The 225,545-nt window shown below is 72.7% G+C and carries 211 protein-coding genes, 3 tRNA genes, 1 other RNA gene, 2 pseudogenes and 1 riboswitch (2 of these 218 cut by a window edge); of the genes and pseudogenes, 127 read left to right on the top strand and 90 right to left on the bottom strand.

The window, feature by feature from the left end; translation table 11 throughout:
* On the top strand, positions 1 to 591 hold the 3' portion of the coding sequence (dusB, locus tag J3R08_RS24240) for a tRNA dihydrouridine synthase DusB (RefSeq protein WP_043329047.1). The gene continues 573 nt to the left of window position 1, outside the view; only the last 591 of its 1,164 coding nucleotides appear in the window; the start codon falls outside the window, past its left edge; the stop codon is at positions 589 to 591.
* Between the two features lie 59 nt (positions 592 to 650).
* Here dusB and J3R08_RS24235 read toward each other — a convergent pair whose 3' ends face one another.
* Positions 651 to 1,307 (bottom strand): C39 family peptidase, encoded by a 657-nt coding sequence (locus J3R08_RS24235; protein WP_113972673.1) that lies wholly within the window; start codon positions 1,305 to 1,307, stop codon positions 651 to 653.
* Between the two features lie 720 nt (positions 1,308 to 2,027).
* A complete protein-coding gene (locus tag J3R08_RS24230; RefSeq protein WP_209962894.1) occupies positions 2,028 to 3,788 on the bottom strand; it encodes a beta-N-acetylhexosaminidase in 1,761 nt (586 codons plus the stop codon).
* A 310-nt stretch (positions 3,789 to 4,098) separates the two neighbouring features.
* Between J3R08_RS24230 and ppdK the strand changes: the two genes are divergently transcribed.
* From ppdK to J3R08_RS24180, 10 genes are all read left to right on the top strand, one after another.
* Positions 4,099 to 6,807 (top strand): pyruvate, phosphate dikinase, encoded by a 2,709-nt coding sequence (ppdK, locus tag J3R08_RS24225; RefSeq protein ID WP_209962892.1) that lies wholly within the window; start codon positions 4,099 to 4,101, stop codon positions 6,805 to 6,807.
* A 117-nt stretch (positions 6,808 to 6,924) separates the two neighbouring features.
* The gene (locus J3R08_RS24220) at positions 6,925 to 7,290 is read left to right on the top strand and encodes a VOC family protein (protein WP_043329055.1); all 366 of its coding nucleotides are present in this window, start codon (positions 6,925 to 6,927) and stop codon (positions 7,288 to 7,290) included.
* Positions 7,277 to 8,512 carry a deoxyguanosinetriphosphate triphosphohydrolase gene (locus J3R08_RS24215; protein ID WP_209962890.1) on the top strand — a complete coding sequence of 412 codons (1,236 nt, stop codon included), beginning with the start codon at positions 7,277 to 7,279 and terminating at the stop codon, positions 8,510 to 8,512. Before J3R08_RS24220 ends, J3R08_RS24215 begins: the two co-directional genes overlap by 14 nt.
* 38 nt (positions 8,513 to 8,550) lie before the next feature.
* Entirely contained in the window at positions 8,551 to 9,387 is an 837-nt protein-coding gene (locus tag J3R08_RS24210; RefSeq protein WP_209962888.1) for a siderophore-interacting protein, read from the top strand.
* 186 nt (positions 9,388 to 9,573) lie between these two features.
* The gene (locus J3R08_RS24205; protein WP_209962887.1) at positions 9,574 to 11,208 is read left to right on the top strand and encodes a BCCT family transporter; all 1,635 of its coding nucleotides are present in this window, start codon (positions 9,574 to 9,576) and stop codon (positions 11,206 to 11,208) included.
* Between the two features lie 44 nt (positions 11,209 to 11,252).
* A complete protein-coding gene (locus J3R08_RS24200; protein ID WP_064448153.1) occupies positions 11,253 to 12,227 on the top strand; it encodes an ABC transporter ATP-binding protein in 975 nt (324 codons plus the stop codon).
* Positions 12,224 to 13,075, top strand: a complete 852-nt coding sequence (locus J3R08_RS24195; protein WP_043329061.1) for an ABC transporter permease — start codon at positions 12,224 to 12,226, stop codon at positions 13,073 to 13,075. The genes J3R08_RS24200 and J3R08_RS24195 overlap by 4 nt, the downstream gene beginning before the upstream one ends.
* A 10-nt stretch (positions 13,076 to 13,085) precedes the next feature.
* On the top strand, positions 13,086 to 13,331 hold the full coding sequence (locus J3R08_RS24190) for a helix-turn-helix transcriptional regulator (protein ID WP_013287928.1): 246 nt from the start codon (positions 13,086 to 13,088) through the stop codon (positions 13,329 to 13,331).
* A gap of 73 nt (positions 13,332 to 13,404) precedes the next feature.
* Complete coding sequence (gene dnaG, locus J3R08_RS24185) at positions 13,405 to 15,303, top strand: DNA primase (RefSeq protein ID WP_043329063.1); 1,899 nt, start codon at positions 13,405 to 13,407, stop codon at positions 15,301 to 15,303.
* Positions 15,303 to 15,845 carry a hypothetical protein gene (locus tag J3R08_RS24180; RefSeq protein WP_209962886.1) on the top strand — a complete coding sequence of 181 codons (543 nt, stop codon included), beginning with the start codon at positions 15,303 to 15,305 and terminating at the stop codon, positions 15,843 to 15,845. The genes dnaG and J3R08_RS24180 overlap by 1 nt, the downstream gene beginning before the upstream one ends.
* Positions 15,846 to 15,937: 92 nt before the next feature.
* Here J3R08_RS24180 and J3R08_RS24175 read toward each other — a convergent pair whose 3' ends face one another.
* Genes J3R08_RS24175 through J3R08_RS24160 form a run of 4 tightly spaced genes read right to left on the bottom strand, consistent with a single transcriptional unit; the run spans position 15,938 to position 18,525 of the window.
* A complete protein-coding gene (locus J3R08_RS24175) occupies positions 15,938 to 16,192 on the bottom strand; it encodes a type II toxin-antitoxin system Phd/YefM family antitoxin (RefSeq protein WP_043329066.1) in 255 nt (84 codons plus the stop codon).
* A gap of 33 nt (positions 16,193 to 16,225) precedes the next feature.
* Positions 16,226 to 16,777, bottom strand: a complete 552-nt coding sequence (locus tag J3R08_RS24170; RefSeq protein ID WP_113972666.1) for a TetR/AcrR family transcriptional regulator — start codon at positions 16,775 to 16,777, stop codon at positions 16,226 to 16,228.
* Positions 16,774 to 17,565: an ABC transporter permease gene (locus J3R08_RS24165; protein ID WP_069088862.1), complete on the bottom strand. Its 792-nt coding sequence runs from the start codon at positions 17,563 to 17,565 to the stop codon at positions 16,774 to 16,776. Before J3R08_RS24165 ends, J3R08_RS24170 begins: the two co-directional genes overlap by 4 nt.
* Before the next feature lie 36 nt (positions 17,566 to 17,601).
* Positions 17,602 to 18,525, bottom strand: coding sequence for an ABC transporter ATP-binding protein (locus J3R08_RS24160; protein ID WP_043329071.1), 924 nt, complete (start codon positions 18,523 to 18,525; stop codon positions 17,602 to 17,604).
* Between the two features lie 77 nt (positions 18,526 to 18,602).
* Between J3R08_RS24160 and J3R08_RS24155 the strand changes: the two genes are divergently transcribed.
* Positions 18,603 to 19,142 carry a GNAT family N-acetyltransferase gene (locus tag J3R08_RS24155; RefSeq protein ID WP_043329074.1) on the top strand — a complete coding sequence of 180 codons (540 nt, stop codon included), beginning with the start codon at positions 18,603 to 18,605 and terminating at the stop codon, positions 19,140 to 19,142.
* A gap of 16 nt (positions 19,143 to 19,158) precedes the next feature.
* Here the strand turns inward: J3R08_RS24155 and J3R08_RS24150 are convergent, their stop codons facing one another.
* From J3R08_RS24150 to J3R08_RS24130, 5 genes are all read right to left on the bottom strand, one after another.
* Positions 19,159 to 20,130: a TAXI family TRAP transporter solute-binding subunit gene (locus tag J3R08_RS24150; protein WP_064448158.1), complete on the bottom strand. Its 972-nt coding sequence runs from the start codon at positions 20,128 to 20,130 to the stop codon at positions 19,159 to 19,161.
* Positions 20,127 to 20,519 carry a roadblock/LC7 domain-containing protein gene (locus J3R08_RS24145; RefSeq protein ID WP_030503989.1) on the bottom strand — a complete coding sequence of 131 codons (393 nt, stop codon included), beginning with the start codon at positions 20,517 to 20,519 and terminating at the stop codon, positions 20,127 to 20,129. Before J3R08_RS24145 ends, J3R08_RS24150 begins: the two co-directional genes overlap by 4 nt.
* The gene (locus J3R08_RS24140; protein ID WP_209962885.1) at positions 20,516 to 22,879 is read right to left on the bottom strand and encodes a nitrate- and nitrite sensing domain-containing protein; all 2,364 of its coding nucleotides are present in this window, start codon (positions 22,877 to 22,879) and stop codon (positions 20,516 to 20,518) included. The genes J3R08_RS24145 and J3R08_RS24140 overlap by 4 nt, the downstream gene beginning before the upstream one ends.
* A gap of 64 nt (positions 22,880 to 22,943) precedes the next feature.
* Positions 22,944 to 23,963: a TAXI family TRAP transporter solute-binding subunit gene (locus J3R08_RS24135; protein WP_104115035.1), complete on the bottom strand. Its 1,020-nt coding sequence runs from the start codon at positions 23,961 to 23,963 to the stop codon at positions 22,944 to 22,946.
* Entirely contained in the window at positions 23,939 to 26,179 is a 2,241-nt protein-coding gene (locus J3R08_RS24130) for a TRAP transporter fused permease subunit (RefSeq protein ID WP_209962884.1), read from the bottom strand. Before J3R08_RS24130 ends, J3R08_RS24135 begins: the two co-directional genes overlap by 25 nt.
* Positions 26,180 to 27,077: 898 nt before the next feature.
* Here J3R08_RS24130 and J3R08_RS24125 point away from each other — a divergent pair.
* The 17 genes from J3R08_RS24125 to J3R08_RS24045 all read left to right on the top strand — a co-directional run bounded on the left by J3R08_RS24125 (position 27,078) and on the right by J3R08_RS24045 (position 49,195).
* The gene (locus tag J3R08_RS24125) at positions 27,078 to 28,094 is read left to right on the top strand and encodes a YihY/virulence factor BrkB family protein (RefSeq protein WP_043329080.1); all 1,017 of its coding nucleotides are present in this window, start codon (positions 27,078 to 27,080) and stop codon (positions 28,092 to 28,094) included.
* Between the two features lie 211 nt (positions 28,095 to 28,305).
* Entirely contained in the window at positions 28,306 to 29,484 is a 1,179-nt protein-coding gene (locus J3R08_RS24120) for an ROK family protein (RefSeq protein ID WP_043329082.1), read from the top strand.
* Positions 29,481 to 31,049 carry a sugar ABC transporter ATP-binding protein gene (locus J3R08_RS24115; protein WP_069088866.1) on the top strand — a complete coding sequence of 523 codons (1,569 nt, stop codon included), beginning with the start codon at positions 29,481 to 29,483 and terminating at the stop codon, positions 31,047 to 31,049. Before J3R08_RS24120 ends, J3R08_RS24115 begins: the two co-directional genes overlap by 4 nt.
* Positions 31,046 to 32,134 carry an ABC transporter permease gene (locus tag J3R08_RS24110; protein WP_069088867.1) on the top strand — a complete coding sequence of 363 codons (1,089 nt, stop codon included), beginning with the start codon at positions 31,046 to 31,048 and terminating at the stop codon, positions 32,132 to 32,134. The genes J3R08_RS24115 and J3R08_RS24110 overlap by 4 nt, the downstream gene beginning before the upstream one ends.
* A 93-nt stretch (positions 32,135 to 32,227) precedes the next feature.
* A complete protein-coding gene (locus tag J3R08_RS24105) occupies positions 32,228 to 33,280 on the top strand; it encodes a substrate-binding domain-containing protein (protein ID WP_043329088.1) in 1,053 nt (350 codons plus the stop codon).
* A 53-nt stretch (positions 33,281 to 33,333) separates the two neighbouring features.
* Positions 33,334 to 34,506 carry a Gfo/Idh/MocA family protein gene (locus J3R08_RS24100; protein WP_369830119.1) on the top strand — a complete coding sequence of 391 codons (1,173 nt, stop codon included), beginning with the start codon at positions 33,334 to 33,336 and terminating at the stop codon, positions 34,504 to 34,506.
* Positions 34,507 to 34,712: 206 nt separating this feature from the next.
* Positions 34,713 to 35,861 (top strand): inositol-3-phosphate synthase, encoded by a 1,149-nt coding sequence (locus tag J3R08_RS24095; RefSeq protein WP_209962883.1) that lies wholly within the window; start codon positions 34,713 to 34,715, stop codon positions 35,859 to 35,861.
* On the top strand, positions 35,858 to 36,766 hold the full coding sequence (locus tag J3R08_RS24090; protein ID WP_209962882.1) for an SCO3242 family prenyltransferase: 909 nt from the start codon (positions 35,858 to 35,860) through the stop codon (positions 36,764 to 36,766). Before J3R08_RS24095 ends, J3R08_RS24090 begins: the two co-directional genes overlap by 4 nt.
* Positions 36,763 to 37,641: a sugar phosphate isomerase/epimerase gene (locus tag J3R08_RS24085; RefSeq protein WP_209962881.1), complete on the top strand. Its 879-nt coding sequence runs from the start codon at positions 36,763 to 36,765 to the stop codon at positions 37,639 to 37,641. The genes J3R08_RS24090 and J3R08_RS24085 overlap by 4 nt, the downstream gene beginning before the upstream one ends.
* 34 nt (positions 37,642 to 37,675) lie before the next feature.
* Positions 37,676 to 38,281 carry an EboA domain-containing protein gene (locus J3R08_RS24080; protein WP_209962880.1) on the top strand — a complete coding sequence of 202 codons (606 nt, stop codon included), beginning with the start codon at positions 37,676 to 37,678 and terminating at the stop codon, positions 38,279 to 38,281.
* Position 38,282: 1 nt separating this feature from the next.
* Entirely contained in the window at positions 38,283 to 39,134 is an 852-nt protein-coding gene (locus J3R08_RS24075; RefSeq protein ID WP_104115026.1) for a TatD family hydrolase, read from the top strand.
* Positions 39,134 to 40,321, top strand: a complete 1,188-nt coding sequence (eboE, locus tag J3R08_RS24070) for a metabolite traffic protein EboE (protein WP_209962878.1) — start codon at positions 39,134 to 39,136, stop codon at positions 40,319 to 40,321. Before J3R08_RS24075 ends, eboE begins: the two co-directional genes overlap by 1 nt.
* A 58-nt stretch (positions 40,322 to 40,379) precedes the next feature.
* Complete coding sequence (locus tag J3R08_RS24065; RefSeq protein ID WP_209962876.1) at positions 40,380 to 41,774, top strand: alkaline phosphatase family protein; 1,395 nt, start codon at positions 40,380 to 40,382, stop codon at positions 41,772 to 41,774.
* The gene (locus J3R08_RS24060; protein ID WP_043329105.1) at positions 41,771 to 42,838 is read left to right on the top strand and encodes a polyprenyl synthetase family protein; all 1,068 of its coding nucleotides are present in this window, start codon (positions 41,771 to 41,773) and stop codon (positions 42,836 to 42,838) included. The genes J3R08_RS24065 and J3R08_RS24060 overlap by 4 nt, the downstream gene beginning before the upstream one ends.
* Before the next feature lie 223 nt (positions 42,839 to 43,061).
* Positions 43,062 to 45,896: an RICIN domain-containing protein gene (locus J3R08_RS24055; protein WP_209962874.1), complete on the top strand. Its 2,835-nt coding sequence runs from the start codon at positions 43,062 to 43,064 to the stop codon at positions 45,894 to 45,896.
* A gap of 20 nt (positions 45,897 to 45,916) precedes the next feature.
* Positions 45,917 to 48,013, top strand: coding sequence for a ThuA domain-containing protein (locus tag J3R08_RS24050; protein WP_209962872.1), 2,097 nt, complete (start codon positions 45,917 to 45,919; stop codon positions 48,011 to 48,013).
* A gap of 174 nt (positions 48,014 to 48,187) precedes the next feature.
* On the top strand, positions 48,188 to 49,195 hold the full coding sequence (locus tag J3R08_RS24045) for a sugar phosphate isomerase/epimerase (RefSeq protein ID WP_209962871.1): 1,008 nt from the start codon (positions 48,188 to 48,190) through the stop codon (positions 49,193 to 49,195).
* 115 nt (positions 49,196 to 49,310) lie between these two features.
* Here J3R08_RS24045 and J3R08_RS24040 read toward each other — a convergent pair whose 3' ends face one another.
* The gene (locus J3R08_RS24040) at positions 49,311 to 50,495 is read right to left on the bottom strand and encodes an ROK family transcriptional regulator (RefSeq protein ID WP_166456707.1); all 1,185 of its coding nucleotides are present in this window, start codon (positions 50,493 to 50,495) and stop codon (positions 49,311 to 49,313) included.
* A gap of 96 nt (positions 50,496 to 50,591) precedes the next feature.
* A complete protein-coding gene (locus tag J3R08_RS24035; RefSeq protein ID WP_030503967.1) occupies positions 50,592 to 50,987 on the bottom strand; it encodes a hypothetical protein in 396 nt (131 codons plus the stop codon).
* 268 nt (positions 50,988 to 51,255) lie between these two features.
* Between J3R08_RS24035 and J3R08_RS24030 the strand changes: the two genes are divergently transcribed.
* The 4 genes from J3R08_RS24030 to J3R08_RS24015 all read left to right on the top strand — a co-directional run bounded on the left by J3R08_RS24030 (position 51,256) and on the right by J3R08_RS24015 (position 55,068).
* Positions 51,256 to 51,328: transfer RNA gene (locus J3R08_RS24030), tRNA-Asn, on the top strand.
* Between the two features lie 174 nt (positions 51,329 to 51,502).
* The gene (locus tag J3R08_RS24025) at positions 51,503 to 53,638 is read left to right on the top strand and encodes an MMPL family transporter (RefSeq protein WP_064448175.1); all 2,136 of its coding nucleotides are present in this window, start codon (positions 51,503 to 51,505) and stop codon (positions 53,636 to 53,638) included.
* Positions 53,631 to 54,866, top strand: coding sequence for an FAD-dependent oxidoreductase (locus tag J3R08_RS24020; RefSeq protein ID WP_209962869.1), 1,236 nt, complete (start codon positions 53,631 to 53,633; stop codon positions 54,864 to 54,866). Before J3R08_RS24025 ends, J3R08_RS24020 begins: the two co-directional genes overlap by 8 nt.
* Before the next feature lie 125 nt (positions 54,867 to 54,991).
* Positions 54,992 to 55,068 (top strand) — tRNA-Ile (locus J3R08_RS24015).
* Positions 55,069 to 55,082: 14 nt separating this feature from the next.
* Here the strand turns inward: J3R08_RS24015 and J3R08_RS24010 are convergent.
* From J3R08_RS24010 to J3R08_RS24000, 3 genes are all read right to left on the bottom strand, one after another.
* Entirely contained in the window at positions 55,083 to 56,069 is a 987-nt protein-coding gene (locus J3R08_RS24010; RefSeq protein WP_209962867.1) for a site-specific integrase, read from the bottom strand.
* A 369-nt stretch (positions 56,070 to 56,438) separates the two neighbouring features.
* Positions 56,439 to 56,654, bottom strand: coding sequence for a hypothetical protein (locus J3R08_RS24005; protein WP_064448186.1), 216 nt, complete (start codon positions 56,652 to 56,654; stop codon positions 56,439 to 56,441).
* Positions 56,655 to 57,326: 672 nt separating this feature from the next.
* Positions 57,327 to 57,866, bottom strand: coding sequence for an ATP-binding protein (locus J3R08_RS24000; RefSeq protein ID WP_069088881.1), 540 nt, complete (start codon positions 57,864 to 57,866; stop codon positions 57,327 to 57,329).
* Between the two features lie 593 nt (positions 57,867 to 58,459).
* On the opposite strand from J3R08_RS24000, the gene J3R08_RS23995 reads away from it, so the two are divergent.
* Positions 58,460 to 58,801 (top strand): hypothetical protein, encoded by a 342-nt coding sequence (locus J3R08_RS23995; RefSeq protein ID WP_244206252.1) that lies wholly within the window; start codon positions 58,460 to 58,462, stop codon positions 58,799 to 58,801.
* 226 nt (positions 58,802 to 59,027) lie between these two features.
* Here J3R08_RS23995 and J3R08_RS23990 read toward each other — a convergent pair whose 3' ends face one another.
* Complete coding sequence (locus J3R08_RS23990) at positions 59,028 to 59,735, bottom strand: DUF899 family protein (protein ID WP_209962865.1); 708 nt, start codon at positions 59,733 to 59,735, stop codon at positions 59,028 to 59,030.
* 137 nt (positions 59,736 to 59,872) lie between these two features.
* Here J3R08_RS23990 and J3R08_RS23985 point away from each other — a divergent pair, with 137 nt between their 5' ends.
* The 5 genes from J3R08_RS23985 to J3R08_RS23965 all read left to right on the top strand — a co-directional run bounded on the left by J3R08_RS23985 (position 59,873) and on the right by J3R08_RS23965 (position 64,823).
* The gene (locus J3R08_RS23985; RefSeq protein WP_209962861.1) at positions 59,873 to 60,793 is read left to right on the top strand and encodes an RNA polymerase subunit sigma-70; all 921 of its coding nucleotides are present in this window, start codon (positions 59,873 to 59,875) and stop codon (positions 60,791 to 60,793) included.
* A 907-nt stretch (positions 60,794 to 61,700) separates the two neighbouring features.
* Positions 61,701 to 62,096: a hypothetical protein gene (locus J3R08_RS23980; protein ID WP_209962859.1), complete on the top strand. Its 396-nt coding sequence runs from the start codon at positions 61,701 to 61,703 to the stop codon at positions 62,094 to 62,096.
* Between the two features lie 290 nt (positions 62,097 to 62,386).
* Positions 62,387 to 62,728 carry a CU044_2847 family protein gene (locus tag J3R08_RS23975; protein ID WP_209962857.1) on the top strand — a complete coding sequence of 114 codons (342 nt, stop codon included), beginning with the start codon at positions 62,387 to 62,389 and terminating at the stop codon, positions 62,726 to 62,728.
* Entirely contained in the window at positions 62,725 to 63,789 is a 1,065-nt protein-coding gene (locus tag J3R08_RS23970; RefSeq protein ID WP_209962855.1) for a serine protease, read from the top strand. Before J3R08_RS23975 ends, J3R08_RS23970 begins: the two co-directional genes overlap by 4 nt.
* Positions 63,789 to 64,823 carry a hypothetical protein gene (locus tag J3R08_RS23965; protein ID WP_124778941.1) on the top strand — a complete coding sequence of 345 codons (1,035 nt, stop codon included), beginning with the start codon at positions 63,789 to 63,791 and terminating at the stop codon, positions 64,821 to 64,823. The genes J3R08_RS23970 and J3R08_RS23965 overlap by 1 nt, the downstream gene beginning before the upstream one ends.
* Before the next feature lie 51 nt (positions 64,824 to 64,874).
* On the opposite strand, the gene J3R08_RS23960 is transcribed toward J3R08_RS23965, so the two are convergent.
* Both J3R08_RS23960 and J3R08_RS23950 read right to left on the bottom strand, forming a co-directional pair.
* Complete coding sequence (locus J3R08_RS23960) at positions 64,875 to 65,195, bottom strand: AAC(3) family N-acetyltransferase (protein WP_280841832.1); 321 nt, start codon at positions 65,193 to 65,195, stop codon at positions 64,875 to 64,877.
* A gap of 178 nt (positions 65,196 to 65,373) precedes the next feature.
* The gene (locus J3R08_RS23950) at positions 65,374 to 65,811 is read right to left on the bottom strand and encodes a hypothetical protein (protein WP_113972643.1); all 438 of its coding nucleotides are present in this window, start codon (positions 65,809 to 65,811) and stop codon (positions 65,374 to 65,376) included.
* A gap of 100 nt (positions 65,812 to 65,911) precedes the next feature.
* On the opposite strand from J3R08_RS23950, the gene J3R08_RS23945 reads away from it, so the two are divergent.
* Positions 65,912 to 66,496, top strand: coding sequence for a GNAT family N-acetyltransferase (locus J3R08_RS23945; protein WP_069088886.1), 585 nt, complete (start codon positions 65,912 to 65,914; stop codon positions 66,494 to 66,496).
* 5 nt (positions 66,497 to 66,501) lie between these two features.
* Here the strand turns inward: J3R08_RS23945 and J3R08_RS23940 are convergent, their stop codons facing one another.
* Positions 66,502 to 67,689 (bottom strand): aromatic acid exporter family protein, encoded by a 1,188-nt coding sequence (locus J3R08_RS23940; protein WP_209962853.1) that lies wholly within the window; start codon positions 67,687 to 67,689, stop codon positions 66,502 to 66,504.
* Positions 67,690 to 67,739: 50 nt separating this feature from the next.
* Positions 67,740 to 68,207 (bottom strand): SRPBCC family protein, encoded by a 468-nt coding sequence (locus tag J3R08_RS23935; protein ID WP_187693407.1) that lies wholly within the window; start codon positions 68,205 to 68,207, stop codon positions 67,740 to 67,742.
* Positions 68,208 to 68,367: 160 nt separating this feature from the next.
* On the opposite strand from J3R08_RS23935, the gene J3R08_RS23930 reads away from it, so the two are divergent.
* On the top strand, positions 68,368 to 69,138 hold the full coding sequence (locus J3R08_RS23930) for a GNAT family N-acetyltransferase (RefSeq protein ID WP_209962851.1): 771 nt from the start codon (positions 68,368 to 68,370) through the stop codon (positions 69,136 to 69,138).
* Positions 69,139 to 69,153: 15 nt separating this feature from the next.
* Here the strand turns inward: J3R08_RS23930 and J3R08_RS23925 are convergent, their stop codons facing one another.
* On the bottom strand, positions 69,154 to 69,846 hold the full coding sequence (locus J3R08_RS23925; protein WP_374102387.1) for a hypothetical protein: 693 nt from the start codon (positions 69,844 to 69,846) through the stop codon (positions 69,154 to 69,156).
* Between the two features lie 47 nt (positions 69,847 to 69,893).
* On the opposite strand from J3R08_RS23925, the gene J3R08_RS23920 reads away from it, so the two are divergent.
* Positions 69,894 to 73,034 carry a BTAD domain-containing putative transcriptional regulator gene (locus tag J3R08_RS23920; protein WP_209962849.1) on the top strand — a complete coding sequence of 1,047 codons (3,141 nt, stop codon included), beginning with the start codon at positions 69,894 to 69,896 and terminating at the stop codon, positions 73,032 to 73,034.
* Positions 73,035 to 73,041: 7 nt separating this feature from the next.
* Here J3R08_RS23920 and J3R08_RS23915 read toward each other — a convergent pair whose 3' ends face one another.
* Both J3R08_RS23915 and J3R08_RS23910 read right to left on the bottom strand, forming a co-directional pair.
* Positions 73,042 to 73,866, bottom strand: coding sequence for an ABC transporter permease (locus J3R08_RS23915; protein WP_064448199.1), 825 nt, complete (start codon positions 73,864 to 73,866; stop codon positions 73,042 to 73,044).
* On the bottom strand, positions 73,863 to 74,819 hold the full coding sequence (locus tag J3R08_RS23910) for an ATP-binding cassette domain-containing protein (RefSeq protein ID WP_113972741.1): 957 nt from the start codon (positions 74,817 to 74,819) through the stop codon (positions 73,863 to 73,865). The genes J3R08_RS23915 and J3R08_RS23910 overlap by 4 nt, the downstream gene beginning before the upstream one ends.
* A gap of 126 nt (positions 74,820 to 74,945) precedes the next feature.
* Between J3R08_RS23910 and J3R08_RS23905 the strand changes: the two genes are divergently transcribed.
* Complete coding sequence (locus J3R08_RS23905) at positions 74,946 to 75,329, top strand: hypothetical protein (protein WP_043329122.1); 384 nt, start codon at positions 74,946 to 74,948, stop codon at positions 75,327 to 75,329.
* 9 nt (positions 75,330 to 75,338) lie between these two features.
* On the opposite strand, the gene J3R08_RS23900 is transcribed toward J3R08_RS23905, so the two are convergent.
* A complete protein-coding gene (locus tag J3R08_RS23900) occupies positions 75,339 to 75,860 on the bottom strand; it encodes an SRPBCC family protein (RefSeq protein ID WP_187693411.1) in 522 nt (173 codons plus the stop codon).
* Positions 75,861 to 75,863: 3 nt separating this feature from the next.
* The gene (locus J3R08_RS23895; protein WP_280841830.1) at positions 75,864 to 76,172 is read right to left on the bottom strand and encodes a helix-turn-helix transcriptional regulator; all 309 of its coding nucleotides are present in this window, start codon (positions 76,170 to 76,172) and stop codon (positions 75,864 to 75,866) included.
* A gap of 87 nt (positions 76,173 to 76,259) precedes the next feature.
* Between J3R08_RS23895 and J3R08_RS23890 the strand changes: the two genes are divergently transcribed.
* Positions 76,260 to 77,189: an LLM class F420-dependent oxidoreductase gene (locus tag J3R08_RS23890; RefSeq protein ID WP_209962845.1), complete on the top strand. Its 930-nt coding sequence runs from the start codon at positions 76,260 to 76,262 to the stop codon at positions 77,187 to 77,189.
* A 309-nt stretch (positions 77,190 to 77,498) separates the two neighbouring features.
* Here J3R08_RS23890 and J3R08_RS23885 read toward each other — a convergent pair whose 3' ends face one another.
* Positions 77,499 to 77,906 (bottom strand): hypothetical protein, encoded by a 408-nt coding sequence (locus tag J3R08_RS23885; RefSeq protein ID WP_113972636.1) that lies wholly within the window; start codon positions 77,904 to 77,906, stop codon positions 77,499 to 77,501.
* A 67-nt stretch (positions 77,907 to 77,973) separates the two neighbouring features.
* On the opposite strand from J3R08_RS23885, the gene J3R08_RS23880 reads away from it, so the two are divergent.
* A complete protein-coding gene (locus tag J3R08_RS23880) occupies positions 77,974 to 79,200 on the top strand; it encodes an FAD-binding protein (protein ID WP_043331036.1) in 1,227 nt (408 codons plus the stop codon).
* Between the two features lie 2 nt (positions 79,201 to 79,202).
* Here the strand turns inward: J3R08_RS23880 and J3R08_RS23875 are convergent, their stop codons facing one another.
* Complete coding sequence (locus J3R08_RS23875) at positions 79,203 to 80,342, bottom strand: site-2 protease family protein (protein WP_043329128.1); 1,140 nt, start codon at positions 80,340 to 80,342, stop codon at positions 79,203 to 79,205.
* 151 nt (positions 80,343 to 80,493) lie between these two features.
* Between J3R08_RS23875 and J3R08_RS23870 the strand changes: the two genes are divergently transcribed.
* On the top strand, positions 80,494 to 81,108 hold the full coding sequence (locus J3R08_RS23870) for a DUF6082 family protein (RefSeq protein ID WP_043329129.1): 615 nt from the start codon (positions 80,494 to 80,496) through the stop codon (positions 81,106 to 81,108).
* 31 nt (positions 81,109 to 81,139) lie between these two features.
* Here the strand turns inward: J3R08_RS23870 and J3R08_RS23865 are convergent, their stop codons facing one another.
* Both J3R08_RS23865 and J3R08_RS23860 read right to left on the bottom strand, forming a co-directional pair.
* Positions 81,140 to 81,322: a DUF397 domain-containing protein gene (locus tag J3R08_RS23865; protein ID WP_104113057.1), complete on the bottom strand. Its 183-nt coding sequence runs from the start codon at positions 81,320 to 81,322 to the stop codon at positions 81,140 to 81,142.
* Between the two features lie 37 nt (positions 81,323 to 81,359).
* A complete protein-coding gene (locus tag J3R08_RS23860; RefSeq protein WP_043329133.1) occupies positions 81,360 to 82,196 on the bottom strand; it encodes a helix-turn-helix transcriptional regulator in 837 nt (278 codons plus the stop codon).
* A gap of 270 nt (positions 82,197 to 82,466) precedes the next feature.
* On the opposite strand from J3R08_RS23860, the gene J3R08_RS23855 reads away from it, so the two are divergent.
* The 4 genes from J3R08_RS23855 (at position 82,467) to J3R08_RS23840 (ending at position 83,789) form a co-directional block, all read left to right on the top strand.
* Positions 82,467 to 82,781, top strand: coding sequence for a DivIVA domain-containing protein (locus tag J3R08_RS23855; RefSeq protein ID WP_043329134.1), 315 nt, complete (start codon positions 82,467 to 82,469; stop codon positions 82,779 to 82,781).
* Complete coding sequence (locus J3R08_RS23850; RefSeq protein ID WP_043329135.1) at positions 82,778 to 83,032, top strand: hypothetical protein; 255 nt, start codon at positions 82,778 to 82,780, stop codon at positions 83,030 to 83,032. The genes J3R08_RS23855 and J3R08_RS23850 overlap by 4 nt, the downstream gene beginning before the upstream one ends.
* 65 nt (positions 83,033 to 83,097) lie before the next feature.
* A complete protein-coding gene (locus J3R08_RS23845; protein WP_121685563.1) occupies positions 83,098 to 83,382 on the top strand; it encodes a hypothetical protein in 285 nt (94 codons plus the stop codon).
* The gene (locus tag J3R08_RS23840) at positions 83,379 to 83,789 is read left to right on the top strand and encodes a type II toxin-antitoxin system VapC family toxin (RefSeq protein ID WP_043329139.1); all 411 of its coding nucleotides are present in this window, start codon (positions 83,379 to 83,381) and stop codon (positions 83,787 to 83,789) included. Before J3R08_RS23845 ends, J3R08_RS23840 begins: the two co-directional genes overlap by 4 nt.
* A 13-nt stretch (positions 83,790 to 83,802) precedes the next feature.
* On the opposite strand, the gene J3R08_RS23835 is transcribed toward J3R08_RS23840, so the two are convergent.
* The 3 genes from J3R08_RS23835 to J3R08_RS23825 all read right to left on the bottom strand — a co-directional run bounded on the left by J3R08_RS23835 (position 83,803) and on the right by J3R08_RS23825 (position 85,353).
* The gene (locus J3R08_RS23835; protein WP_064448209.1) at positions 83,803 to 84,222 is read right to left on the bottom strand and encodes a PIN domain nuclease; all 420 of its coding nucleotides are present in this window, start codon (positions 84,220 to 84,222) and stop codon (positions 83,803 to 83,805) included.
* Positions 84,219 to 84,428 (bottom strand): type II toxin-antitoxin system VapB family antitoxin, encoded by a 210-nt coding sequence (locus J3R08_RS23830; protein WP_043329142.1) that lies wholly within the window; start codon positions 84,426 to 84,428, stop codon positions 84,219 to 84,221. The genes J3R08_RS23835 and J3R08_RS23830 overlap by 4 nt, the downstream gene beginning before the upstream one ends.
* Positions 84,429 to 84,501: 73 nt before the next feature.
* On the bottom strand, positions 84,502 to 85,353 hold the full coding sequence (locus J3R08_RS23825) for an alpha/beta hydrolase (RefSeq protein WP_209962840.1): 852 nt from the start codon (positions 85,351 to 85,353) through the stop codon (positions 84,502 to 84,504).
* A 137-nt stretch (positions 85,354 to 85,490) separates the two neighbouring features.
* On the opposite strand from J3R08_RS23825, the gene J3R08_RS23820 reads away from it, so the two are divergent.
* The 5 genes from J3R08_RS23820 (at position 85,491) to J3R08_RS23800 (ending at position 89,838) form a co-directional block, all read left to right on the top strand.
* A complete protein-coding gene (locus J3R08_RS23820; protein WP_166456689.1) occupies positions 85,491 to 86,234 on the top strand; it encodes an SDR family NAD(P)-dependent oxidoreductase in 744 nt (247 codons plus the stop codon).
* A 109-nt stretch (positions 86,235 to 86,343) separates the two neighbouring features.
* Positions 86,344 to 87,228, top strand: a complete 885-nt coding sequence (locus J3R08_RS23815) for an ABC transporter ATP-binding protein (protein ID WP_069088901.1) — start codon at positions 86,344 to 86,346, stop codon at positions 87,226 to 87,228.
* A 16-nt stretch (positions 87,229 to 87,244) separates the two neighbouring features.
* Positions 87,245 to 88,042, top strand: coding sequence for an ABC transporter permease (locus J3R08_RS23810; protein ID WP_209962838.1), 798 nt, complete (start codon positions 87,245 to 87,247; stop codon positions 88,040 to 88,042).
* A 21-nt stretch (positions 88,043 to 88,063) separates the two neighbouring features.
* Positions 88,064 to 89,221, top strand: a complete 1,158-nt coding sequence (locus J3R08_RS32755) for a sensor histidine kinase (protein ID WP_209962836.1) — start codon at positions 88,064 to 88,066, stop codon at positions 89,219 to 89,221.
* Positions 89,218 to 89,838 (top strand): response regulator, encoded by a 621-nt coding sequence (locus J3R08_RS23800; RefSeq protein ID WP_064448212.1) that lies wholly within the window; start codon positions 89,218 to 89,220, stop codon positions 89,836 to 89,838. The genes J3R08_RS32755 and J3R08_RS23800 overlap by 4 nt, the downstream gene beginning before the upstream one ends.
* 6 nt (positions 89,839 to 89,844) lie before the next feature.
* Here J3R08_RS23800 and J3R08_RS23795 read toward each other — a convergent pair whose 3' ends face one another.
* Both J3R08_RS23795 and J3R08_RS23790 read right to left on the bottom strand, forming a co-directional pair.
* Positions 89,845 to 90,735, bottom strand: coding sequence for a L,D-transpeptidase family protein (locus tag J3R08_RS23795; RefSeq protein WP_043329151.1), 891 nt, complete (start codon positions 90,733 to 90,735; stop codon positions 89,845 to 89,847).
* A 74-nt stretch (positions 90,736 to 90,809) separates the two neighbouring features.
* On the bottom strand, positions 90,810 to 92,255 hold the full coding sequence (locus J3R08_RS23790; protein WP_209962834.1) for an alpha-amylase family protein: 1,446 nt from the start codon (positions 92,253 to 92,255) through the stop codon (positions 90,810 to 90,812).
* Between the two features lie 239 nt (positions 92,256 to 92,494).
* Between J3R08_RS23790 and J3R08_RS23785 the strand changes: the two genes are divergently transcribed.
* The 4 genes from J3R08_RS23785 to J3R08_RS23770 are packed head-to-tail and all read left to right on the top strand — an operon-like array spanning position 92,495 to position 97,257.
* On the top strand, positions 92,495 to 94,249 hold the full coding sequence (locus J3R08_RS23785) for a hypothetical protein (protein WP_280841829.1): 1,755 nt from the start codon (positions 92,495 to 92,497) through the stop codon (positions 94,247 to 94,249).
* Positions 94,246 to 95,715: an NADH-quinone oxidoreductase subunit NuoF family protein gene (locus J3R08_RS23780; protein ID WP_064448215.1), complete on the top strand. Its 1,470-nt coding sequence runs from the start codon at positions 94,246 to 94,248 to the stop codon at positions 95,713 to 95,715. Before J3R08_RS23785 ends, J3R08_RS23780 begins: the two co-directional genes overlap by 4 nt.
* 16 nt (positions 95,716 to 95,731) lie before the next feature.
* Entirely contained in the window at positions 95,732 to 96,316 is a 585-nt protein-coding gene (locus J3R08_RS23775; protein ID WP_064448216.1) for a redoxin family protein, read from the top strand.
* Positions 96,313 to 97,257, top strand: a complete 945-nt coding sequence (locus J3R08_RS23770; RefSeq protein WP_209962832.1) for a cytochrome c biogenesis CcdA family protein — start codon at positions 96,313 to 96,315, stop codon at positions 97,255 to 97,257. The genes J3R08_RS23775 and J3R08_RS23770 overlap by 4 nt, the downstream gene beginning before the upstream one ends.
* Here the strand turns inward: J3R08_RS23770 and serS are convergent.
* From serS to J3R08_RS23745, 5 genes are all read right to left on the bottom strand, one after another.
* Positions 97,244 to 98,527, bottom strand: a complete 1,284-nt coding sequence (serS, locus tag J3R08_RS23765; RefSeq protein WP_209962830.1) for a serine--tRNA ligase — start codon at positions 98,525 to 98,527, stop codon at positions 97,244 to 97,246. The two genes, J3R08_RS23770 and serS, sit on opposite strands and share 14 nt — an antisense overlap.
* Positions 98,528 to 98,983: 456 nt before the next feature.
* On the bottom strand, positions 98,984 to 100,096 hold the full coding sequence (locus tag J3R08_RS23760) for a MerR family transcriptional regulator (RefSeq protein ID WP_209962828.1): 1,113 nt from the start codon (positions 100,094 to 100,096) through the stop codon (positions 98,984 to 98,986).
* A gap of 31 nt (positions 100,097 to 100,127) precedes the next feature.
* Positions 100,128 to 101,303, bottom strand: coding sequence for a trans-acting enoyl reductase family protein (locus tag J3R08_RS23755; RefSeq protein ID WP_209962826.1), 1,176 nt, complete (start codon positions 101,301 to 101,303; stop codon positions 100,128 to 100,130).
* Positions 101,304 to 101,334: 31 nt separating this feature from the next.
* On the bottom strand, positions 101,335 to 102,471 hold the full coding sequence (locus J3R08_RS23750) for an alcohol dehydrogenase catalytic domain-containing protein (RefSeq protein ID WP_069088910.1): 1,137 nt from the start codon (positions 102,469 to 102,471) through the stop codon (positions 101,335 to 101,337).
* Positions 102,468 to 102,893, bottom strand: coding sequence for a hypothetical protein (locus J3R08_RS23745; RefSeq protein WP_064448221.1), 426 nt, complete (start codon positions 102,891 to 102,893; stop codon positions 102,468 to 102,470). Before J3R08_RS23745 ends, J3R08_RS23750 begins: the two co-directional genes overlap by 4 nt.
* Positions 102,894 to 103,053: 160 nt before the next feature.
* Here J3R08_RS23745 and J3R08_RS23740 point away from each other — a divergent pair, with 160 nt between their 5' ends.
* Positions 103,054 to 105,825, top strand: coding sequence for a LuxR C-terminal-related transcriptional regulator (locus J3R08_RS23740; RefSeq protein ID WP_209962824.1), 2,772 nt, complete (start codon positions 103,054 to 103,056; stop codon positions 105,823 to 105,825).
* Between the two features lies 1 nt (position 105,826).
* Here J3R08_RS23740 and J3R08_RS23735 read toward each other — a convergent pair whose 3' ends face one another.
* The 4 genes from J3R08_RS23735 to J3R08_RS23720 all read right to left on the bottom strand — a co-directional run bounded on the left by J3R08_RS23735 (position 105,827) and on the right by J3R08_RS23720 (position 108,181).
* Positions 105,827 to 106,378, bottom strand: coding sequence for a DsbA family protein (locus J3R08_RS23735; RefSeq protein ID WP_064448223.1), 552 nt, complete (start codon positions 106,376 to 106,378; stop codon positions 105,827 to 105,829).
* Positions 106,375 to 106,872, bottom strand: coding sequence for a redoxin domain-containing protein (locus tag J3R08_RS23730; protein ID WP_209962822.1), 498 nt, complete (start codon positions 106,870 to 106,872; stop codon positions 106,375 to 106,377). The genes J3R08_RS23735 and J3R08_RS23730 overlap by 4 nt, the downstream gene beginning before the upstream one ends.
* A 59-nt stretch (positions 106,873 to 106,931) precedes the next feature.
* Entirely contained in the window at positions 106,932 to 107,606 is a 675-nt protein-coding gene (locus tag J3R08_RS23725) for a BON domain-containing protein (RefSeq protein WP_064448224.1), read from the bottom strand.
* A 170-nt stretch (positions 107,607 to 107,776) separates the two neighbouring features.
* Positions 107,777 to 108,181 (bottom strand): hypothetical protein, encoded by a 405-nt coding sequence (locus J3R08_RS23720; protein WP_064448225.1) that lies wholly within the window; start codon positions 108,179 to 108,181, stop codon positions 107,777 to 107,779.
* A 421-nt stretch (positions 108,182 to 108,602) separates the two neighbouring features.
* Between J3R08_RS23720 and J3R08_RS23715 the strand changes: the two genes are divergently transcribed.
* Both J3R08_RS23715 and J3R08_RS23710 read left to right on the top strand, forming a co-directional pair.
* Entirely contained in the window at positions 108,603 to 108,962 is a 360-nt protein-coding gene (locus tag J3R08_RS23715) for an STAS domain-containing protein (protein ID WP_013287849.1), read from the top strand.
* Positions 108,963 to 109,003: 41 nt separating this feature from the next.
* On the top strand, positions 109,004 to 109,540 hold the full coding sequence (locus tag J3R08_RS23710) for an SRPBCC family protein (RefSeq protein WP_231915621.1): 537 nt from the start codon (positions 109,004 to 109,006) through the stop codon (positions 109,538 to 109,540).
* Here J3R08_RS23710 and J3R08_RS23705 read toward each other — a convergent pair.
* The 5 genes from J3R08_RS23705 to J3R08_RS23685 all read right to left on the bottom strand — a co-directional run bounded on the left by J3R08_RS23705 (position 109,537) and on the right by J3R08_RS23685 (position 115,629).
* Positions 109,537 to 110,616 (bottom strand): hypothetical protein, encoded by a 1,080-nt coding sequence (locus tag J3R08_RS23705; RefSeq protein ID WP_209962820.1) that lies wholly within the window; start codon positions 110,614 to 110,616, stop codon positions 109,537 to 109,539. The two genes, J3R08_RS23710 and J3R08_RS23705, sit on opposite strands and share 4 nt — an antisense overlap.
* A gap of 4 nt (positions 110,617 to 110,620) precedes the next feature.
* A riboswitch (cyclic di-AMP (ydaO/yuaA leader) is annotated at positions 110,621 to 110,752 on the bottom strand.
* A 143-nt stretch (positions 110,753 to 110,895) separates the two neighbouring features.
* A complete protein-coding gene (locus tag J3R08_RS23700; RefSeq protein WP_043329179.1) occupies positions 110,896 to 111,810 on the bottom strand; it encodes a cation diffusion facilitator family transporter in 915 nt (304 codons plus the stop codon).
* A gap of 94 nt (positions 111,811 to 111,904) precedes the next feature.
* Positions 111,905 to 114,022 carry an AAA family ATPase gene (locus J3R08_RS23695; RefSeq protein ID WP_209962817.1) on the bottom strand — a complete coding sequence of 706 codons (2,118 nt, stop codon included), beginning with the start codon at positions 114,020 to 114,022 and terminating at the stop codon, positions 111,905 to 111,907.
* 124 nt (positions 114,023 to 114,146) lie between these two features.
* Complete coding sequence (locus tag J3R08_RS23690; RefSeq protein WP_064448227.1) at positions 114,147 to 115,052, bottom strand: alpha/beta fold hydrolase; 906 nt, start codon at positions 115,050 to 115,052, stop codon at positions 114,147 to 114,149.
* A 247-nt stretch (positions 115,053 to 115,299) separates the two neighbouring features.
* The gene (locus tag J3R08_RS23685) at positions 115,300 to 115,629 is read right to left on the bottom strand and encodes a hypothetical protein (protein WP_043329183.1); all 330 of its coding nucleotides are present in this window, start codon (positions 115,627 to 115,629) and stop codon (positions 115,300 to 115,302) included.
* A 331-nt stretch (positions 115,630 to 115,960) separates the two neighbouring features.
* On the opposite strand from J3R08_RS23685, the gene J3R08_RS23680 reads away from it, so the two are divergent.
* From J3R08_RS23680 to J3R08_RS23670, 3 genes are read left to right on the top strand one after another with little or no spacing between them, the layout of a single operon-like run.
* Positions 115,961 to 116,452 carry a DUF3145 domain-containing protein gene (locus tag J3R08_RS23680; RefSeq protein ID WP_013287841.1) on the top strand — a complete coding sequence of 164 codons (492 nt, stop codon included), beginning with the start codon at positions 115,961 to 115,963 and terminating at the stop codon, positions 116,450 to 116,452.
* 33 nt (positions 116,453 to 116,485) lie between these two features.
* On the top strand, positions 116,486 to 118,210 hold the full coding sequence (locus tag J3R08_RS23675) for a glycoside hydrolase family 3 protein (protein ID WP_209962815.1): 1,725 nt from the start codon (positions 116,486 to 116,488) through the stop codon (positions 118,208 to 118,210).
* A gap of 58 nt (positions 118,211 to 118,268) precedes the next feature.
* Positions 118,269 to 118,487 (top strand): hypothetical protein, encoded by a 219-nt coding sequence (locus tag J3R08_RS23670; RefSeq protein ID WP_069088914.1) that lies wholly within the window; start codon positions 118,269 to 118,271, stop codon positions 118,485 to 118,487.
* Between the two features lie 88 nt (positions 118,488 to 118,575).
* Here J3R08_RS23670 and fabF read toward each other — a convergent pair whose 3' ends face one another.
* The 5 genes from fabF to J3R08_RS23645 form a co-directional block, all read right to left on the bottom strand.
* Entirely contained in the window at positions 118,576 to 119,802 is a 1,227-nt protein-coding gene (gene fabF, locus J3R08_RS23665; protein ID WP_030503633.1) for a beta-ketoacyl-ACP synthase II, read from the bottom strand.
* A 2-nt stretch (positions 119,803 to 119,804) separates the two neighbouring features.
* Positions 119,805 to 120,044, bottom strand: a complete 240-nt coding sequence (locus tag J3R08_RS23660; RefSeq protein WP_007072348.1) for an acyl carrier protein — start codon at positions 120,042 to 120,044, stop codon at positions 119,805 to 119,807.
* 83 nt (positions 120,045 to 120,127) lie between these two features.
* Positions 120,128 to 121,072 carry a beta-ketoacyl-ACP synthase III gene (locus J3R08_RS23655; RefSeq protein WP_043329189.1) on the bottom strand — a complete coding sequence of 315 codons (945 nt, stop codon included), beginning with the start codon at positions 121,070 to 121,072 and terminating at the stop codon, positions 120,128 to 120,130.
* Positions 121,073 to 122,239 carry an acyltransferase domain-containing protein gene (locus tag J3R08_RS23650; protein ID WP_113972617.1) on the bottom strand — a complete coding sequence of 389 codons (1,167 nt, stop codon included), beginning with the start codon at positions 122,237 to 122,239 and terminating at the stop codon, positions 121,073 to 121,075.
* A 98-nt stretch (positions 122,240 to 122,337) separates the two neighbouring features.
* A complete protein-coding gene (locus tag J3R08_RS23645; RefSeq protein ID WP_274479170.1) occupies positions 122,338 to 123,612 on the bottom strand; it encodes a CdaR family transcriptional regulator in 1,275 nt (424 codons plus the stop codon).
* A gap of 100 nt (positions 123,613 to 123,712) precedes the next feature.
* Here J3R08_RS23645 and J3R08_RS23640 point away from each other — a divergent pair, with 100 nt between their 5' ends.
* Positions 123,713 to 124,042, top strand: a complete 330-nt coding sequence (locus tag J3R08_RS23640; RefSeq protein ID WP_043329196.1) for a hypothetical protein — start codon at positions 123,713 to 123,715, stop codon at positions 124,040 to 124,042.
* A gap of 44 nt (positions 124,043 to 124,086) precedes the next feature.
* Here J3R08_RS23640 and J3R08_RS23635 read toward each other — a convergent pair whose 3' ends face one another.
* Positions 124,087 to 124,755, bottom strand: a complete 669-nt coding sequence (locus tag J3R08_RS23635) for a hypothetical protein (protein ID WP_069088916.1) — start codon at positions 124,753 to 124,755, stop codon at positions 124,087 to 124,089.
* 191 nt (positions 124,756 to 124,946) lie between these two features.
* On the opposite strand from J3R08_RS23635, the gene J3R08_RS23630 reads away from it, so the two are divergent.
* Positions 124,947 to 125,537, top strand: coding sequence for a copper resistance CopC family protein (locus tag J3R08_RS23630; protein WP_187693107.1), 591 nt, complete (start codon positions 124,947 to 124,949; stop codon positions 125,535 to 125,537).
* 176 nt (positions 125,538 to 125,713) lie between these two features.
* Here J3R08_RS23630 and gltX read toward each other — a convergent pair whose 3' ends face one another.
* The 3 genes from gltX to J3R08_RS23615 form a co-directional block, all read right to left on the bottom strand.
* On the bottom strand, positions 125,714 to 127,123 hold the full coding sequence (gltX, locus tag J3R08_RS23625; protein WP_209962813.1) for a glutamate--tRNA ligase: 1,410 nt from the start codon (positions 127,121 to 127,123) through the stop codon (positions 125,714 to 125,716).
* Positions 127,124 to 127,228: 105 nt separating this feature from the next.
* Complete coding sequence (locus J3R08_RS23620) at positions 127,229 to 128,506, bottom strand: MFS transporter (RefSeq protein ID WP_043329208.1); 1,278 nt, start codon at positions 128,504 to 128,506, stop codon at positions 127,229 to 127,231.
* Positions 128,503 to 129,816, bottom strand: a complete 1,314-nt coding sequence (locus tag J3R08_RS23615; RefSeq protein ID WP_043329210.1) for a GH1 family beta-glucosidase — start codon at positions 129,814 to 129,816, stop codon at positions 128,503 to 128,505. The genes J3R08_RS23620 and J3R08_RS23615 overlap by 4 nt, the downstream gene beginning before the upstream one ends.
* Before the next feature lie 201 nt (positions 129,817 to 130,017).
* Between J3R08_RS23615 and J3R08_RS23610 the strand changes: the two genes are divergently transcribed.
* On the top strand, positions 130,018 to 130,464 hold the full coding sequence (locus tag J3R08_RS23610; RefSeq protein WP_030503643.1) for an SRPBCC domain-containing protein: 447 nt from the start codon (positions 130,018 to 130,020) through the stop codon (positions 130,462 to 130,464).
* 136 nt (positions 130,465 to 130,600) lie between these two features.
* Here J3R08_RS23610 and aceE read toward each other — a convergent pair whose 3' ends face one another.
* On the bottom strand, positions 130,601 to 133,345 hold the full coding sequence (gene aceE / locus J3R08_RS23605) for a pyruvate dehydrogenase (acetyl-transferring), homodimeric type (protein ID WP_043329212.1): 2,745 nt from the start codon (positions 133,343 to 133,345) through the stop codon (positions 130,601 to 130,603).
* A gap of 189 nt (positions 133,346 to 133,534) precedes the next feature.
* Here aceE and J3R08_RS23600 point away from each other — a divergent pair, with 189 nt between their 5' ends.
* From J3R08_RS23600 to J3R08_RS23565, 8 genes are all read left to right on the top strand, one after another.
* Positions 133,535 to 133,939, top strand: coding sequence for a secondary thiamine-phosphate synthase enzyme YjbQ (locus J3R08_RS23600; RefSeq protein ID WP_197494962.1), 405 nt, complete (start codon positions 133,535 to 133,537; stop codon positions 133,937 to 133,939).
* Positions 133,940 to 133,996: 57 nt separating this feature from the next.
* Positions 133,997 to 134,479, top strand: a complete 483-nt coding sequence (locus J3R08_RS23595; protein WP_209962811.1) for a MarR family winged helix-turn-helix transcriptional regulator — start codon at positions 133,997 to 133,999, stop codon at positions 134,477 to 134,479.
* Between the two features lie 63 nt (positions 134,480 to 134,542).
* Positions 134,543 to 137,491 (top strand): transketolase C-terminal domain-containing protein, encoded by a 2,949-nt coding sequence (locus J3R08_RS32215; protein WP_348531770.1) that lies wholly within the window; start codon positions 134,543 to 134,545, stop codon positions 137,489 to 137,491.
* A 110-nt stretch (positions 137,492 to 137,601) separates the two neighbouring features.
* A complete protein-coding gene (locus J3R08_RS23585; RefSeq protein WP_013287823.1) occupies positions 137,602 to 138,036 on the top strand; it encodes a DUF3052 domain-containing protein in 435 nt (144 codons plus the stop codon).
* A gap of 8 nt (positions 138,037 to 138,044) precedes the next feature.
* Complete coding sequence (locus J3R08_RS23580; protein WP_091421344.1) at positions 138,045 to 138,512, top strand: peroxiredoxin; 468 nt, start codon at positions 138,045 to 138,047, stop codon at positions 138,510 to 138,512.
* Positions 138,513 to 138,594: 82 nt separating this feature from the next.
* Positions 138,595 to 138,666: transfer RNA gene (locus J3R08_RS23575), tRNA-Val, on the top strand.
* 286 nt (positions 138,667 to 138,952) lie between these two features.
* A complete protein-coding gene (locus J3R08_RS23570) occupies positions 138,953 to 140,068 on the top strand; it encodes an aromatic acid exporter family protein (protein ID WP_223201351.1) in 1,116 nt (371 codons plus the stop codon).
* 168 nt (positions 140,069 to 140,236) lie between these two features.
* The gene (locus tag J3R08_RS23565; RefSeq protein WP_209962809.1) at positions 140,237 to 141,130 is read left to right on the top strand and encodes an IS5 family transposase; all 894 of its coding nucleotides are present in this window, start codon (positions 140,237 to 140,239) and stop codon (positions 141,128 to 141,130) included.
* Between the two features lie 32 nt (positions 141,131 to 141,162).
* On the opposite strand, the gene J3R08_RS23560 is transcribed toward J3R08_RS23565, so the two are convergent.
* Positions 141,163 to 142,626, bottom strand: a complete 1,464-nt coding sequence (locus tag J3R08_RS23560) for an NF041680 family putative transposase (RefSeq protein ID WP_209959880.1) — start codon at positions 142,624 to 142,626, stop codon at positions 141,163 to 141,165.
* A gap of 242 nt (positions 142,627 to 142,868) precedes the next feature.
* Positions 142,869 to 143,075 (bottom strand): hypothetical protein, encoded by a 207-nt coding sequence (locus J3R08_RS23555; protein WP_113972611.1) that lies wholly within the window; start codon positions 143,073 to 143,075, stop codon positions 142,869 to 142,871.
* 123 nt (positions 143,076 to 143,198) lie between these two features.
* Here J3R08_RS23555 and J3R08_RS32535 point away from each other — a divergent pair, with 123 nt between their 5' ends.
* The gene (locus tag J3R08_RS32535) at positions 143,199 to 143,330 is read left to right on the top strand and encodes a hypothetical protein (protein WP_255423671.1); all 132 of its coding nucleotides are present in this window, start codon (positions 143,199 to 143,201) and stop codon (positions 143,328 to 143,330) included.
* 461 nt (positions 143,331 to 143,791) lie between these two features.
* Here J3R08_RS32535 and J3R08_RS23550 read toward each other — a convergent pair whose 3' ends face one another.
* The 4 genes from J3R08_RS23550 to J3R08_RS23535 all read right to left on the bottom strand — a co-directional run bounded on the left by J3R08_RS23550 (position 143,792) and on the right by J3R08_RS23535 (position 146,325).
* Positions 143,792 to 144,340, bottom strand: a complete 549-nt coding sequence (locus J3R08_RS23550; RefSeq protein WP_147265135.1) for a hypothetical protein — start codon at positions 144,338 to 144,340, stop codon at positions 143,792 to 143,794.
* Positions 144,341 to 144,513: 173 nt separating this feature from the next.
* Complete coding sequence (locus tag J3R08_RS23545; RefSeq protein ID WP_113972610.1) at positions 144,514 to 144,999, bottom strand: hypothetical protein; 486 nt, start codon at positions 144,997 to 144,999, stop codon at positions 144,514 to 144,516.
* A 63-nt stretch (positions 145,000 to 145,062) separates the two neighbouring features.
* Entirely contained in the window at positions 145,063 to 145,620 is a 558-nt protein-coding gene (locus J3R08_RS23540) for a hypothetical protein (RefSeq protein ID WP_233514643.1), read from the bottom strand.
* Positions 145,621 to 145,728: 108 nt separating this feature from the next.
* Positions 145,729 to 146,325 (bottom strand): XRE family transcriptional regulator, encoded by a 597-nt coding sequence (locus tag J3R08_RS23535; protein WP_113972609.1) that lies wholly within the window; start codon positions 146,323 to 146,325, stop codon positions 145,729 to 145,731.
* 183 nt (positions 146,326 to 146,508) lie between these two features.
* Between J3R08_RS23535 and J3R08_RS23530 the strand changes: the two genes are divergently transcribed.
* The 3 genes and pseudogenes from J3R08_RS23530 to J3R08_RS23525 all read left to right on the top strand — a co-directional run bounded on the left by J3R08_RS23530 (position 146,509) and on the right by J3R08_RS23525 (position 148,518).
* Positions 146,509 to 147,705, top strand: a complete 1,197-nt coding sequence (locus tag J3R08_RS23530) for a helix-turn-helix domain-containing protein (protein WP_113972608.1) — start codon at positions 146,509 to 146,511, stop codon at positions 147,703 to 147,705.
* 267 nt (positions 147,706 to 147,972) lie between these two features.
* Positions 147,973 to 148,350 (top strand): annotated as a pseudogene (locus tag J3R08_RS32750) (hypothetical protein); the annotation flags it as partial.
* The gene (locus J3R08_RS23525) at positions 148,336 to 148,518 is read left to right on the top strand and encodes a hypothetical protein (protein WP_245255597.1); all 183 of its coding nucleotides are present in this window, start codon (positions 148,336 to 148,338) and stop codon (positions 148,516 to 148,518) included. The pseudogene J3R08_RS32750 and the gene J3R08_RS23525, both read left to right, overlap by 15 nt.
* Before the next feature lie 7 nt (positions 148,519 to 148,525).
* Here J3R08_RS23525 and J3R08_RS23520 read toward each other — a convergent pair whose 3' ends face one another.
* From J3R08_RS23520 to J3R08_RS23505, 4 genes are all read right to left on the bottom strand, one after another.
* The gene (locus J3R08_RS23520) at positions 148,526 to 148,942 is read right to left on the bottom strand and encodes a hypothetical protein (RefSeq protein ID WP_209962807.1); all 417 of its coding nucleotides are present in this window, start codon (positions 148,940 to 148,942) and stop codon (positions 148,526 to 148,528) included.
* A 133-nt stretch (positions 148,943 to 149,075) separates the two neighbouring features.
* Positions 149,076 to 150,791 (bottom strand): ABC-F family ATP-binding cassette domain-containing protein, encoded by a 1,716-nt coding sequence (locus tag J3R08_RS23515; RefSeq protein WP_280841885.1) that lies wholly within the window; start codon positions 150,789 to 150,791, stop codon positions 149,076 to 149,078.
* A 201-nt stretch (positions 150,792 to 150,992) separates the two neighbouring features.
* Positions 150,993 to 152,840 (bottom strand): glycoside hydrolase family 15 protein, encoded by a 1,848-nt coding sequence (locus J3R08_RS23510; protein WP_209962804.1) that lies wholly within the window; start codon positions 152,838 to 152,840, stop codon positions 150,993 to 150,995.
* Positions 152,841 to 152,898: 58 nt separating this feature from the next.
* Entirely contained in the window at positions 152,899 to 153,879 is a 981-nt protein-coding gene (locus tag J3R08_RS23505) for an NAD(P)/FAD-dependent oxidoreductase (RefSeq protein ID WP_209962802.1), read from the bottom strand.
* A 79-nt stretch (positions 153,880 to 153,958) separates the two neighbouring features.
* On the opposite strand from J3R08_RS23505, the gene J3R08_RS23500 reads away from it, so the two are divergent.
* Positions 153,959 to 154,543: a helix-turn-helix domain-containing protein gene (locus tag J3R08_RS23500; RefSeq protein WP_209962800.1), complete on the top strand. Its 585-nt coding sequence runs from the start codon at positions 153,959 to 153,961 to the stop codon at positions 154,541 to 154,543.
* A 52-nt stretch (positions 154,544 to 154,595) separates the two neighbouring features.
* The gene (locus tag J3R08_RS23495; protein ID WP_209962799.1) at positions 154,596 to 155,390 is read left to right on the top strand and encodes an alpha/beta fold hydrolase; all 795 of its coding nucleotides are present in this window, start codon (positions 154,596 to 154,598) and stop codon (positions 155,388 to 155,390) included.
* Position 155,391: 1 nt separating this feature from the next.
* Here J3R08_RS23495 and J3R08_RS23490 read toward each other — a convergent pair whose 3' ends face one another.
* Both J3R08_RS23490 and J3R08_RS23485 read right to left on the bottom strand, forming a co-directional pair.
* Entirely contained in the window at positions 155,392 to 156,819 is a 1,428-nt protein-coding gene (locus tag J3R08_RS23490; protein ID WP_209962797.1) for an MFS transporter, read from the bottom strand.
* Between the two features lie 74 nt (positions 156,820 to 156,893).
* Positions 156,894 to 157,352, bottom strand: a complete 459-nt coding sequence (locus J3R08_RS23485; RefSeq protein ID WP_209962796.1) for a MarR family winged helix-turn-helix transcriptional regulator — start codon at positions 157,350 to 157,352, stop codon at positions 156,894 to 156,896.
* Positions 157,353 to 157,483: 131 nt separating this feature from the next.
* On the opposite strand from J3R08_RS23485, the gene J3R08_RS23480 reads away from it, so the two are divergent.
* Positions 157,484 to 158,335, top strand: coding sequence for a universal stress protein (locus tag J3R08_RS23480; protein ID WP_245255593.1), 852 nt, complete (start codon positions 157,484 to 157,486; stop codon positions 158,333 to 158,335).
* A 183-nt stretch (positions 158,336 to 158,518) separates the two neighbouring features.
* Positions 158,519 to 159,745 carry an ROK family transcriptional regulator gene (locus tag J3R08_RS23475; protein WP_209962794.1) on the top strand — a complete coding sequence of 409 codons (1,227 nt, stop codon included), beginning with the start codon at positions 158,519 to 158,521 and terminating at the stop codon, positions 159,743 to 159,745.
* A 92-nt stretch (positions 159,746 to 159,837) separates the two neighbouring features.
* Here the strand turns inward: J3R08_RS23475 and J3R08_RS23470 are convergent, their stop codons facing one another.
* Entirely contained in the window at positions 159,838 to 160,770 is a 933-nt protein-coding gene (locus J3R08_RS23470; RefSeq protein WP_209962791.1) for a phosphotransferase, read from the bottom strand.
* A gap of 41 nt (positions 160,771 to 160,811) precedes the next feature.
* Positions 160,812 to 161,387 carry a dihydrofolate reductase family protein gene (locus J3R08_RS23465; RefSeq protein ID WP_113972599.1) on the bottom strand — a complete coding sequence of 192 codons (576 nt, stop codon included), beginning with the start codon at positions 161,385 to 161,387 and terminating at the stop codon, positions 160,812 to 160,814.
* A gap of 92 nt (positions 161,388 to 161,479) precedes the next feature.
* Here J3R08_RS23465 and J3R08_RS23460 point away from each other — a divergent pair, with 92 nt between their 5' ends.
* Together J3R08_RS23460 and J3R08_RS23455 are read left to right on the top strand one after the other, a co-directional pair.
* Entirely contained in the window at positions 161,480 to 162,058 is a 579-nt protein-coding gene (locus tag J3R08_RS23460) for a TetR/AcrR family transcriptional regulator (protein ID WP_209962790.1), read from the top strand.
* Positions 162,059 to 162,132: 74 nt separating this feature from the next.
* Positions 162,133 to 163,278 carry a polysaccharide pyruvyl transferase family protein gene (locus J3R08_RS23455; protein WP_064448255.1) on the top strand — a complete coding sequence of 382 codons (1,146 nt, stop codon included), beginning with the start codon at positions 162,133 to 162,135 and terminating at the stop codon, positions 163,276 to 163,278.
* Between the two features lie 9 nt (positions 163,279 to 163,287).
* Here J3R08_RS23455 and J3R08_RS23450 read toward each other — a convergent pair whose 3' ends face one another.
* The gene (locus J3R08_RS23450; RefSeq protein ID WP_064448256.1) at positions 163,288 to 163,494 is read right to left on the bottom strand and encodes a hypothetical protein; all 207 of its coding nucleotides are present in this window, start codon (positions 163,492 to 163,494) and stop codon (positions 163,288 to 163,290) included.
* Between the two features lie 85 nt (positions 163,495 to 163,579).
* Between J3R08_RS23450 and J3R08_RS23445 the strand changes: the two genes are divergently transcribed.
* Positions 163,580 to 164,101 (top strand): DinB family protein, encoded by a 522-nt coding sequence (locus J3R08_RS23445; RefSeq protein ID WP_104113050.1) that lies wholly within the window; start codon positions 163,580 to 163,582, stop codon positions 164,099 to 164,101.
* Between the two features lie 4 nt (positions 164,102 to 164,105).
* Here J3R08_RS23445 and J3R08_RS23440 read toward each other — a convergent pair whose 3' ends face one another.
* Positions 164,106 to 164,966, bottom strand: a complete 861-nt coding sequence (locus tag J3R08_RS23440; protein ID WP_113972596.1) for a carbohydrate kinase family protein — start codon at positions 164,964 to 164,966, stop codon at positions 164,106 to 164,108.
* Positions 164,967 to 165,049: 83 nt separating this feature from the next.
* On the opposite strand from J3R08_RS23440, the gene J3R08_RS23435 reads away from it, so the two are divergent.
* Positions 165,050 to 168,391: a DEAD/DEAH box helicase gene (locus J3R08_RS23435; RefSeq protein ID WP_209962787.1), complete on the top strand. Its 3,342-nt coding sequence runs from the start codon at positions 165,050 to 165,052 to the stop codon at positions 168,389 to 168,391.
* Complete coding sequence (locus J3R08_RS23430) at positions 168,388 to 169,332, top strand: SWIM zinc finger family protein (RefSeq protein ID WP_043329244.1); 945 nt, start codon at positions 168,388 to 168,390, stop codon at positions 169,330 to 169,332. The genes J3R08_RS23435 and J3R08_RS23430 overlap by 4 nt, the downstream gene beginning before the upstream one ends.
* Positions 169,333 to 169,383: 51 nt before the next feature.
* Here the strand turns inward: J3R08_RS23430 and J3R08_RS23425 are convergent, their stop codons facing one another.
* Complete coding sequence (locus J3R08_RS23425; protein ID WP_043329246.1) at positions 169,384 to 169,641, bottom strand: DUF3040 domain-containing protein; 258 nt, start codon at positions 169,639 to 169,641, stop codon at positions 169,384 to 169,386.
* A gap of 446 nt (positions 169,642 to 170,087) precedes the next feature.
* Between J3R08_RS23425 and J3R08_RS23420 the strand changes: the two genes are divergently transcribed.
* The 5 genes from J3R08_RS23420 to J3R08_RS23400 are packed head-to-tail and all read left to right on the top strand — an operon-like array spanning position 170,088 to position 176,337.
* Complete coding sequence (locus J3R08_RS23420) at positions 170,088 to 172,154, top strand: DUF1800 domain-containing protein (protein ID WP_166456650.1); 2,067 nt, start codon at positions 170,088 to 170,090, stop codon at positions 172,152 to 172,154.
* Between the two features lie 14 nt (positions 172,155 to 172,168).
* Positions 172,169 to 173,542, top strand: a complete 1,374-nt coding sequence (locus J3R08_RS23415; protein ID WP_223201459.1) for a DUF1501 domain-containing protein — start codon at positions 172,169 to 172,171, stop codon at positions 173,540 to 173,542.
* Positions 173,539 to 174,954, top strand: a complete 1,416-nt coding sequence (locus tag J3R08_RS23410; RefSeq protein WP_064448261.1) for a ferric reductase-like transmembrane domain-containing protein — start codon at positions 173,539 to 173,541, stop codon at positions 174,952 to 174,954. Before J3R08_RS23415 ends, J3R08_RS23410 begins: the two co-directional genes overlap by 4 nt.
* A 13-nt stretch (positions 174,955 to 174,967) precedes the next feature.
* Positions 174,968 to 175,564, top strand: a complete 597-nt coding sequence (locus J3R08_RS23405) for an FMN-binding protein (RefSeq protein WP_209962785.1) — start codon at positions 174,968 to 174,970, stop codon at positions 175,562 to 175,564.
* Between the two features lie 35 nt (positions 175,565 to 175,599).
* Positions 175,600 to 176,337: an FAD:protein FMN transferase gene (locus J3R08_RS23400; protein ID WP_209964387.1), complete on the top strand. Its 738-nt coding sequence runs from the start codon at positions 175,600 to 175,602 to the stop codon at positions 176,335 to 176,337.
* Between the two features lie 356 nt (positions 176,338 to 176,693).
* On the opposite strand, the gene J3R08_RS23395 is transcribed toward J3R08_RS23400, so the two are convergent.
* A complete protein-coding gene (locus J3R08_RS23395) occupies positions 176,694 to 177,365 on the bottom strand; it encodes a bifunctional DNA primase/polymerase (protein ID WP_036344045.1) in 672 nt (223 codons plus the stop codon).
* A 217-nt stretch (positions 177,366 to 177,582) separates the two neighbouring features.
* Here J3R08_RS23395 and J3R08_RS23390 point away from each other — a divergent pair, with 217 nt between their 5' ends.
* From J3R08_RS23390 to mctP, 7 genes are all read left to right on the top strand, one after another.
* Positions 177,583 to 178,812: a helix-turn-helix domain-containing protein gene (locus J3R08_RS23390; protein WP_064448264.1), complete on the top strand. Its 1,230-nt coding sequence runs from the start codon at positions 177,583 to 177,585 to the stop codon at positions 178,810 to 178,812.
* Positions 178,809 to 179,390, top strand: a complete 582-nt coding sequence (locus J3R08_RS23385) for a flavoprotein (RefSeq protein WP_209962783.1) — start codon at positions 178,809 to 178,811, stop codon at positions 179,388 to 179,390. Before J3R08_RS23390 ends, J3R08_RS23385 begins: the two co-directional genes overlap by 4 nt.
* A 110-nt stretch (positions 179,391 to 179,500) precedes the next feature.
* Positions 179,501 to 180,337, top strand: coding sequence for a Nif3-like dinuclear metal center hexameric protein (locus J3R08_RS23380; protein WP_187694104.1), 837 nt, complete (start codon positions 179,501 to 179,503; stop codon positions 180,335 to 180,337).
* Positions 180,327 to 181,064, top strand: coding sequence for a zinc ribbon domain-containing protein (locus J3R08_RS23375; protein WP_064448265.1), 738 nt, complete (start codon positions 180,327 to 180,329; stop codon positions 181,062 to 181,064). The genes J3R08_RS23380 and J3R08_RS23375 overlap by 11 nt, the downstream gene beginning before the upstream one ends.
* Before the next feature lie 5 nt (positions 181,065 to 181,069).
* The gene (locus J3R08_RS23370) at positions 181,070 to 182,215 is read left to right on the top strand and encodes a bifunctional RNase H/acid phosphatase (RefSeq protein WP_209962781.1); all 1,146 of its coding nucleotides are present in this window, start codon (positions 181,070 to 181,072) and stop codon (positions 182,213 to 182,215) included.
* A gap of 126 nt (positions 182,216 to 182,341) precedes the next feature.
* Positions 182,342 to 182,584, top strand: a complete 243-nt coding sequence (locus tag J3R08_RS23365) for a DUF3311 domain-containing protein (protein ID WP_030504212.1) — start codon at positions 182,342 to 182,344, stop codon at positions 182,582 to 182,584.
* A complete protein-coding gene (gene mctP / locus J3R08_RS23360) occupies positions 182,584 to 184,227 on the top strand; it encodes a monocarboxylate uptake permease MctP (protein ID WP_209962780.1) in 1,644 nt (547 codons plus the stop codon). The genes J3R08_RS23365 and mctP overlap by 1 nt, the downstream gene beginning before the upstream one ends.
* Positions 184,228 to 184,283: 56 nt before the next feature.
* Here mctP and J3R08_RS23355 read toward each other — a convergent pair whose 3' ends face one another.
* Positions 184,284 to 184,751 carry a MarR family winged helix-turn-helix transcriptional regulator gene (locus J3R08_RS23355; RefSeq protein WP_064448268.1) on the bottom strand — a complete coding sequence of 156 codons (468 nt, stop codon included), beginning with the start codon at positions 184,749 to 184,751 and terminating at the stop codon, positions 184,284 to 184,286.
* A gap of 56 nt (positions 184,752 to 184,807) precedes the next feature.
* Between J3R08_RS23355 and J3R08_RS23350 the strand changes: the two genes are divergently transcribed.
* A complete protein-coding gene (locus J3R08_RS23350) occupies positions 184,808 to 186,031 on the top strand; it encodes an MFS transporter (protein ID WP_209962778.1) in 1,224 nt (407 codons plus the stop codon).
* 25 nt (positions 186,032 to 186,056) lie between these two features.
* On the opposite strand, the gene J3R08_RS23345 is transcribed toward J3R08_RS23350, so the two are convergent.
* Complete coding sequence (locus J3R08_RS23345) at positions 186,057 to 186,818, bottom strand: sulfite exporter TauE/SafE family protein (protein ID WP_209962777.1); 762 nt, start codon at positions 186,816 to 186,818, stop codon at positions 186,057 to 186,059.
* Positions 186,819 to 186,973: 155 nt separating this feature from the next.
* Here J3R08_RS23345 and rnpB point away from each other — a divergent pair.
* The 4 genes from rnpB (at position 186,974) to J3R08_RS23325 (ending at position 193,432) form a co-directional block, all read left to right on the top strand.
* An RNA gene (gene rnpB / locus J3R08_RS23340) (RNase P RNA component class A) lies at positions 186,974 to 187,382 on the top strand.
* Between the two features lie 998 nt (positions 187,383 to 188,380).
* Positions 188,381 to 190,429, top strand: coding sequence for a hypothetical protein (locus tag J3R08_RS23335; RefSeq protein WP_209962776.1), 2,049 nt, complete (start codon positions 188,381 to 188,383; stop codon positions 190,427 to 190,429).
* Positions 190,430 to 192,305: 1,876 nt separating this feature from the next.
* Positions 192,306 to 192,878, top strand: a complete 573-nt coding sequence (locus J3R08_RS23330; protein ID WP_209962775.1) for a hypothetical protein — start codon at positions 192,306 to 192,308, stop codon at positions 192,876 to 192,878.
* Positions 192,879 to 192,997: 119 nt separating this feature from the next.
* Positions 192,998 to 193,432 (top strand): hypothetical protein, encoded by a 435-nt coding sequence (locus J3R08_RS23325; RefSeq protein ID WP_124779027.1) that lies wholly within the window; start codon positions 192,998 to 193,000, stop codon positions 193,430 to 193,432.
* Between the two features lie 64 nt (positions 193,433 to 193,496).
* Here the strand turns inward: J3R08_RS23325 and J3R08_RS23320 are convergent, their stop codons facing one another.
* Positions 193,497 to 193,964, bottom strand: coding sequence for a DUF3592 domain-containing protein (locus tag J3R08_RS23320; protein WP_209962774.1), 468 nt, complete (start codon positions 193,962 to 193,964; stop codon positions 193,497 to 193,499).
* A 111-nt stretch (positions 193,965 to 194,075) separates the two neighbouring features.
* On the opposite strand from J3R08_RS23320, the gene J3R08_RS23315 reads away from it, so the two are divergent.
* Both J3R08_RS23315 and J3R08_RS23310 read left to right on the top strand, forming a co-directional pair.
* Positions 194,076 to 194,471, top strand: coding sequence for a VOC family protein (locus J3R08_RS23315; protein WP_069088963.1), 396 nt, complete (start codon positions 194,076 to 194,078; stop codon positions 194,469 to 194,471).
* Between the two features lie 204 nt (positions 194,472 to 194,675).
* Positions 194,676 to 195,632, top strand: a complete 957-nt coding sequence (locus J3R08_RS23310) for a threonine/serine dehydratase (protein ID WP_209962772.1) — start codon at positions 194,676 to 194,678, stop codon at positions 195,630 to 195,632.
* Between the two features lie 131 nt (positions 195,633 to 195,763).
* On the opposite strand, the gene J3R08_RS23305 is transcribed toward J3R08_RS23310, so the two are convergent.
* Together J3R08_RS23305 and J3R08_RS23300 are read right to left on the bottom strand one after the other, a co-directional pair.
* Positions 195,764 to 196,249 carry a roadblock/LC7 domain-containing protein gene (locus J3R08_RS23305; RefSeq protein WP_209962770.1) on the bottom strand — a complete coding sequence of 162 codons (486 nt, stop codon included), beginning with the start codon at positions 196,247 to 196,249 and terminating at the stop codon, positions 195,764 to 195,766.
* Positions 196,246 to 196,617 carry a hypothetical protein gene (locus J3R08_RS23300; protein ID WP_013287772.1) on the bottom strand — a complete coding sequence of 124 codons (372 nt, stop codon included), beginning with the start codon at positions 196,615 to 196,617 and terminating at the stop codon, positions 196,246 to 196,248. Before J3R08_RS23300 ends, J3R08_RS23305 begins: the two co-directional genes overlap by 4 nt.
* 234 nt (positions 196,618 to 196,851) lie before the next feature.
* Here J3R08_RS23300 and J3R08_RS23295 point away from each other — a divergent pair, with 234 nt between their 5' ends.
* Complete coding sequence (locus J3R08_RS23295; protein ID WP_043329277.1) at positions 196,852 to 197,163, top strand: PadR family transcriptional regulator; 312 nt, start codon at positions 196,852 to 196,854, stop codon at positions 197,161 to 197,163.
* On the top strand, positions 197,157 to 197,903 hold the full coding sequence (locus J3R08_RS23290) for a hypothetical protein (protein ID WP_280841883.1): 747 nt from the start codon (positions 197,157 to 197,159) through the stop codon (positions 197,901 to 197,903). Before J3R08_RS23295 ends, J3R08_RS23290 begins: the two co-directional genes overlap by 7 nt.
* Positions 197,904 to 197,907: 4 nt before the next feature.
* Here the strand turns inward: J3R08_RS23290 and J3R08_RS23285 are convergent, their stop codons facing one another.
* Complete coding sequence (locus J3R08_RS23285) at positions 197,908 to 199,173, bottom strand: M48 family metallopeptidase (RefSeq protein ID WP_209962768.1); 1,266 nt, start codon at positions 199,171 to 199,173, stop codon at positions 197,908 to 197,910.
* Between the two features lie 178 nt (positions 199,174 to 199,351).
* On the opposite strand from J3R08_RS23285, the gene J3R08_RS23280 reads away from it, so the two are divergent.
* The 4 genes from J3R08_RS23280 to npdG all read left to right on the top strand — a co-directional run bounded on the left by J3R08_RS23280 (position 199,352) and on the right by npdG (position 202,685).
* On the top strand, positions 199,352 to 199,555 hold the full coding sequence (locus tag J3R08_RS23280) for a hypothetical protein (RefSeq protein ID WP_018787041.1): 204 nt from the start codon (positions 199,352 to 199,354) through the stop codon (positions 199,553 to 199,555).
* Positions 199,556 to 199,633: 78 nt separating this feature from the next.
* The gene (locus J3R08_RS23275) at positions 199,634 to 200,401 is read left to right on the top strand and encodes a histone (RefSeq protein ID WP_209962766.1); all 768 of its coding nucleotides are present in this window, start codon (positions 199,634 to 199,636) and stop codon (positions 200,399 to 200,401) included.
* Between the two features lie 84 nt (positions 200,402 to 200,485).
* Positions 200,486 to 201,922, top strand: a complete 1,437-nt coding sequence (locus J3R08_RS23270; protein WP_209962764.1) for an RNB domain-containing ribonuclease — start codon at positions 200,486 to 200,488, stop codon at positions 201,920 to 201,922.
* A gap of 64 nt (positions 201,923 to 201,986) precedes the next feature.
* Positions 201,987 to 202,685, top strand: coding sequence for an NADPH-dependent F420 reductase (gene npdG / locus J3R08_RS23265; protein ID WP_209962763.1), 699 nt, complete (start codon positions 201,987 to 201,989; stop codon positions 202,683 to 202,685).
* Between the two features lie 89 nt (positions 202,686 to 202,774).
* Here the strand turns inward: npdG and panB are convergent, their stop codons facing one another.
* On the bottom strand, positions 202,775 to 203,620 hold the full coding sequence (panB, locus tag J3R08_RS23260; protein ID WP_043329285.1) for a 3-methyl-2-oxobutanoate hydroxymethyltransferase: 846 nt from the start codon (positions 203,618 to 203,620) through the stop codon (positions 202,775 to 202,777).
* Between the two features lie 118 nt (positions 203,621 to 203,738).
* On the bottom strand, positions 203,739 to 205,499 hold the full coding sequence (locus tag J3R08_RS23255; protein WP_043329288.1) for an NAD+ synthase: 1,761 nt from the start codon (positions 205,497 to 205,499) through the stop codon (positions 203,739 to 203,741).
* A 206-nt stretch (positions 205,500 to 205,705) separates the two neighbouring features.
* Here J3R08_RS23255 and glnA (J3R08_RS23250) point away from each other — a divergent pair, with 206 nt between their 5' ends.
* The 5 genes from glnA (J3R08_RS23250) to J3R08_RS23230 all read left to right on the top strand — a co-directional run bounded on the left by glnA (J3R08_RS23250) (position 205,706) and on the right by J3R08_RS23230 (position 210,359).
* On the top strand, positions 205,706 to 207,055 hold the full coding sequence (gene glnA, locus J3R08_RS23250) for a type I glutamate--ammonia ligase (RefSeq protein ID WP_036344036.1): 1,350 nt from the start codon (positions 205,706 to 205,708) through the stop codon (positions 207,053 to 207,055).
* A gap of 80 nt (positions 207,056 to 207,135) precedes the next feature.
* Complete coding sequence (locus J3R08_RS23245; RefSeq protein ID WP_043329290.1) at positions 207,136 to 207,561, top strand: DUF350 domain-containing protein; 426 nt, start codon at positions 207,136 to 207,138, stop codon at positions 207,559 to 207,561.
* 32 nt (positions 207,562 to 207,593) lie between these two features.
* Complete coding sequence (locus J3R08_RS23240; RefSeq protein WP_209962761.1) at positions 207,594 to 208,286, top strand: YafY family protein; 693 nt, start codon at positions 207,594 to 207,596, stop codon at positions 208,284 to 208,286.
* 97 nt (positions 208,287 to 208,383) lie between these two features.
* Positions 208,384 to 208,749, top strand: coding sequence for a VOC family protein (locus J3R08_RS23235; RefSeq protein ID WP_064448280.1), 366 nt, complete (start codon positions 208,384 to 208,386; stop codon positions 208,747 to 208,749).
* Positions 208,750 to 209,000: 251 nt separating this feature from the next.
* On the top strand, positions 209,001 to 210,359 hold the full coding sequence (locus J3R08_RS23230) for a M28 family peptidase (RefSeq protein WP_245254797.1): 1,359 nt from the start codon (positions 209,001 to 209,003) through the stop codon (positions 210,357 to 210,359).
* Positions 210,360 to 210,530: 171 nt separating this feature from the next.
* Here the strand turns inward: J3R08_RS23230 and J3R08_RS23225 are convergent, their stop codons facing one another.
* A complete protein-coding gene (locus tag J3R08_RS23225; protein ID WP_043329298.1) occupies positions 210,531 to 211,022 on the bottom strand; it encodes a hypothetical protein in 492 nt (163 codons plus the stop codon).
* A gap of 181 nt (positions 211,023 to 211,203) precedes the next feature.
* Between J3R08_RS23225 and J3R08_RS23220 the strand changes: the two genes are divergently transcribed.
* On the top strand, positions 211,204 to 212,109 hold the full coding sequence (locus J3R08_RS23220; protein WP_209962758.1) for a virginiamycin B lyase: 906 nt from the start codon (positions 211,204 to 211,206) through the stop codon (positions 212,107 to 212,109).
* 96 nt (positions 212,110 to 212,205) lie between these two features.
* Here the strand turns inward: J3R08_RS23220 and J3R08_RS23215 are convergent, their stop codons facing one another.
* Positions 212,206 to 213,081 (bottom strand): LD-carboxypeptidase, encoded by an 876-nt coding sequence (locus J3R08_RS23215; protein ID WP_245255584.1) that lies wholly within the window; start codon positions 213,079 to 213,081, stop codon positions 212,206 to 212,208.
* A gap of 113 nt (positions 213,082 to 213,194) precedes the next feature.
* Here J3R08_RS23215 and J3R08_RS23210 point away from each other — a divergent pair, with 113 nt between their 5' ends.
* Complete coding sequence (locus J3R08_RS23210; RefSeq protein ID WP_030504183.1) at positions 213,195 to 213,962, top strand: type 1 glutamine amidotransferase; 768 nt, start codon at positions 213,195 to 213,197, stop codon at positions 213,960 to 213,962.
* A gap of 2 nt (positions 213,963 to 213,964) precedes the next feature.
* Positions 213,965 to 216,988: a bifunctional [glutamine synthetase] adenylyltransferase/[glutamine synthetase]-adenylyl-L-tyrosine phosphorylase gene (locus J3R08_RS23205; protein WP_209962756.1), complete on the top strand. Its 3,024-nt coding sequence runs from the start codon at positions 213,965 to 213,967 to the stop codon at positions 216,986 to 216,988.
* Positions 216,989 to 218,086: 1,098 nt separating this feature from the next.
* Here the strand turns inward: J3R08_RS23205 and J3R08_RS32885 are convergent.
* Positions 218,087 to 219,025: pseudogene (locus J3R08_RS32885) on the bottom strand (hypothetical protein); the annotation flags it as partial.
* Positions 219,026 to 219,061: 36 nt separating this feature from the next.
* On the opposite strand from J3R08_RS32885, the gene mptB (J3R08_RS23195) reads away from it, so the two are divergent.
* Entirely contained in the window at positions 219,062 to 220,474 is a 1,413-nt protein-coding gene (gene mptB, locus J3R08_RS23195) for a polyprenol phosphomannose-dependent alpha 1,6 mannosyltransferase MptB (RefSeq protein WP_245254796.1), read from the top strand.
* 11 nt (positions 220,475 to 220,485) lie between these two features.
* Positions 220,486 to 221,973, top strand: a complete 1,488-nt coding sequence (gene mptB, locus J3R08_RS23190) for a polyprenol phosphomannose-dependent alpha 1,6 mannosyltransferase MptB (RefSeq protein WP_209962749.1) — start codon at positions 220,486 to 220,488, stop codon at positions 221,971 to 221,973.
* 58 nt (positions 221,974 to 222,031) lie between these two features.
* On the opposite strand, the gene glnA (J3R08_RS23185) is transcribed toward mptB (J3R08_RS23190), so the two are convergent.
* Entirely contained in the window at positions 222,032 to 223,456 is a 1,425-nt protein-coding gene (gene glnA / locus J3R08_RS23185) for a type I glutamate--ammonia ligase (protein WP_043329312.1), read from the bottom strand.
* Positions 223,457 to 223,639: 183 nt separating this feature from the next.
* Between glnA (J3R08_RS23185) and J3R08_RS23180 the strand changes: the two genes are divergently transcribed.
* On the top strand, positions 223,640 to 224,041 hold the full coding sequence (locus tag J3R08_RS23180; protein ID WP_043329315.1) for an RDD family protein: 402 nt from the start codon (positions 223,640 to 223,642) through the stop codon (positions 224,039 to 224,041).
* Positions 224,042 to 224,101: 60 nt separating this feature from the next.
* On the opposite strand, the gene J3R08_RS23175 is transcribed toward J3R08_RS23180, so the two are convergent.
* Complete coding sequence (locus J3R08_RS23175) at positions 224,102 to 224,791, bottom strand: DUF4191 domain-containing protein (RefSeq protein WP_043329318.1); 690 nt, start codon at positions 224,789 to 224,791, stop codon at positions 224,102 to 224,104.
* A 215-nt stretch (positions 224,792 to 225,006) separates the two neighbouring features.
* Between J3R08_RS23175 and J3R08_RS23170 the strand changes: the two genes are divergently transcribed.
* A complete protein-coding gene (locus J3R08_RS23170) occupies positions 225,007 to 225,177 on the top strand; it encodes a hypothetical protein (RefSeq protein ID WP_166456627.1) in 171 nt (56 codons plus the stop codon).
* A 71-nt stretch (positions 225,178 to 225,248) separates the two neighbouring features.
* Positions 225,249 to 225,545, top strand: the start of a protein-coding gene (locus J3R08_RS23165) for an AAA family ATPase (RefSeq protein ID WP_280841882.1). It continues 2,625 nt past the right edge of the window; 297 of the gene's 2,922 nt are visible here — the first part of the coding sequence; it begins with the start codon at positions 225,249 to 225,251; its stop codon lies beyond the right edge, outside the window.

The following is a 225,545-nucleotide window of genomic DNA, read 5'->3' as shown; positions in this document are numbered from 1 at the left end:
ACCGCCGACTGGGACGCGATCGCCACGCTCAAGTCGGCGCTCGACGTGCCGGTGCTCGGCAACGGTGACATCTGGGAGGCCGACGACGCGCTGCGGATGGTCGCGCACACCGGCGTGGACGGCGTGGTGATCGGGCGCGGCTGCCTGGGCCGGCCGTGGCTGTTCGCCGACCTGGAGGCCGCGTTCAACGGCAGCCCCGAGCGGCGGCTGCCCTCGCTCGGCGAGGTGGCGGTGACCATGCGCCGGCACGCCGAGCTGCTGGTGGAGCAGTTCGTGGCCGGTGCCCGCAACCCGGCCCGGGGCGAGCGGGACGGCTGCACCGACTTCCGCAAGCACGTCGCCTGGTACCTGAAGGGCTTCCCGATCGGCAGCGAGCTGCGCCGCTCGCTCGCCATGATCGAGAGCTTGGCGCAGCTCGACGACCTGCTCGGCAAGCTCGACCCGGCCGTACCGTTCCCGGTGGAGAACCTCGGCCAGCCGCGCGGCCGCACCAACTCCCCGGGCAAGGTCTTCCTGCCCGACGGGTGGCTGGCCAGCCGCGACGACGACACCCCGCCGGACGGCGCCGAGCTGGACGACTCCGGCGGCTGACAACCCGGGTACGCCGAAGGGCCCGACCCCGTGGTGGGGGTCGGGCCCTTCGTGTTCGGTCAGGAGCTGTAGCCGCGGCTGGCGATCCAGCGGGCGAGCTCGTCCACGTCCATCCGGTAGGAGGCCTGGTTGGGGTTGGCCGAGTCGGCGATCGTCACGACCTTCCCGCCGTCGCGGTAGCCCACCACGCTGATGTAGTGGCCACCCTCGAAGGAGTGGGCGTTGCCGTCGGTGTCGGTTGCGGTGCCGGCGATGTTGGCCACCACGGCACGGCCGTCGTCGACGGTCTTGACCACGTCGGCGCGCAGCTTGTCGACCTTGTCGCGGTCGCGGGCCTTGTCCACGGGGATCTCGGTGGACTTGTAGACGTCCTTACCGGTCTCCTTGTTCAGTACCGGGGTGATGTCGTTGATGGAGTTGGTGCCGGCTTCGGTGGTGCCCATCTCGCGGGCCATGGCGTGTACGTCGATGTTCTTGCCCTGCACGCTCAGCGCGTTGCGGGCGGCGGCGGGGCCGCAGAAGTAGAAGTTGGGCTGGGCTTCGTAGCGGACGTCGAGTTCCCGCTCGCCGTGGCCCTTGCGGTCGGTGGTGACCTGCGCGGCGGCGCGCTCGGCCGGGGTGGCCTGGGCGGCGACGGCGGGGCCGGCGATGCCACCGGCGGTGGCGACGACACCGGCAGCGGTCAGAACGGTCTTGCGCAGCAGAGTGGTAGCCATGATCAGTTGCCTCTCTGTCGGGGGTACGCGGCGATGGGGGATGCCGCGAAGAAAGATCAGGTGGCCCGGTATGTGCGTCGGGCCGGTGGCTCGCTCGGGCGGCCAGGGGGACGGCCTGCTCCGGCGGCTCGGGGATGTAACGACCCGCGCCCCGGCCTCATTCCCAGCCCGCCCGGGGGTAGGGCGGGGTGGTCGGCGGGTGCGGCGCGGTCTGCCATGTACAACGCCCCGCACCCCGCCCCGATTCCAGCCCAGCCGTGGCGCCCACCACCCCGAACCCGGACAATCCACCCAGCGCCCGCCCGGCGTTGATCAAGGAGTTCGTGTCCGACAGACCACCCAGAACAGACACAAACCCCTTGATCACACCCGAGCGCCCAACCCTCGATCGCGATCTTGCACTTGCGGCCCTTGAGGTGCCCGATTCGCACCTTTTTCCGGGGCGGCAACTGCAAGATCCCGCAAACTCCTTGGTCGACAACGCGCTTGGTGAGGGGTGTTCGCGGCTCCGGCGGGCGTGAGCTGTCCGTTTTCCGGCGCGCTGCCCTGGCCCTGGGTGTGATCAACTCCAGCTCGCCGACGTGGTGGTGTCGCGGAGCCTCTGATGCCACCACCTCGCCGAGCTGGAGTCGATCAAGCCGCGGTGCCCCAAGACCTCCCGCCAGCAGCGGGCGATCATGAGGTGGACGGCGGTTTGTGTCCGGTTTGTCGCCGCCACCTTCATGATCGACGAGGGCTGTCCTCCGGGCGGCGGCGCGGGGTGGGGACGGGTGTGGGGGTGGGGGGCCAGGGGATCTCGGGGGATGGGTGGAAGGTGATGCCGGCGGTGGCCCAGCGCGGGCCGTGGCCGGCGAGGCGGCTACGGAACCGCTGCCAGTCGTGCGTGGCACGCGGTGACCAGCCCAGCTCCGCGACGGCGGGCAGGCGGGGGAAGAGCATGTACTCGACCTCGGCCGGCGTACTCACCGACTCGGTCCACAGCGGCGCCTCCACGCCCAGCACGGCCTCGGCCGGTACGCCCCGCACGTGGGTGCCCGGATCCCACTCGTACGCCCGGCGCACGTCGATGAGACCCGCCCAGTCGTGCCCGATCGGGGTGTCCGGCGCGTACTTCATGTCCAGGTACGCGTGGTTGGCGGGGGAGAGGATCACCCGGGCGCCCCGGCGTACCGCGTCGGCGGTCTCCGGGTCGTCGCCGTTCGTGCCCCACCACTGCAGGACGCGCCCGTCGACGTGCCCGGCCGGGGCGAGCTGGTGCCAGCCGACCACCGTCTTGCCGGTGGCCTGCACCAGCCGCTGCGCCCGTTCCGCGAAGGCGCGGTAGCTCTCGGCCGGCACCTTGAACGCCTCGTCGCCGCCGAGGTGCAGCCACGGCCCCGGCGTGAGCGCGGCCACCTCGCCGACCACGTCCGCGACGAAGGCGTACGTCCGCTCGTCGGCGGGGTCGACGTAGCTGAACCCGACCTCGGTGCCGGTGTAGGGCGGTGGCGCGACCTTGCCGGGCGCCAGTTCGGGGTACGCGAGAAGCGCCGCGTTGGTGTGGCCGGGCAGGTCGATCTCGGGCACCACAGTGACGTGCCGGCGGGCCGCGTACGCGACGATGCGCCGGTAGTCGTCCCGGGAGTACCAGCCGCCGGGGCCGCCGCCGACAGCTGTCGCGCCGCCCACCTCGGCGAGCCGGGGCCAGGAGTCGACGGCGATCCGCCAGCCCTGGTCGTCGGTGAGGTGCAGGTGCAGGTGGTTGAGCTTGTACCGGGCCAGGTGGTCGACCACCCGCAGCACGTCCTCGACGGGGAAGAAGTGCCGGGCCACGTCGAGCATGGCGCCCCGATAGGGGAAACGCGGACGGTCGACGATGGTGCCACCGGGCACTGCCCAGCGGGTGGCGACCGGCGTGGGGCTCTCGATCGCCGCCGGCAGGAGCTGCCGTAGCGTCTGCGCGCCGTGGAACAGGCCGGCCGGGGTGGCGGCGGTGATCCGGACGCCGGTGGCGGTCACGTCGAGGTGGTAGCCCTCGCCCTCGAGCCCGTCGACGGCCGGCCCGCCGGAGCCGTCGTCCGTCGCCCGGGTCCCGGGAGCAGCGGCGGCATCCGGGGCGGACGGGGACAGCGTGAGCGTCAGCGGGCCGTCCCCCCGGGCGGGGACGTCGGTGACCGGCAGCGGGAAGCCGGTGGCCGGGCGCAGCCAGGCGGCGAGCTGCTCGGCCACGTCCCGCCCGGCGGGGCTGACCCGCAGCGCCGCGTCCGCGCCCAGCGTGAAGTCGCCCGCGGGGTCCGGGAACACCTGCTCGGGCGCGGGCACCACGTCGTCGAGCCGGACCGGCGCCGGTCCGGCGAGAACCTCGGTGGCACGGCCCGCGGCGACACGCGCCAGCTCGGCGGCAGGCGTCGCCACGCCGGGCAGCACTTCACCCGGCGTGCTGGTGGGACGGGTTTCGGTCGGCTCCGGCCCGGTCTCCGGGGCGGTGGGTGTGGTCGGCACGGCGACGGCTCCGAGGGGTGTATTCGCGCGGGATATGGCAAAGGTGAGGATCCGCGGGACGCAGTCAGTCAAGAGTACGAGGGGAAGCGGAATTGCGTGATCGTGCTCGTGGAAGCGTTCCCAACAACCCGTACGAACGCGCATAGTGGCGACCGTTGTGCCGAAAGTCACCGAACGCTCCCAGGTTTCACGAAACTCGCCTAGCCTTCGGCCCACCGACGCTGACGAGCCGGGATTACCGGTGGTCACTCCCGGGGTATGTCCGAACTAAACCTTCGTTAAGTGTCAATGGCGCGCGTTGGAGGCTCTGGTGGAAGCGCAGGAATCGGGCGAGCACAAGTACGTGTACGACTTCGCCGAGGGCAACAAGGATTTGAAGGATCTGCTCGGCGGCAAGGGGGCCAACCTGGCCGAGATGACCAACCTCGGCCTGCCGGTTCCGCCCGGCTTCACGATCACCACCGAGGCCTGCAAGGCGTACCTGACGACCGGGCGTGAGCCCGACGGCCTGGCCGCGCAGATCGAGGCGCACCTGGAGTCCCTGGAGCGCGAGATGGGCCGCCGCCTCGGCGACCCGGACGACCCGCTGCTGGTCTCGGTACGCTCCGGCGCCAAGTTCTCCATGCCCGGCATGATGGAGACCGTCCTCAACGTGGGTCTCAACGACCGCAGCGTGGTCGGCCTCAGCAACCAGGCGGGTGGGAACGACAGGTTCGCCTGGGACTCGTACCGCCGGCTGATCCAGATGTTCGGCAAGACCGTCTGCGAGGTGCCGGGCGAGGAGTTCGAGCACGCGCTGGACGAGATCAAGAGCGCCAAGGGCACCCACAACGACCTCGACCTGGACGCCGACGACCTGCGGGGGCTGGTCGACGCGTACAAGAAGATCTTCGCCAAGCACACCGGCCGCGAGTTCCCGCAGGAGCCGCGCGAGCAGCTCGACCTCGCCATCCGCGCGGTCTTCGACTCGTGGAACGCGGAGCGGGCGATCCTCTACCGCCGCCAGGAGCGCATCCCGGCCGACCTGGGCACCGCCGTCAACGTGGTGGCGATGGTCTTCGGCAACCTCGGCCCAGACTCGGGTACCGGCGTCGCGTTCACCCGCGACCCGGGCAGCGGCGCGCAGGGCATCTACGGCGACTACCTGGCCAACGCCCAGGGCGAGGACGTGGTCGCAGGCATCCGCAACACCGTGCCGTTGCAGGAGCTGGAGCAGCTCGACAAGACCTCCTACGACCAGCTGCTCGGCATCATGGCCCGGCTGGAGGAGCACTACAAGGACCTCTGCGACATCGAGTTCACCATCGAGCGCGGCAAGCTCTGGATGCTGCAGACCCGGGTCGGCAAGCGCACCGCCGCCGCCGCGTTCGTCATCGCCGGGCAGCTCGTCGACGAGGGCCTGATCGACCTGGACGAGGCGCTGCACCGGGTCAACGGCGCGCAGCTCGCCCAGCTGATGTTCCCGCGCTTCCAGCTCGACCACGAGTTCGAGGCGGTCGCCAAGGGCATCGGCGCCTCCCCGGGCGCCGCGTCCGGCAAGGTCGTCTTCACCTCGGCCCGGGCGGTCGAGCTGGCCGCCGAGGGCGAGGCGGTCATCCTGGTCCGCCGGGAGACCAACCCGGACGACCTCAACGGCATGATCGCCGCCAAGGGCATCCTGACCTCCCGGGGCGGCAAGACCAGCCACGCCGCGGTGGTGGCCCGCGGCATGGGCAAGACCTGCGTCTCCGGCGCCGACGAGCTGGACGTGAACGTGCCGGCGAAGAGGTTCACCGTGGGCGACCACGTGGTGAACGAGGGCGACGTGGTCTCGATCGACGGCACCACCGGCAAGGTGTACCTCGGCGAGGTGCCGGTCATGCCGTCCGAGGTGGTGCAGTACTTCGAGGGCGAACTCGACCCGGAGCACACCGACGACGCGCTGGTCCGCTCCGTACACCGGATCATGACGCACGCCGACGCGGCGCGGCGGCTGCGCGTGCGCACGAACGCCGACACCGGCGCGGACGCGGCCCGGGCCCGGCGCTTCGGCGCCGAGGGCATCGGCCTGTGCCGCACCGAGCACATGTTCCTCGGCGACCGGCGCGAGCTGGTCGAGCGGCTCATCCTGGCCTCCGGCGCGCGGGAGCGGGAGGACGCGCTCGCGGCGCTGCTGCCGCTGCAGCGGGCCGACTTCATCGAGATCTTCCGGGAGATGGACGGCCTGCCGGTCACCGTGCGGCTGATCGACCCGCCGCTGCACGAGTTCCTGCCCCCGCTGGAGCAGCTCGCGGTGAACGTCGCGGTCGCGCAGGAGCGCGGTGAGGACGTCGCGAAGGAGGAGGCGCTGCTCGCCGCCGTCCGGCGGATGCACGAGGAGAACCCGATGCTGGGCCTGCGCGGCGTCCGGCTCGGCCTGGTCATCCCGGGCCTGTTCGCCATGCAGGTCCGCGCGATCGCCGAGGCCGCCGTGGCGGTCGTCCGCGACGGCGGCAGGGCCTGCCCGGAGATCATGGTGCCGCTCGTCGGGGCCGTGCAGGAGCTGGAGACGGTACGCGCCGAGGCCGAGCGGATCATCGCCGAGGTGGTCGGGGACAGCGGCGTCGAGGTGCTGATCGGCACGATGATCGAGGTGCCCCGGGCGGCGCTGACCGCCGGGCAGATCGCCGAGGCGGCCGAGTTCTTCTCCTTCGGCACCAACGACCTGACCCAGATGGGCTGGGGCTTCTCCCGCGACGACGTGGAGGGCGCGTTCTTCTGGCGCTACCTGGAGCTGGGCATCTTCGGCATCTCGCCGTTCGAGTCGATCGACACCGACGGCGTCGGCCGGCTGGTCCGCATCGCCGCCGAGGAGGGCCGGGCGGCCCGCCCGGGCCTGAAGCTGGGTGTCTGCGGCGAGCACGGCGGTGACCCGGACTCGGTGCACTTCTTCCACGAGGTCGGCCTGGACTACGTCTCCTGCTCGCCGTTCCGGGTGCCGGTGGCGCGCCTGGAGGCCGGCCGGGCGGCCATCACCACCACCGGCTCCGACTCCCGCTGACGCCGACGCGGGGCCGCCGGTGTTCATCGACGGCCCCGCGTACCGCCTGGCGCGCCTTTCCGGCCTCCTCGGCGTAACCTGAGCTTCCGCCACGTGTCGATCAGGAGGGGTGGGCGCATGACCGCCGTCTGGGAGAACCTGACCATCGACGCCCGGGACCCGTCCCGGCTCGCCAGTTGGTGGGCGGAGGCGCTCGGTTATCAGGTGGTCACCGACAAGCCGGACGAGGTGGAGATCCGCCGCACCCCCGACACGCTGCCCGGTCTCGTCTTCGTCCCGGTCGCCGGGCCGAAGGAGGGGAAGAACCGGCTGCACATCGACCTGCGCCCGGCCGACCTGGAAGCCGAGGTCGAGCGCCTGGTCGACATGGGCGCGCGGCACGTCGACATCGGCCAGGGAGACGTGGAGTGGACGGTGCTCGCCGACCCGGAGGGCAACGAGTTCTGCGTGTTGCGCCAACGCGGCAACGGTGACCGGGGCTGACGACGCGGCGCGGCTGGTCGACGAGGCGCCGAAGGACACCGGGTACGGCCGGTCGCCGTTCGAGCGGGACCGCGCCCGGGTGCTGCACTCGGCGGCGTTCCGGCGGCTCGCCGCGAAGACGCAGGTGCACACCGCCGGCACCGACGACTTCCTGCGTACCCGCCTGACCCACTCGCTGGAGGTCGCGCAGATCGCCCGCGAGATGGGCGCCCGCCTCGGCTGCGACCCCGACGTGGTGGACACCGCCGGGCTGGCCCACGACCTGGGTCACCCGCCGTTCGGGCACAACGGCGAGTACGCGCTGGACGAGCTGGCCGCCGCCTGCGGCGGGTTCGAGGGCAACGCGCAGACGCTGCGGGTGCTCACCCGGCTGGAGGCCAAGGTGCTCACCCCGGACGGGCGTTCGGCCGGGCTGAACCTGACCCGGGCCGCGCTGGACGCGGTGAGCAAGTACCCGTGGCCGCGCCGGCCCGGTGAGCGCAAGTTCGGCGTGTACGCCGACGACCGCCCGGTCTTCGACTGGCTGCGCGAGGGCGCGCCGCCCGGCACCCGGCGCTGCCTGGAGGCCCAGGTGATGGACTGGGCCGACGACGTGGCGTACTCGGTGCACGACGTCGAGGACGGCATCCACGGCGGATACGTCGACCTGCGCCCGCTGCTGGCCGACCCGGACGAACGGCGGGCGCTCTGCGCCGACGTGTCCGCCACGTACTCGGGTGAGGCGCCGGAGGATCTGGGCGAGGTGCTCGCCGACCTGCTCGCCGACCCGGTGCTCGCCCCGCTGGCCGCGTACGACGGCAGCCACCGTGCGCTCGCCGCGCTGAAGGCCACCACGAGCGTGCTCACCGGCCGGTTCGTCTCCCGCGTGGTGGCCGCCACGCAGCAGCGCCACGGTCCCGGCCCGCACCGCCGCTACGCCGCCGACCTGGAGGTGCCGCGCCGGACCCGGGCGCAGTGCGCGCTGCTCAAGGGCATCGCGCTGCGGTACGTGATGCGCCGCCCCGGTGCCGAGGGCCGGTACGCGCGGCAGCGCGACGTCCTGGCCGGGCTGGTGACGGCGCTGCTGGACCGGGCGCCGGACGCGCTCGACCCGGTGTTCGCGCCGTTGTGGCGGGACGCGGCGGACGACGCCACGCGGCTGCGCGTGGTGATCGACCAGGTCGCCTCGCTCACCGATCCGGCCGCGCTGGCCTGGCACGCCCGCCTGGTGTCGCCGAGCTGACCGGATCACCCCGGCGAGCTTAGGTTAGCCTAAGTGGCATGACGGACCGCCCGAAGAAGCTCACCGCCGCCACGGTCGTCCGGACCACGCGGCCCACCCCGCACCTGATCCGCCTGGTCCTGGGCGGTCCCGAGCTGGCCGGGCTGCCGGTGGGCGCGTACACCGACCACTACGTGAAGTTCGTCTTCCCGCCGGCCGAGGTGACCTACCCGTACCCGGTCGACCTGGCGACGATCAAGCGGGAGTTCCCGGCGGAGCAGTGGCCGCGCCTGCGCGCGTACACGGTGCGGGCCTGGGACGCCGCGGCGGGTGAGATGACGGTGGACGTGGTGCACCACGGCGACGAGGGGCTGGCCGGGCCGTGGGCGGCGGCGCTGCGTCCCGGCGACCGGGTGTTGTTCACCGGGCCGGGCGGCGCGTACGCGCCGGACCCGGCCGCCGACTGGCACCTGCTGGCGGGCGACGACAGCGCGCTGCCGGCCATCGCCGCCGCCCTGGAGCGGCTGCCGGCGGGCGCGCCCGCGAAGGTGTACGTCGAGGTCGGCGGCCCGGCCGACGAGCTGCCCCTGACCAGTGCGGGCGCTGTCGAGGTGTGCTGGCTGCACCGCGACGGCCGCCCGTACGGCGAGCCGCTGGTCGAGGCGGTACGGGCGCTGGAGTTCCCGCCCGGCCGGGTGCACGCGTTCGTGCACGGCGAGGCCGGCGCGGTGAAGGAGCTGCGGCGGCTGCTGCGGGTCGAGCGCGGCGTGCCCCGGGGTGACCTGTCCATCTCCGGCTACTGGCGGCAGGGCCTTGACGACGAGGGCTGGCGATCCACCAAGCCGGCCTGGAACGCCGCCGTGGAGGCCGAGGAGGCCGCCACCGTCCCCTCCTGACCGCCCTCGCCGCTCGCCGCTCGCCGCCCGCCGCCCGCCGCCCCCGCTCCCGACGCCGATCTTGGAGTTGTGGTGCCTCTGATACCGGTGTGAAGCGGGCATCCTGGGCGCCACAACTCCAAGATCGACGGAGGCGGAGTGGGCGTTTCGTCCTACCCGGGCGGCTGCGCTGCCCAGGATGGGGTCATGGGGGAAGACGTGGGGGAGCGGGCCGGGACGCAGCCGGCCGACCGGGTGGTGCTCGGGGTCGGCGTGGCCGGGGTGCTGGCCGTGGTGGCCTGGGGCGTGTTCGCGCGTGGTTCCCTGGCGTCGTTCGGCGCGGCCGGGCTGAGTTGGACCGTGAGCACGTTCGGCTGGTTCTTCGTGCTCGCGGCGGACGCCTTCCTGGTGCTGGCGGTCGTCGTGGCCGCCTCCCGGTTCGGCCGGATCCGGCTGGGCGCCGACGACGACGAGCCGGAGTTCGACACGCTGGCCTGGGTCGCCATGATGTTCAGCGCCGGCATGGGAATCGGCCTGGTGTTCTTCGCCGTGGCCGAACCGATCCAGCACTACGCGACGTCGCCTCCCGCCTCCGGCGTCGCGCCGCAGACCGGGGCCGCCGCCGCGACCGCCATGCAGTACACGCTCTTCCACTGGACGCTGCATCCGTGGGGCATCTACGCGATCGCGGCGCTGGCCCTGGCGTACTCGACGTTCCGCAAGGGGCGGGGCAACCGCATCTCGTCCGCGTTCACGACGCTGCTCGGCGACCGGACCGACGGCCCGCTCGGCCGCGCGATCGACCTGCTCGCCGTCTTCGCCACCGTGTTCGGCTCCGCGACCAGTCTCGGGCTGGGCGCGCTCCAGGTGGCGGCCGGCCTCGACCTGGTGGCCGGTGTGCCGGACGGCCGGGCCGTCGAGCTGACGATCATCGGCGCGCTCACGCTCGCGTTCGTCGTCTCCGCCTTCTCCGGACTGCACCGGGGCGTCAAGTGGCTGTCCACCACGAACGTGCTGATCGCCGTCGTACTGATGCTGTTCGTGTTCGTGGTCGGTCCGACCGTCTACACGCTGGAGGTGTTGCCGGCCTCGGTCGGTGACTACCTGAGCGGCCTGGTGCGCATGTCGACGCGTACCGGGGCGTTCTCCGATCCGGCCTGGCTGGGCTCGTGGACCATCTTCTACTGGGCGTGGTGGATCTCCTGGGCGCCGTTCGTGGGCACGTTCATCGCCCGCATCTCACGCGGCCGTACGGTCCGCCAGTTCCTGATCGGGGTGCTGCTGATACCCAGCGGCGCGAGCACCGTCTGGTTCGCGGTGATGGGCGGGACCGCCCTGCGTACGCAGACCACCGGCACCCGGGACCTGGTGGCCGACGTGGAAGCCGGGTCCGAGCAGGCGCTGTTCGGCCTGCTCGACGCGCTGCCGCTGGCCACGCTGACGAGCGTGCTCGCCATGGTGCTGATCGCGCTCTACTTCGTCACCAGCGCGGACTCGGCGTCGCTGGTGCTCGGCTCGCTCAGCTCGCGTGGCGCGCTGCGGCCGCACCGCGGGGTGGTGGTGCTCTGGGGTGTGCTGATCGGCGCTGTCGCGGCGGCGTTGCTGCTGGCCGGCGGGCTGGCCGCGCTGCAGCAGGCGACCATCCTGGTCGCGCTGCCGTTCGTCGTGGTGATGCTGGGCCTGGCCGTCGCGGTGCTCCGAGAGATGGCAGCCGATCCGGTGCTGCGCGCCGGGCCCCGGCCCCGCCGCTCCGGCCTGGCCGCCGCGGTGAACGCGGCCCGGTCGTACGAGGAGGAGGAACCGGCCCCCGTCACCCGCTGGTTCCACAGTCGTCGCCGCTGAGTGGGGGTACCTCGCCTTGTAGCATAGGTGCTACATTTCGAGGCATGACTGCGGTCGAACTTCCTGGGGCCGTCGCGTCCCCCCGACCGCCCGACGAGGATCTCGTCCTCGACGTGCGGGATCTGCGTATGCGCTACGGCGCCGTCGACGTGCTGCACGGCGTCGACCTGACCGCCCGGCGGGGCGAGGTGGTGGCGCTGCTCGGGCCCAACGGCGCCGGCAAGACCACCACCATCGAGATCCTCGAAGGCTTCCGGCTGCCCTCGGCCGGCACGGTGCGCGTGCTCGGCAGCGACCCGGCCCGCGGCGACGAGCGGTGGCGCGCGCGGCTGGGCGTGGTGCTCCAGTCCTGGCGCGACCACGGCAAGTGGCGGGTACGGGAGCTGCTCGCCCACCTCGGCGACTTCTACGCGCCGTACGGCACCGACCGGATCCCGCGCCCGTGGCCGGTCGACGAGCTGCTGGAGACGGTGGGCCTGACCGCGCACGCCGGCAGCCGGGTGTCGCGGCTCTCCGGCGGTCAGCGCCGCCGGCTGGACGTGGCGGTGGGCATCGTCGGCCGCCCGGAGCTGCTGTTCCTGGACGAGCCCACTGTCGGCTTCGACCCGGCCGCCCGGCGCGAGTTCCACGAACTGGTGCACCGCCTGGCCGACCTGGACGAGACCACGATCGTGCTGACCACGCACGACCTGGCCGAGGCGGAGAAGCTGGCCGACCGCATCCTCATCCTGGCCGGCGGCCGGATCATCGCCGAGGGGTCGCCCGACCAGCTCGCCCGGCGCGTGGCGGGGGACGCCGAGGTGCGCTGGACCCGTGACGGCGAGCGGTACGTGCACGCCACCGCCGACGCCACCGCGTTCCTGCGCGACCTGCTCCGCGAGCACGGCGACCGGATAGGCGAGCTGGAGGTGCGCCGGGCCAGCCTGGAGGACGCGTACCTGGCGCTGGTGCACGAGGAGGAGACCGGCATCCGGACCGGCCGGGCCGAGCGGGTGTGGCAGCAGGAGGCGGACCGATGAACCCGACCACGAACGCGCTACGGGCCGGGCTGCGGCGCGGCGTGATCGAGCTGCGCGCGACGTTCACAAACGGCCAGGATCTCTGGACCTACTTCTTCCCCACCGTGGTGCTGCTGATCGCCGTGTTCTGGATGCGCGGCTCGACGGTGCCCGGCACAGACTTCTCGCTCGGCGCCCGTACGCTGCCCAGCGCGCTCGGCATGGGCCTGCTCTTCGGCGGCCTGCTCGGGCTGGCCAACCAGCTCGTCATCGACCGGGAGGACGGCACGCTGCTGCGCGCCAAGGCCATCCCGGACGGCATGCTCGGCTACCTGGTCGGCAAGATCGTGCTGGTCTCGGCGGTCGCGCTGATCGGCGTGGTCATCCAGCTCACGCCCGGGCTGTTCTTCCTGGACGGGCTGCGGCTCGGCGACCCGGGCGCCTGGCTCACGCTGGCCTGGGTGGTGCCGCTCGGGCTGGTGGCGACGCTGCCGCTGGGCGCGGTGATCGGCTCGCTGATCGAGAACCCGCGCAACATGGGCCTGGTGGTGATGCCGATCTTCGGCCTGATCGCGCTGTCCGGCATCTTCTATCCGATCAACGGCCTGCCCGGCTGGCTGCAGGGCGTCGCCCAGGTGTTCCCGCTCTACTGGCTAGGCTTGGGCATGCGCTCGGCGCTGCTCCCCGGCGACCTGGCAGCAGTCGAACTCGGCGGCTCCTGGCGGCACCTGGAGACGGTCGGCGTGCTCGGCGCCTGGGCGGTGCTCGGGCTCGTGCTGGCCCCGGTGGTGCTGCGCCGGATGGCCCGCCGGGAGTCCGGCTCGCGGGTCGCGGCCCGGCGGGAGCGGGCCATGCAGCGGGTCGGATGAGAGGGCGTCGATGAGCGAGACCGTGCACAACCGGATCGCGGTGCTGCGCGCCGAACGGGGCATCTCCCGGCGGCAGCTCGCCGACGCGCTCGGTGTGCACTACCAGACCGTCGGTTACCTGGAGCGCGGCGAGTTCCGGCCCAGCCTGCACCTGGCGCTGCGCATCGCCGCGTACTTCGAGGTGCCGGTCGAGGTGGTCTTCTCCATCGAGCCGTTCCCGCGTATCGGCGACCCCGCGGCGGCCCGCTCGGCCTGAGCCGGCGGGGACGGGCGTGGTCGGCCACACGCCCGTCCCCCCGGCCGCCGGATCGTCGGTCCGGCAGGGCAGGATGTACGCCGAGGGGGTGGCGGTCATGGCGGGGCGGATCCGGGACGAGGACATCGCGCTGGTCCGCGAGCGCACCGCCATCGCGGACGTCATCTCCGAGGTGGTGACGCTCAAGTCGGCCGGTGGCGGCAACCTCAAGGGGCTCTGCCCGTTCCACGACGAGAAGAGCCCGTCGTTCAACGTCTCGCCCGCCCGCAACGTGTTCTACTGCTTCGGCTGCGGGGTCGGCGGCGACGCGATCAAGTTCCTGATGGACGCCGAGCACCTCAGCTTCGTCGAGTCCGTCGAGCGGCTGGCCGCCCGCGCCGGCATCCAGTTGCGCTACGTCGAGGACGACAGGTCCGCGCCGCGTCCCCGCCCGCAGCAGGGGCAGCGGCAGCGCCTGGTGGCCGCGCACGCCGCCGCCGTCGACTTCTACCGGTCCCAGCTCACCACCGCCGGCGCGCGCCCGGCCCGCGAGTTCCTCGCCGGGCGCGGCTTCGACCGGTCCGCCGCCGAGCGGTACGGCTGCGGCTTCGCCCCCGACGGGTGGGACCTGCTCACCAAGCACCTGCGCCAGCAGGGCTTCACCCACGACGAGCTGGTCACCGCCGGGCTGTCCCGCCCGGCCCGCTCCGGTTCGCTGATCGACAGGTTCCGCCGCCGCCTGATGTGGCCGATCCGGGACATCACCGGTGACGTGATCGGCTTCGGCGCCCGCAAGCTGTTCGACGACGACGACGGCCCGAAATACCTGAACACCCCCGAGACGCCGATCTACAAGAAGTCGCACGTGCTCTACGGCATCGACCAGGCCAAGCGGGAGATCGCCAAGCAGGGCAAGGTGGTGGTGGTCGAGGGCTACACCGACGTGATGGCCTGCCACCTCGCCGACGTGCCGACGGCGGTGGCGACCTGCGGCACGGCGTTCGGCGGCGACCACATCTCGGTGCTGCGCCGGGTGCTGTTCGACAGCGACGAACGGGCCGGCGAGATCATCTTCACCTTCGACGGCGACGCCGCCGGGCAGAAGGCCGCGTTGCGCGCGTTCGAGGACGACCAGCGCTTCGTCGGGCGTACCTTCATCGCGGTCAGCCCCGACAACATGGACCCGTGCGAGCTGCGCCTGGCAAAGGGCGACCTGGCCGTGCGTGACCTGGTGGCCCGCCGCGAGCCGCTGGTCGACTTCGCGCTCCGGCACGTGATCAGCCGGTTCGACCTGGACACCGTCGACGGCCGGGTCGAGGCCATGCGTCGCGCCGCGCCGCTCGTGGCGAAGATCAAGGACCGGGAGAAGCGCCCGGAGTACGTGCGCAAGCTCGCCGGCGACCTCGGCATGGAGATCGAGCCGGTGCAGCGCGCGGTGCTCAACGCGGCACACGGGCCGCAGGCCGGCGGCGCCGCGCCCGCCGCCCCGGCCCGCCCCGGCCGGGCCACGCCCGCTGTGGACAGTCCGCGTTCCATGGTGGAGCGGGAGGCGCTCAAGCTGGCGTTGCAGGAGCCGGTGCTGGCCGGTCCGATGTTCGACGCGGTCGAGGTGACCGACTACCAGCACCCGGTGCACGTCGCGGTACGCGCCGCCGTGGCGGCGGCCGGCGGAGCGTCCACTGCCACCGGCGGCGCGGTCTGGATCGAACGGGTCCGCGACGCCTGCGACGACCTGGCCGGGCAGGCGCTCATCGGCGAGCTGGCGGTGGAGCCGCTGCGCATCGACGGCGAGCCGGACCCGAGGTACGTCTCGATCACCATGGCCCGGCTCCAGTGGAGTTCGGTCACCGGCCGCATCCGTGACCTCAAGTCGAAGATCCAGCGGGTCAACCCGGTGAGCAACAAGGACGAGTACTTCGCCCTGTTCGGGGAACTGCTGTCGCTGGAACAGCACGCACGGGCACTGCGCGAGCAGGCCGCCGGAGGATTGTGATGGGACTGTTCAACCGCCGGCCGAAACTGCCGTCCGCCGACCGGCCGCCGCTGGCCGCCGACGAGCGGGTGCTCGCCTGGGCCGCCGCCGGCACCGGCGAGGGCGGCAACGACGGCGTGCTGGTCGCCAGCAACCGTGGCCTCTGGCTGCCCGGCCGGGTGGAGCGCCTCGGCTGGCACGACATCCTCAAGGCGGTCTGGTCCGGCCGCGAGCTGACTGTCACCCCGGCCGAGCCGGTCGCCGAGCGCGACGGCTACCTGGTGGTGGCGGACGGCCTCCCCGAGACGTACCTGCTCGTCGACCCGGGTGACCTGCCGCACCAGGTCCGGGACCGGGTCACCGGCTCGGTGGCGTACACCTCGCACCACGAGATGCCCGGCGGCTCCGGGCGGATCGCGGCCCGGCGGGTGCCCGGCGTCGACGGGCTGACCTGGACGGTCCGCTACGACCCGGGGACGCCCCCCGACGACGAGGACGTGGCCGCCGAGACCGCCCGGCTGGTCGCAGCGGCGCGGGCCGCCACCACCCCCGCCGACGTCTGAGGTCTACACCTTGAGGACGTCGACCTCGTAGAGCGGGATGGAGGCGTCGCGGGTGATGGCCCAGAGCGCGACGTGGGTGTCCAGCAGCAGGGTCATGCGCCGATCCCGAAGTCGGCGGCGATCTCGGCGTTGGTCTGTGGCGAATCCCAGTCACCCGAGAGGTCCACCTGCCCCGCGAGGGAGCCGATCGCCGTGCGGTCGGTCCGGCGCACCAGCGGTACGACCTTCGCCACGGGGGTGCCCGCCCGGTCGATGATGATCTCTTCGCCGCGTTCCACCCGCTCGATGATGCGCGACAGGTGGGTCTTGGCATCATGCATGTTGTAGTGCACAGCCTCAGCCGACATGGCGCGCCCTCCTCGGTTAGCTAAGCTCTTAGTTTAGGCACGTGGGCGGGCGCCGTTGAGGAAGAGCGCGACGACCCGTGCGGGGCCGGTCTCGTCGGTGAGGTCGGCCGCACGGGCCAGGTGCAGGAACGCGTTCATCAGGAACTCCGGTTCGCCGGTGACCGCGCCCTCGGCGCGGGCGTCGGCGAAGAACCGGGTCACCGGGGCCAGCATCAGGTCGACGTAGAGGCCCGAGACGTGCTCGCTGGTCTCGGCGGAGACGAGCGGCAGCGTGTCGTAGATGCGCTGCTCGAACGTGATCGCGTCGCCGTGCTGCCCGGCGGCGACGGTGGCGAGCGCGTGCAGCCGGTGCGGCACGTCGCCGGGGCCGGCCAGCGCCGCCGAGATCCTGCCGCCGACGTCCCGGATGTACCGCTCCGCCACCGCGATGTAGAGGTCCTCCTTGCCGCCCGGGAAGTGGTGGTAGATGGACGGCTTCTGGATGCCGACGCTGCGGCCGACGCCGACCAGGGAGATGCCCTGGTAGCCGGTCGCGGCGAGCTGTTCGGCGAAGGCGTCCATGATCTGGGTGCGGGTGTCGCTCATCGGTTCTTCCTGGCGTGGTGGAGGGCGAGGGCGCAGGCGGCGGTTCCGGCGACGGTGAGGGCGGCGAGCGCCGCGACGCCGATCGGGGCCGCGGCGAGCGGCGTGCCGCCGCCGAGCTGCCGGGCGGTGTCGACGATATAGGTGAGCGGGTTGACCGTGGCGATCACCCGCATCCAGCCGGCGAGTTCGTCGACCGGCGCGAACACGCCGGTGAAGAACGACAGGCCGAACACGACGAGCGTGACCAGGTTGGTGGTGGACGCCGAGTCCGACCGGATGGCGAGCGCCGTGCTCAGCAGCGCGACGCCGAGTCCGAGCGCGAGCATCAGCAGGAGCATTCCGGCGACGCCGGACCAGCTCGCCGGCCGGTAGCCGATCGCGACGGCCCCGGCGACGGTCACCACCATCTGGAGTACGACAGCGAGCAGCGCGGCGACGACCGGGCCGACGAGGAACGGCGTCGTGGTCCCGTGGGCGAGCCGGAGGCGGTCCAGGTATCCGCTGGTGATGTCGCCCAGCACGAGCGTGCCGGCCGCGCCCGCGCCGGTGGCGACGCCGGTGAGCAGGATCAGCGGCAGCAGGAACGCGATGAAGCTCGTCCCGCCCAGATAGGTGCTGCCCACGGCGTCGAGCTGCCCGGCGTAGACGAGCAGGAAGAACAGGGACTGGGCGACCGGGGCCACGAGCAGCGCCGGGGTACGGAGCACGGCCCGGGTCGAGCGTCTGATCGCCGCGAGGACGACCGGGGCCGAAGAGCGGCGGGGCGGGGTGAGCGCGAGCGGGAGCACGGTGTCGGGCCTTTCGGGGTGCGGTGGGGGCGCGCCTCAGCGGGCGGCGAGGGCGACGAAGACGTCGTCGAGGGAGGGCTCGGCGAGATGGAGCCGGGTGATGTCGGCGGCGATCGCGCCGGCTTCGTGCAGGGCAGCGGTCAGCGCGCGGGGGTCGTCGGGGACGCTGAGGCGTACCCGGTCCGGGTGGTCGGGGTCGGCGCGGAACCCGGCTTCGGACGCGGCGACGAGCGCGGTCGCGGCGGCGGCGTCGGACAGGTCGAGCGTGAGCGTCCGGGCGCCGACGCGCCCCTTGAGCGACGCCGGTGGGCCCTGGGCGACCACCCGGCCGTCCCGTAGCACGGCGATCTCCGTGGCCAGCACGTCGGCCTCGTGCAGGTCCTGGGTCGAGATGAGCAGCGAGGTGCCGCTGTGGTTGAGGCGGGTCAGCTCGGTCCAGAAGTCGATGCGTGCGAGCGGGTCCAGGCCGGTGGTCGGCTCGTCCAGGATCACCACCGCCGGCTCGGCGACGAGCGCCACCGCCAGGTCCAGCTTGCGGCGGGTGCCGCCGGAGAGCTTGGCCACCCGGGACGAGCGGTGCTCGCCCAGCCCGAACAGGTCGACGAGTTCCCGCGTGCGGCGGGCCCGCTGCCGGCGGCCGAGCCCGAGCGCCACGCCGTGGAAGTCGAGCACCTCCGCCGGGGTGGCGAGGGGGTCCAGCGCGTTCGACTGCGGCGCCAGGCCGATCAGCCGCCGTGCGTCCCGCGCCTGGGTCACGGTGTCGAAGCCGCCGACGCGCACCGAGCCCGAGGTCGGGGTGCGCAGGGTGGCGATGATCTCCAGCAGCGTGGACTTGCCGGCGCCGTTGTGGCCGAGCACGACGAACCGGCTGCCCGGCGCGACGGCGAGGTCGAGCGCGCGCAGGGCGTCGCGTGTCCCGTAGGTCTTGGTCAGGGCGGAGGCGAGGACGAGCGGGGTCATGCCGCCACCCTACCGACCGGTCGGTAGGGTGGCCAAATCCGGTTGTCGACCTGCCCTGCCGCCGCTAGCGTCGCGGCATGTTCGCCACCGAGCGCGTACGGCTGCGCCCGCCCACCCCCGACGACGCGCCGGACCTGTTCCGTCTGCACAGCGACCCGGAGCTGCGCCTGATCACCGACGGCGGGCCGTTCCTGCCGTACCACGTCGGCCAGGTCCGGGCCCGGCTGGAGAAGCGCGCCGCCGAGCAGCCGGAAGCCGGCGATCCGGTGACACTGCTGGCCGAGACCGTCGCCGACGGCACGTTCCTCGGCACCGGCGTGCTGTGGGGGATCAACACCTTCAACGGGTACGCCCACCTCGGCATCACGCTGCTGCCCGAGGCGCGCGGCCAGGGCTACGGCACCGAGGTGATCCGGCTGCTCTGCCGGTACGGCTTCCGCAACCGCAACCTGCGGCGCCTGGAGATCGAGACGCTGGCCGGCAACACGGCCATGCGGCGTACCGCCGAGCGGTGCGGCTTCGTCCACGAGGGCACCCAGCGCGACCGCGAGTACGACGGCGACGGCTTCGCCGACATGGCGCTCTACGGTCTGCTGCGGAGCGACTGGACGCCGTAGCGGGGCCGCGCCGCGCTCAGCCGCCGTCGCGGTAGAACCGGGCCGCGCCCGGGTGCAGCGGGATCGGGCCGGTCGCGGCCGCGCTGGCCCGGTTGAAGTTCGCCGCCTCCGGGTGCACCTGGATCAGATCGCCCTGCCAGGTGAAGAGCACCCGGGTCAGGTCGTACGCGAGTTGCTCCGGCATGTCCGCCGCCACCAGGATCACGTTCGCCACCGTGATGGTGGGCGTCGGCTCGGCCGTGCCGTAGACCTCCTTCGGCAGCGTGGCGGTGGTGTAGACGCCGCCGAACCGGGCGCTCAGCGGCTCGATCAGGTCGTTCAGCGGCAGCAGCCGGAACTTCCCGGGCGCGGAGGAGAGCAGGTCCTTCACGCCGGGCGTGGGCAGGCCGCCGGAGAAGAACATGGCGTCCAGCGTGTTCGCCCGCATCCGCTTGACCGTCTCCGGCAACGACAGGTTGAGCCGCTGGATGCCGGCGTTCGGGTCGATGCCGCCGGCGGTGAGCAGACGCCCGGCGATGATGTCGGTCCCGGACTTCGGCGAACCGGTCGAGACGCGCTTGCCGCGCAGATCGGCGAAGCTGTTGATCTTGCCGTCGCTGCGGACGATCACGTGCGTGTAGTTGCTGTAGACGCGGGCCAGCGCACGTACCGGCTGCGGTTGCTTGTCGAACGCCCCGCGGCCGTCGACCGCGTCCGCCGCCGTGTCGGCCAGGCTGAACGCGATCTCCATGTCGCCGCCGGCCACCCGGGTGATGTTCTCCACCGACGCGCCGGTCGGCTCCGCGCGCGCCTCGTACCCGGGCACGTGCCGGGTGATCAGATCGGCGTACCCGCCGCCGAGCTGGTAGTAGACGCCTGTGGTGTTGCCGGTGGCCAGGAAGATCCGCCCGCCGTGCCACGCCTGCCCAGTGGTGTCCTCGGCGCCGCAACCGGCCACCAGCACCGTCGCCAGCAGCGCCGCCACCAGCCGCGCCGGGCGGCCGCTCACCGGCGGACCGCCGGTTCCAGCGCCTCCGCCACCCGCTGCACCAGCGTCGCCGTCTCGTAACCGATCTGGCCCAGGTCGCAGCCGGGCGCGGCCAGCACGCCGAGCAGCGCCCGTTCCCCGACCGCCATCACCAGCATCACACCGCCGTCCATGTCGACGATCTGCTGGCGTACCCGGCCGGCGGACATCAGCCGGGCCGCGCCCACGGTAAGGCTCGCCAAGCCGCTGATCACCGCTGAGAGCTGGTCGACCTGGTCCGGGGAGAGATCCGGCGAGGACGCCAGCCGCAGTCCGTCCTCGGAGACCGCGAGCGCGTGCGAGACGTCCGGCACCTGCTCGGCGAAGTTCGCCAGCAGCCAGTCGAGCCCGGTGGAAGCGGGTGGATTCATGGTCTTCTCCCGTTGGGTGGTGTGGTGTTCGGGGCACGGCGCGTCGCGCTGGCCACCCCCTCGGCGAGGGCGGACAGCCGGGCGCGTACCACTTCGGGGTCGAGCAGGTCGGTCGCGGGCGGCGGCGCGGTGACGGCGGGCATCGGTCCCGGCAGATGCCCGCCCACCGGCCGCCGGGGCAGCCCGGCGGCGGTGGTCGACACCGGCGCCGGTGGCACGCTCACCGGCCGGATCCGCGCCGCGCTCGGCGCCAGCAGCGCGCCACCCGGCGCCCGGACCGTGGCCACGCCGCGCGCCGGCCCGCCGGCCGTCGGGGCGCTGGTGACCAGGTCGCGGGAACCGCCCTGCGGCCGCAGGACGGGCGCGTTCTTGAACCACGGCGCGCCGCGCCCGTGCGGGCGCCGCTCGGCCGGCGGCCGGGACGCCACCGACTCGACCCGGGTCAGCACCGACTCCGGTACGTCCACCTGCGCCACCGTGCCGGTGCCGGGGTTGTGCAACTGCACCCGGATCCCGTGCCGGGCGGCCAGGTGGGCCACCACGTGCAGGCCCATGCTGCCGGCGGCGGCGCTGGACAGGGTGGCCGGCGCGGCGAGCCGTTCGTTGATCTCGGCCAGCCGGCTCTCGCTGATGCCGATGCCCTGGTCGTGCACGCGCAGCACCAGCCCGTCGACGGTGCGCCGGCCGTCCACCAGCACCCGGGCCTCCGGCGGCGAGTAGACGGTGGCGTTCTCCAGCAACTCGGCCAGCAGATGCACCAGGTTGCCGGCCGCAGCGCCGTGCACCGCCGCGGTCGGCACGTCGATCTCCACCCGCGGATAGTCCTCGATCTCGGAGGCCGCCGCCCGTGCCACGTCGTCCAGCAGCAACGCGCCCTCGTGCCCCCGGCCCGGCTCGCCACCGGCGAGGACCAGCAGGTTCTCCCCGTTGCGCCGCAGCCGGGCGGCCAGGTGGTCCAGCGCGAAGAGCCGGGCCAGCGCGTCCGGATCGGTCTCCTCGCGTTCGAAGTCGTCGAGCAGCCGCAACTGCCGGGTGATCAGCGTCCGGATGCGCCGGGCCAGCGCCTCCGCCATCCGGGTCACGTCCAGCCGCAACTCCGCCTGCTGCCCGGCGAGCCGCAGCGCGGCCCGGTTCACCGTGTCGAACGCCTCGGCGACCTGCGCCACCTCGTCCCGACCGCGCCGGATCCCGTCCGTCATCCGGGTCGCCGGACCCTCCGCGGGCGCCCGTTCGCCCGCCGCGATCGCGGTGATCCGCTCCGGCAGCTCCCGGTTCGCCATGGTCAGCGCGGCGACCCGCAGCCGGCGCAACCGGCGGCTGGTCCGTACCGCCAGCAGCACGGCGGTGACGAGCGAGCCGAGCGCGACGGTGCTCGTCGCCCCGGCGGTCAGCACCGCGCGCAGCCGGGCCGCGGCGGCCAGGTCGGCCGCGTCCCGGTCCAGCCCGTCGGACAGGTCCCGGCCGAGCAGGTTGTACCGGCGGATCGCGCCGCTCTGCGCCACGTACCAGGCGTCGCCGTCGGTCTTCAGCGCGTCCGGCGCGCCGTCGGTGTCGAGCATCGCGTCGCGCATCCGCCGGGCCGTGGTCACGTCGGCGCCGTCGACCAGCCGGTACCAGGCAGCGTTCGCCGGGGCGGAGGCGATCCGCAGGAACTCGGCCTGCCGCTGCTCCCGGGCGCCCCGCAGCCGGCCCAGCCGGGCCAGCTCGCCGCGTTCCAGTCCGCCTCTGACGAACACCGCCCGCAGCAGGTCGCGCTCCAGCGCGGACAGGTGCTCCTGGGCGGCCACCGAGGCCACCTCACGGGCCTGGTTGGCCAGGTCGGCGTCCCGGAGTTGACTGGGCAGCGCGTCCGCGACCGCGAGCAGCGACTCCACGAGCGACACGTACGCCGGGTCGCCGCGCTCACCGGCCAGCGCCAGGTCCCGGGTCGGCGCGAGTTGCTCCAAGCGCCCGCGCGCGTCGTCCAGCACCCCCGCCAGGTCCGGGGCGGCCCGGCGCGCGTCACCCTGCGCCGAGCGGTAGCGCTCCACGGCCGTGTCGACCCGGCGGCGCTGCGCGTCCACGAGCGGGCGGCCGGACGTACCGCCGCGCTGGCGCAACGCGGCCGTCTCGCCCAGTTCGCGTTCCAGCTCGTGCACCAGACGTACGGTCGCGGTGGCGGTGCCGGCCAGCACGCGCGCCCGGTCGGCGTCGGCGGACGCGTCCAGCGCGGCGTCGGTCTGCGCCGCCCCCAGCACGACCAGCCCGGCCGTGGCGACCAGGATCGGGGCCAGCAGTTGGACGCGGACCGAGCGCAGGCGTCCGGTGCGGTCCGCGGAGCGGTGGTGCCGGCGTACGCGAGCCGGGTGGGGCAGCGGCACGGTGGTCTCCGGTCGGGTCGGGCGGGCCGGGCCCGGACGCGCGTCCGGACCCGGCCCGTTCAGGTCAGCTCGCGCCGAGGTCGCTCAGTGCCCGCTCCGCGCCGCGGTGCAGCGGCACCGGGTCGGTCTTGCGGGCGTTGCCCAGCTCGATGCCCTTCGCCGCCGGGTTCGCCTGGGCCAGGGCGTCCTTGGACTCGAACACCGTCCGGGTGATCGCGCAGGCCACGTCGGCGTCGAGGTTGTCCCGCACCAGCAGCACGTTCGGCACCACGATGGTGGGCACGTCGGCCGGGGTCCGGTAGATGTCCTTGCCGATGGTGCCCGCCTGGTACGCCGGGTTCAGCTCGGCCATCTTCGGCAGCAGCGGAGTGATGTCGACGAACTTCACCTTGTCGCCGGACGTGGTGAACAGGTCGGTGACGCCGCCGGTCGGCACGCCGCCGGACCAGAAGAAGCCGTCGATGCTGCCGTCCTTCATGCCGTCGACGGTCTTGGTGAGGTCCAGCCGCTGCGCCTGGACGTCCTTCGCCGGGTCCAGCCCGGCGGCGGTGAGCAGCCGGTTGGCGATGACCTCGGTGCCGGACTTCGGTGAGCCGGTGGAGATCTTCTTGCCCTTCATGTCGGCCACCGACGTGATGCCCGCGTCGGCCCGTACGACCACCTGGGTGTAGTTGTCGTAGATCCGGGCCAGCGCCTTGACCGGCTGCGGCGCGGTGAAGCTCCCCTTGCCCTGCACCGCGTTGACAGCGGTGTCGAACAGGGAGAACGCCACGTCGTACTGGCCGGCGACGAGCTGTTCGACGTTCTGCACCGAGGCGCCGGTCTCGGCGGCCGTCCCGGTGAGCTTGCCGTCGGTGGTCTTGCTCAGCTCGCCGGCGAGCGCGTTGCCGACCACGTAGTAGACGCCGGTGGCGTTGCCGGTGGCGATACCGACCCGGGTGTCCTTGGTGACCTTGCAGCTGACCTCGCGGGCGGCGTCGTCCTTCGCCGCGCCGTCCTGACGGCCCCCGCAGCCGGCGGCACCGGCGGCGACCAGGACAAACGCCCCGACACCCGCCACTATCCTCGCGTCGATCCGTCCCACTCTCTCTCCTCCCCAAGATCCACGGATTCTTCGACCGCCGGGCGGCCGGGGTGCCCGGCGGCGCCACGTCGGACGTACACGCCCGCGACCGTGAGCGCGGCGAGCGCCGCGCCGATCGCCATGGGCAGCGGTTCCAGCCAGAGCAGGACCAGCCCGGCGATCGCGCCGAGGATCCGCTCCGGCGCGCCGGCCGGGCCCACGCCCGGCAGCCAGCCGCCGGCCGCGACCGCCAGCACCGCCACGCCGAGCGCGGAGACCAGGCCGGCCGTCACGATCCGCCCGGGCCCGCCGATGCCGAGCAGTCCGAGGCCGGTCGGCGTGATCACGAAGGCCAGCGGGATCAGGTACGCCGGCAGCGCGTACCGCAGGGTCTGCCACATGGTCGGCACCAGGCGGCCGCCGGTGACCGCGGCGGCGGCGACCGCGGCGAGCGCGGTCGGCGGCGAGACCTCGGACAGCACCGCGAAGTAGAAGACGAACATGGCCGCGGCGGGCGCCTCGACACCCAGGTTCAGCAGTGCCGGGCCGATGATCACCCAGCCGATGACGAAGGACGCGGTGACCGGCACGGCGAGGCCCAGCAGGCTGAGCGCGACGGCGGCGAGCACCGCGGTCAGCGCCAGCACCACGGCGGGCTCCGAGCTGACCGTCTGCGCGCCGCTGATCAGCAGCGAGGCGGCCTGCGGCCCGAGCCCGGTCTTCGTGGTGGTGGCGGTGATGATGCCGGCCGCGGCGCACACGGCGCTCACCGCGAGCACCCCGCGTACGCCGTCGCGCAGCGCCGCCACGAGCCGGGCCGGCGTGAGGCGGTGCCGCCGGTCCAGGAAGGACAGCGCCGCCGCGATCACGGTGGCGACGACCACCGCCCGCATCGCCGACGCGCCGAGCGCCAGGACCACGATGATCACGAGGAGCGAGAGGAAGTGGTAGCCGAAACGGGCCAGCAGCCGCCAGGCCGAGCCGCTGTCGATGACCACCGGACGGACCCCGGAACGTCGCGCGTCGATCTCGACCGAGAACAGGATGCCCAGGTAGTAGAGGATCGTGGGCACCGTGGCCCAGCCGAGCACCTGCAGGTAGGACACGCCCAGGTACTCGGCGATGATGAACGCCGCCGCGCCGAGCGTGGGCGGGGACAGGATCGCCCCGACACCGGCGGCGGCCAGCATGCCGCCCGCGCGCTCGGCCGGGTAGCCGGCGCGGCGCAGGATCGGCCAGGTCACCGCGCCGATGCTGACGGTGGTGGCGGCGCCGGAGCCGGAGACCGTGCCGAGCAGGAAACCCGAGGCGACGGCGGTGCGCCCGGCGGCGGTACGGGAGCGGCGGAACGCGGCGGCGGACAGCTCCACGAAGAACCGGCCCGCGCCGGACAGGTCGAGCACCGCGCCGTAGATGGTGAACAGCACGATGTAGGAGGCGGCGACGTCCAGCGGCGTGCCGTAGAAGCCGCTGTCGGAGTTGTAGAACGCGTCGACCAGCTGCGCGAAGTCGAGCCCCGCGTGCGCCACCGGCCAGGACTGCGGCAGCAGCCCGCCGTAGTAGCCGTACCCGAGGAACAGCACGCAGACCGCCGGCAGGATCCACCCGGTGGTACGCCGGCACGCCTCCAGCAGCAGGAGCAGCAGCCCGGTGCCGAACGCCACGTCCAGCGGATCCAGCAGGCCCTGCCGGTCCAGGAAGGCGTCGTACCCGCCGCCGCCCGCGCCGACGGCGACCGGCAGCACCGGGTAGAGGCAGACCACGAGCGCCGCGAGCGCCAGCAGCCAGTCCACGGGCGTGGGTCCGCGCCGGTCGTCCACGTCGACCGCGTCGGCCTCGGTGCGTCGCAGCCGCACCCCCGAGGGGTACGCGAGGAACACCATCGGCAGGACGCCGGCGAGGAAGAAGATGAGGTAGTACTTGCTGCCCTGGGCCAGCGGGAAGAACACCTGCCAGAGCGTCAGCAGCCCGACCGCGACGGTGACGCCGGTGAACAGGAAGCCGACTCCGCCGGCGAGGACCCGTCCCGGCTTCTCCTCCTCGAACCGGGCGGCCAGTTCCCGGGCGTCCTGCTGGGCCTGATCCGGGGCGTCGTGCGTCTCGGCCGGAGTGTGGTCCTCGGCGTGGTGCGGCACGGCCCGGCTGTGGTGGTGTGTCTCGCCCGGCCCGTCGTCGGACCACTCCGGACCGGCGACGACGCCCTCGTCCGGCGGGAGCGGCACCACCTCGGCGTCCACATCGGACCCCGGTCGTCCGCCGGACGGCGGCCGGGGTTTCGGGGGAGTCGCGTCGGAGGGGCGAACGGGCGGCACGAGGGGGCACGATACGCGAATTGCGCGCGCGTTGGGAACATTGCTTAACGTGATTGCAATGAGTGACGGTAATTGGGGCGACGCGCTCCGGCGGACGCTTCTTGAATCTCTTTCGTAATTGCGCGATCAAGGACTTCGGCAATGCCTTCCGGTGGTCGACCGGGCGCCTTTCCAACGATGAATGGCGAGTCACGGGAGCCGGTGGCGGTTACGGATAGTGCAGCGCGACCGACTGCTGTCGCAGGCCCTGTCGGCCCTCGGCGGTGCCGGCGCCGACCGGCGTCGGCAGTACGTGCTCCGGTGCCCGGAAGGCCCATGATCGAATTCATTCCGCCGAGGTCGCGGGCTCCTTCGTCATGCCGACGCCGCCACTGCGGCACAGTGGCTGTGCCGGGTGCCGCCGCCGATTCCACCGCGCACGCGCCGCCGGCGGATCGGACGGGTGGAGCGCCGTGGGTGTCTCCGCCCCCGTTTGGCACCCATGACGTTCCACTCGTCGTGACGGTTGTCGAGATCTTGGGCGAGTTGTTGTCCGCTCCGGGCGGCGGGCGCCGAGATCTCCGGTCGAGTGCGTCGCGCTGTCGTGACGGGATGCGGCGCCGGCGGGCTTTGCTCTGCAGCCACCCGCGCGGCAGCCACGCTGCGTAACCGTGTGCGCCGATGGATGCAGAGCGAGGCGGCGGGAAACGCGGACGGCCGCGATGGGCGTGAGTGGCCGCCTCGGGGGCAGGGGCGTCGGGCGGGTCTGCCGTTTTCGCGGGTGGTGGTTATGGCCGCCGTCGTCAGGGCATGTCGTCTGACGACGCGACGACGAGGAGGTGCCATGGCCGCCGACGAGGCTCCCGCCCGTGACGGGCGCGACCGCACGGAGCCGGTGGGCCCGGACGACGGTCCGGACAGCCCGACCGACCTGACTGCGACGGGCTGGATGGCGACGCTCAAGCGGACCGTCCGGGAGTTCCAGGACGACAGCCTGACCGACTGGGCCGCCGCGCTCACCTACTACGGCGTGCTCTCCATCTTCCCCGGCGTGCTGGTGCTGATCTCGCTGCTCGGCCTGCTCGGTGACCGGGCCACGGAGGGGGTCCGGGACACTGTCGGCCAGGCGGTGCCGGAGGAGAACATCCGCAAGATCATCGAGAGCGCGATCGACCAGGCCGGCCAGTCCGGCGGGCTGGCCAGCATCGCGGCCGTCATCGGTCTGGTCGCGGCCTTCTGGTCCGCCTCCGGCTACATCGCCGCGTTCATGCGCGCCTCGAACAGCATCTACGACGTGCCGGAGGGGCGGCCGATCTGGAAGACGCTGCCGGTACGCCTCGGCGTGACCGCGGTGATCGGCGTGATGCTGCTGATCAGCGCCGTGATCGTGGTGTTCACCGGCGGCCTGGCCGAGCAGGCCGGAAACGCGATCGGGCTCGGCTCGACCGCCGTCACGGTGTGGAACATCGCCAAGTGGCCGGTGTTGCTGGTGCTGGTGAGCCTGATGTTCGCGATCCTCTACTGGGCTTCGCCGAACGCCCGGCACGGCGGCTTCCGCTGGGTCAGCCCCGGCGGCGTGCTCGCGGTGGTGCTCTGGCTCGTGGTGTCCGGCCTCTTCGCGCTCTACGTCAGCAACTTCGGTTCGTACAACAAGACGTACGGCGCGGTGGCCGGCGTGATCATCTTCCTGGTCTGGCTCTGGCTGAGCAACGTGGCCATCCTGCTCGGCGCGGAGTTCGACGCCGAGCTGGAGCGCAGCCGGGCCATCGCGGCCGGCCACCCGGCCGACGAGGAGCCCTACGTGGAGCTGCGCGACGACCGCAAGCTGCGCAAGAAGGGCAATGCCTCCTCCCACCACTGACCGCTGACCGCACCTCGCCGCCCCGCCCGGATGCGCCCGGGCGGGGCTGCGCGTTTTTCTGGCCCGGCAACTCTTTTGTTCGTATGGACAAAAGTTTGCATCAGGCGTGCCGAAGCTATGGACATGCGACCCGGAAGGCTCCTACTGTGTCGGACACAACACACATCGCCATGGTCGATGTGACGGACTTCCGATGCGGAGGTGACTGCCGGTGCGGACGGTCGACCCCCTGCACGTACGGCTCCTGCGGCTGCTCCGGGACGAGGGCGCGGTGTCCCGCGCCGAACTCGGCGACCGCCTCCAGATGCCCCGCCCGCGCCTGCTCGCCGAGCTGGAACGGCTCGTCTCCCTCGGGTACGTGGCCGAGGCCGGGCTGGCCGCCTCCCGGGGCGGGCGGCGCTCCACCCTGGTCGAGCTGAGCCCGCACCTGCGGTTCGCCGCCGTCGACCTGGGCGCCAGCTCGATCGACGTGGAGGTGGTCAACGGCCGGCTGGAGCCGGTGGCCGCCTACACCGAGACCGCCGACATCCGCTCCGGCCCGAAGGTGACGCTCCAGCGCGTCAACGAGCTGCTGCACAAGGCCAAGGTGGACGGCGCGTACGAGCGGCTCGACGCGGTCGGCATCGGCGTACCGGGGCCGGTGAGCTTCCGCGACGGCGTGCCGGTCTCCCCGCCGATCATGCCGGGGTGGGACCGGTTCCCGGTCCGCGAGCTGCTGACCCGGGAGCACGGCTGCCCGGCGGTGGTGGACAACGACGTCAACATCATGGCGATCGGGGAGCGGCACGGCGGCGTGGCCCACTCGGTCGACGACTTCCTGTTCATCAAGATCGGCACCGGCATCGGCTGTGGCATCTACCTGCACGGCGAGGTCTACCGGGGCACCGACGGCTGCGCCGGGGACATCGGCCACATCCAGGTCGACCCGAACGGCCCGATGTGTTCCTGCGGCAACGTCGGCTGTCTGGAGGCGGTGTTCAGCGGCGCCGCGCTGGCCCGCGAGGCGACTGTCGCGGCCCGCACCGAGGTCTCCCCGGCGCTGGCCGAGCGGTTCGCCGCCCGGGGTGTGGTGACCGCGCTGGACGTGGCGCAGGGGGCGATCGAGGGGGACGTCTCCTGCATCCAGCTCATCCGGGACGGCGGCCGGCGGGTCGGCAGCGTGCTGGCCGGGCTGGTCAGCTTCACCAACCCGTCGATGATCGTGATCGGCGGCGGACTGGCCCAGCTCGGCCACATCCTGCTCGCCGAGATCCGCAGCGTGGTCTACCGCCGTTCGCTGCCGCTGGCCACCGGCAACCTGCCGGTCGTCCTGTCCGAACTGGGCCCGCGCGCCGGCGTCGCCGGCGCCGCCGTGCTCGCCAGCGACCTCGCGTTCGGAGAAGCAGCATGAGCGACACCGGGAAACCACTGGTCGAGGCGCCCGCGGACGCCGTCGCGGGCGAGGTGGTCCTGCGCCTCACCGACGTCGTCAAGACGTTCCCGGGGGTACGCGCGCTCGACGGCGTGCAACTGGAGGTACGCGCCGGCGAGGTGCACTGCCTGCTGGGGCAGAACGGCGCCGGCAAGTCCACGCTGATCAAGGTGCTGGCCGGGGTGCATCGGCCGGACTCCGGCGAGGTCGTGTGGCGGGGCGAGCCGGCGTCGTTCGCCAACCCGCAGGCCGCCATGCGCGCCGGCATCGCCACGATCTACCAGGAACTCGACCTGGTCGACGACCTGTCGGTGGCGGAGAACGCGTTCCTCGGCCACGAGCCGCGCCGGTTCGGCTTCGTCCGGCGGGGGCACATGGCCCGGCGTACCCGGCAGATCCTGGCCCGGCTCGGCCACCCGGAGATCCCTCCGGGGCGGCTGGTGCGGCACCTGCCCGCCGCCGGCAAGCAGATCGTCAGCATGGCGCGGGCGCTCTCCCACGAGGCCCGGCTGATCATCATGGACGAGCCGAGCGCGGTGCTGGCCCACGACGAGGTGGCGAACCTGTTCCGGATCATCCGGGAACTCACCGCGCAGGGCATCGCTGTCATCTACATCTCGCACCGGCTGGAGGAGATCCGCGAGATCGGCGACCGGGTCACCGTACTCAAGGACGGCCGGACCACGGCGGCGAGCCTGCCGGCCCGCGAGACGCCGACCCGCGACCTGGTCGCCCGGATGACCGGGCGGACCATCGAGTACGTCTTCCCGCAGCGCCCGGCCGACCACGGGGGTGGCGCGGAGCTGCTGCGGGTGGACGGGCTGACCCGGCCCGGCGAGTTCGCCGACGTCTCGCTCCGGGTCCGGGCGGGAGAGATCGTCGGCATCGCCGGGCTGGTCGGCTCGGGCCGGTCGGAGCTGCTGGAGACCATCTTCGGCGCGCGCCGGGCGCACGCCGGGACGGTCCGGGTGAACGGCCGGACGCTGCGTCCCGGCAGTGTGGGCGCGGCGGTACGGGCCGGGATGGGCATGGCGCCGGAGGAGCGCAAGAGCCAGGCGCTGCTGCTGGGTGAACCGATCTACCGCAACGTCACGCTCGCCACGTTCGGCAGGTACGCCCGCCTCGGGTTCACCGACGCCGGGCGGGAACGCGCCGAGGCGGACCGGATCGCCGAGTCGCTGGAGCTGCGGCCCCGCGACGTACGGCGGCCGGTGCGCACGCTGTCCGGCGGCAACCAGCAGAAGGTGGTGGTCGGCCGGTGGCTGCTCGGTGACACCCGGCTGCTGCTGCTCGACGAGCCGACCCGGGGCGTGGACGTGGGCGCCCGCGCCGAGCTGTACCAGGTGATCCGCGATCTGGCCGCCCGGGGCGTCGGGGTGCTGCTGGTCTCCAGCGAGGTGCCCGAGGTGCTGGGCCTGGCCGACCGGGTGCTGGTGATGCGGGAGGGCCGAGTGGTCCGCGAGGCGCCGGCCGGCGAACTGGACGAGAACACCGTGCTCGACCTCGTCATGGCGGGGTCCCTCATGGAAGGCGCACCGGCATGAGCGATGTCAGAGAATCCGCCCTGCCCGCGCAGTCGCCGCCGGTGGAGCGGACGGAGACCGCCAAGGTCGACGCGCCGGCGAAGCTCTCCTGGTGGCGCGGCGACGGCGGGGAGGGCGTCAAGCGCAACCTCGGCCTGCTCGCCACGCTCGTCGTGCTGGTGGTCATCGGCATCCTGACCCGCCCCGACCTCTACGGCGACCCGAACTGGGTGTGGGGCAACACGCTCACCATTCTCAAGCTCGCCTCGGTGGTCGGCGTGGTCACCGTCGGCATGACCTTCGTGATCATCGGCGGCGGCATCGACCTGTCGGTCGGCGCGATCGTCGCGCTGGCCGGGGTCTGGTGCACCACTGTCGCCACGCAGAGCTACGGCGCGGGCGGCATGATCTTCACCGCGCTGACCGTCGGGCTCGCCGTCGGCGTGGTGAACGGGCTGCTCGTGTCGTACGGGCGGCTGGTGCCGTTCATCGCCACGCTGGCGATGCTCGTCGCCGCCCGGGGGCTGGCGGCGGAGATCTCCGACAAGCAGACCCAGGTGTCGGGCAACACGTTCATCAACGGCATCGCCAGCACGAACGTGCTCGGCATCCCGCTGCTGGTCTACATCCTGGTGGCGGTGGTGGCGGCCGGCTGGGTGCTGTTGAACCGGACCACGTTCGGCCGCCGTACGGTGGCGGTCGGCGGCAACCCGGAGGCGGCCCGGCTCGCCGGCATCAACGTGCGCCGGCACACCGTGCTCCTCTACGCGCTGTCCGGCCTGTGCTGCGGCATCGCCGCGGTCATGCTGACCGCGCAGGCCACCTCCGCGCAGGCGGCGATGGCCAACCTCTACGAGCTGGACGCGATCGCCGCCGCGATCATCGGCGGCACGCTGCTCAGCGGCGGGCGGGGCACGATCATCGGCTCCCTGCTCGGGGTGATCATCTTCTCCACGATCACCAACCTGTTCGCCATCAACAACCTCTCCGCCGAGGCCCAGAACATGGTCAAGGGCGGCATCATCGTCGCCGCCGTCCTGGTCCAGCAGGTGCAGTTCGGCAGCCTCACCCAGTTCCTCGCCCGCAACCGGGCCACCACCACCTGACCCCACCCGCGCACACCCCGGCTGCCGTCGTACCGACTGTGGTCCGGCCCGCCACACCCGAAACCACCCCACCACCTCATCCCAGGAGGCGTCATGAGAACACCGCGCCATGACCTGTCCCGCCGCCGGCTGCTCTTCGGCGGGGCCGCGGTCTCCGCCGGGGTGCTGCTCGCCGGCTGCACCAGCAACGAGCAGAGCCCGACCGAGGCACAGACCAAGGCGGCCGGTTCCGGCGCCAACACCGAGCCGGGCAAGAAGGTGACCATCGGCTTCTCCGCCCCGGCCGCCGACCACGGCTGGATCGCCGCCATCACGAACAACGCCAAGGCGCAGGCCGGGGCGTACCAGGACGTGGAGCTGAAGTCGGTCGAGGCCGGCGCGGACGCGGCGGCCCAGCGGGCGGCGCTGTCCACGCTGATCTCGCAGAAGCCCGACGTGATCGTGCTGCTGCCGCACGACGGCAAGGAACTCAACGCGTTCGGCCTGGAGGCGATGAAGGCCGGCATCCCGGTGGTGAACCTGGACCGGGCCTTCCCGGACGCGCGCGCCTACCGGTGCCAGATCAAGGGCGACAACTACGGCATGGGGGTGGCCGCCGCCACGTACATCGCCGAGCAGCTCAAGACCAAGGGCGTGAGCAACCCGGTGATCGGCGAGATCCCCGGCATCGAGTCGCTGGAGCTGACCCAGGAACGGTCCAAGGGGTTCGCCGACACGCTCGCCTCGTACGGGTTCAAGGTCGCCAACCGGCGCCCCGCCGAGTTCACAGTCGACTCCGGCCAGCAGGCCGCCACCGGCCTGTTCCAGGCGCTGCCGAAGATCGACGCGGTCTGGAACCACGACGACGACCAGGGCATCGGCGTGCTCGCGGCCGTCAACCAGGCCAACCGCAAGGAATTCATCATGGTCGGCGGCGCCGGCTCCAAGAAGGCCATGGAGGACATCGCCGCCGACAACACGGTCCTCAAGGCCACAGTCACCTACAGCCCGTCGATGGCCTCCTCGGCCATCTCCCTGGCCCGCCTGATCGGCCAGGGCAAGGGCATGTCCGACCTGGTCGAACTCCAGGTACCGAAGGAGATCGTGCTCGCCTCCGAGACGATCACCAAGGAGAACGCGAGCGACTACCTGAAGCTCGGGTTCTGACACACGGGGGGAGACCCACCTTGTCCAGTCACGACAGCATCCTGCGGGTCGGCATGGTCGGCTACGCGTTCATGGGCGCCGCGCACTCCCAGGCGTGGCGCACCGTGAACCGGGTGTTCGATCTGCCGTCCCGGGTACGGATGGCGCTCGTCTGCGGCCGGGACGAGCCGAAGGTGGCCGAGGCCGCCGACCGGCTCGGCTGGGACGGCTACACCACCGACTGGCGGCGGCTCGTCGAGTCCGACGAGATCGACGTGGTCGACATCTGCACGCCGGGGGACAGCCACCGCGAGATCGCGCTCGCCGCGCTCGCCGCGGGCAAGCACGTGCTGTGCGAGAAGCCGCTGGCGAACAGCGTCGCCGAGGCCCGCGAGATGACCGGGGCCGCGGCCCGGGCCCGCGAGTCCGGGGTACGCGCGATGTGCGGCTTCAACTACCGGCGGGTGCCGGCTGTCGCCCTGATGCGGCAGCTGGTGGCCGACGGGCGGATCGGCGAGATCCGGCACGTCCGGGCGGTCTACCTCCAGGACTGGATCGTCGACCCGCAGTTCCCGCTGGTGTGGCGGTTGCAGAAGGACAGGGCGGGCTCCGGCGCGCTCGGTGACATCGGCGCGCACATCATCGACCTGACCCAGTACGTCACCGGTCAGCTCGTCAGCGGCGTCAGCGCGCTGACCGAGACGTTCGTCCGCCAGCGGCCACTCGTCGCCGGGTCGAGCGGCCTGGCCGCGCAGGCCGACGGCAACGGCAGCGCCATGGGCCAGGTGACAGTGGACGACGCGGCGGTGTTCGTGGCCCGGCTCGACGGGGGAGCGCTCGCCACGTACGAGGCGACCCGGTTCGCCACCGGCCGCAAGAACGCCCTGCGCGTCGAGATCAACGGCTCGCGCGGCAGCGTCGTGTTCGACCTGGAACGCCTCAACGAACTGGAGTTCCTGGACGCCACCCGGCCCGCCGCCGAGCAGGGCTTCAGCCGGATCCTGGTGACCGAGCCGGACCACCCGTACCTGGGCGCGTGGTGGCCGCCCGGCCACATCATCGGCTACGAGCACTCCTTCACCCACCAGGCGCGCGACTTCGTCGAGGCGGTCGCCACCGGCGCCGACCCGGCCCCGTCGTTCGCCGACGCGCTGCAGGTCCAGCTCGTGCTCGACGCGGTGACCCGCTCGGCCGAGCGGGCCGCCTGGACGGAGGTGGAACCCGCCCTGGCCGAAGCTTCCGCCTGATCCGAGGCGGGCCAGGCCCGCCCGACACTCACCGGCGCCGGCCGGCGAGGGCCCGCCGCGGTTGCGCCCCGCGGCGGGGACGAGGCCGGCTCCGGGGAGCGTGCCGCCGGTGTCCGCCGGCACGACCAGCACGGCCCTCCGGTGCGGCCGGACCGGGATTCCCCGGCCGCACCGGCGGACCGGCCTTACCTGGGGAGGTAGCGCGAATGCGTACGGGTGTCTGGCTGGTGGGCGCGCGCGGCTCGGTCGCCACCACAGCCGTGGTCGGCGGGCTGGCCCTGCGGGCCGGGCTCACCGCGCCGACCGGATGCGTGACCGAGCTGCCCGACCTGCGCGGGCCCGCCCTGCCGGGCTTCGCCGATCTCGTCTTCGGCGGCCACGACGTGGTCGCCACCCCGCTGACCAAACGCGCCGAGGCGCTCGCCGCCGCAGGCGTGCTGCCCGCCCGGCTGGCCGACGCCGTCGCGCCGGACCTGGCCACCGTCGAGGCGGCGCTGCGGCCCGCTCCGGCCGACGGAGACCAGGGCGAACGGATCGCCGCCGTGGTGCGCGACCTGACCGGGTTCCGGTCCCGGCACGGACTGGACCGGGTGGCCGTGGTGAACGTCGCCGCCACCGAACCGGCGCCCGCACCGCACCCGGCCCACAGCGACCTGGCCACGCTGCGCGACGCGCTGACCGGCCCGGCCGACGTGCTGCCGCCCAGCTCCGCCTACGCGTACGCGGCGTTCACCGCCGGCTGCCCGTACGTGGACTTCACCCCGTCGACCGGCGCCCGCCTGCCGGCCCTGGCCGCGCTCGCCGCCGAACGCGGGCTGCCGTACGCCGGGCACGACGGCAAGACCGGCGAGACGCTGCTCAAGTCGGTGCTCGCGCCGATGTTCGCGATGCGGCACCTGGCCGTGCGCTCCTGGTCCGGCACGAACCTGCTCGGCGGCGGCGACGGCGCCACGCTCGCCGACCCGGCCGCCAACGCCGCCAAGGTCGGCAGCAAGCAGCGGGTGCTCGCCGAGACGCTGGGCTACCTGCCCCAGGGTGGCACCCGGATCGAGTACGTCGAGGAACTGGGCGACTTCAAGACCGCCTGGGACCTGATCACGTTCGCCGGTTTCCTCGGCACCGGCATGCGGATGGAGTTCACCTGGCACGGCTGCGACTCGGCGCTCGCCGCGCCGCTCGTGCTGGACCTGGCCCGGCTCACCGCCGCCGCGCACGCCGCCGGCCGCCACGGCCCGCTGACCGAACTGGCGTTCTTCTTCAAGGACCCGCTCGGCGCGACCGGCCACGCGCTCGGCGAGCAGTGGACGGTGCTGCGGGACTTCGCCGCCGACCTGCACGCCCGGGCGACGTCGTGACCCGCCTGGCCGACCTGGCCGAACTGGTCCGGGCGCCGGCCGCGCTCTCCGTACCCGGGGACGTGCTGTCCGGCGCCGCCGCGGCCGGGGCGCTGGACCGCCGGACGCCCGCCCTGGCCGGCGCGTCGGTGCTGCTCTACTGGGCCGGGATGGCCGCCAACGACTGGGCGGACCGGCGGCTGGACGCGGTCGAACGGCCGGAGCGGCCGATCCCGTCCGGGCGGGTGCGCCCGTCCGTGGCGCTCGGCGTCGCGTCCGGCCTCACCGCCGCCGGGCTCGCGGTCGCCACCGCCGCCGGGGGCCGCCGGGCGGCGGCGGTCGCGCTCCCACTCGCGGCCACCATCTGGGGGTACGACCTGCGCGCGAAGAACACCGCCGCCGGCCCGGCGGTGATGGCCGCGTGCCGTGGGCTGGACGTGCTGCTCGGCGCGTCCGGCGGCCGGGTGGTCCGGGCGCTGCCCGCAGCGCTCACCATCGCCGCGCACACCTGGACCGTGACCGCCCTGTCCCGCCGCGAGGTGACCGGCGCGGACCGGCGTCTGCCGGGTCTCACGCTGGCCGGTACCGCGCTGATCGCGTTCACCACCCCGGCCCGGCCCACCGTGTTAAGCGGGGCCCCCTCCTCTACCGGATGCGTTAAGAGGGGGCCCTTCCTTCGGCTCGGGGAGCTGGTGCCGGCGGTGCTCGCGGCCGGGTACGCCGTCCGGTACGGCCGGGCGCAGGCCCGGGTACTCGCCGATCCGTCACCGGCCCGGGTGCGCGCCGCCGTCGGGGCCGGGATCACCGGGCTGCCCGCCTTGCAGGGTTCGCTCACCGCCCGCGCCGGGGCGCGGCTGCTCGGCCTCGCCGTGGCCGGCGCCGCCCCGCTCGGCCGCCGCCTGGCCCGACTGATCTCCCCGACATGACAGCTGTCGCCGAACCGCTCTCCGGCCCGGCCACGCTGCGTTTCGGGTACGGCACCAACGGCTTCGCCAACCACCGCCTCGGCGACGCGCTGGCGGTCCTCGCCGACCTCGGCTACCAGGGTGTCGCGCTCACCCTGGACCACGACCACCTGGACCCGTTCGCCCCCGGGCTGATGCGCCGGGTGACCGCCGTGCGCCGCCGGCTGGACGCGCTCGGGCTGGCGGTGGTGGTCGAGACCGGCGCCCGCTACCTGCTCGACCCCTGGCACAAGCACGCGCCGACGCTGCTGCACGACGACCCGTCCCGGCGGGTGGAGTTCCTGCGCCGGGCCGTGCGGATCGGCGCCGACCTGGGCGCGGAGGCGGTCTCCTTCTGGGCCGGCGTACGCCCGCCCGGCGTACCGCCCGGCGTCGCCGCCGACCGCCTCGTAGCGGGCTGCGCGACGGTGTGCGCCGAGGCGGCGGAGGCGGGCGTGCCGCTGGGCTTCGAACCGGAGCCGGGCATGTTCGTCGAGGACATCGCCGGGTGGCGGCGGCTGCGCGAGGCGCTCGGCGCGCCGCCCGGCTTCGGCATCACGCTCGACATCGGGCACTGCCGGTGCCTGGAGCCGCTGCCGGTGCCGCGGTGCGTGTCCGAGGTCGCCGCGCACCTGGTCAACGTGCAGATCGACGACATGCGCCGAGGCGTGCACGAACACCTGGAGCTCGGTGCCGGCGAGATCGACTTCCCGCCGGTGCTGCGTGCCCTGGCCGACGCCGGCTACCGCGGGCTGGTGGCGGTGGAGCTGCCCCGGCACTCGCACGCGGCACCGGCCGTCGCCGCCCGCTCACTGGACTTCCTGCGCGCCGCCGCCTCGCGCGGCGAGGGGCGGTGACCCACCACCTTCCACCCGGCAGAGGGGAGACGGCATGACACCCGACCGACTGCGCGCCGCGCTTCGGGGCGTACCCGATCCGCAGTGGCTGGACGCGGCGCTGCGCCGCGTCGCGACCGAACCCACGGCGATCGAACGGTTCTTCGCCACCGCCGCCCGGCGGTGCGGTCGCGGGCCGCTGCCCGACCCGCCCGGCTGGACGGCCGACGAGGCGGCCCGCGCGCTGCTGCTGACCACGCTGCCGAACGGCCACGCCGCCGCGGCCGAGACGCTCTACCGGCAGGGCGACGCCGCCGAGAAACGCGCCGTGCTGCGCGCGCTGCCGCTGCTGCCCATCGGCGCGGAGTGCGTGCCGCTGCTGCACGACGCGATCCGCACAAACGACACCCGGCTGGCCGCCGCCGCGCTCGGCCCGTACGCCCGGCACCTGGAGCAGCCGGCCTGGCGGCAGGCGGTGCTCAAGTGCGTGTTCACCGGCGTGCCCCTGGCGGTGGTCGACGACCTGCCGGAGCGGGCCGACGGCGAGCTGGCCCGGATGCTCGCCGCGTACGCCGCCGAGCGGCACGCCGCCGGCCGGACCATGCCCGACGACGCGGCCGACCTGCTGCGCCGGCTGACCATCCCCACCCCGGAGGCGTGACATGCGCATCTTCGACCCGCACATCCACATGACGTCCCGCACCACCGACGACTACGAGCGGATGGCCGCCGCCGGGGTCCGCGCGCTGGTCGAACCGGCGTTCTGGCTGGGCCAGCCGCGCACCAGCGTGGACAGCTTCGTGGACTACTTCGACTCGCTGATCGGCTGGGAGCCGTTCCGGGCCGGGCAGTTCGGCATCCGGCACCACGCCACAGTGGCGCTCAACCCGAAGGAGGCGAACGACCCGCGCTGCCGCCCGGTGCTCGACCTGCTGCCCCGCTACCTGGACAAGGACGGCGTGGTGGCCGTCGGTGAGATCGGCTACGACGCGATGACGCCGGCCGAGGACGCCGCGCTGGCCGGGCAGCTCGCCCTGGCCGTCGCGTACGACCTGCCCGCGCTGGTGCACACGCCGCACCGGGACAAGGCACGCGGCGTACGGCGCACGCTCGACGTGGTCGCCGAGTCGGACATCGCGCCGGAACGGGTGCTCGTCGACCACCTCAACGAGGTGACTGTGGGGCTGGTCCGGGACACCGGCTGCTGGCTGGGCTTCTCCATCTACCCGGAGACGAAGATGTCGCCGCCGCGCATGGTCGAGCTGCTGAAGCGGTACGGGACCGAGCGGATGCTGGTCAACTCGGCCGCCGACTGGGGGCGGTCGGACCCGCTGCTGACCCGGGCCACCGGGGAGGCGATGCAGCTGGCCGGGTTCAGCGCCGACGACGTGGACCGGGTGCTGTGGCGCAACCCGGTCGAGTTCTACGGCCAGTCCGGCCGGCTCGACCTGACCGCCCTGGAGGCGAGCGACCCCACCTTCGCCGGCAACTCGATCCTGCGCGGAGGCGAATGATGCGGCTGCGCCACGCCGACGGCACGACCGTCCATCTCGGCTACTGCACGAACGTCCACCCGGCCGAGGACCTGCCCGGCATCGTCGTCCAGCTCGACACGTACGCGGTAGCGGTGCGCCGGGCGCTCGGCGCCGACCTGCTCGGGCTCGGGCTCTGGCTGGCCGCGCCGGTGGCCGCCGCGCTCGCCGCCGACCCGGCGGCCCGCCGCCGGCTGCGTCACGAGCTGACCGTACGGGGCCTGGAGGTGGTCACGCTCAACGGCTTCCCGTACGCCGCGTTCCAGGCCCCGGTGGTCAAGGGCGCGGTGTACCACCCGGACTGGACCACGCCGCAGCGCTCGGCGTACACGCTGGACCTGGCCCGGGTGCTGGCCGACCTGCTGCCCGACGACGCGGTCCACGGGTCGGTCTCGACGCTGCCGCTGGCCTGGCGTACACCGTGGGACACCGCGCGCGCCGCGACCGCCCGGCGGCGGCTCGACGCGCTGGCCGACGGGCTGGCCGCGGTGCAGCGGGAGACCGGCCGGGTGATCCGGGTCGGCTTCGAGCCGGAACCCGGCTGCCTGGTGGAGTCGACGGGACAAGCACGCGAGGTATTCTCAGCCATGGATACCGACCGGCTCGGGATCTGCCTGGACCTCGCACACCTGGCGTGCGCCTGGGAGCAGCCGGCGGATGCCCTGGCCGGGCTGCGTGCCGCCGGTCTCCCCGTGGTGAAGGTCCAGGTGTCCGCCGCCGTCGAGGCGCCCGATCCGGCCGGGGCGGGCGCGGCGTTGCGCCGCTTCGTCGAGCCGAGGTTCCTGCACCAGACCCGCGCGGCCGGTTGCGCCGGCGCCGCCGATCCGGCCGATCCGGCGTACGCGGCCGACGACCTCGACGCCGCGCTCGACGCGGGGCTGCCCGGTGCCTGGCGGGTGCACTACCACGTGCCGCTGCACGCCCCGCCCGAACCGCCGCTGCGCTCCACGGTGCCGGTGCTGCGGGAGGCGCTCGCCGCGCTGTTCGCCGGTCCGGCCGCCGGCTGCGACCACCTCGACGTCGAGACGTACACCTGGGGGGTGCTGCCGGAGGCGCGGCGCCCGCGCGGCGACGCGGAGCTGGCCGCCGGCATCGCCGCCGAGCTGGCCTTCGCCCGCGACGAGCTGACCGCGCTCGGGCTGGCGCCGACGGCGGTGATGTCCTCGTGAGCGCGAGGAGTGAGCCGGTCCTGCGAGCCCCGCAGTCGCGAACGAAGGCCGGCACCGCATGAGCCGGCGGCTGGTGGTGCTCGACGTGGTCGGGCTGACCCCGCGGCTGCTGGCGCACATGCCCCGGCTGCGCGCGGTGGCCGACGCCGGGTTCGCCGCCGAGCTGGGCACCGTGCTGCCGGCGGTGACCTGCTCGGCGCAGTCCACGTTCCTCACCGGCGAGCTGCCCGCCGGGCACGGCGTGGTGGGCAACGGCTGGTACTTCCGCGACCTGGGCGAGGTGCTGCTCTGGCGGCAGCACAACGCGCTGGTCGGCGGCGAGAAGGTGTGGCAGGCGGCCCGCCGCGTCGAGCCGGGCTACCGGGTCGCGAACGTCTGCTGGTGGTACGCGATGGGCGCGGACGTGGACTGGACGGTCACGCCGCGCCCGGTCTACCACGCCGACGGGCGCAAGGAGCCGGACTGCTGGACCGACCCGCCGCGGCTGCGGGACATGCTCACCGACGCGCTCGGCACGTTCCCGCTGTTCAGCTACTGGGGGCCGGGCGCGGGGCTGCCGTCGTCGGCGTGGATCAGCCGGGCCGCGCAGCGGATCCTGGCCGACCACGCCCCCGACCTGACCCTTGTCTACCTGCCGCATCTGGACTACGACCTGCAACGCTTCGGTCCGTCCGGGCCGGAGGCCGCCGCCGCGGCGGCGGAGCTGGACACCGTGCTCGGCCCGCTGCTGGACGCGGCCCGTGATCGGGACGCTACTGTGGTGGCGTTGTCCGAGTACGGCATCACCGACGTGTCCCGCCCGGTGGACGTGAACCGGCTGCTGCGCGCCGAAGGATTGCTGCGGGTCTACACCCAGGCCGGGATGGAATACCTCGACCCGTGGACGTCACGCGCGTTCGCGGTGGCCGACCACCAGGTGGCGCACGTCTACGTCCGGGATCCGGCGGACGTGCCGACGGTGGCGAAGCTCTGCGCGGCGCTGCCCGGCGTGGCCGAGGTGCTGGACGCCGCCGGGCAGGCCGGGTACGGCCTGGACCATCCCCGCTCGGGCGAGTTGGTGCTGGTGGCCGAGCCGGACTCCTGGTTCACCTACTACTACTGGCTGGACGACGCGCGGGCACCCGACTTCGCGCGGCTGGTGGAGATCCACCGTAAGCCGGGCTACGACCCGGCCGAGCTGTTCTTCGATCCGGCCGCTCCGGGCGCGGCGAAACGTCGTGCGGCGGTGGCGCTGGCACGCAAGAAGCTCGGCCTGCGCTATCTGATGAACGTGGTCGGGCTGGACGCCGGGGCGCGGGCGGTGCGTGGTTCGCACGGGCGCCTGCCGGCCGATCCGGCGGACGGCCCGGTGCTGCTCTGCTCCGACCCGGCCGCGATCCGGCCCCGGGTGGAGGCGACCGATGTGAAGGCGTTGTTGCTGGAACTCGCCGGATTGGCCTGGGAGGCACCATGACCGTGACCGTCGCACCGACCGACCCGGCCCTGCTTCGGGGCCGTTTCGACGCCGAGCTCGCCGCGTTCCTGGACGCGAGAGGGCCGGGTCGGCCGGACGACGGTACGGGGACTGTTCACTCCGCTTTGCGCCGGTTCGTGCTGGCCGGTGGGAAGCGGCTGCGACCGCTGTTCTGCTACTGGGGCTGGCGGGGCTTCGGCGGCCCGGACGAGCGGCCGATCGTGGTGGCCGCGGCGTCGCTGGAGCTGTTCCACGCGTTCGCGCTGATCCACGACGACATCGTGGACCGCAGTGACCGCCGCCGGGGAGCGCCCACGCTGCACCGCTTCTTCGCCGACCTGCACGAGCGGTCCGGCTGGCGCGGCGACCCGGCGGCGTACGGCCGGCAGGCGGCGGTGCTCTGCGGGGACCTCTGCGCCACCTGGTCGGCGCAGATGTTCCACGGCTGCGGGTTGCCGCCCGAGCGGCTGCGCGGCGGGCAGGTCCTGCTGGCCCGGATGCGCTCGGAGGTGATCGCGGGGGAGTACCTGGACGTGGTCGCGGCGGCCGGGGACGGTTCGGTGGCGAGCGCGCTCGCCGTGGTGCGGCTGAAGACGGCCCGTTACACGGTGACCCGTCCGGTGCAGATCGGGGCCGCGCTGGCCGGCGCGACGCCGGCGGAGGTGGCGGCGCTGGCCGGGTTCGGCGATCCGCTCGGGGACGCGTTCCAGCTCCGCGACGATGTGCTCGGCGTCTTCGGCGATCCGGCGGTGACCGGCAAGTCCAATCTGGACGACCTGCGCGAGGGCAAGCCGACGGTGCTGCTGGCGCTGGCCCGGGCGTCCGCCTCCCCGGCCGGGGTGGCCCGGCTGCGCGAGCTGGTCGGCGATCCGGCGCTGGATCAGGCGGGCGCCGCCGAGGTGCGGGGCATCGTCGAGGAGTCCGGCGCCCGGGAGGCGGTGGAGCGGATGATCCGTACCCGGGCCGACGCGGCAGTGGTCGCGCTGGACGCGGCGGGGCTCGCGGAGCCGGCCCGGCGGGTGCTCGCCGCGCTCGTGGAGCGGGCTGTCGACCGCCGCGAGTGACACCTACTTTTGTCGCGTGGCGGCGAAAGTGTAAGCCGATCGATCAGAAGCTATGGACAGGCTGATCGAAAGGTTTTAATGTCGTGCACAGTACCTAGCTGACCCGACGAGGCGATCCGCCCCCCGTACCGCCCGCCTCGCCGAGGCGCAGCATCCCCCGCTCGGCATCCGGCGCGACGCGCGCCCGGTCCTGGCTGCGCGCGTCAGGAAGGGACAGCACAGCATGTCCAGCCACCACCACCCCCGTGCCCGACGACCGTTCGCCGCTGCCGCAGCGCTGCTGCTCGCGGCCACCGCCGGCACCGTCACAGCGGCCGCGGCGCCCGTCCCGGCGTCCGCCCACCCGATCACGGCGAGCGACTTCCAGCAGGTCGAACTCGCCCGCGGCGTCGCCGAGACCGGCGAACCGATGTCCCTGGCGGTGCTGCCCGACCGGTCGGTCCTGCACACCGCCCGCAACGGCACGCTGCGCCGCACCGACGCGGCCGGCGCCACCACAGTCATCGGCACGCTGCCGGTCTACACCCACGACGAGGAGGGGCTGCAGGGCGTCGGCGTCGACCCCGGCTTCGCCTCCAACCGGCACATCTACCTCTACTACGCGCCGCCGCTGTCCACCCCCGCCGGCGACGCGCCCGCCACCGGCACCGACTTCTCCGCCTGGCAGGGCGTCAACCGGCTGTCCCGGTTCACGCTCAACGCCGACTTCACGCTCAACCAGGCCAGCAAGGTCGACGTGCTCGACGTACCGGCCGACCGGGGGCTGTGCTGCCACGTCGGCGGTGACATCGACTTCGACGCCGCCGGCAACCTCTACCTGTCCACCGGCGACGACACCAACCCGTTCGACTCGGCCGGATACGCGCCGATCGACGAGCGCACCAACCGCAACCCCGGGTACGACGCGCAGCGCAGCGCCGGCAACACCAACGACCTGCGGGGCAAGATCCTGCGGATCAAGGTGAACGCCAACGGCACGTACTCGATCCCGGCCGGCAACCTCTTCGCGCCCGGCACCGCGCGGACCCGCCCGGAGATCTACGCGATGGGCTTCCGCAACCCGTTCCGGATCAGCGTCGACAAGGCCACCGGCATCGTCTACGTGGGCGACTACGGGCCGGACGCCGGCACCACCACCGCCCGCGGCCCGTCCGGGCAGGTCGAGTTCAACCGGGTCACCGGGCCCGGCAACTACGGCTGGCCGTACTGCACCGGCACCAACACGGCCGCCGAGACGTACGCCGAATGGGACTTCGCCACCGGCACCGCCGGACCGAAGTACGACTGCACGGGCGGGCCGACGAACAACTCGTTCCGCAACACCGGCCTGACCACGCTGCCGGCGGCGAAGCCGTCCTGGATCCGCTACGCCGGTGACGCGGGCAGCCCGCCCGAGTTCGGCGGCGGCTCCGAGTCGCCGATGGGCGGCCCGGTCTACCGGTACGACGCGGCGAACCCGTCCACCACCAAGTTCCCGCAGTCGTTCGACGGGCAGTTCTTCGCCACCGAGTTCGGCCGGGGCTGGATCAAGCCGATCCACGTCAACGCGGACGGCTCACCCGGCACCATCGACAGCTTCCCGTGGACCGGCAAGCAGGTGATGGACTCCGCGTTCGGCCCGGACGGGGCGTACTACGTGCTCGACTACGGCACCGGCTACTTCAACGGCGACGCCAACTCGGCGCTGTACCGCTTCGACTACCTGGGCGGCGCCAACCGCGCCCCGGTGGCCCGCGCCGCCGCCGACCGGACCTCCGGCGCCGCGCCGCTCGCGGTGGCCTTCTCCTCGGCCGGCTCGTCCGACCCGGAGGGCGGCGCGCTCACGTACGCCTGGACGTTCGGCGACGGCGGCACCTCCACCGCGGCGAACCCCTCGCACACCTACACCGCCAACGGCAGGTACACCGCCACGCTCACCGTGCGCGACCCGCAGGGCGCCACCGGCACCGCCAGCGTGACGATCACCGTCGGCAACACCGCGCCGACAGTGGTCATCGAGACACCCGGCAACGGCAAGCTGTTCTCCTTCGGCGACACCGTGCCGTTCCGGATCACCGTCACCGACCCGGAGGACGCCACCATCGACTGCACGAAGGTCAAGATGACCTACGTGCTCGGCCACGACCAGCACGGCCACCAGATCACCTCGGCGACCGGCTGCACCGGCTCGATCGCCGTACCCGTCGACGGTGAGCACGACGACGCGGCGAACATCTTCGCGGTCTTCGACGCCGAGTACACCGACTCCGGCGGCCTCACCACGCACACCCAGCACACGCTCCAGCCCCGGCACCGGCAGGCCGAGCACTTCAAGACCTCGTCCGGGATCAACACGTTCGACAAGGCCACCGCCGAGGGCGGCAAGACCGTCGGCGACATCCACAACGGAGACTGGATCGCGTTCCAGCCGTACCTGCTCGCCGACGCCACCGGGTTCACCGCCCGGGTGTCGTCCGCCGGGGCCGGCGGCACGCTCCAGGTACGGGCCGGCTCGGCCACCGGCGCCGTGCTCGGCTCGGCCACCGTCCCGGTCACCGGCGCCTGGGACACGTTCACCACAGTCACCGGCACGATCGCCAATCCGCCGGCCGGCACCACCACGCTCTATCTGACGTTCGCCGGTGGCACCGGGGCGCTCTACGACCTGGACGCGTTCACGCTCACCACGTCGGCTGTGCGCACCGGCCCGGTGAAGGGCCTGGCCGGCAAGTGCCTGGACGTGCGGAACGCCTCGTCGGCCGACGGCACCCAGATCCAGCTCTACACCTGCAACGGCACGACGGCGCAGTCGTGGACCGTGACGCCGAACGCCACGGTGAAGGCGCTCGGCAAGTGCCTCGACGTGTCCGGTGGCGCCAGCGCGGACGGCACCAAGATCCAGCTCTACACGTGCAACGGCACCGGCGCGCAGAACTGGTCGGCGCAGGCCGACGGGACGCTGCGCAACCCGCAGTCGGGCAAGTGCCTGGACGTGTCCGGCAACAACTCGGCCGACGGCACGGCGGTGCACCTGTGGACCTGCACGGGTGCGGCCAACCAGAAGTGGACGCTGCCGTGAGGTGGGAAGGAAGAACGCCGATGAGACTCCTCCGTATCGCGCTGGTCGCGGTGACCGCCGTGGCCGCCACCAGCGCCGGCACCCCGGCGAGCGCCGCCGACGCCCCCTACGACGTGCTCGTCTTCTCCAAGACCGCCGGCTTCCGCCACGACTCCATCGCGGTCGGCACGCAGGCCGTACGGGAGCTTGGCGCGGCGAACAACTTCACCGTCACCGCGACCGAGGACGCCGCCCAGTTCACCACCGCCAACCTGGCCCGTTTCGAGGCGGTGATCTTCCTCAACACCACCGGGGACGTCCTGAACGCCACCCAGCAGTCGGCGTTCGAGGCGTACATCGGCGCCGGGGGCGGGTACGTCGGCGTGCACTCAGCCGCCGACACCGAGTACGACTGGCCGTTCTACGGCAACCTCGTCGGCGCGTGGTTCGCGTCCCACCCGGCCATCCAGCCGGCCACCGTCAAGGTGGAGGACCGGGCGCACGCGGCCACCGCGCACCTGCCGCAGCAGTGGAACCGCACCGACGAGTGGTACGACTACCGCTCCAACGCCCGCTCCACCGCGCACGTGCTGGCCAGCCTCGACGAGTCCTCGTACTCGGGAGGCTCGATGGGCGGCGACCACCCGCACGCCTGGTGCAAGACGTACAGCGGTGGCCGGTCCTTCTACACCGGCGGCGGCCACACCCAGGCCTCCTACGCCGACGCGGCGTTCCGCAACCACCTGCTCGGCGGCATCCGCTACGCGGCCGGGCGCACGAAGGCCGACTGCCGGCCGGAAACCGGCTACACCGCGCTCTACAACGGCGGCACCACCGGCTGGTCGCAGGCCGGGCCGGGCAGCTTCACCAACACCGACGCCACGCTCACCTCGGTCGGCGGCATGGGCCTGTACTGGTACAGCGCGAAGCAGTTCACCAACTACTCGCTGAAGCTGGACTGGCGGCTGGCCGGTGACGACAACTCGGGCGTGTTCGTCGGCTTCCCGCCGTCGAGCGACCCGAACTCGGCGGTGGACAACGGCTACGAGGTCCAGATCGACCCCACCGACGCCGCCGACCGGACCACCGGCGCGATCTACGGCTTCAAGTCCGCCGACCTGGCGGCCCGGGACGCGGCGCTGAACCCGGCGGGGGAGTGGAACACCTACGAGATCCTGGTCGAAGGGGAACGGCTGCAGGTGTTCCTCAACGGCGTACGCATCAACGACTTCACAAACACCGATCCGGTGCGGTCGCTCGCCGGGCACGTCGGCATCCAGAACCACGGCACCGGCGACGACGTGTCGTTCCGCAACATCCGGATCAAGGAACTGGGCGGGACGCCGCCGCCGACCGGCAACACCACGGTCCAGGCCGAGGCGTTCGGTTCGGCCAGCGGCGTCAGCGCGTACCCCAAGGCCGGTGCCAACGGCGGCCAGACCCTGGGGTACGTGGATCCGGGCGACTGGGCCGCGTACCCGGGGCTGGACCTGACCGGTGTGACGTCGCTGCGCGCCCGGGTGGTCTCCGGCGGCCCCGGCGGCACGATCCAGGTGCGGACCGGTTCGCCGACCGGACCGCTGCTCGGCCAGGTGGCGGTGCCGAACACCGGCAGCTGGACCACGTTCGCCGACGTGTCCACCGCGCTCACCGGCGTGCCCTCCGGTACGCAGACCGTGCACCTGACGTTCGCCGGCAGCGGCACCGGCCTGTTCGACGTGGACGACTTCACGCTGGTCCGCGGCACCGCAAGCGGCGGCGCCGGCCCGATCAAGGGGCTGGCCGGCAAGTGCCTGGACGTGCGGAACGCCTCGTCGGCGGACGGCACCCAGATCCAGCTCTACACCTGCAACGGCTCGACGGCGCAGACGTGGACCGTGACGCCGAACGGGCCGGTGAAGGCGCTGGGCAAGTGCCTGGACGTCTCCGGCGGCGGCAACGCGAACGGCACGAAGATCCAGTTGTGGTCGTGCAACGGCACCGGCGCGCAGACCTGGTCGGCGCAGGCGGACGGGACGCTGCGCAACCCGTCGTCGGGCAAGTGCCTGGACGTGTCCGGCAACAACTCGGCCGACGGCACGGCGGTGCACCTGTGGACGTGCACGGGCGCGGCGAACCAGCGCTGGACCCTGCCCTGAGGTAGGCCATAGAGTGGAGGCGGCGACCGCGAGGTGGCCGGTGACCCGGCGGGAGGCGCAACCCGCCCGGGAGGCAGACGCTCCGGCGTCCACCGGTGCCCTCAGGCCGCCGCCTCCGGTCGTCCTCGCCCCGGTCCGCGACGGAATCCCCCATCATCACAGGGGAGAAGGACAATGGCGCGACCCATCACGCTCTTCACCGGCCAGTGGGCCGACCTTCCGTTCGACGAGGTCTGCCGGCTCGCCGCCGAGTGGGGCTACGACGGGCTGGAGATCGCCTGCTGGGGCGACCACTTCGAGGTGGACAAGGCGCTCGCCGACGCCTCGTACGTCGAGCGCAAGCGGGCCACCCTGGCCAAGCACAACCTTCAGGTGTTCGCCATCTCCAACCACCTGGTCGGGCAGGCCGTCTGCGACCACCCGATCGACGAGCGGCACCAGGACATCCTGCCGGCCCGGATCTGGGGCGACGGCGAGCCGGAAGGGGTGCGGCAGCGGGCCGCCGAGGAGATCAAGGACACCGCGCGGGCGGCGGCGAAACTCGGCGTACGCACCGTCGTCGGCTTCACCGGCTCGTCCATCTGGCACACGGTGGCCATGTTCCCGCCGGTGCCACCGGCCATGATCGAGCGCGGCTACCAGGACTTCGCCGACAGGTGGAACCCGATCCTGGACGTGTTCGACGAGGTGGGCGTGCGGTTCGCGCACGAGGTGCACCCCAGCGAGATCGCGTACGACTACTGGACCACCAAGCGGACGCTGGAGGCGATCGGGCACCGGGAGGCGTTCGGGCTCAACTGGGACCCGTCGCATTTCGTCTGGCAGGAGCTGGACCCGGTGAACTTCATCTTCGACTTCGCCGAACGGATCTACCACGTCGACTGCAAGGACGCGAAGGTCCGTACCGGGGACGGGCGGCGCGGCCGGCTCTCCTCCCACCTGCCCTGGGCCGACCTGCGGCGCGGCTGGGACTTCGTCTCCACCGGCCACGGTGACGTGCCGTGGGAGGACTGCTTCCGGGCGCTGAACGCGATCGGCTACGACGGCCCGATCTCGGTCGAGTGGGAGGACGCCGGCATGGACCGCCTGGTCGGCGCGCCGGAGGCGCTCCAGTTCGTCCGCCGCCTGGCCTTCGACGCCCCGAGCGCCGCCTTCGACGCCGCCTTCAGCAGCCGCGACTGACCCTCCTTTTGCGCTCGCGATCTTGCACTTGCGGCCCACGTGATGCCGCTTATGCCCGCTTCGGGAGGGCCGCAAGTGCAAGATTGACGGGGTGAGGTGAGGGCGGGGGCGGGGGTCAGCGGGCGGCGTAGGTCTGGGTGCTGACCAGGTGGGCCGCGCCGATCAGGGCGGCGGTGTCGCCGAGGTCGGACAGGACGATCGGCAGGCTGCCGGTGGCCAGCGGCGTGGAGCGCCGGTAGACCACGCCCCGGATCTCGGCGAGCAGGACCGGCCCGATCCCGGCCGGCGCGCCCCCGATGATGACGATGGCCGGGTTGACGAAGCTGACCAGCCCGACCAGCACCTGCCCGAGCCGGCGGGCGGCGTCGCGGACGATGGTCTGCGCCGCCGGGTCGCCCTCGGTGGCCGCCGCCGCCACGTCGGCCACCGCCAGCGTCCCGGCCGCGGCCAGCCGGTCCGCGAGCACCGTCGAGCGCCCGGCCCGCGCGGCCGTCACCGCCTCCCGCACCAGCGCGGCATCCCCGCAGTACGCCTCGACGCACCCGTTGTTGCCGCAGCCGCAGAGCGGTCCGTCCTCGCTGAGCTGGAGGTGGCCGATGTCGCCGGCCCCGCTGGCCGCGCCCCGGTAGAGCGAACCGGCGAGCACCAGCCCGCAGCCGACCGCGTCGCCCAGCTTGACGGCGAGGAAGTCGTCGAACGGGCGGCCGGTGCCGGCGTGCCGTTCACCGAGGGCCATCGCGTTGGCGTCGTTGTCGACCTGCACCGGGCAGCCCAGCTCGGCGGCGAGCGTGTCGCGTACCGGGAAGCGGTGCCAGCCGGGCAGGGCCGGCGGGGAGACCGGCGTGCCGTCGCGGACCTCGACCGGCGCGGGCAGCGCGACACCGACGCCGGTCAGCGACGTCAGCCCCGCCTCGACGCGCAGCTTGCCGAGCAGCTCGACCATGCGTCCGACCACCACGTCCGGGCCGAGCCGGACGTCCACCGGCTCGTCGTGCCGGGCCAGCGGGTTCAGCTCGCCGTCGGTGAGCGCGACCCGCAGCGTGCCGCCGCCGACGAGCACTGCGCCGAACCGGACCTGCGCGCCGATGCGCAGCAGCGACGACCGTCGCCCGCCCCGCGAGGCAGCCGGGCCGGCGCTCTCCACCAGGCCCAGCGCGGTCAACCGGTCCACCTCGGCGGCGAACCGGGCCCGCGGCAGGCCGAGGAGGTCGGTCAGCTCGACCCGGGACCGCGGGCCGTCGTCGCGCAGCAGGCGCAGCAGCCGCGCCTGATCCGCCGTTTCCGGTCCGACCATCGGCATGTGGTCACCTCCCCACGGAGAATGTGCCACATCGGCGCCCGAGCACACGGGAGCGGGCCGGTCACCCGGAGGTGACCGGCCCGCTGTCCGCTTGCGTCAGAGCGTGTTGCCGGTGGACGGCTTGGTGCTCGTGCCGGTCGTGGTCGAGCCGGACGCGCTGGTCGAACTGGTCGAGCCCGTGCCGTTGGCGCTGCGGCTGCCGACCGCGGCCGGCGTGCCCGCGAACGGCTTGTCGGCCTCGGTCATGCCCGGCTTGCCACCGTTGCCGGTGGCGAGCTTCTCACCCAGCTTGGTCTGCCCCAGCTTGTCCTTGCCCTCGGAGTAGAGCCGGGTCGCCTGGGCCTGCGCGACCCCGGCCGCCTCCTGGACGGTCGGGTGGTCGAGCACCTTGCGCCCCCGGACCACCAGCTCCTCGTACTTCTCCCGGCCGGCACGGGCGCCCAGGACGAATCCCGCAGCCAGCCCGCCAAGAAACATGATCTTTCCGCGCATGGCGGCTCCTTCCGTACCTGACGCTCTTGCCGATTTCCGCCGGCTCGGCGGAACGACCATCTTGCGCCTGCGTTCTCTGTCGACGGCTAACTACCCATCCTGCTCTCCGCTCATGCCTCCCTGTGCCGAGATGACGATTTGTCCGTAATCCTGGCGCGTCCGCCGGTCCGGTCCTCCTCCGGTAACCCCCTGGCGCACAACCCCCCGATGTCCTGTACTCTTGTCCCCGTCGCACGGAGCGGAGAGATCCGATCCGAGCGGTGCACGGTCCCCTGTAGCTCAATTGGCAGAGCAGCCGGCTGTTAACCGGCAGGTTATTGGTTCGAGTCCAATCGGGGGAGCTTCGCTCCACGTCACGCCCGTCGGCCCTGCCGGCGGGCGTTTCCCGTTCCGGCCTCTCGCGTGTCCCGGCTGCCCGGTTTCCGCCCGCGAGTCGTCAGTCGCCCGGCAGGATGGTCGGCGTCGACCTAGACTCCCGCTGCGTCGATTGTTGCGTCGATTCGAGGACGGTGGAGATGGCCGCAGGACGCAGCCGCTGGACCGCGACGCTGATCGCGGTAGCCGTGGTGCTCGGCTGGCTGATCATCGGCGGCGTCGCCGGGCCGTACTCGGGCAAGCTCGGCGAGGTCTCCACCAACGACAACGCCTCCTTCCTGCCGGCCGACGCCGAGGCCACCCGCGCGCAGGATCTGGCCGCCGGATTCGTCGACCGGGAGACCACGCCGGCGCTCGTGGTCTACGAACGCGCCGGCGGCCTCACCCCGGCCGACCAGCAACGGATCCAGGCCGACGCGGCCCGCTTCGCCGACGTACCGGGCGTGGTCGGCCCGCTGCCGCCACCGGTCGTCAGCCAGGACCGGCAGGCCGCCCAGGTGATCGTGCCGATCGACAGCGGCGAGGGCGAACAGATCCGCGCGGTGGTGGAACGCCTGCGCGACATCGCCGGCCCGGACCGCGACGGGCTCACCGTCGACGTCGCCGGACCCGCCGGGCTGCTCGGCGACCTGATCGAGGTGTTCGGCGCGATCGACGGCCCGCTGCTGCTCGTCACCCTCACCGTGGTCCTGGTCATCCTCCTCGTCGTCTACCGCAGCCCGGTGCTGTGGATCTTCCCGCTGCTGGCCGCCGGGATGTCGTACTCGCTGGCGGCCGTCTTCGTCTACCTGCTCGCCGACCACGACATCGTCAAGCTCAACGGGCAGGCGCAGGGCATCCTCACCGTGCTCGTGTTCGGCGCCGGCACCGACTACGCGCTGCTGCTCATCGCCCGCTACCGGGAGGAACTGCACCGGCACGAGCGGCCCTGGGACGCGATGAAGACCGCCTGGAAGGGCGCCGCGCCGGCCATCGTCGCCTCCGGCGCCACAGTCATCGTCAGCCTGCTCTGCCTGCTGCTGTCCAGTCTCAACTCCAACCGGGCGCTCGGCCCGGTCAGCGCCGTCGGCATCGCCGCCACGCTGCTGGTGATGCTCACGTTCCTGCCCGCGCTGCTGGTCCTCGGCGGCAGGTGGGCGTTCTGGCCCCGGCGGCCCCGGCACGACGAGGCCGACCCGCGCGCCGAGCACGGCATCTGGGCGCGGATCGCCGGCTTCGTGGCGCGCCGCTCCCGTACGGTCTGGGTCGTCACCGCAGTGGCGCTCGCCGTGCTCGCGATCGGGGTGACCCAGCTCGGCGCCACCACGCTCGGCCAGTCCCAGCTGTTCACCCAGCGCACCGACTCGGTGGCCGGGCAGGAGGTCATCGACAGGCACTTCCCGGCCGGCACCGGCAGCCCCGCCACCATCTTCACCACCCAGGACACCGCGCGGCAGGTCGCCCAGGTGGCGCAGGGCGTACCGGGAGTGGCCTCGGTGCTGCCGCTCGGCCAGCGCGGCGAGAACGCGCCGCCCGACCCGAACGCGCCCCCCAAGGTGGTCGACGGGCGGGTGCAGCTCAACGTCACGCTCGCCGACGCGCCGGACAGCAACGGCGCCGAGCGGACCATCCGCGACCTGCGCGAGGCGGTGCACCGGGTGCCCGGCGCGGACGCCGTGGTCGGCGGCTTCACCGCGATCAACGTGGACACCGCCGACGCCTCCGTCCGCGACCGCAACGTGATCATCCCGGTGGTGCTGCTGGTCATCGCGGTCATCCTGGCCGTGCTGCTGCGCGCCCTGGTCGCCCCGGTGCTGCTGATCGCCACGGTGGTGCTGTCGTTCCTGGCCACGCTCGGCCTCTGCGCGCTGCTGTTCAAGTACGTGTTCGACTTCCCCGGCGTCGACCAGTCGTTCCCGCTGTTCGCGTTCGTCTTCCTGGTCGCGCTCGGCATCGACTACAACATCTTCCTGATGAGCCGGGTCCGGGAGGAATCGGTACGCCGCGGCACCCGCGCCGGTGTGCTCGTCGGCCTGGCCGTCACCGGCGGCGTGATCACCTCCGCCGGTATCGTGCTCGCCGCCACGTTCTCCGCGCTCGCCGTACTGCCGCTCGTCGTGCTCGTCGAGCTGGGCGTGGCCGTCGCCGTCGGCGTCCTGCTCGACACCATAGTGGTCCGCTCGCTGCTGGTGCCCGCGCTCGCGTACGACATCGGGCCGAAGGTCTGGTGGCCGGGCCGGTTGTCGCGGTCGCACCGCGAGGGCGACCGGGCCGGCGCGGGGGTGGACCGTGCCTGACACCGACGTGGTGGTCGTCGGCGGCGGCCTGGCCGGTCTCGCCGCCGCCCGGCGGCTGCACCGGGCCGGCGTGCCCTGGCGGCTGCTGGAGGCGAGCGACCGGCTCGGCGGGCGGGTCGCCACCGACCGCGTCGACGGGTTCCTGCTGGACCGCGGCTTCCAGGTGCTGAACACCGCGTACCCACGGCTGGCCGGCCTGGTCGACGTCGGCGCCCTCGAGATGGGCTGGTTCACGCCCGGCGTGCTGGTGCGCCGCAGCGACCGGCTGGAACGACTCGTCAACCCGCTGCGCGAGCCCGCCGGCGCGCCCGCCACGCTCACCGCCGGCATCGGGACACTGACCGACCGGCTGCGCTTCGGCGCGCTCGCCGCCGGCTACGCGACGCTGCCGGTCGGGCGGCTGCTCAACACACCCGAGACCAGCGCCGAGAAGGCGCTGCGCCGGGCCGGGCTCTCCGACACGATCATCGAGGAACTGCTCCGGCCGTTCCTGTCCGGCGTGCTGCTCGACCGCGAGCTGGCCACCTCCAGCCACGTCCTCGCGGTCATCATGCGCTCCTTCGCCCGGGGCCGCATCGGCCTGCCCGCGGACGGCATGGCGGCGCTGCCCCGGGCGCTCGCCGCGCCGCTGCCCGCCGAGCTGATCGACCTGAACACCCCGGTCACCGAGGTCGCGCCCGGCCGCGTCCGCACCCCGTCCGGCGAGATCACCTGCCGCGCCGTCGTGGTCGCGGCCGACCCGCCGGCGGCGGCCACGCTGCTGCCCGGGCTGCCGAGGGTACGCATGCACGCCTACACCACCTACTACCACCGCACCGAGACGGCGCCACTGGACGAGCCGATCCTGCTGCTCGACGGCGACCGGCGGGAAACGATCGCCAACACGGTGGTGGTGAGCCGGGCCGCGCCCACGTACGCCCCCGACGGTCAGCACCTGGTCGCCACCTCGGTGGTCGGCCCGCAGACCCCACCCGAACCGGTGATCCGCCGCGAACTGGACCGCCTCTACGGCCGCTCCACCGCCGACTGGACCCACCTCACCACCGTCACCGTGCCGGACGCGCTGCCCGCCGCCCCGCCGCCGCAGGGCCGCCTGCGCAAGCCGGTCGCGCTCGGCGACGGCCTGTACGTGGCCGGGGACCACCGGGACAGCCCGTCCATCCAGGGCGCGCTCGCCAGCGGCTGGCGCACGGTCGGTGCCGTCATCGCCGATCTCCGGCGCGCGTAGAGCCGTTGGCCGGTGGGTTGCGCGTTGTTATCCTCGCGTAGCCCATCGTGCTGTCGCGGTAGTCTTTCCGCCCGGCCGGTGGTGGTCCGCGAAACGATCGGCGGGTTACGATCCGGCGCGGTGACGGGGCGGTAGCTCAGCCGGTTAGAGCAGGGGACTCATAATCCCTCGGTCGCGGGTTCGAACCCCGCCCGCCCCACCAGCCGTTTTCCCAGCTCAGCCATGCTGGGGACGACCCAGGCGAACCGCGTCCAGGTCCGGACCCAGGCTCACAGTCCGCACTGAGTCCGCAGCGGCACGACCCGCCGCCCGGTCGAGGCGATCCGCCACCTGGTCCAGGTCGTCCTCGAACAGGTCCGCGTACACGTCCAGCGTCATGGCCGCCGAGGCGTGCCCGAGCATCCGCTGCACCGCCTTGACGTTGGCGCCCTCAGCCACCGCGAGACTGGCCGCCGTATGCCGCAGCTCGTGCGGAGTCAGGCCCGCGAGCCCGACCGACACCGCAGCCCGATCGAAGACGCGGCGACGGAAGTTGTTGTTACGCAACACCTCGCCGGTCGGGGAGGTGAACACCAGCTCGTCACCGGAACGACCGGCGATCTGCGCGGCGATCGGCTCGACCAGGAACCGGGGGAGCGGCACCGACCGCCGCTGATGAGTCTTGGGCGTACCGAACACCGCCCGACCGTTGACCTCGGTCACCGACTCCGCCACCAGCAGCCGGCGCTTCACCAGGTCCACCCGCCGCACGCGCAGCGCGGCCAGCTCGCCCCACCGCAACCCGGTGTAGGCCAGCACCCGGATGATCAGCCCGTGAGACTCTGCCGCTGCCGCCAGCTCGCCCACCTGGCCGTGCGACAGGAACACCTTCTCAGCCCTGCCGATCCGTGGCAGCCGCACACCTGACGCGACGTTGCGAGTCAGCCGACCATCCCGAACGGCGAGGGCCAGCAGCAGCGAGAACACCCGGTGCGCTTGCCGAACGGTGGACGGCGCAAGACCGGCCTGCGTCATCCGGCGCACCCACTCACCAACGTCGGCGTGCGTGACTGCCGAAAGCGCGACGCGTTCCCACACCGGAAGCACCTGCCGGCGCAGAAGACTGCCGTACCGCTGGCGAGTCGACGGCTTGAGCTGCACCTGATTGGCGAACCACCGGGCAGCCCAGTCACCAACCGTGACCCGCGACAGAGCCGGATCCACCCACTCACCGCGGGCAAGTGCCGTCTTCATCAAGGCGGCCCGCAAGCGGGCCGCGCCGGCCGCGCTCGGCCTGCTGGCGGCGCAAGCGCCGGCATCGGCCGGCGCGCCGGCCGTTAAGAGCCTTTGCCTCCGGCGGGGGCCAGACGACTCCGAGATGGAGTTGCCGAACGGTTCAGGTTCGTGGGTGGTGGGATGCCATCCCGCCAGCCACCGACCCAGGCAGAGCCGAGCAGACCAGGGCCAGGGTGACAAGGTCGTTCGTCCGATAGGGCGCTCCACCTTGTCACCCTGGCCCTGGCCCGCTCCACGGTGTGTGGGTCGGCGGCAGACGGGATGGCAGATATGAGGTTGTCGGAGCGTGAGGTGCGCCTACAGGCCGGTGCCGCCGTCGGGCATCTTGTTCCTCTCCGACATGCCGGAGGCGAAGCGCTCTGCGTCGCGCCGATGCTGTTCGCTGGCGGCTCGGCGGGAAGCAGTCGAATCCACATCCGAAGAGAGCTGATTGCGCTGCCGCCGACTTAAGAGAGCGACGATTCCGCCAGCCAGCACCAAAAGCACCACGAGAGAAACCACCACCGTCGTCATACCATCGACGCTACGTCACGCGCGCCACTTTTTGCCATCACCGATGGCCGTACAGCCATCCGTACAGCCAAGCCGGCCGACCTGCCCGGTCGGAGGCCGACCAAAGGCGACATGACGAGCAGGTCAATGGCGGTCACCGATACTGGCCGACAGCGGGCTTGATCTTTGCAATGCAGGTCTGGCGAGCGCCGTTCTCGTGGCGGGGAGCAGTCCGCATCCAGTCCGCAAGAGGTCGACGGACGGTGGGGGAGTGGTGAGAGACGTCGAGAGGTGTTTCCGCTGGTAGGAGCCCACTCGGGCAGGTCACCGGGTCGCCCATCTTGATCTCATAATCCCTCGGTCGCGGGTTCGAACCCCGCCCGCCCCACCAAGCCGTTTCTCCAGCTCAGCCATGGTGCCGACGGCTCGGGTGCACTGCGTCGAGGTCATGGCCGCCTTCACATTGGCCCCTCCGCCACCGCGACACTGGCCGCCGTTGTGCCGCAGCTCGTGCGGCGTCCGGTTCGCAAGCTCGATCGACGCCGAAGCCCGGTCGAAGACCCGGCGACGGAAGTTGTTGTTACGCAACACCTCGCCCGTTGGGGATGTGAACACCAGCTCGTCACCGGGGCACATCAGTGGGCGTCGGGACGTGCGGTCTGCCGATGGGTGGTTGGTTCGGAATCCTTGGTGTCAGGGGACCGACGGAGGCCAGCGATGCCTGCGCCAGTCCTCCCACGTCGCGAATTCTGCCGGCGGGCAGTCGACGGGTTCACTGCCGTCGAGTTCCCCTTCGGTCGGGATGCTGATGAGGGCAGCCCACCTGTCGAGTTCCTCGTCGGACATGTGCCACGTCGTGTGCGGCTCTTCGGCTTGGCGTTGGTCGAGTCGTCTCCGTTGCTCGGCCGGTGGGAGTTCGAAGTAGCGCATCTCCACCGCCGCGCCGAGGTCGGCAGCTGCCTGCCGTAGCGCGGAGCGCTCATCTCGACCCCAGAGGCCGAAGTCGATGACGACGTTGATGCCGAGATTGAGGGCGCGCAGCCCAATCTCGATGAGCCGTCCTTCGATCACGTCCGAGGCCGACGGCGGGTTCGCGAGGCCGTACAGGGCCTTTACCCACTCGTCCTTCGTGAGGCGAAGAGCCTGCTCCTCGACTTCTATGCGCCGCGCTTCTGTGGTCTTCCCGGTGCCTGGCAGTCCTACCGTCAGGAACAGAGTCGGTCGTGTCGTCATCGTTTCCCCATCTGAACGGTCGCGCCATCATCGCTGACGCTCGCTCATGCCGCGACCAGCGCGTAGGTGTCGCCGATCAGTTGGCGGACGGGTGTCGCGCATCAGCCGACGGAAGACAAGAGTTCTACACCGCGAACTGCCGAATTGGCCTCTTTAGGATCAAGGCGGCCTGCTGGCGGCGCAAGCGCCGGCATCGGCCGGGCCGGCCGGCCACGCTGACGGGGCCTACCAAGGGCTTGAAGGGCTGTGAGGCGGGACGATCGGCGTAGGCGTCGCTCCCAGTTGAGGTTGGGGCGATCGGCTGCCGCGCAGCGGAACTGCTTGCCCCCGGCCTCTCGTAGGTCGCCGAATGCGGTTTGACGACGATGAGGGCCAGGGCGTGAACCGTCCCCGGGTGCCCGATCCTCTACGCCACCCGCCCGGCGTCAAGGGCGCTGCGCGTCGGTATGCCGATGGCCTACAGCCATCCTTGACCCCCACCGGGCACCGCAGTTCTTGGCACCTATCCGGGGGACGGGGGCAGACTGGCGGCTATCCGTCGAGGATCTGGACGGTCTGCGACGGCATCTTGATCCAGAGGGGCAGCCTTGGATGTGAACCGCGACGAATCAACGGTGACCGTCCCACTTGACCGGGCGATCGAGGTAGCTCGCTTCCTTGAGTGCCTCACCCGCTCGATTGACCGGATCGGTTCAAGGATGGCAGGCGGCCATGCAGACGCCGGGACCGTCGACCGCTTCATCGACGAGTGGCTGATCGGCCCTCAAGCGTCTCGGGCGCGAAGGGTCCTATGGGATGCCATCAGTCAGGTGATCGGTGAGGAGGCGGTGGAGGGAATCGCTGAAGCAGTGCCCAGATTCCCGGACGCCTCACCTGATGAGGTGGGACGGCTTCGACAGGAGCTGTCGGCGTGGCAGAAGGCGCTCGATGGGTAGCCGCCTCTTGCGGGACGAGAGGCTTGCGGGCAGTTCGCACCCAGTCCGCAAGAGGCCGACCGCCGCTGGGGGAGTGGTGAGAGATATCGAGAGGTGTTTCCGCTGGTGAGAGCCCATTCAGGCAGGTCGCTGGGTCGCCCATCTTGATCTCATGATTCCCTCGGTGGCGGGGTCGAACCCCGCCCGCCCCACCAGCCGTTTTCCCAGCTCAACTACGATCAGGACGTCATCGCGGTGCAACGCCGGGGCGCGACCATTGCGCGGTGGGGCGGCCGTCGAGACGCCACGGGTGCCCGGTGACCCGCGGCCAGCCTTCAGGCGAGTTCTCCCAGTTCTCCTGCCGGCCGTACACCGTGAGATCCAGAGCGTGGTAGGTGGTCATCAACGCCTCCACGCCCCGCCCGGTGGTCCAGTAGGTCTCGTAGACCTTGTCGCCGTCGCGCAGGTAGCACGCGATGAACCCGAAGTGACGACCGTCGGCCAGAGCCGGGTCGGAGTCCTTCGCCGAATACCAGGGGAACCGGTAGCCCATGAACTCCGCGAACGGGGCGCTTTCGTCGTAGGGACCCTCGCAGAAGACGGCGTAGGTGACGTCCCGAGCATGCAGGTAGTCCAGCGTCTGCATGTGACAGGTCGAGAAGGTGCACCCCTCACACTGATCCTCGTACGGATTGCCGTCGTGCCACATATGGAAGTAGGCGATGAGCATCCGGCGGCCCTCGAACACCTCCACCAGTGGGGTGTCCCCGCCCGGGCCCCGCACCGTCACCGTCGGCATCAAGGTCATCGGTAGCTGACGACGAGCGGCTGCGATCGCGTCTCCTTCGCGGGTGTGGGCCTTCTCCCGTACCAGCAGTTCGTCGCGCTTGCGCAGCCAGGTCTCCCGGTCGACGACCGGGGGCGCGGCGGCGCTGGACGCGGGGGTTGCCGTCATGACTGTCTCCTTTGTGGAGTGGGGATCGGTCACAGGTACAGACGACCGGGCCGGCGATTGTCATCGGTGACCGATGACGGATGGGGTCCACGGTCGTCAGTACGGTTGTGAGCACCACTCAGCCCCGGGGAAATCACATGTCCGACTCGCCTGACGAGCAGGCGGTCTGGCTGCAGCGCGCCTTCGACGAGCACCAGCGTGAGCTGCACGTCCACTGCTACCGCCTCGCCGGGAACGTCACCGACGCGGACGACCTGGTGCAGGAGACCTTCCTGCGTGCCTGGCGGGCTCGCGACCGCTTCGAGGGTCGGGCGTCGGCGCGGACCTGGTTGTACCGGATCGCCACGAACGTCTTCCTCGACAGCCGCAAGGCGGCCGGTCACCGGACGGTGCCGTACGGTGATCCGCTGGAGTGGTCCACCGAGCTCGGTCCCTATCCCGACGCCCTGCTTGCCGACGATGCGCAGGCCGGTCTCGCCGCTCGGGAGACCGTCGAGCTGGCCGTGATCGCAGCGCTCATGTACCTGCCGCCGCGGCAGCGGGCGGCCTTCGTGCTGCGCGACGTCCACGGCTGGACGCCGCAGGAGATCGCCGTCGCGCTCGACACCGCCGTAGCGGCCGTCAACAGCCTCCTCCAGCGGGCCCGCCACACCCTTCGGGGACGCGCTCCGTCGGACCCGAAGGACTGGCGCCGCCCGCAGCTCACCAGTGAGGACGAAGAGATCCTGCGCCGCTACGCCGACGCGAAGGACCCGGAGACGATACGGGAACTGCTCGCCGAGGACGTACGGATCACGATGCCGCCCGAGCCGCCGGTCGTCGGGATCGATGCGGCCGCGGAGTTCCTCGGCCGACCGCTCGACTGGCGTACGTTCCCCACCTCGGCCAACGGGCGCCCGGCACTGATCAACTATCTCCGCCGGCCCGGCAGCCGGCACTACGAGGCGTTGGTCGTCGACGTACTCCGGATCGAGAACGGGAAGATCGTAGAAAGCAACGCCTTCATCGGTGCCCGTCACGTCGCCGCCTTCGGCATGCCCACCACGCTCGAGGCCTAGACACGTAAGCCTCAAGCTCAGGATTCCTACGAACTCGGCGGCGTGGTTCCGTCGCAGGGGACACCGACACCTAGTTGTACGTGCGCCGTCTGCCCCCGCGACGTGATGGTGAGCGGTAGGCAGGCCGGCCGCGCAACCCAGGTGCCGCCGACGAAGGCCAGCCACTGAGGTCGGTCATCGACAGGTGCGCAGGCGCGCACGTGGGCGCTCACGGCCGGCACCACTGACGAGCCCCATCCGAGACGCGCCTTGTCCTCCCAGCCGGATGCCACCCGAAGATCGACCACTGCGCCGCCGCGTACGACCAGGCCCCATTTGGCGAACAGCCGGGCTGCCGGGTCCGGTTGCCCCGATTCCGCTACTTGAAGCACCGGCCGGGCAGGTACCGCGACGTCCTCTCCCACGAGCCGATAACCCGCCGGCGGTTCCGTGATCGTATCGACCGATTTGGTGCACGACTCCTGCCCGGCGCCCACGTCAGCTGACGGGGTCGCGCTGGGGTCGGTGCCCAGAGACGCAGTTGGCGTGGGTGGTCTGGCCCCACCCTGGCCGGTACCGCTTGAGGACGTACAGGCTGCCGGCGCCGCCATCAGGAAGATGCTGAGCGGCCACCACACCATGCGGCTGGTCCTTCTCACGCGCGTCACCTCCTGAACGGCGAGGCCATCACCGGTAAGGGCGCGACTCGTGAAGCGTCACCGTACCCGAGGGCGGGCGCGTTCGATGCCGCCCATCTGAGCCTGCGGCAGCCCGACCAGCTAGACGCGGGCCAGTTCCGCGATGTGCGGACCCACCGCGGAGATGAGCTGAGGCGAGGAATGGTTGGCGGCATCACCGCCTACGCTGCCGGGATGAAGGCGGAAGCGGCACCGGCCATGCCGACGGCGGACATCGACAGGAGACGGGCGTGAGCAGGCGAAAGGTCTTGCTTGTGGCCGTCGGCCTACTGATCGCGCTGCTGCCGTGTGCCCTGGCCTGGAGGTCACTGTGGCCGGTCCGCATCGACGCTCTGTGCGGCGTTTTCCAGTCCCGGCAGGGTGGGGTCGTCAAGATCGAGCCAGACCGTTCCTTCACGGTCTCTGCGGCCGTGTTCGGTCCGAACGACACGGTTTCCGGGAGCGGCCAGCTGCGCCCGGGTGACCTGGCAGCGGACGGCCATCTAGTCCTGACGTTGAAGGATGCCAAGGTAAGCCTTGAGCTGGATACGCGGCGCAGTTGGCGAGGGAATGTGAGCCTGTGGCACTGGGCCGACGACCCGGACGCCGGGGAACGCGAGACCTTCGTCCAGAAGTCTGCCTGCTAGTCCGCGTCCAGTCCGCAGGGGTCCACCAGGAGTAGTGATCGATGCGAGATGCCGTAAGGCATCGGCCCAGTCCTCAGTAGGGCGCGATATTCGACCAGAAGTCGTGTTGCTGACAATCGAACCGGCCGAATGCCTGATCCTGGCATCAGTGCGCGAACGCCAGGATCGATTTCAAGCCGGTTGAACGATCCTCGCAAGTTGCGGGTGTGCTGCCGGTCGATCCTCGACGCATTGTCGCGTCGTCTGCATTGTCCCGCTGACCTCTTTTTCCTTCCGTCCGAAGGAGTGCTGTGCCAGTTACCAGGCAATTCGCGGTGCATGGAGCGGATCCGGTTCTCATCGAGGTCGATGGTCAGGACCTTGATATTCGTGGCGAGAGCGTCGGCATCGGGCCGGTGGGCCGCAGCGGTCGTGCCGAACCGAGATCCTTCGAGGAGTCCCTTCGGAGCGTACGCGTGGCGGCTCTGGAGGCCATGCGTGTGTTCCGCGAGGACCTGGGGCCGAGCGAGGTCAAGCTCACCTTCGCGGTGAAGATGACGGCTGAGATGAACGCCGTCATCGCGAAGACCGCGTACGAAGGAAACCTCGGTGTCGAACTGGTCTGGCGACGGGAAGACTCCGCACCGAAATGATCACCTCCTCTGAACCCTGGCGGCTGCGGATCCGAGCCACGACGAATGATGGTGCTCCGTCGGAGGTGCTGGGAACCGCATTCGTCGTGGCGCCGGGCGTGGCCCTCACGTGCGCTCACGTGGTCGAGGGCCGGGGCCGGTGCTGGGCGGAGGCGCCGGGGGGCTGGGGCTCGGGCCAGGTCTGTTCCACCCGCTACGCGGTGCCGGGCTGGAGTCCGGGCCGGTACGACGGGACCGACGTGGCAGTCGTCGACGTGCCGGAGAGCTGGCCTGCGGCGCCGCTCGGGCCCAGTGCGCCGCCGCGGCCGGAGACGCCGCTCGACGCGCTCGGCTTTCCGGAACAGTATTCGGCGGCGGACGACCGCGGTCAGCGGACCCGGGTCCAGGTCATCGGGCCTGATGAGACCGGGAAGCTCATCCAGGTGAACGGTCTGCCCGGATTCGACGGCCAGATCCAGCGCGGATACAGCGGCGGCCCCGTTGTCGACGTCACGTCGGGCCGCGTCGTCGGCATGGTTTCGACCGCCGACATGGACAAGAGGCTGCGGATCTCGTGGATCATCCCGCTCGCCACGCTGGCTGAGGCCTGGCCGCCGTTGGCGGACCTGCTCCCGGAGCAGATCCGCGTCGACCCGGAATTCGTCGAGGCGGTCGCTGCTCTCAACAATGGGGCGTACGCGCGGGCCCTGGAGCGCTTCAACACGCTCGTGAACATGTATCCACGCGAAGTCGATGTCTACTACTACCGGGTGCTGGCCGCTCTCGGCGGCCGACGCCCCGGCGGGTACCGGTACGAGGTGATCCGGGCGATGGAGAATCTGCTGCAGATCGGCATTCAGATCGAGCCCGGCCGTACGAGCAACCATTTGCGAGCCCTCTGGGCGCTGATCATCGAGGACTACTACGAAATCCGTGGCATTCCGACCGACCGCTCCAGGCTGCGCGGCCTTCAGGCGGCGCTGTCGGGCGTCGGCAGTGATCGCGCCCGCGAGATCATCAACCACGTTCCTGCTGTCGAGTGCCCGACCTGGCAGGGGCTCAGCCGAAACCAGGGGATCTGATGCATCCTGAACAACGCGCAGAGCGAGCCGGCAAGTATTTCGCGCCCGAACCGTCCACGCCGGTAGCCCAGTACGTCAAGCTGGCATTCGGTGGCGGACTCCTGCTGATGGCCCTGGTGATGTTCGCCGTCGGTGACGCGGCGATCTGTCTCGGATTCCTCTGTGGGGTCGGCGGCGCGGTGCTCGTCGTCCTGGGGCTCATCGGGCTCTTGAACTATGCGGAGGCGCGCCGGCGCGCCTATCCCCGGGCGACCGATCAGGAGATGGACGCCTGGCTGTACGGGGCCGAGGAAGCCATCGCGCAGATGGGCTACCGGCGGCTGAACATCCACCCCACCGAGCTTTCCCAGGGCAGGCAGCCCTATCTCGTCTTCTACGGAATCCCCGAGCTGTTCTCGGTTCTCCCGTTCCACTGGAACAGGGGACGGGACGGCAAACTCCGCTACTCCGCGTACAAGATCATGATCGTCTACATGTCGAACTGGCGCCTGCCGGTGTACGAGTGCGTGCTCGACATCGCCACCGGGTTCACGATCCGCGACTCCACGAAGGAGTACGCGCTCGGCAACGTGGACGGGATGGAGACGTCCGCGGACCGGGTGAGCGTCTTCAACGAGCAGTGGAAACCCGGCTCCGACGGCAACAGCGGCGGGGTCTTCTCGGGAGCCATCGGCAACGGGCCGAACATGGGTGCACAGTTCGGGCACTACACGCAGCGCCAGATCATCAAACTGCTTGTCTCCGGCCGGGTGGCTGTCGACCTCTGGCTGGGGATCGCGCCCAACGAGGCGATGGGTATCCAGGGTGTCACGGAGCCGTCCTCCGTGGACAGGATGATCTCCCAACTCCGCGAGCACTTGCGGGAGCACAGCGGCGCCGCGTATCCCGACGCGCCCGCGGCGTTGAGTGGACCCGCTGTACCGTCGGGTGCGGACCCGACCGCTCTGTTGATGCCGCCGCCGTCCGAAGGCCACACGACCGAGCCGCTCCGCCAGCGTCCTCCTGGCGAGGAGAACGAACAACGCCCCGCGTGAGTCGAGCGCCTCGTCCGTCGTGCGAGTCCGGGCGGCGGACGGGGACGGCGATCAGCCCGTGCGGTTGGTAGCCATCCACCCGGTCGCGAAGTCGACCAGCGCGCGTTGGCGCATCAGCCTGGCCGTCGCGCTGCCGACCCGGCCGGTCGTCGCGCCGCCGGTGGCCTCGAAGTCGGCGCCCAGCCGGTCGAAGTCGTCCTCGTCGGTGACGACGTCGGTCCACGTGGTCCACCGGCTCGTTCCGTCCGGCAGCCGTACCGCCGAACCCGTCACCGCCCGCGGCGGCGACGCCTGCCGCCATTCCGCCAGGTGCAGCGAGGTGTTGGAGCTGTGTTCGCAGCCGAGCAGCAGCACCGGTGCGGCCTGGTCCACGCGGCGCAGTGTAGGCGGGGCCCTGAGCAGGATTCTCGCCGATTCCGGGATAGCGGCGGCGTCCCCGCGCGTCTGTCACTGGTGAACGAGGAGACGAGGGTGGTGCGGTGGACGAGGACGACCGGGCGGTGCTGGCCGAGTTCGTGGCGAGCCGTGCGCCGGCGCTGATTCGGGTCGCCTACCTGCTCACCGGCGGGGGATGCCGGTTCACGTAGTCGCGGGCGCGGGGGAGCGGGTCACCGAAGTACTGGTGCGGCATGCGGTGATGCTGGGCCCGGCAGAACGTGGCGAGGTCGCCCGTGATCCCGATCCGGTCCAGTGGACGCCGTTCGAACTCCCGGTTGGCGGCGAGCAGGTCCGCCTCCCGGTTCCATCCGGCGTGGTCGAACGCCCAGTCCGCCCAGGTCGCGTACACGTGGAAGACCTGGCGCTCGCCCGCGAACCGCAACCCCGCGAGACCGATCGGCCGGTCCGGGTAGGTGTCCCGGCACACCCAGGCCAGGATGTGGCAGGCCCCGGCCGCGAAGAACGCCTGGTCGGCGCGCTCCCAGGCGAGTCGTTGGTCGGCCCGTTCCCGCGGCGTGCGCCGGAAGACGCCCGCTGCCGTCACTGCCACCAGCGCACCCTAGCCGAGCGGCCACGTGACGCGTGGACCCTCGCACGTGCCGATCTGAACCCGATTGACATGTGGGGTGGTCGGCGGGGGAGAGTCGGGCATGCGCTTTCAGGTGTCCACACCGCCCGCCGTTCCCGCCGGTACGTTGGCCGCCGGCCCGCAACCGACGTTGCCCGCCGAGGGCGGCCTGGTCCTGCGCCCCTGGGCGGACGGGGACGCGCCGACCGTCCTGGCCGCGTACCAGGATCCGGAGATCCGCCGCTGGCACACCCGCCGGCCCGCGTCGCCGGAGCAGGTCCTCCAGTGGTTCGCCCACTCCCGTCGTGCCTGGCAGGAGGAGACGGGCGCGAGCTGGGCGGTGACCCGGGGCGACGAGGTGGTGGGCCGCATGACGTTGGGCGGCGTCAACCTCGACGACGGCGAGGCCGCGTGCGCGTACTGGGTGGTTCCGGCCGCCCGCGGCACCGGCGTGGCCTCCGGCGCGCTGCGGGCGCTGAGCGCGTGGGCGCTCGCGGACGGCCGGCTGCACCGGCTCTGGCTGGACCACTCCACCGGCAACGTCGCGTCGTGCCGGGTGGCGGTCAAGGCCGGGTTCCGGCTGGAGGGCACCAAGCGCAGCGCGGCCGTGCACGACGACGGACGGCACGACATGCACCTGCACGCCCGCGTCCGCGGGGACGACTGACCGGGTCACGACTGCGCGGCGGCCACCTCCCGGATGCGCCGCAGCGCCTCCGCCCGGTCCATCCCGGTCGCCTGGAGGATGTCGCTCGCGGCGGTCCGGACCTGCCCCACGATCACCGTGCCGGACAGCCCGGTCCCGGCCAGCTCCGCGCGCGTCGCCGCCGCCACCGCGCTCAGCGCGTGCCGGCGGGCGTCCTCCGGACCCTGGTCCGCGAGAACCTCCTCCTGTACGGCGTGCACCGCCGCGCCGAGCGCCTCCACGGCGTCCGGCAGGCTCTCCGGGATCGGCTCCCCGTCCTCGATCAGCACCACGGCCCGCCGCGCCAGCACCCGGGTGTTCCAGACCGCCTGGTCCACGTCCGGCGCGCCGAGCTGGTAATGCTGAACGGATTGCCGCCTCGGCCACCGGGCCGGGGCGAGGTCGACGGTTTCCTTCGCGCCGCCGAAGACGTCCCAGAACCGGCCCAGGTCCGTGCCGATCGCCTGCGACCGGCTCAGCGCCCGGTCGGCCAGTTCGTGGTCGCGTCGCCGCAGCGCGGTGGCGGTCGCCGCGAGCTGGTCGGCGAGCTGCCGCAACGTCGGCGCGGCCACCCGCCGCATGACCCGCAGCGGGTTGATCGGCACCAGCAGCAGCGTCACCACCAGGCCCACGCCGCCGCCGATCAGCGCGTCCACGAAGCGGGGGAACTCCAGCGTGTGCCGGGAGGAGGAGAGCGCGCCGAGCAGCACCGCCGTACCGCTGGCGTTGCCCACGATCCCGCCCCGCGTACTCAATGCCAGCGCGACCAGGACGGACGCCGCGACGATCACGCCGGTCTGCCACACCCCGGCGCCGACGGCACCGATCAGCAGGTCCGACACGATGATGCCGAGCGTCACCCCGGCGAGCAGCTCGACGGTGTTGGAGAGGCGGCGTCCGAACGACGAGGTGATCACCGCGACCGCGGCCGCCGGGGCGAAGATCGGGCTCGGCATGCCGGTGACCCAGCGCGCGACGGCCCAGGCCAGCGCCGCCGCCAGACCGGCCTGCACGGCGAGTACGGACTTGACCCGCAGCTGCTGCATCCGGTCCCGCCCGGCGGCCCGGCCGCGCTCGTTCACGCGCTCCCACGCCTCGTCGAACCGTTCCGCGTCCAGGCCGGCGCGCCGCGACGACCCCCGCCGGCCGTCGCGCCCCTCCCGCTGCCCGGTCACCGCGGGCGGCTACCCGCAAAAACCGCCGCCAATCCCGGCGTCCGCCGAGGTCAGCCGCCCGATTCGAGGTACGCGGCCAGGTGCGCCAGCGACGACGCGATGCCCTCCTGGTGCGCCGCCTGGTCGATGCCCGGCGGTACGCCGGTGGCCGTGACCGTCACCTCGGTGCCGTCGCCGGCCGCTGCGAGGTGCCAGGTCATGGTCATGGTGCCCGCGTACGCGGGGTCGTCGGCCTGGAACACGGCGGTCTGCACGACCCGGCGCGCTGGTACGAGTTCGGCGAACCCGACGTCGACCACGTCGGTGGCGTCCGACGTCTTGCCCGGGCTGCCCGCCGGATCGAGATAGGTGAGCACCATCCGGAACCCGCCACCGGGCCGAGGATCCCACCGCTCGATCCGCCCGCGCATCCCGTCCGGCGGCAACCAAGCCTCCAGGGCCGCCCGGTCCACGAGCGCCCCGTACACCGCTGCCGGCGCGGCCCCGATCGTCCTGCTACCCCGATCGACCCTGCTCACCCCCCAACCCTAGGCGCCTCCCACCGCTCGCCGGTCCCGCCCGACGCCGATCTTGGAGTTGTGGCGGTTGACAAATGTCACCGAGTAGGGCGATTCAGGCACCACAACTCCAAGATCGGCGGGGAAGCGGGGGCGGGGCGCGCCGGGTACGCTGCCGCGAATGCCGGTACTACCGCACCCCGACGCCCCTGACGACTCGCTGCTGTTCGATGCCGACGACGTGCCGCTGGCCCGGATGCGGCTGCGGGACGACGACGGCACGCGGGTCGCGGCCGACGTCCGGGCGCTACCCGGGGCGCCGTTCACCCGGCTCGTCGCGCAGGTGCGGCGTGACCTCGCCGGGCATCGGCTGGAGACGCCGGACGAGGCGCTGGCGGCGGCGCTGGTGGCCGACGGGCTGAAGCTGAGCCGGGCCGCCACTGACATGCGGCACGACCTGACCGACGTGCCCGAGCCGGTGGCGCTGCCGGACGGCTGGTCGCTCGGCGCCCCCGGCTGGGACGACGACCTCGCCGCAGGGCTGGACGCGGCGTACGGCCCGGACCACCCGGACGGCCGCTGGCAGCCCAGCGACACCGAACAGGTGCGGGCGATGTTCGACACCGGTGAGCCGGTGCCGCCCCTGGTGCCCGCCTCGGCCCGGCTGATCGACCCGGACGGCCGCAGCGCCGGGCACGTGCTGTGCGCCGGGCCGGTGCCGTGGACCGACGACGACTGCGTCTGGATCCTCAACCTCGGTGTCGCGCCCCGGGCACAGCGGCGCGGGTTTGGGCGGGCGCTGCTCGTCCACGCGCTGCGCGGCGCGCGGGAGGCAGGACTGCCGTCCGTCGGCCTGTCGGTGGTCGACGGCAACCCGGCCCGCAGGATGTACGACGCGGCCGGCTTCCGCATCCTCACCCGGGTGCTCACCGTCCGGATCCCCGACGCGTAGCCCGCCGGGGAACCTTCAGGCGCCGGTGAGCAGGGGACGGTGCGCGGACCAGAGCCAGCGCAGGTAGTCGCGTAGCCGTTCCGGGGCGGCGATCCACCCCTGGCCGGGATAGCGGAGCAGCCGGCTGACCTCGCCGGCCACCAGGTCGTACCCGGCCGCGCCGGTCTCCGGCACCGGGGCGTCCGGTGCGACAGCCACTGGTAGCGGCACCATCGGGATCCGCAGGCCGGCGTCGTCGCAGGCCCGCAGCACTGTGAGATAGACCCGGACCAGGTGGTACGGCGAGACGACGAGCGCGACGCTGCCGATGCCCAGCGCCCGTACCTGCTCCACGACCCAGGTGGCCTGCCGGCCGGTGCCGGTGACCGGCTCGGCCTGGAGCACGACCCCGTCGACCCGGCGCAGACCGAGTCCGCGCAGCCGGTCCAGTGTGAGCGGGCGGTACGTCCGCTCGGCCGAGTCGGTGTTCGCCACCAGCAGGTGCCGCAGCGCCGGGCCGGTCTCCCAGGCGCGGATCGCGTCGGTGAGACGCCAGTCCTCGCCCTGGCCGGTGGCCACCACCAGCGCGTCCACCCGCTCGGCGGCGCGGTGGGGGAGCGTGAGGACCATCGTGACCGCCTCCAGCACCGCCAGGAGCCGGTCGGCGGGGACGTCCGCGAACGCCTCCGGCCCCACGAGCCGTGGCAGCGGGCGGGACACACTCGTCACGCCCGCGATCTTGCCACCATCGGTTCGCCGGCGGGTGAGAGAGTGGCATGGTGCGGGTGGGGATCCTCGGGCCGCTTGAGGTCCGCGACGGCGACCGGCCGCTCGACGTCGCCGGGGCGCGGCTGCGGGCGCTGCTGATCCGCCTCGCGCTGGACCCGGGCCGGCCGGTGAGCGTACCGGCGCTGGCCGAGGCGCTCTGGGGCGACGAGCCGCCGACCGACACCGCCAACGCGGTGCAGACGCTCGTGTCGCGGCTGCGCCGGGCGGTGCCCGGGCTCGGGGTACGCAGCAGCCCGGCGGGCTACCGGCTCGACCTGGACCCGGACGACGTGGACGCCGGGCGGTTCGAGCGGCTGACCCGGCAGGGGCGGGCGGCGCTTCGCGACGGGGACCCGGCGACGGCGCGGACGATGTTGCGCGACGCGCTCGCGCTGTGGCGGGGGCCGGCGCTGGCCGAGGTCACCGACGCGCCGTACGCGGCGGCAGCGGTGGCGCGGCTGGCGGAACTGCGGCTCACCGCGCAGGAGGACCGGATCGAGGCGGAGCTGCGCGCCGGGCGGCCGGAACTGCTGGTCGCCGAGCTGGAGGAGCTGACCGCCGCGCATCCGCTGCGGGAGCGGCTGGCCGAGCTGCACCTGCGTACGCTCGCCGCCGCCGGGCGGCCCGCCGAGGCGCTCGCCGCGTACGAGCGGATCCGGCAGCGGCTCGCCGACGAGCTGGGCGTCGACCCGTCGCCGCAGTTGCGGGCCGCGCACCTGGAGCTGCTGCGCGGCGAGGCGGCCCCGCGGCAGCCGACGGCCGTGACGCGGGGCAACCTGCGGGCCGCGCTCACCACCTTCGTCGGGCGCGACGAGGACCTGCGCCGGCTCACCGGGCTGCTCGCCGGCAACCGGCTGGTCACCCTGCTCGGGCCGGGCGGAGCCGGCAAGACGCGGCTGGCGAGCGTGGCGGCGGGCCGGCTCGCCGACGGCGTACCCGGCGGGGCGTGGCTGGTCGAGCTGGCGCCGATCACGGACCCGGCGGACGTGCCACGGGCCGTGCTCGACACGCTCGGGCGGCGGGACCGGAAGCTGGAACCGGTACGCCAGCCGGCCCGCGACACGCTCGGCCGCCTGGTGGACACGATCGCCACCGACGAGACGCTGATCGTGCTGGACAACTGCGAACACGTCGTCGAGGCCGCCGCCCGGCTCGCCGAGGACCTGCTCGGCCACTGTCCGGGGCTGCGCGTGCTGGCCACGTCCCGGGAGCCGCTCGGCATCGTCGGCGAGGTGCTGGAACCCGTACCCCCGTTGCGGCTGCCACCGGCGGACGCCACGCCGGGCGACGCGCTTGCGTACCCGTCGGTGCAGTTGCTGCGCGACCGGGCCGCCGCCGTGCGGCCCGGGTTCGCGGTGACCGGCGAGAACATGGCGGCAGTGGTGGAGATCTGCCGGCGGCTCGACGGCCTGCCGCTGGCCATCGAACTCGCGGCGGCGCGCCTGCGGACGCTGTCGCCGCGGCAGGTCGCGGCCGGTCTGGACGACCGGTTCCGGCTGCTGACCGGCGGCAGCCGCACCGCGCTGCCCCGGCACCGCACGCTGCGGGCGGTGGTGGACTGGAGCTGGGGGCTGCTCACCGACGACGAGCGGCAGCTCGCCGAACGGCTCGCGGTCTTCCCGGCGTCGGTCACCGCCGACTCGGCGGCCGGCGTCGCCGGCCCGGCCGCCGCCGCGCTGCTCGACGCGCTCGTGGACAAGTCGCTGCTCCAGGTGGTCGGCGACGGGCGGTTCCGGATGCTGGAGACCATCCGGGAGTACGGGCTGGAACGGCTCGCCGCCGCCGGGGCGTCGGCCGGGGCGCGCGCCGCGCACGCGGCGTACTTCCGGGAGCTGGTCCGGACCGCGGAGCCGCACCTGCGCACGGCCGGTCAACTGCCGTGGCTGCGGCTGCTGGAGGCGGAACGGGAGAACATCGTCGGCGCGCTGCACTACGCCTGCGACGCCGGTGACGCCGACACCGCGCTGCGCATCGGCGCGGGGCTGGCGTTGCCGCTGGTGATCTGGGGCGACGGCGGCATCGGCGGTGACGTGCTGGCCCGCGCGCTGGCGCTGCCCGGCCCGGCCCCGGCGGAGGAGCGGGCGGTGGTGCTCGCCATCCGCATCGGTTCGGAGCTGGCAGGCGGCGAGCGGGGGCCGACGCCGGAGCAGATCGCCGAGCTGACCACGACCCTGCGGGCGGTGGAGGGGACCAAGCATCCGATCGTGGGGCTGCTCGCGCCGATGCTGTCGATCTTCGACGACGACACGGCGGCCGGGATCGCGGCGATCGACCGTGCGCGCGGGCATCCCGACCCGTGGACCGACGGCACGCTGCTGGGGGTACGCGGCAAGTTCAAGGAGAACGACGGCGACGCCGAGGGCATGCTGCGTGACCTGACCGACGCCGCCGCGGAGCTGCGCGCGGTCGGCGAGCGGATGAGCCTGTCGCACGTGCTCAGCGAGTACGCCGACGCGCTCACCAAACGCGGCGACTTCGAGGCGGCGACCGCGGCGCTGGAGGAGTCGGTGCGGCTGGCCCGGGAACTCAACCCGGCCTCCGAGCCCGGCTTCCAGCTGATCTGGCTCGCCGCCATCCGCGCCCGCTCCGGCGACGTGGCCGGCGCCAAGGCCGAACTGCGCCGGTTCGTGACCGACCGGGACGGCCGGGACGCGGCGTTCGGGCTGATGATGCTCGGCAGCATCGCCCGCTCCGAGGGGTCGCTGGACGAGGCGCAGGAGTGCCTCGCCGAGGCGACGCGCCGCCAGGACGAGACGCCGTTGGCCGCCCCGCAGTTCCGTGCCCTGCTGCTGACCGAGACGGGCCATCTGGCGCTGGCCCGCGGTGACCTGCCGGGTGCGCGTCGCTGTCTCGACGATGCGACCACGCGCAGCCTCACCGCCCGGGACATGCCGGTGGTCGCGATCGTCGCTGTCGGCTGGGTGGCGTTGGCGGTGGCCGAGGGCCGGTACGAGCGCGCCGCCGAACTGCTCGGCGTCTCCGACTCGCTGCGCGGGCGGCCGGACCGCTCCAATCCCGACGCGCAGCGGCTCGCCGAGCGGCTGCGCGCCGAGCTGGGCGAGGACGGATACGCCGCCGCGTACGCCCGGGGTCACGGCCGCAGCCGGGCCGACGCCCTCGCGTTCGTGGGCGGCGACCCGGCTGGATGAGGCGCCCTCAGGCGCGGCGGCGGTAGGCGCGGACGGCGAGCGGCGCGAACACCGCGATGATCGCCACGGTCCAGAGCAGCGACCGGGTCACCGGCCCGGCCACCGGGCCGCCGATCATCAGACCCCGGGCCGCCTCCATCACGTCGGCCACCGGGTTGACCCCGACCCACCACTGCAACCAGCCGGGCAGCGTGTCCGTCGGCACCATCATGTTGGTGCCGAAGGTCAGCGGGAACAGCAGCAGGAACGCCGTGCCCTGCACCGCGCCCGGGCTGCGCATCAGCACCCCGAGCAGCACGCCGATCCAGCTGACCGCGAACGCGAACGCGATGGTCAGCAGGCAGGCGGCGAGCGCGGACAGCGGATCGGTGCCGATCCGGAAGCCGAGCGCGTAGCCGAACCCCAGCAGCACCGCGATGGAGACCACGAACCGGACCAGGTCGCCGACCACCGAGCCGACGAGCGGCGCGGACCGGGCGATCGGCAGGCTGCGGAACCTGTCGAAGACGCCCTTCTCGACGTCGGTGTTGAGGCTGACGCCGGTGGCGATGGACGCGAACAGCACGGTCTGCACCATGATCGCGGGCAGCAGGAACTGCAGGTACTCGTGCTGCGAGCCGGCGACCGCGCCGCCGAGCAGGTAGACGAAGATCAGCACGAAGACGACCGGCTGGAGCGTGACGTCGAGCAGTTGTTCCGGGGTCCGGATCGTCTTGACCAGGCTGCGGCCGGCCAGCGCGAGACTGTGCCGGACCAGCCCGAACGGACGGGCGGAGGCGCGGGGCGTGCCGGTCCGGGGCGGCGGCGTCGCCGTACGGGTCGTCGTGGTCATGCCGCCACCTCCGCCTGCTCCTCGGCGCCGTGGCCGGTCAACGTGAAGAACACCTCGTCGAGGCTGGGCAGCCGCAACGCCAGCTCGACCACTCCGATGCCGGCGTCGTCGAGCCGGCGGACCACAGCGGTGAACGGGGCGTCGTCGTCCACCGGCACGGTCAGCACGCCCGGCCGGGGCAGCTCGGGATCGGCCCCGGTGGCGGCGCGCAGGATCTCGGCGACCGCGCCGATCCGGCCCGGATCGGTCGGCCGGACCACGATCGTCTGACTGCCGGCGATCCGCTTCAGCTCGCCCGGCGTACCGTGCGCGATCACGCGCCCGTGGTCGATCACCGAGATCTCGTCGGCGAGCGCGTCGGCCTCGTCCAGGTACTGCGTGGTCAGCAGCACCGTCGACCCGTCGTCGACGAGCGAGCGGACCACACCCCACATCTCCTCCCGCTTCGCCGGGTCCAGCCCGGTCGTCGGCTCGTCCAGGTAGATCACCTCCGGCCGGCCGACCAGGCTCGCGGCCAGGTCCAGGCGGCGGCGCATGCCACCGGAGTACGTCTTGGCCGGGCGTCCGGCCGCGTCGGTCAGGCCGAACCAGGCGAGCAGCTCCGCCGCCCGCGCCCGCGCCTCGTGGCGGCTCAGGTCGAGCAGCCGGCCGATCAGCACCAGGTTCTGGGTGCCGGTCAGGTCCTCGTCCACCGAGGCGTACTGGCCGGTCAGCCCGATCAGCCGCCGTACCCGGGCGGCGTCGGTGACCACGTCGTAGCCGCCGACAGTCGCGCGTCCCCCGTCCGGGCGCAACAGCGTGGCGAGGATCCGTACCGCAGTGGTCTTGCCGGCGCCGTTGGGTCCCAGCACCCCCAGCACGGTCCCCCGGCGTGCGGCGAGGTCGATCCCGGCCAGCGCGGTGGTCGTACCGAACCGCTTGACCAGGCCCTCCGCTTCGAATGCGTAACTCATGACGCCGACGATGGCCGGGGCCGCTGGCACCGGGCGCACACGCCGCGCACACCGTCGTGTGCGCGGCGGCGAAATCGAGTACGCGTGCTCATTCGCCCGCCCCGCCGGCCGGGCAGGATCGAAGGCGTGACAACGAGACGTACGCTGCTCGGCGGTCTGTTCCTGGCGCTGGCCACGGCCGGCGCGTGGGTGGCCTGGCTGAGCTGGGAGTCCGGCTGGACCGTGGACCCGCAGACCGGCGACATGAGCGGGCCGTACGCGGTCTGGCAGGTCGCCGCCGCGGTGCTGACCCTGGGCGCGCTGGCCGCCGTCGCCGGCTGGTGGCTGAACATCTGGCTGGTGGCGACCGTGATGACAGTGGCGTTCACCGTTCCGTGGGCGGTGCACGCCGCCTCGACCGACGACACCGGCCTGTGGGCGGTCGGGGCGGCGCTCGTGGCGATCGGCACCACCATCGGAACGACGCTTGTCGGCGGCGCCGCCGGGTGGCTGCGCCGCCGGACCGGGTGACCGCAGTCGTCAGTCGCGGTTCAGGCGTTCGGCGTACGCGTCGCGCAGGTCCGCCCAGCCGAAGTCCTTCGCCTCCGCGCCCCGGATCGGGCCGACCGGGTCGCCGTCGAGCAGATGCGCGGCGACGTCGAGGCAGATGTGCCAGCCGGCGGCAGTCATCGCGGCGAGGTCGGGACCGCCGACCCGGTGCCGCAGCGTCAGCGTGGTGCCGTCGCCGTTGGCGGTCAACTCCCAGCGCAGCAGGTCGTCGCCCCAGGTGTACTCCAGCAGGTGCGGCCGGTCGGCGCGCAGCACCCGGGCCGGCGCCGGGTAGCTCTGGTCGCCGTCGACGGCGCTGAGTACGGCGTCGCCGGGGCGGCCCAGGTCACGGTCAGCCAGGAACGGCGCCCACTCGGCGAGCCGATCCGGGTCGGTGAGCGCGGCCCACACGGTTTCCGGCGGGTGCCGCAGGTCGCGGACGAAGACCAGTTCGTTTTCGGGTGTCAGCCTCACCCGGGCGAGTGGGCCGGGGCGGAACGTGGCGCGGTCCATCTGTCACTCCTGACTGTCGAGATGGCGTTCCAGGACGTCGAGATGCGTGGTCCACATCGACCGGTAGGGCTCGAGCCAGTCGTCGACGGCCCGAAGCGGCGCGGTGTCGACCCGGTAGATCCGCCGCTGCGCGGCAGTACGGCAGGTGACCAGGCCGGCGTCGCGGAGCACGCGCAGGTGCTTGGAGACGGCCGGCTGGCTCATGCCCAGCGCGTCCACCAGCTCGCCGACGCTGCTCTCGGTCCGGCGCAGCCGGTCCAGGATGCGGCGCCGGGAGGGCTCGGCCAGCACGGCGAAGGCGTCGACTGTCACGCCTTCAATATGCCTCATCGGTTATATGCCTGGCAAGGAATGACAGGTCGCGCTGCCCCGCGCCGGCCGGCTCCATATGCTCGGGGCATGGAACTGCGGATCTTCACCGAACCCCAGCAGGGCGCCACGTACGACCAGCTCCTCGCCGTGGCCCGGCGTGCAGAGGAGACCGGCTTCGCCGCGTTCTTCCGCTCCGACCACTACCTGAAGATGGGCTCGGTGAGCGGTGACCCCGGCCCGACCGACGCCTGGACCACGCTCGCCGGGCTGGCCCGCGACACCACCCGGATCCGGCTCGGCACGCTGATGACCGCCGCCACGTTCCGGCTCCCCGGCCCGCTGGCGATCACGGTGGCGCAGGTCGACCAGATGAGCGGCGGCCGGGTCGAGCTGGGCATCGGCACCGGCTGGTACGCCGAGGAACACACCGCGTACGGCATCCCGTTCCCGCCGCTGGGGGAGCGGTTCGACCGGCTGGAGGAGCAGCTCGCGGTGATCACCGGGCTCTGGTCCACCCCGGCGGGCTCCACGTTCGACTTCCCCGGCACGTACTACCCGGTCAGCGACTCGCCCGCGCTGCCCAAGCCGGTGCAGCGCCCCCGCCCGCCGATCCTGCTCGGCGGCATGGGCCCGAAGCGCACGCCCCGCCTGGCCGCCCGGTACGCCGACGAGTTCAACCTGCCGTTCGTCTCGGTCGAGGACACCGTCACGCAGTTCCAGCGGGTACGCGACGCCTGCGCCGAGATCGACCGCGACCCGTCCACGATGGCCTGGTCCAACGCGCTCGTGCTGTGCTGCGGTCGCAACGAGGCCGAGGTGAAGCGGCGCGCCGAGGCGATCGGCCGTGACCCGGACGAGTTGCGTGCCAACGGCGCCGCCGGCACGCCCGCCGAGGTGGTCGAGACGCTCGGCCGGTACGCCGAGGCGGGCAGTTCCCGGGCCTACCTCCAGGTGCTCGACCTGACCGACCTGGACCACCTGGAGCTGGTAGCCGCCGAGGTCATGCCCCACGTCTGACCCGGCCCTGTCCGCCGCCCGTCCCGCCTCCCGCCTCCCGCCTCCCGCCTCCCGTCGAGATCTTGGTACGAAAGGGCCCCTATAGGGGCCCTTTCGTACCAAGATCTCCAGCGGTCCCACCTTGCGGAACAACAATCTCGCGTTACGGGAGGCACTCCCGCGCCGCCCCCACCAACCCCGCGATCTTGCGGTTGCGGCCCTTCCGGTGCCGGATTTACGGCTCTTGTCGGGGCAGCAACTGCATGATCAACGGCGGTGTGGACGCCAGAACTCCAAGATCGTCGCCGAGTCGCGTGGGCGGCGGGCGGGTCAGCTTGTTGTGGCGCGGCGGACCGTGTCGAGGCGGCCGTCGCGGTCGCTGTCCAGGTACGTCACGTCGGGTACGCCGTCGCCGTCCAGGTCGATCTGCACCACGTCGGCCACACCGTCGCCGTCCAGATCCGTGACCACCTCGACGGAACCGTCCAGGTGCCGGGTCACGATCGACCGGCCCGCCCCCTGGCGCGGCGGCGGCCCCGGGTGGGGCACCGGGTCCGGCTCGGGCTCCGGCGCGGGCCCCGGAACCGGGGCGGTCGCGGCGGGCGTCACCCCCACACCGGCGGGTCCCACACCGGCGGGCGGCATCTCCGCAGCGTCGGGGTCCACGCCGGTCGGGTCGATCTCCTCCTCCGACGGGTACACGTCGCCGCGGAGGCTCGGGTCGCGGTAGCTGCTCATCCCGCCAGGATTCCCGCCGAGTGGCCGGGGCAACCCTGCCGGCGCATGATGGCGGATGATGGCGCGCATGACGGACACGAACTGGGCCGGAAACGTCAGCTGGTCGGCGCGTACCCGATCGCGGCCGACCTCGACCGACGAACTGCGGCGGCTGGTCGCGGAGGCCGACCTGGTCCGGGCCGTCGGCACCGGCCACTCGTTCAACCGGCTCGGCGACACCACCGGCACCCAGATCGCGCTGGACGGCCTGCCACCCGCCGTCGCGCTCGACCCCGACCGCGGCGCCGTCACCGTCGCGGCCGGCGTCCGCTACGGCGACCTGGCCACCGCGATCCAGGCTCAGGGGTACGCGCTGGCGAACCTCGCGTCGCTGCCGCACATCTCGGTGGCCGGCTCGGTCGCCACCGCCACCCACGGCTCCGGCGCGCGGAACCGCAACCTCGCTGCCGCCGTCGCCGCGCTGGAACTCGTCACCGCCGACGGCGACCTGATCACCGTCGACCGGACCGATCCGCGCTTCGCCGGGCTGGTGGTGAACCTGGGCGCGCTGGGCGTGGTCACCCGGCTCACGCTCGACGTGGTGCCCACGTACGAGATCCGGCAGCACGTCCGTCTGGGCCTGCCCCGCGCCGCGCTGGACGAGGCGCTCGACGCCGCGTACAGCGTCAGCGTCTTCACCTCGTGGCGCTCGGAGCGCTTCGACCAGGTGTGGGTGAAGCAGTACGCCGACGAGGCCCCGCCGCCCGCCGACTGGCTGGACACGGTGGCCGCCGACTCGCCCCGGCACCCGGTGCCCGGCATGTCGCCGGAGCACTGCACCGCTCAGCTCGGCGAGCCGGGGCCGTGGCACGAGCGGCTGCCGCACTTCCGGCTCGGCTTCACCCCCAGTAGCGGCGACGAGCTGCAGTCGGAGTGGCACGTGGCCCGGGCCGACGCGTCGGCGGCGCTCGCCGCGCTCGACCCGGTCGCCGACCGCATCGCCGCCGTGCTCCAGATCTGCGAGCTGCGTACGGTCGCCGCCGACGAGCTGTGGCTGAGCCCGAACTTCCGGCGCGACTCGCTGGCGCTGCACTTCACCTGGATCGGCGATCCGGTCGCTGTCGCGCCGGTGCTGGCCGAGGTGGAGGAACGGCTCGCCCCGTTCGCGCCGCGCCCGCACTGGGGCAAGCTGTTCGAGCGCGACCCCGCCGCCGCGTACCCCCGGCACGCCGACTTCGCCGCGCTGCTGCGCGAGTTCGACCCGAAGGGGAAGTTCCGCACCGCCGAGATGGACCGTTACTTCCCTAGGGACTGATTTCAGCGTCCGGCCGGCATCTGCTGGCGCAGGCTGCCGCGCTGCACCGCGCGGCTGATGTCGCTGGGCGAGACGATGCCGACAAGCTGGTTGTCGACCACCACGAGAGCGCGGCCGTCGGTGCACTCGTTGAGCCGGGGCAGCAGGTCGGTGAGCTGCTCGTCCGGGCGGGCGAGCACCAGCTCGTCGGCCCGGCAGGACACCTCGGCCAGGGTGGTCGACGCACGGCGGTCGGCCGCGATGCCGCGTACCCGATCGAGCGTGACCAGACCGACCGGCCTGCCGTCGACGGTCAGTGGGAGCGCGGAGTGCCGGTACGCGAAAAGGTAGTGGTCGACGAAGTCGGCCACTGTGAGGTCGCCGGACGCGGTCTGCGGCTGCGGCGTCATCACGTCGCCGACCCGGATGCCGCGCAGCGCGTCGCCCATCCGGGCGGCGCGTTCCTCCTGGCCGGCGGCGCCGAGCAGGAACCAGCCGATCAGCGCCAGCCACAACCCGCCGAACCCCGCGCCGGTGAAGAACCGCCACAGCCCCAGCCCGATCAGCACGACGCCGAGCACCCAGCCCGCGCGGGCCGCCACCACCGACGCCTTGGTTCGGTCGCCGGTGAACTTCCACACCGCCGCGCGCAGCAGCCGCCCGCCGTCCAGCGGGGCGGCCGGCAGCACGTTGAAGATCGCCAGCAGTACGTTGATGCCCGCCAGCCAGGCCAGCGCGCCGAGCAGCAGCCCGTGCCCGCCCGCGGCGGCCACAGCCACCGCGATCGCCGCGAAGAACACGCCGATGATCAGGCTGACCAGCGGCCCGACCCCAGCGATCCGCAGCTCGGCGCCCGGGTCCTTCGCCTCGCCCTTCAGCTCGGCGACACCGCCGAACAGCCAGAGCGTGATGCCCTCGACCTCGATGCCGTTGCGCTTGGCGACCACCGCGTGCGCCACCTCGTGGGCGAGTAGACCGACGAAGAAGACCACGGCGGCGGCCAGGCCGGCCGCGAAGTAGGCGACGGGGGAGTGACCGGGGTACGAGGCCGGGAACAGGCTCGCCGACAGCGCCCACGCGATCAGCACGAAGATGACCAGGACACTCCAGTTGACGCCGACCGGTACGCCGGCGATCCGACCCAGACGGAAACTCGCCCTCATGTTTCCGTCATACCCGGCGCACCCACCCGCACACCAGAACCTGCCGCACGGCGTGCCGGTTCTGCGGTGGGTGCAGAGCCAGGAGGATCGGGGTGCCAGGTGGCGGCGCGTTCGATTGATCAACTTTGATGGGAGAACTAGCCTTGCGTAGATGAGGAGTGTTCGCGGCGTAGCCGTCTGGGCGTTGTTGGTCTTCTTGGGAGGGCTTGCGCTGCTGCTCTCCCCGCCCCTGATCGACTACGCCTTCGATCCGAGTACCGACTGGGAGCGCTTGGCGAATATCGGCCAAGCCTACGGCTCGGTCTCCATGCTTCTGTCCGCGCTGGCTCTCGTGGGTGTGGTCGCCACCACCATCAGTCAAAACAGGCAGGCCCGCATCGCATTGGAATACGCGCAACGTGACCAGCACGCCTTGTTGCTCAAGATGGCCATAGATGATGCCGTGCTGATGGAGTGCTGGGGGTCGCTGACCCAGGACCCTGCGCCTGAACGGCGGAGGCAGCGGGCCTACATCAATCTGATCCTCAACTTCTGGGCCACGACCTGGCAACTGGGCGGGATGCCTGAGAGCCAGTTGCGAGGACTGCTGGCGGCTGACATCTTCGCCACCGAGATCGGCTTGAGGTTCTGGGAGCAGGCGCGGCTTACGCGGAAGGTCGTGCACGCGGGGGCGCAGCCAGCAGCGTTCGACCGGATTGTAGAGGACGAGTACCTGCGCGCCCTGGCGAAGCTACGAAGCACGGAGGCTTCGGGCATTGGATCGTAGGGTCAGGGTGCGCAGGCGATGCCTGCCGCGTTCAGTTCCGGAACGTCTCGTGCTTGACGCCCGCGACGAAGGTCGACCAGGCTGCCGGGTCGAAGGCGAGGATAGGACCTCGCGGGTCCTTGCTGTCGCGTAGCCCGACCACGCCGGGCAGGTTGTCGGCGACCTCGACGCAGTCGCCGGAACCGTTGCTACGGGTGCTCTTGCGCCAGGTCATCGTCGCCTGGTTGGCCTCTTCCACCCGCGCCGTCCTCTCATAGCTCGTCGATCGCCCCCAGGATGAGGTCGCGCGACTCCCGGGCGCCGGCCGCCGTGGCGACCAGGTGCTCGAAGACGCGGCTGTACTCCCTCACCTGTTGGCCTTCGAGATAGAGGCTACCCGCGCGGGTCTCGACGTAGACGATCCCCGGATCGGCCGGCTCGGGGAAGGTCAGCACGCTGAAGGCGCTGCCCATCGACCCGTACTCGCCCGCGCCGAAGGTCAGGATCTGGATGGTGCGGCCGGGCCGGTCCGCCTCCTCGGCCAGTCGCCGCAACTGCGCCGCGAACAGCTCCGCGCCGCCGACCGGCCGCCGTAGTGCGGCTTCGTCCAGCACCACCCAGAGCTTCGGCGGAGTTTCGGTGTCCTGACGGCGCATGCGCAACTCGACCCGCCGGTCCACCTCGTCGGTCGGGGCGTCCGGGTGCTCGGCGCGGATGACCGCGCGGGCGTAGTCGGCGGTCTGGAGTAGACCCGGAATCAGTTGCGGCTGGAAGGTGCGGATCTCGGCCGCCTCGGCCTCCAGCCCGACGTAGACCTCGAACCAGTCCGGCAGCACGTCGTCGTACGCCTGCCACCAGCCGCGCTTGCGGGCATCGCGGGCGACCTGGACGAGTGCGTCCACCTCGTCGCCTTCCACCCCGTACAGCTCAAGAAGTCCACGGGCGACCGGCGGCATGACGGACACCTGGGCGTTCTCGATGCGGCTGATCGCCGACTTCGAGATCCCCACCTCCTTGGCGGCCTGGTCGGCGGTCATGCCGGTCTGCTCACGGAGGCGACGGAGGGCAGCGGCCAGGCGTCGACGTCGGACGGTCGGGCTTCCAGTCATGCCGGTCAGTGTGGCGGAAGCGGACGAGCTTCGCAATGACATCATCCCGAATCGGGAGTTGCGCAAAGGGTGCGGTCCACTGCACGATGAGTGAGTGGCCGGATCGGCTGGGTCATCGGGTGTCGACCTGGGCCACGCGTTGTGCCCTGCTGACGTACTGCTGGTCGAAGGCTGCGGTGGCAGGTGCCGGGGTGGGTCCGCCGGTGCGCGGCGGGCCGGTGGGCCCGCCCTTCCACGGTTCGATCTCGACGGTGAGAGGCAGGTCCTGTCATGCGCGTCTTCCTCCGGCGTGTCCGGCGTCGTCGGCGGTCGGTCCTCGGATCGACCTGCTACCGCTCGTCCACCTACCAGCCCCTGCGTCCGTGGCAGGTCCGTGAGCGGAGCTTCCGGACGACCCAGTTGGGCCGGCGTGGGCTCGATCCGCAGGAGGTGCGGGAGTTCCTCGACCGCGTCGCCGGTGACCTGGCCGTCGTCTACGACGCGCTGGCGCAGAGCCGCCGGGAGACAGACCGGATCAAGAACGCGCTGCGTCGCTGGCAGTCGGAGCAGGCCCGGGCCCGCAACGAACGGGGGTACGACAGGTGACCGAGCGCTGGGTGATCCACCTGCCGGTCGTCGTCAACGACCTGCTCTCCGCTCAGCGGCTGGCCCGGGTGGTGGCGCACTGGTCGCACGTCCTGCCGCAGACCGAGCCCGGCGGCACCACGGTCTCGGCGGAGGACGACCAGAACGTCCGCCACTGGGTGTTCTGCGACCTGTTGCTATCCGGCGGGCAGCGGTGTCTGCTCCGGCCCGGACACGACGGTGAGTGCTCCCGGCGGTTCCGGCCGCGATGAGCACCCGCTCGACCGGCACCGCGTGCCGCACCGAAAGCGGAGTATGCATGAGCTATGGTGAGAGTATGACGCGGCGCATCACGATCAGCCTGCCCGACGACGTGGCCGAGTACGTCGAGCGGTCGCAGGGCACGACGTCCGGCTTCATCGCCGACGTGCTCCGGCGGAAGATGCGAGCGGACGGTCTGCGTGCCCGATGGGCTGAGCACGGCTATGTGGTGACCGACGAGGACGTCGAGCGGGCTCGCCGGAGGCTGGCACAACAGCCGCCGATCACCGACGAGCAACACGATCGGAACATGGAGTGGCTACGCCAGTTCGGGGACGGTGACGGGGCGGCTGCCGCGTGAACGGGCTCGTCCTGGACACGTCCGCACTGCTCGCGTACGCCGCTGGGGACAGCGTCGAGCCGGGTGCGCTGCTGACCCTCGCGCAGGAGGATCCCGAGCAGGAGGTGTGGATCCCGGCGCTCTGCCTGGGGCAGGCGCAGCTTCAGGTAGCGGGTACTCCGGCCGCCGATCTGCTCGACCTGCTCCTCGACACGGACCGGGACATCCGGATCGCGGTATACGACGGTCCGACCAGCCGGCGGGTGGCCCGGATCGCGGCGAGCCGCAAGGTGCCGCTCGACGTGGCCCACGCGATCGCCACCGCCGTGCTCTACCGGTGCTACCTGGTCACACGGGACGTCGGGACGGTAGCGGCGGCGGCCCCGCCCGACCTCGAGGTCCTCGACATCTCCGACTCCTGGGAATGAGGACCGTAGTCGGTCAGTCGGCCTTTCCGGCCGGGACGACCCACGTCGTCGGCTGGCCGGTGATCGCGGTGATCAGGTCGAAGTCACCGTCGTAGTGCAGAACGGTCACGCCATGCCGTTCGGCGGTGGCGGCGATCAGCAGATCGGCCATCGAAAGCGCGCGGTGGTTGCCCTTGTGCAGCGCCTGCACCTGGACGTCGATCGCACGATCCCAGATGTCGTCCGGCATGGCGAGCCAGTCGAAGCCGCGAAGCAGCCATCGAGCGCGCTGCGCGTCCTTGGCCGAGCGGGCGCTGTGCACCACCTCGATCTCGACCGCCCCGCAGACCGCCAGCAGACCGCGCTCGGACAACTCGTCCAGGACGGGTGCCACGGCGGGCTTCGGCCACCTGGCGAGCGCCGACTTGTCGAGAAGGTAGCGCTCCCGCGTCATGCCGCTTCGGGCTTCGACGCCTGCTGCGGGTCGGTGAGGTCCGGCAGGCCGCCGCTCTTGAGCCAGTCGGCGAACTCCCGGCGCTTCTCCCGGTTGACCACTTCCTGCAGCGCGGCGTTGACGGTGGCCTTCTTGGTGCCGGTACCGAGGATCTCGGCGGCCTCGGCCAGGAGGTCGTCGTCGACGTCAAGGATGGTCCGGGACACGTGCGCCTCCTCGTCCGAGCACTCGAAACGAGGTGATGATATCAATTTTTGCTGATCTTGATATCTCCGTGGGTCAACGCCGTCGCGGGGCCTCGGCGACCACTGTCGGGGAATACTCGTTCGCCGCCTCGACCGCCCACTCCAGCGCGTAGTCCGCCTCCCCCTCCCAGCCCGGTTCGCCGCCGACGAAGTGCGACCGGCCGGGGAACTCCCGGTAGCCGGTGAGCGCCGTCGAACTCCGGTAGAGGTTGGCGATCGAGCTGGCCAAGGTCGCGGGCACCACGTGGTCCTCGCCGCCCGCGGTGATCAGCAGCGGGGCGCGGTCGCTGCGCTTCTTGTCGATCTCGGTGGCGGAGTTCGGGTCCAGGTTGGCGAACGCGGCCTCGAACAGCACGTGCCCGGCGCCCGGTACGGCGTACCGCTCCCAGGCGGCGTCGGACTCCTGCTGGCTGATGGTGTTGCCGAAGGCGTACCGGAAGTCCTCCGGGGTGAACGGCACGGCGCGGTGCCGGTTGGCCGGGTTGTGCAGGATCGAATACCCGGAGCGAAGCGTGCTGGGCGGCAGCTTGAGCACACCCCGTACCGGCGCGGGGTGCACGGCGACCACCGCGGCGCCGAGGCGGCGGTCCGCCAGCAACTGGGCGATCAGGCCGCCGAACGAGTGGCCCATGATGATCGGCGGGCGCGGCAGGCCCTTGACGATCGCCGCGTAGTGGTCGGTGATGTCGGCGATGCGCTGCGCGGCGATCGGGGCCGGGTCGGCCCGCAGCTCCTCCACCTCGCGGTCCATCCCGGGCCAGGCGGGCGTGAGCACCTGGAAGCCGCGCGCTGAGTACCGCTGCGCCCAGTGCTCCCAGCTCCGCGAGGTCATCCAGAGCCCGTGGATGAGCACGATCGTGTCGACCCGTCCCGTCGGTGCGCTCATGTCCGCCTCCCCGTTTCGCCGCTGGACGGCCCGCGCGTACCCGGACTGGGCGCCGGCAATCCTGCCTGACCGGCCGGACAGGAATTGACGGCTGACCCGGATGATCAGCGTCCTGAGTCGACTGTCAGGATGACGACATGACGGTCAGACTTGCCGACAGGGTTGCCCTGGTGACGGGCGGGAGCCGGGGTATCGGCGCCGCCGTCGTGCGCCGGCTGGCCGAGGACGGCATCCACGTCGCGTTCACCTACCGCACCGCGCAGGACAGCGCGAAGTCCGTGGTGGCCGAGATCGAGGCGTACGGGCGGACCGGCCTGGCGATCAACGCGGACAGCGCCGACGCGACGGCCGTGATCGGCGCAGTGGACCGGACCGTCGCCGAGTTGGGGCGGCTGGACATCCTGGTCAACAACGCCGGCGTGTTCGCGGGTGGGCCGATCGAGTCGGTCAGCCTCGACGCCCTGGACCGGGCGATCGCGGTGAACGTGCGCGGGGTCTACCTCGCCACCCAGGCGGCGGTACGCCACATGGGCGCGGGCGGGCGGATCGTCAACATCGGCAGCAGCTTCGCCAGCCGCGTCCCGGCACCGGGGGTGAGCGCGTACGCGATGACCAAGAGCGCCGTGAACGGGCTGACCCGGGCGCTCGCCCGCGAACTCGGTCCGCGTGGGATCACCGTCAACCTGATCCTGCCCGGCTCGACCGACACCGACATGAACCCGGCGGACAGCGCGGGCGCGGACGGGCAGCGGTCGCACATCGCCCTCGGCCGGTACGCGACCCCGGACGACGTGGCGGCGACTGTCAGTCACCTGGTGGGCCCCGGCGGACGGCACGTCACCGGCGCGTCGATCGCGATCGACGGCGGCGCGACGGCCTGATCGGCCCCAGAGCGTCCGGCGTCGGCGGCGTGACCGCCTGACAAATGTCACGGCCGGAAGGTGACTGCCGCTCCGGGGAACCGGACACCGCACGCCGGAGCATCGGGACATGACCGATTCCGCACCGGCCGTGGACCTGGCCGGACTCACCAAGACCTTCGGCCCGGTGACCGCCGTCGACGGGCTCGACCTGCGGATCGCCCCCGGTGAGGTGGTGGCGTTCCTCGGCCCCAACGGCGCCGGCAAGACCACCACAGTCGACATGCTGCTCGGGCTGGCCCGCCCGGACGCCGGCACGGTCCGCCTCTTCGGCGGCGAGCCGGCCGACGCCGTCCGGCACGGCCGGGTCGCCGCCGTGATGCAGACCGGTGGCCTGCTCAAGGACCTCACCGTCGCCGAGACGGTACGGATGACCGCGCACTTCTACGGCCACACCCGGCCGGTGGCGGAGGTGCTGGAGCGCGCCGGCATCGCCGGGATCGCCGACCGGGCGGTGGGCAAGTGCTCGGGCGGTCAGCAGCAGCGCCTGCGGTTCGCGCTCGCGCTGCTGCCCGACCCGGACCTGATGGTGCTGGACGAGCCGACCACCGGCATGGACGTCGAGGGCCGGCGCGACTTCTGGCAGGCGATCCGGGCCGACGCCCGCTCCGGCCGGACCGTCCTGTTCGCCACCCACTACCTGGACGAGGCCGACGCGTACGCGGACCGGATCGTGCTGATCCGCCAGGGCCGCGTGGTCGCCGACGGCACCACCGCCGAGATCAAGAACCTTGCCGCCGGGCGGGTGGTGCGGGCGACGCTGCCCGGCGCCGACCAGGCCGCGCTCGCCGCGCTGCCGGGCGTCCGCTCGGTCGAGGTACGCGGCGACGCGGTCCTCGTGCACACCGGGGACTCCGATGTGGTCGCCCGGCACCTGCTGACCCGCACGGACGCCCGGGACCTGGAGATCACCTCACGCAACCTCGAGGACGCCTTCCTCACCCTGACCGCCTGAACCGGGGAGCCTCGCCATGACCGCCACGACCTCGTCCACCACCGCCCGCGCCGTCGACCGCCGGCCGCCCATGCTCGGCGGGTTCTGCGCGCCGGTGCTCGCCATCGAGATCCGCCGGGTGCTGCGCAACCGCCGTACGCTGCTGTTCATCCTGGTCATGCCGGCCGTGTTCTTCCTGCTGTTCGGGCTGCCCACGCGCGGGGAGAAGCTGGACAACGGGCTGCCGGTCACCGGCTGGATCATGATCAGCCTGGCCGTGTACGCGGCCATGGTCGCCACCACCAGCGCCGGCGCGGCCGTCGCCACCGAACGCGCGCTGGGCTGGAGCCGGCAACTGCGGCTCACTCCGCTGCGCCCCGCCGCGTACGTGGCGACCAAGGTCGCCACCGCGATGGTGCTCGGCCTGCTCGGCGTACTCGTGGAGTTCGCCGTCGGCGCGGCCTCCGGAGTCCGGCTGCCGGCCCACGTCTGGGTCGAGTCCGGCCTGATCGCCTGGGTTGGCGCGCTCGTGTTCGCCGCGTTCGGGCTGTTCGTCGGCTACCTCGCCCCGGCCGAGAACGTCATGCAGTTCATGGGTCCGGCGCTGGCCATCCTGGCCATGCTGGGCGGCCTGTTCGTCCCGCTGGAGCTGCTGCCCGACGTGATGCGGCAGATCGCCAAGTTCACCCCGGTGTACGGGGTCGGTCAGCTCGCCCGCGCGCCGCTGACCGGCACCGGGGTGGACTGGGCGGCGGTGGCGAACGTGACCGCCTGGACCGTGTTCTTCGGCCTCGGCGCGGCCCGGCTGTTCCGCCGGGACACCACCCGTGTCTGAGCGGGGTCTAGCGTGGTCGGCGTGACGTCGCCGCCCGGTCCGGCCCGGCCGGTGAACCGCCACTGGCGGTTCACCGGCTGGCTGCTGGCGGCGGTCTGGCTGTTCTTCCTCAACATCCCGTTCACCACCGCCCTGCACCAGCCGCAGATGTGGCGGCGGCTGACCGGGATCGGCGCGCTCGTCGCGTTCGCCGTGGCGTACGTGTTGATCTTCGAATGGGCCCGGGGCCGACGGCAGCGCCATCGGCCGGTGCCGCCCGGCCGGGCCCGGCTGCTGATCGCCGTGCTGCTCGCGCTCGGGCTGGCCGGGATCCCCGGCACCGGCGGCGACTGGCTGACCACACTGGTCTTCGTCGGGGCAGCCGCGGTGTTCCTGCTGCCGTCGGCAGAGGCGCTGGTGGTGGTGGTGCTGGCCGCGGCGGCGCCGCCGGTGACCGCGCGTCTGGTGCCCGGCTGGGAGCACGAGAGCACGCTCGTCTTCGCGGTGCTGCTCGCCTCGTTCGCGATGTTCGGGGTGAGCCGGCTGGCCCAGCGCAACGGCGAACTCCAGGCCGCGCAGCAGGAGATCCGCCGACTGGCGGTGGCGGAGGAACGCGCCCGCGCCGCCCGGGACCTGCACGACATCCTCGGGCACTCGCTCACCGTGGTGGCGGTCAAGGCCGAACTGGCCGGCCGGCTGCTGGAGCTGGACCCGGCCCGCGCCGCCACCGAGGTCGCCGACATCGAGCGGCTGGCCCGGGAGGCGCTGGCGGACGTGCGGAGCACCGTCGGGGCGTACCGCGGGGTGGATCTGGCCTCCGAACTGGCCGGCGCGCGGTCGGCGCTGACCGCCGCGGGCGTCGTCGCGGAGCTGCCGGAGTCGGTGCCGCCGCTGCCGGCGGACCGCGACGAGCTGTTCGGCTGGGCGGTCCGCGAGGGGGTGACGAACGTGGTGCGGCACAGCGGCGCCCGCCACTGCCTCATCCGGGTGGAACCGTCGGCGGTGGAGGTACGCGACGACGGCCGGGGCCCGGCGGACCAGCATGGCCCGGCCGGGCACGGGCTGGCCGGGCTGCGGGAGCGGGCCCGGCGGCTGGACGCGACGGTGACGGTGACGGTGGCGCGGCCGGACGACGGGCGTGGCTTCCTGCTCCGGGTGACGGTGCCCGCAGCGGATCCGGACGGAGGGACGCGCCCGTGACCGAGCCGATCAGGCTGCTGCTCGCCGACGACCAGGCGCTGGTCCGGGGCGCGCTCGCAGCGCTGCTGTCGCTGGAGCCGGACCTGACTGTGGTGGCCGAGGTGAGCCGCGGCGACGAGGTGGTGCCGGAGGCGCTGCGCGCCGGCCCGGACGTGGCGCTGCTCGACGTGGAGATGCCGGGCCTGGACGGGGTGGCCGCGACCGCCGCGCTGCGGGCCGCGCTGCCGTCCTGCCGGGTGCTCGTGGTGACCACGTTCGGGCGGCCCGGCTACCTGCGCCGGGCGATGGAGGCGGGCGCGAACGGCTTCGTGGTCAAGGACACCCCGGCCCGGCAGCTCGCCGACGCGGTCCGCCGGGTGCACGCCGGGCTGCGGGTGGTCGACCCGGCGCTCGCCGCCGAGACGCTCGCCACCGGGCCGAGCCCGCTCACCGAGCGGGAGACCGAGGTGCTGCGTACGGCGCGCGGCGGCGGCACGGTGGCGGAGCTGGCGGCGACGTTGCACCTGTCCGAGGGGACCGTACGCAATCATCTTTCCGCAGCCATCGGCAAGACCGGCGCCCGCAACCGGGCCGACGCGGTGCGGGTGGCCGAGGCCAACGGCTGGCTGCTGGGCTGAGCCCGGTCAGGGCAGGCGGTCCACCACGACGAAGGCGGTGCCCGGCTCGACCTCGGTCAGCAGCAGGCGCTGGGCGCTGCGGGTCAGCCGGATGCAGCCGTTCGTGACGTTCTTGCCGAGCGTGTCGTCGTTGTACCAGCTGTGCAGTCCGATGTGGGCGCCGCGCAGCCCGGTCGGCACCGCACCCGGGTCGTCCGGGATCGCGCCGAGGGCGAATATGTCGACGCCGCCGTAGACGGCCTCCGGAGGCGGGGTGCGGCCCAGCACGAACGTGCGGCCCAGTGGCGTGAGCTGCCCGGACATGCCGAGGCTGACCGGCCAGGTGCGCATCGCGCGCCCGTCCCGGCTCCAGGTGAGGCGGTGGGTGCGCCGTTCCACCACGATCTGGTCGCGCAGCGCCACCGTGGTCCAGCCGCCCGAGGGCAGCCAGGCGATGGTGCGGTTGGCCGACGGGAGCAGCACGGCGGTCCAGCCGGAGCGGCGTTCGACGATCGGCACGGTGAGCCGTACGCCGTTGATGGTCGGCGCGAGGAAGGCCAGCGGACGGCCGCCCGGCGCGTCGTACGCGGCCACGTTGCGGTTCGGGCGCAGCCCTTCGCCGAGCTGGCGGGTGTCGGCCGGGTCCGGGTCGGGCGGGAAGCCGCGCGGCGCCGGGTCGTAGGTGATCACCGGCAGGTCGTCCGGCGGGCGCGCGGCGGGCGGCACCGACTCGTACGGCGACGGGCTCGGCGCGGCGGTCGTGCTCGTGGGCGCGGCGACGACCGGCGTTGACGGCCGTGCGGGCGTGACGGTGAGCGCGCGGCCGACCAGCAGCGCGGTGACGAGCAGCAGCGGTACGGCGAGCGCGGCGATCAGCCAACCGGGAGGTCGGCGCGCGGCAAACCGGTCGAACAGCACGAAACTGACTGTAACCGACCGGAAGCCCCCGTACCCGGTACTACGGGTACGGGGGCTTCGCGGCCCGGGGTGGCTCAGCTGAGCTTCGCGCCGATGTGGATGGCGATCGCGTCGTGCGCGGGGACGTTCGCGGCGAACCAGCCGGACGAGTCCACCGTGATCACCGGACCGCTGCACGAGCCGTTGCTGAACGTGCCGTGGACGACGTCGCAGTAGCGGCCGGCCGGCAACCCGGTGTAGTACGAGCGGCCGTTCACCGCGCTGCCCTCGTCGTTGATCGTCAGGTAGCCCTTGCCGGTACGGCTGAACGCGATGTGCTGGTAGCCGTTGTCGTACCAGTTGGAGACCCCGGCGCCCTCGGTGGCGTTGCGGAAGCCGACCATGTTGGCGATGACCGGCCAGCGGTGCTCGCACTCCCAGCCCGAGTAGCAGGTGACGTTGGTGATCCGGTTGCTGCCGTCGGCGGGCGGGCCCTGGTCCCGGCCGCTGTAGGTGAAGCTCGACATCACCGCCGGGGTGCCGTACGGCCAGGCCAGCATGAACGCGTTGGCCAGCGCGTACGTGCCGCGGTCGCGGTAGGTGAGCACGCCGCCCTCGCGCTGGGTGTCGTGGTTGTCGGTGAAGACCACCGCCTTCGCGCTCGACAGGTAGCCCCAGGACTCACCGAAGTTCTTCAGGTACGCCAGCCGCTCGTTGTTGAACATCCGGGCCAGGTCCTTGCCGTACCGGAACTCGTGCACGTCACCGTTGCCGGTGTACTCGGTCGGCTGGATCGGCTCGCCCGCGCCGTAGATGACCTCCTGCACCAGGTACGCGCTGCGGTTCAGCTTGGCCTTGATCGCGGCGATGTCGGCGGCCGGCATGTGCTTGCTGCCGTCCAGGCGGAACCCGTCGACGCCGAGGGAGAGCAGGTCGTTGAGGTACGCGGCGAGCCGGCCGCGCACGTACTCCGACTCGGTCTTGAGGTCGGCGAGGTTGACCAGCTCGCAGTTCTGCACCTCGTACCGGTCGTTGTAGTTGGCGATGTCGTTGTTGCCGTTGCGCCCGCAGTAGTGGAAGTCCTGCGCCGAGTAGATGCCGGGATAGTTGTAGTGGCCGTACGACGAGCCGGCCCAGCCGGTGCCGCCGTTCTCCTGCCCGGACATGTGGTTGACCACGGCGTCGACGATCACCTTCACGCCCGCCGCGTGGCACGTGTTCACCATGGACTGGAACTGCGCGCGGGTGCCCTTGCGGGACTCGATCTGGTAGCTGACCGGCTGGTACGACACCCACCACGGGCTGCTGTTGACGTGCTCCTGGGGCGGGGACACCTGCACGTAGCCGTAGCCCTTCGGGCCCAGCGTGCTGGTGCACTCGGCGGCCACCGACGTCCAGTTCCACTCGAAGAGCTGGACGATGACCTTCTTGGCGCCCGGGGTGGCGGCGGTGGCCGGGGGAGCCGCCGCCGTGATCGGGACGAGCAGGCTGGCGGCCAGGCCCAGGGCGAGCGCCGCGGCGCGGAATCGGCGTCGATGCATCAGGACTCCTGCGGGGGTGCGGGGGATGCGGGGGAGTGGAGCCTGTCTCAGTGCTGGCTTCTTGCAGCCCGCGCTGAAATTTTGCGGCAAGGTTACGAGAATGTTGCAAGGACTGTCAACGTATGGGCATTCGTCGTTGCGTCAGGCGCTACACGCGCGTCCGGACCGGACGGTTCGAAAAACCGGCCGAGAAATTCGCCACCGGAGGTGATCCGTCCGCGCCGTCGCTCCGTACCTGAGTGGGGAGCAGGGTCGGCCGGTGGGGGCGCCGCCGCGAGACGATCGAGGAGCAGATGGCCCGGGCACAGCAGAACGAGAAGACGACGACCGTCCGGACCACCACCAGCAGCCGTGGTGCCCGGACCATGTCGAAGTCCGCGATCGCGGCGCTGACCGCTTCCGCACTCGGCCTCGCGTGGGCCGGAGTGGAGCTGGCCGGCGCCGGCGGGCTCATGTACTCGTACGGATTCTTCTTCACCGAGTTCTTCGCCGGGGTGGTCGCCCTGGTCGCGCTCAGCATCACCGTCATGCTGGGCCTGCTCGCCACCGACCGCCTCGTGCTGCTCATCCGGCACCGCGTGCTGCTCCAGTCCGCGCACCGCGCCACCGGCGTGCTCGGCGTGGCCGGACTGGTCTTCCACGTCATCACCAAGGTGGCCATCGGCCGGGCCGGCCCCACCGACGCGGTGGTGCCGTTCATCGGCGGCGCCGGCCTCTACGTCGGACTGGGCACCGTCGCCGCGCTGCTGATGGTGGGCGTGCTCTGGACCGGAATCGTCCGGGTCCGGTTCGCCGGCGTCGGTCCCAAGTGGTTCTGGCGGGCGCTGCACTCGATGGCCTACGTGTCCTGGCCGTTCGCGCTGGTGCACGGCCTCAACGCCGGCCGGCCCGCGGCGACCTGGGTGCTGCTCAGCTACCTCGCCTGCGTGCTGGCCGTGGTGCTGGCGCTGATGGTGCGGCTCTCCGTCCACCTGGGCAAGCGCAGCCGGGAACAGCACCAGGCCGCCGCGCTCAACAAGGCCATGGCCGGCAAGGCCGAGGAGCGGACCGGCGTGTTCGCCGTGCTCACCCGCAAGAAGGACAGCGCCAAGGAGGACAGCGGCACCGGCCGGGGGCGCTGGGCCGAGGCCACCGCCACCTGGACCGCGCCGGCCGGCACCGCCCGGCGGCGCGACCCCGAGCGGTTCGCCGTACCCGTGGTGCCGGAACCCGGCTCGCTGCGCGAACCGGTCCGTGCGGCCGCCCGCCGCCGCGACGAGGAGCGGGTCGCCACCCGGGTACGCGAGGAGGAGCGCGAGCCGGTCCTCTTCGACCGGGACGAGGAACTGGTGCCGGCACGCCGGTCCGACAGTGAACGCTCCCGCCGTCGTCGCCGGTCCGAGGAGGAGCCGGCGGGCCGCCGGTCCCGCACCGACGAGGAGCGGGTGAGCCGCCGGTCCCGGACCGACGAGGAACGGGTCGGTCGCCGCTCCCGGGCCGACGAGGACGTCGCCGCCCGCTACTCGGCCCCGCCGGAGAGCGGTGGCCGCCACTCCGCGCCCCCGGACACCGGTGGCCGCCACTCCGCCCCGCCGGACAGCAGCCGGTACGCCACCCCGGCCGAGGTGGCCCGCTACTCCGCGCCGCCGCGTGCCGGCAGCGAGCCGGAGGAGCCGTGGGACAGCCCGCGCCGCTGGGAGACCCGCCCGGTCTCCGGTGAGCCGATCTCGGCCGGGCCGATCTCCGGCAGCCCGATGTCGGCGCAGCCGCTCAGCGGATCCGGCCGGCGCTACCGGGACGAGGAGGACGTGCCGGAGGAGCCGGACTACTGGCGCCCGCCGGCCCGCTACGACGCCGACGAGGCGTTCGTGGACGACACCCCGACGCTCGTCGACCTCGCCTCCCGTCGCGCCATGCGGGCCGGCAAGGACAGCCGGTCCGGCCGGCGCAAGCGGGCCGACGCGGACGCGGTCGACGGGGCGTACTGGGCCGGGCTGCGGGGTGAGGCCCGGTGACGCGGCAGACCACGGTCCCACCGGTCGCCTGCGTCGGCGAGCCCCGCCTGACCGCCGGGTTCGCCGAGTTCGGCCGGCTCGACCTGCTCGCCCACGAGGAGGTGCACGGCCCGATCGGCCCGATGGAACCGGCGGCGCTGCTGCGGCTCGCCGAAGCCATCGACCTCAAGGGCAAGGGCGGCGCGGGCTTCCCGTTCGCCCGCAAGCTGCGCGCGGTGCTGGAGTCCTGCGAGCGGCAGGACCTCTCCGCCGTGGTCGTCGTCAACGCCACCGAGGGGGAACCGGCGAGCTGGAAGGACAAGGTGCTGCTCACCCGCGCCCCGCACCTGATCCTGGACGGCGCCGCGCTGGCCGCGTTCGCGCTGGACGCGGAGGAGATCGTCATCGGCGTCGCCGACGACGACGTGGGCCGGCCCTCGCTGGCCGAGGCGCTGAAGGAACGCCGGATGCCGGTGCCCACCACGATCGTCACGGTGCCGCACCGGTTCATCTCCGGCGAGGGCGGCGCGCTCGTCAACGGCATCAACGGCCTGCCGCACATCCCGCCCGGCACCAAGAAGCGCTCCAGCGACTCCGGCGTCGGCGGGCTGCCCACCCTGCTGTCGAACGCCGAGACGTACTCCCAGCTCGCCGTCGCCGCCCGGATCGGCCCGTACGAGTACGCCGCGCTCGGCACCGACGACGAGCCCGGCACCGTGCTGCTCACCGTCACCGGGTCGGCGAAGCGGCCCGCCGTGGTGGAGTGCGCCGCGGGCACCCCGCTGCGCGAGATCCTCGACCTGTGCGAGGTGCCGCCCGGCCCCGGCATCCTGATGGGCGGCTACCACGGCAAGTGGATCACCGCGGCGGCGGCGGACCGGGCCGAGGTGTCCCGCAAGGGGCTCACCGCCGTCGGCGGCACGCTCGGCGCCGGCATCATCGTGCCGCTCGGCGCCGACACCTGCCCGCTCGGCGAGGCCGCCCAGGTCGTGCGGTACCTGGCCGGTGAGTCCGCCGGGCAGTGCGGCCCGTGCAAGATGGGCCTGCCCGACCTGGCCCGCTCGGTCGACCTCGCGGTCTCCGGCAGCGCCCCGGTCGAGCTGGTCCGCGCCGCGGCCGGGGACGTCAAGGGACGCGGCGCGTGCAGCCACCCGGACGGCACCGCCCGGTTCGCGCTGTCCGCCATGGAGGTGTTCGCCGACGACCTGCGGCTGCACGCCACCGGCGAGGGCTGCGGCAAGCGGGTCAAGGGCATGATGGGCCTGCCCGGCGCGCCCGACGCCAACCCGCAGAAGCTCACGCTCGACTGGTCCCGCTGCGACGGCCACGGGCTCTGCGCGCACGTGGTGCCGGACTTCATCCGGCTCGACGGCAACGGCTACCCGGCGTTCCCGCCCACCCCGGTGCCGACGTGGCTGCGCGAAGGCGCGCTCAAGGCGGTAAAGGTCTGTCCCGAACTCGCGCTTCGCCTGGTCCGGGCCGAGTAGAACCCAGGAGCCGCCGATGCGTACCGCCGTTCGTGTGACCGCCGCCGTCGTACTCGCAGCCACGCTCGCCACCGGCTGCGCGGCCGGACCCGAGGCCGGGGCGGTGCCACCCGCGGCCCCCGCCGCCGCGCCCCCGGACGTCGCGTCCCCCGCCGCGACGCCGGGCGGGCCGACGTCCGCGCCACCGGCCGCGGTGCCGGCCACGCTGACGTTCACCGGCAAGACCCTCGACGGTACGGCGTTCTCCGCCGCCGACCTGGCCGGGCGGCCGGTGCTGCTCTGGTTCTGGGCGCCCTGGTGCGCCACCTGCGCCAGCCAGGCGTGGACGGTCGCCGAGATCGCCCCCGCCTACCGGGACACGGTCCCGATCGTCGGCGTCGCCGGGCTCGGCGAGCAGAAGGCGATGAAGGACTTCGTCACCGAGTTCGACCTGGGCGGCACGACCCAGATCGACGACCGCAACGGCGCGCTGTGGCGCCGTTTCAAGGTGACCGAGCAGAGCACGTTCGTCGTCCTGGACCGGACCGGCCGGGTCGTCCACCAGGGATTCCTGGACGGTGAGGCGCTCACCCGGCAGGTCGAGACGCTGGCCCGGGGATGACCGGCGCGCTGCTGCTCGCCCTGACCGCCGGCATGCTCGGCGCGGTCAACCCGTGCGGCTTCGCGATGCTGCCCGCGTACCTGTCACTGCTCGTCGCCGGGCCCGACGGCGGGCGCGGCGCGGTCGGCCGCGCGCTCACCGCGACGGCCGCGCTCACCCTCGGGTACGTGCTGGTGTTCGGCGCGTTCGGGCTGGCCGTGGCACCGGCCGCCGACTGGTTGCGCCCTCGGCTGCCGTGGCTGACGGTGACGCTCGGCGTGCTGCTGGCGCTGGCCGGGTGCTGGCTGCTCGCCGGCAAGCGGCTGCCCGCCCCGGGCCCGCTGCGCGTCGCGCCCCGGCTCACCCGCACCTGGCCGTCCATGGTGCTGTTCGGCGCGGCGTACGCGCTCACGTCGCTGAGCTGCGCGATAGCGCCGTTCCTGGCGATCGTGGTGACCAGCATGCGGGCCGGGTCGCCGCTGCGCGGGCTGGCGCTGTTCGGCGCGTACGCGGTGGGCATGGCGCTCGTGGTCGGGGTGGCCGCGCTCGCCGTGGCGCTGCTGCGCGGCCGGGTCGTGGCGCGACTACGCGGCGCGGGCGCCTGGGCGCCGCGTCTGAGCGGCCTGGTGCTCGTGGTCGCGGGCGGCTACGTCGGCTGGTACGGCTGGTACGAGGTGCGCCTCGCCCAGGGCCGGTACGACGCCTTCACCGACCCGGTGATCCGCGCCGCCGCCCAGCTCCAGCAGACCCTGGTGAAGGCCGTCGACACTCTGGGCCCCGCCGTCCTCGCGGCCCTGCTCCTGGCCGCCGTGCTCCTCACCCGCCGCCGCCCCCTTTCCCGCGATCTTGCGGTTGGGGCCCGGGCGGAAGGGGTGAAGCGGACTTCTCGCGGGCCGGAAGTGCAAGATCGCGGGGAAGGGGCGGGGACGGCGGCGGCGGGGGAGCGGGTCAGCGCGGGCTGAGGCGGTCGGTGCCGAGCTTGTCGCGCAGGACCTCCGGGACCACCACCGAGCCGTCGGGCTGCTGGTGCTGCTCCAGGATGGCCGGGAACAGGCGGCTGGTGGCCAGCGCCGAGCCGTTGAGCGTGTGCACGAAACGGGTCTGCTTCGCGCCCGGCTCGCGGTAGCGGATCGCCGCCCGGCGCGCCTGGTAGTCACCGGCCCAGGAGACCGACGACACCTCCTTGTACTTGCCGGTGCTCGGCATCCACACCTCGACGTCGAGCGTCTTCTTCATCGAGGCGCTGGCGTCACCGGCGGCCAGCAGGCTGGTCTGGAAGTGCAGACCCAGCTTGCCGACCAGGCCCTCGACGTGCCCGACCATCGCCTCCAGCGCCGCGCCCGCCTGCTCCGGCAGCGTGAACTGGAAGATCTCCACCTTGTTGAACTGGTGGCCGCGCACCGTGCCGCGCTCGTCGGAGTGCGAACCGGCCGCCTCGCGCCGGTAGCAGGGCGTGTACGCGAACGCCTTCAGCGGCAGCTTCGGCGTCTCCAGGATCTCGTCCTGGTACGCGCCGAGGATCGCCGTCTCCGCCGTGGGCAGCAGGAACTGGCCGCGCGAGGACGACTGCTTGTCGATGTGGTAGACGTCGTCGTGGAACTTGGGGAACTGCCCGGCCGCGTAGCCGGCGCTGTCCAGCAGCAGGTGCGGCGGGAGCAGGAACTCGTAGCCGGCCTGGATGTTCTGCTCGATCAGCCAGTTCACCAGCGCCCACTCCAGCCGGGCGCCCAGACCGGTGTACATCCAGAAGCCCGAGCCGCCGAGCTTCACGCCCCGCTCGTGGTCGACCAGGCCGAGCGCGCGGCTCAGCTCCACGTGGTCGCGTACCTTCTCGATGGCCGGCGCCTCGCCGAACGTCCGCACCACCCGGTTGGCCTCCTTGCCCCCGGCGACCACGTCGTCGGCGGGCAGGTTCGGCAGCTCGCTCATCACCGCGCGGAGCCGGGACTGCACCTCGTCGAGCTGGGACTCCAGCTCCGCGAGCTGCTTGCGCTCGGCCTCCGGGGCGACCGGCTGCGGCGTGCCGCCGGACCGTTTCGCCTCCGCGTACGCCCGCGCCTCGGCCTTGCGGCGCTGCCGCTCGGCGTCGATCTCCGTGATCAGGGCGCGTCGTTCCTGGTCGAGCCGCTGGATGTCGTCCAGCGTCCGGGTGACCTCGGCAGGATCCAGACGCTTCGCCAGCGCGGTCGCCACCGCCTCGCGATCCTTCCGGATCAACTCCATGTCGAGCATGCTGCTCGTACGCCTCCGTCCAGGCAGTCAGGTGGGACCTCCAGATGCTACCGTCGCGCCCCCGTCGCCCCGGCCCGGCCCGCACAGCCCGCCGCCGCAGGGCCCGTTTCGGTGACGGCGCGTGACGGTGGTGCTGTCGGAGGGGTGTACTCACAGTCCGTGACGGTGCGCTGGTGCCCGCTCCGACCCGCGTCCGCTGGCCGGCGTGCTGACCTGGTCAATCTGACGGATCCGCCTTCGGGCGGGCTTGCCCCTTCGGCGACTTTGCTCTGCAGCCACCGACGCGGCGTTCGACGCAGCGTCAGCGTCGCGCGGATGGTTGCAGAGCAAAGTCCGCGAGGGGCAAACATCCCGGGGGAGCGTTCGCATCACGCACAGTCACTGACGTCTTCCGCCGGGGCCTGGCGGAGCCCGGGTGGCGGAGGCCGGGTGGCGGAGGCCGGGGAGCGCTGAGCGTCAGAGGCGTACCGGCATCAGGACCGAGAAGGCGTGCGCGTCGTCGGCCCGCCGCACGGCGAGTGGAGCGATCGGGCCGTCCAGCTCCAGCACGAGCTGGCCGTCGCCGGACCCCAGCGCGTCCAGCAGGTACTCCCGGTTGAGCCCAACCCGAAGCGCGTCAGCGCCGGCCGCGCCGGCCGGGTCGACAAGGCGCAGCTCGCCGCGGCCGTCCAGGCCGAGCGCCACCACCTCGTGCTCGACGCCCTCGTGCGCGCGGTGGCAGACCGGGACGCCGTCGGCGGTGAGCGCCGCGCGCAGCGCCGCGCCGTCGACCGGGATCCGGTACGCGGGTACGTCACCGAGCTGCGCGCGCAGCAGCCGGCGGTAGTCCGGGAAGTCGTACGGCAGCGGTACGGCGGTCAGCGGCCGGCCCGCCACCGTGACGGTCACCCGGCCGGGAGCGACGACGACCTCGGCGACGTCCGAGCCGTCGAGGCCCGACACCGAGCCGGCAGCGTCCAGCAGCGCCCGCAACTCGTCGACGGCGGCCACCGGCAGCAGAACGCTCACCGGCGGGCCGTCGACGGTGCCGGCGACCCGGGCCACGGCGAGCCGGTGCCGGTCGGTGGCGATCAGGTTCACCCCGTCGAGGGCGACCTCCAGCAGCACGCCGGACAGGACCGGCAGCTCGGGGTCGGCGCCGACGGCGAAGCGTACGGCGTCCACGGCGGCGGCCAGGTCGGTGCGGGCCAGCGCGAGGCGGGTGGTCACTGTGGGCTCCTCCGGGTCGATCAGGCAACGGATCCGGGAGAGCTCACGACGCGCGTCGGCCAGGCCGTCCTCCAGACGGCGCAGGTGCGCGTCCAGCAGCCGGTGCACCTCGGCCGGCCGGTGCCGGTTCCGCAGCGCCTCGGCGATGCCGGCCAGCGGCATCCCCACCCGGCGCAGCCCGGCCACCAGCCGGGCCGGGTCCACCTGCTCCTCGGTGTACCAGCGGTAGCCGGTCACCGGGTCCACCCGGGCCGGGGCCAGCACCCCGGAACGGTCGTAGAACCGCAGCGCGCTGACCGTCAGGCCACTGGCCCGGGCCAGCTCGCCGATGCTGCGAAGCTCGCTCTCCACGGCCGTCATCCTGTGACCTCAAGCGGGTCGAGGGTCAACCTCACGCCGACAGCGTGCGGAACGTGATGCCCGCGCGTACCAGCCGGTCCAGCAGCGCGTCGCCCATCGCCGCGACCGGCGTGACCTGCCCGGCGGTCTCCGGCAGGTCGTCGAAGGCCAGGCAGAGCGCCGACTCGGCGAGCATCTTGGCCGTCTCGTCGTAGCCCGGGTCGCCGCCGGCCACCTCGGTCACCACCCGGCGGTCGCCACCGGTGCCCACGAACCGCACCCGGAACCACGACTTGGCCCGCTGCTCGGCGGTCGGGCCCTGCCCGGAGGCGAGCCGTCCGAGCAGCCAGCGCCGCGTCGGCGCCACCTTCACCAGCCCCATCACACCGGCCAGCCCGACACCTGCCATGAGCACCGTGGGCAGCCGCTTCAGCGCGGCGAAGTGCCGGTAGCGGAAGTCCGGGCCGTACTCCGGGCGGGCCGCCGCGGACCGGCGGACCACCTGCGGGTCGATGGTGGGCAGGGGCACCGCCCACTGGCCGAACTCGCGTACCCGGCCGACCTTGCCCGGCACCGCGCGGACCCGGCGCCCGTCGGGCTTCGGCTCCATCGCCCGCCGCGCCCGCGCCGCGCGGCTCGTCTCACCGGTACGGGAGAATGCGGTGAGCGCCGAGTGGTACGTGCCGGCGGAGAATCGACCACCGGCCCGCACGTACCCGTCCACGGCGATCGGCCCGTCTGCGGGCAGTTGCTTGACCGTGTACCAGACGCCCAGGTCGTGCGGGATCGAGTCGAAGCCGCAGGCGTGCACCAGGCGGGCCCCGGTGCGTACCGCCTCGGCGTGGTGCCGCACGTACATCCGGTCCACGAACTCCGGCTCACCGGTGATGTCGAGGTAGTCGGTGCCGGCCGCGGCGCACGCGGCCACAAGCGGCTCGCCGTGGTGCACGTACGGCCCGACGGTGCTGGCCACCACCCGGGCGCACTCCGCCACCGCGCGCAGCGACGCCGGGTCGGTCACGTCGGCGGTGAGCAGCGGTAGCTCGGCCAGGGCCGGGTCGATCGCGGCGAGCCGCTCCCGCACCGCGGCCAGCTTGTCCGGGTTACGCCCGGCCAGCGCCCAGCGCAGCCGCTCCGGCGCGTGCCGGGCCAGGTACTCGGCGGTCAGCCCGCCGGTGAAGCCGGTGGCGCCGAACAGGACGAGGTCGTACCGACGGTCTGCGCGCATCCGCCGAGTGTGCCATCCACGGCGTTCACCTTCACGGCGTGAAGACCACCCGGACGCATCCGTCGGCCCGGTCGCGGAACAACGCGTACCCGTCGGCGCCGCGCTCCAGCGGCATCCGGTGCGTGGCCAGATGCTCGGTGACCAGCTCGTCGCGGGCCATCCGGGCCAGCAGCTCCGGGATCGCCGTCGCGCCCCGCCGCCGGGCCGCGCGGACGGCGAGGCCCTTGTCCGCGAGCGCGCCGAGCGGGAACCGGTCCACCACACCGGGCCGGGCGTCGAGCACCACCACGACGCCGCCCTTGCGGCACGCGTGCACCGCCTCGCGCAGCGCCGCCCCGCCGTCCGCCTCGGTCAGCGGCCACCGGTTCGGCTCGGCCGGCACCCCGGAGGCGTCGACGCAGACGTCCGGGCCCCGGCCGCCGCTGCGCTCCCGCAGCTCGGCGAGCACGTCCACGTACCTGTGGTTGAGCGCCTCCACCCCGGCGTGCCGGGCGACCATGCTCAGCCGGTCGTCCCGGTCGTCGACCACGATCACCCGGTCCGCGCCCCGGGCCACCGCCGCCCCGGCGGTGAGCTGGCCGACCGCGCCCGCGCCCCACACCGCCACCACGTCGCCCGGGGCGACCTCGCCCAGCTCCGCGCCGTACCAGCCGGCCGGCGCGGCGTCGGCGGCGAACACCGCGCGGTCGTCGCTCACCGACTCCGGTACGGCGAACGCGCCCACGTCCGCGTACGGCACGCGGACGAACTCGGCGTGGCCACCGGCGAACCCGCCCAGCCGGGCCGGCCGGCCGAAACCGCCCGCTGACGGCTGGCCCCACTCCGGCTCGGCCGTCACGCCGCTCGTGCCGTTGTCGCAGCAGGCGAGCAGCCCCTGCCGGCAGAACCAGCACGCCCCGCAGGCCACCGCGGCGCCCACCACCACCCGGTCGGCGACCCGGTGCCGGCGTACCTCCGTACCGACCTCGACCACCTCGCCGAGGAACTCCCGTCCGAGCACCTCCCCGGCGGACGCCTCGGGCACCCGCCCGTCCAGGAGCGGCAGGTCCGCGCCGCAGGTGATGCTGCGCCGCACCCGCACGATCATGTCCTGGGCGTTGCGCAGCTCCGGGTCCGGGACGCGGCGCACCTCCACCGCGTCGGCCCCGGCCCAGCACAGCGCCCTCATCGCACCGGTCCCGGCCGCTCCAGCGGCGAACGGTCCGCCCGCAGCACCTCGCCGGTCTCCAGGAGCTGCTTGGTCTGCCGCAGCACGTGGCGCAGGTACCGGCCCGGGTCGTCACCGACCAGGTGCGCGGCGAACCCCGGCAACGTGCACTCCCCGCCCAGCGGACGGATCGCCAGCTCCGTGCCGCGACCGCCCGGCGCGGGGCGGGCCCACACCTCGACCGCCCCGTCGAGACGGCGCAGCGGCTCGGGCCACCGCCCGGCCGGGAGCACCCGCTCGGGCTCGGCGGCCACCGTCACCTTCTGCCAGCGCCCCGGCCGTGGATCCGTTGCGGCCCGCTGCGGCAGGCGATCGGCCAGCCTCCGCGCACCGCCGGCCGCCAGCGCCAGCGCGCCCGCCGCCAGCCGTCTGATCCGCGCCACCTGACCTCCCGAGGTCCCGGCCTCGGGCGGCCGGCGCTGCCCGGCCGGCCGCCCGCGTGCCTCCAGGGTGGGCGAGGGGCGGGTGAGCCGGGTTCGCCCCGAAGGGGTGAACCGGCCCGGTTCGGGTAACCGCTGCCCGCGTCGACAGGGGGAGGGATGCATGCCGGAGGAGGCCGACCAGGTCCGGTTCGTGGCCGCGCCACACGACACCAGCGAGATCACCGGTACGTCCGATCTGCGTACCGCCGGCATCGATTCGCCCGACCTGGCCGGTGGTCCGCTGCCGGGCGGCCCGCCGCTGCTGGCGTCCCGGTTGACGCCGCCGCCGCCACCCGAGCCGGGTCTGCTGCGGCCCCGGCTGGTGGAGCGGGTGGAGCGGGGCGCGAGCGGTCCGGTGACGCTCCTGCTCGCGCCGGCCGGCTGGGGCAAGACGGCCGTGTTGTCCACCTGGGCGCGGGCGGAGCGGGACGGCCCGGCGCCGGCCTGGGTGACGGTGGGTGAGGGCGACACGGCACGGCGGCTCTGGGGCTACCTGGCGGCGGCCCTGCGGACGGCCGCGGTCGACGACCCGGACGAGGGACCACCGCCACCGGTGCCGGACGGCCCGCCCCGGCCGGAGCAACTGGAGTCGCTGGCCGCCGCGCTGGCCGGACGGGAACGGCCGGTGCTGCTGGTCCTCGACGACCTGCACCGGGTCACCGACCCGGCGGCGCTGTCCGGGCTGGAGTTCCTGCTTCAGCACACCGACGGGCGGCTGCGGCTGGTGGCCGGCGCGCGGCGCGAGCCGCCGCTGGCGCTGCACCGCTGGCGGCTGGCCGGCGAACTGACGCTGATCGGCCCGGACGAGCTGGCGTTCACCACCGACGAGGTCGCCGACCTGCTGGTCGCGCACGGCGTGCCGGTGCCCGCCCCGGCGGTGCCCCGGCTGGCCGAGCGCACCGCCGGCTGGCCCGCCGGGCTGCGCTTCGCCGCGCTCGCGCTGGCCGACGGGACCGACCCGGCCCGCGCGGTGGACCGGTTCGCCGGTGACCAGCCGGACGTCGCCGCGTACCTGCGGGACGAGGTGCTCGCCCCGCTGGGCCCGGCGACCCGCGACGTCCTGCGCCGCGTGGCGGTGGCCGTCGCGGTCCGCGCCGACCTCGCCGCCGCGCTGACCGGGCGGGCCGACGCCGGGCAGGTGCTCGCCGAGGCGGCCCGGGACGGCGGCTTCCTCCTCCACGACGGCGGCAACCCGCAGTGGTACCGGCCGCATCCGCTCCTGGCCGACGTGCTGCGGGACGAACTGGGCCGGCTGCCCGCCGACGAGGTGCGCGAGCTACACCGGCGGGCGGCGGACTGGTACGCCGCCCATGACCGGCCGGCCGAGGCGGTGCGACACGCGCTGACCGCCGGTGAGTGGACCGCCGCCGCCGAGCTGCTGGTCAGCCGCTGGCCCGAGCTGGCCCCGGACGAGCCGACCGCCGCGCCGGCCCCGCCGGAGCCGCCGGCGCACCAGGTCCGCCGGGATCCCGAGCTGGCGCTGGCCGCCGCCGCCGAGCGGGCGTACGCCGGTGATCCGGCCGCCGCCGACGGGCAGCTGCGGCGGGCGCTGGCCCACGCCGACGACCTGCCCGCGCCGCGCCGCGACCGGTTCCGCCGGCTGGCCGCCGCCGTGGAGCTGAGCCTGGCCCGGCTCGGCGGGAACCACCAGGGGGTACGCGAGGCCGCCGACCGCCTGCTCGCCACCGCTTCCGGCCCGGCTGCCGACGCCGGGGCCGATCCGCGTGCCGGGTCGGCCGAGCGCGACGATGTACGCGCGGTGGCGGGCGCCGCGCACGGGCTGGTCGCGCTGGCCGAGGGGGAACTGCCGGCAGCCCGTACCCGGTTCGCCGAGGCGCGGGAGGCGGCGCGCCGGGCCGGGCGGCCGCGGACCGAGCTGCTCTGCGTCAGCCGGTCGGCGGCGCTGGAGGCGGCCCGGGGCGCGTTGCGGGCGGCCGAGGAACTCGCCGGGGAGGCGCTGGCGATGCCGGCCTGCCAGGGCTGGTCGGCGCGGGCGGACTGCGGCTACGCGTACCTGGCGCTGGCGCTCGTGGCCTGGCACCGGGACCGGCCCGCGGAGGCCGTGGCCCACCTGGCGCTGGCCGGTCCGGCCACCGCGGAGCCGGGGGGAGCGGCGCTGGCCGCGCTCTGCCGGGCCGGGCTGCTGGCCGACGGCGACGACCCGGCGGGCGCGCTGCGCACACTCGCCGGCGCGCGGGCGGTCGCGCCCGGCGCGGAGCTGGGCGGGTGGCTGGCCGCCGAGGAGGCGCAGGTACGCGCGGCGGCCGGTGACGCCGACGGCGCCCGGGCGCTGCTCGACGCCACTGGTGACGGGCCGGCGCCGGCGCTGGCGTCCGCCCGGTTGCTGCTGCGCGCCGGTGACGCCCGCGCGGCCGAGCGGACGCTGCCCGACTGGGCCGGGCCCGGCGCGGCGGACTGGCCGCTGCCGGTGCGGCTGGGCGCCGGGCTGCTCGACGCGGTGCTGGCCGGGGGGTCCGGGGACGCCCGGCGGGCCGGGCGGGCGCTGGAGGAGGTGCTGGCGCTCGCCGAGCCGGACGGCTACCGGCGCGTCTTCACCCGGACCGACCCGGGGGTACGGGACCTGCTGGCCGCGCACCTGGACTCCGGAACCGCGTACTGGGCCACGGTGAGCGAACTGGTCCGGGGCGCGGACGCGCAGCCGGTCACCGGGCCGGCGGACGGCGCGGCGCGCGGGCTGGACGAGCCGCTCACCGAGCGGGAGCTGACCATCCTGCGGTACCTGCAGAGCATCCTGTCCAACGTGGAGATCGCCGCCGAGCTGTCGCTGTCGGTGAACACCGTCAAGACGCACGTGCGCAACATCTACCGCAAGCTCGACGCGACCCGCCGGCGGGACGCCGTCCGGCGGGCGCGCGAGTTGCGGTTGATCTGACTCAGGCGTCGGCGGCGGCGTCCACCGCTGTCAGCAGTTCGGCCAGGTCGTAGCCGCCGTCGTGGCGGACGCCGTTGACGAACAGCGTCGGGGTGCCGTTGACGCCGCTGCGGATGCCGCCGACGAAGTCCTGCCGCACCCGGTCGGCGTACTCCTGGCGGCCGACCTCCGCGGCGATCTCGTCCGGCGACAGTCCGATCTGCTCGACGCCGAGCGACAGGTGCACCGGGTCGAGCTGGTCCTGGTGCTGGAAGAGCCAGTCGTACATCTCCCAGAACCGGCCCCGGGCGGCGGCCGCCTCGGCGGTCTCCGCCGCGCTCTCCGCGTACGGGTGGATGTTGGCGATCGGGAAGTGCCGGTACGCCAGCCGCACCACGTCGGCCCGCTGGCGCAGCACCTCGGTCAGGTTCGGGTACGCGGCGCCGCAGAACCGGCACTGGAAGTCGCCGTACTCGACGATCGTGACCGGCGCGTCCGCCGGCCCGCGGACGTGGTCGTGTTCGGTCACCGGGGTCCGCAGCCGCGCGGTGGTGACCTGAAGTGGCGTGGTCATCGGGCGCTCACCCGCCGTTCCGCGTCCAGCCGCTCCAGCGCGTCGAGGATGCCGTCCACGCCCGGGTTCACCTCGGGCGGCGACAGGTGGCTCCAGGCCACCCGGCCGTCCGGGTCGATCACCACGAGCGCCCGGTCGGACTGCCCACGCGGCGCGTACGCGCCGTACCGGCGCGACACCTCGCCCTTGGGCTCGAAGTCGGCGAGCAGCGGGAACCGGATGCCCTGGCTCTCGGCGAACGCCCGGTGCGAGTCGACGCTGTCCACCGAGATGCCCAGCAGCACCGCGTCGTACCGCTCCAGTTCGGGCAGGGCCGCCTGGTAGAGGGCCATCTGCTCGCCGCAGACCGGTGACCAGTCGGCGGGATAGAAGGCCAGCACCACCGGACGGCCCCGGAACTGCCCGGGACCCACCTGTCGCCCGTCCGGCGCCGCCGGCAGCGTGAACCCGGGGGCGGCCCGCCCGGGTGTGATCAGCCCGTTCGGATCACTCATGCCTCCCACCATGGCGGGCGCCCGGGTGAGGCGGGCTCACCCGGGCGGGGTGGTTCGGCTCAGCGCACGACCAGGTGGTTGTGCACCTCCCGGATGCCGGGGGCGTTCCACACCACCCGCTCGATCTCCGCGCGCTCGCCGGGCGAGTGGACCTGCCCGCCCAGCACGACGGTGTCGCCGTGCACCCGGACGTCGACGCTCTCGGCCTCGGTGGCGGCGTTGCGCGCGAGCGCGTCCACGATCCGTTCGGCCAGGTCGTGGCCGTCGGCGCGGACCGCCGGGCGCACGGCGATCCCGTTGCTCACCCCGCGTACGCCGGTGAGCCGGGCGACCGACCGTTCGGCGGCCCGCCGCTGGTACTCCCACTCGACGTCGCCGTGCAGCGTGACCCAGCCGTCGGAGACCGTCACCTGCAGCGTCTCGACCGGCACGAACGCGTCCCATTCCAGCGCCCGTACGGCCGCGACGGCGATCTCCGGGTCCTCCCGGCCGGCCGCGGTGGCGATCTGGACGGCGAGGTCGTTGGCGACCGCGCGGACCCGGGCGGCCCGGTGCGCGGCCCGCTCGGCAGCCCACTTCTTGGCGTAGCTGTCCACCCGGCCGGTCAGCGTCACCACGCCCTCGGTGACGGTTACGCCGATCTCGTCCGGGCCGACCCGGGGCTCCCAGGTCAGTTCGTCGAGCACCGCGGACTGGATGTCCCGGTCGGTGCGCGTGATCGTGTCGGTGGCCATCCGGCTCTCCCTCCGTCGATGGCGGCGCGGGCACGCGGTCCCGCACCCGCGATCCTGCGCGTGTCCCGGGTGACCGGCCCTCACCCGGTCCGGGTGGGGGAGAGCACCACGCGGCACGGTGGCCGCCCCCGGGAGTGCCGGGAGCGGCCACCGTGCCGGTCGGGTGGGGTTCAGCCGTCCAGGCCGGCCGGGGAGTTCGGGCGGTCCACGTCCACGAACTCGATCTCGTCCGCGGCGCGGTCGCGGCTGCCCGCGGCGCGCGCGGCGGTGCCGGCGGCCCAGCCGATCGCCGCGCCCGCGAGCGCCGCCGCGATCAGCAGCGTCCAGGGCAGGGCGGGCCGGCGTCCGGCCAGCGCGTCGAAGGCGAGCGTGGCCCGCCGGCGCGCCTCCTCGGCGGCGGAGCCGACCAGGTCGGTGGCGTCGTCGGCGAAGCCGGAGGAGTTGCGGCGGGCGCTGCGGGTGGCGTCGCGCACGCTGTCACCGGCGGAGCCGGCCGCGGAGAGCAGGTGCTGCCACGCCTGGTCGGCGACCCGCTCGGCCTTGCCCCGGCGGTCCAGCAGGTTGGATCCGAACATCGTTCTACCTCCTCGGGTGCCGAAGGCCGGCGGCCACTTCGGACTCCGGTGTCCATCCGGCGCGTTCACTGTCTCGGGGCAGTGCCCCACCGGCGCACGCGGCAAACCCTCGCGGTGGTGCCCGGCTCGTGAGCAGCGAACGGGACGAACCACCCGAACGCGCCGGGACCGGTGCCGACGGGACGTGCGCGCGCCCGCTACCCTGGTCGGCGGATCGACGGGTCCGACCGGCCGTACGGCTGGCCGCGGCCCGCGTCGAAGGGGAAACTGGAACCCGGAGGTCCGGATTGGGAGCGCCCAGGTGTGCCCAGTTCGCGAATTGCTCATCCCGGGGGGTGGCGACCGGGCCGTTGGAGGAATACTCTCGGTCGCGGCCCGCGTACTGATGAGGCGCCCGTCAAGGGCGAGTGGAGGTGCTCGCGTGAGCCTGTCGATCGTGAAGTCGGTGCGGCCGGGTGGTGTCGTCCAGATCGCGCCCCGTGGGGAGATCGACGTCGACACCGCGTACGAGGTGCGGGAAGCGATCGCCGAGGTGCTCGCGAAGGGCCGTCCCTCGCGCATCGAGCTGAACATGCGGCTCGTCACGTTCATCGACTCGGTCGGCATCAGCGCCATGGTGGCCGGCTTCCAGACCTGCGAGGTCAGCGGCGTCAAGCTCGTGGTCACCGAGCCGAGCCGGTTCGTGCACCGGCAGCTCTGGGTGACCGGCCTGCTCGGCCTCTTCGGCGCTCCCGAGCCGTGGTTCGCCGACGACACCCCCGAGGTGCTGCCCGGCGCCTGAGCGCCGTTCGCACCCCCTGCGGCCAGGGGACCTTCTACCCGTTGCCAGCCCGGCGTCGGTACGGGACGATCGTCGCGACGTACGACGGCGAGGGGGCCCGCTTGCAGAGCAGCGACAGCTTCAGCTACACCGTGCAGGCCCGGTGCAGCCGGGCCGACGCGGTGGCACTGCTGGGTGACCTGAGTCGCCAGGGCGAGCTGCATCCGCTGATCGTCCGGGTCCGGCAGCTGCCGGCCCGGCCGGGCGCGCTGGCCAGCTACGCGATCACCGACCGGCTGCAACTGGGCCCGCTGCACTTCCCGGTCACGTACCAGGCGGACGTGCTGGTCGCGAGCGAGGACGAGGTGGTCACTGTCGCCCGGCAGCAGCCGGCGACGACGGTGCGCAACCACACCCGGCTACGCGACGAGCCCGACGGCACCGTGCGCATCGACGTGGAGATCACGCTCACCGCGCCGGCGCCGCTGTTCGGGTACGCGTTCCGCCAGGCCCGGGCGGCTCACCTGAGCCTGGCGGCCCGTCTCGGCGCGACGCTGGAGGGCCGGCCCGATCCGGCCGGCCCCCCGGGAGCGCGCTAGTACACCGACAGGTGCACGTGGTTGGTGTGGTCGCTGGACGGGTCGCCGTTGCCGCCGCTGTACGACTTCCACCCGCTGCTCGGCAGCCAGATCTGCTTGAACCAGATCACGTAGAGCACGGCGAGCGGGTCGGCGTTTCGCACGAAGTACGCGGCCAGGTTGTTGCCGTACGTCCGGTCACCGCCGCTGGCCACGCCGCCGAAGCCGTTCTTCTGGGCGGCGAAGTCGCAGGCCCGCCCCTTCGGGTGCTCACCCGAGCCGCTGGGCCGGTGGCACGAGACGTACCTGGTGAAACCGGCCGCCTTGGCCTGCTGCAGCGCGTGCAGCGTCCGCGGGGTGATGCAGCCGTTGGCCGGGGTCGGGTCGTTGACGCTGCACGACTCCGACGGCCACGAGCCGTCCGAGTTGCGTGGCGCAGGCTTCGCGTTCTTGCTTGAGGTGCCCTGGACGCTGCCGCCGCCGCCGCTGCTGTTGTTGCGGGCGGAACGTTCGTTGGCCACTTCGAGCGCGCGCTCGGCCTGCTCCTTGCGCTTGCCCATCACCTCGACCTGCTTGCGTTGCTCGCGGATCTCGGTGTCGAGCGCGGCCCGGGTGCGGGTGGCCTCGTCCCGGGTGGTGATCAGCTCGCGCACCGTGCGGTCCTCGTGCGCGGCGACCTGTTCCAGCGTGGCGGCCCGGTCCATGAAGCCCGCCGGGCTGCTGCTGTCGAGCAGCGCCGCGGCGGTGCCGAGGCGGCCCGCGCGGTACGCCACCCCGGCGATCTCACCGACCTTGGCGTCACGTACGGCCAGCTCGGCGCCGACCTTCGCGAGCTGGTCGTTGAGCTGCTTCTGGCGGTCCACCGACCGGTTCAGCGCGGCCTTCGCCTCCAGCCAGCCCTTGCTGGCCGCGTCGAGTTGGGCGCGCAGCTCCGGCGTGCCGCCCTCGTCGTCGCCGGGCGCGGCGGCGAGCAGGGCGGTCCGGGGCGCCGCCGAGGCGGGGGAGGCCGGAACGGTCGCGACGCCGACAGTCAGCGTCGCGACGAGCAGGGCCGCCAACCGGGCGGCCGTCCGTCGTACAGGTGCCACTGGGGGCATTCACATGTCCTTCCGTCAACCGCCGACCGGGTTAGCTGACGGGTTCGGGACGGAAGATCCCTACCGCTGACGCGGATGCACCCCACGTACGTGGTTCCCCGGCTCGCCCCTTCGGGCGATTAGGCGACGGCCACCCCACCTGCGCCGGTGACGCCGGTGGCTGCGGCCGCGACCGAGCCTACCGGCGCGGCCCGGGCGTGGCTCCGTTGCGCAGTGCCGCATGGTGGGGCAAAACCGACATAAGTGTATAGCAGTCACGGTGATTTAAGTCTGCCCTAATCACCACTCGGTCTTTCCGCACACTCCGGCTGACGCTCCGGGTTCGACCTGCAACGTGGCGTGATCGATGGAGAAGTCCTCGTGCAGCGCCGTCCGCGCGGCGGCCAGCACCCCGGCCGGGTCCACGCCCGGGTCGGTGGTCAGGTGCGCCGAGGCCACCTCCATGCCCGAGGTGAGCGTCCAGACGTGCAGGTCGTGCACCTCGGCCACGCCGGGGACCGCGGCCAGCCGGTCGTGCACGGCGGTCACCTGGAGGTGCTCCGGCGCCGCCTGCACCAGGATGCGCACCGCGGCCCGGCCGAGCCGCCAGGTGCGCGGCAGGATGAACAGGCCGATCCCGACGGCGACCAGTGGGTCCGCCCACCACCAGTCGGTCACCGCGATGACCAGCGCCGCGGCGATCACGCCGAGCGAGCCGAGCAGGTCGCCGAGCACCTCCAGGTACGCGCCGCGCAGGTTGATGCTCTCCTTCGCCCCGGCGCGCAGCAGCGCGAAGGCGACGATGTTGGCGAGCAGGCCGAGCACCGCCACCACGAGCATCGGGCCGGCCAGCACCTCCGGCGGCTCGCCGAAGCGGCGTACCGCCTCGATCAGGACGTAGACCGCGACGGCGCCGAGCAGCACGGCGTTGGCGAGGGCGGCGAGCACCTCCAGCCGGTAGAGGCCGAACGTGCGCTGCGGGTCGGTGCCGGCGCGCCGGGTGGCGGTGATCGCCGCGAGGGCCATGCCGATGCCGAGCACGTCGGTGAACATGTGCCCGGCGTCGGAGAGCAGGGCGAGCGAGCCGGTGGTGAAGGCGGCCACCGCCTCGACCACCATCAGGACGGCGAGCAGCGCGAACGCGGCCCAGAGCCGGCCTGCGTGGCGGTGTGCCGCGTTGGCCACCGCGCTGCTGTGGTCATGACCTGCGCCCACGCCAACACCCTCCCTGCCGCGTACCGGCCGGGCCCAATGTATGCTCACATCGCTATGTATGCAAGTGAACTGTGGGTGGCGCGGGCGTGGCCCCTCACCCCACCGGGTCGAGCGTGGTGAGGCGCTGGGTCGCCCGGGACAGCGCCACGTAGAGCGTGCGCACGCCCGAGCCGGGATCGGCCCGGATCTCGCTCGGCGCCACCAGCACCACGCCGTCGTACTCCATGCCCTTGGCCTGGAGGCTGGTCACCACCTGGAGCCGGCCCGCGCCGAGCGCGCCCAGCCAGCCGGCCACCTCGTCCCGGCGCGGCACCGGCGTGATCACGCCGACGGTGCCCTCCACCTGGCCGAGCAGCGCCTCGGCCGCCTCGACGGTGGCCGCCGGCAGCTCGGCGGCGGGCACCGTGCGCTCGACCGGCGGAACGCCGGTGGACCGGACCGCGTCGGGCAGCGGCAGATCCGGGTAGAGCCGGCGGATCTCCGCCGCCGCCACCGCGAAGATCTCCGCCGAGTTGCGGTAGTTGGTGGTCAGCTCGTAGCGGTGCCGCTTGCGCCGGCCCAGCGCCTGGTCCCGGGCCCGGTCCAGCTCCTGCGGGTCGCCGGTCCAGGCCGTCTGCGCCGGGTCACCGACCACCGTCCAGGACGCCAGCCGCCCGCGCCGGCCGATCATCCGCCACTGCATCGGCGAGACGTCCTGCGACTCGTCCACCACCACGTGCGCGTAGTCGCGGTAGTCGGCCGGACGCTCCCGCGCCGCCGCGCGGGCGGCGCGCTGCCGATCGGCGTACGTGCTCAGCTCGCGCACGCCACCGGCGAGCTGGTACGGGTCGCGCTTGGGCCGGGCCCGCTGCACCGGCTTGCCCAGCAGCGCGTCCAGCTCGTCCAGCAGCGCGATGTCCGCCACCGTCAGCCCGTCGGTCGCGAGCGTGCGGTACGCCTGCCCGAGCAACCGGATCTCGGCCGAGGAGAGGATCCCCCCGGCGTAGCGGCGCAGCCGGTCCGGGCGGGCCAGCCAGTCCAGCACGTGCCGGGGGTGCAGCCGGGGCCACCACGCCTTGAGGAACTCGCGGAACTCCGGCCGCTCGATGATCTCGTCCTCGAACGCGGGCTGCTCCGGCAGCCGTCCCACCCGCAGCGTGCGGGCCTGCGCGTAGAGCGCGGCGAGCACCGCGTCGAACGCCGCCCGGCGTACCTCGTTGCGGCGCGCGCCCCGGGCCAGCGTCCGGTCCCGGATCGCGTCCAGCGCGGGGCGCTCCAGGCGCAGCAGCTCACCCCGGTACAGCAGGCGCAGTTCGGCGGGGTAGTCCGGCACCGCGTCGCGGACCGCGCGTTCCAGCACCCGGCGCATCCGCAGCGAGCCCTTCACCGCCGCCACGTCCGGCGGGTCGGTCCGCGACGCGGACAGGCCGGGGAAGAGCGAGCCGAGCGAGTGCAGCGTGGCGGTCTCCTCGCCCAGTGAGGGCAGCACCGAGGCGATGTACTCGACGAACACGCCGGACGGGCCGACCACCAGGATGCCGCCGCCGGCGTACCGGGCCCGGTCGGAGTAGAGCAGGTACGCGGCCCGGTGCAGCGCCACCGCCGTCTTGCCGGTCCCCGGGCCGCCGGAGACGATCGTGACGCCGTTGCCGGGGGAGCGGATCGCCTCGTCCTGCTCGCGCTGGATGGTGGCGACGATGTCGCGCATGCCCCGGCCGGTGGCCCGGGACAACGTGGCCAGCAGCGCCCCGTCACCGACCACCGCCATGTCCGGCGGCGCGGCCTCCGGGTCCAGCAGGTCGTCCTCGATCCGGGTGACCTTCTCCGAGGCCGACTGGATCGTGCGCCGGCGTACCACGCCGCGCGGCTCGGCGGGCGTGGCCTGGTAGAACGCGGCGGCGGCGGGCGCCCGCCAGTCCACCACCAGCGTCTCCGCGTCCACGCCCCGCACGCCCAGGCGGCCGACGTGCAGCACCTGCCCGGTACGCAGGTCCAGCCGCCCGAACACCAGCCCCTCGTGCTCGGCGTCCAGCACGTGCCGGCGCTGGGCGGCGTGGAAGACCATCGCGTCCCGCTCGACCAGCGCGCCGAAGTTGCCGACCCGGGCCAGCCGGTAGCCCTCCCGCTCGGCGTCGGCCGCCGACCGGCGCAGTTCGGCCAGCCGGGCGTACACCCGGTCGAGGTGGCGCTGCTCGGCGGCGATCTCCCGGTCCAGCGTGGTCTGGTCGGTCAACGCGGATGCTCCTGTGGTCGGACGGCACGACGGGCTGAATGAGGGTACGGGCCCTCGGCAACCGCAGCGCCGGGGCATGCCGTCCGCGTGGCGTACGTCAGTGCCGTTCCGGAGCGGGAGACGCTCAGAGGCGGGCCGCCGGACGGCCGGTCAGCACCCGGTCCAGCACCCCGGCCACGGCGTCGTTCACCTGGTCCGGGCGCTCCATCATCAGCATGTGACCGGCGCCCGGGCAGACGGTCAGCTCCGTGGTGGGCAGCGCCGCCGCGATCGACTCGGCGCACGGCGGCGGGGTGAGCCGGTCCCGGTCCCCGACCAGCGCGGCGGCCGGCAGCCCGCCCAGCGCGGCGAGCGTCTCCAGCCGGTGCTGCGCCCCGATCGAGGCGCGGAACCCGCCGATCGAGCGCAGCGTGGCCCGGGCCACCGCCGAGGTGACCAGCCGGATGTCCGCCGGGTCGCAGCGGTCGCCGAACAGCATCCAGCGGATGCTCGGGCGCAGCGCGCGCAGCAGCGCGTGCGGTGGCCGCCAGCCGCCGCACCGGGCCAGCACCCCGGCGCCGGTGGTCTCGGCGAGCCGGATCAACCTCGTGATGCGGGGGGACAGGCCGTAGACGGTGTGCGTGTGCCCCTCGGCAGTGGTCGAGACGAAGACCAGCCCGGCGGTACGCGCCGCGAACCGGTCGGCGTGGCGGTGGGCGTACTCCATCACCGTCATTCCGCCCATCGAGTGCCCGACCAGCACGATCGGCCCGGACGGGGCGATCTCGTCGACCACGGTGGCGAGGTCGTCGCCGAGCTGGGCGAGCGTGGCGTCGCGCAGCGCCAGGCAGCTCGACCGGCCGTGGCCGCGCGCGTCGTAGGTGACCAGGCGGACCCGGTCGCCGAACCGTTCCCGCAGCTCGGCGACCTGCCGGTGCCAGCTGCGGCCGTCGAGCGTCCAGCCGTGCAGCATCAGCACGGTGACCTCGGCGTCGACCGGCCCGGTGACCGTCACGTGCAGGCGTACGCCGTCCGGAAGCCGCAGTTCCATGTCGCCACCCCCGAGCCCGTCCGGTTTGCGTCCACCGGGTGTCCCGGCGGTGACACCGGCGTTACCCGTCATGACACCACGGCAACCGGGGCGGGGAGAAGATTCGCGTCCGGCCTATGGACGAGCCGGACGCGCATCCACCGGCGATCCGCCACCGGTGAGGTGACGCTGCTGCCGCAGGAGCAGACGCGAAACCGCCCGCCGGGTGATCCCGGCGGGCGGTCGCGGTGGTGCGGGTGAAGGGTGCTCAGCCCTCGAAGACGCCGGCCTCGACCAGGCGCTTCTCGGTGGCCTCCCAGCCGTGGTCCGGGTGGGCGGCGGCGAGGCCGTTGATCTCAGCCCGGATCTTGGCGGCGTGGCCGGCGGCGGCCAGCACCCGGATCTCCTCGACGAAGGCCTCGGAGTCGGTGCGCAGGTGCGCGGTCTTGCCGTTGGTCAGGTTGCGCACGTAGGCGTGCTTGCCGCCGTTGAGCGGGATCAGGTACTTGAACTCGCCCAGCACGCTGAGGGCGCCACCCTGGCCAGCCTGGCCGGCCCGGACTGACGCGCGCGCGGTCTTAGAGGTGTTGCTCGCCACGGAGGTACTCCTTGCAGACGTACGGTGGGGACGGAAAGCCGTCCGGGGGCTGTGCGAGTGACGCCCGGGTTGAGCGCCTGCCCGCGAAGATGTACGGCGGCACACAGAACCGCCCAGAGAACTGTACACGACCGCGACACCTGGCTGGTCGTCGCGGCGTCAGAGGGCACAACCGGCTCCACCTCCCGGGTATTTCCCGCCGGCTGGGACCGGCGAATTTTCCGATTCGCTGGCGCACCACCAGTCACACGGGTCATCATGTGTGTCCAGGTACCACTCGGTAGGACGAGGTCGTAGGGGAAGACGCACCTCGGCTCACCGGGAGGTCACCGTGCCAACGCGTGGCGTCGTATACGTCCACTCGACCCCGCTCGCCGTGTGCTCGCACGTCGAGTGGGCGATCGCGCGCGTCCTCGCCGCGCCGGTCAACCTGCACTGGACGGCGCAGCCCGCCGATCCGGGCGCTCGTCGCGCCGAGTGCGGCTGGACCGGCAGCCCGGGGACCGGCGCGGAGCTGGCCGCTGCCCTCCGGCAGTGGCCCATGATCCGTTTCGAGGTCACCGAGGAACCCAGTCCCGGCGTCGACGGCGAGCGTTTCATGTACGTACCGGGCCGGGGCCTGTTCCGGGCCGCCGTCGGCGCGGCCGGTGACATCCAGCTCGGCGAGGACCGGCTGCGCAGCCTGATGGCCGCCGCGCGCAGCCCGGAGGCGCTCGCCCACGCGCTGGACAAGGCCCTGGGCACCGCCTGGGACGCCGAACTGGAGCCCTACCGTTACGCCGGCGACGGCGCCCCGGTGACGCTGCTCACCCGGGTCGGGTGACGGCGGCCGAGTTGCCCCGATACGGTGGGCCGCGTGTCGATTTCCCCGCGGCGCTCCGCCGTCGCGCTCGCCGCACTGACCGCGCTGCTCGTCTCCGGGTGCTCGGACGGGCCGGACCGGCCCCGTCCCACCCCGACGAGTCCGGCGCCGTCGTCGGCCGCGCCCGCGCCGAGCGAGTCCCCGGCCGCTGACCCGGCCGCCCGCGCCGCCGCGCTGGTCGGCACGCTGAGCGACGAGGACCTGGTCGGGCAGGTGCTGATGCCGTACGCCTACGGCAGCTCGGCCACCGAGGTCTCGGCCGGCTCGGCGGCCGGCAACCGCGCGCTGGCCGGCGTCGACACCCCCGCCGAGATGGTGGCGAAGTACCGGCTCGGCGGCGTCATCCTGGTCGGCTTCAGCGCCGACGACCCCACCTCCGGCAACCAGGCCACCACGAACGTCGACAACCCGAAGCAGGTCCGGGCGCTCACCGACGGGCTGCGCGCCGCCGCCGGCAAGCTGCCCGCCGGCGCCGCGCCGTTCCTGATCGGCACCGACCAGGAGTACGGCGTGGTCACCCGGATCACCGACGGCGTGACGCTGCTGCCCAGCCCGCTCGCGGCCGGCGCCGCCGGGAACCCGGCGCTGACCGAGGCCGCCTGGCGGGCCGCCGGGGCCGAGCTGGCCGCGATGGGCATCAACCTCGACTTCGCCCCGGTCGCCGACGTGCTCGTCACCCGCAGCATGGTGATCGGCTCCCGGTCCTTCGGCGCGGACCCGGCGACCGCGTCCCCCCAGGTGGCCGGCGCGGTACGCGGCCTGCAGGCCGAGGGCGTCGGCGCGGCGGTCAAGCACTTCCCCGGGCACGGCCTGAGCGCCGAGGACTCGCACACCGAGCTGCCCGTGATCAAGCAGTCCCGCGCCGATCTGGACCGGATCGCGTTCCCGCCGTTCCGGGCCGGGATCGGCGCCGGGGCCATGGCGGTGATGTCGGCCCACCTGGACGTCAAGGCGGTCGACCCGGGCACCCCCGCCACGTTCTCCCGCAAGCTGCTCACCGACGTGCTGCGCGGCCAGCTCGGCTTCCAGGGCGTGGTGATCACCGACGGGATGAACATGGCCCCGGCCAAGAAGTGGTCACCCGGTGAGGCGGCCGTGCGCGCGCTCAACGCCGGCAACGACCTCATCCTGATGACGCCGAACGTCACCCAGGCGTACGACGGGCTGCGCGCCGCGCTCAAGGACGGCTCGCTGCCCCGCGCCCGCCTGGTCGAGGCGGTCACCCGGGTGCTCACCATGAAGTTCCGACTGGCCGGGCGGGACACGCCCGCGCTGTCCACGCTCGACGGCGCCGACCACCGCAAGGCCGCCGACGACCTGGCCACCGCCGCGGTGACGGTGCTGCGCGGCAAGTGCGGCGGCGCGGTGACCGGACCGGTCAGCGTGACCTCCTCCGGTGGCCGGGAGCGCACCCGCAAGCTGCTGACCGAGGCGCTCACCGCGGCCGGCGTCAAGGTGGTGCCCTCCGGCGGCACGGTGGTGCACCTGGTCGGGTACGGCGACGGCGCGAAGGACCTGCGCGCCGACGCAGCCGTGACGGTGGCGATGGACACGCCGTACGTGCTGTCCGGGGCGAAGTCCCCGACGCTGATGGCGACCTACTCGTCCACCCGGGCCTCGATGAACGGCCTCGCCGCGGTGCTCGCCGGCAAGGCCCGCCCGGGCGGCCGCTCCCCGGTGCCGGTCTCCGGCCTGCCCGCCACCACCTGCCGCACCTGACCGCCGCCGCCGGTAACTCGGGTGCGGCCCGGGGCGGCCGGCTGGCAGGGTGGCGCCCATGGGAGAGGCAGCACAGGGATTCCGGTACGTCCAGCGCGCCGACGGCACGGTGGTGATCACGCATCACGGCCGGGTCGCGAGCACGCTTCGCGGCGGCCGGGCGGCGCAGTTCCTGGCCGAGGTCGACGACGATCCGCAGCTGGCCATGGCCCGGTGGACCGGCAACTACCGGCGGGGCAACGAGCGCACCGCCCGCCTACACCCCCGCAACCGCTGAGGTGTAAGGAAGGGCCCCTTCTTAACGCCTGCGGTAGAGGAAGGGCCCCTTCTTAACAGTCGCTGTTAAGAAGGGGCCCTTCCTTACGTCAGGGGCGGGTGAAGACCAGCGCCACGTTGTGTCCGCCGAAGCCGAACGCGTTGTTCAGCGCCGCCGGGATCTCCATGTGCCGCGCCTTGTGCGCGGCGACGTCCAGGGTGAGGCCCTCGTCCGGGTCGTCCAGGTTGATCGTCGGCGGGATCACGCCGTCCCGGATGGCCAGGATGGTGGCGATCGACTCCAGCGCGCCGGCCGCGCCGAGCAGGTGCCCGGTCATCGACTTGGTGGCGGTGAGCACCGGGTGGTCGCCGACCGCCTGGCGCAGCGCGCCGATCTCCAGCATGTCCCCGACCGGGGTCGAGGTGGCGTGTGCGTTGACGTGCACGATGTCGGTACGGGCCACGTCCGCGTCGGCGACCGCCCGGGCGATGGCCCGGATCGCGCCCTCGCCCTCGGCGTGCGGCTGCACGATGTCGTACGCGTCCGAGGTGATCCCCGCGCCGGCCAGGCGCGCGTACACCCGGGCGCCCCGGGCGGCGGCGTGGTCGGCGCGCTCCAGGATCACCACGCCCGCGCCCTCACCGAGGACGAAGCCGTCGCGACCGGAGTCCCACGGCCGGGAGGCCCGCTCCGGCTCGTCGTTGCGGGTCGACATGGCCCGCATCGAGCTGAAGCCGGCGATCGGCAGCGGGTGGATGACCGCCTCGGTGCCGCCGGCCACCACCACGTCGGCCCGGCCGGCGCGGATGATGTCCAGACCCAGCGCGATCGCCTCCGCGCCGGTCGCGCAGGCGCTGGCCACGGTGTGCACGCCGGCCTTGGCGCCCAGCTCCAGCCCGACCCAGGCGGCCGGACCGTTCGGCATCAGCATCGGGATGGTGTGCGGGGAGACCCGCCGCGGGCCCGACTTCTCCAGGATGTCGTCCTGGGCGAGCAGGGTGGTGGCGCCGCCGATGCCCGAGCCGACGCTGACCGCCAGGCGCTCCGGGTCCGGCCCGGCCTCGGCCAGCCCGGCGTCGGCCCACGCCTGCCGGGCGGCGATGATGGCGATGGCCTCCGAGCGGTCCAGCCGGCGCAGCTTCACCCGGTCCAGCACCTCGGACGGGTCCACCGCCAGCTGGGCGGCGATCCGGACGGGCAGGTCCGCCGCCCACTCCTGGGTGAGCGCACTCACCCCGGAGCGGCCGGCGAGCATGGCGTCCCAGGTCGACGCGACGTCCCCGCCGAGCGGGGTCGTCGCGCCGAGCCCGGTGACGACGACGTCGGGACGACTCATGATCAGGACTGCGCCTCGATGTAGCTGACCGCGTCACCGACCGTCTTGAGGTTCTGCACCTCGTTGTCCGGGATCTTGACGCCGAACTTCTCCTCGGCCGCCACCACGACCTCCACCATGGAGAGCGAGTCGACGTCGAGGTCGTCGGTGAAGGACTTCCCCTCGGCCACGTCGTCCGGGTTCACCCCGGCAACCTCTTCGAGGATCTCGGCGAGGCCGGCGGTGATCTCGTCACGGGTCATTACGGTTGGTTCCTCTCATCGGGGGTTACCGGTGACCGGCGTCGCCGGTCACGCGCCTCGGCGCGTTCGCGCCCGAGGGGGTCTCAGGGGCAGCGCACGACCTGACCGGCGTAGGTCAGGCCGCCGCCGAAGCCGAACAGCAGGACCGGGGCGCCCGAGGGCACCTCGCGCCGCTCGACCAGCTTCGACAGGGCCAGCGGGATGCTCGCCGCCGACGTGTTGCCGGACTCGACGATGTCCTTGGCGATGATCGCGTCCGGAATGTTCAGCCGCTTCGCGATGCCGTCGATGATCCGGCCGTTGGCCTGGTGCGGCACGAACGCGGCGAGCTCCGACGGGGCCACGCCGGCCCGCTCGCAGGCCTGCAGCGCGAGCGGGGCCAGCGCGGTGGTGGCCCAGCGGAACACCGACTGCCCCTCCTGCGCGATGTACGGCTGCCAGCCCTCGATGCGTACCGCGTCGCTCTTCTCCGGCGCGGAGCCCCAGACCACCGGCCCGATCCCGGCCGGCTCGTCGTCGGCGGTCGCGGTCACCACGGCCGCCCCGGCGCCGTCGGCGAAGATGATGCAGGTCGAGCGGTCGGTCCAGTCGGTGAAGTCGGAGAGCTTCTCGGCGCCGACGACGATCGCGTTGCGCGCCGCGCCGGCCCGGATCGCGTGGTCCACGGTGCCCAGCCCGTACGCGAAGCCGGAGCAGGCGGTGTTGAGGTCGTACGCGGCGGGCGCGGTGACGCCGAGCTTCGCCGCGACCCGGCAGGCCACGTTGGGACTGCGGTCCACCGACGAGCAGGTGGCCACCACGACCATGTCGATGTCGGCGGCGGTGAGGCCGGAGTTGGCGAGCGCCTTGCCGGCGGCGGCGGTGGCCATGTCGGCGACCGTCTCGTCGCCCGCGATCCGCCGGGTGGCGATGCCGACCCGGTCCCGGATCCATTCGTCGCTGGTGTCCACCATCTGCGCGATCTCGTCGTTCGTGACGACGCGGGAGGGCTGGTAGTGCCCCATCGCGACGATCCGGCTGCCGGCCATTTAGTGCGTTCCTCCGATGCGGACGAGGGGCTGGCCCGGGGCGACCGGGTCGTCGTGGTGCGCGAGCCACTCGGTGAGCAGCCCGTTGTCGTGTGCGGTCACCTCGACCGGCCCCTGCGCTCCGGTGACGTGGCCGAGGACCTGGCCGGCGCGTACCTCGGCGCCCACCGTCGCCTCGGCCGCCCGGGCGAGGCGGCCGGCGGCGGGGGAGACGACCACCCGGAACCACGGCGCGTACGGGCGGGCGGGACCGGCGTGCCGGGCGACCAGCCGCCGCGCGGCGGGCAGGTCGGCGGGGGTGTTCAGGGTGACGATCTCGGGCGCGCCCTCGCCCTTGAGTTCTCGCTTGACCAGTCCGGCGAGGGTGCCGGCGGGCGGCAGCTCGATCACGCCGGTGACCCCGAGGTCGGCCAGCGTACGCATGCACAGGTCCCAGCGGACCGGGGCGGTGACCTGCCGGACCAGCCGCTGCAGCGTCTCCGGGCCGTGCCCGACCGGCGCGCCGTCGAGGTTGGACAGCAGGATCCGGGCCGGGGCGGAGGCGGTGACACCGGCGGCGACGGCGGCCAGCGCGGCCTCGGCCGGTGCCATGTACGGCGTGTGGAACGCGCCGGCCACCTGGAGCCGGATGATCCGGGTGCGGGCCGGCGGTTCGGCGGCGAGCTTGTCCAGCCCGTCGATCGCACCGGCGGCCACGATCTGACCGGCGCCGTTGCGGTTGGCCGGGTGCAGCCCGTGGGACTGGAGCGCGGCGAGCACCTCGTCCGGGTCACCGCCGAGCACCGCGGCCATCCCGGTCGGTTCCAGCGCGCAGGCCGCGGCCATCTCGTGTCCGCGTACGCCGGCGAGCGTCACGGCGGCCTCGGCCGGCAGTACCCCGGCCAGGGCGGCGGCGCCCAGCTCACCCACGCTGTGCCCGGCGACCAGCGCGACGTCGTGCATCGGCAGGTGCTCGGCGGCGAGCAGCGCGGCGGCGACCAGCAGCGGCTGGGTACGGGCGGTGTCCTTGATCTCGTCCGCGTCCGCCCGGGTGCCCAAATGGATCAGGTCCACCCCGGCCAGGGCCGACCACCAGCGCAGGCGCGCCTCGACACCGTCGAGGTCGAGCCACGGAGCGAGGAAGCCGGGCTTCTGCGAACCCTGTCCCGGAGAGAGTACGGCGAGCACGTGTACGACTCTGACGGATACTCGCGGGTCGCGCTGTAACGCACGGCACGAAACCGCACTAGAACCTTTGGAGGAAACCTACAAAAATCGGTGGGCGGTCATCGCCGGTCGGAGACCCCCGGTACCACCGGGTCGAGCCTACCCACAGTCAGCGCCACCTGCAGCGCGAAGGCGTCGCGCGGGGCCAGCGGCGAGAAGGCGGTCACCTCGGCGATCCGCTTCAGGCGGTAGCGCACGGTGTTCGGGTGCACGAAGAGCGCCCGGGCGGCGCTCTCCAGCGTGCCACCGGCGGCGAAGAACGCGTCCAGCGTCTCCAGCAGCTCGCCGCCGGAGCGGGCCAGTGCCGCGTACACGTCGTGGCGCAACCGGCGGCGGGCCTCGGTGTCGCCGGCCAGCGCCCGTTCCGGCAGCAACTCGTCCGCGGCGACCGGGCACGGCGCGGTCGGCCAGGCCGGCGCGGCCCGGAAGCCGGCCAGCGCGGCCCGCGCCGACTCGGTGGCCTCGTCCAGGCTGGGCACCGCCGGGCCGACCACCACCGGCCCCTCACCGAAGGCGGTACGCAGCTTCTCCGTGGCCGCCACCGGGTCGGCGGCCCCGCCCAGCACGATGACCAGCCGGTCGCCGTGCACGCCGCCGATCACCTCGACGCCGATCCGCCGGGCCTGCCGGTAGACGGTGTGCAGCACGGCGGCCACCTCGCCGCCGGGGGACCGGCCGACCGCCACCGCGACCGGTGGGGCGTCCGTCCAGCCGAGCGCGGCGGCCCGGCTGGCCAGCACGTCCGGGGAGTCGCCGCGCAGCAACGCGTCGACCAGGAGCGCCTGCAACCGGGCGTCCCAGGAGCCGCGGCTCTCGGCGGCCCGGGCGTAGACCCGCGCGGCGGCGAACGCGATCTCCCGGGAGAAGCGCAGCACCGCCTCCCGCAGCGACTGCTCCTCGCCCGGCACGGCCAGCTCCGACACCTGCTCCTCGACCACGTCGATGGTCACCTTGATCAGCGCCACGGTCTGCTGGAGGCTGATCGAGCGGGCCAGCGCCTGCGGCGCGGCGGCGAAGACCTCGTCCGACACCTCCTGGGTGCGGTCGGTGGCGCCGCCACCCTGGCGCAGCCACTGCACCAGTGACCGCACGCCGGCCTGGGCCACGAGCATGACCCAGGAGCGCTGGTCGGCGGGCAGGTCGCGGAACCAGGGCAGTGTCTCGTCCATCCGGGCCACGCTGGCGGTGGCCAGGCCGCCCGCCGCCCGTTCGATACGGCGCAGCGTCGCCGACGTCTCCGTGCCGCCCGGTTCGCTCACCGCACCAGCCTGACATGCGCTGAGCAGCGGTTCCACTCCGAGGTGGCGGCTTCGCCGTGGCGTGACGATCTCCACCGGTACGCGCTGGCGATCTTGTCCGGGTGGGCCAGTACGGTGTCAGGGCGCGCCCGGGCTGTTCCGGCGGGCGCGCGAGGGCGACGGTGAGGAGGCCGGGATGGCGCAGGGGGAGGCCGAGCACGGTTGCGCCCAGGGCGAGCCGTGCCGGCGTGGCCACGACCAGCCGGTCACGGCCACGCACCCGCGTCGGCCGTGCCTGCACCACCAGGGCGAGCAGGCCGTCGGCCGGGCCGCGGAGCGCGCCGAGGACGAGCCGGCGGTGCCCCGTCAGCGGGCCGTCGAGCCGGCGCATCTCGCGGACGAGGCGTCGCCGGAGCAGGGTTGTCGCAGCGACCTGGCGGGCTGGGCGGGCGCCCACCGCCACGGCGCGGTACGCCCGCGCAACCGTACGGTCCGCCGCGAGCGCCCGCCGCGTCGTTGGTGCTGACGCGGAGCCGGGCGGGTTGACGCCGACGCGGTGTCGGGCCGGGCTCAGCGGGTGCGGCGGCGCACCAGCAGCGCGATGCCGGCGAGCCCGGCGGTGATGACCAGCACGACGCCCACGTTGAGCAGCAGCAGCCGCTGGAGTTCGCCGAGGGCGGTGTCGAGTTCGCCCACCGGGTCGAGCGCCTCCTCCGGCAGTACCCGCTCGCCGCCGCCGATGCCACCGGCGAGCGTGTCGAACTGCGCCGGCAACGGCACGCCTACCGAGCGCAGCGTCTCCGGCATGTTGAGCCGCCCGAGGAACCAGCCCGCGCGGAGGTTGCTCCGGTCCGGCTGCTTCGCCGGCCGGTAGACCCGCGGGCCGCCCTTGGCCAGGGGAAAGAGGTCGTAGGTGCGCTGCGGACCGGCGGCGACGTGCACCACCACCGTGTACTTCGGACCGAGGTCCGCGGCGGCCGGGCCGCGCAGCTGGCCGGTCGCGCCCAGCCACTTGATCTGGTCGATCACCAGGTGGACGTCGGCCGACCGGCTGTCGGTGCGCAGCCGCAGCGGCTCGTCGAGCTTGTCGCCGGTGATGTCGACGCCGGTCGGGGCGGGCGCGGGCGTCGGTTTCGGGGCGGCGTGGGCCGCCGTCGCGCCGGTCAGAGCCAGTGTGCACGCGAGGGCCGCCATCGTCCCGGTCACGGCGATCAGCAGCCGTCTCACCTTCCGGATCATCGCCGCCTCCTCGCCCCGTTCGATGGCTGGCTTCCGCTGCAGTCACACTGGACCGGTGTCCACCACAAAGACTCCGCAGAACGGCGCTCGGTTGCAGCAGGTGGAAGAGTATTTGGAACTATTTGCGAGCTGAGACCGACCAACGAGCGGTCGATGATCATCGGCCGGATCTTACCCGGACGGAGGGAACCATGGGGGGCAGGGTCGCCCGTACGGCGCGTACCTGGCTGGTGGTGCTCGGGGTGGTGGCGGCGTTCGCGCTGCTGCCGGCCGCGCCGGCCGCTGCGCACAACTCGCTGACCGGCAGCGATCCGCGCGACGGGGCCCGGCTGGCCGCCGCGCCGGAGCGGATCGAGCTGCGGTTCCTGGCCACGCCGAAGGAAGCCACGACCGAGGTCACCGTCACCGGGCCGGACAACGTGGCCGCTGCCGGCGGCGCGCCGACCTTCTCCGGCAAGCGGGTGACCGTGCCGTTCCGGCCGGGCGCGGCCGGGCTCTACATCGTCACCTACCGGCTGGCCTCCGACGACGGCCATCCGATCAAGGGGGAGATCCGGTTCACCCTGACCACCGGCACCCCTGCCGAGGCGCCGTCGGCGAGCGCGTCGCCCACGAGTGCCGCCCCCGCCGCGCCTACCAGCGCGGCGCCGAGCCCGACCCCGGCCGCCGCCGAGGCGGACGACGACGGGGGTACGGGCTGGCTGTGGGCGGCCGGCGCGGTGGTGGTGCTGGCCGCTCTGGGCGGCGGGCTGCTGCTGCGCCGCCGGGCCGCCCGCCGCTGACGCCGGCCGGTCAGCGGGAGCCGGCTCGCGGGGAACACTCCGCGTGACGCGGCCGGCGCAACGATCGCCGAAAACGCATATGCCTCTGAGTCATAATCATGACTCAGAGGCATATCGCTCGACAGGGTCACCTTCTCCCGGCCACGACACGCCCGGGCCGTCGGCGGGCCTGCCGCTCAGACCAGGCGTACGCGGGCGGCGCGCAGCCGGGTCAGCGTACGGTCGCGGCCGAGCACCTCCAGCGACTCGAACAGCGGCAGCCCGACGGTGCGGCCGGTGACCGCGACCCGTACCGGCGCCTGCGCCTTGCCCAGCTTCAGCCCGCGCTCCGCGCCGACCGCCTCCAGCGTGGCCTTGAGCGACTCGGCGTCCCAGGACTCCAGCGCCTCGAACGCGACGATCGCCGCGTCCAGCAGGTCGGCCGCGCCCTCCTTCATCGCCTTCGCCCACGCCGCCTCGTCGATCAGCGGGTCGGCCAGGAAGAGGAAGTCGACGTTCGGCACGATCTCGCTGAGCACCGCGATCCGGGTCTGCGCCAGCGGAGCCACCGCCGCGAACGCGGCCGGGTCGAACTCCTCGGGCTGCCACGGCGGCGGGGCGATGGTGTCGGTGCCGGTGAGCCACGGCTGGCAGGCGGCGACGAAGTCCTCCACCGGCAGCGCCCGGATGTAGTCGCCGTTGAACGCGCGCAGCTTCTTCTCGTCGAAGAACGCCGGGGACGGGTTGACCTCGTCCAGCCGGAACTCCTCCTCGATCACCGACCAGGGCACGATCTCCCGGTCGCCCGACGGCGCCCAGCCCAGCAGCATCAGGTAGTTGCGCATCGCGTCGGCGAGGTAGCCCTCGTCCCGGTACGCCTCCAGCGCGACCTTGTCCCGCCGCTTGGACAGCTTCTGCCGCTTCTCGTTCACCACCACCGGCACGTGCGCCCAGATCGGCGGCTTGACCCCGAGTGCGTCCCACAGCAGCTGCTGCTTCGGGGTGTTCGGCAGGTGCTCCTCGGCCCGGATCACGTGGGTGATCCCCATCGACATGTCGTCCACGACGTTGGCCAGCAGGAACACCGGGGAGCCGTCGCCGCGGGCGATGACGAAGTCCTCGATCAGCTTGTTCTCGAACGTCGGCTCGCCGCGGACCAGATCGACGACCACTGTCTCGCCCTCGTCGGGCGTACGGAAGCGCAGTGCCCGGCCCTCGCCCGGCTCCAGGCCGCGGTCCCGGCAGAAGCCGTCGTAGCCGCGCTGCTGCGGCCCGGTACGCGCCTGCACGTCCTCGCGGGTGCAGTCGCAGTAGTAGGCCCGGCCGCCCTCGTACAGCCGCTGCGCGGCGGCCCGGTGCTCGCCGGCGTACGAGGACTGGAAGTACGGACCCTCGTAGCTGCCCCGCGCGATGCCGATCCACTCCAGCGCGGACAGGATGCCCTCGGTCCACTCGGGCTTGTTGCGGGCCGCGTCGGTGTCCTCGATGCGCAGCACGAACACCCCGCCCTGCTGCTTGGCGAAGATCCAGTTCTGCAGCGCCGAGCGGGCGCCGCCGACGTGGAACATACCGGTCGGGGAGGGGGCGAAGCGTACACGTACCGTCACGTCCCCCAGCCTACGGCGGGCCGCCACCGAGAAAGGAAGGGCCCCTTCTTAACGCCTCCGGAGGTGAAGGGGCCCCTTCTTAACAAGCGCGGCAGCCGGCGGGCGTCACGGCACGGAGCGGATCTTCACGACCAGGGCGCTGCCGAGCAGCGTGACCGCCGCGGTCACCGCGTACAGCGTCGGGTAGCCGCCGAGGTGCACGACGATCGGTGCGGACAGCGCCGGACCGAGCACCTGCGGCGCCGAGTTGGCAATGTTGATCACGCCGAGGTCCTTGGCCCGGTCGGTGGCGGCGGGCAGCACCTGCGTGATCAGCGCGGCGTCCACCGACAGGTAGACGCCGTACCCGGCGCCGAGCAGCAGCGCCGCGACGATCGCCATCGGCCAGGTGGGTGCCACCGCCAGTAGCGTCGCCGCCACCGCCATGATCAGCCCGGAGGCGATCACGAAGACCTTGCGCCGGCCGGAGCGGTCGGACATGCGCCCGGCGACCACAGCGGTCAGCATCATGCCGACCGTGTAGAGCAGGATCAGGATCAGCAGCGAGCCCTCGGGGTCGGCCACCCGTACCCCGTCGGTGAGGAAGTAGAGCAGGTAGAGCGTGCCCAGCGCGTTGCCGGTCTGCACCAGGAACCTGGTGAACCACGCCCAGGCGAAGTCGGGGTGGCGGCGCGGGCTGATCCACATCGAGGAGAACAGCGAGCGCAGCCGCAGCGGCGAGCGGTGCTCCCGGGGCAGGTGGTCGTCCTGGGTCAGCAGCGCGAACGGCAGCGACAGCAGCAGCACGGCGAGCGCGATCGCGGCGTACCCGGCGGCGTTGCCGGTCACCACGGCCGTCACCAGCACCGCGCCCAGCACCAGGCCCAGCGCCTGCGGGATGCCCACCCAGCCGGACACGCCGCCACGCTGCGCCACCGGCACCCGATCGGGGATCGCCGCGGTGAGGCTGGCCAGCATTGCGTTGAAGCAGACCTGCGCGGCCACCCAGGCCACCGCCACCCCGGCGATCGTGTTCTGCCGGGCCAGCAGCACCAGGGCGAGCGCGCCGATCACCGCGCCGAACGCGGTCCAGACGTGCCGGCGGCCGAAGTGGCGGTTGGCCAGCCGCAGCGAGGTGCGGTCGGACAGCGCGCCGGCGAGCGGGTTCGCCAGCACCGCGGCGAGCGCGCCGATGCCGGTGACCACTGCCAGCATCGCCTCCTTGTCGGCCGGCGCGATCCGTTCCACCTGCTGCGGCAACAGCACCTGGATCGGGGTGAAGAACGCCATCCAGACGCCCAGGTTGGCCGCGAAGATCAGCGCGATCCAGCTCCGCCGTACCGGCACCGTCGGTTCGGCGAGCGCCGCCGGCAGCGAGGCCGGCGTCGGGTTCACTGTGGTCACCGCCGGACCAGGTCCCGGAACCAGGCGTACGACGACTTCGGCGTCCGCCGCTGCGTGTCGAAGTCGACGTGCACCAGGCCGAACCGCTTGGTGAAGCCCTCGGCCCACTCCCAGTTGTCCAGCAGCGACCAGACGAAGTACCCGGTCACCGGCACGCCCTCGGCCATCGCCCCGCGCACCGCGCGGATGTGCCCGTCCAGGTACGCGATCCGCTCCGGGTCGTGCACCCGGCCGTCGGCGTCCGGCGCGTCGTCGTACGCGCAGCCGCTCTCGGTGATCTGGATCGGCGGCAGCGCGTCGCCGTACCGCCGGTGCAGTTGGAGCAGCAGGTCGCGCAGGCCGTCCGGCGCCACCGGCCAGTCGAACGCGGTACGCGGGTAGCCCTCCAGCGGCACGATGTCGAACGGCAGCGGCGAGCCCGCCTCGGGCGCCCGGATGGCGGTCGGGTTGTAGTAGTTGACCCCCAGCACGTCGATCGGCGCGGCCAGCACGTCCAGGTCGCCGTCCCGGATCACCGCCGGGTCGAGGCCGGGAGCGTCCGGGTAGCCGCGCCCGAGCAGCGGATCGGTGAACAGGAGGTTGTGCAGCGCGTCGTACGCCGCGGCGGCGGCCCGGTCCGCGTCGGTGTCGCCGGCGACCCGCACCGGGGAGTAGTTGTTGGCGATCGCCACCGGGGACGTGGTGCGGGCGCGCAGCGCGGAGACCGCGAGACCGTGCCCGAGAAGCTGGTGGTGGGCCACCGGGAAGGCGTCGAACAGCAGCATCCGGCCGGGGGCGTGCACGCCCATGCCGTAGCCCATGCTCATGTGGATGAACGGCTCGTTGAGCGTGATCCAGAGCTTCACCCGGTCGCCGAGCCGGGCGGCGGCCAGGTCGGCGTACTCGGCGAAGCGCGCGGCGGTGTCCCGGTTCAGCCAGCCGCCGGCGTCCTCCAGCGGCTGCGGCAGGTCCCAGTGGAACAGCGTGGCGACCGGGTCCACCCCGGCGGCGAGCAGGCCGTCCACCAGCCGGTCGTAGAAGTCCAGCCCGGCGGCATTGGCCGGGCCCGTGCCGTCCGGCTGGATCCGGGGCCAGGCGAGCGAGAACCGGTACGCGGACACCCCCAGCCCGGCCAGCAGCGCGGTGTCCTCGGCGTACCTGTGGAAGTGGTCGCAGGCCCGGTCGCCGGTGCTGGCGTCGGCGACCCGGCCCGGCTCGTGCGCGAACGTGTCCCAGATGGACGGACCGCGACCGTCGGCAGTGGTCGCGCCCTCGATCTGGTACGCGGAGGTGGAGACCCCCCAGCGGAAGCCGGCGGGGAACTCGGGCATCGGCGCGGTCGTCAAGGCACCCTCCAAGACATGAAGCGTGCTCGCGACTCTAGGGCTCGGCGGACCGCCGCGCCATAGGCCGAGATGACTGGGTGGCGCAAGGGAGTTCGGCGTGTCTTTTCCGAACCCGTCCGCTTAAGTCCGATTTACACATAGAGTGCCAAATATCGCGGATGTGATTTAAGTGGGGGAAAGATACTCATGATCCTCGTGGAACGAAGCGCGCACGTGGCGGCGCCGGTGGATGTGGTCTGGGACGTGGTGCAGCGCGCCGAGCAGCTGCCGGCCTGGCTGGCGGGAGTCCGCGCGGCCGAGGTCCTGTCCGGGGAGGGATTCGGGCGGCGGCAGCTGGTCCAGGCCGGACGCGGCGCCGCGCACGAGGCCGAGGTGATCGCCTTCCAGGAGCCGACCCTGATCGGCTGGCGCGAACGCGCGAAGGGTGCCGGCGCCCGAGCCGAGGCGCGCACCGAGATCTACGTCCAGCTGACCCCGGACGAGGAGGCCGGCGGCACCGTCGTACGCCTGATCGTCGTGCGGTGGCCCGCCGGACCCGTCAAGGCGGCCCTGCTCCGGCTCGGCCTGCGCCGGGTCGGCGCCGACCTGGAGGACTCGCTGGCCCGGCTGACCGACCTGGCCGCCGTCGGCTGACCGAGCCCAGTCCCGGCGTCGCCCGCGATGGTGACGGCCCGGCGTTCCCGCCAGGGACGCCGGGCCGTCGTTCTACCCGAGGTTGTTAAGAAGGGGCCCCTCCTCTACCGGAGGCGTTAAGAAGGGGCCCTTCCTTTCAGCTGTCGCCGCCGGTCTCGCCGACCGGGGCGGCGTTGACGTCGTCCAGCGCGTACTTGCGGGCCGCGTCCGCCGGCACGTGCGCCGGCACCACACCGCGCAGCGCGAGCTGGCGCAGCGTGGCCACCGCCACCGACTCGGCGTCCACGTGGAAGTGGCGGCGCAGCGCGTGCCGGGTGTCCGACATGCCGAACCCGTCGGTGCCGAGCGAGGTGTAGTCGCCGGGTACCCAGCGGGCGATCAGGTCCGGTACCGCGCGCATCCAGTCGCTGACCGCGACCTTCGGCCCGTCGGCGTCGGCCAGCTTCCGCGCGATGTACGGCACCCGCGGCTCCTCGCCCGGGTTGAGCAGGTTGTGCTCCTCGCACTGGACCGCGTCGCGGCGCAGCTCGGTCCAGGACGTCACCGACCACACGTCGGCGGCCACGCCCCAGTCCTCGGCGAGCAGCTGCTGGGCCTTGAGCGCCCACTGCATGCCGGTGCCGGAGGCGAGGATGTTCGCCTTCGGCGCGTCGTCGCCGACCTGCGGCGCGGGGGAGTAGCGGTGGATGCCCTTGACGATGCCCTCGACGTCCACGCCCTCCGGCTCGGCCGGCTGGAAGATCGGCTCGTTGTAGACGGTGAGGTAGTAGAAGATGTTCTCCTGCGCCTCGCCGTACATCCGGTGCAGGCCGTTCTCCACGATGTGCGCCAGCTCGAAGGCGAACGCCGCGTCGTAGGAGACCACCGCCGGGTTGGTGGCGGCGAGCAGCAGCGAGTGGCCGTCCTCGTGCTGCAGGCCCTCACCGTTGAGCGTGGTCCGGCCGGCGGTCGCGCCGAGCACGAAGCCCCGCGCCATCTGGTCCGCCGCCGCCCAGAACCCGTCGCCGGTGCGCTGGAAGCCGAACATCGAGTAGAAGATGTACAGCGGGATCATCGGCTCGCCGTGCGTCGCGTACGCCGTGCCGGCAGCGGTGAACGAGGCCACCGAACCGGCCTCGTTGATCCCCTCGTGCAGGATCTGGCCGGTGGTCGACTCCTTGTAGGACAGGAACAGGTCCCGGTCGACCGCGGTGTAGCGCTGGCCGTGCGGCGAGTAGATCTTCTGCGTCGGGAACAGCGAGTCCATACCGAACGTACGGGCCTCGTCCGGGATGATCGGCACCCAGCGCTTGCCGAACTCCTTGTCCTTCATGATGTCCTTGAGCAGGCGGACGAACGCCATCGTGGTGGCGACCTTCTGCTTGCCCGACCCGCGCTTGACGTCGGAGAACCGCTCGCTGCCCGGGATGGCCAGCGTCTTGCGGGCGGTGCTGCGCGTGGGCAGGTAGCCGCCGAGCTGCTGACGCCGGTCCTTCAGGTAGGTGATCTCGTCCGACTTCTCGCCCGGCGTGTAGTACGGCGGGAGGTAGGGGTTCTCCTCCAGCTGCTTGTCCGGGATGTCCAGGTAGAGGCGGTCGCGGAAGAGCTTCAGGTCCTCCAGCGTCAGCTTCTTCATCTGGTGCGTGGCGTTGCGGCCCTCGAAGTGCGAGCCGAGCGTCCAGCCCTTGATCGTCTTGGCGAGGATCACCGTCGGCTGGCCGGTGTGCTCCATCGCCGCCTTGTAGGCCGCGTAGAGCTTGCGGTAGTCGTGGCCACCCCGCTTGAGGTTCCAGATCTCGTCGTCGGACAGGTGCTCGACCATCTTGCGGGTCCGCGGGTCGCGGCCGAAGAAGTGCTCCCGCACGTACGCCCCGGACTCCGCCTTGTAGGTCTGGTAGTCGCCGTCGGGCGTGGTGTTCATCAGGTTGACCAGCGCGCCGTCGGTGTCCGCGGCGAGCAGCGGGTCCCACTCCCGGCCCCAGACGACCTTGATGACGTTCCAGCCGGCGCCCCGGAAGAACGCCTCCAGCTCCTGCATGATCTTGCCGTTGCCGCGGACCGGTCCGTCCAGGCGCTGCAGGTTGCAGTTGATCACGAAGGTGAGGTTGTCCAGCTCCTCGCGGGCGGCCACGCCGATCGCGCCGAGCGACTCGACCTCGTCCATCTCGCCGTCGCCGAGGAACGCCCAGACGTGCTGCTGGGAGGTGTCCTTGATGCCCCGGTGCTGCAGGTAGCGGTTGAACCGCGCCTGGTAGATGGCGTTCAGCGGCCCGAGACCCATGGAGACGGTCGGGAACTCCCAGAAGTCCGGCATCAGCCGCGGGTGCGGGTACGACGGCAGCCCGCCACCGGGGTGCGACAGCTCCTGCCGGAACCCGTCGAGCTGGTTCTCGCTGAGCCGGCCCTCCAGGAACGCCCGCGCGTACATGCCGGGGGAGGCGTGGCCCTGGTAGAAGATCTGGTCGCCGCCGCCCGGGTGGTTCTTGCCCCGGAAGAAGTGGTTGAAGCCCACCTCGTAGAGCGACGCGGAGCTGGCGAACGTGGAGATGTGGCCACCGACGCCGATCTCCGGGCGCTGCGCCCGGTGCACCAGCATCGCGGCGTTCCACCTGATGTACGCCCGCAGCCGCCGCTCGACGTGCTCGTCACCCGGGAACCACGGTTCGCGCTCCGGCGGGATCGTGTTGATGTAGTCGGTGGTGGTCAGGGACGGCACCCCGACCTGCCGCTCGCGGGCCCGCTCCAGCAGGCGCAGCATGACGTACCGGGCTCGCTTTGTCCCGCGCTCGTCGATGACACCGTCGAGCGACTCGACCCATTCGCTGGTCTCTTCAGGGTCGATGTCCGGAAGCTGGCTCGGCAGACCAGCGGTGATCACCGGGCGCTTGCGTTCCGTAGCCACAGGCGTTCCCTCGGTTTCGTGTGGGATAGGTCTCTAGCGCCATCCTGCCCCCTGGTGGCGCGTGCCGTCACCTCTCCCACCCTCAGACGCGACGCTGAACACAGGTACCCATCAGTAACTTTGCGCGATCACCGGATGCGCTATCGGCGGGCGGGGCGGGGAACCGGGCACTGCGGCAGAATGCGCCGTATGCGCAGTGAGGTGATCACCGTCCGGACCGGCTCCCGGCCGACCGTCCGGGACATCACGAGCGAGGCCGAACGGTTCGTGTCCGGCGCCGGCGACGGCCTGCTGCACGTCTTCGTCCCGCACGCCACCGCCGGGCTGGCGATCATCGAGACCGGCGCCGGATCCGACGACGACCTGCTGCGGGCCCTGGACGACCTGCTTCCCACCGACGACAGGTGGCGGCACCGGCACGGCTCGCCCGGGCACGGACGCGACCACGTGCTGCCGGCGTTCGTGCCACCGTACGCGACGCTGCCGGTGCTCGACGGGCGGATCCAGCTCGGCACCTGGCAGTCGATCTGCCTGGTCGACACCAACGGCGACAACCCCGACCGCCAGGTGCGCTTCTCGTTCCTGCCCGGCTGACCGGCGGCGCAGATAGTGGAGTACGTCAATTGTTGACTGGTCACGTACAATCGACTGATGGCGCACTCCACTGTCTCCGCTGAGCAGCCCGGCCCGGGTGACCGGCCGGGCCTGGCCGGGGACACCGTGCGCCGGATCCTGCACGTCGCCGCCGCGCTGCGCCACCACCAGGACGAGGCGTTCGCCGACCTGGGGCTCACGCCGGCGGCCGCCCGCGCGCTGCACCAACTGGACCCGGACCGCCCGCTGCCGGCCCGCGACCTCGCCGAGCAGCTCGGCTGCGACAGGTCGAACGTCACCAGCCTGGCCGACCGGCTGGAGCGGGCCGGGCTGGTGGAACGACGCACCGACCCGGCCGACCGGCGGCAGAAGGCGCTCGTGGTCACCGAGCGCGGCCGGGAGGTCCGCGAGCGGGTCGCCCACGTCATGTCCGACCCCCGGCTGCTCGACGACCTGAGCACCGCCGAACTGGCCGCGCTACGTGAACTCGTCTTCAAGGTCTCCGACGGCGGCTGTCCGGAGGAGTGCGGCGAGGTCTGAGCCACGCCGGGCGGAACGTGTCCGACTGGGCGCGGCGGGCCCGAGTCGGTAATGCTGTCCGACGTGACCACCCCGCACGATCTCGACGACCGGCTCCGGGCCGAACTGGCCGCGCTCGGGGCGCCCGAGAAGCGGCGCGACCTGGGCGAGCGACTGCCCGACGGCGGGCCGCTGACCGGGGCGCAGGCGCTGGCCCTGTTCGACGCGCAACTGACCAGCCGGCTGCTCGACCTGGCCGGGCAGTGGCTGCACGGCTTCGGTGAGGGGTACCACACCATCGAGTCGGCGGGGCACGAGGGCAACGCCGCCGTGGCCGCCGCGCTGCGGCCGACCGACCCCGCGCTGCTGCACCACCGCTCCGGGGCGTTCTACTGCCTGCGCGCCGCCCAGGCCGCCGGCGCCTTCCCCGCCGCCCCGCCGCCGCCCGTCCCGCCGACACCCGCCCCGGAGGCCGATCCCGACGCCGCCGTGGACGCCTCGCCCGATGCTGGTCCCGGCACCGTCGTCGACGGCTCGCCCAGTGCTGCTCCGCCGGCTGCCGCCGCCGGCTCGCCCAGTGCTGCTCCGCCGGCTGCCGCCGCCGGCTCGCCCAGTGCTGCTCCGCCGGCTGGCGCCGCCGGCTCGCCCGGCAGCGCCGTTGACAGCTCGCCCGGCACCGCCGCCGACGGCTCGCCCGGCACCGCTGCCCGCGCCGAGGTCCACGGCTCGTCCGGTGCCGTCCCCGGCACCTCGAGCGGCGTCTCGCCCGACGAGCCGGCCGCATCCTCCGCGCAGCGGGCCACCCCCGTCTCCTCGGCTGTCGCCCCCGCTCCGTCTGCTGTCATCCCGGACCCGGCGGCCGCCCCGGCCCTGCCGGCCGCCGTGCACGAATCGCACGACCTGCCCGCCCAGCGCGGCACCGGCCAGGATGCGCACATCAATCCCACCTCCCAGGAGCAACGTTCCACCCTCCGGGAACCGGAGAGATCTTGGAACGAAAGTGCCCATATAGGGGCCGTTTCGTACCAAGATCTCGAACGGCCGGGGGCGGGCGGCGAGGCGGGCAGCCTTCCCGTGGGAGCCTCGATCGTGGTGGACGCGGACGGTGACGCGACTGTCGGCGTACCCGATCTGCCACAGCCCGCGCCCGACGACGCGTTCGCGGCGGCGGCGCGCGACGTGCTGCGCGGCATTGTCGCGTCCGCGGAGGAACCGGCCGCCGGCGGCCGGCAGAAGCTCTTCGGCCGCGCCGACCTCGCGGTCGTGCCGACCCCCGCGAGCGCCGGCTCGCACCTGCCCCGCGCGGTCGGTCTGGGGCTGGCGCTGGAGCGGCTGCGCCGGGGCGCCCGGCCCGCGGACGGCGAGCCGGAAGCGGCGGCCTGGCCCGCGGACTCCGTGGTGGTCTGCTCCTTCGGCGACGCCTCGGTCAACCACGCCACGGTGACCGCCGCGCTCAACACCGCCGGCTGGTACGACCACACCGGCCTGCGTATCCCGGTGCTGTTCGTCTGCGAGGACAGCGGTGGCTCCGCCGAGGGGTGGGTGGCGACGACGCTGCGGTCCCGGCCCGGCATCCGCTACTTCGCGGCCGACGGCACGGACGTGGCCGAGAGCTACCGGGTGGCGGCGGAGGCGGCGGCCTGGGTGCGCCGGCACCGCCGGCCCGCCGTGCTGCACCTGGGCGCGGTCCGGCTGATGGGCCAGGGTGACGCGGCCCGCGACCCGCTGCTGGCCACCGCGCGGCTGCTGGTCACCTCCGGGTACGCCGGGGGCGAGGAGCTGCTCAGCCGGTACGACGAGCGGGGCTGGCAGCTGCGCCGCATCGCCGAGGAGGCGCTGGACGAGCCGAAACTGGCGTCCGCTGTCGACGTCGTGCGGGAGCTGGCGCCGCGGCGGCCGGTCCGGGTGGCCCGGGCGGTGGCCGAGGCGGCGGAGCGGGCGGCCGGGCCGGGCGCCGGGGCGCGGGCGGAGGCGTTCGGCGGCAAACCGCCGGAGCTGACCGGGCCGCTGACGCTGGCGCAGAGCATCAACGCGGCGCTCGCCGACGGCATGCTCGACCACCCTCGGATGGCGGTGTTCGGCCGGGACGTGGCCGCCGGCGGCGGGGCGCACGGGGTGACCGAGGGGCTGCGGGACCGGTTCGGGGCGGCCCGGGTGTTCGACACGCCACGGGACGAGACCTCGATCCTCGGACTCGGGCTGGGCGCCGGCCTGGCCGGGATGCTGCCGGTGCCGGAGATCCGGTACCTGGCGTATCTGCACAGCGCCGAGGATCAGTTGCGCGGCGAGGCGGCCACCATGCGGTTCTTCTCCCGGGGCGCGTTCCGCAACCCGATGGTGGTGCGGGTGGCCGCGCTGGCGGGTGAGGACGGGCTCGGCGGCCACGCGCGCAACGACAACTCGGTGGCGGTGCTGCGGGACGTACCGGGGCTCGTGGTCGCCGTGCCGGCGCGGCCGGACGACGCCGCGCCGATGCTGCGTACGTGCCTGGCCGCGGCCCGGGTCGACGGCAGCGTCTGCGTGTTCCTGGAGCCGGCCGCGCTCTACCACGCCCGCGACCTCCACGCCGACGGCGACGGCGAGTGGACGGCCGAGTACGCCGAGCCGGGCGCCTGGGCGGACCGGCACGTGCCGATCGGGCGGGCCCGCGTCTACGGGATCGGCTCGGCCGAGGACCTCACCATCATCACCTTCGGCGGCGGGGTGCGGATGTCGCTGCGTGCGGCCGCCACCCTGGCCGCGGAGGGCGTGGGCAGCCGGGTGGTGGATCTGCGCTGGCTGGCCCCGCTGCCGGTGGCCGACATCATCCGGGAGGCCTCGGCGACCGGCCGGGTGCTGGTGGTGGACGAGACGCGGCGCTCCGGCGGGGTGGGCGAGGGCGTGCTGTCCGCGCTCGTCGACACCGGGTACGTCGGCGCCGCGCGCCGTGTGGCCGGACTTGACTCGTTTGTACCATTAGGTCCGGCCGCTCGTCAGGTTCTGGTCTCCGAGGAAGCCATCACCCAGGGTGCCCGTACGCTGCTGGCACGGTAAATTCCGTTCCACCCGGTGCGCCACTTGCGCGGCGAGCCGCAACTGTGTGGACTGGGCCCGACGGTGTCACCCGACGCCACGAGCAGGGATAGATGAGGAGGCACGCGACAGTGAGCGCGACCGCTGGCCAGGCCGACGGGGTACGCAGCCTGGCGGACCGGTTCGGTATCGAGCCGGGCATGGTCGTCATGGAGATGGGCTACGACGACGACGTCGACACCGATCTCCGGGACGCCCTGACCGACCGCTGTGGGGAACTCGTCGACGAGGACACCGACGAGGTGGTCGACGCGGTTCTGGTCTGGCACCGCGACGGCGACGGTGACCTCTTCGAGCTCCTCGTGGACGCCCTCGGGCCCCTTGCCGACAACGGCGTGGTCTGGCTCCTGACCCCGAAGGCCGGCCGCGACGGCCACGTCGAGCCGAGCGAGGTCGCGGAGAGCGCGCAGACCGCCGGGCTCCAGCAGACCTCCACCATCAACGCCGGCCGCGACTGGAGCGGCGCCCGCCTCGTCATGCGGCGCGGCTCCAAGAGCAAGAAGTAGGAGCGCACATGCCCGTCGAGGTTGGCGCCGAAGCGCCCGACTTCCTGCTCAAGGACCAGAACAACCAGGAGGTACGGCTCGCCGACTTCCGCGGCCGCAAGACCGTCCTGCTCGTCTTCTACCCGCTCGCCTTCACCGGCGTCTGCCAGGGCGAGCTGTCCGAGGTGCGGGACAACCTCGACGAGTACGCCAACGACGACATCCAGGTGCTGACCGTCAGCGTCGACTCCGTCTACGCCCACAAGATCTGGGCCGAGCAGGAGGGCTTCCAGTTCCCGCTGCTCGCCGACTTCTGGCCGCACGGCGCGGTGGCCCAGGCGTACGGCGTCTTCAACGACGTCGCGGGCATCGCCAACCGGGGCACCTTCGTCATCGACAAGGCCGGCGTGGTCCGCTTCGCGGAGATGAACATGCCCGGCGAGGCGCGCGATCAGCAGGGCTGGCGCAAGGCGCTGGCCGAGGCCGCCGCTGCCTGAGTCCCACACCCAGGTACGTCGTTCGACCGGGCCGGAGGCGGGCAGGTAAGCTGGCCGCTCCGGCCCGCCGTACGGGCGTTCCGGGCGCGTAGCTCAGTGGGAGAGCACTCGCCTTACAAGCGAGGGGTCGCAGGTTCGAAACCTGCCGCGCCCACCTTTCACATCAGCGGGAACCGTCCCGAGAAGATCACTCCCCGGGGCGGTGACTCGACGGGCTCCACGTGTTAGATCCGTTGCCATTGATGCCGGGACCAGGGCGGCTGGCGTCCGGGAGAATGAGCCTGTGGCCTCTGACCAGGAAGCGCTTCCGCGCCTGCGGGAATGCCCTACCGGGCCGGCGCTGCATTACGCTGCCAGGCCACACCTCGCAGGACCGCTACCTCCCCCGAGCGGTTGCCGCAGACGTAACCCTCGCCTGCACTGCTCCTCGGAGGTGAGACGTGGCTACCGTGGACCCGGGTTTGCGGCCAGAGATGGTGCAACGAGAAGGCCGGGAAGCTTTCGAGCGGCTTCGCACGTACTCCATAATCGCTGTTCAGGCGGGTGTGGCCGCTGGATTGTCCTGGTTCATCGCCAGCGACGTGCTGCACAATCCACAGGCGTTGTTCGCCCCCGCCGCCTCGATCGGCACGGTCGCAGCAGCCCTCGGCAATCGGATCAGGCGAGCGGCGGAACTCATCGCCGGGGTGATCCTCGGGGTGGCGGCCGGGCAGTTGATCATCTTCGCCATCGGGACGGGGCCGATACAGATCGCCGTGATCGTGGCATTCGCGATCTCGTCGGTAGCCGTGATTCGCGGGGGCGGCGCCGTGATGGTGCACGCAGGAAGCACCGCGGTGCTGCTGGGGACGCTGACTGCGCAGCAATCCCACCTGGCTGTGGCGCGGACGGTCAACGCGTTGATCGGGGGCGCGACGGCCATCGCCGTGGCGTTGCTGATCCTGCCGGCCAACCCTGTGCGCGTCGTGCACCGCTCTGCCGGTCCGTCGCTGGATGTTTTCGCCCGTGCTCTCACGGCTGTCGCCGAGGCGTTGGATCGGCGTGAGGTTCAACAGGCCGACGACGCCTTGCAGCGCCTGATCGCGGTAGAGCAGGAAAGAGACAAGACGATCGAGATGGTCGCCGCGGCGGGGGAGATCGCGCTTCTCTCACCCTGGCGGTGGCGACGATTGGGCATCCTGCGCCGGTATCAGCGCGCCTCCGAGCACCTCCAATCCGCCTACTCCAACAGCCGCGAATTGGCGCACTGGGTCGTATCGGCGGTACGGCTGCGTGAACCCGTACCCGCCGGCCTCTCAGCGTCGATCGAGCACCTCGGCCAAGCGGTGCGGCTGCTGCATCGCGATTTCGTCGCCGGCCGAGAGCCCGACCTTGCACGCGCGCGGGCGCAACAGGCCATCGAGGAGGTCAACCAGGCCTGCGCCGAAGAGATCGGATTCTGCGAGATGGTCCTCATTTCCCGGCTGCGCCTTGCCATCAGCGACGTGCTTCAAGCGTCCGGACTGCCAAAGGCAGAGGCAAATCAGCAGGCGGGGTTGGCCGCCGACTCGAGCTGATTCAACAACAGGTGTTCTTGCCGCGTTGCGGAAGCCGCAGCCGCGACTAAGGCGTGTTTCAGAAGTCGTGGTGGCCGGTGAAGGTCGCGGCGTGGCGGTGATCGACAACTAAAGAGGTCTCCGGTATCTGGTTCTGCGACCAAGCAAGAACTTCATACCGGAGACCTCGTGGCCAGCGTAGCGGTGACGAGGCGGCACGACCTCACCGACGCTCAGTGGCAGCGGCTCGCTGCGCTGCTGCCTGCCGCGTCGGCGAAGGGCCGGCCGCCGAAGTGGGAGAAACGGCAGCTCATCGATGGGATCAGGTGGCGGATCCGGATCGGGTCGCCCTGGCGTGACGTCCCGGCCGAGTACGGACCCTGGCAGACGCTCTACGGCCTGTTCCGTCGCTGGCAGCGCGACGGCACCTGGGACAAGATCCTGGCCGCGTCACAGGCCGCCGGCGATGCGCAAGGCCGGATCACCTGGACGGTCAGCGTGGACTCGATGACCAGCCGCGCCCACCAACACGCCGCCGGCGCACGCAGAGACGGCCACCTGCAGAAAGAGCCACCCGGTGGCGTGCACGACGAACCCGCCGATCACGCCCTCGGACGATCTCGCGGCGGTCTGACCACCAAGACGCATCTGGCCTGTGAGCAGGGACAGAAGGTCCTATCGATGGTCGTGACCGCCGGGCACCGTGGTGACAGCCCGCAGTTCATCCCGGTCCTGCGTCGTATCAAGGTGACCCGCCTCGGGGTGGGCCGGCCCCGCACCTGCCCCGACCTGGTCCTGTCCGACAAGGCGTACACCAGCCGCGGAAACCGCGCCTACCTGCGCAAGCGCGGGATCAAGGCGTGCATCCCGAGCAAGAAAGACCAGGACGCCCACCGCAAGGCCAAGGGCAGCCGCGGCGGGCGGCCGCCGAAGTTCGACCGAGACCTCTACCGGATGCGACATGCCGTCGAGAACGGCATCGCCCGGCTCAAGCGCCACCGCGGCGTGGCCACCCGCTACGACAAGTTGGCCGTCCGGTTCCAGGCCGTCCTGACCATCACCATCATCTGTGAATGGCTCTGACCGGGCTTATGAAACACGCCTTAGCTTGATTTTTAACCCGTGCGGCGTGGCCGGGGATTGACGGACTTCGTCTTCGTTGCGGTCGGTGTCTTGGCGTTCGTGGTGGTCGCGGTGTGGACGTCGTAGCGCGGGGTGGGGTGGTTGTTGCGGCGGCCGGGTGGCCGTCCTGGTCCTGGCCGGGCGGGTTTGGCTGCACCGGCCGGGCAGGTGGCCTTCGCGCGCAGGTGCCGAAACCCGCGGCGGACGCGGGCGGGTGACAGACGCTGCGGTGGTGCGGGTTTCTCCCAGGGGCGGCGCAGGTCGGTGGCGAGGGCGCGGGCCAGCCGGAGTTGGGTGTAGGCGGCGAGGATCATCCAGGTCCATCGGTCGGCGGCCTGCGGCGTGCGGATCTTCGGGCAGGTCCAGCCGAGGGTCTGTTTGAACAGGCGGAACGTGTGTTCGATGTCGAAGCGGCGCAGGAACGTCTGCCAGAGCCGGTCGACATCAGCGGTGGTGGCGTCGACGCCGGACCACCACAACCAGACCGGCTTCGGGGTCGCGCCGCTGGGCAGGTGCTCGACTTCCAAACGGATGACGGTTCCCTCGATGACCGGCAGCATCTTCGCCGAGTCGATCCAGGCGGATCGGTGGGTCAACCGTGGGTGCAACCGGTCCCAGGCTCGAGCCCACGCCGTGCCGTAAAGACGGGTGTCGGCAACGGTGGCAGCATTCGGTTCACCCCAGGTGGAGGGATCACCGAAGACGAACTCGTCGCCGTGCCTGCGCGGTCGGCCGATCGTCCCGGGTTGCCGGGCTGGCACTGCCCGGCGTAGTACCCGGTCGGAGCGCATCCGAGCGAGGACTTGCACGGGCAGGTCACGCAGGAGGAACGCAAGGCGGGGTGCGTCGTAGCCGGCGTCGGCCACGACCAGGATCTCCAGGTCCCCGGCCTGCCACTGCCCGGCCGCGATCAGACGCCCCACGATGTCTCGCAACTGCCCAGCGGTGACCGTGGCCGCGTCATCACCAGGCGCCAGCCGCACCGCGTCCAACGGCGCGGTCCACGAACTTCGGCCCGATTCCAGGGCCACGACCATCGAATACGGCCAGCCCGGGATCATGATGGTCTGATCCTTGCCGCGTCCGTAGGTGTGGCACAGGATCCGCTGCGGTGAGGTGTGCGCGTCCGGCCGCAGCCAGCAGGTGATGTCGACCGCCAGGACGAGACGGCCGTCGGCTGCCCGCGGCAACGGCACCCCGGCGAGGGCGGTGCGCAGCCGATCGACGTCCAGCCGCCCGCAGGCGAGGGCGTCATATAACGCCCCATGCCCCCGGCGGTGCTCACCCACCAGCGACAACTCCACCAACGACCGGACCGGCCCGTCGGCGCACAACACCGCGTCCGTCAGGTCGAACAACGCGTCAGCCCGAGCAGTCAAGCAGTCGTAGAACTCTCGCCGGAACCTGCCCAGGTCCCCGACGGCATCAGCCGAACCGCGGTCATGCACACTGATCACCAGAACAGCCCTTGGTCATTGATGCTCTTCCCTAGACAAGAAGATCATCGACCAAGGGCTGTTTCCGTGATCAGTCAGGGTCCCCACAGGCCCCTCGGAGGTTAAAGATCAAGTTAGCGGCGGACGACACGGGAGAGCAAGCGACAGCTCGCAGCTCCGAACCGGCCGCACCCGCCGCTCACGCCAGCCAAACCGCCGGTGCGGTGACAGCACGAGTAGCCCGTTGACGACCTGCAATGAGGTCAGGCGCTCCAGCCACCGACGCCACCGCTGCCGGTGTTGCCGCCGTCCGTCCGGTTCCGATGGTCGTCGAGCCTGCGGCGGGCCACGGCGGATGCCTGGAGGTCACGCACCTGGCCGCCGTCGACTGGTGTCTTCCGGCTATGGCGCCACAGTGCGACCGCAGCGACGGCCGCCGCGATGATGATCAGAACGATGAGCCAGCGCACTTCGACCTCCCTGGGTGAGATGCCTGCCCCCACTGTGAGGCAGCCGGTCAAGGCTGGTTCCAGGGCGCCTCGACAACGAATGAGCCGCCGGAGATCAGGCTCGGAGCCGTACCCTCCGGGGCTGTGGAACTGGACGATGCATCGTGGGGCAGGGCACTGGTCCTCGTTATGGAACTGCGCGACCCCGCCATTCCTGACGTCGAGGGGTTCGGGGCGACCGACCTGCGCCCTGTTGACCTTCATGCGAGGATCTGAGGTGTGATTCTCCACCGAAGGGGCAGTGCCTCGTAGGCAGCCGCAGCCCCGATCACTTCGCCGCCGCGTGCGCATCACGCGAAGCCCGTGGGCCCGTTATCGGGATGTTCCTGGACTCTCCGGTCCCGCGAACGCTGCCATCCGTCTGGTGGAAGGGCGGCGGTGGCTCCCGGGCACGGTGGCCGCCGCCATCAGGATCTGGGGCGCGCATGCGTACGGCAGCCGGCATCGGTGGAAGCCGTGGGAAGCGGAGTTCGCCTGTTCCTGCTGTGGCGAAGCCTGGGCACGACTGCGCTTGGAAGAGGCAATCGTCTCGCTGCCAAGCCATGCCGGGCGAGAGCTTCAGGTAGTTGTCGACCGCCTGGACGACGCATTGTTGAGGCGTACCCATCACGATCCTCAAACGCCCGGTCACGACCCCTGGTGGCTGCGCCGCTGTTGATCAAGCGGAAACGCTCTTACTACGTCGTTTTCGTCGGGTGGAACCGCCGGTAGATGGCAGGTAGGAACAGCAGAATCAGGACGACGATCGCTGCTCCCACGAGTAACGGTGGCCCCAGCGAGTCAGCGAGGCGGATCCCGCTCGGTGCCGAGGTGTGCTGAGGCGCGTTCGGGTTGTCAGGGCTTCCGGCGAACGAGCCCCGATTTGCGATGAACGCCTGGCCGCAGCAGAGGGCCATTGGAATGGTCAGGATGCAGGTCATCGTATGTGCCCACGCTCTGCCTCGCACGAGACCCACCAGCGACAGGAGCAGGCCGGCCATAGCGAGACCGGACAGGACCACCGTCAGCCGGCCGACGACCTCGGCCCCCAGGTCGGCAAGCCCGTTCCGGTTCGCTGCCTCCTCCGGCGACACGTGGTACACGACGTCCCAGTGCGTGAGGTCATAGAGGACTGTTACGGCGTTGAGCGTCAACCCGAGCACCAGTAGGCCGACCGCGACGGCCGGTGCGAACAGCGGCCATCGAGACGTCGACCCTCGCCGGCGGTTGGCCCTCTTGATGATCACTCGGCGGACCATACACAAGCTGATCTGGCGTCAGGGGCACATCGCTCTTGGGGTGACAGCAACGCCGATAGCAAGAGGCCCGGCGAGCGGCGGATGGCTGGAGATCAGGCTTGGAGCCGTACCCTTCGGGCTGCGGATCCTGCGCTGCCCGGACGTCATCACCCTGATGTTCTTCAACCAGCCCGAGTTGACGGACGAGGAGGTGATAGATGGTCGTGCAGGAACGACCGCGCCGCGTCCTTCATGGCTGCCACCGCCTCCTCCGTCTGATCCGGCGCTGCGCCGCAATCGGCGTACAGGTACAGGAAGCGGTAGCCCACCTCGCGCAGCTCCTCAGAGGGAAAGTAGGCCGACTGCCAGTAGATCTCGTGCGCCAGGTCCTCGGGGTCGCCCTCTCCGGCGATGATGCTCGCCGCTGCCGCACGCATGAGGTGCAGCCGGGCGCCGCTCTCGTCCGGGACCGGCGAGCCGAGTTCCTCCATCGCCTGCCGGAACAGGTCGACGGCTTCCCGGGACTGGCCCTTCGACAGACCGGCGAGCTCACGCAGGCTCGGCGAGTCGACACCACGGGCCAGAGCGTGCGCGGCCGCCATCGCCAGGTCGTCGCCGACCGGCTCGTCCATCGCCAGCCGGACGGCAAGGTCGCGCAGTCGCTCCATCCCCGAGAGGCTAGGCGGTACGTGGGGCCGTGTCCGCCCATGGGGACGCGATTGCGCGACGGGTCAGCGAATGCCCGCGTCGTGGAGCCGCCGGGTGGCACCCGGATCGATGGTGGTCCGCACGAGCGAACCGGGCGCGTCTGAGGATCCAGTACTGAACGCGGTCACCACCAGCACGACGACCAGCACCGGCATCAACAGCGTCCGGACCAGCATGGCCCAGCACGCCTTGAGGCCGACCCGGCCGCCGTCCTTGGCCCTGACGAGTTGGGTGCCGGTGAGCAGCGCGCCGAGCGCCCGGCCGTTGCCGTAGCAGAGGCCGTAGAGCAGCGGCACCACCACGAGCAACGAGAGGCTCGCCCCGGCGGCGAAGTTGTCGGACAGGGTGACCGCGCGGTCCACCAGGGACAGGGCGACGACGCCCGCCCCGACACCGAACAGGAACACCGTGAAGTCGACGAGCCAGGCCAAGGCCTGCGCCCCGGTGCCGGCCCGGACGTACAGGCCGCCGTTGCCGAACGTCGCGATCCGCTTCGCCTCCCGGGGGCCGAGTACGTGCTCCGCCTGCGCCTGGGCGGCTTCCAGCCGGGTCAGTGGGTGGCCCGTGGCGCGGACTGTCACAGCGCTCTCCTGTTGTGTCGTGGGCACCGGGCGTTTCGCCGGATCCGGACGCCGTGCCGTGTCGTACCCCGAGTGCAGAGTAGTCGGCGCCAGAACAAGGCCACGGCGCTATGTCGCTGAGGTGTTGTACCGGTCCAGCGTCGCCTTGGAGGTCGACGCGTCGCGGAAGACGAGCTCCCACGGGCCGGTGTTCACATCCATGTCCTTGCCGAACCCGACCCACTTTCCGGCCATCCGCCGGCCCGTCGGCTCGGCGCGGAGCTGGATCGCTCCGTGATAGCGGGCGCCTCGGTAGTAGCCGGCCGGATCGGTCTGCTCCACCCAGGTGCCGGTGACAACGGCCCCGTCCACGGTCAGGTCCAGCGACAGAGATGAGGACGCCGACCCGGGCAGGCTGCGCGCGGTCAGCCTGTCGCCGTGCTGCAGCAGGACGACGAAGTGCTGTCCGGCGAAGGACTCCTCCCGTCCGCTGGAGTAGTACTGGTAGCGGCTGAGCCACACGCCCTCGTATGACCTGTGCGCCGTGCTGGGCTCGGCAGCCGGCGTCGGCGTGGCCAGGTTCGACACGGGCGAGGTCAGGTCGTGGCCACCCTGTTGGTCGTCGGCCACGTGCCCACCGGGCACCGCGGCGAAGCCGAGCAGTGAGATGGGCAGGCCGGTGACGACCTCCAGCGCGCGTGCGAAGTCGTCCTGGTTCATGCGCATCCCGTTATCGAGGGCGCCCAGGGCCGTGTCGGAGCGGCCATGAGCGACACGATAGCGCTGTGTCGCAGTGGTGTCACCGTTGGTGCATGGCCCGTAGGTCATCGACGAGCGGCGTTTCGGGGTACGGTCGACAGAATGGCGGCCGGGTGAGTTCGCCGGGCCTCTTGAGCTTGGAGCTGGGCTATGGCTTCCTCCGTCGATCCGCGCTTCGGGGCAGCTCTGCGCGAGTTTCGGGAGCGGCGTGGTCTGTCGCTTCGGTCCCTCGGGCAGCTCGCCCATCGAAGCAAGAGCCATCTGCACGAGCTGGAAGCAGGGCTCAAGGCTCCGACTGTCGACACGGCGCGCCACTTGGACCGGATTCTCGACGCCGGAGGTGTGCTTGCTCGGCTGGTCGATGCGCCGATCGACCATGCGGCCGAGGCGGGCGAGTTGCGGGCGAGGGTTGCCGCCAGTGATGTCAGCGGTGAGGTGCTCGAACGGATCGAGCAGGGCGTCGACGACCTCGCCAGCTCCTATCCGACTATGGCGCCGGCGGATCTGTTGCCGCTGGTGCGGCGACATCTGGCCTATGTGGTGCGGCTGCTGGACGGACGGGTCACGCTTGCTCAGCAGCGTCGGCTGTTGGTTGCGGGCGGTTGGTTGGCGGTGCTGCGGGCCACCGTTCACATCGACCTGCGGCAGCGCGGTGCGGCGGCTGCCCATCTGCGTGCTGCTCGTGAGCTTGCCGAACACGCCGAGCATGCGGAGATCCAGGCGTGGTGTCTGGAGACCCGGGCCTGGGACGTGTTGACGCAAGGTGACTACCGGACGGCACTCGATCTGTCTCATCAAGCACAGCGGGTCGCGCCGAAAGGCAGCTCGGCCAGGATTCAGGCGACTGCCCAGGAAGCTCGCGCGTGGGCGCGGATCGGTGATGTGGCCGCCACCCGGCGAGCGCTGGAGCGGGTGGAGCGGTTGACGGCGAATCTGCCCGTTCCGGAACGGGCCGAGCATCACTACCGCTACGACCCCGCGAAGGCCGCCGCCTATATGGCCACGACGTTGGCGTGGGCCGGTGACCCGGCTGCCGAGCAGGTGGCGCGGGCGGTACTGACCGATCTGGACCCGCACGGTGATGGGGGAGCGCGTCCTCGCCGTTCCGCGTCGGCGCGTCTCGACCTCGGACTTGCCCTGGTCGCCGCCGACCAGCCGGATGAGGCGGTTGCGCTCGGGGCGCAGGCGGTGGCGTCCGGGCGGGTGGTGCCGTCGAACTGGTGGCGAGCCGCGGAACTGCTCGCGAAGGTGGAGCAGTCGGGCGTGCCGGAGGCCGCGATGTTGCGTGACCTGTGCGTCGAGTACGCCCCCGCCCGCCGATCGACAGCGGACAGCACACCTGGTTAGCGGACAGTCACCTCCTGGATCGTGGACGCGCTCGGCGTGACGCTGGATCTCCACCGGGCGCGGAAAGGCACATCAGCAGGTGTCCTCCGTGCCCTCACCACGGAGGGCCGGACAGATGACGGTGACCATTGGGCTCCTGCGACGGCTCGTCGGTCGGTACCTTCCGCCGTCGACGGTGTCCGGCTTCGGCGAGCGCATCCAGGCGATGGAGCAGGAGATCGCCAGACGTCGTTTGCTGGATCAGGCGCGAGGCGGGCAACGGTCCCCGGACGGCGACGCCTCGCGGGAACGCCGCGTCTCGTACGACGCTTACCTGTCGGCCGCCGCGTTGACGTTCGCCCGGCGGCATCGGCCGGTGTGGTGCTGGCGGCGGTGGCGACGGGTTTGCCGGTGCGGAGCCGACCTGCCCTGTCATTCGCGGCATCGGCTCCCGATCAATCGTGGTCACTGGCCACAGGCGGGTGACGAGTGATCGGCGGGCCGGAGGAGATGATCCTCGCGGTACACGTGCGGGGACTCGACGGCATGTGTGCCGGGTGCCGGGCGTGGTGGGCACGGCTCACGCCGTACCCGTGCTGGCAGGCGGAATGGGCGACGAGTCGGCAGGCGCGGGCGATCACCGCGCGGTTCCTGGAGGGTGCGCGCACTCGCAGGCGTGAGCTGCGGGCGGAGTACGCCGGCGCGCCGGTGTCACTGGCTCTGTATCTCGGCGCCTACCTCGTGCAAGCCTCCGAGGACATGCCCTGGGCGCCTGCCGGCGCGCTGCACCGCCGCTTCGTCGGGTGGACCCGGGAGGCCGGTCCGCAGGGGTGATGACTGCTCAGAGTCGCCGCTCCCGCAGCCGCCGCCGGAACCGCATCCACTCGGCCGGTACGACGAGGCAGCCCGCCACCGCGGGCGGCACGGTCACCAGGAAGTCCGGCCACCGCCAGATCGGCGCGTCCGCTTCCCGCAGGTGGGTGGGGTGCCGGGGGTCGTTCAGGGACTTGCCGGGCCCTTCGTAGTTGGCGCGCACCACCTGCGCGTCGCCGATCCGGCCCCTGGTCTCCAGCATGCGGTTCTCCCACACCTGCCACCCGGCGAAGGTCAGGAACAGCGCGGTGAACAGGGACGTGACGAGCAGCCAGAGACCGGCTGTCAGCACGGTCGCCCCCTCGCCCCGTAGCAGGCCGAGGACGACCTCCTCGTAGCGCGAGGGGCGGCTGACGGGGCCGGCGCCCGCTCCGTCGACAGACATCCCGCCGCTCCTTCGCCGACTGCCCTGGACATCCACGGTAGCCAGCGCGCCCAGCCCGGTGGGGAATAGGTGACGAGAAGTCGATATGACTGAGAGGCATAAATATGCCTCTCAGTCATATCGCTCGAAGCACTCAGTCTTCCGGCCGGGCATCACCCTCCGTGACAGAACGGCCTGGCGCCGCCGGGGCGGTGAGCGACAGCGTGGGCCACGCCGCCAGGTCGTGGAGCATCTGCCGGTCGTGGGTGGCGACCACCACCGCGGCCCTCGTCGTCAGCAGGGCGGCGGTGAGGTCGTCGACCAGCGGCGCCGACAGGTGGTTGGTGGGTTCGTCGAGGATCAGCAGGTCGGGACGTTCGGCCAGGCGCAGCGCCAGGTTCAGCCGCCGTTGCTGTCCGTGCGACATCCGGCCGACGGGGGTACGCCGGGCCTCGGCGTCGAGCAGGTTCGTCGCGCTCAGCGGCAGGGCCGTGCCGGAGCCGACGCGCCCGGCGGAGCGCAACCGGCCCACGTGCTGCTCGTACAGGTCGTGGGCGAGCAGCGCCGGCGGCCAGTCGGGCACCTCCTGACCGAGGTACGCGACGCGCGCCCCGGACAGGTGCCGGACCTCCCCGGTCGACGGCGTGAGGTCACCGGCCAGCACGGAGAGCAGCGTCGACTTGCCCGCGCCGTTGGGTCCGGTCACCAGCAGGCGGTCCCCGCCGTCGAGCGTGAGCGTGACCGGGGTACGCAGGCGCCCGGCCACTGTCACGTCGTGGCAGTGCAGGATCGGCAGTCCGGGACGGGTGTCCAGCGGTGGCCAGCGCAGCGGCTGCGGTGGCTCCGGCACGGTGACGCGGTGCGCGTCGAGCGCCTCCTGCCGGCGGCGCAGCGCCTGGACCAGTCCGGGCGCGCGGGACTGGCGCTGGTGCTTGCCGTGTCCCTTCTCCGGCCGCCAGCCGGTGCTGAGGCGGTCCTGCGCCTCCCGTACCCCGTCGGCCAGCCGCTGGTGCTCGGCCTGCTGCGCCTCGTGGTCGCGTACCCAGTGCGCGAAGTCGCGGCGGCGCCCGTCCTGCCAGGCGGCGTAGTCCCCGGCGTAGCGGCGCGGGCGCCCGTCCGCGCTGGGGTCGAGGTCCAGGAACTCCGTGGCGACGTCCCGCAGCAGGGCGCGGTCGTGGGTCACCAGCACGACGCCGCCCGGGTGGTCGCGTAGCCGGGCGGTGAGGAAGGCCAGGCTGTCCGCGTCGAGGTGGTTGGTCGGCTCGTCCAGCATCAGCAGGTCCACCCGCGCTCCCAGCAGGCATGCCAGCCGGACCCGGTAGCGCTGGCCGACGGACAGCGTGGCCAGTTCCCGGTCCCGGTCCGGGCAGGCGTCGAGGCCGGCCAGCGCCACGTCGACGCGCCGCTGCGCGTCCCAGGCGTCCAGCCGGGTCGCCGCGTCCAGGGCGGCGGCGTACGCGTCGTCCGCGCCCGCCCGGCCCTCGGTGAGCGCGATCGCGGCCTCGTCGAACGCCCGCAGCGCCCGTTCGGACTCCCGGATCGCCTCCCGGACGAGCGTGCCCACGGTCTCGCCGTGGCGCGACTCCAGGTTCTGCCGGGCGACGCCGATCGTGCCCAGCCGTTCCACCACGCCCTGGTCGGGCGGGACGAGGCCGGCCAGCACGTGCAGCAGCGTGGTCTTGCCGCGGCCGTTCTCGCCGACGACCGCCAGGCGGGAACCGGCGGAGACGGTCACGCTGACGTCGGACAGCACGACCCGGCCGCCGAGTACGACGCGGACGCCGTCGGCCCGCACGTGCGCCCGGTGCCCGGCGGGCAGCGAACCGCCGGAGGTGGATGGGAAGGAAGGAATGTTGTCGAGGTTGTGCACAGTCCGCTCTTCGGCTCGTCGTGGAGCCGGGCAGCGCGAGGACACCGCCCGGCGGGAACGCCGGGACGGCGGAGCAGAGCTGGTACGTCAGAAGAAGCCGGTCACCCTGCCGCCGTCAGCGGAGGGACCAGGGCTTCATGACAGCGGCGAAGAACCTCATGCGGCAAACAGTACCCGGCTCCGGGCCGGAGATCACCGGAGTTACCGGCGGAGGCGGGCGGAGGCCTCGGCGTCGAGCAGGTCGTTCACCGCCAGCGCCGAGTTGATCAGGGCGAGGTGGCTGAACGCCTGCGGATAGTTGCCGATCTGCTCACCGGTGGAGGCGATCTCCTCGGCGTAGAGCCCGAGGTGGTTGCTGAAGGTGAACATCTTCTCCAGGGTGAGTCGGGCGTCGTCCAGCCGGCCGGAGCGGGCCAGCGCCTCGACGTACCAGAACGTGCACATGTTGAACGTGCCCTCGTGACCGGGGAGCCCGTCGGGGGAGTGGACCGGGTCGTACCGGTGGACCAGGCTGTCCGAGACCAGGTCCCGCTCGATCGACTCGAGGGTGGACAGCCACAGCGGGTCGGTGGGCGTGACGAAGCCGACCGCCGGCATGTAGAGGAGGGCGGCGTCGAGCACGTTCTCGTCGTACGCCTGCACGAAGCTGCCGCGTTCCCGGTGGAAACCGCGGGCCATGACCTGGTTGTAGATCCGGTTGCGTTGTTCGGTCCAGCAGTGCATGTCGCCGGGCCGGCCGGTGCGGGTGGCCAGCCGGATGGCGCGGTCCAGCGCCACCCACGACATCACCCGGCCGAACGTGTAGTTGCGGGGGTGGTGGCGGCTCTCCCAGATGCCGGCGTCGCGCTGGTCCCAGTTGTGGCAGAGCCAGTCGATCAGCCGCACGGTGCTCTTCCACACCTGGTGCGACACCCGGATGCCCTGCTCGTCGGCGAGGTGCATGGCGTAGAGCGCCTCGCCGTGGATGTCGAGCTGGAGCTGGTCGGCGGCGCCGTTGCCGATCCGCACCGGACGGGAGCCGCGGTAGCCCTCCAGGTGGTCGAGCACCTCCTCGTGCAGGTCCGAGGACCCGTCCACCCGGTACATGATCTTCAGTGGGTCCTGGTGGTCGCCGGCCTCGCGGATGCGCTCGTCCAGCCAGTCCATGTACCGGCTGACCTCCTCGGTGAACCCGAGGCCGAGCAGCGCGTGCACGGAAAACGAGGTGTCGCGTACCCAGGTGTAGCGGTAGTCCCAGTTGCGGGAGCCGCCGACCAGCTCGGGCAGCGCGGCGGTCGGCGCGGCGATCATCGCGCCGGTCGGCGCGTACGTCATGAGCTTGAGCGTGATGGCCGAGCGCTCGACCATCTCCCGCCAGCGCCCGGTGTAGCGGGAGCGCTCGACCCAGCGCCGCCAGTAGTCCCGGGTCCACTCGAACATGCCCTGGACCTCTTCCGGCGGGATGATCCTGGGCTCGTCGCTGCCGGTCTCCAGGACCACCCCGCCGGTGTCGCCCTCCTGCAACGTGCCGTAGGCGATCAGGTCGCCGTCCTCCATGCGGATCTCGCCGGTCTTGGCCCAGAGCTGCCGCACCGGATCGATCGGGTTGAAGGCGAGCGTCGCCGACCGGCTCCGGAACAGGTAGCCGTTGCGGTGCCGCTCCAGCTCGTGGCTCTCCCGGGCGAAGTCGAAGCGTGGCCGGCACTCGACCCGGAAGCGCATGGTGCCCCGCACCATGTTGACCATGCGGACGATGCGGTGCGAGTCGGTGACCCGCTCGCCGGTGACCGGCATGAAGTCCATCACCTCGGCGACGCCGTCCGCGCTGATGAACCGGGTGATCAGGATCGGTGTGCCGGGCAGGTAGAGCTGCTTCGTGACGTACCGGACGTCGTGCGGGGCGATCTGGAAGAAGCCGCCCTTGTCCTTGTCCAGCAACGCGCAGAAGACGCTGGGCGAGTCGAAGCGCGGCGCGCAGAACCAGTCGATCGTCCCGTCACAGGTCACCAGCGCCGCGGTCTGGAGGTCGCCGATGAGCCCGTGATCCTCGATCGCTGGATAGCTCTTCACGTCGCCCCCCAGGTTCCGACTGCCCTCTCCGACTCAACCTAGGGGAAGAATTGTCAGGTTAGAGGGGATTCGTGGTCACCCACCCTCGCGCGTCACGCCGCGCCTCGACCGCCCGGCGGGTCTCCTCGTTCACCAGTTCCGCGTTGATCATCGCCGCGGTCCGGGCACCAGCCGCCGCGGCGGCCCCGACCTGCGCCGACAGGTCGGTCACGTTGCCCGCGACCCACACCCCGGGAACCTCGGTACGCCCCGACTCGTCGGCCGGCAGGTACTCGCCCATCCCGCTGGGGTGCGGTTGCGGGCACAGGCCCAGCCCCGCCAGGAACCCGGCGCGCGCCACCATCCGGGGCGCGACGGTCAGCACCTCGCGGTCGACCGTGCGGCCGTCGCGCAGGCGTACCCCGGTCACCCGGTCCCCGGCCACCTCGACGGCCGCGATCTCGCCCTCGACCACCGGCACGCCGCGGGCGGCGAGCTGCTCGGCCTGCTCGTCGGTCAGCGGCGGCGCGATGTGCCGCAGGTAGACCACGTCGTCGCTCCACTGCCGGAACAGCAGCGTCTGGTGCACCGACATCGGGCCGGTGCCGATCACCCCGATCGGCCGGTCCCGCACCTCCCAGCCGTGGCAGTACGGGCAGTGCACCAGGTCCCGGCCCCAGCGCTCGCGCAGGCCGGGCACCTCCGGCAGTTCGTCGACCAGGCCGGCGGCGACCAGCACGTGCCCGGCGCGTACCCGCCGGCCGTCGGCGAGCGTCACCTCGAAGCCGTCGCCGTCGCGGCTCACCGACTCGACCCGGCCCTCGGTCAGGTGCCCGCCGTAGCCACGTACCTCGTCCCGGCCGCGTGCCAGCAGCTCGGCCGGCGGTACGCCGTCGTGGCCCAGCAGCGCGTGCACGCCGTCGGCGGGCGCGTTGCGCGGTTCGCCGCCGTCCACCACGAGCACCGACCGGCGTGCCCGGGCCAGCATCAGCGCGCCGCTCAACCCGGCCGCGCCGCCGCCGATCACCAGCACCTCGTAGTCCTCACGTAGCTCGGTCATCGTGACCACCTCCGCGACCAGACTGCGGCGGTGAAGAGCAGAACCGCAAACTCTGTTGCTGATGTGGCAAAATGGCGGCATGGACGACGACCTCGACCAGGCCCTCGACGCGGTCGGTCCCCGGCTGCGCGCGCTGCGGCGTGAGCGGGAGACCACGCTCACCGACCTCTCCGCCGCCACCGGCATCTCGGTGAGCACGCTGTCCCGCCTGGAGTCGGGCGGCCGCAAGCCCACCCTCGAACTGCTGCTCCCGCTCGCCCGCGCGCACGGCGTGACGCTCGACGAGCTGGTCGGCGCCCCGCCCACCGGCGACCCGCGCATCCACCTGCGGCCGGTCGCCGCGTACGGGATGACCATGCTGCCGCTCACCCGCCGGGCCGGCGGCATCCAGGCGTACAAGCTGATCATCCCGGCCGGCGGCCGGTCCGAGCCCGAGCCGAAGACCCACGAGGGGTACGAGTGGGTGTACGTGCTCAACGGGCGGCTGCGGCTCGTGCTCGGCGAGCACGACCTGGTCATGGTGCCCGGTGAGGCGGCCGAGTTCGACACCCGCGTACCGCACTGGTTCGGGCGTGCCGACAGCGAGGGGGTGGAGTTCCTCAGCCTCTTCGGCAGCCAGGGCGAACGCGCCCACCTGCGCGCCCGCCCCCGCGCGTCGAGCTGAGCGGCGACCGCAAACGCGCCCGCGACGGCAACGGCGGCGCGACGATCGGCGGGTGAGCTATGCGGAGGTCGGCGGGCTGCGGATCTGGTACGAGGAGCACGGGACCGGCAAGCCGCTGGTCCTGCTGCACGGCGAGTACGGCTCGACGGAGACGTTCGCGCCGGTCCGCCCCGCCCTGGCCACGCGCCGGCGGCTGATCGCCGTCGACCTTCAGGGCCACGGCCGCACCGCCGACGTGGACCGGCCGCTGCGGTACGAGTCGATGGCGGACGACATCGCAGCGCTGCTGCGCCACCTCGGCCTGCCCCGGGCCGACGTGCTCGGCTACTCCCTCGGCGGCGGGGTGGCCCTGCGTACCGCGATCCAGCACCCCGGCCTGGTCCGCCGCCTGGTGCTGGTCTCCACGCCGTTCCGGCGGCGCGGCTGGTACCCGCGGGCGCTCGCCGCGATGTCCGCCCACGACGAGCGCGTCGGGCAACGGATGCGCGGCACCCCGCTCCACGAGCGGTACGCGCGGGTGGCGCCCCGCCCGCAGGACTGGCAGGCGCTCTGGGCCCGCGGCGGCGAGCTGCTGCGACGGGACTACGACTGGTCCGCCGAGGTGGCCGCGCTGCCGATGCCGGTGCTGCTGGCCTTCGCCGACGCGGACGAGATCCCGGTGAGCCACGTGGCGGAGTTCTTCGGCCTGCTCGGCGGCGGCCGGGACGCGGGCGGCGACGGAACCGACCGTCCCGCGTCCCGGCTGGCGGTGCTGCCCGGGCTGACCCACTACGACATGCTGACCTCGCCCGCGTTGCCGGCGGCGGTGCTGCCGTTCCTCACCCACCCGGCGCGCGCCCCCGGCTGACTCAGCCCACCAGCGCCGGGGTGTCCGCGTCCGCCGTCGTGCGCGGGCGCAGCAGCGCGTACGCGAGCCCGACGGCGACCACGAGCAGCCCCGCGCCGATCGCGAACGCCAGGTGGAACCCGCTGGTCAGCGCGGTGGCCCGGTCGTCGCCGAGCGCGACCCGGTCCGCGGTGCGGGCGGCGGCCAGCGTGGACAGCACCGCTACGCCGAACGCCATGCCGAGCTGCTGGGTGGTGTTGAACAGCCCGGAGGCGAGACCGGCGTCGTCGGGGCGGGCGGCGGACATGCCGAGCGCGGTCAGCGCCGGCAGCACCAGCCCGAACCCGCCGGCGAGCAGCATCACCGGGAGCACGTCGGGCAGGTAGCGGCCGTCCACCGGTGTGCGGGCCAGCAGCACGAACATGGCGACGAGCAGCACGAGCCCGGCCAGCAGCACCGCCCGCTCGCCGAACCGGGCGTTGAGCCGGGCGGAGACGCCCAGCGACACCGCGCCGATGACGACTGCCGCCGGGAGCAGGGCCAGCCCGGTGCCTGTGGCGTCGTAGCCGAGCACCTGCTGGAGGTAGAGCGTGACGAGCACCTGGAACGCGAACGTCGACGCCACGGTGAGGATCTGGACCACGTTCGCCACCGCCACGCCGCGCGAGCGCAGGATCCGCAGCGGCATGAGCGGGCGGCGTGCGGTCGCCTGCCGGACGACGAACCCGGCGACCAGCGCGACGGCGAGCGCGCCGAGGCCGAGCGTGCGCGCCGACGTCGCCCCGTACCGCTCGATCGTGACCACCGTGTAGATGCCGAGCACCAGTCCGGCGGTGACCAGCAGCGCGCCCGCCACGTCGGCCCCGGCGGCCAGGCCGAGGCCCCGGTCGGCGGGCAGCGTACGGACCGCGATCGCGATCGTGGCCAGGCCGATCGGCAGGTTGATCAGGAAGATCCAGTGCCAGCCCAGCGCGTCGGTGAGCAGGCCGCCGGCGACCTGGCCGATGGCCGCCCCGGCCGCGCCGGTGAAGGCGAACACGGCGATCGCCCGGCCCCGCTCGGCGGCGTCGGGAAAGAGCGTGACCAGGATGCCGAGGCTCACCGCGACCGCCGCCGCGCTGCCGACACCCTGGAGGAAGCGGGCCGCGACGAGCGTGGCGCTGTTCGCCGCCACCCCGGCCAGCACCGAGGCGGCGGTGAACAGCGCGGTGCCGCCGAGGAACATCGCCCGGCGTCCGACCAGGTCGCCCAGGCGGCCGGCGAGCAGGAGCAGGCTGCCGAACGCGATCAGGTACGCGTTCACCACCCAGCTCAGGCCGGCCGGGGAGAAGCGCAGGTCGCGCTGGATGGCCGGCATCGCCACGGTGACGATGCTGCCGTCGAGGATGGTCATCAGGGCGCTGGTGGCGAGCACGCCGAGGGCGAGCCGCAGCGAGCGGGGAGCGGACATGGAGTCCTCCTGTCGAGAGGTGCGACAGGAAAGACCGTAACGGATAGTTTCGTTACGGACAATCTATTGAGGGACTATTGGCGAGCCCGGCGGGCCGGCTTCGGGCTCTGCACCGGCGTGGCCAAATGGCCGGCGGCCAGGCGCTCCAGCGCGCGCAGGAAGACCGCCCGCTCGTCCGCCGGCAGGCTCGCCAGCGCCTCGGCGTGCACCCGGTCGACGATCTCCTGGCTGCGCGCGGCCACCCGGGCGCCCTCCTCGGTGACCGCGATGATCCGGGCCCGCCGGTCGGTACGCGACGGCCGCCGCTCGGCCAGCCCGGCCTGCTCCAGCGCGTCCACCGTCACCACCATCGTCGTCTTGTCCATGTCGCCCATCTCGGCGAGCTGGATCTGCGTACGCTCCTCGGGCAGCGCGTGCGCGAGCACGCAGTGCATCCGCGCGGTCAGCCCGATCTCGGCCAGGGCCGCCGCCACCCGGGTGCGCAGCACGTGACTGGTGTGGTCGAGCAGGTACGACAGGTCCGGGGTGCTCATCCGCCCAGCGTACCGATGGGTTCGTGGCGGATGATCCGGCGCGGACCCGGTCGGACCGCGGATACGATCTTGTGAGATGTCGTCGGCAGGAGAGGTTCGGTGCGGTGAGCGACGTGCACGGCAGGCAAGTGATGGTGGGTTACGACGGGTCTCCGGCCGCGAGCGCCGCCATCGAGGCGGGCGCGTTGCTGTTCCCCGGCGCGCACGCGTGGATCGGGCATCTGTGGACGCCTCCGTTCGCCAGCGAGGAACTGCGCAAGCGGCTCTGGACCGGCAAGCGCAACATCAACGCGTTCGTGGAGGCGATCGAGCGCGAGGGCGGCCGGGAAGCCGACCGGCTCACCTCCGTCGGCGTGATGCTGGCCCGCGCGGCCGGCTGGGACGCCGAGCCGCTCGTGTGCCGCAGCTACGGCGGTGAGGGGCTCCGGCTCGCCGAGCTGGCCGACGAGAAGCAGACCGACGTGCTGCTGCTCGGCTCGCGCGGGCTGGGCGGCGCCCGGGCCGTGCTCGGCAGCGTCTCGGACATGGCCGTGCACTACAGCCCGCGGCCCGTCCTGGTGGTGCCGCACCCGCTGCTCACCGACGAGCACGACGCGCTCGCCGCCGGCCCGGTGGTGGTCGGCTGGGACGCCTCCGCCGGCGCCGAGGCGGCGCTCGACTCCACCCGGCGTCTCTTCCCCGAGCGGGACGTCGTCCTGGTCGCCGTCGACGGCGACGAGGGCGAGACGCCCACCCCGGACACGGCCGGCGGTTCGGTCACCGTCGTGCGGGTCAGCGCCGGGCGCGGCGCCCCGGGGCGCGCGGTGGCCGAGGCGCTCTCCGCAGTCGCCACCGAGCACAAGGCGAGCGCGGTGGTGGTCGGCTCGCGCGGACGGACGGCGATGCGCAAGATCCTGCTCGGCAGTGTCGCCATGGCCACCCTGCACCGCGCGCACCGGCCGGTGATGGTGGTGCCGCAGAGCCCGGTCCGCGAAGCGGAGTAACCCGGCGGCGCACGGGTGCCTCCCCGGCCGAGGGAGGCACCCGCTTCGTCACCGCTGCCCGCGGCGCGCCGGTCGGGCCCGCGATGGTTGAGGCAGCCGTCCCCGGAGGCGGGCGCTGGCACCCGTCGATGCGCGGCAACTATTCTCGGGTCACAAGCCAGTCGCCGTCTGACGGAGTGGTCGATGCGGAAGGGCCTGGTCGCGGACCGGCATGCGCAGGGGGACGGCCGCAGAGCCAACCTCGGCGCGCTGCTGCGGCGCGTCCACCTGACCGGCCCGGTGACGCGCGTCGAGCTGGCCGAGTGGATGGGCGTCAACCGCAGCACGGTCATGGCGCTCACCGCGGAACTGGCGTCGGCCGGTCTGGTCCGGGAGGTGGCGGCCGGCGGCAGCGGACGGGCGGGGCGACCCTCGCTTGTGGTCCGCCCGGCCTCGGACGCCTTCTACGTGCTCGCCTTCGACATCGCCGTGGACCGGCTCGTGGCCGCCCGCGTCGGGCTCGGCGGCGTGGTGTCGGCCCGCCTGGAGGCGGAACGGCCACGGGCCGGGGCCGACCTCGACTCCGTCGTCTCGGTGCTCGCCGACTTCGGGCGGGCCCTGCACCACGCCGCGCCGGCCGGGTCGGTGTGCGTGTGCGTGGGCGCCTCGTACTGCGGCATGATCCGGCCGGGTGACGGGATGGTCCGCTTCGGACCGGACATGGGCTGGGTCGACCAGGCGTTCGGTGCCGAGCTGGCCCGGCGGCTCGACCTGGGCCTGCCGGTCCTGGTCGGCAACGAGGCGCACCTGGGCGCGCTGGCGGAGCACCAGCGGGGCGCCGGAGTCGGCGTGCAGAACGTCGTCTACCTGCACGGTGACGTGGGCGTCGGCGGCGGGATCATCGTCGGCGGTGAGCTGCTCGACGGCGACGGCGGGTACGCCTCCGAGGTCGGGCACATGCTCGTGAACCCGTACCAGGGGCGGCCCTGCGGCTGCGGCTCGCGCGGGTGCCTGGAGGCCGAGGTCGGCGAGCGGGCACTGCTCGACGCCGCCGGCCGCCCGGCGGGGGAGAAGGGGCGCGAGGCGGTACGGGCCGTGGTGGCCGCCGCCGCGCGGGGCGAGCCGGCCGCCCGGGACGCGGTGCGGCACATCGGTGACTGGCTGGGCATCGGCGTGGCGAACGTGATCAATCTGTTCAACCCCGGCGTGGTGATCTTCGGGGGCACGCTCAGCGAGGTCTTTCCGGTCTGCGCCGACCACGTCCGCAGCCGGATCGCCGCCAACGTGCTGCCCATCTCCCGCGACAAGGCCCGCCTGCGGGTGTCCGCGCTCGGCTACGACGCCACCTTGATCGGCGCCGCCGAACGGGGCTTCACCCCGTTGTTCGCCGACCCCTTCGGCACCCTCACCCGCGCCTCGGCGCTTCGCTGATCTTGGAGTTGTGGCGCCTGGGATGTCGCTTTGGTGAGCCTTGTGAGGCGCCACAACTCCAAGATCGACGGCGGCACGCGCCCGACGGCGGGTCAGGGGGTCAGGCGGTGGGTCAGCCAAGGGAGGAGAGCCTCGCCCTGTTGGCGCTGGAACGCCCGGACGGTGGGGATGCCGGGTGGGGGTGGCTGGCGGGCGCCGTCCAGGAAGAAGCCGGTGAGGCCGGCCAGCACGCCGGTCAGGTCGGCCGGGTCCACATCGGCGGTCAGTGCCCGGGCGGCGAGCAGCGCGTCCGGGTCGTGTCCGCCGTACACCTGGACGTTGACGACGGTGAACAGGGTGTCCAGCCAGGCCGGCCCGCGACAGGCCCACGGCCAGTCGACCACGGTGACCGATCCGTCCGGGCCGAGCAGCAGGTTGTCCGCGCGGACGTCGACGTGGCAGAGCGTGTCACCGGCGAGCGCGGCCAGGCCCCGGTCGGCGGCGGCGCACAGCTCGGGCAGGTGGGACCGGGCCCACGGGTCGAGGTCGGCCGGCGGGTCGGCGGCGAGGCGCCGCCAGCCGCCGAAGTCGTACGCGAGGTGTTCGGCGGCGGTGGTGGTTCCGGCGGCGGCGGGCGCCGGGGTGAGCGTCGCCGCCATCGCCTCCAGCGTGGACAGCACGGCGGCCAGCTCACCGGTACGCCACGGGGTAGCCGGGTGCCGGCCCTCGACGTCGGTGAAGACGAGCGCGATCCAGTGGCCGTCGTCGTAGCTGCCGAGCAGCCGGGGCGCGGGCGCGTCCGGGGGCAGGGCGGCGGCGATCCGGGCCTCGGCGCGGTGCAGGTGGGGACTGCGGTCGTTCTGCGCCGGGCTGACCGCCTTGACGAAGGCCCGGCCACCGCCTGCGGTACGGACGCGGTCGGCGGTGCCGGGGGAGAAGCCGCCCGGCTGCGAGTGCGCCGCCACCACCCGGTCGCCGAGGACGCCCTCGATGCCGTCGCGTACGTGCCCGGGCAGTTCGTGCCAGTGCAGCCGAGTCTTCGTCACCGTTCCACGGTGCGTGCCGCCCGCCGTCCGGGGCAACCGGGTTACTCGTTGCGCGTGTAGTGCAGGACGACCACGCCGGCGTCGAACGGGCGCGCCGAGGTGAGCGTGAGCCGGCGCGGATCGAAGCCGCTGTCGACGAGCTTGATGCCGCTGCCGACGACCACCGGGTTGAGCTTGACCACCAGCTCGTCGATCTCGTCGAGGAGCTGACCGGCGAGCTGCCCGCCGCCGCAGAGCCAGATGTCGCGCCCGGGTTGTGTCTTCAGCTCACGGACGAAGGCCACCGGGTCACCGGCGACGACGTTCACGTCCGGGTAGTCGGCAGGGGGCAGGGAGCGGCTGAACACGTACTGCTCCAGGTGGGCGTACGGGCTTGTCACGCCGATCTTCAGGCCGGGCTCGTAGCTGCCCCGGCCCATCAGCACGGTGTCGAAGCGGCCGGCGGGCGGGGAGTCGATGCCGAGCTGGGCGTGGGCGAACGTGGGCAGCGTCTGGGGCCACTCGGCCACCAGGTGGGGCGCCAGGTCGGGCGTCAGCGGGAGGAAGTCGAACGACCCGTCGGGCGCGGCGATGAAGCCGTCGAGGGTGCTGGCGACGAAATACACGAGCTTGCGCAAACCGGCTCCGATGTCCGAGGTGATCCACGACGGCTGTCGTGGTTCAGTGGCGAATCTACAACACCTGTCGTGGTTGTTGCTACTGTGTTCGCGTGGCCAGGAACCCGGAACGCCGTACCCTGCTCGCCGACGCCGGTCTGCGGGTGCTCGCCGACGCCGGCGCGCGCGGGCTGACCCACCGGGCGGTCGACGCCGAGGCGGGCGTGCCCACCGGCACCACCTCGAACTACTTCCCGTCCCGCGCGGCGCTGCTGGCCGGCCTGGCCGAACGGATCTTCGACCGGATCGCGCCCGACCCGGCCGTGCTGGCCGACCTCGGCCGCCGCGAGCCGTCGCTCGCGCTGATGACCGACTACCTGCGCGACATCGTCGCGCGCACCACCCGCGAGCCGGGCCTCACCCGCGCGCTGTTCGAACTGCGGCTGGAGGCCGCCCGCCGCCCCGAGTTGCGGTCCGCGCTCGGCGGCGTGCTGCGCCGGGGGTACGCCGACGACGTCGCCCACCACCTCGCCGCCGGACTACCGGGCGGGGCGTACGAGGTGGCGCTGCTGCACTACGCCGTCGACGGGCTCCTGCTCGACCGGCTCACCACCTCGATCGACGCCGGGTTCGACACCGATCAGGTGGTCTCCGACCTCGTCTCCCGTCTGGTCGGCGACGCCACCGGTTGAGTCTCCTCGCCGTGCGTTAACCCGGGGCGGCCAGCGGGAACGCTGGCGCGGACACCCCTGGGAAGGAGCAACGGATGAGGGAACGCACCGGACTGACCATCGGCGTGCTCGGCTCCTACGGCGGTCGCAACCTCGGCGACGAGGCGATCCTCACGGGTCTCCTGGACGATCTGCGCCGGCACGAGCCGAACGCCCGGATCATCGTCTTCTCCCGCAACCCCGCGCACACCGCGCTGGCCCACCCCGAGGTCGAGGCGGTGCCGTGGGAGGGCGTCAGCCGCGTCGACTCGTCCCCGGTGCTCAACCAGCTCGACCTGCTCATCCTCGGCGGCGGCGGGATCCTCTACGACAAGGAGGCCCGGCGCTACCTGCGGGTGGTCCGGGTCGCCCAGGAACGCGGGCTGCCGCTGCTCACGTACGCGGTGGGTGTCGGCCCGCTCAGCGACACGCTCGACAGCGGCATGGTGCGCGAGACGCTCGCGCAGGCGGTCGAGGTGACCGTCCGGGACCAGGAGTCGCGGATGGTGCTGGAGGAGGCCGGTCTGATCAATCCCATCACCGTCACCGCCGACCCGGCGTTCCTGCTGGAACCGGAGGAGTTCCCCGAGCAGTGGCTGCGTGAGGAGGGCGTGCCGGCCAACTCCCGGCTGGTCGGGCTGAGCGTGCGCGAGCCGGGCCGGGCGGCCGAACGGCTCGACGTGGACGGCTACCACCGCCTGCTCGCCCAGATCGGTGACTTCCTGGTGCACCGGATCGACGCGCACGTGCTGTTCGTGCCGATGGAACGCGACGACATCCGGCACTCGCACGGCGTGCTGTCGCACATGACCGCCGCCGACCGGGGCCGGATCCTGCACGGCGACTACCGTCCGGCGCAGATCCTCGGCCTGATGCGCCACTTCGACCTCGCGGTCGGCATGCGCCTGCACTTCCTGATCTTCGCGGCCATGATGGGCACGCCGTTCCTGCCGCTGCCGTACGCCGGAAAGGTCTTCGACCTGGCCCAGCGGCTCGGAGTGCCGGCGCTGCGCGGCGTGGAACGGGAGGTCGAGGGCCCGCTGCTGGCCGAGGTGGACCGGCTGTGGGACGAGCGGGCGGCCCGGGCCGACGAGACCGCGCGCCGGGTGGCGGAGGTCTGCGAGCAGGCGCGCGGCACCTCGCAGGTGACCCGCAGCGTGCTGGACAGCATCCGGGCCCGGTCCCTGACCCCGGCGGTGTGAACCGGGTCGTCAGACCGCCGGGCCACGCCAGGCGTAGACCCACTCCCGGCCCGGCTGGGCGTCCGACTCCAGCTCGTAGATCTGTGCCTCCGCGAGCCCGTTGGACCCGAGGTGGTGGTGGGTCAGCGGGGGACGGCCGTTGCTGTCCAGCTCGACGGTGACGGTCTCGCCGTCGGCCGCGCCGCCCACCAGGGGGATCTGCACCGTGGAAGCCATGCGCCCATCCTGCCCCGGCCGGCCCGCCCGCGCAGGGGATCACGCGGGGCAGCGAACCGGGCACCGTGCGTACTAGGGTCCGGGGATGGCGCACCCGACGATCGATCCGACTCTCGGTCCGGTCCTCGCCCGTACGGGCGGCGAACGGGCGATCCTCGACGCGTTCCTCGACTTCCACCGGAGCACCGTGCTGCGCAAGGTGCGCGGCCTGACCGACGCCGACGCCAGCCGGCGTCTGGTGCCCTCGCTGACCACCCTGGCCGGGCTGCTCAAGCACCTGACGGTGGTCGAGGGGAACTGGTTCCGCCGCCTGTTCGCCCCCGAGCCGGGCGACGTCTACCTCACCTCCCAGGCCGACGCCGACGCCAGCTTCGCGCTGCGCCCCGGCGACACGGTCGAGACGCTCGCCGCCGCGTACGAGGCGGCCTGCGACGAATCCCGGCGGGTCGCCGCGCGGTTCGACCTCGACCACGTGGTGCCGCACCCGCAACTCGGCGAGGTGTCGCTGCGCTGGGTGCTGGTGCACCTGATCGAGGAGACCGCCCGGCATGCCGGGCACGCGGACATCCTGCGCGAGCTGACCGACGGCGAGACCGGCGCGATCTGACGCCTCAGGCCCGGGGCAGCAGCCCGTCCGGATACTCCATCCCGTCGTGCGTACAGGCCGCGGCGGCCACCCGGGCGGCGTACCGGGCCGCGTCGAGCACGTCCGCGCCGCGCAGCCGGGCGGCGATCACCCCGGCCGCGAACGCGTCCCCGGCGCCGTTGGTGTCCACCACCGGCCCCGGCGGGGTGGCGGCTGGCACGTGCGCCGGCGGCGCGCCGGGGGTGTGCAGCGTCGCGCCGGCCGCGCCGCCGGTGACCAGCACCGTGCGCGGCGCCAGCTCGGCCGCCTCCTTCGCGGCCCGCTCGCCGAGCCGGGTGTCGCTGACGAAGACCAGGTCCGCGATCCGGGCGAACGGACGGTGGTAGTCGTTGTCGCCGTCCCAGTCGTGCAGGTCGGTGGAGACCGACGTGGCGGCGCGCAGCACCGGCAGCGAGTCCCGGGCCCAATCCATGATCGACAGGTGGACGTGGGTCGCCTCGGCCACGAGCGCGGCCAGCTCCGCGTCGGCGAACGGCGCCGGCCCCGACCACGGGCGCGGGTCGTGCAGCGACATCCGCCGCCCGGCCGGGTCGACCAGGTTCACCGAGCGGCGGGTGCCGGCCGGCGCGTCCGCGAGCGTGGTCCGCACCGAGGTACGCGCCAGCGCCGCCCGCACCACGTCACCTGCCGGGTCGGCGCCCAGCACGTCGACGAGCGCCACCCGCAGGCCGAGCGCGTGCGCGGCCAGCGCCACCCCGGCGCCGGTGTTGCCGATCCGCATGTCGATCGGCGGCACCAGCAGCGAGTCGGCGACGGGCGGCGGCAGCGCGGGCACCTGGACGCGGACGTCCACACCGAGCCCGCCGAGCACGAGAAGGTCGACCATGGCGCCGACGATAGCGACGCCCGGCGGCCTATCCTGACTCCCCGGGCGCCGTCTTCCGGCCCCGGCGTCGGCGAGGGGGAGCAGTGCTGGTCATCCACGGGCTGTGGCTGCCCGGTAGCGGGCTCGCCCTGTGGGCCGAGGACAGCACGCGCCCGGCGCGCGCGCCCCGCCGGCCCGGCCGCGTCCCGCGCGAGCGCCCGCACCCGTTCGCCGCCGACCACGCCACGCTCGCCGCCGCGCTCGACGGCATGCCGGGCGAGCCGATCTCCGTCCTGCTGGACCTGCCGACCCGCGCCGGCTCGCCGGTGGACTCGCCGGAACTGATCCGGGCCACCGTCGGGGAACCGGTCCGCGGCCCGGTCACCCGCGCCGGATGGCGGGTCCCGGCCCTGGGGTACGCCCCGGACGCCGCGTACGAGCTGCTGCGCGCGCCGGCGCCGGGCCCGGTCGGGGCGAGCCTGCGTCACCTGTGCGAGCTGGCCGACTTCGCCACCGACCTGGTCGCACGCGGCCGGCTGCTGCCGGTCGCGCTCGACGCGTACCCCGGTGGTGGTGGACCCGACGGCGGGCCGGCCGCGACCGGCCGGCGTGCCTCGGCGCGGCGGTCACCGGCGGCCTCCGGCGCGAGGGCCGGGCGGCGGTTGCGGGCCGTCGGGGCGGACGACGTGGCGACCGGGTGGGCGCTCTGGCGGCCGCTGCTCACCGGCACCGACGCGGGCTGGGCGCGCGACCTGGCGACGGCGTTGCCACCGGCGGCCCGCGCCGCCCGGGAATGGCGGCCCGAGCCGTGGGGCCCGGCAGCGGCGTCGGTCGGTGCGGGCGAAGGCCCTGGCGGGGCCGCCGCCCCGGCGTCGGCGGATGTGCGGACGGACGCCGCCGAGCCCATGCCGGGCGGGCGCTCGCCGAGCGGGTCCGTCCGGGACAGCAGCCGGGCGGGCGAACCGACGGGCGGCGCGTGGGCCGGGCGATCCGGCGACATCGGAGCCGGTGAGCTGGTCGCCGAGGCGCTGGACGCGCTGGTCGACGCCGCCGCCCGGGTGGCGCTGGCCGACACCCGGCTGCACCGGGGAATGCGCCCGGTCGGCGCGGTGCCGCGCTGGCTGGCCGCGCTGACCGGCCCGGAGCGGGCGTTCCCCGCCGAGCCGGACGCGCTGGCGACGCTGCGCGACGAACTGGACGCCTGGCAGCGCGACGCCGCGGGCGGCGCGGTACGGGCCACGTTCCGCCTGGTCGAGCCGGACGTCGACCCGGTCGCCGAGCTGGTCGAGGACGCCGTCTGGCGGGTCGAGTTCGGCCTGCACCCGGCCGACGAGCCGGGGCTCGTGGTGGACGCCGCACACATCTGGCAGCGGCCCGCGCCGGCGCTGGCCGCCCGGGGCGTGGAGCCGCAGGAGACGCTCCTGGCCGAGCTGGGCCGGGCCAGCCGGCTGTGGCCCGAGGTGGACGCCGCGTTGCGTACCGCCGCGCCGGAAGGCATGGAACTGGACGCCGACGGCGCGCACCGGTTCCTGCGTGAGGGCGCGCCGGTGCTGCACGCGGCCGGGTTCGGGGTGCTGCTGCCGTCGTGGTGGCGGCGTTCCTCGTCGCGGCTCGGCGCGCGGCTGCGGGCGCGCAGCCGGAGCGCGCCGGGAGCGGTGGCCACAAGCGCCGGGAAGCTGGGGCTGGACGCGCTCGTCGACTACCGCTGGGAGCTGGCGCTCGGCGACCAGCCGCTGACCGCCGAGGAACTGGCGTCGCTGGCCGACCTGAAGTCGCCGCTGGTCCGGCTGCGCGGCCGGTGGGTCGAGCTGGACCCGCAGCGGCTGGAGGCCGGGCTGAAGCTGCTGCGCTCCTCCGGCGAGCTGACGGTGGCCGACCTGCTGCGGATGGGACTGTCCGGTGACGACAGTGCCGGTGAGCTGCCGGTGCTGGACGTGGTCGCCGACGGCGCGCTCGGCGAACTGCTCGCCGGTGAGGCGGAACGGCGGCTCACCCCGGCCGACCCGCCGCCGGGTTTCACCGGGACGCTGCGGCCGTACCAGCGGCGCGGGCTGGCCTGGCTGGCGTTCCTCCAGTCGCTCGGGCTCGGCGGCATCCTCGCCGACGACATGGGGCTGGGCAAGACCGTCCAACTGCTCGCGCTGCTCGCCGGTGACCCGCCGGAGGCCGGGCCCACGCTGCTGGTCTGCCCGATGTCGCTCGTCGGCAACTGGCAGCGGGAGGCGGCGAAGTTCGCGCCCGGCCTGCGCGTACACGTGCACCACGGCGCCGAGCGCGCCCGGGGCGAGGGCTTCGCCACCGCGGTGGGCGAGGCGGACCTGGTGCTCACCACGTACTCGGTGGCCGCCCGGGACGCGTTCGAGCTGGCCGGCGTCGACTGGCACCGGGTGGTGGTGGACGAGGCGCAGGCGATCAAGAACGCCGCCACCCGGCAGGCCGAGGCGGTCCGGTCACTGCCCGCGCGGCACCGGGTCGCGGTCACCGGTACGCCGGTGGAGAACCGGCTCGCCGACCTCTGGTCGATCATGCAGTTCGCGAATCCGGGGCTGCTCGGCCCGGCCGCGACGTTCCGCAAGCGCTTCGCCGAACCGATCGAGCGGCACGGCGACGCCGAGGTCGCCGAGCGGCTGCGCCGGATCACCGGCCCGTTCGTGCTGCGCCGCCTCAAGACCGACCCGACGATCATCACTGACCTGCCGGAGAAGCTGGAGATGGAGGTGGTCTGCAACCTCACCGCCGAGCAGGCAGCCCTCTACCAGGCCGTGGTGGACGACATGATGGCGAAGATCGAGTCCAGCGACGGCATCGAACGACGCGGGCTGGTGCTGGCCACCATGACCCGGCTCAAGCAGGTCTGCAACCACCCCGCCCAGCTGCTGCACGACGGCTCCGCGCTGGACGGCCGCTCCGGCAAGCTGGAACGCCTCGACGAGATCGTCGACGAGGTGCTCGCCGCGGAGGAGAAGGCGCTGCTGTTCACCCAGTACGCCGAGTTCGGCGGCATGCTGCGCGGGCACCTGTCGGCGCGTACCGGTCGGGAGGTGCTGCTGCTGCACGGCGGCGTCGGCAAGGCCGACCGGGACGCCATGGTGACCCGCTTCCAGGCGCCGCAGGGGCCGCCGCTGTTCGTGCTGTCGCTCAAGGCCGGCGGCACCGGTCTCACGCTGACCGCCGCCAACCACGTGGTGCACGTGGACCGGTGGTGGAACCCGGCCGTCGAGGACCAGGCCACCGACCGGGCGTTCCGCATCGGACAGCGCCGCCGCGTGCAGGTACGCAAGTTCGTCTGCGCCGGCACCGTCGAGGAGAAGGTGGCCGCGATGATCGCGGACAAGCGCAGCCTGGCCCGGTCCGTGGTGGGCAGCGGCGAGCAGTGGATCACCGAGCTGTCCACCGACACGCTGCGGGACCTGTTCACGTTGGAGTCCGGGGCGGTGGTCGAGTGAGCCCCCGCTTTGACGACTACCGGCCGCCGCTGCGGGTCGAGGGTGGCCTGCGGGCGCGCAGCACCAGGGGCGCGATCGGGCAGTCCTGGTGGTCCCGGCGCTTCGTGGAGGTGCTGGAGTCGTTCGCGCTCGGCTCCCGGCTCACCCGCGGCCGGGCGTACGCGCGCCGGGGGCAGGTGCTCCGGCTGGACGTGTCGCCCGGCAAGGTCACCGCCGAGGTGCAGGGCTCCCGGCCGCGCCCCTACCCGGTGCGGATCGGGCTGGCCGCGTACCCGGAGAAGGTGTGGCGGCGGCTGGAGTCGGAGCTCGCCGGGCAGGCGTTCTTCAGCGCCCGGCTGCTCGCCGGCGACCTGCCGGCCGAACTGGAGGAGCTGTTCGCCGAGGCGGGCGCGCCGCTGTTCCCGGCCGAGATCGACGAGCTGGACCAGAGCTGCGGCTGCCCCGACTTCGCGGTGCCGTGCAAACACCTGGCGGCCACGTTCTACCTGCTCGCCGAGGCGTTCGACGCCGACCCGTTCCACCTGCTGCACTGGCGTGGCCGGTCCCGCGCCGAACTGCTCGACCGGCTGCGTACGCTGCGCGGCGCCGTGGCGGACGGCGGTGTGCTCGGCGCGGGCGCGGCATCGGTCCCGGGCGCCGGACCGGACCCGGCGGCGACGACGGGTGTGCCGGTGGTCGGCGCGGCGCGGGCCCTGGCCGGGCTGCCGGCGGTCGAGCCGGACGAGGAGCTGGACCGGTTCTGGCTGGCGCCGGTGGCGCTGCCGGACCGGCCGCCCACGCTCGCCACCGGCCCGGAGCTGCTGCTGCGCCAGCTCGGGTCGCCCGGTGCCGCGATCGGCGGGCCTGGCCTGGCCGAGCGGCTGCGCCGGGCGTACCGGGAGTTCGGCAGCGCCGAGGGCGCGTCGCCCACGGAGTTCGGTCGCGCCGAAGGCGCGCGTTAAGAAGGGGCCCTTCCTCTACCGGAGGCGTTAAGAAGGGGCCCTTCCTTACGCCTACAGCAATCGGCGGCGGAAACGCCACATCACGGCGGCGTTGGCGACCAGCACCACCGCGCAGATCGCCCCGGCCAGCCGTCCGACCAGTACTGTCATCGCCGGTAGCGAGGCCCACAGCACGATCGTCAGCAGCATCATGTACCGGCCCCGGCGTCCCTTTATCCGGCTGTCCAACCGGGCGAAGAACCGAGGGTCGCTCTCCCGCAGACGGCGGGTGATCTGTTCGAACCTGCGCTGATCCTCTTGGCTGAGCATGGCGGTGCCTTCCCCTCACGGCTTCAGCGGTTCGGCGGCATACCCGGATCGGAGGGCGGTCACGCGCCGCCGCTGCTGCTGTTTCGCCGGACCGGACAGGCGGAACGAGGTTCTCAGCGCAGGCTTATCCGTACCTTAAGTTTCGGTGAGGCGGTGAACGCCCCCGGCGGCCTCGCCGGGCTGCGAAACCTCGCGTTCGGGCGGTGCGTGACCGGATCGGCCCTGCTCCGGACGTCGCCGCGCACTCGCCGCCCCGCCGGGTCCTCCGCGGCGGGCCTGAGCACCGTCTTAAGTGCGCTCGCGGGCGCGTCCGGCGTGCCTTGAGCGGCCGGGACGGCCTGGCTACTTTCCCGTAGGCAACTTCTCCGGCAACCGTCGCCGCCCCTGCGCCACCCGACCCCCCGGGTGGCAGGCGTGCCGGCACTCGAAGAAAACGGGATAGGTACATGGCCGACCTGAACGTGCCACCGCGTCGACCCCGGGACGACCGCGGCTGGGACGGATACCAGCACCCCCATCCGGACGGGTACCGCGACCCGCACGCCGCGCCGTACGCCGGTGCTCACCCCGCCGCCGCGCCGGGCCCGCAGTGGGTCGGACCGGACGGCTTCGCCCCCGCCGCCGGTGGCTACCCGCCGCAGGGCGGCTTCCCCCAGCAGGGCGGCTACGCCCAGCCCGCCGGCGGGTACGGCCCGCCGCCCGGCCCGGGACTGCCCACGCTGGACGACGACGGCGACGAGCCGCCGAACCGGGGTCGCCGCCGCGCGCTGGCCACCCTCGGTGGGGCCGCGGTGGTCGCCGGTGGCGCCGCCTTCGCGCTGTCTCCGCAGGTACGCGGACTGTTCACCGGTGACGCAGCGGCCGGTGACGCCACCGGCACCGTCACCACCGACGGCAACGCGGCGCGGCCGAGCGGCCAGCAGCCCAGCACCGTGCGGACCTACACCGAGCAGAACGAGAGCTACATGGGCTCCCGGGCGGGCGAGGCGCTCAAGCGCAACGCGCCCACCGGCGGCCGGCTCTACGGCAGCCCGGCCGCCGCCGCCGAGGCGACCAAGGTGACTGTGAAGACGGTGCTCGCCAAGGATCCGATCCGGCACCTCGCCACCCGCACCACGTTCGGCGCGACCCCGAAGATGCTCGCCGACATCAAGCGGCTCGGCATCGACGACTGGCTGCGCCAGCAGCTCGAACCGGAGAAGATCGCCCCGACGAAGGCCGAGCTGAAGCTGGCCGAGCTGCAGTCACTCAAGCTCAGCCCGACGCAGCTGCGCGACCAGCGCGAGCAGCTCAACGAGAAGGGCGTCGACCCGGCCCGGGAGACGGTGGACGCCACCATCGCCCGGCAGATCTGGTCGGACCGGCAGCTGTTCGAGGTGATGGTCGACTTCTGGAACGACTTCCTGCACGTCGCCGCCGACTTCGACGGCGGGGAGAACTACCGCAACGCGTTCGACCGGGACGTCATCCGCAAGCACGCGCTCGGCAGCTACCCGGAGATGCTCGTCGCCGCGAACAAGCACCCGGCGCTGCTGCTCTACCTGAACCAGGTCGACTCGCGCAAGGACGCGGTCAACGAGAACCTGGCCCGGGAGAACCTGGAGCTGTACTCCGTCGGCGTCGACGGTGGCTACACCGAGAAGGACGTACGCCAGGCCGCGCTGCTGCAGACCGGACGCGGTGTCGCCGACGGCAAGTACAAGTTCTTCGCCGAGCGGCACTACCTCGGCAAGGTGAAGATCCTCGGGTTCAGCCACGCCAACAACTCCGACGATCCGGTGGCCGCCGACAAGGTCATCGACTCGTACATCCGTTACATCGCGACGCACCCGTCGACCGCCCGGTACGTGGCGCAGAACCTCGCCACCCGGTTCGTCTCCGACACCCCGCCGAAGTCCGTGGTGGACCGGCTCGCCAAGGCGTACACCACGAACAAGGGGCAGATCCGCCCGGTGCTGGCGACGCTGTTCAGCTCCTCGGAGTTCTGGGCCGCGGTCGGCCAGAAGGTACGCCGCCCGATGGAGTACCTGGTCGCCACGTACCGGGCGCTCGGCGTCTCGCCGGACGCGGCCCCCGGCTACTCCGGCGACAATCGGCGGACCCCGTTCGCGCAGGGCCTGCGGCAGATCCAGGACAAGATGCGCGAACTCGGCCAGTACCCGATGGGCAAGCCCACCCCGGACGGCTACGCCGACGTCTACCTGGCCTGGACCTCGGCCGGCACGATGATCGACGGCTGGAACGAGGCGGGCGACCTGATCGCCGGCTACCGCAAGCAGTTCACGTTCGCCAAGCCGGAGAAGCTGGTGGCGAAGCCGCCGACCACCGCCGGGGCGTACGTGGACGCGCTGGCCCAGCGGCTGGTGCACCAGAAGCTCAGCGCCAAGGAGAAGAAGCTCGTGCTCGCCGTGGCCGGGGTCGCCGAGAGCGCCAAGGTCGACGCCACCTTCAACGGGGCCATCGCCGCTGTCGCGCGGACGATCCTCGCGTCCCCCCAGCACCACCTCCGGTGAGGCATTCGATGGAGATGACCGTGAACCCGTACCCCCTGCACCCCGAATGCCCCGACCTGCGGCGGCTGGCCGACAACCCGGCCGAGGCGCTGCTGCGCGCGGAGGCGGACATCGTCGCGGCCGAGAGCGCGGCCGAGGCCGACCGGTACCGCCGGCTGGAGGAGATCGAGGAGGCGCAGCAGGACGGCCGGGGCGTCACCCGCCGTACCTTCGTCGCGGGCGCCGCGGCCACCGCGACCGCGCTGGCGACGGCCCAGTTCGTCACCACGTCGGCGTCGTTCGCCGCGACCAAGACCGGCACGCTGATCCACGTCTTCCTCTACGGCGGGCTGGACGGGCTGAGCCTGGTCGCCCCGGCGAGCGACCCGGTGCTCACCAAGGCCCGCCCGGACCTGCTGCTCGGCGAGGACTCGCTGGCGCTGGCCCGCGGCTTCAAGCTGACCAGCGCGTTCGCGCCGCTGGAGAAGTGGCTCAAGGCCGGTCAGCTCGGCTTCGTGCCGGCCGCGTCCGACCCGCGGCTGTCCCGCAGCCACTTCCAGGCCGCCGACGCCTGCAACCTGGGCGGCCTGCCCGGCGAGACCGGCGGCCGGGGCTGGCTGGACAGCCTGGTCGACGCGCTCGGCAAGGGCACCGCGTTCCGCAGCGTCGGCATCGGCAGCACGCTGCCGCGCTCGCTCGTCGGCGTGAACGGCGCGATCTCCCTCAACAGCGTCGGCGACCTGCGGCTCAACGGCGACGACAAGTTCCGGGCGGCCACCGAGAAGGCGATCCGCGGCCTGTTCACCGGCATCAACCACCCGGTGGAGGAAGCGGTCATCGAGGGCATGGGCGCGCTCGCCACCGCCCAGAAGCTGGCTGCCAAGCCGTACGCCGCCGCCGAGGGCGTCGAGTACCGGGGCGTCGGCAACTCGTTCAAGCAGCTCGCCCAGCTCATCAAGGGCGGCGCGAACGTGCGGGTGGCCACCGTCGGCATGGGCGGTTACGACACCCACGAGAACCAGGGCACCCGCGAGGGCGGCCAGCTCTGGCGGCGGCTCAACGAGCTGGCCGCCGCGATGGCCGCGTTCTTCACCGACCTGGGCGACCAGGCGGCGGACGTGACGATCATGGTGTCCAGCGAGTTCGGCCGCCGGGTCGCCTCGAACGGCGGCGGCACCGACCACGGCCACGGCGGTGTGGTCACCGTGCTGTCCGGCCGCAAACTGGCCAGCTCGCTGCTCGGCACCTGGAACGGGCTGGACAAGTTGGACAGCGGCGACGTGCCGGAGTACAACAACATGTTCAACGTCTACGGATCGGTCGCGCAGGGCCGCTTCGGCCTGACAAACGCCGAGGTGGACAAGATCTTCCCCCGGCAGAAGTTCACCCCGGTCAAGATCTACGCGTGACGTACCAGGAAACCCGCGCCGCCGGCCGTCGTACCGGGCACTCCGCCCCGTACGGCGGCCGTCCGGCTGCTCCCGTACCCCCGGCTCGTCCGCGCCGCGGACCCGGCGCCCGGCGGGCGCTCGCCGCGCTCTTCTGGCTCGGTCTGGTCGCCGCGGTGGTGCCGTGGTGGCTGGACACCCCGGCCGGGTCGCTCACCGACACCGCCGACCTGCTCACCGCGGGCGGCCGGATCACCGGCCTGATCGCCGGCTACCTGCTGCTGGTCCAGGTGCTGATGATGAGCCGGCTCGGCGTGCTGGAACGCGCGCTCGGCGGCGAGCGGATCTCCCGGCTGCACCGGGACCTCGGCGCGACGCTGCTGGTGGCGGTGCTCACGCACATGTCGCTGCTGGTGGTCGGCTACTCCCGGCAGGAGCGCAACTCGGTGCTCGCCGAGGTCGGCGTGCTGCTGACCGACTACGAGGACATGATCACCGCGTTCGCCGCGGCCGGCGTGCTGGTCACCGTCGCGGTCACCGCGGTACGCGCGGTGCGCCGCCGCCTGCCGTACGAGCTGTGGCACCTGCTGCACGCGGCCAGCTACCTCACGCTGCTGCTCGGCTACGCGCACCAGTTCAGCAACGGCGCGCAGCTGCACCAGCCGGGCCTGGTGCGTACCGGCTGGATCGCCGGATACGTGCTGGTGGTGGCCGCGCTGGTGTGGGGCCGGGTGCTCGCGCCGCTGGCGTTCAACCTGCGGCACCGGCTGCGCGTCGCCGACGTCGTGGCGGAGAGCCAGGACACCGTGTCGGTATACCTGACCGGGCAGCGGCTCAACCAGATCGACCTGCTCGGCGGGCAGTTCTTCCGCTGGCGGTTCCTCAACCCCGGCTGCTGGTGGCAGTCGCACCCGTTCTCCGTCTCCGCCGCCGGCAACGACAGGTGGCTGCGGATCACAGTGAAGGTCGTCGGCGGGTACACCGCCGAGCTGCGCGACCTGACGCCGGGCACCCGGGTCTGGGCGCAGGGCCCCTCCGGCACGTTCACGGCCGCGCACCGCACCCGGGAGCGGACGCTGCTCATCGCCGGCGGCAGCGGTATCGCCCCGCTGCGGGCCATGCTGGAGGAGCTGCCGCCCGGCGCGGCGCTGATCTACCGCGCGAGCACCCCGGCCGACGTGCTGCTGCACCAGGAGCTGGACTGGCTCGCGCAGGCCCGGCAGACCTCCGTCTGGTACGTCGTCGGCCGCCGTGACGACCCCGGCCCCCGCCAGGTGATGAACCCGGAGGGGCTGCGCCGCCTGGTGCCCGACCTGACCCGGCGCGACGTCTACCTGTGCGGCCCGGGCGGCCTGGTCGACGAGGCGGTCGCCGCGCTGCGCGCGGCCGGCGTGCCCCGCCGCCAGATCCACCTGACCGCGTTCGAGCTGTAGGAAAGGCACCACAATGCGTCGCGCGCTCCTCGCGATCACCGGACTGGCCGCCGGCACCACCGCGCTCGTGGTGCTCAAGGGCGCGCCGGGCAGTGGGCAGACCCTGCCGGACGCGCCGGTGGCGCTGGCTCCGGTCGCCCCGGGCGGCTCGGCCGCGCCCGAGCCGCCGTCGCCCACCGCCGCCGCGTCCGGCAGCGCCACGCCGTCGTCGCGCGCCTCGGCGAAGCCCACCCCGAAGGCGTCCGCCGACCGTAGCCCGGCCAGCCGGGGCGGCACCCGTACCAGCACCGCACCCGCCGCGCCGCGGACCACCACCAGCGCGCCGAAGGTCACCACCCGCACGGTGACCGGGCCGTCGGTCACCTACGAGTACGGCTCACTGCAGGTGCGGATCACGCTCAGCGGCAGCCGGATCGTCGACGCCACGGCGATCGGACTGCCGCTGGGCGGGCAGTCCGGGCAGCGCAGCGACGACGTGCAGGCCCGCTACAGCGGCACGTCCGGTGAGGTGGTGGCCCGGCAGAGCGCCAACCTGAGCACCGTCTCCGGGGCCACGTACACCAGCACCGCGTACAAGCAGTCGTTGCAGGCCGCGCTGGACAAGGCGTGACGGTTCGTTCCGGCCTGCGCCGGGTCGAGCACGTCATGGGTACGGCGATCAGCCTTGACCTGGCCGACGACCTGCCCCCGGGGACCCTGCACGAGCTGGCCGAGGACACGTTCGGCTGGCTGCGCGAGGTGGACGCGCGGTTCAGCACGTACCGGGACGACAGCGAGGTGTGCCGGATCGACCGGGGCGAGTTGCGGCCCGCCGACGCCTCCGCCGACCTGCGCGCCGTGCTGGCGGCCTGCGCCGACCTGTGGACCGCCACCGACGGGTTCTTCGACGTGTACGCGACCGGGCGGCTCGACCCGTCCGGCTACGTCAAGGGCTGGGCGGCGCAGGTCGCCTCGGACCGGCTGGTGGCCGCGGGCTCGCCGAACCACTGCGTGAACGCGGGCGGCGACGTGCGGGTACGCGGCCACGACGCGGCCGGACAGCCGTGGCGGATCGGTGTGCGGCATCCCTTCGACGCGGCAGCGACCTGTCTGGTGCTGACCGGCACCGACCTGGCGGTCGCCACCTCCGGCGTGTACGAGCGCGGGCACCACGTGCTGGACCCGCGCCGGGGCGTACCGGCGAAGGGCTTGCGCTCGGTCACGGTGGCCGGCCCGGACCTGGGCGTGGCCGACGCGTACGCGACAGCCGCGGTGGCCATGGGCCCCCAGGGCCTAGCCTGGCTCGACCGCCTACCGTCCCCCTGGCAGCACGCCGTGGTCACCGAGGACGCCCACCTGCACCACTCCCGCACCCTCCCCACCATCCCCACCCCAGCGCGGTGATCAAGGAGTTTGTGTCCGTTTAGCCCGCGCTGGAGGACACAAACTCCTTGATCAACGGCATCGGCGGGGGTGAGGGGTGAGGGGTGAGGGGGGTCAGCGGAGGGGGCGGTGGAGGATGGCTGGGCGGGAACCCGTCGGGCGGGGGCGGCCGGGGCGGACGCCCAGGGGACGGGTGAAGGCCCACGGGTGCACACGGCGGCGGGGCCGCGCCGGCTCGGTGCCGCCGGTGTGGCGGGCCGCGTCGTCCCTGGACATCCTCAAACCCCCGCTCCGGCGCGCACGCGCCCTCGCCAGGTTCAACGATTCCGGTGCCGGGGAGGTCGCTGTCGGCCACCCGTCCGGGGCGGACGGGTGGGTCAGCGGCCCCGCCGGGGCAACGGGAGGTGGCCGGGGAACAGGTCCGCGCCGAGCGTCACGCCGGCCGCGCGTAACGCGGCGATCAGCGCGTTCTGCACCAGGTACGAGTCGGGCAGTTGCCAGCGGGCCTGCTCCGGGGCGACCGCCCAGCGCACCGTCCCCTCGGGCAGCCGGGTCGGCGGGGCCGGGATCCACGAGCCGGGCCCGTGCCGCACCACGTGGAAGCAGTGCTCCAGCTCCGGGCGCAGCGGGTCGCCGGGGCGGACCAGGAACATCCAGCGGCCGGTCGGGGTGACCAGCGCCGGGCCGCGTACGCCGGGCCCGGCGGGATGGGTGGCGACCGCGTCCAGCACCTGCCGGCCCAGGTGGGCGGCGACCTCGAGGACGTCGAACGCACGGCCGGTGGGCAGCAGGACGCCGTGCGGGCGGCTGCGCCACCAGGTGGCCACCCGGGCCGGGTCGGTGCTGGCGGCGTGCTCCCAGTCCTCCAGGGCGGGGTGGCAGCCCACCGTGGGGCAGCCGGCCCGGCCGCAGACGAAGCGGCTGTTGGCCAGGCAGGCGCCGGGCGTGACCGGCCAGCCGTGCAGCGCGTACCGCACCGCGACGCGGCGCAGGCGGACCCGTTCCAGCGGGGACAGATGAGCGACGCGCGGCCGGACATTCCTCCACATGTCTGACATCCCCTCTCGTCCCGCGAAACCGTCCACATGCCACACGTCGAAAGCCGTCACTGCCGAAACTCACGCTCGTTGTGGTGACTAACGGTCGGTGCAACTTGCACGAAAACTACGAGAACTGGCTGGTCGGTGGACGCACAACCTGTGCGATCGGGGCAAGCCTGAGGGACGTGGGGGGACCGGCCGGCGCCGTGAGGGGGAGGGAGCAGGGATGGACGAACTACCCATAGGCCGGCGGGTGGCGTACTGGCGGAGCCGGCGCAAGATGTCCCAGCAGGTCTTCGCCGACCGGCTCGGCAAGTCCAAGAGCTGGGTGGACAAGGTGGAGCGTGGCGTCCGCCGGCTGGACAAGTTCTCCGTCCTCTACGAGATCGCCGACATCCTCCAGATCGACGTGCAACTGCTGCACGGCAAGGACCCGGAGCGGCGCACCGACGCGCTCAACTGCATCGACCAGGTCGAGGTGGAGGAGATCCGCACCGCCCTGGAGCGGTACGACTCGATGAGCGCCTACTTCGACGCGGCACCCTTCCCGCCGCCGCTGGCCGACATGCGCAAGGCCGTCAACCACGCCTGGCTGACCTACCAGTACGGCCGGTACGGCATGCTCACCCGCGCGCTGCCGAAGCTGCTGCGCGACGCCCAGGCGGCGGACGCCGGGTACGCCGCCGACGAGCAGGTACGCGAGGCCGCCCACCTGCTCGGGCAGGTCTACCAGATCGCCTCCTCGGTGCTGCGCAAGCTCGGCGAGTGCGACCTCGCCTGGCTGGCCGCCGACCGGTCGATGGCGGTGGCCCAGCGCGCAGACGACCCGCTGCTCGCCGGGATCGCCACCACGAGGGTCTGCAACGCGCTGGTCGCGATGGGCCGTCCCCGCCCCGCGCTGGAGCTCAACGTGCGCATCGCCGGCCGGCTCGCGCCCGGTGGCGACAACGACGTCCGGCCCGAACGGCTCTCCGTCTACGGCATGCTGCTGCTGCAGGGCGCGATGGCGGCCGCCCGGATCGGCGACTCGGCGACGGTGGACGACCTGCTCGCCGGCGCCGACGAGGCGGCCAAGCTGCTCGGCGGCGACCACAACCACTACTGGACCTCCTTCGGCCCGACCAACCTGGAGCTGCACCGCGCCGCCGCGGCCGTCGAGCTGGGTGACGGCGGCCGGGCGGTGGAGACGCACCTGCGGCTGTCCGAGCCCGCGTTCAACGCGCTGCTGCCGGAGCGGCGCGCGCACCACCTGCTCGACCTGGCCCGGGGCTACTCGCAGATCGGCGACGTGGCGAGCGCGGGGGACATGTTGCTGCGCGGCGACCGGCTCGCGCCGTCCGAGATCCGGTGCCGGCCGATAGCGCACGAATTGATGTCCGAGATTCTCCGTCGCACACGTGGTGCGCCGCCTCCGCCGATCGCGGAGTTGGCTGAGCACATGGGAGTCGGAGTATGAGCGGTCCGGAGACCGCGAGCGAGCACCGGCGGGTGCTCTACGTCATCGCCTGCGGTTCGCCGCTGGCCCGTCACGTCGGCCGGCTGGTCGACCTCGCCCAGCGGGAGGAGTGGACGGTCTGCGTGGTCACCACGCCCGACGGCGCGAAGTTCGTCGACCGGGCGGCCCTGGCCCGGCAGACCGGCCACCCGGTCCGTACGCACTACAAGAACCCGGGTGACCTGGACGTGCTGCCACCGGCGGACGCCATGCTGGTGTGCCCGGCGACGGTCAACACGATCAACAAGTGGGCGGTCGGCATCACCGACACCCTCGCGCTCGGCCTGCTGGTCGAGGCGCAGGGGATGGGGGTGCCGATCGCTGCCGTCCCGTACACGAACGAGGCGATGGCCGGGCACCCGGCGTTCCGGGCCAGCCTCGACCGGCTGGCCGGGTGGGGCGTCCGGGTGGTCTTCGGGGACCACGTCGTACGCCTGCATCCGCCCGGCACGGGGGATCGGCGCGCGGACGCCTTCCCCTGGGACGCCGGCCTGGCCGCCCTGCGCGGCGCGGACCGGCAGGTCGCCCCGGTCGGCTGACGGTGTGAGCGTGGCTCCCGGCGCGCCCGGGAGCCACGCCCGGCGGCGGTCGGCGTGTAGCGGCCCGGACGCCGGTAAGCTGGCCGCCCGTGAGCACAACCGTCGCCGACGTGGTGGCCGCCCTGGACCGCCGTTACCCGCCCGCCTGGGCCGAGGAGTGGGACCGGGTCGGCCTGGTGGTGGGTGAGCCCGACCACCCGGTACACCGGATCGCCTGCGTGGTGGACGTGGTCCCGGAGACCGTGGACGAGGCCCTCGAAGCCGGCGCGGACATGATCGTCGCGCATCACCCGCTGCTGCTGCGGGGCGTCTCCTCGGTGGCCGCCACCACGTACAAGGGCCGGATCGTGCACCGGTTGATCAAGGCGGACGTCGCGCTGTACGTGGCGCACACGAACGCCGACGTGGCCGATCCCGGCGTGTCCGACGCGCTCGCCGCCCGGTTCGGGCTGACCGGGCTGCGCCCGTTGCACCCGCCCCGCCCCGGCTCGCCCGCCGCCGGGCCCGGCCGGGGCATCGGCCGCATCGGCGAGCTGCCCGAGCCGATGACGCTCGCCGAGCTGACCCGGCTGGCCGCCGCCGTGCTCCCGGTCACCGCCTGGGGAGTTCGCGCCGCCGGGGATCCCGGGCGTATGGTTCGTACCCTCGCCGTCAGCGGCGGCTCGGGGGACGGCTTCCTCGCCGAGGCGACCGCGGCCGGGGTGGACGCGTTCCTCACCGCGGACCTGCGTCACCACCCGGCCGGGGAACACCTCGCCGCGGGCGGCCCGGCGCTGCTGGACGCCGCCCACTGGGCGACCGAGCGACCCTGGCTGGACGACCTGGCCGCCCACCTGGCCGGCGCGCTGGGCGTCGAGACCGTGGTGTCCGACCTGGACACCGACCCGTGGACCGTGCACGCCGCCGCGCCCCGGCCGGACGACAAGGAGCCCCGACGTGAAGGCTGACCCGAAGGTGCAGCGCCGCCTGCTCGACCTCCAGGCGATCGACACCGCGCTGGCGCAGCTCGCGCACCGCCGCCGCAGCCTGCCGGAACGCGCCGAGCTGGAGGCCCTGGCGCGTGAGCTGTCCGCGCTGGAGGACGAGCGGGTCCGCGCCCAGGTGGCGGTCGACGACCTGGACCGGGACATCGCCCGGATCGAGAAGGACGTCGACCAGGTACGGGCGCGCAAGAGCAAGGACGAGGCCCGGCTGGCCTCGGGCAGCGGCCCGGCCCGCGAGCTGGAGGCCCTCCAGCACGAGCTGGTCTCGCTGAACCGCCGGCAGAGCGATCTGGAGGACGCCGAGCTGGAGCTGATGGAGCAGCGGGAGACCGCGCAGGGCGTGCTCGACGGCATCGAAAGCCGGCTCGCCGAGGCCCGCGAGCGCCGCGCCGCGACCGAGCAGCGCCGCGACGAGGCCCTGGCCGAGATCGCCAAGGAGGAGGAGTTCAAGCGCACCGCCCGCCAGCCGCTCGCCGGTGACCTCCCGGCGGACCTGGTCGGCCTCTACGACAAGATCCGTGAGGACACCGGGCTGGGCGCCGCGCTGCTGACCGGGGGCCGCTGCGGCGGCTGCCGGCTGGACCTGTCCGGCGCCGACCTGGCTCGTATCCGCAAGGCCGACCCGGACGACGTGGTCCGCTGCGAGGACTGCCGGCGGATCATGGTCCGGACCAACGAGTCGGGGCTGTAGCCGCCGTGGCGGTGCGCGCGGTAGTGGTCGAGGCCGACGGCGGCTCCCGGGGCAACCCGGGCCCGGCCGGTTACGGCGCCGTGGTCCGGGACCCGGAGACCGGCGAGGTGCTGGCCGAGCGGTCCGAGTCGATCGGCACCGCCACGAACAACGTGGCCGAGTACCGGGGCCTGATCGCCGGGCTGGAGGCCGCCGCCGAACTGGGCGCGGCCGAGGTCGAGGCGCGGATGGACTCCAAGCTGGTGGTCGAGCAGATGTGCGGCCGCTGGCAGATCAAGCACCCGGGGCTGCGCCCGCTCGCCGCCCAGGCCGCCGGGCTGGTCGGCCGGTTCACCGCCGTACGCTTCACCTGGATCCCCCGGGAGCGCAACCGGCACGCCGACGCGCTCGCCAACGCGGCCATGGACGCCGCCGCGTCCGGCGCCGCGCCGGAAGCGGCGGCCGAGGCGCGGGAGGCGGCGCTCGTCCGGGCCACCGGCACCGACCCGGCCACCACGCCCGCCTCCTGGGAGCCGCGCCCGACCGAGGAGGCCACCCGGCTGATCCTGGTCCGGCACGGCGAGACCGAGCGCACCGTGCGCAAGCACTACTCCGGCCGGGGCGACGTGCCGCTGACCGAGCGGGGCCGGGCCCAGGCCCGGGCCACCGCAGCCCGGGTGGCCGCGCTGGCGCCGTCCGTCGCGGCGGTGGTCAGTTCCCCGCTGTCGAGGTGTACGGCCACCGCCGAGGCGATCGCCGCGCGGGTCGGCAACCCGCCGGTACGCACCGACGACGACCTGATCGAGTGCGACTTCGGCGTCTGGGAGGGGCACACGTTCGCCGAGGTACGCGAGCGCTGGGCGGCGGAACTGGACGCCTGGCTCGCCTCCACCCGGGTCGCCCCGCCGCAGGGCGAGTCGTTCGTGGCGGTCGCCGAGCGGACCGGGCGGGCCGTCGACCGGCTGCGGTCGGCGTACCCGGGGGAGACCGTCGTGGTGGTCTCCCACGTCTCGCCGATCAAGCTGGTGCTGCGCGACGCGCTCGCCGCCGGCGACGCGTTCCTGCACCGGCTCTACCTGGACACGGCGGGCATCTCGGTGCTGGACCTGTACCCGGACGGCGGCGTCGCGGTCCGCTCGGTGAACGACACCTCGCACCTCACGGACGTCTGACGGCCGTTCGGCGCATGCCGGCGGCCGTTTGGCGCATCGACATCACCCGATCGGACGTGACCCCCGTCACAGGGTCGTAGCCTCCGGCCGTCACATGGCCCGCTACGAATGCCCGGAGGGTGTCACATGGCCGCACCGGAATCCGAGGCGCCGGACACGGCGCGATCCAGGGCGAAGGACAAGAGTCCCTGGAACTGGTTGCTCTTCATCCCGATCGTGGTGCCGCTGATCCCGGCGCTGTTCAACGCCGACTCACCCCGGCTGTTCGGGTTCCCGCGCTTCTACTGGCTGCAACTGGCCTGGATCCTGCTGGGCGTCGGCACCACCACGCTGGTCTACCAGATGACCAAGAAGCGGGGTGACCACTGATGTGGCGGGACCACCTCACCGAGATCATCGTCTTCACGCTTCTGTTCCTGCTGGTCAGCGCCATGGGTTTCGTGGCGGCCCGGTGGCGCAGACCGACCGACATGGCCCACCTGGACGAATGGGGGCTGGGCGGGCGCAGCTTCGGCGGCTGGATCACCTGGTTCCTGGTCGGCGGTGACCTCTACACCGCGTACACGTTCGTCGCCGTCCCGGCGCTGATCTTCGGGGCCGGCGCGGCCGGCTTCTTCGCCGTGCCGTACACGATCGTCATCTACCCGCTGGTGTTCCTGGTGCTGTGCCGGCTCTGGTCGGTCTCGCACCGGCACGGCTTCGTCACCCCCGCCGACTTCGTCCGCAACCGGTTCGGTTCGCCGATCCTGGCGCTGCTGGTCGCGATCACCGGCATCGTCGCCACCATGCCGTACATCGCGCTGCAACTGGTCGGCATCGAGGCGGTGCTCAAGACCATGGGCGTGACCGGGGACAGCGCGCTGGCCCGGCACATGCCGATCATCATCGCGTTCGCGATCCTGGCCGCGTACACGTACCAGTCCGGGCTGCGCGCGCCGGCGCTGATCGCGTTTGTCAAGGACTCGCTGATCTACATCGTGATCCTGGTCGCGGTGATCTGGCTGCCGTACAAGCTCGGCGGCTGGGGCGCCATCTTCGACGCCGCCGACGCGAAGTTCCAGGCCTCACCAGCGCCCGGCGACGGCATCCTGCTCAACCAGAACAACCAGATCCAGTACGTGACGCTGGCGTTCGGCTCGGCGCTGGCGCTGTTCCTCTACCCGCACAGCATCACCGGTGTCCTGGCCAGCCGGAACCGCGACGTGATCAAGCGGAACATGTCCGCGCTGCCCGCGTACAGCCTGCTGCTGGGGTTGATCGCGCTGCTCGGCTACATGGCCATCGCGGCGAACGTGAAGCCGCTGCCGGGCGCGAAGGAGGGCACCACCGACGGCAACACCGTCGTGCCGCTGCTGTTCGACCAGCAGTTCCCGGACTGGTTCGCCGGCGTGGCGTACGCCGCCATCGGCATCGGCGCGCTGGTCCCGGCGGCGATCATGTCGATCGCGGCGGCGAACCTGTTCACCCGCAACATCTACAAGGAGTACCTGAAGCGCGACGCCACCCCGGCGCAGGAGGCGAACGTCTCGAAGATCACCTCGCTGGTGGTGAAGGTCGGCGCGGTGGCCTGCATCGTCTTCCTCGACCCGCAGTTCTCCATCGACCTGCAGCTCATCGGCGGCGTGATCATCCTCCAGACGCTGCCGGCGGTGGCGCTGGGCCTCTACACCCGCTGGTTCCACAGGGGCGCGCTGATCGCCGGCTGGGCCGCCGGCATGGGCCTGGGCATGTGGATGCTCTACCAGATCGGCAACCCGGCGACCGGCAAGAAGCACTTCGCCGGGTCGGCGTTCCCGCTGGAGAAGTTCGGCTTCGACACGCCGAAGACCATCTACGTGGGCATCGTCGCGGTGCTGGTGAACCTGGTGGTGGCCGCGCTGCTCACGCTGGTGCTGCGCGCCGCGAAGGTGGCCGACGGCCCCGACCACACCACGCCGGACGACTACTTTGCCGACGAGGATGACCCGCGCGTGACGCCCTCCGCCGACGCCGCCCGCGAGCCCGTGGCATGAAAGGAAGGGCCCCTTATTAACGCCTCGTGCATTGAAAGGGGCCCTTCCTAACACCCTCAGCGGCGGCGGGTGCGCGCGTCGAGCGCCTCGTTGAGGCGGTGCAACATGTCCGCGAGCGTCTCCCGGTCCGCCTCGGGCCAGGCGGCGAGGATGTCGCCGTACAGCCGGGTGCGGGCCGCCCGGACGGCGGCCATCCGCTGGAGCCCGGCCGCTGTCGCGGAGATCACCGTGCCGCGCCCGTCGGCCGGGTCGGGGGTACGCGAGATCAGGCCGTCGCGCTGGAGCGCGGAGACCTGCCGGGTGACTGTGGAGCCGTCCAGGCTCAGCCGTGCGGCGAGCGCCGAGACGTTCTGCGGGCCGGCCGCGTCCAGGTGGCGCAGGATCACGTACGCGGCGCGGTCGAGCAGCCGGTGCTCCATCGTGCCCGTGCCCCGGCGGGTGGCCTCGCCGAGCCGCATCAGCAACGCGACCTCGGTTTCGATCCGGCCGAGGGTGACTTCGGTGCCGTGGACGTCCTCACTCATAGCTGTATGATACAAGAAAATTACCTGTACGATACAGCTATCTGGGAGGTTGCGGAATGGATCGCCGATCCGAGCCCAACCGCAGTGCCATCTACGCCACCACGCTCGTGGCGTTCCTCGCCATCGCCGGCATCGCCGTCGTCGACCCGATCCTGCCCGCCATCGGCGAGGCGATCGGCGTCACCGCCTGGCAGGTCGAGCTGCTCTTCACCGCGTACATCGCGGTCATGGCCGTCGGCATGATCCCGGCGACGCTGGCCAGCGGGCGGTTCGGTTTCAAGCCGGTGCTCGTCACCGGCGTCTCCGTCGTCGGCCTCGCCGCGATCCTCGCCTCGTTCAGCAGCGACATCGTGCAGCTCTCAGTGCTGCGCGGCGTCTGGGGCCTGGGCAATGCGATGTTCTTCGCCACCGCCATGGTGGTGCTGGTCAACCTCGCCAACGACAGGGAATGGGTGGTCGGCCTGTTCGAGACCGCCCTCGGGCTCGGCTTCGCCGTCGGCCCGCTCATCGGCGGCCTGCTCGGCGAGGTGAGCTGGCGGCTGCCGTTCTTCGTCTGCGGCGTGTTCATGGTGCTGGCGCTCGGCGTCGCCGCCCGCAAGCTGCGCGAACCGGCGAACAAGCAACCACCGGTACGCGTCGGCCAGATCTTCGCCACCTACCGCAAACCCGCGTTCGTGACGCTGTGCGTGGTCACCGCCGCGTACAACTTCGTCTTCTTCGTCGTACTCGGCTACACGCCGCTGTTCCTGCGCCTCGACGTCATCCCGCTCGGCCTGGCGTTCACCGGCTGGGGCCTCGGCCTCGCCGCCGGCATCCTGCTGATCGGGCACCGGCTGGCCCACCGCATCGGCGCGGTGCAGACCGTCGGCGTCGCCCTGCTCGGCCTGCTGGCCTGCATGGTCGCGTTCGCCACCTCCACCGGCACCGCCATGTCGCTCGTCGTACTCGTCGTCGCCGGCCTGTTCATGGGCCTCGCCAACGCCAACCTGACCGACCTGGCACTCGGGCTCGGCTCCGCCGACCGGCGCGTCGCCACCGGCGCGTTCAACCTGGTGCGCTGGGGCGCCGCCGCACCCGCGCCGATCATCTCCGGCAAGCTGGCCGAACACGGCCTCGCGCTGCCGTTCTGGGTCGGCTTCGCGGTGCTCGCCGCCGGCGTGCTGGTCTACCTCGCGTTCGGTCACCTGATGGCGGCCGGCTACGGCGAACGGGTCATCTGGAACCGGGCCGCCCGCCGTGCCGAGCACGCCCCGGAGGAGCCGGTGGGGGAGGCGTACTGACGCTCCGGTCTTGCCCCGGGCGGCGTCAGGTCAGCGCGCGCCACAGCAGGTAGCACCCGATGGCCGTGCCGAACACCACGATCACCGTCTTCAACACCACCTGCGGAAGCCGGCGGGCCAGCCGCGCGCCCGCGTACCCGCCGAACAGCGTGGCCGGCGCGACCACCGCGACCGCCGCCCAGTTCACCGGGCCGAACAGGGCGAACACGATGAGCGTGGTCAACCCCACCACGGCCGAGAGCAGGTTCTTCACCGCCGACACCCGGGCCAGCGTCGCGTCCAGCACCAGCGCCAACCCGGCCACCAGCATCACCCCGAGGGCCGCGCCGAAGTAGCCTCCGTACACAGTGCCGAGCGCGACCATGGTCTGCACCGTGACGGTACGGCGGCGCGCGCCCAGCCGTTCCGGATGGCCGACCAGCCGGCGCAGCGGACCCTGGAACGCGAGTACGGCGGTAGCGCCGAGCACCAGGAACGGCACCACCAGCTCGAACGCCCGAGCCGGGGTGGCCAGCAGCAGCGCGCACCCGGCGATCGTGCCGAGCACGGCGGTAGGCAGCAGTGACCACAGCTCCCGCCCGCGCGGCAGGTCCATCCGGCTGCCCGCCACGCTCGCCACGTATCCGGGAAAGACCGACACCGAGTTGGAGACGTTCGCCGCCACCGGCGGCAGACCGGTGGCGATCATCGTCGGGAACGTGATCAGCGAGCCACCTCCGGCCACCGCGTTGACTGTGCCCGCGGCGAGACCGGCGGCGAGCAGGAGCGCGGCGTGGGAGAGATCCATGGTCCCCCGAGGCTAGTCGGTCGGGCGGGCGAACGCGTATCGCGCCGGTTCGGGGAGGTGGCTGTATCGAGAGCCGGTTGATGCCGCCGCCTCCCCGAGGTGGTGGGCGGGAAATGGGCGCGGCGGGTGCGTCGTTAGGATGAGGGCGCGACGGACGAGTCGACCGGGCGGTCGCGTCGACGGGCTCCGGCCCGTCGCCGAGGAACGTCCGGACTCCACAGGGCAGGGTGGTTGCTAACGGCAACCCGGGGTGACCCGCGGGACAGTGCCACAGAAAACAGACCGCCGGCCCGTAACGGGACGGTAAGGGTGAAACGGTGGGGTAAGAGCCCACCAGCACCCCGGGTGACCGGGGTGGCTCGGTAAACCCCACCCGGAGCAAGGCCAAGAAAGGGCCGTCACCGCAAGATGACGACCCGCGCAGACGCTTGAGGGCTGCCCGCCCGATGTCTGCGGGTAGGCCGCTGGAGCCTGCCGGCAACGGCAGGCCGAGATGGATGGCCGCCGCCGGTGCGCCTACGGGCGTACCGGGCACAGAATCCGGCGTACAGGTCGACTCGTCCGTCGCCCACCAGCTCAGAGACCTGATCAAGGCTCTGAGCTGGTTCTATGTCCGGGTGTCGATGGTCGTCGTTGGTCAACCTTGGCCGGCGTTTGACGCCCTGACGACGCCCTGACGCCCTGGAGACGCCCTGAGTGCGGGCTGAATATGGCTTGCCTCGGGCCGGGCGAGCTGCGCCGTCGTGAGGGCATTTCCGGCGTTGGTGCTCGGAGGGCTCTGGGGCGGGGCCGGCGGCTGCGGGGAAGGGGTCGGGTACGTCCTGGCGGTGGAGGTGGTGCCGCGACCCGGTGACCCGGTGGCAAGCCAGTCCCGGGGTTGGACTGGCGCGGCAGCCGGAAGCCCCGACCACTCGACCAAGCCGACCCCGTCGGCTTCCGTCACGGCCTCGCTAGGGCTGGTTTTCGAGTGTGGTGGGGGCGGCTTGCCGCCGGCCGGGCTTGCCGCCCCGCACCGCGCGGAGCGCGGTGCGTTGATCCCAAACAGAGCAATTCGGCAGCGCCTTCTATCGCTCATATCATGCTGTGTGCGTCGCGACAACCGTCAAAGGTAAGTGACGGTGAGTTGACAAATGGTAGTGCAGTGCTATTGCAGAGTCTATGCTGCCAGGACATCCGCTTGGTTATCGGAGGACTCGTGGAACTGCCCCCTGAGATGGTTGCTTTGTGCCTGAGTGCCGGGACAGTCCTTGCGAACAGTATGGCCACAGACCTGTGGGCGTCAGCTCGCAGGAAGTTCGGCGCCTATCTGGCCAATAATGGCCACGCAGCATCGCACGAATCTCGGCTTGACCGTGATCGTCAGGCTATGGAGTCTGCAGGCCACGGCGATAGGCCGTCTCTGCAGGAAAAGTTCGCTGCTAGTTGGGCGACTCGCTTCGAGGATCTGCTTGAGCAGAACCCAGACTCGGCTGCAGAACTCGCTTCCCTCGTTGCCGCCCTTCAAGAAGAGTTGGCGCCCGCGGGAGGAGTAACAAACGTCGGCGTAAGTCAGAAGATTGACAATGGAGGAGTGGCGATTTACTCAGGCCGCGATACGCGAATCAGCAAGTGAAATGAATTCAGACTCTCCGCATAGCCATGCCACTAAGGCTTGGGAGTTCTTGGAAATCCTCGGGCCGTCTATCAGTCAACAGGTTTCGCCAGGCGGTGCGGCAATCGTCTCGGCAAGAGATACATTAATTTCGATAGGCGCTCAGTTAAGAACTAAGCAGATTAGTGACGAGGTTGTTAAAGAGGCGAGATCCAGCTACTTCATACTCCCCTCAGAGTACGATGATCTTCTTGAGACGCTATGGTGCCACGGCTTGCTGGTAATTGAGGCGCCTCCTGGTAAGGGCAAGCGCGCTCTTGGCGTGAGGATGCTAAGCGACTGCCAGGCGCGACTAAGTCGTGAGAGTAAGCCTGCGCGTGGATTGCATTACATAAAGATGGGCTGGCAAGAAATAGATGCCTGGCAGATGCCAAAGACGCCAGGGCGATGCTATTTGCTAGACTTGACCGGGAGTACCGACGAAAAGCCGACTCGTGAGTTCGGCCAGGAATTGGTTCGAGACTCTGACGAAGCTAGGTATGATGGTGTCTACCTCGTCGTTCTGGCGACTCCCGATGTGTGGGACGCGTGCAAACCAGTAACGAGTAAGGTAACCCGTTCTTTTACGCCCCCGGCGGCTCGCCAAGTATTGGAAAGCCACCTTCAGTGGAAATTCCAGCTATCCGGCTATGAAAGATGGCTTGACGATAACGGTGTTCAGGACCTTGTCAATAGTCTGGAACACCTCAATGAAGCTGCTGAACTAGCTGAGGAGATCGCCCGCAACTGGCAAAGAGAATTTGCCGAAGCGTTGAGTGACGTGCTCGATAAGTTCGGTAGCTGGACCAATCACCTCTCAAGCTGGTTCGAGGGCAAGAGTGTCTTTGATCGGGCTACGATGGTGTCCGCGGCAGTGCTGGATCCAGGGCTGCCGGCGGAAATTATGTCAGCGCGGAAAGAGCTTTTGACAATCCTGGAGAGCCAAGATGCCGAGCTGTCTCCTTTGGCTGGCCCGGGTCGTACCGGATACCTGAAGCTCCTCGGAGCGGTGCAGGTTAAGAACAAGTTTTCGATCTCAGAAAGGCGCCCCGGGCTTGATGAGGCGGTGATCCGCTTCGTATGGAACGAATGGCCGCAGGCGCATCCTTACCTTGAAAAGTGGCTCGTTCGCTTGGCCGATGGCGCCTCACCTGCTCGTGTGGCGCGAATTGCCCATGTCACTGTCCAGGCTGCTTTGCAGGCAAATAGCACTGCGTTTATGAGCCTAGTGCACAGGATAGTTGTAGATGACCCTGGTAGTAGGCGCTTGGCGCTTGAGATTCTTGACCTCACGGTTCTGGATCCCGTGGTCGGTGCGAAGGTGCGCAACCGGTTGCTCGCCTGGGTAGGTAGCAAGAACGAGGATCTTGCCGCACTTGCTGCTGAGGTGTGCGGTGGAAAGTTCGGGCGCGAACGACCTAGTCTGGCCTTGCACCGGATCTTCCGGGCGCTCTCCCGCGATACTCGGGATAACGGAGTAGTTACTGCCGAGAGCGCTCTCGTCCAGCTAACGAGGGATGAGATATCAAGGGTAGCTGTGCGAGAGACGGTTCGGAGTTGGTTGTCGGAGCAGCCTGAGATTGGAGCTCCGGCGTTCCTCGCACTTGCAACCCGCTCTACCGCTTCTGTTTCGTCTGGACTTGGCCCGAACGCAACCGACGACGACCTCTCCTTTTTCGCGCTGGGATGGGAAGTGGCAGCCCGATTGCCTTCCACTAGATCGGAACTTGCAATGGATATCGGGCGGTTCATCGATATTTGCGAGAAGGAAGAGGTTCGACCCGTAGATTTTGCCAGGGTTGTCGGTCCAGTGCTTGCTGACTCTTTGAATGAAACTCTGGCAGTGGCCGTTCTGCGGCAAGATAAAGGCCGAAACCATGAAGGCGAATCACTCCGTGCTCATTTGTTGAAGGAGTTGATACGCGGTCAGCTGAGAAGTGCCAAGCGCGGTTCTTTGAATGGTCAGAGCGGCGGATCGTGAGAATGTTTGCATCGTGGCGTGCAAGGCGTTTCCGCCCGAACTCCGAAGGTGGCTCGAACTGGACGAGGGTGGTGCTGCGAGGACACCTGCCCAGCGTCGTGCCAGGTATCCAGTTCCGCTGCTCGTTGTTCGCCTGGTGGCGTCCGCTGGAAGGCCGAGAGGTAGGAGCTTCTGCGCCTGACAAGGTGAAGGAAAGTTTGTGGGCCTTCGCTGGGGAGGTTTCAGCGAGCTGGCCTTTCGAATTCCGTATCCCTGCCCAAGCGGCCATGAATGCCCGGCTCGGGGAACGTCGCTCACTCGATAGCGCCGGGATTGAATGGATTGGCGGTGGAAGTCTAGCGGGATCCTTGCTGACTCGCTTTCGGTCGGCTAAGGTGCAGCGCCTCCGGCGAGCGCAATCAATCGACTCGCTAGCGATGTTGGATCGGGTAAGGCATGTTAAGAGTCTTGTGCGGGAACAGGGAGCGGGGGCGATTTGGTGGGCGAGTGCGTATCCGGATAGGCTCCACTATTTGAGTGATGGATCCTTCACGAAGTTGCTTGAGCTGCAACCCAGAGATCGTGAACACGAATTGAGTGAAGCAAACGACGAAGCTGCAGCAATAGTTAGAGAGTTTCTGCAGCTGGTCTCGGATCCGCAGTCACGAGAGCTCATATCTGGCCCGCTCAAAATCGTCAATAGTCTGGTAAAGGATGATCAAGGGGAAGGTGGGCGACTCTCTTAGTGAGCGCTTCCTGGCTTCGGGCATGACGACGGAAGTTGGGTGACGAGGCGGACGCCCGCAATGCGCACGTACAGGTCTCTGCGAGATATGGCGTTTCCCTTCCCATCTAGTTGGTAGCCAGTCAGCCACGTCCAGCCATCGTAGGTGTGAAGCTCCGCGCGGACTTTGATGAGGCGGAAGAAGATCGGCTGTACGAACTGAGGGCTTGCGGCGCGGGTCAGGTGCAGCACGTCACCGGCCTTCACGTCGGCTCCTCCTGTCTCGCCAGGCGCGTAGGGTTTCGCCGGCCGCCGACAGGCGTGGGCATCCATCGTCCGAGCACTGCAAGCAGGTAGCGCGGTTGTGAAAGTCGACGACGTTGCCGGCCATCAGAACGGGGAACGGCGGCTCTGGTTGCCGCTGCGGGATCGACATGCCTACCTCTGGTTGAGGCGCGTCGCGGCGTTCCTGGAGCGCCAGAGTCCTGCCTTGGTCATCAGGGGTGGCTCTGGTGCGGGGACGGCGGCGAAGAAGAGCTTTTTACCGTGCTGCCCCCAGAGCCGTTTGGGTCATACCTTGTGGAGCGGCTCCGTGAGGTAATATCGAGCAACAGTTCCTCAGTTCTGGGAACAATCGGTGTTCCTGACCTTCGGCTCTTTGATCGATTGCTAGATTCATTCCGGAACGCAGGCACCTTCAGTATCGTGCCGCCGTTGCTAGTTGGTTTACCGCAATGTCTCCTTCTTTGAACGCCGAACACATATCGAGGATTCTAGAGGCGGCGAGGCGCAATGATCAGGCATATGCGTCCGTGCTTGCCCGGCGGGAATTGGAGCAGTTGAGATTGGCAACCGTTAAGCATCCGGGAGTACCTGCACTGTTCGATGCTTTTGACGAGTGGAGCAAGGCGCCTATCGCGCCGGCAGGTGGAACTGGGGAAGGCTCGGCTAGCGTCCGTCGCCCACCAGGTCGCAGCCTCGATCAAGGCTGCGGCGTATGTCCGGATATCGATCGGGTTGGTGATTGTCATTGGTCCCGCGATGTCGGTCTGTCCGTCGTTGTCGGGCTTGTTTGGCGTCTGCGGATGGCCTTGGCCCTACGGGCGGCTCTACGGCCGGGCGACCTGCTGGTGTGAAGAGACCTAGGCTGACGTCCATGTCGCGGAGCATGCAGTGATCGACCTGGACGAGCACAATCACCAGTCGGCGGAGTCGGGCACCACCGTCCACGACCGTCTCGTGGTCAGACAGAAGATGACCCTGCGGCTCGTCGCCGCTTTCGTGGTCGGCGTTGTGCTTGGCGGCTTCGGTGTCAGCCAACTGCGGGACTCGCGTGATCAGCGGGAGCGGAACGCCGTGGTCGCATTCGTGGCCTTCCCTCAATCGGCCGACTCTGGAAGCGCGGCCTCCGCGGGACCCGTCCGACTGTCCGGGTATTTGGCGTTGGCCAACGCCGGCCCCGGGCCGATCACCGTTCGTCGGGTTCACGCAAAGAGGCCGGGCGTCGTGATACACAGCATCGGATCGCCCCGGTTGTTACCGCCTGGCAGCACCGGTCAGCTCGCGGTCGAGCTGTGGTTCGATTGCTCGGTCGCACGCCTCCAGCGAGAGCCGCTGCCGTTAGGGTTATCGGTCGAGACCGAAGACAAGCAAGGCAGAGAGGTCAGCTACCCCGTCGCTCTCGTAGGAAGCGACTGGGAGCGCGAGGCTCTGAGCAAGTGTTCACGCATAGGCACGATGGGCTGACGCGTAACGAACCAAGGCCAAGCGCTGAAGCGGATCTCTGCGCGGCTGCCCCTCGTGCCCGCTGCGCACTCCGCTACTGCCCCTCACCGCCCCTGAAGTTCTCGCCTACAGTGCCGGCTGTGGATCTCGCTGACTGCGTGGGGCGTGTGCTCGAACTGCGGACGCTCGACCTCGCAACGCAACCTCCACCCAGTCCCGGGCCCGCTGCTCTACCCGTGGTGGGATACGACTTCCTGGCTCTGTATCTGAGTGTCACCGAAGAGTTCGACGACAACGTGCAGGTTCTTGAGGTCCTGGAGCGCTTCGAACAGGACTGCGCCTCTCTCGAAGAGGCGTTGAGCCGGCTGTGGGGACCAGCCGAGAGCGTGGACCTACGGCCGTACATGGATCTCATGGTGCGGGGAGAGAGCGTTCCGGAACTTCCCGGGTTCCTTCTCGGCGTCATGTCGGATGTGGCTGTGTGGCGCTTTGCAGATCGGAGCATCTGTGTCGGCGTCGGGGTGTCGGACACCCACGGCCCGGTGGTCCTGGTAGCCGCAGCGGGCGAGCTGTAGCGGGAGCGTGCTTCGGGGCGTTTGTGCTGGTAGTAGTTCCGGTTCCGCCCATCGGGATCCGTGCTCAGCGAGGATATTCGTGGGGTGGGGGATCTCTTCTGAGCAGCGCGAGCGAGATCGCGATCACGGCGAGGCCCAGGCCTGCCAGCACGGTCGGCGCCTGCAGGAGAAGATCCTCCGTCGCGTACCCGTCAGGCGTGGCAGCCCTGGTCGGATCCGTCCGGTCGACGCGTACATCGAGTACGTCCCCGACGTGGAACTCACTCTCGTCGAGTTCGCTGGAGAACCGCTTCCGGTGCCGTATGCCGTCGAACGTGTAGTCCACAGTCAGCCTCGTGGCGGCGAACGATCGGCTGATCTTGAGCCGTTCGACGTAAACCACCTGGCCGGTCGTCTCGGCGCCGGCGAGTACCCGCTCGTCGATCGCCGTGCTCAGCCGATCGTGGAGCAGCATCCCGCCGCCGACCAGAAGGGTGCCCAGGACAACCGCCAGGACCAACTTGAGTTCCCGTCGGCCGAACGGGCTCGCCATTGCCGGTCCTCCCAGCATCCTCGGGATGAGTGCGTTGTAGCACGTCCTCGCTCGTCGCCAACCGCCATGGCCGCCAGTGCTGCAACCCGTGCCACTCTGCGATGATCAGGTGTGACCTCCTACGTGTCCCACACCACCGTGGACTGTGCCGACGCCTATGCCCTGTCCCGCTGGTGGGCATCGGTTCTGGACTACCGCGAGGACCCGGACGACCCGAACGAGCCGGGCCATGAGGAGTGCATGATCTACTCGCGGGACGGGCGGCACCGCCTGCTGTTCATCGAGGTGCCGGACGCGAAGCAGGTCAAGAACCGCATCCACCTCGACCTGCGCCCGGTCGAGGGGACGCGCGACGAGGAACTGGCCCGGCTGACCGGGCTGGGTGCGGCGGTGGTGGCCGACCGGCGGGAGACCGACGGCACCGGCTGGGTGGTGCTCGCCGACCCGGAGGGCAACGAGTTCTGCATCCTCCGCAGCGACGCCGAGGTGGCCGCCACCCGCCCGTGACAGCGATCGAGCCCAGGTGCTCGACCTGGCTCCCACCGATCTTGGAGTTGTGGCGCCCACAACGCCCCGTTTCGCGAAGTTCGGCAGGCACCACAACTCCAAGATCGACGGGGAGAGCGAGAGGTGGGGGGACGGGGAGGGCGGGGAGGGCGGGGAGAGCGGGCGGGGGGAAAGCCGGCGGGTTGCTTGTGGCACGCTGCGGTGGTGATCGAGCTTGCGGACATCCAGGCGGCCGCCGACCGGATCGCCGACGTCGTGGTGCACACGCCGACCCTGCCCAGCCCGGGACTGACCGAGCTGCTCGGCGTACCTGTGACCGCCAAGCTGGAGCTGCTGCAACGTACCGGATCGTTCAAGGCCCGGGGCGCGGCGGCGAAGCTGCTCGCGCTCGACGACGCCGAACGGGCGGCCGGGGTGGTGGCGGTCAGCGGCGGTAACCATGGCATCGCGGTCGCGGTGATGGCCGGCGCCCTCGGGGTGGCGGCGGCAGTGGTGATGCCGCGCAGCGCGCCTGCCCGCGCGGTCGAGATTGCCCGCGCGGCCGGGGCGGACGTGCGGCTGACCGAGGACATGGCCGGCGCGTTCGCGCTGATGAACCGGCTGCGGGACGAGGGTGTGACGCTGCTGCACCCGTTCGACGACCCGATCGTGCTGGCCGGGCAGGGGACTGTCGGGCTGGAGCTGGCCGAGGATGCCGGTGAGCTGACCGACGTGCTGGTCAGCATCGGCGGGGGCGCGCTGATCTCGGGCGTGGCGGCGGCGCTGCGGGCGCGCCGGCCGGGGGTACGCGTCTGGGGCGTGGAGACCGAGGGTGCGCAGGCGATGTCGCAGGCGATCGCGAAGGGTGGCCCGGTCGAGGTGCCGTTGTCGTCGATCGTCACCACGCTCAGCGCGCCCAGCGTCTCGCAGCTCACCTACGATCACGTGACCGCGCTGGTCAGCGACGTCCTCGTGGTCTCCGACGCCGAGGCGGTGCGGGGCACGCTGGAGTTGGCCGAGCACGCCAAGGTATGGGCCGAGCCGGCCGCCGGTTGTCTGCTTCCTGCCGCCCGCCGGGTGGTCGAGCGGGTGGGCGGTGACGCCCGGCTGGGCCTGGTGGTCTGCGGCGGCAACGCCACGGTGGCCGACGTGACCACGTGGGCCGGCCGCTTCGGCGTCTGACCCGCCGGGCACGGGACCACCGAGCACGGGACCGCCGCGCCGGAGCGGGCGACCGCCGCGCACAAGCTACCGAACCTGGGGTACGCCGGCCGGCTCGGTTCGGACGGGTGGGACCGAGCGGCCGGCGTACGTCAGGACGTGGTCGGACTGACCCCGTCGAGCAGCTCGGCGAGCTTGGCCGCGGTGGTCGGGGCGTGCAGGTGCAGGCGCGCCACGTTGATGCTGTCCGTGCCGACCACGGCGAGCAGGGTCTGGCCGTTGATCGCGTACACGCTGAGGTAGCCGCCCGCGTTGCGGACCGTGGACTGCTGGAAGTCGCCCTGTCCGAGCCGGAGCCCGACCTGGCGGCCGAGCCCGTACGTGGTGGCGGCGAGCGCGGCCAGGTCGTCCGGGTCGGCGCCGTTCTGCAGGTTGTGCGTGACGAGCAGGCCGTCGACGCCGCCGAGGACGCACCCGTGCACGCCGGGGATCTGCAACCGCAGCGCGGACAGTTCCTGGGCGATGGCCGGGTACGGCAGGGTCGGGTTGCCGGCCAGCGAGGGCGGAAGCGCGCGTGGTGGCGGCAGGGTGCCGGTCTGGGGGCGCGTACGGCGGGGGAGGTCGTCCACCCGGCTCACAGTTCCAGGCTCTCCTCGATCGTGCGCAGTTGGTGCCGCGCCATCGCGAGGTTGGCCCGGCTCTTGCTGACCATCAGGTAGAGGAACAGGCCCTTGCCGGTGCGGTTGCTCAGCGGGCGGATCAGGTGGTACTGGCTGCCGAGCGTGATCAGGATGTCCTCGATCTCGTCGTCGAGCTTGAGCATCTCGATGGTGCGCAGCTTGGCGCGTACGACGTCGGTGTTGCCGGCGGCGGCGACGGTCAGGTCGATCTCGCCGGTGCCACCGGCGACGCCGAGGGTCATGCCACTGGTGTAGTCGACGAGCGCGGCGCCGATCGCGCCGTCGATGTTCATCGCGTTCTTCAGCGCGATGTCAAGGTTGCCCACGATTTCTCTCCCCAACTCGGGCCGCTGTCCGCTGGAAGCGCGACAGCGGATTCGTCCGTCGAGGCTCGCATATGGAGGTGCGAGGTGCACACGGACCACCGGTGATCCACCTGAGCGGGCCCTCCGGACGGGCCACCGGTCCCGCGGGAGGGACCACGCCGTCCATCGCCGATCGCCGTCCGTCTCGGCAAGACGGTGCATCCATGCTATGTAGAGTTCCGATAGAGTGCCGCTGTGCGACTGACCATCCCGGTGGCGAAGGTGCTCTCGGCGCTGCTCGCCGAACCCGAGGCGCCGCGCTACGGCCTCGACCTGATGCGGCTCACCGGCCTGCCCAGCGGGACGCTCTACCCGGTGCTGCACCGCCTCCAGGCGGCCGGCTGGCTCACCGCCGACTGGGAGGCCGTCGACCCGGTCGCCGCCGGCCGCCCGGCCCGCCGCTACTACCGCCTCACCGGGGAGGGCATCCGCTCGGCCCGGCTGGCGCTGGCCGAGCTGCGTGCCCTCGTACCCGCCGAACGTGCCGGCGCGGACCCGGCGTGGTGACCCGGCGGGTGGCGCGTACCGCCGGGGTGTTGCTGTTCGCGCCGCCGGCCTGCCTCGCGGTCCTCGTGGCCGCGGCCGCGGCGATGGCCCTGGCGCACGGGTGGCTGGAGATGCGCGCCGCCGCGCAACTGCCGGCCTGGTCGGCGCTCACCGCGCTGCTCGGCGTGGCGCTCGCGCTCGTCGTCGCCCGGGCCGCGCGCCGGACCGTACGCGTGGGGGCGCTGCCCACCGCGCTCGGCGTGGTGCTGCCGATCGCCGCGACGGTGACCGCCACGTCGGCGCTGCTCGCCGCCCGGGGCGAGAGCCGGGTGGGGGAGAAGGTGCCCGGGGTGCTGCTCTGGCTGGCGCTGCTGGTCGCGGCGCTGTGGGCCGCCGGGGTGCTGGCACGCCGGGGCCGGGTCCGGGCCGCGTGGCTGGCCGGGCTGCTCGGCGCGCTGGTGGCGGCCGACGCGGCGGTGGTGCTCGCGGTGGTCACCTCGATCCCGGCCGGCGCGCCCGTGGCGGACGGCCTGCCGCCGGACTCGGTGGACCGGATCTCCGCGCCGCTGTGGCTGTTCACCTGCTGGACCGACTCGTCGTTCGGGCTGCCCCGGCCGACCGGCTGGGAACGGTTCCTCATCACCGACCGGGTGCTCGTCGAGCCGATGTTCTACCTGGCGTGCACGCCCTACGTCCTGGCGTACGCGATCGCGGCGGCCCGGCCGGCGGCGGCCGCCGCGCCCGTCCCGGCTCTCGCCTGAAGGGTCAGGAGTTCCAGCTCAGCGCCCGGCCCGCCCGCTCGTAGTGCCGTGCCAGCTCGGCGTCGATCCGCGCGGCCCGTTCCTCGGTGAGCGTCACGGCCGGATCCTGCCAGGGCCGCGCGCCGAGCATCCGGTGCCGCAGGCCGTTCGGCGGGTGGGTGGCGAACAGCGAGGTTTCCTCCCGGACGGTGAGCTGGCGTTCCAGCGACAGCCGTTCGGTAGCGGCGTCCAGCGCGCGCCCCGTCTCCACCCGCCAGGCGTCCGGCCCGTGTCCGCCGCGTACCGCGTTGCGCACCACGGTGGCCACCGTGTCGGTACGCAGCAGCGTGTCCATCAGGCGGGTCGCACCAGCGGTGCCACCGGCGCGGGCGGCCATCTCGTCGGCCAGGTACTCGGCCCGCTGGCTCTCCCGCAGCGCGGTGGCGACCAGCACGACGTGCCCGGCGAAAAGCAGCCGGGACAGCGTCCAGGACGCCAGGCGCCCGAGCCATTCGCCGACCATCACCAGCAGCCCGCCGCCGTCGGAGCCGCCCCGGGGCCGGAACAGGTCGGCGGCGTTGCCGAGCATGGTCAGCGCCGGCTGGGTGACCGGCCTGCGCCGTACGTCGCCGTTGACGAAATGGCCCAGCTCGTGCCCCAACAGCGCCACCCGCGCGGGCCCGTCCAGTGCACCCCACAACGGCAGCCCGAGGCCGAGCACGCGCCGCCGGCGCAGCCCGACCGCTGTCGCGTACGCGTTGATGCCGCCGTCGACGCCGATCACGTGCGGCATCGGCGCGCCCACCGCGGACGCCACCTCGCGGACCAGGGCGTGCAGCTCCGGCGCCTCCTGCGCGGTGAGCACGTCCAGGTCGCCGTCGACCCGGCCGAAGCGCGGGCGCAGCGCCACCGCCAGCGCGATCAGCGCCACGCCGCCGACCACGGCGAGGTTCGGGAAGGGGTACGCGAACAGCAGCCACACGCCGGACACCGCGAGCCCGGCCACACCGAGCAGGAGCAGCACCGAGATGCCGGTGACGAGGAGGCCGGCGAACCCCGGCCCGGTCGACTTCAGCGACCGGGCGACCAGGGCGGCGTACTGCTGACGGGTGAGCCGCGCGGCGAGCCGGTGGGTCCGCCGGTCGACAGGCGACCAGCCGAACTCGGGCGCCTGGCGGCGCGCGTCGTAGGTGTCGAGGTTCCAGTCGCATCCGGGGCACCACGGCAACGCCCCGTCCAGCGACACCGGCGTCGTGCCGCAGCGCGGACAGGCCCCCGTGCCCGTCGTCATGGTGATCACGAGCGCCGATCCTGTCCGGTTCGCACCACTGGCGGTACCCGCCGTTCGGACGAGGACGGGCTTGCGCGGTTCCCCACCGCAACCGTCCCGACCAGGTCTAATGTGGAGAAGCGTGACTATTTGGGCCGTTCCGGTGGCGGACGGGCGGTTACCAGTGCACAGTGATCGCATGAGCGACGACGGAAGTGGTGGGCACTACTACTGGTGCACGCGACACCACCGGGTCGAGACCGATGCCGACGTGTGTCCCGCACGGCACGTTCTCGGACCGTACGCCTCAGCCGCCGACGCGGACAACGCCCTGCAGACGGTGCGGGAGCGGAACGACGCGTGGGACGCCGAGGACGCCCGTTGGGCCGGGGAGGGCCGCTAGACGGCGCGGGAGGGCCCGCGTCGAGGTGATCCGTGCTTCCGCGAGGGCGGGAGCACGTCCCCAGGAAAGGGAACCGAGATGGCCGAAGCACAGCAGGCCACCCGCCCGGCCGCGAAACGGACGACCGCGAAGAGGACCGCCGCGGGCAGGTCGACGACGGTCACCAAGGCGTCGCCGAACGCCTCGGGCGCCGGCGCCGGACGGACGCCGGCGAAGAAGGCGGTGGCGAAGAAGGCGGCCGCCAAGAAGGTCGTGTCGGCGGTCCGCGGGGCGCCGGCCACGAAGGCCACCACCAGGACGACCGCCAAGAAGACGGCCGCGAAGAAGGCTGGTACCCGGACGGCGCCGGCCGGCCGGGCCACCGCCAAGAGCGCGCCCGCCAAGAAGGCCACCGCGAAGAAGACGACGGCGAAGAAGACCACCGCGGCGAAGAAGACGACGGCCGCGAAGAAGACCACCGCCGCCCGTAAGACCACGGCGGCGAAGTCGACTGTCACCGCGCGCAAGAGCACCACCGCGAAGAAGGCGCCGGCCCGCAGGACGACCGCGAAGAAGACGGCGGCGGCGACGAAGGCGACCGGAGCGCGGAAGGTCACCGCGGCGGCGAAGAAGACCACCGCCGCCAAGAAGACCACAGCGGCGAAGAAGGCGCCGGCGAAGAAGGCGACCGCCTCGACCCGCCCCACGGCGCGCAAGACGGCGGCGAAGAAGGCGCCCGCGCGCAAGACCACCACCGCGCGCAAGACCACCACGGCGAAGAAGACCACGGCGGCCAAGAAGGCGCCCGCCCGCAAGACCACCGCCGCCAAGAGCACCGCCCGGAAGGCGCCGGCCCGCCGGGCCTGACCCCCGCCCTCCCGCGGGGCGCCGCACGGACACGGCGCTCGCCCCGAAGGGCGGAACGAGCGGGGCGCTGTCAGGATTGACCCCGTGGTGATCCGACGCGTACTGGCGCCCCGTATCGACTTCGGCGCGCTGCGCCGCGAGCTGGGACTGCCCGAGAGCTTCCCGGCCGCGGCGCAGCGCGAGGCCGACGCGGCCGCCGCCGCGCCGCCACCGGCCGTCGCAGACCGGACCGACGTCCCGTTCGTCACCGTCGACCCGGCGACCTCGCGCGACCTCGACCAGGCCATGCACCTCGCCCGCCGTCCCGGCGGCGGCTACCGCGTCCGGTACGCGATCGCGGACGTGCTGACCCACGTACGCCTCGGCGGTGACCTGGAGGCCGAGACGTGGCGCCGGGGGCAGACGGTCTACCTGCCCGACGGCAACGTGCCGCTGCACCCGCACACGCTCAGCGAAGGGGCGGCCAGCCTGCTGCCCGACGCCGACCGGGCCGCGGTGCTCTGGACTCTCGACCTGGACGCCGACGGCGCCACCGTCGCGGTCACGCTGGAGCGGGCGCTCGTGCGCAGCCGGGCCAAGCTCGACTACGGCGGCGTGCAGCGCGACGCCGACGCCGGCCGGCTGCCCGAGCCGATCGCCCTGCTGCCCGAGATCGGGGCGCTGCTCACCGCCCGTGGCCTGAGCCGGGGCGCGATCAACCTGCCGCTGCCGGAGCAGGACGTCGAGCCCGACGGCGACGGGTGGCGGCTGGTGCTGCGCGGCCCCGGCCCGATGGAGGAGCACAACGCCCAGATCTCGCTGCTGACCGGGATGGCGGCGGCCGACATCATGCTGGCCGGCCGGATCGGGCTGCTGCGCACCATGCCCCGTCCCCGCCCGGAGGCGGTGCAGCGGCTGCGGCTGGCCGCCGGACCGCTCGGCGTGCCCTGGCCGGACGGCACCCCGGTGGGTCAGGTGCTCGACGGGCTGGACACCTCCCAGCCCCGGGTGGCCGCGTTCGTCGACCAGGCCGCCGAGCTGATGCGCGGCGCGGCGTACACCGCGTTCGACGGTGAGCTGCCCGAGCAGCCCGAGCACGGCGGGGTGGCGGCCGCGTACGCGCACGTCACGGCGCCGCTGCGGCGGCTGGCCGACCGCTACGCCACCGAGGTCTGCCTGGCGCTGCACGAGGGCCGGGAGGTGCCCGAGCAGGTCCGGGCCGCGCTGCCGAAGCTGCCTGAGGTGATGGCCACGACCGACCGGACCGCCGGCGCGGCCAGCCGCGGCGCCGTGGAACTGGCCGAGGCGGTGCTGCTCGCGCACCGGGTGGGGGAGACGTTCGAGGCGGCCGTGCTCGACGTCGACGAGCCGCGCCCGGCGGGCAACGGCCGGCCCGGCCGACCGCCCGGCGGCACGATCGCGCTGGACGAGCCGCCGGTACGCGCCCGCTGCACCGGCGAGCTGCCGCTGGGCGAGCGCGTCCGGGTACGCCTCACCGTCGCCGACCCGGCCCAGCGCCGGGTCGCCTTCGAACGGGCCTGACCAGCGGCCATTGTCACAGCACCGGGATGCACCGCACGCCGCCTCGCTTTGCGAGGATGAGCCCATGGCTTACGACGCGACCACGCTGCCCGACGTCTCCGGGCTGACCGTCGGCATCATCGGTGGCACCGGCGACCAGGGACGAGGTCTCGCCTACCGGTTCGCCCGCGCCGGGCAGAGCGTGCTGATCGGCTCCCGCACCGCGGAGCGGGCCTCCCAGGCCGCCGCCGAGATCGCCGCCCTGCCCGGAGTGCCCGAGGGCGCCGTCGTCACCGGCGGCGACAACGAGGACGTGGCCCGGCGCAGCGACGTGGTGATCGTGGCGGTGCCGTGGGACGGGCACGCGGCCACCGTCGCCGCGCTCGCCGAGCCGCTGGCCGGCAAGATCGTGGTGGACTGCGTCAACCCGCTCGGCTTCGACAAGCAGGGCCCGTACGCGCTCGACGTACCAGAGGGCAGCGCGGTGCAGCAGGCCGCCGGGCTGCTGCCCGAGTCCCGGGTGTGCGCCGCGTTCAACCACGTCAGCGCGCCGCTGCTGGCCGACCCGCAGATCGACCGGATCGACCTCGACGTGCTGATCTGCACCGAGGACCGGGAGGTGGCCGGCGTGGTGGCCGCGCTGGCCGCGCGGATCCCCGGCATGCGGGGCATCTACGCCGGCCGGCTGCGCAACGCCCACCAGATCGAGGCGTTCACCGCCAACCTGATCGCGATCAACAAGCGCTACAAGGCGCACGCCGGCATCCGCGTCACCGACCTCTGAACTGCCGCGCGCCGCGCGCCCGCGCGCGCGTGTTAAGAAGGGGCCCCTCCTCTACGCCAGGCGTTAAGAAGGGGCCCTTCCTTACACCCTCAGAAGGTGTGCTCGGCGGCGGGGAAATCGCCGCCGCGTACCTCGTCGGCGAACCGGCGGGTGGCGTCGGTGAGCGCGCCCGCCAGGTCGGCGTAGCGCTTCACGAAGCGGGGCGCCCGGCCGGTCCGCAGCCCGGCCATGTCCTGCCACACCAGCACCTGCCCGTCGGTGTCCGGGCCGGCCCCGATGCCGACGGTGGGGATGGCCAGCTCGGCGGTGACCCGCTTGGCGACCTCGCCCGGCACCATCTCCAGCACCACCGCGAACGCGCCCGCCTCGGCCACCGCCCGCGCGTCGGCGAGCACCTCCTCGGCCGCCTCGCCCCGGCCCTGCACCCGGTAGCCGCCGAGCGTGTGCTCGCTCTGCGGGGTGAAGCCGATGTGCGCCATCACCGGGATGCCGGCGCCGGTGATGGCCTCGATCTGGGCCGCGCAGCGCCGTCCGCCCTCCAGCTTCACCGCGTGGCAGCCGCCCTCCTTCATGAACCGCACCGCGGTGCGCAGCGCCTGCGCCGGGCCCTCCTCGTACGAGCCGAACGGCAGGTCGCCGACGATCAGCGACTGCTTCGTGGCCCGCACCACGGCGCGGACCAGCGGCAGCAGCTCCTCGGCGGTCACCGGCAGCGTGGTCTCGTAGCCGAACACGTTGTTCGCCGCCGAGTCGCCGACCAGCAGCACCGGGATGCCCGCCTGGTCGAAGATCGAGGCGGTGTACTGGTCGTACGAGGTGAGCATCGCCCAGCGCTCGCCGCGCTCCTTGGCGGCGATCAGGTCGCGGGTGCGTACCCGCCGGGTGGCCGGGCCGCCGTAGAGCGCCGTCACCTCGGCCGGGGTGGACTCCACCATGACAATCTCCTTCCTCGAGGCCGCGCACGCGGTCCCCGGGTTCCCCGCGATCGTCGCACCGGGCGACGGCCCGCGGGCAGATCGGAGTGGAGGATGTCACTCCCCGGCCGGGGAGCGGTCAGCCGTCCTCGCGCCACCGGTTGGTGATCGGCAGCCGCCGGTCCCGCCCGAACGCCTTCATGGAGATCTTGGTGCCGGGCGCGGACTGCCGCCGCTTGTACTCGGCGGTATCCACCATCCGCAGCACCTTGTCCACCACGGCCGGGTCGTGGCCGGACTCGACCAGGCCGTCGCGGCCCAGGTCGCCGTCGACGTAGCCGATCAGGATCGGGTCGAGCACGTCGTAGTCGGGCAGCGTGTCGCTGTCGAGCTGGCCGGGGCTCAGCTCGGCCGACGGCGGCTTGCCGATCGAGTTCTCCGGGATCGGCGGCGTCTGCCCGCGGCGCGCCGCGTCGGCGTTGCGCCACTTCGCCAGCCGCCACACCAGCGTCTTCCAGACGTCCTTGACCGGGTTGTAGCCGCCCACCGAGTCGCCGTACAACGTCGAGTAGCCCACCGCCAGCTCACTCTTGTTGCCGGTGGTGAGCACCAGGTGGCCCTCCTGGTTCGACAGCGCCATGAGGATCACGCCGCGTACCCGGGCCTGGAGGTTCTCCACCGCCACCCCGGACAGCGACATGTTCGCCAGGAACGTGTCCACCATCGGCTGGATCGGCTCGACCCGGTAGTCCAGGCCGGTGCGCTTGGCCAGGTCCTCCGCGTCGGTGCGGGAGTGCTCGGAGGAGTGCTGACTGGGCATCGAGACGCCGACGACCCGCTCCGGGCCGACCGCGTCCACAGCGATGGCCGCCGCCACCGCCGAGTCGATGCCGCCGGACAGGCCGAGCACCACCGACGGGAAGCGGTTCTTGTCGACGTAGTCGCGCAGGCCCAGCACCAGCGCATGCCACACCTCGGCCTCGTCGGCGACCGGCTCGATGATCCCGCCGTCCGCAGCCGGTCCGGGCGGCGTGGCCGGGATCGTCGCCACCTCGCCGCGGACCACCCGCATGCCGTCACTGAGCCCACCGGCCTCGCCGGGCGTCCCGGCCGCCGCCGGCAGCTCCAGGTCGTGCACCAGCAGGTGCTCGACGAACTGCGGCGCCCGGGCCAGCAGCGTGCCGTCCGCGGCGACGATCATCGAGTCGCCGTCGTAGACCAGTTCGTCCTGGCCGCCGACCATGTTCACGTACGCGATCGCGGCCCCGGCCTCGGCGGCGCGCCGGCGCACCAGCGGCAGCCGCACGTCGTCCTTGTTCAGCTCGTACGGCGAGCCGTTGATGCTCAGCACCAGCCCGACGCCGGCCTGCCGCGCCGCCGCGAACGGCCCACCGGCCTGCCACAAGTCCTCGCAGATGGTCAGCGCCACGTCCACCCCGCCGACGCGCACCACGGTGAGCGTGTCACCGGGGACGAAGTAGCGGTCCTCGTCGAACACGCCGTAGTTGGGCAGGTGGTGCTTGAAGTAGGTGGCGACGACCTCGCCCCGGTGCAGCAGCGCCGCCGCGTTGCGGGCGCCCCTGCCCGGCTCCGCGTCGGAGCTGACCTGCGGCGGGCCGTCGGCGTCCAGGTAGCCGACCAGGACCGGCAGGTCACCGTGGCCGTCGGCGGCGAGGTCGGCGGCGAGCCGGTGCAGCGCGGCCCGGGACGCGGCCACGAACGAGCGGCGGAAGACCAGGTCCTCGACCGGGTAGCCGGTCAGCATCAGCTCGGGGAACAGGACGAGCTGGGCGCCGGAGCCGGCCGCCTGGCGGGTCCACTCGCGGACCAGGCCGGCGTTGCCGGTGAGGTCGCCTACCGTCGGGTTGACCTGGCACAGGGCGAGACGCAGGGTGGGCATGTCCTCATCTTCCCCCAGCCCTCCCGGCCGAATCCGACCGGTTGGGGCAGACAGGCGTGCCGGCCCGTGCGTCCCAGCGCGGCGGACACGGCGGGACGGCCGGCCGGGGAGGGCGTAACGTCGGCGTAACGAGCCCGGTGGAGACTGGGCGGTCAGGCCGAGCCGGCCCGGCGCCGGTGCGGACGTACGTGTAACGAGGGGTGGAAGTGGACCGTCAGCAGGAGTTCGTCCTCCGTACGCTGGAAGAGCGGGACATCCGTTTCGTCCGGCTGTGGTTCACCGATGTGCTCGGCACGCTCAAGAGCGTCTCGGTGGCCCCGGCGGAGCTGGAGGCGGCCTTCGACGAGGGCATCGGTTTCGACGGCTCCGCGATCGAGGGCTTCGCCCGGGTCTTCGAGTCGGACATGGTCGCCATGCCGGACCCGACGACGTTCCAGGTCTTCCCGTTCGAGGGCGGCGTCAGCGGCGAGAGCGCCCGGATGTTCTGCGACATCTCGCTGCCCGACGGCAGCCCGTCCTGGGCCGACCCGAGGCACGTGCTGCGCCGCATGCTCTCCCGTGCCGCGGACAAGGGCTTCACGTTCTACACCCACCCGGAGATCGAGTTCTTCCTGCTGGAGAACGGCCCGCAGGACGGCTCGGTGCCGATCCCGGTGGACACCGGCGGCTACTTCGAGCACACCACGCACGCCGTCGCGCGGGACTTCCGCCGCCAGGCGGTGCTGGCGCTGGAGCGGATCGGCATCTCGGTGGAGTACAGCCATCACGAGGTCGCCCCCGGCCAGCAGGAGATCGACCTGCGCTACGCCGACGCGCTCACCACCGCCGACAACATCATGACCTTCCGGCACGTGGTGAAGGAGGTCGCGCTCTCCACCGGCGTGCAGGCCAGCTTCATGCCGAAGCCGTTCACCGACCAGCCCGGCAACGGCATGCACACCCACCTGTCGCTGTTCGAGGGGGAGCGCAACGCGTTCCACGACGCCGGTGACCCGATGAAGCTGTCGAAGGTCGCCAAGTCGTTCATCGCCGGGCTGCTCACCCACGCGCGGGAGTACACCGCGGTGACGAACCAGTGGGTCAACTCGTACAAGCGGCTGTTCCCGCAGGCGCTGCCGGACCGGATCACCGAGAGCCCCGCGTACGTCTGCTGGGGTCACCTGAACCGGTCCGCGCTGGTGCGGGTGCCCGCGTACGGCAAGCCGAACTCGGCCCGGGTCGAGGTCCGCTCGCTGGACTCCGCGACCAACCCCTACCTGGCGTTCGCGGTGATGCTCGGCGCCGGCCTCAAGGGCATCGAGGAGGGGTACGAGCTGCCGCCGGGCGCCGAGGACGACGTCTGGTCGCTGAGCAGCGCGGAGCGCCGCGCCATGGGCTACGAGGCGCTGCCGGAGAACCTGGCCGAGGCGATCGACGTGATGGCTGGCTCCGAACTGGTCGCCGAGGTGCTCGGCGAGCACGTCTTCGACTTCTTCCTGCGCAACAAGCGGGCCGAGTGGGAGCAGTACCGCCGCGAGGTCACCCCGTACGAGCGGCAGCGCTACCTGTCTCTCTAGATCATCCTGGCGCGGTGCCGCTATCGTCTGCGGCACCGTCCCGGCACCTTCGCCGGGCGGGTGAGCCGGGGAGGCGTTGGGTGCTGGGAGACCTGCTCGACGGGGCGTGGCAGAGCATCGTGTTCGGGATCGTCGGGGTGGCGCTGATGGCCGCCGGGTTCCTGCTCGTGGATGTGCTCACCCCGGGCAAGCTGCGGGAGCTGATCTGGGTACGCCGCAACGGCAACGCCGCGCTGCTGCTCGCCGCGAACCAGCTCGGCATCGCCGGCATCGTCTTCACCGCCGTGCTGACCAGCTACAGCTCGTTCACCAAGGGGCTCGCCTCCACTGTGGTCTTCGGGCTGGTCGGCCTGCTGGTGATGGCGCTGGCGTTCCTGGTGCTGGACCTGCTCACCCCGGGCCGGCTGGGCGACGTGATCGCCGCCGAGGAGCCGCACCCGGCCGCCAAGGTCAGCGCCGCCACCCACTTCGGCGCCGCGCTGATCGTCTGCGCCTGCATCGCCTGAGCGGTGTCGTACCCCCGGGTTAGCGTCCGGGGGTGAACCGCACCGATCGCCTCTACGCCCTGGTCGAGGAGCTGCGGGCGGTGTCGCCGCGCCCGCGCAGCGCGAGCTGGCTGGCCCGCCGCTTCGAGGTCAGCACCCGCACCGTCGAGCGGGACATCTCCGCGTTGCAGGGCGCCGGGGTGCCGATCTGGGCCGAGCCGGGCCGCACCGGCGGCTACGTCGTCGACCGGGCGCGCACGCTCCCGCCGGTCAACCTGACGGCGGCCGAGGCCGTGGCGATGGCCGTCGCGCTGCACCGGCTCGGCGGCTCCCCGTTCGCCGCGGCGGCCGGCGCCGCGCTGCGCAAGCTGGTCGCGGTGATGCCGCCGGCCGCGGTGGCCGAGGCGCACCGGCTCGCCGGCCGGGTGCACCTGGTGGGCGACGGGCCGGGCACGCCCGTCCCGGCCGTCGTCGCCGACGCGGTCGCCGCCGGGCGGGTGCTGCGCCTGCGGTACGCCGACCGCGACGGCGCCGACTCGGTACGCGACGTGGAGCCGCTGGCCTACCTGGGCAACTCGGTGCACTGGTATCTGGTCGCCTGGTGCCGGCTGCGCGACGGTGTGCGCTGCTTCCGCACCGACCGGATCCGCTCGGTGCGCCCGCTCGCCGAGCCGGTGACCCGGGAGTGGCGTGCTGACGACCTCGACGTGCCGGTCGACCGGGTGCGCCCGCTCACGCTGGTCTGATCCCTGTGGAAACACCGACAGGACGCTGTCGTGTCCCGGTACCACGCTGATTCCTGACGACGCCGGCCGACCGCCGGCGCGAACCTCAGGAGGAAGCATGTCCAGCACGCCCGTGACCTGGTTCGAGATCAGCTCCGACCGCCCGGACGAGGCGCAGCGGTTCTACGCCGACCTGTTCGGCTGGAGTTTCGAGGAGCAGGGCGGCCCGGCCGGGTCGTACCGGCAGACGACCGCCGGCGGTGAGCGGGGGATCGGCGGCGCGATCCGGGGCACCGACGCCGGCAACTACGCGATCTTCTACGCCGAGGTGGCGGACGTCGCGGAGATCTGCCGCCGGGCCGAGGCGACCGGCGGCGTCGTGGTGACGGGGCCGGTGACCACGCCGGCCGGTCTGGTGCGGGCCCTGTTGCGCGACCCGTCGGGCAACCTGCTCGGCGTCTTCACCCCGCCGGCCGGCGGCTGACCCCGGTCCGTCCACCCGTGGCGGCCGGCCACCGTGGAGCGACGGCGGGCGAGAGACCGGTCGATGTCGGGTCCGGTGATCGCCGGAGAGGATCTTGGATGCGCCCCCTACCTCGGGTTATGTTCAAGATCCTCCGAGTCGGACGGCCAACGCCGGTCGGCTCGCACAGTCAGGAGAAGCGTATGACCAACGACGGCCACCCCTCTTCCCCCGCCACGGACATCACCGGATCCACTGTGAACCGACGCCGCATGCTGACCATCGCTCTCGGTGGCGCCGCCACCGTGGCCCTGCCCGCGCCGGCCTGGGCGGCCGACGACAAGCGCCCCGGATCCAGCCGGAAGCCGGCGCTCACGTCGGACGATCGCAAGATCATCGCCCAGGTCTCGGCCGAGCGGGCGCTGGCGCACCTGCGCGTCCTCAGCGAGGAGATCGGGCCGCGTATCGGCGGGACCGCCTCGGAGCGGCGTGCCGCCGACTACATCGCCAAGCAGCTCGACCGCCTCGGCTACCAGGTTCGGCTGGAGCCGTTCGCGGTGGCGGACAAGTTCCTCGCCCAGCTCGCCTCGCCGGCCGGGCTGCCCACCGACCTGAACTGGCAGGCCGGCGCCTCCCCGCAGGCCGCGCTGGACACCACAGTCCAGGGTGACGTGGTGGACGTGGGCGCGGGTGCTGAAGAGAACTACCCGGCGAGCGTCACCGGCCAGATCGTGCTCGTCGACTACGTGGCCGCCCGGCGCGAGCAGTTGGTCGCCACCGCTGTGGCGCGCGGCGCGGCCGCCGTGGTGTTCCTCGCCGCCGACGGGGTGCCGCCCCGGCGCAGCAGCGCGTTCTCGCCGACCCTGCCGGGCTCGGCGGGCACGCCGGTGCCGATCCCGGTGGTCGGCGTCGCGCAGGCGCAGAAGGAGCGGCTGCGTGCCCTGCTCGCGGCCGGGCGGCTCACGCTCACGATCTCCACCGTCGCGCACCGCAACCTGACGTCCCACAACGTCGTCGCGGAGCGGGTCGGGCGGTCCGGCGCGAACGGGCCGGTCGTCATGGTCAGCGCCCACTACGACACTGTCATCGGCGCCCCCGGCGCCAACGACGACGGTTCCGGCACGGTGCTCTGCCTCGAACTGGCCCGGGTGATGAAGGCGATCCCGGTCGACGCCACCCTGCGGTTCGCGCTGTGGGGCTCGGAGGAGCAGGGCCTGCTCGGCTCGCGTCACCACGTCCGGCAGCTCCCGCAGGCCGAGCGGGACCGCTTCCTGGCGGTGTACCAGAACGACATGGTCGCCACGAGCTGGGACCCGGCCACCCTCTACTGGCTGCTGTCCTTCACCGGCCAGTCCAACCGGGCCACCGACGAGGTGGCCGCCGCCGGTGTACGCCTGGGCTACGACCCGCGGATGTCGCCGGTGACGCAGCGCGGCTCCAGCGACCACCAGTCCTTCCAGGAGGTCGGCATCGCCAGCGCCAACTTCTCCTGGCGGGGTGAGACGAGCCCGGCGCTGCTGGAGCCGCCATACCACACCCCGGAGGACACCATCGCCAAGAACATCAGCCTCGAGCGACTCCAGGTCTCCCTCGAACTGATCGGTTGTGCGGCGTACGCGACCGCTCGCTGATTTACTGCCGTCCCCGTGCCGCCGGCCGCGGTGTCACGGGGACGGCGACCGGCGCCGCACCGGGGAGTCCCGGTGCGGCGCCTCTGTCCCGCCCGCCTGGTGTCAGGCGGTGGCCTCGCCGGCGCCGGTCACGAGGAGGGCCGGCCGGCGGGAAACGGCGTGGCCGTGCGGTCACTTGCCGTCCGGGCCGCCCTTGCCGCGCTCGCCGTGCGGGCCGCCCTTGCCGTCGTGGCCGGGGCCACCCGGGAACACGCCCGCCTCGGCGGCCTTGAGCACCGCGTCGGCCTGCTCCTGGGTGAGCTTGCCGTCGGTGACGGCCTGGTCCAGGCGCTCCTTCAGCGCGGCCTGCCGGTCCTCGGTCGACGGCCGCTCCGGCCGCTCCGGGCGGTCGCCCTGCCGCTGCTCGTGCAGCTTCTCCAGCGCCGCGGTGACCTTGTCGGTCGACACGCCCAGCTCCTTGGCGAGCGCCTCGGCGAACTCGGCCTGCCGGTCGGCGTGCTTCTGGCGGCGTTCGTCACCCTGGTCGGTGCTGCTGGCGCTCGAGGACGGCTTCGGGTTCTTGTCGTCGGCGAGCGCCACCGTCGGGGCGGCGATCCCGACGCCGAGCACGCCGGCAGCGGCCAGGCCGGCCAGCAGGTGCTTCTTCGACATCGTGCGGATCATGCGATTCTCCTGTTCGGTGGTGGTGCGATGACGTCACCGACAGTGAGCCCCGGAACTGAGGGCAACCCGTGGCGAACCTGTCAGCAGGCTGGCAATCCCGTCCGGAAGGCCCGTTTTATTCGTGTTGCCGGTGTGCCGGAGCGCCCGCGAGGCTGGGCGAAACCCGACGAAAGGCCACGCCATGACACAGCCTGCCATCCGCGAGATCCCGCTCACCGGGCCGGGCTCCGGCCCGTACTCGATCACGGTCGGGTCCGACGGCGCGCTCTGGCTGGCGCTGGCCGGCTCCGGCGGCGTCGCTCGGCTCGGCCCCGACGGTGAGGTGCGGACCTACCGCGACGACCCACCCGGCAGCCGCCCGCTGATCATCGTCGGCGGCCCCGACGGCGCGCTCTGGTACACCCGCTCGGGCGACGACCGGCTCGGCCGGATCACCGTCGACGGCGAGACCGGCTCGGTGGCGCTGCCGCCCGGCTGCGGCCCGTGCGGGCTGGCGGTGGGCCCGGACGGCGCGCTCTGGTACGCCGGCATGAGCGACGACACGGTCGGCCGGGTGAGCGTCGACGGGGAGGTGACGTCCTTCCCGCTGCCGGTGGAGAAGGGCTTCCCGTCGATGCTCGCGGCCGGCCCGGACGACGCGCTCTGGCTCACGCTCAACCAGGCGAACGCGATCGCCCGGATCGACCTGGACGGATCGGTGACGCTGCATCCGCTGCCCACCGAGGCGGCCGGGCCGGTCGGCATCACCCGGGGTGTCGACGGCGCGCTCTGGTTCGTCGAGATCGCCGCCGGGCAGGTCGGCCGGATCACGCCGGACGGGCGGATCGACGAGTTCCCGCTGCCGGACCGGACGGCGCGCCCGCACGCGATCGTCGCCGACCCGGCCGGCGGCTGCTGGTTCACCGAGTGGGGCGCCAACCGCATCGCCCACCTCGACCCCGACGGCCACATCACCGCCCACACCCTGCCCACCCCCGCGTCGGAGCCCCACGGCCTCACGGTCACCCCCGACGGCGCGGTCTGGGCAGCCCTGGAGATCGGCGCGGTCGCCCACCTCACCCCGCCCGCGCCGCGTGCGCCGCGTTGATCATGAGGTTGGCGGCAGTTGTGGATCTCTGAACTGCCGCTAACTTCATGATCGCCGGGGCCGGGGCCGGGGCCGGGCCGGCGCCGGGGCTCGGCTTCAGCGGACGGCGGCGGTCACCGTCAGGGTGCCTGTGGTGGCGTCCAGGACCGCGGGGGTGTTCACCGGGACGGTGAGCTGGCCGGGGCCGTGGCCGATCGGCAGGCCGCCGAGCACCGGAACGCCCAGGTCGCCCAGGCGGTCGGTGAGCACGTCCACGACAGTGGTGTCCCAGCCGTCCGCGCACTCGGTGAACTGGCCCACCGCCACCCCGGCGATCCCGTCCAGCGCGCCGCAGCGACGCAGGTGGGTGAGCATCCGGTCGATCTTGTACGGCGGCTCCTGCACCTCCTCGACCAGCAGGATCGCACCGGTCAGGTCCGGCATGTCCGGCGTGCCGATCGACGCGGTGATCAGGCACAGGTTGCCGCCGATCAGCCGGCCCTCGGCCCGGCCGGGCACCCGCACCGGGTACGTCTCCTCCGCCTCGACCGCCGCCACCGTCACCGGCTCGGCGCTGGTCAGCGCGGCGTGCAGCGACTCCGCCGAGCGCAGCGGCGTGCGCTCGTCCCGCCACGCCGCCCCCGGCCCGTGCACCCCGGCCAGGCGGGCGCCCCGCCAGAGCGCGAACTGCAACGCGGTGATGTCGGAGAACCCGGCCACCACCTTCGGGTCCCGGCGTACCGCCGCCATGTCGATCAGGTCCACCACCCGCTGCGCGCCGTAGCCGCCCCGCGTGCAGATCACCCCACGGATCTCCGGGTCGGCGAACGCCGCGTTCAGGTCCGCGGCCCGCAGCGCGTCGTCGCCGGCCAGGTAACCGCGCCGGGCGTACGCGTTCGGCGCGGGCACCGGACGCAGCCCCCAGCCGGTGAGCAGTTCGATGCCACGGGCCACCCGCTCGGGACGGGTCGGTCCGGACGGGGACACCAGCATCACCGCGTCGCCGGGACGCAGGGCCGGTGGGCGCAGGCAGTCGTCGGGCACGATCGCGAGCCTAGGGCCTGCCGGACCGTGCCCTGTCGGCCGCACCGGTTAGCCTCGACGTCGTGGCGACCGCGCTGGTGATCGAGAACGACCCGACCGACGACCTCCGCCGCCTGGGGGAGTGGCTCACCGAAGGGGGCCTGGAACTGCGCGTGCTGCGTCCGCACGCCGGTGACGCGCTCCCCGCCGACCTGGAGGGATACGCCGCGCTGGTGGTGCTCGGCGGCGACCAGCAGGCGTACCCGGGGTCCGACGGCGCCCCCGGCGCGCCCTGGTTCCCGGCGCTGGAGGGGCTGCTGCGCAAGGCGGTCCGCCAGCGGGTGCCCACGCTCGCGATCTGCCTCGGCGCGCAACTGCTCGCCACCGCGCACGCCGGCCTGGTCGAGCGCAGCCCGTCCGGGCCGGAGATCGGCCCGGCCCTGGTGGGCCGGCGCGACGCCGCCGAGGACGATCCGCTGTTCCGGTACGTGCCGCTGATGCCCGACGTGCTCCAGTGGCACGCCGACGAGATCACCGAGCTGCCGCACGGCGCGACGCTGCTGGCCGCGTCCACCCGCTACCCGCACCAGGCGTTCCGCCTCGGCGACCGGGCCTGGGGCCTGCAGTTCCACATCGAGTGCGACACCGCGATGATCGCCGAGTGGTCCCGCGACTCGGCGGTGCTGGCCGAGCTGGACTACGACCCGGAACTGGTGGTGGCCGCCTGCGACCGGGTGATGGCCGACGTCGAGGAGGCGTGGCAGCCGTTCGCGATCCGGTTCGCCGCGCTCGCGCTCGGCGAACTCGGCGACGACAACCCGCGCCGCAGCCTGCCGCTGCTCGGGGCCTGACGGTGACCCGGCCGGCCCGCGGGCGCCTGGCCCGCTACGGATTCGCCGAGGGGGACGGCGCCACGCGCGCCGCCGACCTGCTCGGCCCGGACGGGCTCGACCTGTGGCGGCCCCAGACGCAGGAGCCGGCCGACGAACGCGCCGCCGAACTGCTCGCCGCGCTGTCCCGCGCCGCCGACCCCGATCTGGCGCTGCGTCAGCTGCACCGGCTGGTCGAGTCCGAGCGGCGCTCCGGCGACGAGGTGGCCGTACGCGACGCGCTGGCCGCCGACCCCGGGCTGCGCCGCCGCCTGATCGCGGTGCTCGGCGCCTCCTCCGCGCTCGGCGACCACCTGGTCGCCAACCCGGGGCAGTGGGCGGTGCTGGCCACCGAGCCGGACGGGCTCGCCCCCACCGCGGACGGGCGGCTCGACCTGAGCGTGGCCGCCCGGCTCACCACCATGACCGGCGCGGTCCCGCTGCTGCGGCAGGCGTACCGTCTCGCGCTGCTACGGATCGCGGCGGCCGACCTGACCGGCGGGCGCGGCCTGGAGCAGACCATGGCGGCGCTGTCCGGGCTGGCCGACGCCACGCTGGCCGCCGCCTACGACATCGCCGCCGACGAGCTGCCCGAGGGCACGCCGCGCCCCCGCCTCGCCGTGGTGGCGATGGGCAAGTGCGGTGGCGACGAGCTGAACTACGTCTCCGACGTCGACGTCATCTTCGTCTCCGCCACCGACGACGACCTGCCCGCCGCCACCCAGATCGCCACCCGGCTGATCCAGATCTGCGGACTGGTGGCCTGGCCGGTCGACGCGGCGCTGCGCCCCGAGGGCAACCGGGGCCCGCTGGTCCGCACGCTCGCCAGCCACCTCGCCTACTACAAGCGCTGGGCCCGCACCTGGGAGTTCCAGGCGCTGCTCAAGGCCCGCCCGGCCGCCGGTGACCTGGAGCTGGCCCGGGAGTGGATCGAGGCGCTCGCCCCGCTCGTGTGGACCGCCGCCGAACGGCCCGAGGCGGTCGAGGACGTCCGGTCCATGCGCCGCAAGATCCTCGACAACGTGCCGCCCAAGGAGCTGGAACGCGAGATCAAGCGCGGTCCGGGCGGGCTGCGCGACATCGAGTTCGCCGTCCAGCTGCTCCAGCTCGTGCACGGCCGGGGCGACGAGTCGCTGCGGGTGCCGGGCACCGTGCCGGCGCTGCGCGCGCTCGTGGCCGGCGGCTACGTGGGCCGCGCCGACGGGGAGGCGCTGCTGCGCGGCTACCGCTTCCTGCGCGCCGTCGAGCACCGGCTCCAGCTCCAGGCCCTGCGCCGCACCCACACCGTGCCGACCGAACCGGCCGCGCTGCGCTGGCTCGCCGCCGCGCTCGGCTACGTGGCCACGCCGGGCCGCAGCGCCGTCGAGGAGTTCCGCGCCGAGTGGGTCACCCACGCCGCCGAGGTACGCCGGCTGCACGCCAAACTGCTCTACCGGCCGCTGCTGGAATCGGTCGCCCGGGTCCCGGCCGAAGGGCTGCGGCTCACGCCCGAGGCGGCCCGGCACCGGCTGGAGGTGCTCGGCTTTGCCGACCCGGCCGGCGCGCTGCGGCACCTGCAGGCGCTCACCGGCGGCGTCAGCCGTACCGCCGCGATCCAGCGCACGCTGCTGCCGGTGCTGCTCGACGAGTTCGCCGACGCCCCCGAGCCGGACCGCGGTCTGCTCAACTACCGGCAGGTGTCCGACAAGCTCGGCAGCACACCGTGGTACCTGCGCCTGCTGCGCGACTCCGGCCCGGTGGCGCGCCGCCTGGCCCGGGTGCTCTCCTCGTCCCGGTACGCGGCCGACATGCTGTCCCGCGAGCCGGAGGCGCTGCGGCTGCTCGCCGAGGACAGCGAACTGACCCCGCGCCCGCGCGAGACGCTCGTCGACGGGTTCGCCGCGGCCGCTGCCCGGCACGACGACCCGGTCGAGGCGATCCGGGCGGTCCGTGCGCTGCGCCGCCGGGAACTGGTCCGCATCGCCGCCGCCGACGTGCTCAGCCGCGCCGGCTCACTCGCGCCGCTCACCCCGCGCCCGGTCGGCGGCGGCGAGCGGCGGCCCACAGTGGTCGACGTGACGGCGGTGGGTACCGCGCTGTCCCACGTCGCCGACGCCACGCTGGCCGCCGCGCTGCGCGCCGCCCGTACCGTCCACCCCGGACCGCCCGGCCTGCGCTTCGCGGTGATCGGCATGGGCCGGCTCGGGGGGTACGAGTCCAACTACCTCTCCGACGCCGACGTGCTGTTCGTCTACGACCCGCCGCCCGGCGTGGACGAGAGCACCGCGAGCGCGGCGGCGCAGGCCATCGCCGAGGAGTTGCGCCGGCTGCTGTCCGCGCCCGCCCCCGACCCGCCGCTCGGTGTGGACGCCGACCTGCGCCCCGAGGGCCGGCAGGGCCCGCTGGTACGCAGCCTCGCCGCGTACGCCCAGTACTACGCGCGCTGGTCGCGGGTGTGGGAGGCGCAGGCGCTGCTGCGGGCCCGGTTCGTCTGCGGCGACGCCGACCTGGGCGCCGAGTTCGAGGCGATGATCGAGCCGGTGCGCTACCCGGCCGACGGGCTGACCCGCGAGCAGGTCATCGAGATCCGCCGGATCAAGGCGCGGGTGGAAACCGAGCGGCTGCCCCGGGGCGCCGACCCGGCCACCCACACCAAGCTGGGCCGGGGCGGGCTCGCCGACGTCGAGTGGGCCGTGCAGCTGCTCCAGCTCCGGTACGCCGGCCGGATCCCCGAGCTGCGCGGCACCCGTACGCTCGACGCCCTGACCGCCGCCCGCGACGCCGGCCTGCTCGACGCCACCGACGCCGCCGAGCTGGCCGCCGGCTGGACGCTCGCCGCCGAGGTGCGCGACGCGCTGATGCTGGTACGCGGCCGGGCGGGGGACCAGTTGCCCCGGCACGGGGTGGAGCTGGCCGGGGTGGTGCGGCTGCTGGGGCGCGAGGACCAGGGCGAGTTCCTCGACGAGTACCTGCGCACCGGCCGCCACTCCCGCACAGTCGTCCAGCGGATCCTCGAGTCCCCCCTCTAGGCCCTGCGCCCGCCCACGCCTCTTGGTTAGGCTGCGCCTGCCCGGCCCTCGGCCTTGTTCACGTCGGCCGTGCCCCGTCCCGCCCTCGACCTCGCCCCGCCCGGTCCCAACGTCGATCTTGCACTTGCGGCCCTAGCTGTAATGCCTAGCTGCGTCGCCTGTCGTCGGCAGCGGGGAGGCGGTCAGAGGGCGAGGCGGTCCAGCCCGGTGCCACGGGATGCCGGGACCTCGATGGCCGCCCTCGCCTCCGCTGCCGCTGCTGGTCCCGACACGCGAGAAATGCTTTCCGAATCTCAGGAAAGCCGAGAGATCTTGGTAGGGAACGGCCCCTATGGGGGCCGTTTCGTACCAAGATCTCCGCCGGGATCAGCTTGTGAGGGTGTAGGTGCCCTCTCGGGGGACCGTCACCGTTGTCCACTTGCCGTCTTGGGTGACTTCGGCGCCGCCTGAGGCGGTCAGCCAGCGATCGTGGCGGACCCGGATCGGGATCGGTCCGGAGGCGGGGGCGCGGAACGTGATCGAGGCGCCGTCCTGGCTGATCAGCTCACCCGGCGCGCCGACGATCGGGGTGGGCTCGGCCACCGCGTACAGCTTCCAGTGCCGGTCCGACCAGACCTCGGTCAGGTACGGCAGGCCCGTCTCCACCAGCTCCGCCTCGGATCGCCCCACCCAGGAGAACTCGGCGTCGGGCACTGCCACGTACTGCACCGCGTTGTCGGCCAGCCAGTCCCGGTAGGTGACGGGGGTCAGCGGAATGCCGGTGCCGTCCGCGCCGGGCACCGTGGTGAAGAACAGCGGATTGCGGTCGATGTCGGCCTGGCGTAGCCAGCCCCGGGCCAGTGGCACCTCGCCCATCCGGGCCGCCTCCCAGTAGTTGCGGGTCGGCGGCACCTCCACCCGTCCGGTGAGCCCGCGCCGGGCCAGTTCCGCGCGCAACGGCGCGAAGTACGTCGGGTCGGCCGTCGGATCGTCGGCGCTGCGCAGGTCGGCGGTGACCACCGGCGGCTGCCACCAGCAGACGACAGCGAGCAGCGCGGTCAGCCCGGCCGCACCGGCGGTCCGGGGCAACCGGGGGATGCCCAACCTCGCCGGTGGCGTCGCCGCGGCGGCCAGCAGCGGCAGCGCGAACATCACCACCAGGCGGGTGGCGTTCAGCCCGACCGGGGTGGGCAGCAACGCCGACGCCAGCACCCCGGCCGCGGACAGCAGCGCGCCCACCCGCACCGGCCGGTACGTCACGAGCGCCGCGACCAGCAGGCTCGTCACCACGGCGTGCACGGTGTCGGTGCGGCTGATGTTCATCCAGCCACCCTCGCCGAACAGCAGCCCGGTCACGGCGAGCGGTCCGGCCGCGGGTACGGCGAGCAGCAGGCCGTCGGCGTACCGGCGGCTCAGCAGCAGCGCGACGCCGGCGAGCCCGACGAACAGCCCGGCCACCGGGCTGGCCGCGGAGGCGAGCAGCGCGGCGACCACGGCGGCGACGGCCGCCCAGACGCTCCGGCCCGCCCAGATGCCGACGGGCGAGGCCGGCGGGCCGGGGCCGGCCGGACCAGCACCGGCACCGGCCGCACCGGCACCGGTACCGGAGGCGTCGACGGCGGCTCCACGTCGGGCGGGCACGGTGAGCGCGAGCAGCGCGGCCAGGCCGAACGCGACGCCGAGGGCGTACGTGACCCGGCCGGAGACCAGGTTGCCGGCGATCGTGACCACGCCGACCAGGCTGCCGAGCAGCGGTCGGGGCACCCGGGTCCGCACCAGCAGGGCGGCGAACGCGGCGGCGGAGGCGAGCAGGGCCAGCGCGCCGGTGACGCGTACGCCGAGCAGCGCCATCAGCGGCGGCGAGACGAGGCTGTAGCCCCACGGGTGCACGCCGCCGTACCAGCGCAGGTCGACCAGGGCGGACGGGTGCGCGGCGAAGAAGTCGGCGCGGGCGACCTGGGCGGACAGGTCCGAGCCGGTGACCGGCAGGGTGAGGTGGAGCACGGCGAGGACGAGCGCGAACGCGGCGGACACCGCCACCACCCGACCGCCCCGCATGCCCACCTCCTGATCGCGAACCACCGTACTGGCAGCATGTCGGGCGTGCCTCACCACCTCTCGCGTTGGATCGGCCTGGCGGGTTCGGTGCTGCTCGCCGTGGCCGCGTTCCTCGGCGGCGCCCTGCCCGACGGCGAGTTGCGTCCCACCCCGGTCAGCATCTGGCAGGGCCCGAACGGGCCGCTGATCATCGGGTTGTGGCTGGTCGGCACCGGGCTGCTGGCGTGGGCGTGGTGGTCTTTGCGGGACCGGGTGCCGTCGTCGCGCTGGGCGCTGGTCACAGTGGCGCTGTGGCTGCTGCCGATGCTCGTCGCGCCGCCGCTGGGCAGCCGGGACGTGTACGCGTACGCCTGCCAGGGCGCCAGTTTCTCGGCCGGGATCAACCCCTACGAGCAGGGCGTGTCGGCGCTGCCCTGCCCCTGGCTGGACACCATCTCCTACATCTGGCGGGACACCCCGGCGCCGTACGGGCCGCTGTTCGTGCTGCTCGCCGGTGCGGTGGTGGAGGCGACCGGGTCGCTGCTCGGCGCGGTCGCGCTGTTCCGGCTGCTCGCCGTGGCCGGGGTGGCGCTCACCGCGTGGGCGCTGCCGGTGCTGGCCCGCCGCTGCGGGGTGCCGCCGCGGCGGGCGCTGTGGCTGGCGCTGGCCAGCCCGCTGGTGCCCGTGCACCTGATATCCGGCGCGCACAACGACGCGCTGATGATCGGCCTGCTCGTGGCCGGGCTGGCGGTGGTGGCGGCCCGGCCGGGGCGGCCCTGGCCGCTGCTCGCCGGTGGGGCGCTGCTCGGACTGGCAGCCGCCGTCAAGGTCACCGCGCTGGTCGTGATGCCGTTCGCCGCGCTCGCCGCCATCGTCGGGGCGTACCGGATCAGGTCGCTGGTCCGCGACGGCGGGTGGGTGGTCGGCGGATCGCTCGTGGCGCTGGCCGGGGTGACGCTCGTCTCCGGCCTGGGGCTGGGGTTCATCAGCGGGCTGGAGCAAGGCAGCCTGGTGGTGGCCTGGACGTCGCCGCCGACAGCGGTGGGGCAGACCGTCGGCTATCTGCTGGCGCCGTTCGGGGTGCACGTCGACGCGCTGCCGGTGACCCGGGCGATCGGCATGGTCGTGCTGGTCGGGGTGCTGATCTGGCTGTGGTTCCGCTCGTTGCGTCGCGGTGAGCCGTTCTGGCACGCCGCGCTGGCGCTCACCGCCACCGTCGCGCTGTCCCCGCTGTTCCACCCCTGGTACTGGCTGTGGCCGCTGGCGGTGCTGGCCGCCACCGCGCACCGCACGCTCTGGTTCTCGATCGTCACCGTGGTGTCGTCGTTCCTGGTGCTCGCCGACGGAACCGGGCTGGCCCGGTACAGCAAGATGCCCGGTGCGCCGCTGATGACGCTGTTCGTGATCGGCGTGGTCGTCTGGTTGGTACGGTCGGCTCGCAAGGGCCGGCAGCCGGTTCCCGCGGACTGAGGAGTGTGCCGGTGAGCGAGGTCGACGGACCGGTCCGGCCGATCGCCGCCGCCGTCGCCCGCTACGCCGGTCTCGCCGGGGCGGTACTGCTCACCGTCGCCGGGTGGCTCGGCGGCGCGCTGCCCGGCCCGCCCCCGCGCAGCACGCTCGCCGCGATCTGGGCGGCCCCGAACGGGCCGCTGACGCTCGGCTGCTGGCTGGCCGGGACGCTGCTGCTGGTCGGCGCCTGGTGGTCGCTGCGGTGGGGCGCGCCGTCCGGCCGGTGGGCGTACGTGACCGCCGGGCTCTGGTCGCTGCCGCTGCTCGCCGCGCCGCCGATCGGCAGCCGCGACGTCTACTCGTACGCCTGCCAGGGCTGGACGTGGACGCAGGGCCTCAGCCCGTACCGGGTGGGGGTCGCTGCGGCCGGCTGCCCGTGGACCGACTCGGTGTCGCCGATCTGGCGGGACACCCCGGCGCCGTACGGGCCGTTCTTCGTGCTGCTGGCCGGGCTCGCCGTCCTCGCGGGCGGCGGCCTGATCGGGACCGTCGTGGCGCTGCGGCTGATAGCGGTGGCCGGGGTGCTTCTGGCCGCGCTCTGCCTGCCCGGGCTGGCCCGGGCCGCCGGGGTGCCCATCCGCCGGGCCGCCTGGCTGGTGCTCGCCTGCCCCCTGGTCGGCGTACACCTGGTGGCCGGCGCGCACAACGACGCGCTCGCGCTCGGCCTGCTCCTGCTCGGCCTGCTGGTGCTGGTCCGCCTGCCGGGCAAACCGCGCGCGCTGCTGGTCGCCGGGGTGCTGCTCGGCCTGGCCGTGGCGGTGAAGGCGGTGGCGGTCGTCGCGCTGCCGTTCGCGGCGCTCGCCGCCGTGCTCGGCCGCTACACCTGGCGGGCGCTGCTGCGCGACGGCGGGCAACTGGCCGCGTCGGTGCTCGGCACGCTGCTCGTCGTCTCGCTCGCCACCGGCCTCGGGCTGGGCTGGATCGGCGGACTCGGCCACAGCGGCGACTCGCAGCAGTGGACCTCACCGCCCACCGCGATCGGGTTCGTCATCGACTACGCCGGCGAACTGGCCGGGCAGCGGCCCCGGGCGGTCCCGGTGGTGCGCGCCGTCGCGCTGGCGTTGCTGGCCGGGACGCTCGTCGCGCTCTGGTGGCGGGCGTGGACGACGCTGCGGCGGCTCAACGACAGCCGGCAGCGGGTGGCCCGGCTGACAGTGGCCCGGCCCCGGGTGGCGCTGCTCGGCGCGGGACTGGCGCTCGCCGCCACCGTGCTGCTCGCACCGGTCTTCCACCCCTGGTACGCGATCTGGCCGCTGACGCTGCTCGCGGTCGCGGCGGTGCCGCTGGCCCGGGAGGTCTGGTTCGTGGCCCCCTGCGCGGCGGTCTCGCTGCTCACGCTGCCCGACGGCACCAACCTGGCCCGGTTCACCAAGGCGCCCGGCGCGGTGCTGATGACGGTGCTGGTGGTGGTCGTCGCGGTGGCCGGAGTCCGGGCGGCACTGCGCCGCCGAGCCGCGTGAAACGGCCGGGCCGGCTCCGCCATCGCGGAGCCGGCCCGGCCGGTGCTGACGAGCGTGCTCAGCAGTCGAAGTACATCGCGAACTCGTGCGGGGTCGGACGCAGGCGCACCGGGTCGACCTCGTTGGCCCGCTTCCACTCGACCCAGGTCGAGATCAGGTCCGGCGTGAACACGCCGCCGTCGAGCAGGTAGTCGTGGTCGGCCTCGAGCGCGGTGAGCACCTCCGGCAGCGAGCCCGGGACCTGCTTGACGTCGCCCCACTCCTCCGGCGGCAGGTCGTACAGGTCCTTGTCGATCGGCGCCGGCGGCTCGATCTTGTTCTTGATGCCGTCCAGGCCCGCCATCATCATCGCCGAGAACGCCAGGTACGGGTTGCTGGACGGGTCCGGCACCCGGAACTCGACGCGCTTGGCCTTCGGGTTGCTGCCGGTGACCGGGATGCGGGTGCAGGCGGAGCGGTTGCGCTGCGAGTAGACCAGGTTGACCGGCGCCTCGAAGCCGGGCACCAGACGACGGTAGGAGTTCACCGTCGGGTTGGTGAAGGCCAGCAGCGAGGGGGCGTGGTGCAGCAGGCCGCCGATGTACCAGCGGGCGGTGTCGGACAGGCCGGCGTAGCCGGTCTCGTCGTAGAACAGCGGCTCGCCGCCGCGCCACAGGCTCTGGTGGGTGTGCATGCCGGAGCCGTTGTCACCGAACAGCGGCTTGGGCATGAACGTCGCGGTCTTGCCGGCGGCCCAGGTCTCGTTCTTGACGATGTACTTGAACAGCTGGAGCTGGTCGGCGGCGTGCAGCAGCGTGGAGAACTTGTAGTTGATCTCCGACTGGCCGGCGGTGCCGACCTCGTGGTGCGACCGCTCGACGGTGAAGCCACCGTCGACGAGGCGCCGCACGATCCGGTCACGCAGGTCGGCGTAGTGGTCCACCGGGGGCACCGGGAAGTAGCCGCCCTTGTAGGCGGTCTTGTAGCCGCGGTTGCCGCCCTCTTCGATCCGGCCGCTGTTCCAGGCGCCCTCGATCGAGTCGATGTAGTAGAACGACTGGTGGGCGGAGGTTTCGTGGCGGATGGAGTCGAAGATGTAGAACTCGGCTTCGGCGCCGAAGTAGGCGGTGTCGGCGATGCCGCTGGCGGCGAGGTAGGCCTCGGCCTTCTTGGCGACGTTGCGGGGGTCGCGGGAGTAGGCCTCGCGGGTGAACGGGTCGTGGATGAAGAAGTTCAGCGCGAGGGTCTTCTGCGTGCGGAACGGGTCGATGAAGGCGGTGGCGACGTCCGGCAGCAGGAGCATGTCGGACTCGTGGATGGCCTGGAACCCGCGGATCGAGGAGCCGTCGAAGGCGAGGCCGTCGGTGAACACGCTGTCGTCGAACGACTCGACCGGCAGGTTGAAGTGCTGCATCACGCCGGGCAGGTCACAGAAACGTACGTCGACGAACTTCACGTCCTCGTTGGCGAGGTATCGCAGGAGTTCCTCGGAATTGGCGAACACACGTCCTCCTGGCAGGTCCACTCCGGTAGCTAACTACTGGCGACGCTATGGCCGGGGGGTTGCCCGGCCGTGTCTCGTCTGTTTCCGCCGTGTTACGTCGCTTGCGGAGCGTCACTCCGGCACGCTCTGGTGGCGAATGTCGGATTTTTCGTCAGGGGTTGCGGCGGCGCTACCCTGGCCGCTGTGACCGATACCGCCGCCACACCGGTGCCGCCCGCCGCCGACCCCGCCTTCACTCCGCCCAGCCTCGGCCGCCGCTTCGGTGCCCTGATCATCGACTGGGTGCTGTGCCTGATGGTCGCCCGGGCCTTCTCCGACCCGGTCCGCGACGGCTGGCCGCCGGTCCTGGTGCTGATCCTGGAGTACGGCTTCTTCATCGGCCTGTTCGCCCAGACCCCCGGCATGTACCTGACCCGGCTGCGCTGCGTCGCCTGGGCCGACGGCGGCCGGATCGGGCTGCTCCGCGGGCTGCTGCGCGGACTCCTGCTGGCCCTCGTCGTGCCGGCCCTGCTCATGGACGAGCACAAGCGCGGCCTGCACGACCGGCTAGCCGGCGCCGTCGTCACCGACGCGCCGCGCCGCTGACCCGCACAAGAAAGGAGCCGGCCCCGCACGGGACCGGCTCCTTCTCGCGTACGCCGAAGGTCAGCGACCCCGGGTCTGCCGGAACGCGCCACGCGGCGGCCGCATGTTCTTCGGGACCGCGCCCTTGGGCATCTGCGGCCGCGCGGTCAGCGCCTTGAGCCGCTTGTCGAGCGCGTTGACGTCCTTCGGGGACAGGGCGCGGGGCAGCCGCATCAGCGTCATCCGCAGCTTGCGGACCGGCAGCTCACCCTCGCCCTGCCCGATCACGTAGTCGTGCAGCGGCGCCGTGCCGATCACCTTCGCCAGCCGGCGCTTCTCCTGGCCGAGCAGGCCACGCACACGCTGCGGGTTCCCCTCGGCCAGCAGGATCACGCCCTGGCGGCCCACCACCAGGTGCACCATGTCCATCTGCGTGGTGGAGCTGACCGCCGGGGTGACCCGCCAGTCGCCGCGCATGCTCTCCATGATCTGCGCCGCCGCGCCCGGCTGCCCCTCGGCGGCGTTCATCATCGCCTTGTTGGAGCGCAGGTTGAGCACGATCAGCACGGCCAGCAGGGCGAGCAGGATGCCGATCGGCAGCCAGATCCAGCCCCAGGCGATCACCGCGACCACGGTGAGCGCGAGCGGGATCAGCACCGCCGCCGCCGTCAGCGGCGCGAACCACTTGTCCTGCTTGGCGGTGAACCGGAACACCATCCCGATCTGCTTCAGCCGCTGGCCGAACGAGACCTTCTCCTGGGGCTTTGCCATGCCGCAGAGTCTAGTGGTCGGCGCACGTCACGTTGATCCGTGGCCGCCTCTTCCGGAGCGGGCTGAGTACCTTACGGCCGCGCGGCCCCTCGTCGGCCCTCAGGTAAGGAGGCGGCGGGGGCAAAGATCAGGCGGCGTACCCATGTGCCGGGGGCACCTTCGCGCGAAAAGTGGATCTCGACAGCGACGACAGACCCACGACAGGGAGATCCGACATGTTCGGCAACGACGCGGAGTTCATCCTGAGCATCCACCGCAGCCACGCCTCCGAACTGCAGGCCGACGCGGCGCAGGACCGGCTGGCCCGGTCGCTGCCCCGACGGCACCCGCGCGGCTGGCTGAGCCGCCGACAGCACCACGCCCGCATCACCGACGCCCGCCGGTGACCGCGCCGGCGGCCGTCCACCCCCCGATCGGCCAGGCCGGGCCGTCGGGGGGCCGTGGCATGCTCGACGGCGTGACAGTACGCGCCGCCAGCACCGTTCTCGTCGGCCGCCGGCCCGAGCTGACAGTGCTCGGCGACGCGCTGGCCCGGGCGCGGTCCGGCGACCCGACGACCGTGCTCGTCGGCGGCGAGGCCGGGGTCGGCAAGACCCGGCTGCTGGAGGAGTTCGGCACGCACGTCCACACCGCCGGGGCGCGGCTGCTGGTCGGCCAGTGCCTGGAACTGGGCGAGGCCGGCCTGCCGTTCGCCCCGTTCGCGGCCGCGCTGCGCGACGTGCTGCGCCACGACGGGCCGGCCGCCTTCGCCGGC

This window comes from Micromonospora sp. HB375 (genome assembly GCF_017872985.1).
GTDB lineage: Bacteria > Actinomycetota > Actinomycetes > Mycobacteriales > Micromonosporaceae > Micromonospora > Micromonospora chalcea.
Note: the sequence above shows the minus strand (reverse complement) of the source record. Positions and strands in the feature narration are given on the sequence as shown.

Excerpts from the sequence above, each read along its gene's own strand:
- J3R08_RS24160 (WP_043329071.1), bottom strand. The coding sequence starts at position 18,525 with ATGACCCCGCTCGTCCTCGCCTCCGCCCTGACCAAGACCTACGGGACA.
- J3R08_RS24075 (WP_104115026.1), top strand. The coding sequence starts at position 38,283 with ATGCGCATCTTCGACCCGCACATCCACATGACGTCCCGCACCACCGAC.
- J3R08_RS23220 (WP_209962758.1), top strand. The coding sequence starts at position 211,204 with ATGACACAGCCTGCCATCCGCGAGATCCCGCTCACCGGGCCGGGCTCC.
- J3R08_RS23885 (WP_113972636.1), bottom strand. The coding sequence starts at position 77,906 with ATGAGCAGCTACCGCGACCCGAGCCTCCGCGGCGACGTGTACCCGTCG.
- J3R08_RS23225 (WP_043329298.1), bottom strand. The coding sequence starts at position 211,022 with ATGATCCGCACGATGTCGAAGAAGCACCTGCTGGCCGGCCTGGCCGCT.
- J3R08_RS24190 (WP_013287928.1), top strand. The coding sequence starts at position 13,086 with ATGAGCGAGACCGTGCACAACCGGATCGCGGTGCTGCGCGCCGAACGG.
- J3R08_RS24050 (WP_209962872.1), top strand. The coding sequence starts at position 45,917 with ATGAGACTCCTCCGTATCGCGCTGGTCGCGGTGACCGCCGTGGCCGCC.
- J3R08_RS24180 (WP_209962886.1), top strand. The coding sequence starts at position 15,303 with ATGGGACTGTTCAACCGCCGGCCGAAACTGCCGTCCGCCGACCGGCCG.
- J3R08_RS23450 (WP_064448256.1), bottom strand. The coding sequence starts at position 163,494 with ATGGCTTCCACGGTGCAGATCCCCCTGGTGGGCGGCGCGGCCGACGGC.
- J3R08_RS23875 (WP_043329128.1), bottom strand. The coding sequence starts at position 80,342 with ATGAGGGCGAGTTTCCGTCTGGGTCGGATCGCCGGCGTACCGGTCGGC.
- J3R08_RS24155 (WP_043329074.1), top strand. The coding sequence starts at position 18,603 with ATGTTCGCCACCGAGCGCGTACGGCTGCGCCCGCCCACCCCCGACGAC.
- J3R08_RS23670 (WP_069088914.1), top strand. The coding sequence starts at position 118,269 with ATGGGAGAGGCAGCACAGGGATTCCGGTACGTCCAGCGCGCCGACGGC.
- J3R08_RS23985 (WP_209962861.1), top strand. The coding sequence starts at position 59,873 with ATGTCCGACTCGCCTGACGAGCAGGCGGTCTGGCTGCAGCGCGCCTTC.
- J3R08_RS23730 (WP_209962822.1), bottom strand. The coding sequence starts at position 106,872 with ATGAGTGATCCGAACGGGCTGATCACACCCGGGCGGGCCGCCCCCGGG.
- J3R08_RS23490 (WP_209962797.1), bottom strand. The coding sequence starts at position 156,819 with ATGTCCGCTCCCCGCTCGCTGCGGCTCGCCCTCGGCGTGCTCGCCACC.
- J3R08_RS23890 (WP_209962845.1), top strand. The coding sequence starts at position 76,260 with ATGGAACTGCGGATCTTCACCGAACCCCAGCAGGGCGCCACGTACGAC.
- J3R08_RS23815 (WP_069088901.1), top strand. The coding sequence starts at position 86,344 with ATGACCGATTCCGCACCGGCCGTGGACCTGGCCGGACTCACCAAGACC.
- mptB (WP_245254796.1), top strand. The coding sequence starts at position 219,062 with ATGTCGGGCGTGCCTCACCACCTCTCGCGTTGGATCGGCCTGGCGGGT.
- J3R08_RS23280 (WP_018787041.1), top strand. The coding sequence starts at position 199,352 with ATGAGCGACGACGGAAGTGGTGGGCACTACTACTGGTGCACGCGACAC.
- J3R08_RS23725 (WP_064448224.1), bottom strand. The coding sequence starts at position 107,606 with ATGGCCACCGACACGATCACGCGCACCGACCGGGACATCCAGTCCGCG.
- J3R08_RS24080 (WP_209962880.1), top strand. The coding sequence starts at position 37,676 with ATGACACCCGACCGACTGCGCGCCGCGCTTCGGGGCGTACCCGATCCG.
- J3R08_RS24085 (WP_209962881.1), top strand. The coding sequence starts at position 36,763 with ATGACAGCTGTCGCCGAACCGCTCTCCGGCCCGGCCACGCTGCGTTTC.
- J3R08_RS23320 (WP_209962774.1), bottom strand. The coding sequence starts at position 193,964 with ATGGCGAGCCCGTTCGGCCGACGGGAACTCAAGTTGGTCCTGGCGGTT.
- J3R08_RS23970 (WP_209962855.1), top strand. The coding sequence starts at position 62,725 with ATGATCACCTCCTCTGAACCCTGGCGGCTGCGGATCCGAGCCACGACG.
- J3R08_RS23445 (WP_104113050.1), top strand. The coding sequence starts at position 163,580 with ATGGCGCACCCGACGATCGATCCGACTCTCGGTCCGGTCCTCGCCCGT.
- mctP (WP_209962780.1), top strand. The coding sequence starts at position 182,584 with ATGTGGCGGGACCACCTCACCGAGATCATCGTCTTCACGCTTCTGTTC.
- J3R08_RS23355 (WP_064448268.1), bottom strand. The coding sequence starts at position 184,751 with ATGAGTGAGGACGTCCACGGCACCGAAGTCACCCTCGGCCGGATCGAA.
- J3R08_RS24200 (WP_064448153.1), top strand. The coding sequence starts at position 11,253 with ATGACTGCGGTCGAACTTCCTGGGGCCGTCGCGTCCCCCCGACCGCCC.
- J3R08_RS23820 (WP_166456689.1), top strand. The coding sequence starts at position 85,491 with ATGACGGTCAGACTTGCCGACAGGGTTGCCCTGGTGACGGGCGGGAGC.
- J3R08_RS23415 (WP_223201459.1), top strand. The coding sequence starts at position 172,169 with ATGACCGTGAACCCGTACCCCCTGCACCCCGAATGCCCCGACCTGCGG.
- J3R08_RS23690 (WP_064448227.1), bottom strand. The coding sequence starts at position 115,052 with ATGGAACTGCGGCTTCCGGACGGCGTACGCCTGCACGTGACGGTCACC.
- J3R08_RS23615 (WP_043329210.1), bottom strand. The coding sequence starts at position 129,816 with ATGCCCGAGTTCCCCGCCGGCTTCCGCTGGGGGGTCTCCACCTCCGCG.
- J3R08_RS24045 (WP_209962871.1), top strand. The coding sequence starts at position 48,188 with ATGGCGCGACCCATCACGCTCTTCACCGGCCAGTGGGCCGACCTTCCG.
- J3R08_RS23790 (WP_209962834.1), bottom strand. The coding sequence starts at position 92,255 with ATGCATCGACGCCGATTCCGCGCCGCGGCGCTCGCCCTGGGCCTGGCC.
- J3R08_RS23915 (WP_064448199.1), bottom strand. The coding sequence starts at position 73,866 with ATGACCACGACGACCCGTACGGCGACGCCGCCGCCCCGGACCGGCACG.
- J3R08_RS23175 (WP_043329318.1), bottom strand. The coding sequence starts at position 224,791 with ATGGCAAAGCCCCAGGAGAAGGTCTCGTTCGGCCAGCGGCTGAAGCAG.
- J3R08_RS24105 (WP_043329088.1), top strand. The coding sequence starts at position 32,228 with ATGAGAACACCGCGCCATGACCTGTCCCGCCGCCGGCTGCTCTTCGGC.
- J3R08_RS24035 (WP_030503967.1), bottom strand. The coding sequence starts at position 50,987 with ATGCGCGGAAAGATCATGTTTCTTGGCGGGCTGGCTGCGGGATTCGTC.
- J3R08_RS24095 (WP_209962883.1), top strand. The coding sequence starts at position 34,713 with ATGCGTACGGGTGTCTGGCTGGTGGGCGCGCGCGGCTCGGTCGCCACC.
- J3R08_RS23230 (WP_245254797.1), top strand. The coding sequence starts at position 209,001 with ATGCTGACCATCGCTCTCGGTGGCGCCGCCACCGTGGCCCTGCCCGCG.
- J3R08_RS23870 (WP_043329129.1), top strand. The coding sequence starts at position 80,494 with ATGAGGAGTGTTCGCGGCGTAGCCGTCTGGGCGTTGTTGGTCTTCTTG.
- J3R08_RS24170 (WP_113972666.1), bottom strand. The coding sequence starts at position 16,777 with ATGAGCGACACCCGCACCCAGATCATGGACGCCTTCGCCGAACAGCTC.
- J3R08_RS23945 (WP_069088886.1), top strand. The coding sequence starts at position 65,912 with ATGCGCTTTCAGGTGTCCACACCGCCCGCCGTTCCCGCCGGTACGTTG.
- J3R08_RS24000 (WP_069088881.1), bottom strand. The coding sequence starts at position 57,866 with ATGACGACACGACCGACTCTGTTCCTGACGGTAGGACTGCCAGGCACC.
- J3R08_RS23400 (WP_209964387.1), top strand. The coding sequence starts at position 175,600 with ATGGGTACGGCGATCAGCCTTGACCTGGCCGACGACCTGCCCCCGGGG.
- J3R08_RS23930 (WP_209962851.1), top strand. The coding sequence starts at position 68,368 with ATGCCGGTACTACCGCACCCCGACGCCCCTGACGACTCGCTGCTGTTC.
- J3R08_RS23530 (WP_113972608.1), top strand. The coding sequence starts at position 146,509 with ATGGCTTCCTCCGTCGATCCGCGCTTCGGGGCAGCTCTGCGCGAGTTT.
- J3R08_RS23600 (WP_197494962.1), top strand. The coding sequence starts at position 133,535 with ATGCGCAGTGAGGTGATCACCGTCCGGACCGGCTCCCGGCCGACCGTC.
- J3R08_RS24110 (WP_069088867.1), top strand. The coding sequence starts at position 31,046 with ATGAGCGATGTCAGAGAATCCGCCCTGCCCGCGCAGTCGCCGCCGGTG.
- J3R08_RS23630 (WP_187693107.1), top strand. The coding sequence starts at position 124,947 with ATGGGGGGCAGGGTCGCCCGTACGGCGCGTACCTGGCTGGTGGTGCTC.
- J3R08_RS24145 (WP_030503989.1), bottom strand. The coding sequence starts at position 20,519 with ATGAATCCACCCGCTTCCACCGGGCTCGACTGGCTGCTGGCGAACTTC.
- J3R08_RS23170 (WP_166456627.1), top strand. The coding sequence starts at position 225,007 with ATGTTCGGCAACGACGCGGAGTTCATCCTGAGCATCCACCGCAGCCAC.
- J3R08_RS24195 (WP_043329061.1), top strand. The coding sequence starts at position 12,224 with ATGAACCCGACCACGAACGCGCTACGGGCCGGGCTGCGGCGCGGCGTG.
- J3R08_RS23580 (WP_091421344.1), top strand. The coding sequence starts at position 138,045 with ATGCCCGTCGAGGTTGGCGCCGAAGCGCCCGACTTCCTGCTCAAGGAC.
- J3R08_RS23635 (WP_069088916.1), bottom strand. The coding sequence starts at position 124,755 with ATGATCCGGAAGGTGAGACGGCTGCTGATCGCCGTGACCGGGACGATG.
- J3R08_RS23750 (WP_069088910.1), bottom strand. The coding sequence starts at position 102,471 with ATGAGGGCGCTGTGCTGGGCCGGGGCCGACGCGGTGGAGGTGCGCCGC.
- J3R08_RS23825 (WP_209962840.1), bottom strand. The coding sequence starts at position 85,353 with ATGAGCGCACCGACGGGACGGGTCGACACGATCGTGCTCATCCACGGG.
- J3R08_RS23485 (WP_209962796.1), bottom strand. The coding sequence starts at position 157,352 with ATGAGCACCCCGGACCTGTCGTACCTGCTCGACCACACCAGTCACGTG.
- J3R08_RS24115 (WP_069088866.1), top strand. The coding sequence starts at position 29,481 with ATGAGCGACACCGGGAAACCACTGGTCGAGGCGCCCGCGGACGCCGTC.
- J3R08_RS23810 (WP_209962838.1), top strand. The coding sequence starts at position 87,245 with ATGACCGCCACGACCTCGTCCACCACCGCCCGCGCCGTCGACCGCCGG.
- J3R08_RS23865 (WP_104113057.1), bottom strand. The coding sequence starts at position 81,322 with ATGACCTGGCGCAAGAGCACCCGTAGCAACGGTTCCGGCGACTGCGTC.
- J3R08_RS24210 (WP_209962888.1), top strand. The coding sequence starts at position 8,551 with ATGACGGACCGCCCGAAGAAGCTCACCGCCGCCACGGTCGTCCGGACC.
- J3R08_RS23350 (WP_209962778.1), top strand. The coding sequence starts at position 184,808 with ATGGATCGCCGATCCGAGCCCAACCGCAGTGCCATCTACGCCACCACG.
- J3R08_RS23535 (WP_113972609.1), bottom strand. The coding sequence starts at position 146,325 with ATGCGCATGAACCAGGACGACTTCGCACGCGCGCTGGAGGTCGTCACC.
- J3R08_RS23755 (WP_209962826.1), bottom strand. The coding sequence starts at position 101,303 with ATGCGCGCAGACCGTCGGTACGACCTCGTCCTGTTCGGCGCCACCGGC.
- J3R08_RS23345 (WP_209962777.1), bottom strand. The coding sequence starts at position 186,818 with ATGGATCTCTCCCACGCCGCGCTCCTGCTCGCCGCCGGTCTCGCCGCG.
- J3R08_RS23720 (WP_064448225.1), bottom strand. The coding sequence starts at position 108,181 with ATGTTCGGATCCAACCTGCTGGACCGCCGGGGCAAGGCCGAGCGGGTC.
- J3R08_RS24205 (WP_209962887.1), top strand. The coding sequence starts at position 9,574 with ATGGGGGAAGACGTGGGGGAGCGGGCCGGGACGCAGCCGGCCGACCGG.
- panB (WP_043329285.1), bottom strand. The coding sequence starts at position 203,620 with ATGGTGGAGTCCACCCCGGCCGAGGTGACGGCGCTCTACGGCGGCCCG.
- J3R08_RS23385 (WP_209962783.1), top strand. The coding sequence starts at position 178,809 with ATGAGCGGTCCGGAGACCGCGAGCGAGCACCGGCGGGTGCTCTACGTC.
- J3R08_RS23990 (WP_209962865.1), bottom strand. The coding sequence starts at position 59,735 with ATGACGGCAACCCCCGCGTCCAGCGCCGCCGCGCCCCCGGTCGTCGAC.
- dnaG (WP_043329063.1), top strand. The coding sequence starts at position 13,405 with ATGTACGCCGAGGGGGTGGCGGTCATGGCGGGGCGGATCCGGGACGAG.
- J3R08_RS23835 (WP_064448209.1), bottom strand. The coding sequence starts at position 84,222 with ATGACGCGGGAGCGCTACCTTCTCGACAAGTCGGCGCTCGCCAGGTGG.
- J3R08_RS23420 (WP_166456650.1), top strand. The coding sequence starts at position 170,088 with ATGGCCGACCTGAACGTGCCACCGCGTCGACCCCGGGACGACCGCGGC.
- J3R08_RS23880 (WP_043331036.1), top strand. The coding sequence starts at position 77,974 with ATGACGGACACGAACTGGGCCGGAAACGTCAGCTGGTCGGCGCGTACC.
- J3R08_RS24040 (WP_166456707.1), bottom strand. The coding sequence starts at position 50,495 with ATGCCGATGGTCGGACCGGAAACGGCGGATCAGGCGCGGCTGCTGCGC.
- J3R08_RS23235 (WP_064448280.1), top strand. The coding sequence starts at position 208,384 with ATGTCCAGCACGCCCGTGACCTGGTTCGAGATCAGCTCCGACCGCCCG.
- J3R08_RS23770 (WP_209962832.1), top strand. The coding sequence starts at position 96,313 with ATGACCGGCGCGCTGCTGCTCGCCCTGACCGCCGGCATGCTCGGCGCG.
- J3R08_RS23610 (WP_030503643.1), top strand. The coding sequence starts at position 130,018 with ATGATCCTCGTGGAACGAAGCGCGCACGTGGCGGCGCCGGTGGATGTG.
- J3R08_RS23855 (WP_043329134.1), top strand. The coding sequence starts at position 82,467 with ATGCGCGTCTTCCTCCGGCGTGTCCGGCGTCGTCGGCGGTCGGTCCTC.
- J3R08_RS24125 (WP_043329080.1), top strand. The coding sequence starts at position 27,078 with ATGGCCGCCGACGAGGCTCCCGCCCGTGACGGGCGCGACCGCACGGAG.
- J3R08_RS23255 (WP_043329288.1), bottom strand. The coding sequence starts at position 205,499 with ATGCCCACCCTGCGTCTCGCCCTGTGCCAGGTCAACCCGACGGTAGGC.
- J3R08_RS23595 (WP_209962811.1), top strand. The coding sequence starts at position 133,997 with ATGGCGCACTCCACTGTCTCCGCTGAGCAGCCCGGCCCGGGTGACCGG.
- J3R08_RS23775 (WP_064448216.1), top strand. The coding sequence starts at position 95,732 with ATGCGTACCGCCGTTCGTGTGACCGCCGCCGTCGTACTCGCAGCCACG.
- J3R08_RS24220 (WP_043329055.1), top strand. The coding sequence starts at position 6,925 with ATGACCGCCGTCTGGGAGAACCTGACCATCGACGCCCGGGACCCGTCC.
- J3R08_RS23860 (WP_043329133.1), bottom strand. The coding sequence starts at position 82,196 with ATGACTGGAAGCCCGACCGTCCGACGTCGACGCCTGGCCGCTGCCCTC.
- J3R08_RS23275 (WP_209962766.1), top strand. The coding sequence starts at position 199,634 with ATGGCCGAAGCACAGCAGGCCACCCGCCCGGCCGCGAAACGGACGACC.
- npdG (WP_209962763.1), top strand. The coding sequence starts at position 201,987 with ATGGCTTACGACGCGACCACGCTGCCCGACGTCTCCGGGCTGACCGTC.
- J3R08_RS23845 (WP_121685563.1), top strand. The coding sequence starts at position 83,098 with ATGACGCGGCGCATCACGATCAGCCTGCCCGACGACGTGGCCGAGTAC.
- J3R08_RS24235 (WP_113972673.1), bottom strand. The coding sequence starts at position 1,307 with ATGGCTACCACTCTGCTGCGCAAGACCGTTCTGACCGCTGCCGGTGTC.
- J3R08_RS24005 (WP_064448186.1), bottom strand. The coding sequence starts at position 56,654 with ATGACGACGGTGGTGGTTTCTCTCGTGGTGCTTTTGGTGCTGGCTGGC.
- eboE (WP_209962878.1), top strand. The coding sequence starts at position 39,134 with ATGCGGCTGCGCCACGCCGACGGCACGACCGTCCATCTCGGCTACTGC.
- J3R08_RS23335 (WP_209962776.1), top strand. The coding sequence starts at position 188,381 with ATGGAGGAGTGGCGATTTACTCAGGCCGCGATACGCGAATCAGCAAGT.
- J3R08_RS23365 (WP_030504212.1), top strand. The coding sequence starts at position 182,342 with ATGGCCGCACCGGAATCCGAGGCGCCGGACACGGCGCGATCCAGGGCG.
- J3R08_RS23520 (WP_209962807.1), bottom strand. The coding sequence starts at position 148,942 with ATGTCTGTCGACGGAGCGGGCGCCGGCCCCGTCAGCCGCCCCTCGCGC.
- J3R08_RS23405 (WP_209962785.1), top strand. The coding sequence starts at position 174,968 with ATGCGTCGCGCGCTCCTCGCGATCACCGGACTGGCCGCCGGCACCACC.
- J3R08_RS23900 (WP_187693411.1), bottom strand. The coding sequence starts at position 75,860 with ATGGACCGCGCCACGTTCCGCCCCGGCCCACTCGCCCGGGTGAGGCTG.
- J3R08_RS23760 (WP_209962828.1), bottom strand. The coding sequence starts at position 100,096 with ATGACGGCCGTGGAGAGCGAGCTTCGCAGCATCGGCGAGCTGGCCCGG.
- J3R08_RS23740 (WP_209962824.1), top strand. The coding sequence starts at position 103,054 with ATGCCGGAGGAGGCCGACCAGGTCCGGTTCGTGGCCGCGCCACACGAC.
- J3R08_RS23910 (WP_113972741.1), bottom strand. The coding sequence starts at position 74,819 with ATGAGTTACGCATTCGAAGCGGAGGGCCTGGTCAAGCGGTTCGGTACG.
- J3R08_RS23640 (WP_043329196.1), top strand. The coding sequence starts at position 123,713 with ATGGCGCAGGGGGAGGCCGAGCACGGTTGCGCCCAGGGCGAGCCGTGC.
- J3R08_RS23500 (WP_209962800.1), top strand. The coding sequence starts at position 153,959 with ATGGACGACGACCTCGACCAGGCCCTCGACGCGGTCGGTCCCCGGCTG.
- J3R08_RS23655 (WP_043329189.1), bottom strand. The coding sequence starts at position 121,072 with ATGGCCGGCAGCCGGATCGTCGCGATGGGGCACTACCAGCCCTCCCGC.
- J3R08_RS23285 (WP_209962768.1), bottom strand. The coding sequence starts at position 199,173 with ATGACGACGGGCACGGGGGCCTGTCCGCGCTGCGGCACGACGCCGGTG.
- J3R08_RS23390 (WP_064448264.1), top strand. The coding sequence starts at position 177,583 with ATGGACGAACTACCCATAGGCCGGCGGGTGGCGTACTGGCGGAGCCGG.
- J3R08_RS24175 (WP_043329066.1), bottom strand. The coding sequence starts at position 16,192 with ATGTCGGCTGAGGCTGTGCACTACAACATGCATGATGCCAAGACCCAC.
- J3R08_RS23440 (WP_113972596.1), bottom strand. The coding sequence starts at position 164,966 with ATGGTCGACCTTCTCGTGCTCGGCGGGCTCGGTGTGGACGTCCGCGTC.
- J3R08_RS23965 (WP_124778941.1), top strand. The coding sequence starts at position 63,789 with ATGCATCCTGAACAACGCGCAGAGCGAGCCGGCAAGTATTTCGCGCCC.
- J3R08_RS23920 (WP_209962849.1), top strand. The coding sequence starts at position 69,894 with ATGGTGCGGGTGGGGATCCTCGGGCCGCTTGAGGTCCGCGACGGCGAC.
- J3R08_RS23395 (WP_036344045.1), bottom strand. The coding sequence starts at position 177,365 with ATGTGGAGGAATGTCCGGCCGCGCGTCGCTCATCTGTCCCCGCTGGAA.
- fabF (WP_030503633.1), bottom strand. The coding sequence starts at position 119,802 with ATGAGTCGTCCCGACGTCGTCGTCACCGGGCTCGGCGCGACGACCCCG.
- J3R08_RS23505 (WP_209962802.1), bottom strand. The coding sequence starts at position 153,879 with ATGACCGAGCTACGTGAGGACTACGAGGTGCTGGTGATCGGCGGCGGC.
- J3R08_RS23475 (WP_209962794.1), top strand. The coding sequence starts at position 158,519 with ATGCGGAAGGGCCTGGTCGCGGACCGGCATGCGCAGGGGGACGGCCGC.
- J3R08_RS24100 (WP_369830119.1), top strand. The coding sequence starts at position 33,334 with ATGGTCGGCTACGCGTTCATGGGCGCCGCGCACTCCCAGGCGTGGCGC.
- J3R08_RS23480 (WP_245255593.1), top strand. The coding sequence starts at position 157,484 with ATGGTGGGTTACGACGGGTCTCCGGCCGCGAGCGCCGCCATCGAGGCG.
- J3R08_RS23425 (WP_043329246.1), bottom strand. The coding sequence starts at position 169,641 with ATGCTCAGCCAAGAGGATCAGCGCAGGTTCGAACAGATCACCCGCCGT.
- J3R08_RS24060 (WP_043329105.1), top strand. The coding sequence starts at position 41,771 with ATGACCGTGACCGTCGCACCGACCGACCCGGCCCTGCTTCGGGGCCGT.
- J3R08_RS23660 (WP_007072348.1), bottom strand. The coding sequence starts at position 120,044 with ATGACCCGTGACGAGATCACCGCCGGCCTCGCCGAGATCCTCGAAGAG.
- J3R08_RS24055 (WP_209962874.1), top strand. The coding sequence starts at position 43,062 with ATGTCCAGCCACCACCACCCCCGTGCCCGACGACCGTTCGCCGCTGCC.
- J3R08_RS23545 (WP_113972610.1), bottom strand. The coding sequence starts at position 144,999 with ATGGAGCGACTGCGCGACCTTGCCGTCCGGCTGGCGATGGACGAGCCG.
- serS (WP_209962830.1), bottom strand. The coding sequence starts at position 98,527 with ATGCTCGACATGGAGTTGATCCGGAAGGATCGCGAGGCGGTGGCGACC.
- J3R08_RS24025 (WP_064448175.1), top strand. The coding sequence starts at position 51,503 with ATGGCCGCAGGACGCAGCCGCTGGACCGCGACGCTGATCGCGGTAGCC.
- J3R08_RS24065 (WP_209962876.1), top strand. The coding sequence starts at position 40,380 with ATGAGCCGGCGGCTGGTGGTGCTCGACGTGGTCGGGCTGACCCCGCGG.
- J3R08_RS23455 (WP_064448255.1), top strand. The coding sequence starts at position 162,133 with ATGAGGGAACGCACCGGACTGACCATCGGCGTGCTCGGCTCCTACGGC.
- J3R08_RS23215 (WP_245255584.1), bottom strand. The coding sequence starts at position 213,081 with ATGCTGGTGTCCCCGTCCGGACCGACCCGTCCCGAGCGGGTGGCCCGT.
- J3R08_RS23735 (WP_064448223.1), bottom strand. The coding sequence starts at position 106,378 with ATGACCACGCCACTTCAGGTCACCACCGCGCGGCTGCGGACCCCGGTG.
- J3R08_RS23705 (WP_209962820.1), bottom strand. The coding sequence starts at position 110,616 with ATGCCCCCAGTGGCACCTGTACGACGGACGGCCGCCCGGTTGGCGGCC.